This window comes from Streptomyces dangxiongensis, from assembly GCF_003675325.1.
Classification (GTDB): Bacteria; Actinomycetota; Actinomycetes; order Streptomycetales; family Streptomycetaceae; genus Streptomyces; species Streptomyces dangxiongensis.
This window is the reverse complement of sequence record NZ_CP033073.1, coordinates 1,719,595-1,950,280: the sequence shown is the minus strand read 5'-3', so window position 1 is coordinate 1,950,280 and position 230,686 is coordinate 1,719,595. Positions and strand designations below refer to the sequence as shown.

At 71.4% G+C, this 230,686-nt stretch carries 184 protein-coding genes, 11 pseudogenes and 1 riboswitch (2 of these 196 running past the window's edge); of the genes and pseudogenes, 101 read left to right on the top strand and 94 right to left on the bottom strand.

Annotation, left to right across the window (positions count from 1 at the left end; translation table 11 throughout):
* The 11 genes and pseudogenes from D9753_RS08600 to D9753_RS08550 form a co-directional block, all read right to left on the bottom strand.
* Positions 1–440, bottom strand: partial view of a beta/alpha barrel domain-containing protein gene (locus D9753_RS08600; RefSeq protein WP_121786463.1) — the 5' portion only. Its footprint begins 268 nt before the window's first position; only the first 440 of its 708 coding nucleotides appear in the window; it begins with the start codon at positions 438–440; the stop codon falls past the left edge of the window.
* The gene (gene trpF / locus D9753_RS08595; RefSeq protein WP_121786462.1) at positions 437–1,105 is read right to left on the bottom strand and encodes a phosphoribosylanthranilate isomerase; all 669 of its coding nucleotides are present in this window, start codon (positions 1,103–1,105) and stop codon (positions 437–439) included. Before trpF ends, D9753_RS08600 begins: the two co-directional genes overlap by 4 nt.
* Positions 1,102–1,800 (bottom strand): transglutaminase-like domain-containing protein, encoded by a 699-nt coding sequence (locus tag D9753_RS08590; protein WP_394346694.1) that lies wholly within the window; start codon positions 1,798–1,800, stop codon positions 1,102–1,104. Before D9753_RS08590 ends, trpF begins: the two co-directional genes overlap by 4 nt.
* 63 nt (positions 1,801–1,863) lie before the next feature.
* The gene (locus tag D9753_RS08585; protein ID WP_121786461.1) at positions 1,864–3,003 is read right to left on the bottom strand and encodes an acyl-CoA dehydrogenase family protein; all 1,140 of its coding nucleotides are present in this window, start codon (positions 3,001–3,003) and stop codon (positions 1,864–1,866) included.
* Positions 3,004–3,010: 7 nt separating this feature from the next.
* Positions 3,011–3,376: pseudogene (locus D9753_RS08580) on the bottom strand (ectoine synthase); the annotation flags it as partial.
* Positions 3,363–4,208 (bottom strand): tryptophan synthase subunit alpha, encoded by an 846-nt coding sequence (gene trpA / locus D9753_RS08575; protein ID WP_121786460.1) that lies wholly within the window; start codon positions 4,206–4,208, stop codon positions 3,363–3,365. The pseudogene D9753_RS08580 and the gene trpA, both read right to left, overlap by 14 nt.
* On the bottom strand, positions 4,201–5,235 hold the full coding sequence (locus tag D9753_RS08570; protein WP_121786459.1) for an anthranilate phosphoribosyltransferase: 1,035 nt from the start codon (positions 5,233–5,235) through the stop codon (positions 4,201–4,203). Before D9753_RS08570 ends, trpA begins: the two co-directional genes overlap by 8 nt.
* 2 nt (positions 5,236–5,237) lie before the next feature.
* A complete protein-coding gene (locus D9753_RS08565) occupies positions 5,238–5,501 on the bottom strand; it encodes an acyl carrier protein (RefSeq protein WP_121786458.1) in 264 nt (87 codons plus the stop codon).
* Position 5,502: 1 nt separating this feature from the next.
* Positions 5,503–6,972 (bottom strand): AMP-binding protein, encoded by a 1,470-nt coding sequence (locus D9753_RS08560; RefSeq protein WP_240468088.1) that lies wholly within the window; start codon positions 6,970–6,972, stop codon positions 5,503–5,505.
* 183 nt (positions 6,973–7,155) lie between these two features.
* Positions 7,156–8,454: an SWIM zinc finger family protein gene (locus D9753_RS08555; protein WP_121786457.1), complete on the bottom strand. Its 1,299-nt coding sequence runs from the start codon at positions 8,452–8,454 to the stop codon at positions 7,156–7,158.
* A complete protein-coding gene (locus D9753_RS08550; RefSeq protein ID WP_205614091.1) occupies positions 8,451–11,273 on the bottom strand; it encodes a DEAD/DEAH box helicase in 2,823 nt (940 codons plus the stop codon). The genes D9753_RS08555 and D9753_RS08550 overlap by 4 nt, the downstream gene beginning before the upstream one ends.
* A 176-nt stretch (positions 11,274–11,449) precedes the next feature.
* On the opposite strand from D9753_RS08550, the gene D9753_RS08545 reads away from it, so the two are divergent.
* Entirely contained in the window at positions 11,450–11,743 is a 294-nt protein-coding gene (locus D9753_RS08545) for an antibiotic biosynthesis monooxygenase family protein (RefSeq protein ID WP_121790975.1), read from the top strand.
* 68 nt (positions 11,744–11,811) lie between these two features.
* Here the strand turns inward: D9753_RS08545 and D9753_RS08540 are convergent, their stop codons facing one another.
* The 11 genes from D9753_RS08540 to D9753_RS08485 all read right to left on the bottom strand — a co-directional run bounded on the left by D9753_RS08540 (position 11,812) and on the right by D9753_RS08485 (position 28,340).
* Positions 11,812–13,458, bottom strand: a complete 1,647-nt coding sequence (locus D9753_RS08540; RefSeq protein WP_121786456.1) for an FAD-dependent oxidoreductase — start codon at positions 13,456–13,458, stop codon at positions 11,812–11,814.
* A gap of 52 nt (positions 13,459–13,510) precedes the next feature.
* Complete coding sequence (locus tag D9753_RS08535) at positions 13,511–13,771, bottom strand: acyl carrier protein (protein ID WP_039656832.1); 261 nt, start codon at positions 13,769–13,771, stop codon at positions 13,511–13,513.
* Positions 13,772–13,816: 45 nt separating this feature from the next.
* Positions 13,817–15,073, bottom strand: a complete 1,257-nt coding sequence (locus D9753_RS08530) for a beta-ketoacyl synthase N-terminal-like domain-containing protein (protein WP_205614090.1) — start codon at positions 15,071–15,073, stop codon at positions 13,817–13,819.
* Positions 15,070–16,335 carry a beta-ketoacyl-[acyl-carrier-protein] synthase family protein gene (locus tag D9753_RS08525; protein WP_121786455.1) on the bottom strand — a complete coding sequence of 422 codons (1,266 nt, stop codon included), beginning with the start codon at positions 16,333–16,335 and terminating at the stop codon, positions 15,070–15,072. The genes D9753_RS08530 and D9753_RS08525 overlap by 4 nt, the downstream gene beginning before the upstream one ends.
* A gap of 256 nt (positions 16,336–16,591) precedes the next feature.
* Positions 16,592–17,320 (bottom strand): ABC transporter permease, encoded by a 729-nt coding sequence (locus tag D9753_RS08520; protein WP_121790973.1) that lies wholly within the window; start codon positions 17,318–17,320, stop codon positions 16,592–16,594.
* Between the two features lie 74 nt (positions 17,321–17,394).
* On the bottom strand, positions 17,395–18,372 hold the full coding sequence (locus D9753_RS08515) for an ATP-binding cassette domain-containing protein (protein ID WP_121786454.1): 978 nt from the start codon (positions 18,370–18,372) through the stop codon (positions 17,395–17,397).
* A gap of 133 nt (positions 18,373–18,505) precedes the next feature.
* On the bottom strand, positions 18,506–19,156 hold the full coding sequence (locus tag D9753_RS08510; RefSeq protein WP_121786453.1) for a PadR family transcriptional regulator: 651 nt from the start codon (positions 19,154–19,156) through the stop codon (positions 18,506–18,508).
* 1,075 nt (positions 19,157–20,231) lie between these two features.
* Complete coding sequence (locus D9753_RS08500) at positions 20,232–23,345, bottom strand: type I restriction endonuclease subunit R (RefSeq protein WP_121786452.1); 3,114 nt, start codon at positions 23,343–23,345, stop codon at positions 20,232–20,234.
* Positions 23,342–24,574 carry a restriction endonuclease subunit S gene (locus D9753_RS08495; RefSeq protein WP_121786451.1) on the bottom strand — a complete coding sequence of 411 codons (1,233 nt, stop codon included), beginning with the start codon at positions 24,572–24,574 and terminating at the stop codon, positions 23,342–23,344. The genes D9753_RS08500 and D9753_RS08495 overlap by 4 nt, the downstream gene beginning before the upstream one ends.
* Entirely contained in the window at positions 24,567–26,162 is a 1,596-nt protein-coding gene (locus D9753_RS08490) for a type I restriction-modification system subunit M (protein WP_205614089.1), read from the bottom strand. Before D9753_RS08490 ends, D9753_RS08495 begins: the two co-directional genes overlap by 8 nt.
* A 30-nt stretch (positions 26,163–26,192) precedes the next feature.
* Positions 26,193–28,340 (bottom strand): DNA methyltransferase family protein, encoded by a 2,148-nt coding sequence (locus D9753_RS08485; protein WP_121786450.1) that lies wholly within the window; start codon positions 28,338–28,340, stop codon positions 26,193–26,195.
* A 220-nt stretch (positions 28,341–28,560) separates the two neighbouring features.
* On the opposite strand from D9753_RS08485, the gene D9753_RS08480 reads away from it, so the two are divergent.
* Positions 28,561–30,237: a TIGR04141 family sporadically distributed protein gene (locus D9753_RS08480; RefSeq protein ID WP_121786449.1), complete on the top strand. Its 1,677-nt coding sequence runs from the start codon at positions 28,561–28,563 to the stop codon at positions 30,235–30,237.
* A 1,173-nt stretch (positions 30,238–31,410) separates the two neighbouring features.
* On the opposite strand, the gene D9753_RS08475 is transcribed toward D9753_RS08480, so the two are convergent.
* Both D9753_RS08475 and D9753_RS08470 read right to left on the bottom strand, forming a co-directional pair.
* Positions 31,411–32,346, bottom strand: coding sequence for an MBL fold metallo-hydrolase (locus D9753_RS08475; RefSeq protein ID WP_240468086.1), 936 nt, complete (start codon positions 32,344–32,346; stop codon positions 31,411–31,413).
* Between the two features lie 11 nt (positions 32,347–32,357).
* Complete coding sequence (locus tag D9753_RS08470; RefSeq protein WP_121786447.1) at positions 32,358–33,683, bottom strand: MFS transporter; 1,326 nt, start codon at positions 33,681–33,683, stop codon at positions 32,358–32,360.
* Between the two features lie 148 nt (positions 33,684–33,831).
* Here D9753_RS08470 and D9753_RS08465 point away from each other — a divergent pair, with 148 nt between their 5' ends.
* The 3 genes from D9753_RS08465 to D9753_RS08455 all read left to right on the top strand — a co-directional run bounded on the left by D9753_RS08465 (position 33,832) and on the right by D9753_RS08455 (position 36,186).
* The gene (locus tag D9753_RS08465; RefSeq protein WP_121786446.1) at positions 33,832–34,038 is read left to right on the top strand and encodes a hypothetical protein; all 207 of its coding nucleotides are present in this window, start codon (positions 33,832–33,834) and stop codon (positions 34,036–34,038) included.
* Positions 34,025–35,416 (top strand): amidase, encoded by a 1,392-nt coding sequence (locus D9753_RS08460; protein ID WP_121786445.1) that lies wholly within the window; start codon positions 34,025–34,027, stop codon positions 35,414–35,416. The genes D9753_RS08465 and D9753_RS08460 overlap by 14 nt, the downstream gene beginning before the upstream one ends.
* Positions 35,417–35,574: 158 nt before the next feature.
* Entirely contained in the window at positions 35,575–36,186 is a 612-nt protein-coding gene (locus D9753_RS08455) for a TetR/AcrR family transcriptional regulator (RefSeq protein WP_240468085.1), read from the top strand.
* A gap of 199 nt (positions 36,187–36,385) precedes the next feature.
* On the opposite strand, the pseudogene D9753_RS08450 reads toward D9753_RS08455, so the two are convergent.
* Positions 36,386–36,994 (bottom strand): annotated as a pseudogene (locus D9753_RS08450) (nucleotidyl transferase AbiEii/AbiGii toxin family protein).
* A 61-nt stretch (positions 36,995–37,055) separates the two neighbouring features.
* Here D9753_RS08450 and D9753_RS08445 point away from each other — a divergent pair.
* Positions 37,056–37,825, top strand: a pseudogene (locus D9753_RS08445) (transposase).
* A 1,159-nt stretch (positions 37,826–38,984) separates the two neighbouring features.
* Here the strand turns inward: D9753_RS08445 and D9753_RS08440 are convergent.
* Positions 38,985–39,992, bottom strand: a complete 1,008-nt coding sequence (locus D9753_RS08440; protein WP_163010657.1) for a hypothetical protein — start codon at positions 39,990–39,992, stop codon at positions 38,985–38,987.
* 1,366 nt (positions 39,993–41,358) lie between these two features.
* On the opposite strand from D9753_RS08440, the gene D9753_RS36450 reads away from it, so the two are divergent.
* Positions 41,359–41,508 (top strand): hypothetical protein, encoded by a 150-nt coding sequence (locus D9753_RS36450; RefSeq protein WP_163010656.1) that lies wholly within the window; start codon positions 41,359–41,361, stop codon positions 41,506–41,508.
* 299 nt (positions 41,509–41,807) lie between these two features.
* Positions 41,808–42,369, top strand: a pseudogene (locus D9753_RS08430) (transposase); the annotation flags it as partial.
* A gap of 20 nt (positions 42,370–42,389) precedes the next feature.
* Here the strand turns inward: D9753_RS08430 and coaD are convergent.
* Together coaD and D9753_RS08420 are read right to left on the bottom strand one after the other, a co-directional pair.
* A complete protein-coding gene (gene coaD, locus D9753_RS08425) occupies positions 42,390–42,875 on the bottom strand; it encodes a pantetheine-phosphate adenylyltransferase (RefSeq protein WP_240468438.1) in 486 nt (161 codons plus the stop codon).
* Positions 42,876–43,157: 282 nt separating this feature from the next.
* The gene (locus D9753_RS08420) at positions 43,158–43,517 is read right to left on the bottom strand and encodes a hypothetical protein (protein WP_121786441.1); all 360 of its coding nucleotides are present in this window, start codon (positions 43,515–43,517) and stop codon (positions 43,158–43,160) included.
* 707 nt (positions 43,518–44,224) lie between these two features.
* Between D9753_RS08420 and D9753_RS08415 the strand changes: the two genes are divergently transcribed.
* The gene (locus D9753_RS08415) at positions 44,225–44,545 is read left to right on the top strand and encodes a helix-turn-helix domain-containing protein (RefSeq protein WP_121786440.1); all 321 of its coding nucleotides are present in this window, start codon (positions 44,225–44,227) and stop codon (positions 44,543–44,545) included.
* A gap of 65 nt (positions 44,546–44,610) precedes the next feature.
* Here D9753_RS08415 and D9753_RS08410 read toward each other — a convergent pair whose 3' ends face one another.
* The gene (locus D9753_RS08410) at positions 44,611–45,498 is read right to left on the bottom strand and encodes a YihY/virulence factor BrkB family protein (protein ID WP_121786439.1); all 888 of its coding nucleotides are present in this window, start codon (positions 45,496–45,498) and stop codon (positions 44,611–44,613) included.
* Positions 45,499–45,857: 359 nt separating this feature from the next.
* Here D9753_RS08410 and D9753_RS08405 point away from each other — a divergent pair, with 359 nt between their 5' ends.
* The 6 genes and pseudogenes from D9753_RS08405 to D9753_RS08380 all read left to right on the top strand — a co-directional run bounded on the left by D9753_RS08405 (position 45,858) and on the right by D9753_RS08380 (position 51,046).
* Positions 45,858–46,136 (top strand): hypothetical protein, encoded by a 279-nt coding sequence (locus tag D9753_RS08405; RefSeq protein ID WP_240468084.1) that lies wholly within the window; start codon positions 45,858–45,860, stop codon positions 46,134–46,136.
* A 12-nt stretch (positions 46,137–46,148) separates the two neighbouring features.
* Positions 46,149–47,045, top strand: coding sequence for a DUF2637 domain-containing protein (locus D9753_RS08400; protein ID WP_240468083.1), 897 nt, complete (start codon positions 46,149–46,151; stop codon positions 47,043–47,045).
* 71 nt (positions 47,046–47,116) lie between these two features.
* Complete coding sequence (locus tag D9753_RS08395) at positions 47,117–47,299, top strand: hypothetical protein (RefSeq protein WP_121786437.1); 183 nt, start codon at positions 47,117–47,119, stop codon at positions 47,297–47,299.
* The gene (locus D9753_RS08390) at positions 47,296–47,508 is read left to right on the top strand and encodes a hypothetical protein (protein ID WP_121786436.1); all 213 of its coding nucleotides are present in this window, start codon (positions 47,296–47,298) and stop codon (positions 47,506–47,508) included. Before D9753_RS08395 ends, D9753_RS08390 begins: the two co-directional genes overlap by 4 nt.
* Positions 47,509–47,681: 173 nt before the next feature.
* A pseudogene (locus D9753_RS08385) lies at positions 47,682–49,268 on the top strand (FMN-binding glutamate synthase family protein).
* 14 nt (positions 49,269–49,282) lie between these two features.
* A complete protein-coding gene (locus D9753_RS08380; RefSeq protein WP_121786435.1) occupies positions 49,283–51,046 on the top strand; it encodes a thiamine pyrophosphate-dependent enzyme in 1,764 nt (587 codons plus the stop codon).
* A 64-nt stretch (positions 51,047–51,110) separates the two neighbouring features.
* Here the strand turns inward: D9753_RS08380 and D9753_RS08375 are convergent, their stop codons facing one another.
* Genes D9753_RS08375 through D9753_RS08355 form a run of 5 tightly spaced genes read right to left on the bottom strand, consistent with a single transcriptional unit; the run spans position 51,111 to position 55,923 of the window.
* Positions 51,111–51,320, bottom strand: coding sequence for a DUF397 domain-containing protein (locus D9753_RS08375; RefSeq protein WP_121786434.1), 210 nt, complete (start codon positions 51,318–51,320; stop codon positions 51,111–51,113).
* Entirely contained in the window at positions 51,302–52,144 is an 843-nt protein-coding gene (locus D9753_RS08370; protein ID WP_121786433.1) for a helix-turn-helix domain-containing protein, read from the bottom strand. Before D9753_RS08370 ends, D9753_RS08375 begins: the two co-directional genes overlap by 19 nt.
* A 60-nt stretch (positions 52,145–52,204) precedes the next feature.
* On the bottom strand, positions 52,205–53,695 hold the full coding sequence (locus D9753_RS08365; protein ID WP_121786432.1) for an MFS transporter: 1,491 nt from the start codon (positions 53,693–53,695) through the stop codon (positions 52,205–52,207).
* A gap of 23 nt (positions 53,696–53,718) precedes the next feature.
* A complete protein-coding gene (locus D9753_RS08360) occupies positions 53,719–54,387 on the bottom strand; it encodes an HAD family hydrolase (RefSeq protein ID WP_121786431.1) in 669 nt (222 codons plus the stop codon).
* Between the two features lie 60 nt (positions 54,388–54,447).
* Positions 54,448–55,923 carry an amidase gene (locus tag D9753_RS08355; RefSeq protein ID WP_163010655.1) on the bottom strand — a complete coding sequence of 492 codons (1,476 nt, stop codon included), beginning with the start codon at positions 55,921–55,923 and terminating at the stop codon, positions 54,448–54,450.
* 340 nt (positions 55,924–56,263) lie between these two features.
* Between D9753_RS08355 and D9753_RS08350 the strand changes: the two genes are divergently transcribed.
* The 3 genes from D9753_RS08350 (at position 56,264) to D9753_RS08340 (ending at position 59,082) form a co-directional block, all read left to right on the top strand.
* Positions 56,264–57,859, top strand: a complete 1,596-nt coding sequence (locus D9753_RS08350; RefSeq protein WP_121786429.1) for a hypothetical protein — start codon at positions 56,264–56,266, stop codon at positions 57,857–57,859.
* Positions 57,860–57,930: 71 nt separating this feature from the next.
* Positions 57,931–58,050: riboswitch (cobalamin riboswitch) on the top strand.
* A 36-nt stretch (positions 58,051–58,086) separates the two neighbouring features.
* Positions 58,087–58,308, top strand: coding sequence for a CbtB domain-containing protein (locus D9753_RS08345; RefSeq protein ID WP_121786428.1), 222 nt, complete (start codon positions 58,087–58,089; stop codon positions 58,306–58,308).
* A 21-nt stretch (positions 58,309–58,329) separates the two neighbouring features.
* Positions 58,330–59,082 (top strand): CbtA family protein, encoded by a 753-nt coding sequence (locus tag D9753_RS08340; protein ID WP_121786427.1) that lies wholly within the window; start codon positions 58,330–58,332, stop codon positions 59,080–59,082.
* 105 nt (positions 59,083–59,187) lie between these two features.
* Here D9753_RS08340 and D9753_RS08335 read toward each other — a convergent pair whose 3' ends face one another.
* From D9753_RS08335 to D9753_RS08310, 7 genes and pseudogenes are all read right to left on the bottom strand, one after another.
* Positions 59,188–59,769, bottom strand: coding sequence for a histidine phosphatase family protein (locus tag D9753_RS08335; protein WP_163010918.1), 582 nt, complete (start codon positions 59,767–59,769; stop codon positions 59,188–59,190).
* 105 nt (positions 59,770–59,874) lie between these two features.
* Positions 59,875–60,021 (bottom strand): annotated as a pseudogene (locus D9753_RS39310) (potassium-transporting ATPase subunit KdpA); the annotation flags it as partial.
* 50 nt (positions 60,022–60,071) lie between these two features.
* On the bottom strand, positions 60,072–60,176 hold the full coding sequence (gene kdpF / locus D9753_RS37770; protein WP_163010654.1) for a K(+)-transporting ATPase subunit F: 105 nt from the start codon (positions 60,174–60,176) through the stop codon (positions 60,072–60,074).
* A 296-nt stretch (positions 60,177–60,472) separates the two neighbouring features.
* Positions 60,473–61,477: a methylmalonyl Co-A mutase-associated GTPase MeaB gene (meaB, locus tag D9753_RS08325; RefSeq protein ID WP_121786424.1), complete on the bottom strand. Its 1,005-nt coding sequence runs from the start codon at positions 61,475–61,477 to the stop codon at positions 60,473–60,475.
* A 5-nt stretch (positions 61,478–61,482) separates the two neighbouring features.
* Positions 61,483–63,657 carry a methylmalonyl-CoA mutase gene (gene scpA / locus D9753_RS08320; protein WP_121786423.1) on the bottom strand — a complete coding sequence of 725 codons (2,175 nt, stop codon included), beginning with the start codon at positions 63,655–63,657 and terminating at the stop codon, positions 61,483–61,485.
* The gene (locus D9753_RS08315) at positions 63,657–65,474 is read right to left on the bottom strand and encodes a methylmalonyl-CoA mutase family protein (RefSeq protein WP_121786422.1); all 1,818 of its coding nucleotides are present in this window, start codon (positions 65,472–65,474) and stop codon (positions 63,657–63,659) included. Before D9753_RS08315 ends, scpA begins: the two co-directional genes overlap by 1 nt.
* 144 nt (positions 65,475–65,618) lie before the next feature.
* Positions 65,619–67,340 (bottom strand): hypothetical protein, encoded by a 1,722-nt coding sequence (locus tag D9753_RS08310; RefSeq protein ID WP_121786421.1) that lies wholly within the window; start codon positions 67,338–67,340, stop codon positions 65,619–65,621.
* 248 nt (positions 67,341–67,588) lie between these two features.
* Here D9753_RS08310 and D9753_RS08305 point away from each other — a divergent pair, with 248 nt between their 5' ends.
* From D9753_RS08305 to D9753_RS08285, 5 genes are all read left to right on the top strand, one after another.
* On the top strand, positions 67,589–67,966 hold the full coding sequence (locus D9753_RS08305; RefSeq protein ID WP_121786420.1) for a cell division protein SepF: 378 nt from the start codon (positions 67,589–67,591) through the stop codon (positions 67,964–67,966).
* A 384-nt stretch (positions 67,967–68,350) separates the two neighbouring features.
* Complete coding sequence (locus tag D9753_RS08300; RefSeq protein ID WP_121786419.1) at positions 68,351–69,547, top strand: AAA family ATPase; 1,197 nt, start codon at positions 68,351–68,353, stop codon at positions 69,545–69,547.
* Positions 69,544–69,897 (top strand): nucleotide pyrophosphohydrolase, encoded by a 354-nt coding sequence (locus D9753_RS08295; protein ID WP_121786418.1) that lies wholly within the window; start codon positions 69,544–69,546, stop codon positions 69,895–69,897. The genes D9753_RS08300 and D9753_RS08295 overlap by 4 nt, the downstream gene beginning before the upstream one ends.
* Positions 69,898–70,066: 169 nt before the next feature.
* Positions 70,067–70,561, top strand: a complete 495-nt coding sequence (locus tag D9753_RS08290; protein WP_205614374.1) for a DUF6099 family protein — start codon at positions 70,067–70,069, stop codon at positions 70,559–70,561.
* A gap of 141 nt (positions 70,562–70,702) precedes the next feature.
* Positions 70,703–71,626 (top strand): LLM class F420-dependent oxidoreductase, encoded by a 924-nt coding sequence (locus D9753_RS08285; protein WP_121786417.1) that lies wholly within the window; start codon positions 70,703–70,705, stop codon positions 71,624–71,626.
* Between the two features lie 80 nt (positions 71,627–71,706).
* Here the strand turns inward: D9753_RS08285 and D9753_RS08280 are convergent, their stop codons facing one another.
* Entirely contained in the window at positions 71,707–72,663 is a 957-nt protein-coding gene (locus tag D9753_RS08280; protein ID WP_121786416.1) for a D-alanyl-D-alanine carboxypeptidase family protein, read from the bottom strand.
* Positions 72,664–72,896: 233 nt separating this feature from the next.
* Between D9753_RS08280 and D9753_RS08275 the strand changes: the two genes are divergently transcribed.
* From D9753_RS08275 to D9753_RS08245, 7 genes are all read left to right on the top strand, one after another.
* Positions 72,897–74,378, top strand: coding sequence for a 3' terminal RNA ribose 2'-O-methyltransferase Hen1 (locus tag D9753_RS08275; protein ID WP_121786415.1), 1,482 nt, complete (start codon positions 72,897–72,899; stop codon positions 74,376–74,378).
* Positions 74,375–76,918, top strand: coding sequence for a polynucleotide kinase-phosphatase (locus D9753_RS08270; RefSeq protein ID WP_121786414.1), 2,544 nt, complete (start codon positions 74,375–74,377; stop codon positions 76,916–76,918). The genes D9753_RS08275 and D9753_RS08270 overlap by 4 nt, the downstream gene beginning before the upstream one ends.
* Before the next feature lie 192 nt (positions 76,919–77,110).
* The gene (locus tag D9753_RS08265; RefSeq protein WP_121786413.1) at positions 77,111–78,958 is read left to right on the top strand and encodes a RiPP maturation radical SAM C-methyltransferase; all 1,848 of its coding nucleotides are present in this window, start codon (positions 77,111–77,113) and stop codon (positions 78,956–78,958) included.
* Positions 78,955–79,494 carry a DUF5825 family protein gene (locus D9753_RS08260; RefSeq protein ID WP_121786412.1) on the top strand — a complete coding sequence of 180 codons (540 nt, stop codon included), beginning with the start codon at positions 78,955–78,957 and terminating at the stop codon, positions 79,492–79,494. Before D9753_RS08265 ends, D9753_RS08260 begins: the two co-directional genes overlap by 4 nt.
* 100 nt (positions 79,495–79,594) lie before the next feature.
* Positions 79,595–80,818 carry an arginine deiminase gene (locus D9753_RS08255; protein WP_121786411.1) on the top strand — a complete coding sequence of 408 codons (1,224 nt, stop codon included), beginning with the start codon at positions 79,595–79,597 and terminating at the stop codon, positions 80,816–80,818.
* 62 nt (positions 80,819–80,880) lie between these two features.
* Positions 80,881–81,888 (top strand): ornithine carbamoyltransferase, encoded by a 1,008-nt coding sequence (gene argF, locus D9753_RS08250; protein ID WP_121786410.1) that lies wholly within the window; start codon positions 80,881–80,883, stop codon positions 81,886–81,888.
* A 100-nt stretch (positions 81,889–81,988) separates the two neighbouring features.
* Entirely contained in the window at positions 81,989–83,437 is a 1,449-nt protein-coding gene (locus tag D9753_RS08245; protein ID WP_121786409.1) for an amino acid permease, read from the top strand.
* Here the strand turns inward: D9753_RS08245 and D9753_RS08240 are convergent.
* Entirely contained in the window at positions 83,397–83,834 is a 438-nt protein-coding gene (locus D9753_RS08240; protein ID WP_121786408.1) for an ATP-binding protein, read from the bottom strand. The two genes, D9753_RS08245 and D9753_RS08240, sit on opposite strands and share 41 nt — an antisense overlap.
* A gap of 209 nt (positions 83,835–84,043) precedes the next feature.
* On the opposite strand from D9753_RS08240, the gene D9753_RS08235 reads away from it, so the two are divergent.
* Positions 84,044–84,871 (top strand): enoyl-CoA hydratase family protein, encoded by an 828-nt coding sequence (locus D9753_RS08235; RefSeq protein ID WP_121786407.1) that lies wholly within the window; start codon positions 84,044–84,046, stop codon positions 84,869–84,871.
* Positions 84,872–84,878: 7 nt separating this feature from the next.
* Entirely contained in the window at positions 84,879–87,239 is a 2,361-nt protein-coding gene (locus tag D9753_RS08230; protein WP_121786406.1) for a bifunctional salicylyl-CoA 5-hydroxylase/oxidoreductase, read from the top strand.
* A 33-nt stretch (positions 87,240–87,272) separates the two neighbouring features.
* On the opposite strand, the gene D9753_RS08225 is transcribed toward D9753_RS08230, so the two are convergent.
* On the bottom strand, positions 87,273–88,085 hold the full coding sequence (locus tag D9753_RS08225; RefSeq protein ID WP_121786405.1) for a PaaX family transcriptional regulator: 813 nt from the start codon (positions 88,083–88,085) through the stop codon (positions 87,273–87,275).
* Entirely contained in the window at positions 88,082–89,692 is a 1,611-nt protein-coding gene (locus D9753_RS08220; RefSeq protein WP_121786404.1) for an AMP-binding protein, read from the bottom strand. Before D9753_RS08220 ends, D9753_RS08225 begins: the two co-directional genes overlap by 4 nt.
* 262 nt (positions 89,693–89,954) lie before the next feature.
* Between D9753_RS08220 and D9753_RS08215 the strand changes: the two genes are divergently transcribed.
* The 3 genes from D9753_RS08215 to D9753_RS08205 all read left to right on the top strand — a co-directional run bounded on the left by D9753_RS08215 (position 89,955) and on the right by D9753_RS08205 (position 92,102).
* Positions 89,955–91,085, top strand: coding sequence for an acyl-CoA dehydrogenase family protein (locus D9753_RS08215; protein WP_121786403.1), 1,131 nt, complete (start codon positions 89,955–89,957; stop codon positions 91,083–91,085).
* Positions 91,082–91,480: a RidA family protein gene (locus D9753_RS08210; RefSeq protein WP_121786402.1), complete on the top strand. Its 399-nt coding sequence runs from the start codon at positions 91,082–91,084 to the stop codon at positions 91,478–91,480. The genes D9753_RS08215 and D9753_RS08210 overlap by 4 nt, the downstream gene beginning before the upstream one ends.
* A gap of 178 nt (positions 91,481–91,658) precedes the next feature.
* A complete protein-coding gene (locus D9753_RS08205; protein ID WP_121786401.1) occupies positions 91,659–92,102 on the top strand; it encodes a DUF6299 family protein in 444 nt (147 codons plus the stop codon).
* Between the two features lie 109 nt (positions 92,103–92,211).
* Here the strand turns inward: D9753_RS08205 and D9753_RS08200 are convergent, their stop codons facing one another.
* Positions 92,212–93,030 (bottom strand): GntR family transcriptional regulator, encoded by an 819-nt coding sequence (locus D9753_RS08200; protein ID WP_121786400.1) that lies wholly within the window; start codon positions 93,028–93,030, stop codon positions 92,212–92,214.
* Positions 93,031–93,332: 302 nt separating this feature from the next.
* Between D9753_RS08200 and D9753_RS08195 the strand changes: the two genes are divergently transcribed.
* From D9753_RS08195 to D9753_RS08150, 10 genes are all read left to right on the top strand, one after another.
* Positions 93,333–94,613, top strand: a complete 1,281-nt coding sequence (locus D9753_RS08195) for an extracellular solute-binding protein (protein WP_121786399.1) — start codon at positions 93,333–93,335, stop codon at positions 94,611–94,613.
* 120 nt (positions 94,614–94,733) lie between these two features.
* Positions 94,734–95,735: a carbohydrate ABC transporter permease gene (locus tag D9753_RS08190; RefSeq protein ID WP_121786398.1), complete on the top strand. Its 1,002-nt coding sequence runs from the start codon at positions 94,734–94,736 to the stop codon at positions 95,733–95,735.
* Entirely contained in the window at positions 95,732–96,562 is an 831-nt protein-coding gene (locus tag D9753_RS08185; protein ID WP_121786397.1) for a carbohydrate ABC transporter permease, read from the top strand. The genes D9753_RS08190 and D9753_RS08185 overlap by 4 nt, the downstream gene beginning before the upstream one ends.
* An 8-nt stretch (positions 96,563–96,570) precedes the next feature.
* Entirely contained in the window at positions 96,571–98,082 is a 1,512-nt protein-coding gene (locus tag D9753_RS08180) for a glycoside hydrolase family 3 protein (RefSeq protein WP_121786396.1), read from the top strand.
* 157 nt (positions 98,083–98,239) lie between these two features.
* Positions 98,240–99,271 (top strand): phytanoyl-CoA dioxygenase family protein, encoded by a 1,032-nt coding sequence (locus D9753_RS08175; RefSeq protein WP_121786395.1) that lies wholly within the window; start codon positions 98,240–98,242, stop codon positions 99,269–99,271.
* Positions 99,268–100,557 carry a DUF6271 family protein gene (locus D9753_RS08170; protein ID WP_121786394.1) on the top strand — a complete coding sequence of 430 codons (1,290 nt, stop codon included), beginning with the start codon at positions 99,268–99,270 and terminating at the stop codon, positions 100,555–100,557. The genes D9753_RS08175 and D9753_RS08170 overlap by 4 nt, the downstream gene beginning before the upstream one ends.
* Positions 100,554–101,828 carry a type III PLP-dependent enzyme gene (locus tag D9753_RS08165; RefSeq protein WP_121786393.1) on the top strand — a complete coding sequence of 425 codons (1,275 nt, stop codon included), beginning with the start codon at positions 100,554–100,556 and terminating at the stop codon, positions 101,826–101,828. The genes D9753_RS08170 and D9753_RS08165 overlap by 4 nt, the downstream gene beginning before the upstream one ends.
* 11 nt (positions 101,829–101,839) lie before the next feature.
* A complete protein-coding gene (locus D9753_RS08160) occupies positions 101,840–102,361 on the top strand; it encodes a GNAT family N-acetyltransferase (protein WP_121786392.1) in 522 nt (173 codons plus the stop codon).
* Entirely contained in the window at positions 102,361–103,557 is a 1,197-nt protein-coding gene (locus tag D9753_RS08155) for an MFS transporter (protein ID WP_121786391.1), read from the top strand. Before D9753_RS08160 ends, D9753_RS08155 begins: the two co-directional genes overlap by 1 nt.
* Positions 103,558–103,947: 390 nt before the next feature.
* Complete coding sequence (locus D9753_RS08150; RefSeq protein ID WP_121786390.1) at positions 103,948–106,071, top strand: SpoIIE family protein phosphatase; 2,124 nt, start codon at positions 103,948–103,950, stop codon at positions 106,069–106,071.
* Positions 106,072–106,200: 129 nt separating this feature from the next.
* Here the strand turns inward: D9753_RS08150 and D9753_RS08145 are convergent, their stop codons facing one another.
* Entirely contained in the window at positions 106,201–107,193 is a 993-nt protein-coding gene (locus tag D9753_RS08145) for a GlxA family transcriptional regulator (protein ID WP_163010653.1), read from the bottom strand.
* 144 nt (positions 107,194–107,337) lie between these two features.
* Between D9753_RS08145 and D9753_RS08140 the strand changes: the two genes are divergently transcribed.
* The 3 genes from D9753_RS08140 (at position 107,338) to D9753_RS08130 (ending at position 109,944) form a co-directional block, all read left to right on the top strand.
* On the top strand, positions 107,338–107,928 hold the full coding sequence (locus D9753_RS08140) for a cysteine hydrolase family protein (RefSeq protein WP_121786388.1): 591 nt from the start codon (positions 107,338–107,340) through the stop codon (positions 107,926–107,928).
* Entirely contained in the window at positions 107,928–108,647 is a 720-nt protein-coding gene (locus D9753_RS08135) for a cysteine hydrolase family protein (protein WP_121786387.1), read from the top strand. Before D9753_RS08140 ends, D9753_RS08135 begins: the two co-directional genes overlap by 1 nt.
* Positions 108,648–108,912: 265 nt before the next feature.
* Complete coding sequence (locus D9753_RS08130; RefSeq protein ID WP_338057970.1) at positions 108,913–109,944, top strand: hypothetical protein; 1,032 nt, start codon at positions 108,913–108,915, stop codon at positions 109,942–109,944.
* 43 nt (positions 109,945–109,987) lie between these two features.
* Here the strand turns inward: D9753_RS08130 and D9753_RS38960 are convergent, their stop codons facing one another.
* Positions 109,988–110,533 carry a type 1 glutamine amidotransferase family protein gene (locus D9753_RS38960; RefSeq protein WP_338057969.1) on the bottom strand — a complete coding sequence of 182 codons (546 nt, stop codon included), beginning with the start codon at positions 110,531–110,533 and terminating at the stop codon, positions 109,988–109,990.
* A 135-nt stretch (positions 110,534–110,668) separates the two neighbouring features.
* Here D9753_RS38960 and D9753_RS08115 point away from each other — a divergent pair, with 135 nt between their 5' ends.
* Complete coding sequence (locus D9753_RS08115) at positions 110,669–111,307, top strand: HD domain-containing protein (RefSeq protein WP_163010917.1); 639 nt, start codon at positions 110,669–110,671, stop codon at positions 111,305–111,307.
* A gap of 233 nt (positions 111,308–111,540) precedes the next feature.
* Entirely contained in the window at positions 111,541–112,473 is a 933-nt protein-coding gene (locus tag D9753_RS08110; protein WP_121786386.1) for an NADP-dependent oxidoreductase, read from the top strand.
* Positions 112,474–112,477: 4 nt separating this feature from the next.
* Here D9753_RS08110 and D9753_RS08105 read toward each other — a convergent pair whose 3' ends face one another.
* Genes D9753_RS08105 through D9753_RS08095 form a run of 4 tightly spaced genes read right to left on the bottom strand, consistent with a single transcriptional unit; the run spans position 112,478 to position 116,897 of the window.
* Entirely contained in the window at positions 112,478–113,341 is an 864-nt protein-coding gene (locus tag D9753_RS08105; RefSeq protein WP_163010652.1) for an inositol monophosphatase family protein, read from the bottom strand.
* Positions 113,328–114,668 (bottom strand): hypothetical protein, encoded by a 1,341-nt coding sequence (locus tag D9753_RS36440; protein ID WP_163010651.1) that lies wholly within the window; start codon positions 114,666–114,668, stop codon positions 113,328–113,330. The genes D9753_RS08105 and D9753_RS36440 overlap by 14 nt, the downstream gene beginning before the upstream one ends.
* Positions 114,665–115,414, bottom strand: a complete 750-nt coding sequence (locus D9753_RS08100; protein ID WP_121786384.1) for an HAD family hydrolase — start codon at positions 115,412–115,414, stop codon at positions 114,665–114,667. The genes D9753_RS36440 and D9753_RS08100 overlap by 4 nt, the downstream gene beginning before the upstream one ends.
* On the bottom strand, positions 115,371–116,897 hold the full coding sequence (locus tag D9753_RS08095) for a mannitol dehydrogenase family protein (RefSeq protein WP_121786383.1): 1,527 nt from the start codon (positions 116,895–116,897) through the stop codon (positions 115,371–115,373). The genes D9753_RS08100 and D9753_RS08095 overlap by 44 nt, the downstream gene beginning before the upstream one ends.
* A 787-nt stretch (positions 116,898–117,684) precedes the next feature.
* Here D9753_RS08095 and D9753_RS08090 point away from each other — a divergent pair.
* The 4 genes from D9753_RS08090 to D9753_RS08075 all read left to right on the top strand — a co-directional run bounded on the left by D9753_RS08090 (position 117,685) and on the right by D9753_RS08075 (position 121,278).
* Complete coding sequence (locus D9753_RS08090; protein ID WP_121786382.1) at positions 117,685–118,899, top strand: PP2C family protein-serine/threonine phosphatase; 1,215 nt, start codon at positions 117,685–117,687, stop codon at positions 118,897–118,899.
* Between the two features lie 600 nt (positions 118,900–119,499).
* On the top strand, positions 119,500–119,745 hold the full coding sequence (locus tag D9753_RS08085; protein WP_240468082.1) for a hypothetical protein: 246 nt from the start codon (positions 119,500–119,502) through the stop codon (positions 119,743–119,745).
* A gap of 235 nt (positions 119,746–119,980) precedes the next feature.
* Positions 119,981–120,523, top strand: a complete 543-nt coding sequence (locus D9753_RS08080; RefSeq protein WP_121786381.1) for a DUF1360 domain-containing protein — start codon at positions 119,981–119,983, stop codon at positions 120,521–120,523.
* A 209-nt stretch (positions 120,524–120,732) separates the two neighbouring features.
* Positions 120,733–121,278: a hypothetical protein gene (locus D9753_RS08075; RefSeq protein WP_121786380.1), complete on the top strand. Its 546-nt coding sequence runs from the start codon at positions 120,733–120,735 to the stop codon at positions 121,276–121,278.
* Between the two features lie 39 nt (positions 121,279–121,317).
* Here D9753_RS08075 and D9753_RS08070 read toward each other — a convergent pair whose 3' ends face one another.
* Positions 121,318–122,052, bottom strand: a complete 735-nt coding sequence (locus D9753_RS08070) for a YqjF family protein (RefSeq protein ID WP_121786379.1) — start codon at positions 122,050–122,052, stop codon at positions 121,318–121,320.
* 789 nt (positions 122,053–122,841) lie between these two features.
* The gene (locus D9753_RS38955) at positions 122,842–123,093 is read right to left on the bottom strand and encodes a hypothetical protein (protein ID WP_163010543.1); all 252 of its coding nucleotides are present in this window, start codon (positions 123,091–123,093) and stop codon (positions 122,842–122,844) included.
* Between D9753_RS38955 and D9753_RS38950 the strand changes: the two genes are divergently transcribed.
* Positions 123,079–123,321: a hypothetical protein gene (locus D9753_RS38950; RefSeq protein ID WP_338057968.1), complete on the top strand. Its 243-nt coding sequence runs from the start codon at positions 123,079–123,081 to the stop codon at positions 123,319–123,321. The two genes, D9753_RS38955 and D9753_RS38950, sit on opposite strands and share 15 nt — an antisense overlap.
* Positions 123,322–123,335: 14 nt before the next feature.
* Here D9753_RS38950 and D9753_RS08060 read toward each other — a convergent pair whose 3' ends face one another.
* The gene (locus D9753_RS08060; RefSeq protein ID WP_121786378.1) at positions 123,336–124,391 is read right to left on the bottom strand and encodes a protein kinase family protein; all 1,056 of its coding nucleotides are present in this window, start codon (positions 124,389–124,391) and stop codon (positions 123,336–123,338) included.
* Positions 124,392–124,660: 269 nt separating this feature from the next.
* Between D9753_RS08060 and D9753_RS08055 the strand changes: the two genes are divergently transcribed.
* Positions 124,661–125,578 carry a transposase family protein gene (locus D9753_RS08055; RefSeq protein ID WP_240468081.1) on the top strand — a complete coding sequence of 306 codons (918 nt, stop codon included), beginning with the start codon at positions 124,661–124,663 and terminating at the stop codon, positions 125,576–125,578.
* Positions 125,579–125,598: 20 nt separating this feature from the next.
* Here the strand turns inward: D9753_RS08055 and D9753_RS08050 are convergent, their stop codons facing one another.
* Positions 125,599–126,735, bottom strand: a complete 1,137-nt coding sequence (locus D9753_RS08050; RefSeq protein WP_240468080.1) for an acyltransferase family protein — start codon at positions 126,733–126,735, stop codon at positions 125,599–125,601.
* A gap of 599 nt (positions 126,736–127,334) precedes the next feature.
* On the opposite strand from D9753_RS08050, the gene D9753_RS08045 reads away from it, so the two are divergent.
* Complete coding sequence (locus tag D9753_RS08045; RefSeq protein WP_121786377.1) at positions 127,335–127,928, top strand: RICIN domain-containing protein; 594 nt, start codon at positions 127,335–127,337, stop codon at positions 127,926–127,928.
* Positions 127,929–128,052: 124 nt separating this feature from the next.
* Complete coding sequence (locus tag D9753_RS08040) at positions 128,053–128,598, top strand: RICIN domain-containing protein (RefSeq protein ID WP_121786376.1); 546 nt, start codon at positions 128,053–128,055, stop codon at positions 128,596–128,598.
* A 193-nt stretch (positions 128,599–128,791) separates the two neighbouring features.
* On the opposite strand, the gene D9753_RS08030 is transcribed toward D9753_RS08040, so the two are convergent.
* The 3 genes and pseudogenes from D9753_RS08030 to D9753_RS37760 form a co-directional block, all read right to left on the bottom strand.
* Positions 128,792–129,001 carry a DUF6207 family protein gene (locus D9753_RS08030; RefSeq protein WP_240468079.1) on the bottom strand — a complete coding sequence of 70 codons (210 nt, stop codon included), beginning with the start codon at positions 128,999–129,001 and terminating at the stop codon, positions 128,792–128,794.
* A 97-nt stretch (positions 129,002–129,098) separates the two neighbouring features.
* Positions 129,099–129,860, bottom strand: coding sequence for a transposase (locus D9753_RS08025; RefSeq protein ID WP_121786375.1), 762 nt, complete (start codon positions 129,858–129,860; stop codon positions 129,099–129,101).
* A gap of 53 nt (positions 129,861–129,913) precedes the next feature.
* Positions 129,914–130,314, bottom strand: a pseudogene (locus D9753_RS37760) (IS701 family transposase); the annotation flags it as partial.
* Between the two features lie 302 nt (positions 130,315–130,616).
* Between D9753_RS37760 and D9753_RS08015 the strand changes: the two are divergent.
* Entirely contained in the window at positions 130,617–131,513 is an 897-nt protein-coding gene (locus tag D9753_RS08015; protein ID WP_121786374.1) for a DUF5655 domain-containing protein, read from the top strand.
* A gap of 831 nt (positions 131,514–132,344) precedes the next feature.
* Positions 132,345–134,435 carry an NB-ARC domain-containing protein gene (locus D9753_RS08010; protein ID WP_121786373.1) on the top strand — a complete coding sequence of 697 codons (2,091 nt, stop codon included), beginning with the start codon at positions 132,345–132,347 and terminating at the stop codon, positions 134,433–134,435.
* Here D9753_RS08010 and D9753_RS08005 read toward each other — a convergent pair.
* The gene (locus tag D9753_RS08005) at positions 134,423–136,015 is read right to left on the bottom strand and encodes a translation initiation factor 2 (protein ID WP_121790963.1); all 1,593 of its coding nucleotides are present in this window, start codon (positions 136,013–136,015) and stop codon (positions 134,423–134,425) included. The genes D9753_RS08010 and D9753_RS08005 overlap by 13 nt on opposite strands.
* A 580-nt stretch (positions 136,016–136,595) precedes the next feature.
* On the opposite strand from D9753_RS08005, the gene D9753_RS08000 reads away from it, so the two are divergent.
* Together D9753_RS08000 and D9753_RS07995 are read left to right on the top strand one after the other, a co-directional pair.
* Positions 136,596–137,057: a hypothetical protein gene (locus tag D9753_RS08000; protein WP_121790962.1), complete on the top strand. Its 462-nt coding sequence runs from the start codon at positions 136,596–136,598 to the stop codon at positions 137,055–137,057.
* Positions 137,050–139,227, top strand: coding sequence for an ATP-binding protein (locus tag D9753_RS07995; RefSeq protein WP_121786372.1), 2,178 nt, complete (start codon positions 137,050–137,052; stop codon positions 139,225–139,227). The genes D9753_RS08000 and D9753_RS07995 overlap by 8 nt, the downstream gene beginning before the upstream one ends.
* A gap of 16 nt (positions 139,228–139,243) precedes the next feature.
* On the opposite strand, the gene D9753_RS07990 is transcribed toward D9753_RS07995, so the two are convergent.
* The 4 genes from D9753_RS07990 to D9753_RS07975 form a co-directional block, all read right to left on the bottom strand.
* The gene (locus D9753_RS07990; protein ID WP_394346692.1) at positions 139,244–140,956 is read right to left on the bottom strand and encodes a hypothetical protein; all 1,713 of its coding nucleotides are present in this window, start codon (positions 140,954–140,956) and stop codon (positions 139,244–139,246) included.
* Between the two features lie 380 nt (positions 140,957–141,336).
* Positions 141,337–141,489, bottom strand: a complete 153-nt coding sequence (locus D9753_RS36430) for a hypothetical protein (protein WP_163010650.1) — start codon at positions 141,487–141,489, stop codon at positions 141,337–141,339.
* A gap of 233 nt (positions 141,490–141,722) precedes the next feature.
* Entirely contained in the window at positions 141,723–142,931 is a 1,209-nt protein-coding gene (locus D9753_RS07980; RefSeq protein WP_121786369.1) for an ISAs1 family transposase, read from the bottom strand.
* A 227-nt stretch (positions 142,932–143,158) separates the two neighbouring features.
* Positions 143,159–144,592, bottom strand: a complete 1,434-nt coding sequence (locus tag D9753_RS07975; RefSeq protein WP_394346691.1) for a M1 family metallopeptidase — start codon at positions 144,590–144,592, stop codon at positions 143,159–143,161.
* Between the two features lie 284 nt (positions 144,593–144,876).
* Between D9753_RS07975 and D9753_RS07970 the strand changes: the two are divergent.
* From D9753_RS07970 to D9753_RS07955, 3 genes and pseudogenes are all read left to right on the top strand, one after another.
* Positions 144,877–145,350: pseudogene (locus D9753_RS07970) on the top strand (IS5/IS1182 family transposase); the annotation flags it as partial.
* 68 nt (positions 145,351–145,418) lie between these two features.
* Positions 145,419–146,090 (top strand): phosphotransferase family protein, encoded by a 672-nt coding sequence (locus tag D9753_RS07965; protein WP_240468077.1) that lies wholly within the window; start codon positions 145,419–145,421, stop codon positions 146,088–146,090.
* A 935-nt stretch (positions 146,091–147,025) separates the two neighbouring features.
* Positions 147,026–147,370, top strand: coding sequence for a helix-turn-helix transcriptional regulator (locus D9753_RS07955; RefSeq protein ID WP_338057967.1), 345 nt, complete (start codon positions 147,026–147,028; stop codon positions 147,368–147,370).
* Here D9753_RS07955 and D9753_RS07950 read toward each other — a convergent pair.
* Positions 147,349–148,157 (bottom strand): IS5 family transposase gene (locus tag D9753_RS07950; protein WP_394346690.1). Its coding sequence is split into 2 segments (ribosomal slippage): positions 147,349–147,803 and positions 147,803–148,157, totalling 810 coding nucleotides; the frame shifts between segments, so codons are not numbered across the junction. The two genes, D9753_RS07955 and D9753_RS07950, sit on opposite strands and share 22 nt — an antisense overlap.
* 166 nt (positions 148,158–148,323) lie before the next feature.
* Between D9753_RS07950 and D9753_RS07945 the strand changes: the two genes are divergently transcribed.
* A complete protein-coding gene (locus D9753_RS07945) occupies positions 148,324–149,544 on the top strand; it encodes a tyrosine-type recombinase/integrase (protein ID WP_121790961.1) in 1,221 nt (406 codons plus the stop codon).
* Positions 149,545–149,687: 143 nt separating this feature from the next.
* Here the strand turns inward: D9753_RS07945 and D9753_RS07940 are convergent, their stop codons facing one another.
* The gene (locus D9753_RS07940) at positions 149,688–151,217 is read right to left on the bottom strand and encodes a helix-turn-helix domain-containing protein (RefSeq protein ID WP_121786363.1); all 1,530 of its coding nucleotides are present in this window, start codon (positions 151,215–151,217) and stop codon (positions 149,688–149,690) included.
* A 452-nt stretch (positions 151,218–151,669) separates the two neighbouring features.
* Between D9753_RS07940 and D9753_RS07935 the strand changes: the two genes are divergently transcribed.
* The gene (locus tag D9753_RS07935) at positions 151,670–154,462 is read left to right on the top strand and encodes an aconitate hydratase (RefSeq protein WP_121790960.1); all 2,793 of its coding nucleotides are present in this window, start codon (positions 151,670–151,672) and stop codon (positions 154,460–154,462) included.
* 85 nt (positions 154,463–154,547) lie between these two features.
* On the opposite strand, the gene D9753_RS07930 is transcribed toward D9753_RS07935, so the two are convergent.
* Positions 154,548–157,259, bottom strand: coding sequence for a SpoIIE family protein phosphatase (locus D9753_RS07930; RefSeq protein WP_163010649.1), 2,712 nt, complete (start codon positions 157,257–157,259; stop codon positions 154,548–154,550).
* 425 nt (positions 157,260–157,684) lie between these two features.
* Here D9753_RS07930 and D9753_RS07925 point away from each other — a divergent pair, with 425 nt between their 5' ends.
* A complete protein-coding gene (locus D9753_RS07925) occupies positions 157,685–160,996 on the top strand; it encodes a GH92 family glycosyl hydrolase (RefSeq protein WP_121786361.1) in 3,312 nt (1,103 codons plus the stop codon).
* 126 nt (positions 160,997–161,122) lie between these two features.
* Here the strand turns inward: D9753_RS07925 and D9753_RS07920 are convergent.
* A pseudogene (locus D9753_RS07920) lies at positions 161,123–164,867 on the bottom strand (GH92 family glycosyl hydrolase).
* A 453-nt stretch (positions 164,868–165,320) separates the two neighbouring features.
* Between D9753_RS07920 and ngcE the strand changes: the two are divergent.
* The 11 genes from ngcE to D9753_RS07865 all read left to right on the top strand — a co-directional run bounded on the left by ngcE (position 165,321) and on the right by D9753_RS07865 (position 180,007).
* Positions 165,321–166,766, top strand: a complete 1,446-nt coding sequence (gene ngcE, locus D9753_RS07915) for an N-acetylglucosamine/diacetylchitobiose ABC transporter substrate-binding protein (RefSeq protein ID WP_121786360.1) — start codon at positions 165,321–165,323, stop codon at positions 166,764–166,766.
* Between the two features lie 117 nt (positions 166,767–166,883).
* A complete protein-coding gene (locus D9753_RS07910) occupies positions 166,884–167,819 on the top strand; it encodes a carbohydrate ABC transporter permease (protein WP_121786359.1) in 936 nt (311 codons plus the stop codon).
* A 15-nt stretch (positions 167,820–167,834) separates the two neighbouring features.
* Positions 167,835–168,758: a carbohydrate ABC transporter permease gene (locus D9753_RS07905; protein WP_121786358.1), complete on the top strand. Its 924-nt coding sequence runs from the start codon at positions 167,835–167,837 to the stop codon at positions 168,756–168,758.
* A 187-nt stretch (positions 168,759–168,945) separates the two neighbouring features.
* The gene (locus D9753_RS07900; protein WP_121786357.1) at positions 168,946–170,145 is read left to right on the top strand and encodes an ROK family transcriptional regulator; all 1,200 of its coding nucleotides are present in this window, start codon (positions 168,946–168,948) and stop codon (positions 170,143–170,145) included.
* A gap of 133 nt (positions 170,146–170,278) precedes the next feature.
* Positions 170,279–171,382, top strand: a complete 1,104-nt coding sequence (locus D9753_RS07895) for a substrate-binding domain-containing protein (RefSeq protein ID WP_163010916.1) — start codon at positions 170,279–170,281, stop codon at positions 171,380–171,382.
* A 190-nt stretch (positions 171,383–171,572) separates the two neighbouring features.
* Complete coding sequence (locus D9753_RS07890) at positions 171,573–172,373, top strand: ATP-binding cassette domain-containing protein (RefSeq protein ID WP_121786355.1); 801 nt, start codon at positions 171,573–171,575, stop codon at positions 172,371–172,373.
* On the top strand, positions 172,370–173,680 hold the full coding sequence (locus D9753_RS07885) for a sugar ABC transporter permease (protein ID WP_121786354.1): 1,311 nt from the start codon (positions 172,370–172,372) through the stop codon (positions 173,678–173,680). The genes D9753_RS07890 and D9753_RS07885 overlap by 4 nt, the downstream gene beginning before the upstream one ends.
* A gap of 267 nt (positions 173,681–173,947) precedes the next feature.
* Positions 173,948–174,547: a hypothetical protein gene (locus D9753_RS07880; RefSeq protein ID WP_163010648.1), complete on the top strand. Its 600-nt coding sequence runs from the start codon at positions 173,948–173,950 to the stop codon at positions 174,545–174,547.
* A gap of 240 nt (positions 174,548–174,787) precedes the next feature.
* On the top strand, positions 174,788–176,716 hold the full coding sequence (dxs, locus tag D9753_RS07875; protein ID WP_121786352.1) for a 1-deoxy-D-xylulose-5-phosphate synthase: 1,929 nt from the start codon (positions 174,788–174,790) through the stop codon (positions 176,714–176,716).
* Between the two features lie 142 nt (positions 176,717–176,858).
* Complete coding sequence (locus tag D9753_RS07870) at positions 176,859–178,385, top strand: amino acid permease (RefSeq protein ID WP_121786351.1); 1,527 nt, start codon at positions 176,859–176,861, stop codon at positions 178,383–178,385.
* A gap of 83 nt (positions 178,386–178,468) precedes the next feature.
* A complete protein-coding gene (locus D9753_RS07865; protein ID WP_121786350.1) occupies positions 178,469–180,007 on the top strand; it encodes a glycosyltransferase family 39 protein in 1,539 nt (512 codons plus the stop codon).
* Here the strand turns inward: D9753_RS07865 and D9753_RS07860 are convergent.
* A complete protein-coding gene (locus D9753_RS07860) occupies positions 179,928–180,320 on the bottom strand; it encodes a PIN domain-containing protein (RefSeq protein ID WP_121786349.1) in 393 nt (130 codons plus the stop codon). The genes D9753_RS07865 and D9753_RS07860 overlap by 80 nt on opposite strands.
* Positions 180,321–180,392: 72 nt before the next feature.
* Here D9753_RS07860 and D9753_RS07855 point away from each other — a divergent pair, with 72 nt between their 5' ends.
* Entirely contained in the window at positions 180,393–181,409 is a 1,017-nt protein-coding gene (locus tag D9753_RS07855; RefSeq protein WP_121786348.1) for a hypothetical protein, read from the top strand.
* Between the two features lie 99 nt (positions 181,410–181,508).
* Here the strand turns inward: D9753_RS07855 and D9753_RS07850 are convergent, their stop codons facing one another.
* The 5 genes from D9753_RS07850 to D9753_RS07830 all read right to left on the bottom strand — a co-directional run bounded on the left by D9753_RS07850 (position 181,509) and on the right by D9753_RS07830 (position 188,287).
* Positions 181,509–183,638: a 3-hydroxyacyl-CoA dehydrogenase NAD-binding domain-containing protein gene (locus D9753_RS07850; RefSeq protein WP_121786347.1), complete on the bottom strand. Its 2,130-nt coding sequence runs from the start codon at positions 183,636–183,638 to the stop codon at positions 181,509–181,511.
* Positions 183,635–184,852: a thiolase family protein gene (locus D9753_RS07845; protein ID WP_121786346.1), complete on the bottom strand. Its 1,218-nt coding sequence runs from the start codon at positions 184,850–184,852 to the stop codon at positions 183,635–183,637. Before D9753_RS07845 ends, D9753_RS07850 begins: the two co-directional genes overlap by 4 nt.
* Before the next feature lie 385 nt (positions 184,853–185,237).
* Entirely contained in the window at positions 185,238–186,527 is a 1,290-nt protein-coding gene (locus D9753_RS07840) for a ribonuclease D (RefSeq protein ID WP_121786345.1), read from the bottom strand.
* Between the two features lie 145 nt (positions 186,528–186,672).
* Positions 186,673–187,332, bottom strand: a complete 660-nt coding sequence (locus D9753_RS07835) for a helix-turn-helix transcriptional regulator (protein WP_121786344.1) — start codon at positions 187,330–187,332, stop codon at positions 186,673–186,675.
* Between the two features lie 283 nt (positions 187,333–187,615).
* Positions 187,616–188,287, bottom strand: a complete 672-nt coding sequence (locus D9753_RS07830) for a DUF3000 domain-containing protein (protein WP_121786343.1) — start codon at positions 188,285–188,287, stop codon at positions 187,616–187,618.
* Between the two features lie 86 nt (positions 188,288–188,373).
* Here D9753_RS07830 and hemE point away from each other — a divergent pair, with 86 nt between their 5' ends.
* On the top strand, positions 188,374–189,441 hold the full coding sequence (gene hemE / locus D9753_RS07825) for a uroporphyrinogen decarboxylase (protein WP_121786342.1): 1,068 nt from the start codon (positions 188,374–188,376) through the stop codon (positions 189,439–189,441).
* A gap of 1 nt (position 189,442) precedes the next feature.
* On the opposite strand, the gene D9753_RS07820 is transcribed toward hemE, so the two are convergent.
* Positions 189,443–190,267: a rhomboid family intramembrane serine protease gene (locus tag D9753_RS07820; protein ID WP_121786341.1), complete on the bottom strand. Its 825-nt coding sequence runs from the start codon at positions 190,265–190,267 to the stop codon at positions 189,443–189,445.
* Between the two features lie 122 nt (positions 190,268–190,389).
* On the opposite strand from D9753_RS07820, the gene D9753_RS07815 reads away from it, so the two are divergent.
* Positions 190,390–190,650 (top strand): hypothetical protein, encoded by a 261-nt coding sequence (locus tag D9753_RS07815; RefSeq protein ID WP_121790959.1) that lies wholly within the window; start codon positions 190,390–190,392, stop codon positions 190,648–190,650.
* Here the strand turns inward: D9753_RS07815 and D9753_RS07810 are convergent.
* Positions 190,647–192,050: an FAD-dependent oxidoreductase gene (locus tag D9753_RS07810; protein ID WP_163010647.1), complete on the bottom strand. Its 1,404-nt coding sequence runs from the start codon at positions 192,048–192,050 to the stop codon at positions 190,647–190,649. The two genes, D9753_RS07815 and D9753_RS07810, sit on opposite strands and share 4 nt — an antisense overlap.
* Before the next feature lie 28 nt (positions 192,051–192,078).
* Positions 192,079–193,050 carry a DUF4349 domain-containing protein gene (locus D9753_RS07805; RefSeq protein ID WP_121786340.1) on the bottom strand — a complete coding sequence of 324 codons (972 nt, stop codon included), beginning with the start codon at positions 193,048–193,050 and terminating at the stop codon, positions 192,079–192,081.
* Positions 193,051–193,219: 169 nt separating this feature from the next.
* On the opposite strand from D9753_RS07805, the gene hemG reads away from it, so the two are divergent.
* Together hemG and hemQ are read left to right on the top strand one after the other, a co-directional pair.
* Positions 193,220–194,752 (top strand): protoporphyrinogen oxidase, encoded by a 1,533-nt coding sequence (gene hemG / locus D9753_RS07800; protein ID WP_121786339.1) that lies wholly within the window; start codon positions 193,220–193,222, stop codon positions 194,750–194,752.
* Between the two features lie 5 nt (positions 194,753–194,757).
* Positions 194,758–195,489, top strand: coding sequence for a hydrogen peroxide-dependent heme synthase (hemQ, locus tag D9753_RS07795; protein ID WP_121786338.1), 732 nt, complete (start codon positions 194,758–194,760; stop codon positions 195,487–195,489).
* Positions 195,490–195,542: 53 nt separating this feature from the next.
* Here hemQ and D9753_RS07790 read toward each other — a convergent pair whose 3' ends face one another.
* The 4 genes from D9753_RS07790 to D9753_RS07775 form a co-directional block, all read right to left on the bottom strand.
* Positions 195,543–197,213 carry an alpha/beta hydrolase gene (locus D9753_RS07790; RefSeq protein WP_121786337.1) on the bottom strand — a complete coding sequence of 557 codons (1,671 nt, stop codon included), beginning with the start codon at positions 197,211–197,213 and terminating at the stop codon, positions 195,543–195,545.
* A gap of 170 nt (positions 197,214–197,383) precedes the next feature.
* Positions 197,384–198,163 carry a TIGR04222 domain-containing membrane protein gene (locus D9753_RS07785; RefSeq protein ID WP_121786336.1) on the bottom strand — a complete coding sequence of 260 codons (780 nt, stop codon included), beginning with the start codon at positions 198,161–198,163 and terminating at the stop codon, positions 197,384–197,386.
* 126 nt (positions 198,164–198,289) lie between these two features.
* Positions 198,290–199,060, bottom strand: a complete 771-nt coding sequence (locus D9753_RS07780) for a DUF4142 domain-containing protein (RefSeq protein ID WP_121786335.1) — start codon at positions 199,058–199,060, stop codon at positions 198,290–198,292.
* A 344-nt stretch (positions 199,061–199,404) separates the two neighbouring features.
* Complete coding sequence (locus tag D9753_RS07775) at positions 199,405–200,736, bottom strand: DUF692 domain-containing protein (protein ID WP_121786334.1); 1,332 nt, start codon at positions 200,734–200,736, stop codon at positions 199,405–199,407.
* 182 nt (positions 200,737–200,918) lie between these two features.
* Here D9753_RS07775 and D9753_RS07770 point away from each other — a divergent pair.
* Together D9753_RS07770 and D9753_RS37755 are read left to right on the top strand one after the other, a co-directional pair.
* Positions 200,919–201,215 (top strand): annotated as a pseudogene (locus tag D9753_RS07770) (HAD family hydrolase); the annotation flags it as partial.
* A gap of 302 nt (positions 201,216–201,517) precedes the next feature.
* On the top strand, positions 201,518–201,673 hold the full coding sequence (locus D9753_RS37755) for a glycine-rich domain-containing protein (RefSeq protein ID WP_240468076.1): 156 nt from the start codon (positions 201,518–201,520) through the stop codon (positions 201,671–201,673).
* A 402-nt stretch (positions 201,674–202,075) separates the two neighbouring features.
* On the opposite strand, the gene D9753_RS07760 is transcribed toward D9753_RS37755, so the two are convergent.
* The 10 genes from D9753_RS07760 to zapE form a co-directional block, all read right to left on the bottom strand.
* Positions 202,076–202,816 (bottom strand): aminoacyl-tRNA hydrolase, encoded by a 741-nt coding sequence (locus tag D9753_RS07760; RefSeq protein WP_121786333.1) that lies wholly within the window; start codon positions 202,814–202,816, stop codon positions 202,076–202,078.
* A gap of 134 nt (positions 202,817–202,950) precedes the next feature.
* Entirely contained in the window at positions 202,951–203,133 is a 183-nt protein-coding gene (locus D9753_RS07755; protein ID WP_121786332.1) for a hypothetical protein, read from the bottom strand.
* A gap of 18 nt (positions 203,134–203,151) precedes the next feature.
* Entirely contained in the window at positions 203,152–204,000 is an 849-nt protein-coding gene (locus D9753_RS07750) for a polysaccharide deacetylase family protein (RefSeq protein ID WP_121786331.1), read from the bottom strand.
* Between the two features lie 63 nt (positions 204,001–204,063).
* The gene (locus D9753_RS07745) at positions 204,064–205,629 is read right to left on the bottom strand and encodes an FAD-dependent oxidoreductase (protein ID WP_121786330.1); all 1,566 of its coding nucleotides are present in this window, start codon (positions 205,627–205,629) and stop codon (positions 204,064–204,066) included.
* Positions 205,630–205,657: 28 nt separating this feature from the next.
* Positions 205,658–206,527 carry a PPK2 family polyphosphate kinase gene (locus D9753_RS07740; protein ID WP_121786329.1) on the bottom strand — a complete coding sequence of 290 codons (870 nt, stop codon included), beginning with the start codon at positions 206,525–206,527 and terminating at the stop codon, positions 205,658–205,660.
* Between the two features lie 114 nt (positions 206,528–206,641).
* Complete coding sequence (locus tag D9753_RS07735; protein ID WP_121786328.1) at positions 206,642–207,574, bottom strand: slipin family protein; 933 nt, start codon at positions 207,572–207,574, stop codon at positions 206,642–206,644.
* Positions 207,575–207,677: 103 nt separating this feature from the next.
* The gene (locus tag D9753_RS07730; protein WP_121786327.1) at positions 207,678–209,174 is read right to left on the bottom strand and encodes a SulP family inorganic anion transporter; all 1,497 of its coding nucleotides are present in this window, start codon (positions 209,172–209,174) and stop codon (positions 207,678–207,680) included.
* Between the two features lie 8 nt (positions 209,175–209,182).
* The gene (locus tag D9753_RS07725; protein WP_121786326.1) at positions 209,183–209,761 is read right to left on the bottom strand and encodes a carbonic anhydrase; all 579 of its coding nucleotides are present in this window, start codon (positions 209,759–209,761) and stop codon (positions 209,183–209,185) included.
* Positions 209,762–209,850: 89 nt separating this feature from the next.
* A complete protein-coding gene (locus D9753_RS07720) occupies positions 209,851–210,246 on the bottom strand; it encodes a hypothetical protein (RefSeq protein ID WP_121786325.1) in 396 nt (131 codons plus the stop codon).
* A gap of 211 nt (positions 210,247–210,457) precedes the next feature.
* Positions 210,458–211,561: a cell division protein ZapE gene (zapE, locus tag D9753_RS07715; RefSeq protein WP_121786324.1), complete on the bottom strand. Its 1,104-nt coding sequence runs from the start codon at positions 211,559–211,561 to the stop codon at positions 210,458–210,460.
* A gap of 37 nt (positions 211,562–211,598) precedes the next feature.
* Between zapE and D9753_RS07710 the strand changes: the two genes are divergently transcribed.
* The 8 genes and pseudogenes from D9753_RS07710 to D9753_RS07675 all read left to right on the top strand — a co-directional run bounded on the left by D9753_RS07710 (position 211,599) and on the right by D9753_RS07675 (position 218,769).
* Complete coding sequence (locus D9753_RS07710; protein WP_121786323.1) at positions 211,599–212,492, top strand: pyrimidine reductase family protein; 894 nt, start codon at positions 211,599–211,601, stop codon at positions 212,490–212,492.
* A 178-nt stretch (positions 212,493–212,670) separates the two neighbouring features.
* Positions 212,671–213,144 (top strand): indole-3-glycerol phosphate synthase, encoded by a 474-nt coding sequence (locus D9753_RS07705; protein ID WP_121786322.1) that lies wholly within the window; start codon positions 212,671–212,673, stop codon positions 213,142–213,144.
* Between the two features lie 100 nt (positions 213,145–213,244).
* Positions 213,245–214,637: pseudogene (gene murC / locus D9753_RS07700) on the top strand (UDP-N-acetylmuramate--L-alanine ligase).
* Between the two features lie 17 nt (positions 214,638–214,654).
* Complete coding sequence (gene msrB, locus D9753_RS07695; RefSeq protein WP_121786321.1) at positions 214,655–215,062, top strand: peptide-methionine (R)-S-oxide reductase MsrB; 408 nt, start codon at positions 214,655–214,657, stop codon at positions 215,060–215,062.
* A 156-nt stretch (positions 215,063–215,218) separates the two neighbouring features.
* On the top strand, positions 215,219–216,346 hold the full coding sequence (locus D9753_RS07690) for an ABC transporter ATP-binding protein (RefSeq protein ID WP_163010646.1): 1,128 nt from the start codon (positions 215,219–215,221) through the stop codon (positions 216,344–216,346).
* Positions 216,346–216,999, top strand: coding sequence for an ABC transporter permease (locus tag D9753_RS07685; protein WP_121786320.1), 654 nt, complete (start codon positions 216,346–216,348; stop codon positions 216,997–216,999). Before D9753_RS07690 ends, D9753_RS07685 begins: the two co-directional genes overlap by 1 nt.
* Complete coding sequence (locus tag D9753_RS07680) at positions 216,996–217,664, top strand: ABC transporter permease (RefSeq protein ID WP_121786319.1); 669 nt, start codon at positions 216,996–216,998, stop codon at positions 217,662–217,664. Before D9753_RS07685 ends, D9753_RS07680 begins: the two co-directional genes overlap by 4 nt.
* A 145-nt stretch (positions 217,665–217,809) precedes the next feature.
* Entirely contained in the window at positions 217,810–218,769 is a 960-nt protein-coding gene (locus D9753_RS07675) for an ABC transporter substrate-binding protein (RefSeq protein ID WP_121786318.1), read from the top strand.
* A 203-nt stretch (positions 218,770–218,972) separates the two neighbouring features.
* Here the strand turns inward: D9753_RS07675 and D9753_RS07670 are convergent, their stop codons facing one another.
* Both D9753_RS07670 and D9753_RS07665 read right to left on the bottom strand, forming a co-directional pair.
* Positions 218,973–219,425, bottom strand: coding sequence for a DUF6114 domain-containing protein (locus D9753_RS07670; protein WP_240468075.1), 453 nt, complete (start codon positions 219,423–219,425; stop codon positions 218,973–218,975).
* Between the two features lie 5 nt (positions 219,426–219,430).
* Positions 219,431–220,129 (bottom strand): DUF6230 family protein, encoded by a 699-nt coding sequence (locus tag D9753_RS07665; protein ID WP_121786316.1) that lies wholly within the window; start codon positions 220,127–220,129, stop codon positions 219,431–219,433.
* A 638-nt stretch (positions 220,130–220,767) separates the two neighbouring features.
* On the opposite strand from D9753_RS07665, the gene D9753_RS07660 reads away from it, so the two are divergent.
* The gene (locus tag D9753_RS07660) at positions 220,768–221,418 is read left to right on the top strand and encodes a Tat pathway signal sequence domain protein (RefSeq protein ID WP_121786315.1); all 651 of its coding nucleotides are present in this window, start codon (positions 220,768–220,770) and stop codon (positions 221,416–221,418) included.
* Between the two features lie 19 nt (positions 221,419–221,437).
* Here the strand turns inward: D9753_RS07660 and D9753_RS07655 are convergent, their stop codons facing one another.
* Positions 221,438–222,364 carry a lytic polysaccharide monooxygenase auxiliary activity family 9 protein gene (locus D9753_RS07655; RefSeq protein ID WP_121786314.1) on the bottom strand — a complete coding sequence of 309 codons (927 nt, stop codon included), beginning with the start codon at positions 222,362–222,364 and terminating at the stop codon, positions 221,438–221,440.
* 440 nt (positions 222,365–222,804) lie between these two features.
* Here D9753_RS07655 and D9753_RS07650 point away from each other — a divergent pair, with 440 nt between their 5' ends.
* From D9753_RS07650 to D9753_RS07625, 6 genes are all read left to right on the top strand, one after another.
* Positions 222,805–223,452, top strand: coding sequence for a ScbR family autoregulator-binding transcription factor (locus D9753_RS07650; RefSeq protein WP_121786313.1), 648 nt, complete (start codon positions 222,805–222,807; stop codon positions 223,450–223,452).
* Positions 223,453–223,474: 22 nt separating this feature from the next.
* Entirely contained in the window at positions 223,475–224,674 is a 1,200-nt protein-coding gene (locus D9753_RS07645) for a damage-control phosphatase ARMT1 family protein (protein WP_121790956.1), read from the top strand.
* A 160-nt stretch (positions 224,675–224,834) separates the two neighbouring features.
* Positions 224,835–226,997 carry a germacradienol/geosmin synthase Cyc2 gene (cyc2, locus tag D9753_RS07640; RefSeq protein WP_121786312.1) on the top strand — a complete coding sequence of 721 codons (2,163 nt, stop codon included), beginning with the start codon at positions 224,835–224,837 and terminating at the stop codon, positions 226,995–226,997.
* Between the two features lie 116 nt (positions 226,998–227,113).
* The gene (phsA, locus tag D9753_RS07635) at positions 227,114–228,988 is read left to right on the top strand and encodes an O-aminophenol oxidase PhsA (protein WP_121786311.1); all 1,875 of its coding nucleotides are present in this window, start codon (positions 227,114–227,116) and stop codon (positions 228,986–228,988) included.
* A gap of 123 nt (positions 228,989–229,111) precedes the next feature.
* On the top strand, positions 229,112–229,678 hold the full coding sequence (locus tag D9753_RS07630) for a PDZ domain-containing protein (protein WP_121786310.1): 567 nt from the start codon (positions 229,112–229,114) through the stop codon (positions 229,676–229,678).
* Positions 229,679–229,917: 239 nt separating this feature from the next.
* A protein-coding gene (locus tag D9753_RS07625; protein ID WP_121786309.1) for an aminopeptidase P family protein crosses the window boundary here: on the top strand, positions 229,918–230,686 show its 5' portion. The gene runs 359 nt beyond the window's last position; only the first 769 of its 1,128 coding nucleotides appear in the window; it begins with the start codon at positions 229,918–229,920; the stop codon falls past the right edge of the window.

Here is a 230,686-nt window from a genome sequence, read left to right as displayed (position 1 = left end):
ACCACGCACTCCGGCCCGCGCGCCACCATGGCCGCCTCGGCCGCGTCGGCGACCTCCACGAAGGGGGTCAGCCCCAGCCCCAGGGCACGGTCGGTCAGCCGGGCCAGCACCCCGGCGGGCAGCAGCCGCCCGGTCAGCAGCACGGCGGAGGCCCCCAGCTCACGGGTCCGCTCCAACTGACGCCTGCTGGTGACGAAGTCCTTGCGCAGCAGCGGCAGCGAGGTGCGGGAGGCGACCTCGCGCAGCAGGTCCTCGGTGCCGCCGAACCAGTGCCCGGTCACCACCGACAGACAGGGCGCGCCGGCGGCCTCGAACCGTTCCACCGTCTCGGCCACGCCCCGGCCGCCCAGCAGATCCCGGCCGTCGGCGTCCCGCAGCTTGACCTCCATGACAAGCGGCCGGGCGGCGGCCGCCAGCGCGTCGCCGAAGGGAGTGTTCACGCGGTCCTCCAGGCGCGGGCGACGGCGCGGGCACGGCCGGCTCGCAGCAGCCCGTCGGCGCCGCGCGCCGCCGAGTCGACATCGATACCGAGGAAGCGCGGATGGGCCCGCGCACCCGCGAAGTCGTGCGCGTTGCCCGCGTGCAGACCGCCCGCCAGCAGGAAGGGCAAACCCGTCCGGTCGGCGAGCGCGGTCACCGCCGCGTCCGCGAGCGGCTCGGCGGTACTGCCGAGCCGGCCGTCGGCGGTGACCGTGTCCACCAGGAAGGAATCGGCGCCGGCCCGTTCGTACGACCCGGTCAGCCGCTCCTCCAGGCACACGCCGTCGCGCAGGTGGAGCACCTTGACGATCTCCAGGGCCGGCGGCCCCGCCCGGCGCAGCGCGCGCACCGTGCCCGGCGGCTGAAAACCGTGCAACTGCACGCACGGCACCCGGGCCGCCGCCATCGCCGCGAGCAGCGCCCGGGTGTCGGAGGAGAACGTGACCAGCACCGGCCTGAGCCGGCCGTCCGCCAGGGCCAGCGCGGCCAGGTCGGCGAGCCGGGCGGCGGTCAGCTCCGCCCGGCCGCCCGGCACACCGTGCCACAGGCCGACGAGATCGGCACCGGCCGCCGCCATCTCCGTGACCTCGGCCTCCGTGGTGGCCCCGCAGAACTTGACGATCACCGCTCGGCCGTCAGGGGTCCGGCCTCCCCGGCCAACGAGCCCTCGGTGAACCCCGTGCCGGACGCGTTCAGCAGACGCGGGTGGGCCGTCCTCAGCTCCTCGACCACCCGCTCGTAGGGCAGGTCGTCGAACTCGCCGTGGTGGCGCAGGAACTCCATGTGCCGGCGGCCCTGGAGGTCGAAGGGGTGGTGCAGGCTGTCCGCGGTGCCGTCGAAGTCCAGCGGCGCCAGCCCGTACAGCCGGCACAGCGCCTTGTTGAACACCGGTGTCGCCCGCACCCAGCGGCCGTCCAGCCGGACCGAGGTGAGACAGTGCATGTGGAAGACGTCACCGCCGATCAGCCGCTTGAGCCGTTCGGAGGCCAGATGGTTGCGTACGTCGGCGAGGACCAGCCGGGCCGGGATGCCGAGCGACCGCAGACCGGCCGCGTACAGCACCGACTTGTGCAGGCACATGCCGGAACCGGTCCGGGCCACCGAACTGGCCCGCAGTCCGGTCCGGGACAGGTCCGCCCCGTACACCTCGTAGCGGACACGGTCGCGCACCGCGTAGTAGAGCGCGACCGCGCGGGCGCGTGGGGTGGTGGCCGAGGAGGGCAGCGCGCCGGCGACGAAGTCGCGGACCTCGGCCGAGGCGTGGTCGAGGAAAGCGGTGGCTCGCAGCGTGCCCATGTCCTCGTGGTGCTGGGTCGTCACGATGGAATCTCTCCGGTCGTGGGCGGTCGTGGGCGGTCGTGGGTCGGAAGGGTGGGCGGCCGGTCACAGGCCGAGCAGGGCCGCGATGCGGTTGCGCTGGATCTCGGACGTGCCCGAGTAGACGGTGGACCCGACCGCATTGCGCAGCTCGGCCTCGACGCCGTACTCGGCCATGTAGCCGTTGCCGCCGAAGATCTGCACGGCGGCCAGGGCGGACGCGACGTTCGCCTCGCTGGTGACGAGCTTGGCCATGGCGATGTCCCGGGTCACGTTCGCGCCGGCCGCCATCCGTTCCGCGGTGGCGTACAGCCAGTGCCGGGCGGTCTCCACCGCGATCTCCATGTCCACGATCCGGTGGGAGACGGCCTGGTTGGCGCCGATGGGCCGGCCGAACTGCTCGCGAGCGCGCGCGTACGCGACACAGCGGGTGACACGGTGGCGCATCTCGCCCGCGTTGACGATGAAGGAGCACAGGATCTCCCGGCGCATCACATGGTCGAGCACCAGGAAGCCGCCGCCGGGCGGGCCGACGACGTGGGACGCGGGCACCCGGCAGTCGTCGAGGAACAACTCGCCGAGCGGCGAGGTGCGCAGACCCATCTTGGCGACGGGCGCGCCGACCCGCAGCCCCGGCGTGTCCCGCTCCACCAGGAACGCGGTCACGCCGAGCGGGCCGGGCCCGTCGCCGGTGCGGGCGTACACCGTGAACAGGTCGGCGACCGGCCCGTTGCTGACGAAGCTCTTGCTGCCGTTCAGCACGTAGTGGTGGCCGTCCCGCACCGCCCTGGTCCGCATGGCCAACGCGTCCGATCCGCTGTCCGGTTCGCTGATGGCGTGGGCGCCGATCCACTCGCCGGAGCAGAGCAGCGGCAGATAGCGCTCCTTGAGGGCCCGCGAGCCGAAGCGCTGGATCGGCACCCCGGTGCTCACCACGTGGGTGCAGACCGAGAAGCTCAGCCCGGCGTCCCGGCAGCCCTCACCGAGCCCCTCCAGGACGTACATCGTGGTCAGCAGCGACTGCCCGAGGCCGCCCCACCGCTCCGGGAAGGGCAGCCCGAGGATGCCGGTCCGGGCCAGCGTCCGCCAGTTCTCGTACGAGAACGAGGCAGCCGCGTCGCGTTCGACGTGACCGGTGTTGAGCTTCTCCAGCCAGGGCGCGAGGCCTTCGCGCAGCGCCCGCTGTTCCGCGGTCCACTCGATCATCAGTAGTGGAGTAGCCGGACGAGTCGAGGTCGTGGCGTTCGTCGCCGCGCAGCGCGGGGGTGAACACGCACACCAGGCGCAGGTCCTCCTCCGGATGCGCGACGAGCCAGTGCGCGTCGTGCCGGTCGAGCGAGTACAGCGTGCCGGGGGTGATCGGGTGGACGGTGCCCTCGGTGTCGATCACCTCGCCGCTGCCCCCTATGCAGTAGCAGGTCTCCAGGTGGTTGCGGTACTCCAGGCGGGACTTGGTGCCCGCGCGGACGGTGGTGTCGGTGACGGTGTAGCCGATGCCGTCGCCCAGAGTGAGAAAGCGGCGGCTCAGGCCGTTGCCCCAGTCGACACTGGTGACCTCTTCGAGCTTACGGACGATCATGGGTGTCGATCCCTTCTTCCGGTTGGCCGGTGTCTGTGCGGACCGGGGCGCGCAGGTCCCGGACGAAGGAGCGCAGCTCCTCGACGGGGTCACGCCCCAGCACGCGGGCCTCTTCGATGCGGGCCACCCCCGCGCTGCCGACCACGGCGGCGTCGGCGCCCAGCCGTGCCACGCGCGCGACGTCGCGGGCGGTCCTGATCCCGAAGCCGACGGCCACGGGCGCGGACGCGGTGGAGCGCAGGGTGGTGAGGACCGCCCCGAGCCGGTCCCGGTTTGGGGCCGCGGTGGTGCCACTGCGGCCGTAGTGCGCGACCAGGTACACATACGCGGAGGCGAGGTCCGCCGCCTCGGCCACGGCGTCGGGGCCGGAGACGGCATAGCAGGTCGTGACGAGCGGCAGTCCCGCCCGGCGCACGGCCTCGTAATGGGCCGCGCGCAGTCGGGGCGGCACCCCGTGCAGCAGCAGCCCGTCGCAGCCGGCGTCGCGGACGGCGGCGGCGAAGTCGGCGGGGGCGGTGTCCCGGGCGGTGTGGCTCCAGTCGGCGAGCAGCGCGATCCGCAGCCGACGCAACCCCGGCCGCACGGACGCGACGGCGTCCAGCACGCCCCGGAACGTCGCTCCGGCGGCCAGCGCCCGGCCGGCGGAGGCCCGCACGACGGGCCCGTCGGTGGCCGAGCCGGGGAACGGCACGGCCAGTTCGAGGCAGTCGACCTCACTCTCGTCGAGCATGGCCGTGAGGTCGGGCAGCGTGTCCAGCGGCGGGTCACCGGCGTTGAGGAACACCGCGAGTCCAGGCCGGCCGGGACGGCGGCGGGCGAAGAACTCAGGCATGGGCGGCCGCCCCCGACCGCAGCCGGGACAGCAGGCCGAGGCCCCGGCCGTCGCGGATCACCTCGCGGGCCGCGTCCAACGCGGCCCCCCAGTCGCCGGTGACCTGCCCGGCCACCGCCAGCGCGGCGGCGTTCAGGGCCACGGTCTCCTCCGCCACCGGTGTGCCCTGCCCGGACAGCACCTCGTGGAAGCGGGCCACCGGGTCGCCGTCCCGCGGCCGCAGCTCGTCCGGCGAGCCCGGACGCAGCCCGAGCCGGGCCGGGTCGAGCACGAACTCGTCCTCCAGGGCACCCTCACACGCGTACACCCGGTTCGGCAGGAAGCTCAGGAGTTCGTCGGCACCCGCCTCGTTGGCGCACAGCCACACCGAGCGGACCTCGCCCCGCGCCAGGTGCCCGGCGGCGTGCCGCAGCCCGGTCAGCAGCCGCCGGTCCGCGACGCCGGTGAGCTGCGCCCTGGCCGGCAGCCGCGCCAGGAAGGGGCCGAGCGCGTTGACGAAACCGCCGAGTCGCCTGATGTCCAGCGGCAGCACGCTCCGGGCCAGCAGGCCGAGTTCGGCCGGGTAGACGAAGGCGCCGGCGAAGGCGATGCCGTGCGCCTCCAGGGACGCGTGCGTCTGCTCGTACGACGCGGTCAGCGGAACCCCGAGCCGCTCCAGCAGGTCGACCGAGCCGAGACCGCCGGTCCAGGCGCGCGATCCGGTCTTCACGACCCGGACGCCCATCGCGGCGGCGACGAACGCGGCGGCCGTCGAGATGTTGAACGTGCGCGGCCCCCCGCCGGTCCCGACGATGTTGACGGCGGTGCCGACCTCGGCGGGCACGTCGGCGGACCGGTACCCGGCCAGCGAGTCCAGGAGGCCGGTCAGGGTGGTGCGGTCGGGCATCCGGGTGGCCAGCGAGGCGAGCAGGGCCACCGACTCGCCCCGCCGCAGCCCGCCCTCGCGCAGCCGGTCCCAGAACGACCGCCAGACCGGCGCTTCCACGGGCCGCTCCCGCTGGAGCAGCATGGTGACGGCTTCGTGCACGGCTACGCGCTCTTCGCCCGCTGCGGCGACGCGTGCGTGATGAACGCGTCGATGGCCGCCACCGTGTGGAAGGATTCCGGCCGCAGCTCGACCGTGTCGGTGTCGATCCCGTACCGGTCCTCGATCCAGGCGATCACCTTCAGCAGCCCCAGACTGTCGATCACCCCGCTCGCCAGCAGGTCGTAGTCGGCGTCCAGTTCGGCCGGAGACACGTCCGGCAGGAACTCCGCGACCACGAACTCCTTGATGGCCTGGGCGTAAGGCATGTCAGCTCTCCTCGGTGAAGTGGACTCGTACGGCGCGCTCCCGGTCGACCTTGCCGGTGGCGGTCCTGGGCAGCGGCTCGTCGGTGATCAGCAGGGCCGCGGGGATCGCGGCCCGGGGCAGTGCGCGCGCCAGATGCCCGCGCAGGGCCAGGCTGTTGACCCCGGTGCCGGGGCCACGGCGCGCCACGGCGTGCAGCCTCCGCCCGGCCACCGGGTCGGGCACCGCCACCACGGCGGCCTCGGCGACGTCCGGGTGCGCCAGCAGCAGGTGTTCGACCTCCTGCGGGTTGACCCGGACGCCGCGGACCTTGACCTGGAAGTCGGTGCGCCCCACCAGGGTGAGCGTTCCGTCGGCCGAGCGGCGCACCAGGTCGCCGCTGCGGAACCAGCACCGCTCGTCCGCTCCCTCCGGATGCGGGACGAACGCGCCGGACGCGGCGGCCGCGCCGAGGTAGCCCTCGCTCTGGAAGGGGGTGGAGACGTACAGCTCACCGGTCCCCGGCCCGTCCAGCACCCGGCCCTCCGCGCCGACGAGCAGGGCCGCCACGCCGGGCAGCGGCTGCCCGATCGGCAGCGGGCGATCGGGGTCCGGGGCGCCGCGCAGTTCGTACAGGAAGCTGTCGTTGGTCTCGGTGCAGCCGTAGACGTTGTACAGCCGGGCACGGGGCAGCAGTCCCGGCAGCGCCGCCAGGACCGGGGCGGGCATGGTGTCCCCGGTGAAGACGGCGTGCCGGACGGACGGGAGCGTACGGCCCCCGGCGCGGGCGGCGTCGGCCAGGAGCCGGTAGAACATCGGCACCGACTGGACCACCTCGGGGCGCTCGCGCTCGACGAGGTCGAGGAGGCGGCCGCCGTCGGTGACGCGGTCCGCGTCCACCAGGACGACCCGTCCACCACGGGCGAGGGTCGTCCACACGTCCAGCAGGCACACGTCGAAGTTCAACGGCGCGTAGTTGAGCACGGTCGTGCCGGGGCCGATACCGAAGGCGTTGCCCGCCCAGACCACGAAACGGTCCAGCGCGGCACCGGGTAGCGGGACGATCTTGGGCAGACCGGTGGATCCGGAGGTGGTGAGGAGCAGTGCGGTCCCGGTGAGGTCCGCGCCCGGGGAGCGGCGGGCCGCGGGCGGTCGCCCCGGAGCGAGCACATGGCCCACACCGGCCTGCTCGTACAGCCGCTCCATGACGTCCGCGCCCAGGGCTGGTGACGGCAGCAGCAGCGGGCGCCGGGCCAGCAGACAGGCCAGGACCAGCGCGACGGTCCGGGGCGACTTGACCGCCGGCAGGGCCACCGGCGCGCCGGCCGGCAGCGCGGCGATCCGGTCCCGTGCCCGCTCCGCGTGGGCGAGCAGCGCCCCGTAGCCGACCGAGTGCCCCCGCCACACCAGGGCGGTCGCCGCCGGCGTCCGCCGGGCCTGGTCCACGAAGCTCTCGACGAGCGGACGCGGCCCCGCGATGGTGGTGCCCTCCACGATGCCTCCTTCCGGTCCGCGCCCCGCCGGGGTCCGGCGAACGCGTTGATCCCCATGGTGGTTCCGGCATCTGGAGGCTCGTTGGAGCCTGACTCGGCGGGCGGTGGCCGTCGGGAGCACGGGAAAGCGGCCGGTCCGCGCCCCGGTGCGGGGGCGGGCCGGCCGCCGGTGGCGGTCGGGCGGTCAGCCGTCGAGGAGTTCGGCGAGCGCCAGCACGGGGTCGTGCGCGGGCGGCCCGGCGGGCCACCAGGTGCCGGACCGCTCCCGGTACGGATACCAGCGGCCGTCGCGCCCGTACCGTAGTTGCAGGCCCCGGCCCGGCAGCGTCCAGCGGTTGTCACGGACGACCGGTTCGGGCAGCCCCTCGTCCTCCCAGCCCGTCGAGAGCGCCGTGCACGCGCGGACCATGTCGGGCCCCTCGGGCTGCCATGCCTCTTCGAGCACCTCCAGTGCCGCGGCTCCGCCCCACCGCCACGCCTCGGCCGCCCGGTCCAGCTCCTCCGGCCGGTCGCAGGCGTCCCGCAGCCGCGCGGGCACCCGGGGGTCGGGGTGGGTGGCGGCGATCCGTACGGTGTCCTGCCACCGGCCGAGGAGCCGGGGCGGCCCGTCGCCCGCCCCCAGGGTGTACGCGAGGAGTTCCCGGGCGCGTACGGCCGCGTCGGCGACCAGCCGCTCCAGCGGGTCCGCCTCGATGCCGGTGACCGGCTCGGTGCCGTCCTGCGGCGGGTCGGGCAGCGGGGGGAGCGGGGGAAGGGGGACGGCCGGGCGGGCGTACGCCTCGTCGGCGGGGGTGCCGACAGCGGGGGGCCCGGTGACGGCCGGAGCGTCCGGCCGCACCGCCTCCGTGCCGGCGTCCTCCTCGTCCTCCCCGTCCCCGGTGGTCTCGGTCATGGCGCGCAGGAGGAGGACGGACTTCAGCTCCTCCAGGGCCGTACCCCAGTCCCGGCCGCGTACCAGCAGCAGGAGCTGCGGTTCCTCGTCGAGCAGCCAGGAGAACTGGTAGCCGAGCGCGATCGCGTGCGCGCACGGATGGTCCGGCTCGTCGCAACCGCAGTCCGGTTCCAGCTCGCCGTAGCCCGGAAGCAGCCCCAGCCGGGCGTCCTCCGCCGCCTCCAGGAGATCCGGCGGCAGCTCACCGGCGAGCAGCGCTTCCGTCTCCGCCGGCCGGTCCGCGGTGCGTTCCCACAGGGCGTCCCACTGCTCGTCGTCCAGCTCGGGGAGGGCGAGGACCACCGTGTACGGCTCGTCGGCGCCGTCGTCGTACACCTGTGTGCTGACCCGCCCGGGACCGACCGTGAGGGGGCCGAGGCGACCGGAGCGGGCGACGGTCCGCCCCTTTTTCAGCGGTTCCTCCTCGGGCCAGCCGTCCTCCATCGACTCCACCCAGGCCCGGCTCCACCAGGACTGGCCGCGGATCCGGCCGCCCCTGCGGGAGGGGAAGGCGGCGAAACCCCGCGGCCGGTTGTCGTGTTCGTCGCTCATTCCGCGCTCCTCAGCTCCACCAGGTTCGCCAACTCGTCGTTCCCGAGCCGGCTCAGCGCCCGTTCGCCGCTGTCGACGACCGCGTCGGCCAGTTTCCGCTTGGCCTCCATCAGGGCCGCGATACGGTCCTCGACCGTGCCCTCCGCGATCATCCGGTGCACCTGCACCGGCCGGGTCTGCCCGATGCGGTGGGCCCGGTCGGTCGCCTGGGCCTCGACGGCCGGGTTCCACCAGCGGTCGTAGTGCACGACGTGGTCGGCCCGGGTCAGGTTGAGGCCCGTACCGGCCGCCCTCAGCGACAGCAGGAAGACCGGCACCTCGCCGTCCTGGAAGCGGCGGACCATCTCCTCCCGCCGGGGCACCGGCGTCCCGCCGTGCAGCAGCTGGGCCGTGACGCCCCGGTCCCGCAGGTGCCGTTCCAGCAGTCGCGCCATCGCCACGTACTGGGTGAACACCAGCGCCGCGCCGTCCTCCGCCAGGATCGTGTCCAGCAGCTCGTCCAGCAGGGCCAGTTTGCCGGAGCGGCCGGTCAGCTTCGGCTCCTCCTCCTTGAGGAACTGCGCCGGGTGGTTGCAGATCTGCTTCAGACCCGTGAGCAGCTTGAGGACCAGACCGCTGCGGGCGATTCCCTCGGTCGACCGGATCTCGGCCATCACGGCGCGCACATGCTGCTCGTAGAGGGCGGACTGCTCGGCGGTCAGCGGCACCGGACGGTCCGTCTCGGTCTTGGGCGGCAGTTCGGGCGCCACACCCGGGTCGGACTTGCGGCGGCGCAGCAGGAAGGGCCGGACGAGACCGGCGAGCCGCCCGGCGGTGGCGCCGGGGCCGACCCCGTCCCCGGCGCTCGCGGCGGACCGCTCGGCCTCGATCGGGGCGATCCAGCGGCGGCGGAAGCGGCTGTGGGTGCCGAGCAGACCGGGCGTGGTCCAGTCGAGGAGCGCCCACAGTTCGGAGAGGCTGTTCTCCACAGGGGTGCCGGTGAGCGCGACCCGCGCGTCCGCCGGGATCAGCCGCAGCGCCCTGGCCGTGGCGGACGACGCGTTCTTCACGTGCTGGGCCTCGTCGGCGACGACCAACCCCCAGCGCCGGCCGCCGAGCCGCTCGGCGTCCAGGCGCATCGTGCCGTAGGTGGTCAGCACGAAGCCGCCGTCCGCGCCCTCGACGCTGCGGCCGGCGCCGTGGAAGCGGCGCACGGCGGTGCCGGGGGCGAACCGGCGGATCTCCCGCTCCCAGTTGCCCAGCAGCGACGCCGGGCACACCACGAGGGTGGGGCCGCGGCTTGCCTCGTGCTCCTGGCGGAAGAGGTGGAGCGCGATGACCTGGATCGTCTTGCCGAGGCCCATGTCGTCGGCGAGACAGCCGCCGAGGCCGAGCGAGGTCATCCGCGCCAGCCAGGCCAGTCCGCGCGACTGGTAGTCGCGCAGGGTCGCGGCGAGCCCCGCCGGCTGTTCGACGGGCGCGTCACCGGCGAGGTCGGTCAGCAGCGTGCGCAGCGCGCGCAGCCAGGGACCGTCGGCGACGGCCACCTGTTCGCCGCCGATCTCCGCGTACCCGGTGAGGGCGACCGCCAGGGTCTCCACGGCGGTGAGCGGAGGCAGCACGCGGTCCCGGGCCCTGCGGGCGAGTTCCGGGCCGACGAACGCCCAGCCGCCGCGCACCCGGACCACCGGCCGTCCCGCTTCGGCGACGGCCGCCGTCTCCTCCTCGGTCAGCGGAACGTCGTCGAGGCAGAGCTGCCAGCGCAGGCCGACGGTGCCGCCCCCGCCGAGGAAGGAGCGCAGGTCGGACGGCGGGGTGCGGTCCGCGCCCACCGTGGCCCGAGCGGTCAGCCGCCGTTTCGCCTCGTCCGGCCAGCGCACGTCGATGCCGTGCGCCCGCAGCCGGGCCGCCGCACCGCCCAGCAGCTGGCTGAACTCCTCGTCGGCGAGGTCGAGCCGCCGGGGCACCGGCAGCAGGCGGGCGAGCGGTTCCCACACGGTGGCGGCGCGGCGCACGGCGCGGACGGTGTCGGCCTGGGCCACGGGTCCCAGCGTGTGCGGGGCGCCGTCGAAGAGTTCCGAGGCGGTCAGTTCCACGGTCGGGTCGGCGAGATCGGACACCAGGAGGACGATCCGGCCGACCGGCGCGCCGTCCGTGCCGTCGGCCAGCCGCACGGAAAGCGAGACCCGTACGCCGGAGTCGACACCGAGCGCGATCTCCTCCGCCCAGGAGCGCAGTTGCGGCACGTGCTGGGGTGCGGTCGCGGCGAACGCGGCCCGGCCGGTGGCCGCCTCGGCGGCCGCGGTGCGCGGCAGCGTGTCGGCGACGGCGTCCAGAAAGGCGCGCAGCGCTGTGTCTGCGGGCGGCAGCAGCGTGGTCCCGGGCACGGGCACGGCGAGGGCCTCGGGCGGGGCGGCGGCCGCCAGCTCGCGCAGCCGCAGCACGTCGGCGGGGTCGAACGGGCCGACCCGCCAGGAGTCGTAACCGCCCGTGGAGACGCCGGGCAGGAGCCGTTCGCGGGCGGCCAGATGGAGCGCCAGCGCGGTGGCGGCGCCCCAGAAGGCCGCCGCGGGGTGGACCGCGTCGCCGCCGTACTCGCGCCGGGCAAGGGTCAGGACCGGCAGCGCGTCGGCGACGGGCAGCCACAGGACGGGGACCGGGCGCCGTCCGTGGGCTGTGACGAGCCCGGCCTCCGCGGGGGCGGCGCCGGGCAGTGCGGGCGGGTCCCCGCCGTCCGGGCCCCAGAAGGCCATCCGCCCCGTACGGGCCGGGTCACCCGGCTCGAAGGCGACCGCGTACCGCGCCAGCCGTCGGGCGTGCTCACGCGCAATCCACACCATGGGTCCCGCTTTCATGTTTCCGCTGTTCCGCTGTTCCGCTGTTCCGCTGTTCCGCTGTTCCGCTGTTCCGCTGTCCCGCTGGTCCGGGTCGGGCGGCCCAGCCGCGTTCCACGGCCATTCGAGTGCCGTCTGTGACGGTGACCGTGCTTCCCGCTGTCTCCCAGAAGGAACTCTCCGTGATCACACTAATCAACCGGTTCCAACTCACCGGCTCTGCCGAGGAGTTCGAGCGTGCCTTCGACAGCACCTCGGCGTTCTTCGCCGCCCAGCCCGGCTTCGTCCGCCACCGTCTGCTGCGCCACCTGGACCGGCCCGGACGCTATGTCAACGTGGCCGACTGGGAGGACGAGCGGTCCTTCCGCCAGGCGCTGCGGCAGCCGGAGTTCGCCGCGCACCGCGCCGCGCTGCGCGCGCTGAGCGACAGCAACCCAGAGCTGTACACCCCGCTCCTGGAGCGCGTGCCGTCCTGAGCGTCCGGACAGCCCGGGGAGGGACGGCGCCCGCGGCGCCGCCCCTCCCCTTCGTGTCCCGGGCCCCGTCACACGGGCCGCACGCCCAGGTCGTGCCCGAACACCTGCCGCGGGTCCCAGACGGCCTTGATCCGCTGGAGGCGAGCGTAGTTGTCCTTGTAGTACAGGCGGTGCCAGGGCACCCCGGAGGTGTTCCACTCGGGGTCGGCCATGTCGAGGTCCGGGTAGTTGATGTAGCAGCCGTCGGCGCCGCCCCGTCCCGGCACCGGCACGCCGCCCGTCGTGGCGAACACGTCCTGGTACATGCGCCGCAGCCAGCCGATGTTCTCGGCGTCGGCGTCGGGGTCCTGCCAGGTGTTCATGAAGATGACGTTCACCACCGCGTCCCGGTGCGCGGTGGCGGTGGCCGAGGAGCCCACGGTGTTGATCCGGCCGCCGTACGACTGGAGCGACACGCTGGCCGCCTCGCTGCCGTGGTCGGCGCTGTCGAGGTGGGTGAACAGGGCATCGATCTGCCGGTCCGTCAGGGAACGGCGAAGGTAGGCGGACTTGATCTTCTGCCGGCCCTTCTCCGCGTCCTGGGCCTCGGTGAGCTGCGTCGTGGCGGTGAACCAGGGGACCCGGACGGTCCCGGGGACGTACGGCGTGACGCCGACGCCCTCCGTCACGGCCGTCACGTACCGCTCCAGCAGCCGCTCGGCGTCCGGCAGCCCGGCGTCGACATGGGTGAAGCTGACGGCGCTGTGGCCAGGGTCGTTCTCCCGCAGCCGGCTCAGCAGCACCAGTCCGCCGTACAGGCCGGTGTACGGGGACCCGGCGCCGCTGTTGCGCTCGTGCCAGCGGCCGAAGTCGCCGACCAGCCGCCGCATCGCCGCCCGGTCCATGCCCTCGCGGGGGAAGATCACCGCGCTGGACAGGATCTCGGCGGGCGGGCGCGGGAGCAGGTGGGCGGGGTCGTCGCCGGTGGCACCGGGGGAGCGGAACCAGTAGCGGGTGACGACACCGAAGTTGCCGCCGCCACCGCCCGTATGGGCCCACCACAGGTCGCGGTGGGGGTCCTCGGGTTCGCGGGTGGCCACCACGGCACGGGCCCGGCCCGCGGCGTCGGCGACGACGACCTCGACGGCGTACACGTGGTCGGCGGCGACACCGAAGCGCCGGGACAGCGCCCCGTACCCGCCGCCCGCCACGTGCCCGCCGATGCCGACGGTGGCGCTGGCCCCGCCGGGCAGGGTGACGCCCCAGGTGTCGTAAAGCCTGCGGTACACGTCCATCAGCCGCGCACCCGACTCGATCATGACCGCGCGCATCCGCGGGTCGTACGCGACGGCGTTCATGTCGCCGAGGTCGATCACCAGGCGCACGGCCGGGTCGCCCACGAAGTTCTCGTAGCAGTGGCCGCCGCTGCGCACCGCGACCCGCTGGCCGGAACGGGCGGCCTCGCCGACGGCACGGACCACCTCCTCGGTGGTCGTGGCCACGCGGAAGGCCGCCGGGCGCGCGGTGAACCGCTTGTTGCGGCCGCGGGTGGCGAGTACCTCGTACCGGGGGTCGCCCGGAGTGATGTCGGCGCCGCCCCCCGTAACGCCCGGCCCGCGGTGCCCGCCGGTGGTGGCCGCCGCGGCCGGGACGGGGCTCATCCCCGCGCCGAGGAGTCCGGCGGCCCCGACGGTGAACGTGCCGGCGACGAAACGCCGGCGGCTTGGAGTGGTCATCGTGTCCCTTCTCGGTGGGTCGTGCCGTGCGGTGTAAGGGTCCTCGCCACGGTCAGGCCGCCTCCCTGGCCGCCAGGGCCCGGTTGACGGCGTCCAGGTAGGCGCGCGGCGTCCCGGCGCCGTCGATGGCCTCGTCGAGTGTCACCTCGTAGTCGCGCTCGATGCGTCCGGTGGTCTGGAGCATGGCCAGCGAGTCGTAGCCGAGGTCGGTGAAGGGGATGTCCAGGACGTCGCCGTCCAGGTCGACGCCCTCGTCCTCGCCGGCGCACTCGCGCAGCAGGGCGGTCAGTTCGCTCAGTTCCAGCTGCTTCATCACACTGTCTCTCCGCGTGCCGGGCACGCGCGTCGGTGGAGCCGGTCAGTCGGCGCGGCGGACCACGGCCGCCGCGTTGAAGCCGCCCCGGCCGCGGGCCAGGACCAGGGCGTGGCGCAGGCGGACACCGCGGCGCGGGGCGCCGGTCACCAGGTCGACGGGACAGTCCCCGGCCGGGCGCTCCGTGCCCGTGGTCGGCGGGATCACCTGCTCGCGCAGGGCGAACAGGGCTGCGGCCAGGTCCAGCGAGGCACCTCCCGCCAGCAGTCGGCCCGTCATGGACTTGGGCGCGGTGACCGGCACCCCGAAGCGGCCGAACAGGTCGGCGATCGCCGCGGCCTCCGCCCGGTCGGCGGCACGGTCGCCCGCCGCGTCCGCGAAGACCACGTCGACGTCTGCCGGTCCCACGCCCGCGTCGGCCAGGGCGAGCCGGGCCGCGTCGGCCAGGCGCGGGGAGCCGTCGGCGTCGAAGGTCGCCGCACACCCCGAGACCGATCCGTAGATTTGGGCACCACGCTGCCGGGCCACCTCGGCTTCCTCCAGCACGAACAGCGCCCCGCCCTCGCCCACCACATGGCCGCGGGCCCTGGCGTCGAACGGCAGGAACGCCAGCGCCGGGTCGTCGGCGGTGCTCAGACCGCCGCCCGCCAGATGGGCCGCCCATCCCCAGGGGCACAGCGCCGAGTCGACGCCCCCGGTGATCACGAGCCGGGTGCCCCGGCGGATCTGCCGCCGGGCCTGCGCGACCGCGTCGAGCCCCCCCGCCTGCTCGGAGACGACGGCGCCGCTCGCGCCCCGCAGGCCGTGCCGGATGGAGATCTGGCCGGTGTTGACGGCGTAGAACCAGGCGAAGGACTGGTAAGCGCTGACATGACGGCCGCCCCGGCTCCACAGCGCCTGCAGCTCGCGCTGCCCGAACTCGAATCCGCCCGCGGAACTGGCGGTGACCACTCCGGCGGTGTAGTCGGGCAGTTCGGCCGGGTCCACCCCGGCGTCGTCGAGGGCCTCCCGGGCGACGGCCAGGGACAGCCGGGTCACCCGGTCGGTCTGCGGCAGCAGCCGGCTGGACACGTGGTCGGCCGCGACGAAGCCGGGCACCTCGCCGGCCAGCCGCACCGGATAGCCCGAGGCGTCGAACAGGGTGACGGGGCCGATGCCGTTCTCCCCGCGCAGCACGGCCGCCCACCAGGCAGCCGCGCCCAGGCCGTTGGGCGCGGCGACGCCGATTCCGGTCACGACGGGGGTCCCCGGGCGAGCGGCGGAGGGCCGGGTCGGCGCGGACACCGGCGAGGCCGTCGTCACGCCGCCTCCGCGAGCCGGGGGCGGGTCAGCACGATGGCGCTCTGGAAGCCGCCGAAGCCGCTGCCGACGCTGAGCACGGTGTCGGTGCGCCGCTCGCGGGCCGTGATCGGGGTGTAGTCCAGGTCGCACTCCGGATCGGGGTCGTGCAGATTGGCCGTCGGCGGAACGGTGTTGTGGGTGATGGCGAGGGCACTGGCGGCGACCTCCAGCGAGCCGATCGCGCCCAGCGAGTGGCCGATCATCGACTTGATGGAGCTGACCGGGACGTCGTGGGCGTGGCTGCCGAGACTGCGCTTGAAGGCGGCCGTCTCGTGCCGGTCGTTCTGCCGGGTTCCCGAGCCGTGCGCGTTGACGTAGTCGACGGCGGTCGGGTCGAGCCGTGCCTCGGCGAGTGCCGCCCGGATCGCCTCGGCCATCTCGCGGCCGTCGGCCCGCAGTCCGGTCATGTGGTACGCGTTGCTGCGGCTGGCGAAGCCGGAGATCTCGGCGTACATCGGCGCGCCCCGGCGGCGCGCGCGTTCGAACTCCTCCAGCACCAGGACCGCCGAACCCTCGCCCAGCACGAAGCCGTTGCGGGTCCGGTCGAAGGGCCGCGAGGCGGTCGTCGGGTCGTCGTTGCGCGGGCTGGTCGCCTTGATGGCGTCGAAGCAGGCGACCGTGATGGGGGAGATCGGCGCGTCGGTGGCACCCGCCAGCATGACGTCGGCGCTGCCCTCGCGGATCAGCTCGGCGGCGTACCCGATCGCGTCCAGGCCGGAGGTGCAGCCGTTGGACACCAGGGACACCGGGCCCTGGGCGCCGGCGGTCCGGGCCACTTCGGCCGCCAGCGAGCTGGGCACGAAGTAGTCGAAGAGGTGGGCCACGGCCCGGGTGTGGTCCACGGTCCAGTCCCGTCCGTGGTCGCTGACGACCGCGTACTCGGTGTCCAGGCCGGTGGTGCAGCCGACCGCGCTGCCGAGGCTCACCCCGGTGCGCAGGGGGTTCGGCGTCTCGTCGACTCCGCTGTCCGCGAGGGCCTCGCGGGCGGCGACGAGGGCGAACTGGGCGGCCCGGTCGAGCCGTTCGGCCTCAGCGGGGCCGAATCCGTGCTCGGCCGGGTCGAAGTCGGCCTCGGCGGCGATACGGGAGCGGAACGGTGCCGCGTCGAACAGGGTGATGTCCCGGGTCGCCGTACGGCCCGCCGTGAGCACCTCCCAGAACGACTTGACGCCCACACCGCCCGGGGCGACCACCCCCATGCCGGTAATCACGACCCGTTTCATCGGATTCCTCACAGTCCTGAGCCTCGGTTGCGTCCTCGGACACCGAGCCTCACCCACGAGGCTGGAGCCTCACTCGATTCCCGTCCGCCGATGGCAGGAGCGCCGCGGACCCGGCCGTGGACACGACGGTGGCCGCGTCCGCTGACGGGGGGCAGGGACGCGGCCACCGGCGGTCACCGCCGGGGCCGGCGCGGGGCCGGTCCCGGGCGGGATCCAGGGGTGGAGCGGGCCGTCGGCCGGTGCGGCCGACGGGGGGTCAGTAGCTGAGCCGGGCGAACCGGCGCAGGGCCAGCGGGAAGAAGACGGCGAACAGCCCCACCGGCCAGAGCACGGCCGCCAGGACGTGCCCGGACGCGCCGCCGACGCTGCCGAACAGGTCCCGTACCGCCGTCGCGGTCTGGGACATGGGGTTCCACTGCACCACCGTGCCCAGCCAGTCCGGCATGGACGCGGGGGTCGCGATGGCGTTGGACAGGAATCCCACCGGCCAGACCAGGATCTGCACGGCCTGCACCAGTTCCGGTTTCCCAGCCACCAGGGCCAGGTGGATGCCGATCCACAGCATCGCGAACCGGAACAGCAGCAGGAGGCCCACGGCGCCGAGGAACCCGGCCGCCGTCGTGTGCGCCCGCCAGCCGATGGCGTACCCGACGCCGATCATCACGGCGAGGCTCACCGCGGACTGCAGCATGTCCGCCGCCGAACGGCCCACCAGCACCGCGCCGTTGGCCATCGGCATGGACCGGAACCGGTCGATCACGCCCTTGTTGACGTCCTGGGTGACCGCGATCACCGTGCTCTCCAGGCCGAAGGCCATGGTCAGCGCGAGGATGCCGGGCACCAGGTAGTCGATGTAGTCGCCGCCGACGTCCCGGCCGCCGCCGATCAGATAGCCGAACATCAGCAGGATCATCACGGGGAAGACCACGCCGACGGCCACCTGTATCGGCTGCCGTTCCCAGTGGGCGAGTTCCCGCCGGGTCATGGTCCAGGAGTCGCTCAGCGCGAAGGCGAGACCACCGCCGCTCTGGCGCACCGCGTTCGTCGTGCCCACCGCGCTCACACCGCCTCCCTGGTCCGGGTCTCGTCCGACGCCGGGGCCTCCTCGGAGCGCCCCGTCAGCCGCAGGAACACCTCGTCCAGGGTGGGCCTGCGCACAGCGATGTCCTCCGCCTCGATGCCCGCCGACGCCAGCACCCGCACCACTTGGGTGAGCGCGCTCATCCGGTCGGTCACGGGCGCGCTGAACCGCCGGCGGTCGGCGTCCACCGTGACGTCGGCGGCGGCGAACGGCATCAGGGCCACCGCGGCGGCCAACTGGGACGCGTCGCGCAGGACGACGTCGATGCGGTCGCCGCCGGTACGCGCCTTCAGCTCGTCGGCGGTGCCGTCGGCGATGACCCGCCCCTGGTCGACCACCGAGATCTGGTCGGCGAGCTGGTCGGCCTCCTCCAGGTACTGGGTGGTCAGCAGCACCGTGGTGCCGCCGCCGACCAGCGAGCGCACCGACGCCCAGACCTCGGCCCGACTGCGCGGGTCGAGCCCGGTGGTCGGCTCGTCGAGGAAGAGCACCTCCGGCTCCGTGATCAGCGACGCGGCGAGGTCGAGCCGCCGCCGCATGCCGCCGCTGTACCGCTTGACCTGCTTGGCACCGGTGTCCGTGAGGCCGAACCGTTCCAGCAGCTCGTCGGCGCGGGCGCGGGCCCGCCGGGCGCCGAGGTGGTAGAGCCGGCCGAACATCTCCAGGTTCTGCCGGCCGCCCAGCTCCTCGTCGAGCGCCGCGTGCTGGCCGAGCAGTCCGATGTGGGCCCGCACCCGGTCGGCCTGCGTCACCACGTCGTACCCGGCGACCGCCACCCGGCCCGAGTCCGGCCGCAGCAGCGTGGTCAGGACGCGGACCGTCGTCGTCTTGCCCGCGCCGTTCGGGCCGAGGAGGGCGTGCACGGTGCCGCGTCCCACCCGAAGGTCCAGCCCGTCCAGAGCGGCCTTCTCCCCGTATCGCTTTCGTACGCCCTCGACGTCGATCGCGTCGGCCATGCGTCTCCTCCGCTCATGTAGTCAATCTTGACTACTGCTCGCCGGGACACATTAATGCCCGCTCGGTCGATTAGTCAAACTTGACTACACGGGGGTGTGCCGGTGCCCCGCCCGCCGGCCGGGCGGGGCTGCCTCAGCGCTCGTCTCCCGGATGCCGCTCCCCGGTCGCGTACGGGTTGCGCTCGCCCTCCGCGAGCACCACGTGCATCCCCGAGAACGGCTCGCCCTCACCCGCGAAGGTGTACGCCCCGCCCTCCAGGCGCCGGATCAGCCCCTCGGTCCACGCGGCGCCCGCGTCGGCCGCGTGGAGCCACAGGTGCATGATCTCGCCGATGTGCCCGAGCCGGTCCGGGCCGCCCTCCGGCGTGTAGTACCCGGTAACCGACGCGCGCCACTCCCGGATGGCCCGCGATCGCTCCCGCAGCAGGCCCAGCACCTCCGCGCGCTCCAGGTCGACGATGAAGCCGAGCGCCGCGGCGAGCACGTCCGACTTCTGGTCGTACGCGGTCAGCGACTCGCGCAGCAGCCGGAAGTACTCCTCCGTGCCCTTCGCCGTCATCTCGTACTCGGTCCGGGGAGGGCCGCCGGCCGTGGACGGGGCGGTCTCGTGCGCGTGCAGGAGTCCCTGTTTCGCCATCTGCTTCAGGGCGTGGTAGATCGACCCCGGCTTGGCGTTGGACCACTCGTGGGCACCCCAGTACTCCAGGTCGTTGCGCACCTGATAGCCGTGGGCCCGCCCATGCCGGCGCACCGCGCCCAGTACGAGAAGACGGATGGCTGACATGTGCTCAAGATTACGGGCTTGTGCGGCGGCTGGGCCGGGGCGGTGCTGGAACGTCGCGCCGTGGCGTCGGTCGGATGGCACTCGGCGCCCCGTACCTGGCGGACCGGGGGACTCACCGCAAGGCATCGGGGCGGGCCAGGCCCACGAACACGGTCTTGGTCGGCCACCTGTGCGCGGGCGCGTCGATGCGGAAGACGGGAGTGGTCCGGTAGTAGATGCCGGCGTGCGCGACCTGGAGGCAGCCGTCGTACTGGTCGGGTACAGCGAGACGGGGCGAGGGGGCTGCGGTCCTACACCGGAGCAGCCGGCGGTCCGCCCCCGGCGGTCCGCCGTACGGCCGTATTCCTCAGCCGGCGTGACGCTCATGTGACGCTCTCGGCACCTGGCAGCCCGCTGACGGAACCGAAAAACATGCTGTGACCTGCGCGTTCTTCCGCCTCGGCACATCATGACATGTTTCCATGACCTCGCACGTGGAGTGTGTGGCAATTCTTGAGCCCGCAGTAAAGGGCCGCTGACCTGCTGATTCTCTGATTCCCCAGGTTGCGGGCGGATTGTGCCGACATGTTTCCGTAGGTTCACCGCGTGGAGCATGCTGTAGGTTCCCGCCACGCGTCTCACCTGCGGTTTCGCAGCAGGTGTGAGTCGAAGAACGCTCGGCCTCAACTCCGTAAGGGACGGGTTCGGGAAATGTTCTTGACGCTCGTTTGACGCTGTTTCTGACGGGGCGTGAGGTGGTCTTCCTGGATCAGATAGCGCGGGTCAACCGATGTGTCGGGCTTTTGTGGAACCTTCCGTTTTCACCAACCTGCGGGGCCTCGATGACGGTGACGCGTCTGCCGTACCGAGGGCGGGCGTCACCGGTACCGACTGACCCGACTCATGGACTGGTTCCTGCTCCGGCACGGAGACGAGGAGCGAACCGTCTTCGCCGTCGAGTCTGAGGATATCGGCCTGCATGCGCTGCACCCGGTTTTCGAACCACACTTGCCTGCGGCACGAGGTCCACCGTGTTCGCCGTCCGGTGTCAAGGTTGTCATCGCCGCGTAGTGTGGACTGTTGCTTGTCAAAGCCGTCAGTCCTTGAATTCCTCTCGCGTCCACTCTCGGGCGAAATACTCCAGCTGCTTGGTGATGAGCTCGACCGCGTCCAAGACCTCGGCGGGTGGGTATCCGTGCCGGGCGAGCAGCCGTTTGATGGTGCTGCGCAGTCTGGCGCGGACCGGTTCGTGGGAGACCCAGTCCGGTGTCAGTTGCCGACGCACAGCCGTCACCAGCGCGCGGGCGATGTCGGCAAGCGCTGCGTCACCGATGAGGTCGCGGGCCTTGCCGTGGTCGGCGATCGCGTCGTAGAAGGCGAGTTCGTCCTGGCTCAGCGGCGGGTCGAACCGCTCACCGCGGTGGGTGTCCGAGGCTATCTCGTGCACCATCTCTGTCAGCTCGGCGATGATCTCCCCGCTGGTGAGCCGCTGCCGTTCGTATTCGCTCGTCAGGTCCCGCAACCGTGCCGACAGGACGCCGCGCCGTACGACATTGTGCTGGGTGACTTCGTGTACGGACCGCTCGGCCAGCCGCCGCATGGCCTCGGTGGCCAAGTGCGGGGTTTCGGACGCCTGGAGTCCTGTGGCGGGCGCCTCCGGTCCGGTGGTCTGCGCCAGCTGGTGCACCATGTGCGCCATATCTTGGGATTCATCCGGGCCGATTGCCTCGCGGTCTGCGGCGTCGAATCTGGCCATCCAGGCACGGACCTGCGTCATGAACTTCAGGTCGGATCGCCAGTCCGGAGCATCTGGAAACCGTTCCGCGATCTTGGTGCTGGCGAAGGTCAGTGCATGGAAGCGCTCCAGGCGATAGGCGTGCTCGCGATAGCGCCGCCCGAGATTGCGGGCCGGGTCGGCAGTGTCGTTTCCGGGAGTGCGGGGGTCGCGCAGATGATTCAAGGTCTTTAGTACGGCTTCCAGGTGTGACCGGGGACCTGGTCTTGCGAGCAGCGCGCGCCAGTCGATGTCCGCGAGGATGCCGCACAAGGCGTCGTACTCCTTGCGCAGCTCATCCAGTGCCGTGTCGATGTCCGCGGCCGCGTATCGGACGGCCTGGCCGGTGTCGGAGCGTTCGGCAAGCATCTGCCGGAGGTTGTCGGCAAGAGGCACGTAGCCGACGAGGAGACCGTCCGGCTTGCCGCGGAAGCGACGGTTGACCCGAACCATGGCCTGCATCAGCAGGTTGCCCTTGAGGGAGCGGTCCAGATACATGGTGTGGACCGGCGGCGCGTCGAAGCCGGTGAGCAGCATGCTGTGCACGATGAGCAGTTCGAGCTCGTCGTCAGGATCCTGGGCCCGTCTGACTACCGTCGAGCGCTCCGCTGGAGTCAGAGCATGGGAACGCAGCCGATCCGGATCCATGCCCAAGCCCGAGAAGACGATCTTCATCGTGCCGTGGTCAACCGCCTGATGGGCCCACCCGGGCCGTAGTTCCCGGATGGCCTCGAACATCCGCACGCACATCTCGCGTGTGGCACAGACGACCATGGCCTTGCCGGGTGTGCCGATGAACGGCGTCATGTGCGCGCGACGTTGCTCCCAGTGCTCCACCAGGTCGGAGGCTAGGGCGTGGACCCGAGCCGGGCTGCCGTGTGTGGTGTTCAGATCGGCGACGGTCCGCTCGGTGCGACGGCGTCCGGATCCTGCAGTCAGTCCGGACTCCTCGTCGAACTCTGGAAGATCCGGCCAGGATTCCCCGGCGAGTTCGAGGGTCCGGTCCTCGTAGTGGACGGGGACCGTTACCCCATCGCAGGTGGCCCGCTCGAGGTCATAGGTGTCGATGGAGCGTCCGAACACCTGGCGGATCATCCGGTCGGCTGACGAGAGCGGTACGGAGGTGAAGGCGAGCAGGGTTGCATTCGGCAGGGCCCCGCGGAGATGGCGGGCGTGCAGGGAACGGTGCGATCGGTGGGCTTCGTCGACGATGACGACGATGTTCCGCCGTTCGGACAGCGTGGGGTGTCCGGACCCTGACGTGTGCTCACGTGAGGTGAGGCCGAATTTCTGCAAGGTGGTGAAGACGGTGCCGCCGGCACGCATGTCGGACAGCAGCCCACGCAATTCCTCACGGGAGTCCGCGTGGTACAGGGGCTCCAGCGGAGGCCCGTGCTCCTGGAAAGTCGCGAACAGTTGGTGGTCGCGCTCGGTATTGTCCGTGACAACGACGAGCGTAGGCCAGTTCAGTGCCGGGTCGCGAGCGATGGCGCCGGAAGTCAACACCATGGTCCAGGACTTGCCGCTTCCGGCGGCGTGCGCCACGACACCTGCCCGCCCGTCGGTGCGGAAGGCGTCGACCACGCTTCGTGCGGCCTTGGTTGCTGCGAAATACTGGTGCGGTCTGGCGATGCGCTTCCCGGTGGACGTGAAGTCGATGAACCCATCGACGAAGCGCAGCAGTCGGGTCCGGTCGAACAGGCCACGCAGGGCCAGCTGTTCTGCTGTCGCGTCTCCCTCACCGGCTTGGTCCGGCCGTACCGGCCGGCCCGACTCGTCTACGTTCCAGGCAGCATATTGCTCGTACGGAGTGAAGGGCGTCCCGTATACGGCTTCTGTCCCAGATGAGAGCAGAGTGACGGCGTTGTAGCGGAAAGCGGCGGGGAAGTCCTCCGCACACCGCTGCATCGTGCGGTGCGCCCCTCGCAGCGCCCCGTCCCCGTTCTGGGCCCGCTTCGTCTCGATCACGGCCACCGGCAGCCCGTTGACGTAGAGGACGAGATCCAAGCGGCGACGCTGCCCGTCCCCGCCGGCGAGTGCGGTGTCGGTCGACACGATGTACCTGTTGGCGTCCGCGTTCCTCAGATCGATCAGTCGGATCGGGGGGTTGTGCCGTGCGCCGAACTCGTCCGTGTAGACGACGGATCGAATCCCATGGGTCATATACGCGTGCGTCTGCCTGTTTTCGGTGTACGCGTCCTGGGATACAGGACCGGCCGCGACGGACACGGCTTGGCTCACCGCCTCCGGAGGCAGGCCAGGGTTGAGGCGGGTGATCGCCTCGCGGAGCTGGTTGTGGAGGATCAGACCGTCCCAGTCACGGCGGTGGCCGGACCCGGGCGCGAGCCGGTTTCCGGGACACGCCTCCCAGCCGAGCCGCGTCAGCTCGGTCACCGTGAGCTGCGCCAACTCGGCCTCGATGGGCAGGCTGGTCACGTAGCGTCCTCCACGACTGCTTCGGCGTCTCTTACGCGCAGGCGGCCCGTCATCAGCTGGGGAAGAAGGCTGTCGCGGAGCTCGGCCAGGGTGGCCGACTCAGCCTGTCCGTGGTCGGCCCGGTTCTCCAGCGCCTCGAGCGTAGCCCGTAGCGCGGGTCGGTGGGCGTCGGCGGGCAGGAGGAGCTCCAGGGCTGCCAGGTGGGTCTCCCGAAGTCCGGTCTGCCGGGGCGTCCCCTCGGCCATGGCCTCGATGCGGGGCTGTGCACGCAGCATCGCGAACCCCGCGCAAAGCGGGTCGGTCAGTTCAGGCGCGAAGCGGACCGTCAGCAGACGGGCGCCCGGCACCGCATTCGCGTCCGCGGTCCAGCGGGCGACACGGCCGAGTGTGCCGGCGCCGTACGAGGTGACCAGCACGTCGTGGCGCTGCAGTATTCTGGCGGCGTCCACCTCCTCCCTGAGCGCCCGGCGCGCGGACTCGGTGATCACCCGGCCTTCTCGGACGCACTCCTGGTCGAGCAAGATCACCCCATCAGGGGCGTCCGTGTACCGGTGTGTGACGCCCCGGTGCAGCGCACTCGTGACGGACCCCACGGCGACCCGGACAGCGTCTGCCGACTCGACGGCCCGGTCGTAATGTGCCAGTGCCAGCTCGCGGGTGGCGGCCAGGATGCGGCTGTTTGCGGCGATCTTGTCGTCCAACGCGCCGAGAACGGCGACCACCCCCTCCTGCTCGGCCATCGGAGGGTGCGGGACCGGAAGGGTGCGGATCGACGTCAGGGGAGCGGCCATGCCCGACCCGCCCACAGCCGACGTGTGGGTCAGAAGCGAACGCCGTCCCGCCTCCGACCGGAACCAGTAGTGGTAGAACTCGGGCAGTGCTCTCGCCGGATCCAGCCGGGACCGCAGCTGGGACGAATCGATGACGTACCGGCTGTATCCCAGCCTGCGAGGTACCACGGACACCTGGCCGATGGCACCCCGGTGGGTGAACACGACGTCTCCCGGGAAGACGTTCGCCGACAGCACCTCGTCCGCCTTCTCCTCCGTGATGTAGACGAATTCACCGTCGAGAATTCCCCGTGCCAGATTCGTCCCGCGGATGATGGGTACTCCGTCCCGAACGTAATCTTCCTTCGTGATCCGTGATCCGAACGGGCCCATGGCGAAGGCCGAACGGTCTTCGGGCGCGGCCAGCGACTGGTACTCGACGAACTTCCAGTCAGCCATCGACCCTCCGCAACTGCGCCCGCACCGCCTCCGTCAGGTCGTCCGCCAAGCCGAAGAGCCCATCGAGCTCCTTCGTCAGGCGCCCGATGCGTTCGGCAGCCGACTCGACACCGACCTCGGCGATGTACCGGTTCGGCGACAGCACATGGCCTTCGCGCCGGACGTCCGCCACATCCGCAGAGAAACAGAATCCGGCAACGTTCTTGTACCGCTTGCCCCCGGCCGAGGCCGTGCCCCGCCATGCGCGATACGTGCCGACGATCTTCGCGAGGTCCCCGTCGGAGAGGATGCGCTCTCCTCGGCCCGCTGTCTCGCCCATGGCCCCGGCGTCGATGAACAGTATGCGGCCACGCCGGTCTTCCAGGTTCTTGGTTCCCCGGGAGGACTTGTCCTTGTCCAGGAGCCACAGATATACGGGAACGCCGGTGCCGCGGAAAAGGAGCGGCGGTAGTGCGACCATGCAGGCCACCAGATCTTCCTCGACCAACGCCCGGCGGATCTCGTCTTCGCGGCCCCGGCCGCGAGTGACCGAGGCACCAGCCAGAACGACACCGGCGGTGCCCTTGTCTCCGAGCTTGGCGATGATGTGCTGCAACCATGCGAAGTTCGCGTTGGCTTGCGGCGGCACACCGAACCGCCAACGCGGGTCCTCCGGGTTTCGTGGCCATTCCTTGAGGTTGAAGGGGGGAATGGACAGGACGAAGTCGGCTTCCAGACCGGGGTACCGGTCCTCGCCGAGGGAATCCCCCCACGCCAGGTCGCCTTCGACACCGTGCAGCGCGAGGTTCATCCTCGCCAGCCGCCACGTGCGTTCATCCCGCTCTTGGCCGTGCAACGCCAAGCCGTATGTGTGTGCCGTGGTCTCGCGTCCGGCAGCGAAATTTCCTGCCCGGACGAGCAGCCCGGCCGTGCCGCAGACCGGGTCGTAGATCCGGCCCGCGTACGGCTCCAACATCTCCACCAGCAGCCGGGCCACGCTCCCCGGGGGGTGGAAGTCACCGCCTCGTTTCCCTTCCGCCCGGGAGAACCTGTCGAGGAAGTCCGCGTACACCGCGCTCAGGACGTCCCGTGCCGGCCTGCCTCCGGGGCCCGTGAACCGCGCGTCGTCCATGAGGGCGACCAGCTCGGCGAGACGACGCCAGCCGATGTCTTCCTGACCGTAGATTTTTGGCAGGACACCGGCGAGCGGTGGGTTCTCTCGCATGACGGCGTCGATCGCGTCATCGAGGTACCGGCCGATGTCCTCGCTCCCCGTGCGGGCAGCGATGGCGTTCCAGCGGGCGGACTCCGGCACCCAGCAGGCGCCGTAGCCGATGTACTCGTCCTTGTCCTCCAGGAAGACGGCCCGTTGTGCCGCGTTCATGCCTTCCTCGGCGAGCTCCTCGTCGAGCTTGGCGCGGCGCTCGTCGAAGGCGTCGGATAGGTACTTCAGAAAGACCAGGCCGAGGAGGAACTCCTTGTACCGGGCAATGTCCATCGAGCCACGCAGCTTGTCCGCGGCTGTCCACAAGACGTGCTGGATCTCACCGGAGCCCGGTACGCCGGACAGCTCGGTTCGGACGTCGGCTCGGTTCATCCGCGACAGCATGGCAGCGGTTCCTCTTCCTTGAGCGGCGGATCACTGGTCGGCATGCAGGGTAAGGGTGCCGTCGGCCATCCCGGCGGTGGCGAGGCTCCCCAGCTCGTCGAGAGCCCCGATCTGCTGCCGCAGTACCGATGACCGCCGTTCGATGTCCTCGAGCAGGGCATCGAGACGATCGGCTTCCACCGGACCGACATCGGGAAATTCCAGCTCTTCGAGCGTAAGCGCGGAGTGTACGGAGCCCCGGGTGCGCCGGTACTCCGCGGCTGCCATGGACAGGAACGCGGCCAGAACCCGGGGCCGCACAGGGCGCGCGGCCTCCGACCGGACCCTCAGCACGCGGGCGGGATAGGCGACGACGGAGAAGCCGCCCGCGTCGATGTACGCGCCGAACTCTGGCTGAGCCGTGATCACAAGATCACCGGGTTCGGTAAAGGCGACGTGCCGGTATGCCGTCATCAGCAGGGCACGGTCGATGCGGTGGGTGCCGACCGGTTTCCTGCCAAGGACCTCGGCGGGGGTCAGGACGTTGTGGTCACCGCGGTCCAGCAGGTACTCGGTGGCGATCCTGTGCCCCGGGAGCATACGCACGCGACGCTCCTTGCGCAGCCGCGCGATGGTGGTGGACGGTGGGGTGCTGCTCTCCGGGCGGAGTGAGGCATGGGCCGTCAGTTGGCCACCCGCACCGGACTCGCGATGGGCCCGCTCGCCGAGCTCCTTCAGCCGAAGTTCCAGATCGGCCATGCGAAGGACCCTGTCCCGAGCCCCCGTAGTAGCGCGCGTCCGGGCCGTGAGCGCGGCACCGGCACGGCTGTTGAGCCTCTCGACGGACACGATCACGCCGTGGTGGAGCGCGGGGAGATCGTCCTTGCCCCAGCCACCGGCTCGCCACCGTCGGATGTCCTCGGTGATCCCGGTGAGAGTCCGCTCGGTCATCTCTTGGCCCGACAAGTCGGCGAGGAGGACTCGGCCCCGCTTCTCCTGCTCCGATGTACGAGCCAGCACCCAGAGCGCGGTGCGGTACCCCGGCCGGTACGGCATGATCCCACCAGGCAGAGCGACCACGGCCTTCAATAGGCCGTTGGTCAGAAAATCCCTGCGGAAGCGGTCGGCCCAGTCGTGGGGACGCAACGGCTCCGTCAAGGCGTCGGCGGGACCGAGTACGACGGCTGTGCACCTCTCGGCAAGGAGATCGGTCAGGGCCTCGATCCGCTCCAGCGTTTTCTCTGGCAGCCGTTCCTCGCGGGGCAGGTAGGGGAGGACGGAGGCGACGACGTTCGGTCCGTCGACCGCGTCGGGGACACTCTCGCCTTCCTGCACGTCAAGGGCCTGTCCCAGGACGCCGCGGACCAGCATCCGACGTCGTACGAGGCGTACCAGTGAGCGGTTCGTGTCGGAGGCAACGAATCTTGGCGTGATATCGGGCCCGGCCGCGGAGTGCAGGGCGACGAGGAGGTCTCCGCCGCGGGCACCCGGGTTGGCGACGACCGGGTCGGTCGTGCCATCGATCCCCGTGAGCCGCGCGATGCACTCGGTCATCCCGGGGGTAAGGGTGTCTGCGGTCAAATCGTGCAACCCCAGCCTGTGGCGCACGCCGAGCAGCCATTCGAAGGCATCCGCTGCAGGCCCGTGACGAACCGCCAGCATGCCACCGTGGCGTCGGCCTGTGTTCGCGGCGGCCGCCACCAGTTCGTCGGCGAGCCGGGACAGCGGCGGTCCCCAAGGGCCGGCGTTGGTCAACTCGCTGATCAGACAGGTGTCGTCCTCGTCCAGCATTCCAGCCCGCTCCACGATCGACTCCCAAGTGGTGTCTTCCCCCGAAAGCAGTGGTACGCCCTCGTGGTGGCGCAGGCACATGAGCGCAGTCAGTACGTCCAGCAGCTGCCGACCGGGAATGCGCGAGGTCCAGGCTGAGAGGCTGTGCAGTGCCAGCTCCGTGCCCAGGTCGTTCTCGTCGGCATTGCCGTGGCCCGTCGTCAGAAGCCAATCGACGATCTCTCGGCCGTCGAAGAAGGTACGGCCGCCGTCCCGGGCGATGGGTTCCGGGAAGTCGCCGTGGCGGCGGCGCCAGTTGGCAGGCACGGCTCGCTCCACCCGGGCGAGAGCCGCGATCTCCGTTGACGAGATGCGCCATGTCGTCTCCCCGGACGGGCCGAGAGCATGGGTTTCGTGCGTGCTGGGCATTTCGGTCCCCCTCTTCGCCCGACTACGGTGCTGCGGCACCGGCGCCGTTCGCACTCTACGACCGACCTGGAAGTGCCAATGCAGGAAAGCCTGATAGCAGGTGCTATCAGGCAGTCAGATTCTGGACGTGGACTTCGCCTGTCAATGTCGATGTCCGTCACCCGACCGGCACGTCCGCGGTCCTGAGACCGGTGACGTACGCGACCGACTGGAGACACACATGGCTCCCAGCACGTCCCTTCGCACCCTCTACCGTCTCGTCGACGTCGTCCCGAACCGGGACGGCATGCGCGCGGCCCTCGACCACGAGCAGCTTGCGTCGCTCGACGCCGAGTTCCACGATGCCCACCACGAAAGGCTCCCGGTGCCCTGGCTGTTCCTCAGCGCTGGAATCGAAAAGGAGAAGGCGGCCTGGTGCGACGAGATCGCCCGCACCACCGGATGCGACGTTTCCGAGCGTGTCCGGAGGACGGCCGCACTGCTCATGCTCGCCGTCGACGGGGAGGTGTACGCCATCGGGTACGACCAGGGGTACCGCCTGATCCCGGACCGCCTGAAGGACCGGCGTTTCGGGCTCCGCTACGCCGCACGCCAGGTCGACCCGCTGCAGGTGAGGGGCCTCATCGCGCACACCATGGGCGAGGCCAGGACCGACATCGCCCTCGTGCCTGGCGGGACGTCCGTCACGCGCTTCGGCGTGCGCGAGCACCAGCAGTTCGTCACCAGCCTGCGTGGCGTCCTCCAGTCCAACGGTCTTACGCGTGCCCAGAGCGGCAGAGGCGTCACCGTCAGCGTGGAAGGGGGTGCCGGACTCCGGCTTCCGCTCGGGATCGAGCCGGCCGACCTGGTCGCGGACATCCGGGAGATCGCGCGGGTGTGCCGTTACGACTCCCCCGATCCCGCGCTGGAATTCGTCGAGCACATCACGCCGGTCAAGGACACGGCAACGCTGGCCCTCCTTGAGCAGGAGCTCGAGGCTGCGTTGGGCGATCCCGCCGACGGACGGATCACCCTGGGGGTCCCCGGGGACCACTGGACGTACTACCAGGCTGCTGGCGCCGTCCAGCTGAGGATCGACGGCTGCGGTGTCACCATGGGGGACGCCTTCGAGCTCGACCATGTGCTGGACCGGCTGCGCACACGCCCGGCAGGCGGGCGCCTGGCCGCGCTTCGGCGCAGCACCGTCACCCTCTACTGTCACCAGCGGGCCGCTCACGAGGACCGGCTCGTCGCCACACCCCTGCTGCGGTGGATCGAGGCCGGTATCTCCCTCGGGGAACGACGCTTCCTCCTGATGGACTGCGAGTGGTACGAGATCGGGGCGCGGTACCTCGCCGCGATCAAGGACACCGTGACACGGTTGATCAACCGTCCTCCGTCGGTGGAGCTGCCTGCCTGGGAACCGGGCGAGAAGGAGGACCTGTACAACGAGTCGATCGCCCGGATGGGGGACGGCTACGTCTGCCTCGACCGCAAGAACGTAGGCAACCCGCTCAAAGCTGCCAATGAGGTGGAGATCTGCGATGTCCTCACACCTGACAACACGCTGGTCCTGGTGAAGCGCGCCCACCGGTCTGGTCCGCTCAGCCACCTTTTCAGTCAGGGGCTGGTGGCTGTTCAGATGCTCAAGGAGTCGGCCGAGGTGCGCGCGCAGTTCGCCCGCAAGGTTTTCGAGCAGAGCAGGGGGAGGCGCATCATGCCCCTCGACTTCGTCCCCCGGCGTCTCGTGTTCGGCATTCTCTTGAAGGATGGTACGGAGGAGTTGACCCCGGAGACGCTGTTTCCCTTCTCCCAGGTGACGCTTGTCGAGACGGCGAAGACACTGCGGTCGTGGGGAGTGGAAGTGGAGGTCGTCGGCATCCGGGCAGCCCCTTCGCAGACTCCCCGGGCTGCATAGTTGAGCGTCACGGTTCGTACGGGTCAGGAGCCACCGCGGGGCGTCCCGAGATGGCTGCGCGTGACAGCGGGGCCGCTGAAGTGCAGCTTGCCCGGGTCCCCTGAAGACGTAGGTGCACAGGTCGGGATGCCGACACCGGTCGGGTCGGAGACCCTCTGCCAACGTCGGACGGTTCCGGTCCCCGTTGGATGACATGCAGTGTGGTTTCGGCGATGCTCCTGCCGGAAGCGCATTGTGGAGCTGGTGGAGTCGGCCCCGATGTCTCGATCATGGGACTCCTTGAGGAGCTGGGGCGCGAGGTCGTTGGCCCACTCCGCGGCCCAGATTCGGAGAGCGGCAATGGTGGCCTGCCTCCTCCACACCGTAGGCGGCGAGGCTTGGTCGTCAGTCCGCTCGGCGCCCGTGACGTTCGCCTGCAGGTCCTCGTGGTCGAAGCGGCCGCGGGCGTGGCGGCGGCCGACCTCCTCGAGCTTGGCATCGGACCAGCAGTGGGAGATGCGATCGGGGAGGGCATGGATCTTGGTCTCGACTGTCGGCTATGACGCTCGTTTGACGCTCTGGGCGTCCGTATACAGACCGATGAGCCGAGAAAGTGCATCTGACCTGGGCTTTTCTGTGACCCGCCCAGGCCAACGTCTTTCCGATGACGCATCACGTGGAGTGCGTGGCGATTCTGGAGCCTGCTGGCAAGGGTGCCTGACCTGCGGTTTTGTGGTCTGGGTGGATTGCTCGACCTGTTTCCCTCTGTGTAGCGGGTCGGGCAGACGCACTGCTTGTTCAAACTCGCCTGACCTGCGGGTACAGGGTGTGGCGGGGTTCGTACGCCTGATGTCGGCGACGTGCATTCGTCACTCTTGACGCTCGGTTCGTGAGACTGAAGCAGGGTCGCGTTGCTTGGCCCGCCAGGGGCGAGTGGGGCCGGCAGGTTGCCCTCGTTCGCGACGCGTCGGCGTGACTGTCGCCCACGAGGGACAGCCGACAGCCGGCTTACGCAAAGGGCGCAAGCCGGTGATCGGTCATAACTTCTTCCGGCCCCCATCGGTGACGACGGAGCGCATGCCGGAGGAGTCTCATATCCGCTCGCGGGCCGTCCGGTCGCGGGCGCCCAGGACGTCACCCGCACGGACTCGGTGCGACTCGGTGCGTGGCCCGTCCCGGGTGGTCCGATCCGCTTCAGCCGCCGATGGGCGTGACCCCTGAGGGGGCCGGGGCCAGTCGGTACCCGCCGTCCTCGTGTCGCACGTGTCCGGCGGTCGGCGGCGGGAAGTGGCTTCCCAGCAGGAGAGTTGACGTACCGGCCAGTGAGCCGAGCACCTGGTTCCGGGTCCTGGCCGCGAGTTCGGGAGCGACGTCCACACAGCTACAGAGCTCCGGATGCGCTATTTGGACCGGGTGGTGGATGCTGTCGCCGGTGACCAGTGCGGTCTCGCCACGGCTGCTCAGTTCCACCGCTACCTGCCCCGGTGTGTGGCCGGGGGTGGGCAGCAGACGGATGCCCGGCGCGACGTCCGTGCCCTCGTCCGCGACATCGATGAGGTCGAACAGACCTGCTTCCCGGACGGGATGGACCGAGTCCCGGAACATCTGTCGACGCGCCTCCTCCATGTCGACACCCGCCCAGTAGTCCCACTCGGTGCGTGAGATGAGATAGCGCGCGTTCGGGAAGGTGGGCACCCAGGCGTCGCCCTCGGCACGCGTGTTCCACCCCACGTGGTCGGCGTGGAGGTGGGTCAGGACCACGACGTCAACGTTCTCCGGCGCGAAGCCCGCCGCCCGTAGCCGTGCTTCGTAGTCGCTGTTCAGGTTGTGCCAGGCGGGGTTGGAGCGCCGCTTCCCGTTTCCGATGCCGGTGTCCACCAGCACCCGCATGCCGTCCACCTCGACGGCGAAGCTGTGACTCGCCAGGCGCAGAACGCCTTGTTCGTCGGCGAATTCGGGGCTCAGCCAGGGAGTCCGGCTCACGAGGTCGGTGGTTGCCCCGGGCAGCAGCCACGGACCGGTCCGGGCGGGCAGGGCCACTTCGTCGATGCGTCGTACGGTGTGGTTGCCCACCGTCCAGGAAGAGGCGGGGGGAGTAGTGGACTTGGTCGTTTGCGATGAGGTGAACACGAAGACCTTCCTTACCTGTTATGGGTCGCGAGGACGGAGATGTCTGGGGCGGGTGTGTCCGGTGAGACGGATGTGTGGTTGCTCGTTGCCGGGCGGGAGTGGGCGTCCGCAGACGGTGTCCGGCGCCGACTGCGCAGCGGCGCGGTCAGCGTCGCGACTGCGACGGTCGCCAGTACGGCCACGCAGCCGGCATGGGCCAGTGCTGCCGCACGCAGTCCGAAGCCGGCGGTGAGGGCGCCGGCGCCGATGGCGGGCAGACTCATCGCCAAGTAGCTGAGTACGTAATAGGAGGCGAGCGTGCCGCCCTTCTCCCGGGCCGGTACCGAGTCGACGACCGCGCGCAGCGCACCCTGGGAGACAGCTCCGAAGCCGAACCCGGCCAGCGCCGCCCCGGTGAAGAGAAGTACGGGGTCGGTGAGATAGAGGGCACCCAGGGTCAGGAGGGCCGCCGGAATCACCGCGCAGCTCCCAAGAAGAGCGGAGACGTCGGCACGCATCCTGCGCGTGAAGTACACCGTCGGGGCGGCGACGGCCGTCAGCGTGAAGAAGACCAGGCCGCCGGCGTATTCGGGTCCGTCGGGGGAGATGAGCCGTGTGAAGCCCGGCCCCAGGGACGAGTAGAAGCCGCCGAGTGCCCAGACGGCGACGACGCCGGCGCCGTTGAGCAGGAGAGCGTGGGCGGCCGCCGACGGCAGCGCCAGGCGGGGCCGCGTCGAGCGCAGTGCTCCGGGACGGCGGCGGACGGTCTCGGACGTCGAGACAAGGGCGATGGCCTGCGCGGCGAACACGGCGATCAGGGCCGCGTACACCGTGATCGTCGGAACGGGGGCGAGGCGCACCATGAGGGTGGCTGCCAGGACGCCGGCCGCCATGCCCGTCACCGGCGCGATGCTGTTGGCCAGAGCGGGGCGACCCGGCCGGGCGGGATCTTCCAGGTCGAGGAGAGCCGCACCTGCTGCGCTGGTCGCCGCGCCGGTCGCGATGCCCTGCAGCACGCGGGCGCCGATCAGGGTGGTCAGGCCGCCGGCCGTCGCGAACAGTGCCATGGAGGCGACCTGGACCGCGAGCGCGCCCAGGAGCACGGGGCGGCGTCCGACATGGTCGGAAAGGGTTCCGGTCGTCAGCAGTGCGATCAGGAGCGCCAGAGCGTAGGCGCTGAAGACCACGGTGATGTCGAGGGACGACAACTGCCACTGAGCCTGGTAGTGGGGGTACAGCGGGGTCGGCGCGCTGGATGCGGCGAGCAGCGCGATCAGGATCGAGGTGTGCAATGCGAACGGCAGGCGTCCGGATGGGGAGGTGCGGGGAGGCGCGAGGCCCGCGGGGACGCTCTGCATGAGGGTCCTTCCCGTGCTAAAAGCGATTGGTTTGCTTTAAGGCACCGTAGATCCTACGATCGACTAAAGCAAACGATTCGCGTTTACGATGGTCGGAGGTCCTGTACCAGCCCCGGCCCGTCACGCCGCACAGATCCGGAAGGAAGCCATGACCGGCGAACTCACCCCCCAGGAGGCAGCCCGAGGGGCGCTGCGGGCGGGGCTCCCCCTCGGGGACGGCCGACACGAAGGAGTGGCCATGACGGCCAACCACATCCACTCCGTGATCAGCACGTTGCGCGAGCTCGATTTCGGCGAGACCCCTCCCGCGTCCTCCTACCGAGCCGGACAGGGGAACGCCGATGCAACCGTTTGAGCTGTCGCTGACCGAAGCCTCCCGTGCGGTGCGCGCACGGGAGCTGTCCCCCGTCGAACTCACCGAATCGGTGCTCGCCCGTATTGCCGCCGTCGAAGGACGGCTGGGCGCCTACGTCACCGTCGCCGCCGACGCGGCCCTGGCCGCAGCGGTCCGCGCCGAACGGGAGATCTCCGGAAGCGGACCGCGCGGGCCGCTGCACGGGATCCCCATGGCGCTCAAGGATCTGATCGACGCAGAGGGGATACCCACCACGGCTAGCTCGCACGTCCGGGCAGGGCACGTGGCGGAACGCGACAGCCGGGTGGCCGAACGGCTCGGCGCCGCCGGGGCCGTCCTCCTGGGCAAGACGCACACGCACGAGTTCGCCTACGGCCTGACCACTCCGCAGACGAACAACGCCTGGGACCACAGCCGGGTTGCGGGCGGGTCGAGCGGCGGCTCGGCGGTAGCTGTCGCCGCCGGCGGGGCGACGTTCGCCATGGGCACGGACACGGGCGGTTCCATCCGGGTCCCCGCGGCCCTGAACGGCGTCGTGGGCCTCAAGCCGACCTACGGCCTGGTCCCACGCACAGGCGTGACCTCGCTGTCCTGGTCCCTGGACCACGTGGGCCCTCTCACCCGCACCGTCCAGGACGTCGCGCTGGTGCTGTCGGCGACCGCCGGCCACGACCCGCGCGACCCGGCGAGCGTGTCCGGCCCGATGCTGGACCGCTTCCCGGGAGGCGACCTGCGAGGACTGAAGGTCGGCGTACCGCGGAACCACTACTTCGACCGGGTCACGCCCGAGGTCGAGGAGTCCGTACGCGGCGCGATCGAGCGGCTGGCGGAGCTGGGGGCGGAGCTCGTCGACGTCGAGATCCCGATGGCGCGTTACATCCAGGCCGTTCAGTGGGGGCTGATGGTTCCCGAGGCCACCGCCTACCACGAGCGGTCGCTGCGGGCTACCCCCGACCTGTACGCGGCGGACGTTCGCATCCTGCTGGAGGCCGGCGAACTCACCTCTGCGGGCGACTACCTCCGCGCCCAGCGGGCCCGCACCATGATGCGAGACGCCTGGGCTCGCATGTTCGACGGAATCGACGTCCTCGCCGCGCCGACGGTGCCGATGACCGCCGTCGAGGCGGGGCAGGAAGCAGTCGAGTGGGCTGATGGCACGACCGAGGCCGTGTCGGACAGCTACGTCCGCCTCTGTGCCCCGGCCAACATCACCGGCGTCCCGGCCCTCACCCTGCCGGTCGGTCACGACCGCGCCGGACTGCCGATCGGTATGCAGCTGATGGCGCGCCCCTTCCACGACGCGACGGTGGTCGGTGTGGGCCGGGTCTACGAGGAGTCGGTGGCCGGCGCGGGGCGGCTTGCTCCCCTCGCTGCCTGAGGGAGGGCGGACGTTCCAAGCCGACATGCGGTTGCGTCGCCGCAGGGGCGTCCGCCGTGCTCGGGCGCCCGGATACGTAGCCCTGCGGGTCGCCGACGCCTGTCATCGGCTAGAAGCAACAAATTCGCATTAGGGTGGAGGTCATGAGTCCCAGGCCCATGGCCCGCCCCGGCGGGCGCAGCGCACGCGTACAGGAGTCCGTCCATGCGGCGGTACGTGAACTCGTGGGGGAGGTGGGCCGCGACGCGCTCACAGTCCCGATGGTGGCCACTCGGGCGGGCGTGACCCCCTCCACGATCTACCGTCGTTGGGGCGACCTGCAGGAACTCCTGTCCGACGTGGCCGTCGAACGACTGCGCCCGGAAACGGATCCGGCCGATCTCGGAAGCCTGCGGGCCGATCTCGACGCGTGGGCGGAACAGTTCCTCGACGAGATGGCCTCGCCGCCCGGGCGTGCCTACATCCGGGACGCCCTGCTCGGCGACCCCGACGGCGCCAATGCCGGTCAGTGTTCGGCGTATGCCGCAGAGCAGATCGACGCCGTGTTGGCCCGTGCGGTGCAGCGGGGGGAGCCGGTGCCCGAGACGGAACTGCTGATCGACCGTGTCGTGGCGCCGATCATGTACCGCATCCTCTTCCGCCCTGGCCGACTGGACGCCGCATACGCGCGTGAGCTCGTGACGAACGCCGTGTACGCCCTGCAGATCGAGGCCGGTGCTCGCCCCACCCAGGCCGCCGCCCCGCGGCGCTCGAAGAAACCCGACAGCTGACCACTTCGCTCATCGGGCGGTCTGGCCACCGGGCCGTGGAGGCCAAGCGGCTGGCTGTACTGGCAGGGGTCCCGAAATCCCCAGCAATGACCGACTACTGCCGCGGACAGCAGTGTGAAGGGGCGGATTCTTGCATGGGACGCTTCGGAAGAGTCGGCTCCGAATGATCGTTCGTAGCTGTGATCTTTCCGGGGCTTGGTCAGTCGTTGTCCGGAGCACCGCCCTCTTCGAGGAGACGAGCAGCGAGGTCGTCGGCCCATTCCACAGCCCATGCGCGGAGAGCGGTGATCGTGGCGTCATCGAGGCCATAGGCAGCGAAGGCTTCGTCGTCGGTCCACTCGGCGCCTGTGAGGTTCGCCTGTAGATCCTCGCGCTCGAAGCGGCCTCGCGCGTGACGGCGGCCGAACTCTTCGAGCTCGGCATTTGTCCATCGCCGGGAGGCTGCGAACACGTCGATCAGGTCGCGGGGCGCTCCGCGGTCGGCGAGGGCGCGGACCTTGGTCCCGATCACGTCCTCCTCCGCGAGGGCGGGCCCGTACGGGCTTTGGGTGACTGGCCGCCAGAAGATTTCCTTGAGGATGTCGACTTCGCATTCCTCCCCGGTGGCCGGGTCGGACACGGTGAAGCGGGCGGACAGCGGGGCGGTCTCCAGCGCGTGCACCTTCCGGCCGCGGGCTACCAGGCCGGCGCGAAGCGCGGCGGCGATGTCGGCCATGGGGGCCGGGTTCTAGGTGGCGACGTCGAGGTCCTGGCTGGGGCGGTTCACGAGGCGGTGGGCCCGCACGGCATACCCGCCGGTGAGAACCAGTGGATACGGGGAACCTAAGGGCTGTCCCGTAACTGCTGGTCACAGGTGAGATGATCTTGCCGTGTCTGGTGTGATCACGGCGTCGGAGCCTTCCTGGATAGCCCCGTTCACCGGGCTGAGCCCGCGGCAGTTCGGCAAGCTGGTCACCGCGCTGCGGCGGGAGGGTGCGGATCCGGTCCGCAAGGGCCGGCCGTGGAGCCTGCCGCTGGAGGACCGGGTCCTGCTGGTCGCCGCGTACTGGCGCACGAACCTCACCCTGCGCCAACTGGCGCCGCTGTTCGGGGTGTCGAAGTCGGCCGCGGACCGCATCATCGACCACCTCGGCCCGGCGCTCGCGCTGCAGCAGCGCAAGCGGTTCCGCAAGGACACCATGCTCATCGTGGACGGCACCCTGGTCCCCCCCGCGACCACCAGGTGGCCGAGCAGTCGAAGAACTACCGGTACTCCACCAACCACCAGGTCGTCATCGACGCCGACACCCGGCTCGTCGTCGCTGTCGGCCGACCACTGCCCGGCAACCGTAACGACTGCAAGGCGTGGGAGCTGTCCGGCACCAAGGATGCCGTCGGCCACACCACCGTCATCGCCGATGGCGGCTACCGCGGCACCGGCCTGGTCATCCCGCACCGCCGCCAGCCCGGCCAGGCCGACCTCCCCGAATGGAAAGAGGAACACAACGCCTCACACCGCAAGGTCCGCGCCCGCGTCGAGCACGCCTTCGCCCGCATGAAGACCTGGAAGATCCTCCGCGACTGCCGCCTCAAAGGCGACGGCGTCCATCACGCCATGCTCGGCATCGCCCGCCTGTACAACCTCACCCTCGCCGGGTGACGAGAAAACAAGCAGGTCACCAGGCACGTCAAAGATCATTTACGGGACAGCCCTTAGCACCGGACGGAATCCTCCTGGCTGCGAAGGAACTCGGTATCGATGCCGTGGATATTGCCCATGTCAGCGACTCTCCACTCGACCTGCGTGCTGTTGTTGGCGCTGCAAGTCGCGGTACAGCAGCGGCTTGGGGACCCATGCACGACCAGGCGGAGCGTGCGGATGTCGTGTTGTCGGGGTCCCTGCAGGCACTTGATCTCCTGTCCATCGGGGACGTCGTGAGCTAACGCATCACATTTGGCCCTGGCCCAGGGAGGTTAGTTGCCGCCAGGGCCGGGAACGCCCGAGGAGTCGAGCTACTCGTACGGCGCATCGCAGAGCGAGGCGATGACTCCGGTGTCTGAGGCTGGTTGCTCACGCACACATCCATGGGAAGGCCGTGCGGACGGACAGCAAGTCGAGGTCGAGGCAATGGCGGGGTCTGATGCCGGCTTCCGGAGATGTTGTTGCTGGCCGACCGTCGAGAACGGCCGAGTGATCGCGTTGCGGTCGATTCCGAGGACGAGACATGTGCTGACTCTGGCGAGGGGCGGGGAGCACGGTTCGGAGCCGTACGGTTCGCCATCGAGGGCCGTGGACATGGACCGAGGAGGGACGCGGCGAAGTCTGAACGAGGGAAGACGCCTCGCGCGCCCTCCGGCGAACACTCCATCAGGCGGCGACCGAGTGTCTTCACCACAGACCTCACGGACCGGCCGCGCAGCGGCTTGCACCTTGACGAAGGCCGTTCAGGCTGCCGCCACGACGCCGACTCCGGTCCGACCAAGAGCCAGCCAGTCGCCAGCTCCCAGCGGTGGTGGACTCCAGGCGTGTCTGGAGGGTGCGTAGGCGGGCGACCACGGCGACCAGGATCCTCCGAGCATGCCCACTCCGCGGGAATCGAAATCGGCTGACCTCCAGCCCCTTCTGAAGGCCAGCGACGGCGGGTTGCCGGCCGCCCCGCGTTCAGAGGTCGTCGCCAGTGGCGGCCTGGCGAAGCCTCCGGGGTGTCCGAACGGCCGATGGTCGCGGCGAAGAAGTCGCCCGATTGCTGGTGGCGACTGCCGCCTTGTGGCCCTGACGCTGCCCCAACTCGCTCCCGAGGAATCCCGGCACGGATGGTTCAGGAGCGTACCTGAGCCGTGTTGGTGTTCTGGTCGGGCACACGGGCCTGGCGTGCAGTGCGACGTGGTGACAAGGGCATCTTGTTACTGTCCGGGGCGGCTGATTCGTGCTGCACCTCGGTGAATCTGCGCACCGAGCCAGCGCGGACGACTTCGGGCATACGCTCGTTGGGTCGGAAGTACGCCATCTCCCAGACCCCGTCAGAGATCCATAGATTCCAGGTCTTGAGCAGCAGCCCCAGTTGAAGTGAGCTGACAGTGTTGCCGCGCCGTGGCCGGGCCGGATTCTGAAAGTATCGGCGGACAACCCATCTGGGGTCGGCTGTGTCCAGGTGGGCTCCGGAGATTAGGCCCTGGAAGAAGTCGTCCGCGTGTGAGGTGCTCCCGCCGTCCCGGTGGACCAGGTACGCGCATGCCAGTGACGCTGCGGGGGCGGAGTACACGCCGCTCTTCAGGGCGGTCATCAGTGGCAGGAAGTCCGGCAGGTCGAGGTATTCCGACTGGAAGAATCTTACGATCTCGGCGTTGGTGTAGACGACCGAACGCCATGCGGGCCAGGCAACCTTCTTGCCTTCGGCGTCGTAGAGTCGCAGCAGCCGGACGGTCGAAGAGATGTCTTTGCGGTGCCGCTCGACGCCCACCAGGGACAGCGCGGTGGCGGCGGAGCGCGCCTTGCCGCAGTCCATAGTGGTGGCTGTCTGATGTGGCAGGTCCCGGGCGACAAGGAAGCTGCGGGGCGTCTTGCTGATGATTACCGCTTCGAGGCGGTGCTGTCCCTGGATTGCGGCTCCATGACCGCACAGAGACAGGACGTCGGGGTTGTAGTCGTCCCAGCTACCGCTGCACATGTCACGAGCGAGCCGCCGGGCGTGAGAGGAATCCAGCTTGCGTGGGTTGCAGCCGTGCAAGCGGGTCTTCTCAAGGATTTCGGCTGCTGCAGCAGGCGTGACGACCTCGCGTACGAGATCAGGCAGCGCTACGGTAGCGGGCGCGGCGTCTTCGATCACGGTCAACTCCGGTTACGTGCTGAATGCGGGGCGAGCCGGAGTGGTTCACCGTGCGGACTTCTACGAGCGATCGGGTGACCGTTCTCCGAATTGGCGTCACTTGGCGCGATGACCTGAAGCGCGGGCAGTGACGCTGCGGCGATGTGTCACATCGGGCAGCTTCATCGCCCGCAAATGCCTAGCTCATCGAGCATGCGAGACGTTGTCGCAATAGTGACGGATGGTGCACTGTCAGTCGGTGATGACACGCATGGCAGCGGCAGACAACCGTCCACGTACCGAAGGAATAACGAGAGTGCCGTCCTGGACTGATCGAGGAGCCCGTCACGCCACCGGCCGCTGGATCCGATTCCAGGGCGGCTTCCGTCGGCCCACGTTCGACTTCGACCCCGATGACGGGGAGCGGGCCCACCGAACCACCGACCTGTTCATCGACCAGGAGAGGCGCCCAGAGGCGGACCACGTGCCGGAACCGTAGGGCGACGCGGCGACGGCGGAGGTCATAGCGCACTCGGGTGTGCTGTTTCGCGACTCTGCCAGGACTGGTGCACCACGCTGTCGACCGGACCGGAGACTGCACGGGCAATCTCTTCAGCGTCAGCAACCTGCTCCAGGGCCTCTCCGGGATCGTCCAGAAGGCGGAGGCCTCCGGGCGCCACCGACGGACGCGTCCTCGACGGAGAGAGGGACCCTCTGGGTGCCCACAACGGCGATCCGGCACGGCTGACGAACGTGGTAGCCCTAGCCTTGCCGTGGCAGTCGAGCAAGGCCGACCAGGCTGAGTTGACAGGGCGGTCCGGGGCCAGACGGAGGACACTGCACTCGCTCCCGCCCCGGGACAGTTCGATGCGGGGACGATGGACACTTGGCTCGACACCTGTCCGGCGGGGTGCTTCTCCTCGATTGGGTGGCTGGTGTCACCCACATGGGCGTGCAGAGCGACGTCCGGCATGGGCCCACTCTGCCCTGGGGAGCCCGAGCCCGCCTTCGAGTCCGAAATCGTCCGAAGCTGAGCCCCCATCTCGCTGGTGCGGCCTGACCCCCGTGGCTGGTGCGCCCGTGGCATCCAAGGTCTCGGCGCCGCACTGGGGCGCCGGTTGCTCGACAACGTCCGACGGCTTATGTCCGACGAAGCTGGAGGGCGCCACCGAATTGTGCTGTCACCAGTTCAATGGGCGCCGACTGGAGCGTGGCGAGGGCCACAGAGCATGTCGGTGTACTGCGTTGGCTCGAAAGAGCGTTGGCGATCCGCCGAACGCCTCGACCTCGTTGCGTCCTCGGACGTCAGCCCCGAAGACTGCGAAACGCGATCTCGTGCCGGCTGCGGTGCCCGGATCTCACTCTCTGGGTGGTGTGGCAGACTCGCGTGACGCTCAAGCTCCGGAATTTCACTGCGGAGAGCCAGAAGCATTGTTTGACCTGCGACTTCTTTGGCGGCATGGAGTCGTACACGATTCCGATGACGCATCACGTGGAGTGCGTGGCGATCCTTGAACCTGCCGAGAAGGGCATCTGACCTGCTGCTTTGCATTCCAGGTGGTCGATTCGACTTCTTTTTGCCCGTGGAACGCGGCGGCTGAGGTTCGCCTGTGCAGAACGGTCTGAGCTGCAGCTTCAAGGGCTGGCGCGGGTCTGGCGGGCGACGTCGCGATGCGGAATGCGAATCCTGACGCTCGAATCGGAAGTCTCAACCTCACGGATCTCTGCGGCCCGGGCCGTCAGCACGGGGGCAAGGACTCCGGCTCGGGCGTCCTGCTGCACCTCCCCGGCGGTGGTGCGGGCTGCTGCCTCGGTCGCACGCACCTGGGAACCGGCCCACCGTCGAGGGTGCGGCCACAGGGCGGCGGCACGCAGGACACGCCTGATGAGACGCTGTTCGCGGCCATCATCTACGTCCTGGTCAGCGGGTGCGCTTGGCGGGCCTTACCACCCTGCTTAGGGATATCGAAGCCGACGGCTCATCGGCGCTTCCTGATCTGGTCGAGGGCCGGAGTCTGGCGCCGGCTCCACGGGGAGATCCTGCACCGGCTCGACGACGCCGGCCTCCTCGATCTCTCACGTGCCGTCCTCGACTCCGGCCACGTCCGCGCTATAAGGGGGGCGAACTCACAGGTCCGAGCCCCGTGGACCGGGGCGAACCCGGTTCGAAGATGCACGTCCTGCCGGACGCGAACGAGCTGCCCCTCCTCGTCGGCGTCAGCCCCAACGCCTCCACGCCGACAAGGCCTACGACATCCCCCGCCTGCGGAAATGGTTACGCGGCAAACGGATCGGTGCCCGCATCGTCCGCAAGGGCGTCGAGTCATCGCAACGGCTCGGACGGCGCCGGTGGGTGATCGAGAGGACGGTGTCCTGGCTGACCGGCTACCGCCGACTCAACGACGCTCGTCCGCCTCATCATTCGGGGGCACGGTCCTGTTGACTCATCGCGGTGACGAGGGTGGAGGAGATGTGGGCCAGGGCGGGGTCCGCAGCGATGAAGAACGTTTCGACTCCGGCCAGTTCGTGGTTCATGCGGGCCATCGGCATTTCGTAGTCCAGGTCGGTAACGCCGCGGACTCCGCGGATGACGACGTCGATTCCGCCTCGGCGGCAGTAGTCGACCAGCAGGCCGCCGGTGTGGGAGTCGACCGTGACGTTGCTCAAGTCAGTTGCTGCCGCGCGGAGCCGGTCCAGCCGTTCCGTGATGGGGAAGCGGCCGGTCTTGTTGGCATTGAACATCACGCACACGACGACCTCGTCGAACAGGAGGGCAGCGCGCCGGAGTACGTCCTCGTGCCCTTGAGTGACCGGGTCGAAGGATCCTGGGAAGAGGGCTCGCATGATCGGAAAGAGTAACAAGCGGCCGCCCTCGGCAGTGAAGTGCCAGGGCAGCCAATCCACCAGGATCAAGCGCGCGGGCGAAGCCCTGGTACGCGGCGGAAGCCGACACCCGTGGACGCGCGCCCCATGGTGGAACCAGTGCGCTGAACGCGGGAACGACCGCCGGGCGCTGACGTCGAGAGCACCCGCCGTACCGCCCCGGGGCCGAACCGGTCCCGGGCACGGTCGGCCGGCGGCCTCGATGAGACGCGCCTTCTCATCGGCCGGGTTCAGGGCGAACGCGTCTTCGGTGAGGCCGCTCTTCCTGGGTGGCGCGGTTCTCCTGGGCCACGTCGTGGGCGCTCAGTGGTCGGAATAGCTGAAGTCGCCCACTGTCCAGGCGCTGACGTCCTCGATCGCGACCCGGTACATCCCGCCCGTCTCCGGGATCCCCACCTGGCCCTGCAGGATGCGGGCGACGTGGAAGTGCAGATGAGTGGGCGGCCCGTCCTCCTTCACGGGGGTGTCGAAGACGGCGGAGAACTCGCCCAGGCGGGCGGAATCCCTCAGCACGTCCGACACTCTCTGCCTCCACACTGTTTCGGGAGCCAGGCGGCCGGTGATGACCGCGCCACCGGTGACTACGGTCAGGGACATCTGATTGCTTTGCGCGGACTCCACCAGGGCGGCGACGTCAACGAGCAGCTTGTCAGGCTTCGACATGGGGCTGATTGTATTCACTGGCCGTCCGGTTGCCTCCGCGGTGGTGCTATCGGGCAGGACGAGCGCTCACGGTCCGGCTGGGATCGTGAACGGCGGTGTGCGGCCGCCCCCCGTCGTGGCGCAGGTCCCCGTGCCGTGCCTGTCGCCATCCATGGACCGGTCCGGACGGACCGGTCGAGGCGGATCCTCATCTGGGGGCGCGCCAAAATCTGTGCTCGCCGGAGTAGACATTGGGTGGCGGCGTGGGTATGGTTCCTCTCGTAGCCGAGATCGAGTGAGGCCCCGGCGGAGATGAAGTGCCGGGTAGTAGTACAAGCAGTGCCGTTCGCAGGACGGTGCGGTGGTGGAGTTCCGAAGCCAGAGCGGTCGCAGGACGGTGACGGGACTGACGACCGGACCGGGTGGCCCGCAGTGATCAGGGGCTACCGTGAACCAAGTAGTTGATCAAGAGGGAAGAACGGAGGAGCCGAGCGCCATCAGGATCGCCCGGGCGGAAGTCTTGGACCCGGGTACCGCAGGACATCGATAGTGAGGTGGTCTCCGGTCGAGCAACCGCGATCCCCGCGCCCCCGACAGCGTCTCGGTCGGGTCCGCGGAAACAGAGGACCGGCGCAGTAACAGGGCCGGCAGATGGTGTAGCAGTTCCTTCGGGGCCCTGGTGCCGGTACGGCGCCGGGGCCCCTCGACGCGTTCCGCGAAGAGGTGCGATGACAGCGGACGACTCGTTCGGCCGTCTCGACGACGACTACCCCGCCTACACCATGGGCCGGGCCGCCGAGATGCTCGGCACCACCCAGGGCTTCCTCCGCGCCATCGGCGAAGCCCGCCTGATCACCCCGCTGCGCTCCGCGGGCGGCCACCGTCGCTACTCCCGCTACCAGCTACGCATCGCCGCCCGCGCCCGGGAACTCGTCGACCACGGGACCCCCGTCGAGGCCGCCTGCCGGATCATCATCCTCGAGGACCAGCTTCAGGAAGCCCGGCGCATCAACGCCGAACACCGCCGCGCCACCGAATCAGCTTCGTGAGGCGGCGCGACGCGCGGGGCCGGAGGCCGCGACCGCCCGCGCGACCGAACCGAAGCTGCCCGGGGTTACGCGCGGTCGGCCGCAGGTACCGCAAGACCGGCCCGTTCGCCGTGCACGGGCTTCGCCAGCTCCGCGTTGAACTGGGCACCGATCAGAAGCGACAGGTTGGACAGCCACAGCCAGACCAGGAAGACCACGACGCCTGCCAGTGAACCGTACAGACGGTCGTAGGTGCTGACGTACGAGGTGTAGACGGCGAATCCGAGGGAGACGGCCAGCAGGAGCACCACCGCCAACGCGCCGCCGGGCGCCATGCTCCTGACGGGGCGGGAGGACGCCGGGCCCGCGCGGTAGAGGACGAGCACCAGGGCTACGGCGACCGCGGCCACGACCGGCCACCGCAGCGTGTCCCAGGCGGTCTGCGGCCCGGTCCCCGGACTCAGCGCCCTGCCCAGACGCCGGGCCAGGCTGCCGGTGAGCAACAACGCGAGGGTCGACGTGGCGAGCAGGGAGATCAGGACGAGGGCCGTGGCGACGATGCGCGGAGCGGTGCGCCAGACCGGCCGGTCCGCGTCGATCCGGTGCATCGCGTACAACGCCCGGCGGAAGACGCTCAGATAGCTGCACCCCGACCACAGGGCCCCCGTTCCGCCGACGAAAATCAGCGTCCAGGCCGCCGACGACTGTTCGGCCATCTGCCGCAGGGCGCCGCGCAGCAGAGCGCGGGACGCGTACGGGGCGGCCTGTGTCACGCGGTCGATGACCTCCGGCTTGGCCGTGGGCATGGTCAGACCCAGGATCGAGAGGATCACCAGCAGCAACGGGAACAGGGCCAGCACCGCGTAATAGGTCAGCGCGGCGGCCCAGTCCGTGACGTCGTCGTTCCAGACGACCACCGGCGTCCGTCGCAGTGCCGCCCACCACCGAGCCGTGTGACCGTCCTCATCATCCATGCCGCGGATTTTCTCATCCTCCGCCCTCGGACAGTCGTCGAGCACTACGGTGCGACGCCACCCGGCCGCCTGTGCCGGGCCACCGCACCTCCTGGTACCTGCTGCCCCGCCGCGAGCCGGTCATGTGCTGGAAGAACCCTCGATCACCACCCGTACGTGATTTCTGCAGGGACGTCAGCGCGGTGGGCCTTGACGAATGGCGGGGCGGCGATGCGCCGCGTGGCTCCTGCTGCGCCCGCTTGTCTTTATTAATACAGATTCCTATAGGTCCAGACGATACCTGATCCAGGTGCTAGTCCGGCTAATGTGTCACCCGTTCGCCCCCGCATCCATCATCGAATGGCGGCGTTATCTGCAACATGACGAAGGCAACCGGAGGACGGGCACTCGAAGTCACCGCAGGGTGGTCGTACTCGACTGTACGGCGACCCGCACGGCTGGGCTCCTACATGTATCTGCCTGCCCCCAACATGGCCGGGTCCAGCAAGGGGGTGCTGGTGAAGGGCGGCCTCCCCGTCACGCTCGAGGTCATCGAGGCGACTCTTCAGGAATTCATGGACGCCATGAGTTCCCTGGAGTCGGACATGTCGAGACGTTGGCCGAGTCCGGAAACCGGGTCGCGCGTGCCGGCGGAATGACCGGGCGGCGCCATGTACGGTGAGCATATGGGACTTTATCCGGAGCCCCCCGTCGAATATCCCGACGGATATCAAGACAACCGGGGACGGCATCGGGCGTCCGCCGACGATTTTCACTCGCACCTTACTCCTCCTGATTCGAACTGGGACCCCGCGGAAGAGCTGGCCTTCATGCTGCGGGACGCCATCGAGCAGCAGCCGATGATCCCGACGGCCCGTCAGGAGGACTGTCTCGCCGGTACGGGTCCGATGCCCCCTGACGAAACGTTCGTGGACGTCACGGCGGAACCGCTGCCGATGAGATCCGCTCCCCGGGGCCACCGGAAGGTACGGGTACGGCAGCGCCCGAACAAGATCCGGATCGCCACCCGCTTCATCGCCGCACTGGTGACGGCCATCGCGTCTGCCGTGAGTATCTTCGGCGGCCTGATCGCCTACGATCCGCTGCGGTTGGTGGCAGTGTCGCGGATGCAGAGCAGTGCGGTCTCCTGGTGGCCTCTTCTGGTGTTCGGTCCCTGGCTGGTGGCGTCGCTGTCCATTCTCCGGGCAGCGCTGCATCAGCGTCGGGCCTTGCATTCCTGGTCCATGCTCCTCGTCTTCTCGGCCATCGCCATGGCGCTGTGCATCGCGCAAGCCCCGAGAAACGTCATCGGCATCGCGGCCGCCGCCCTGCCGTGTTTCGCCTCGCTGGCCTGCTTCCAGCAGGTGGTGCGGCAGATCACCCTGACGAGGCCGCCCCGGCGGACGCTGCCCCGGCACCGGCTGGGGCTTGCCGGGGCGCGTGCCGCGGAGGCGCCGGACGGACGACTGCCGCCGGGCGGTACGTCGTCGGCATACGGTGACCTCGCCAGGGACCATCAGCGCCTCGGCGAGCCCCGCGCCTTCGGGCGGACCGGCGACATCCTGTGAACCCGCCCCGGCACACCACGGCATCACCGGCCGAGCCGGCCACCGCCCGAGAACAGCCGAGGGCTCCATCGATGACGAGATCCACCACTCCGGGCCGGACGGTCTCCGGCGCCCGCTCCACCGGTGGCCGGACCTTCCGGGGTGAGCCGTCCACGGCCGGCACCGGCCGCGGGCTCATCCCGGACACCTCCGGCAGCGGGCACCCGCACGACGAAGAGCCGTGGGCCGGACCGCGCGTCAGGAAGACCGAGTGAACAGTTCTGTCACGGTGCTCCCGCCCCTCCCCGACGTCGCACGGCTCCTGCCACGCCAGCAGATGGCCATGGACTGCGCCGTCTGCGCCCGGCCGCTCGGAGCGAGCGGCCGGGTGCTGGCCGAGGTGCGGCACCTGGGTCTGCCGTTCCGGCTCTGGGTCTGTGTGCGGGGCTGTCCGGCGTCCCGGCCGGCCTTCCTGGCGATCTAGCCTCCCGGGGCGTGATCACCGCTGCGCCCTCGCGTCCGTCCGGACACGGCACCTGGCGGCGTCTTCCGCGCGGCTCGTCCGCCGCGTCGCCACCGCGTGCGCCATGCCGCGCCTTGCAGGTTTCTTGACGAAACCGCAGGACTGGAAGGGCGGCGCACGGCAATGAGCGAGGGGTGACTCGTATGGCAATCGTGGCCCTGATCCTGGCCGCCGGCATGGCGGCGGCCGTCGCGGCGGTCGGTCTGTCCCCCTGGTGGTGCGTGGCCGCCGTACCGCTCGTCCTGCTCGGTCTGCTGGGTGTGGCGGACCTGGTGCAGCGTCGGCACTCGGTGCTGCGCAACTATCCCGTTCTGGGACACGCCCGCTTCCTCCTGGAGCGGATCCGCCCGGAGTTGCAGCAGTACTTCGTCGAGCGGAACTTCGACGGGCGCCCCTTCGACCGGGACGTCCGCACCATCGTGTACGAGCGGGCGAAAGGCACGGACGCCGAGCAGCCGTACGGCACGGAACAGGACGTGTACCAGCCCGGCTACGAGTTCCTGGTGCCGTCGATGGCTCCGTGCCCGGTGCCGAAGACGCCTCCGAGGGTGCGGATCGGCGGCCCCGACTGCCGCCGTCCCTACGACATGGCGCTGCTGAACGTGTCGGCGATGAAGTTTCGGTTCACTGTCGGGCAACGCCGTCCTCGCCCTCAACGGCGGCGCGGCGGCCGGGGGCTTCGCCCACGACACCGGCGAGGGCGGCCTGTCGGAGTACCACCTGCGGCCGGGCGGGGACCTGGTCTGGGAGATAGGCACCGGCTACTTCGGCTGCCGTACCGAGGACGGAAATTTCGACCCCGCCGAATTCGCGGACAAGGCCGCGCACGAGCACGTCAAGTGCGTGTCCCTGAAGCTCTCTCCCAGGGCGCCAAGCCGGGCATCGGCGGCGTCCTGCCCGGCGCGAAGGTCAACGCCGAGATAGCGGAGGTACGGGGCGTGCCCGAGGGGCGGACGGTGATCTCTCCGCCGTACCACCGGGTGTTCTCCACCCCGCGCGAACTCGTCCGCTTCATCGCCCGGATGCGGGAGCTGTCCGGTGGCAAGCCCGCCGGATTCAAACTGTGCGTGGGCTCGCGCCGGCAGTTCCTGGCCGTGTGCAAGGCCATGCTGGAGGAGGGCACCACGCCCGACTTCATCGTCGTGGACGGAGGCGAGGGCGGCACCGGAGCCGCGCCCCTGGAGTTCGCCGACCACATGGGAACGCCCCTGACCGAGGGCCTGCTCACCGTGCACAACGCCCTCGTCGGCGCCGGCCTGCGCGACCACATCAGGATCGGGGCGAGCGGCAAGATCGCCACGGGTACCGACCTGGTCAAACGCCTGGTGCAGGGAGCCGACTACGGCAACGCGGCGCGGGCGATGATGTTCGCCGTCGGCTGCATCCAGGCCCAGCGCTGCCACACGAACACCTGCCCCACCGGTGTGACGACCCAGGACCCCCACCGCGCCCGCGCCCTCGACGTGCGGGACAAGACACCGCGCGTCCAGCGCTTCCAGGAGGCGACCGTGGCCGGCGCCCTCCAGCTCATGGCGTCCATGGGCGTCACCGACCCCGCCGGCCTGCGCCCGCACATGCTCCGCCGGCGCATCGACCCGTACACCGAGCGCTCCTACGAGGAACTGTACGAGTGGCTCGAACCCGGGCAGTTGCTCGCTGAACCGCCTGCCGCCTGGGCGGCCGACTGGCAGGCCGCCGACCCCGACCGATTCACCGTCTGAACTGGAGGACCCAAGTGGCCCGTACCGTCGCCCGCGTGATCGTGGACGCACTGAGCGAACTCGGTGTGCGCCAGGTGTTCGGCGTGGTGGGAGACGCGCTCAATCCCCTGACGGACGCCATCCGCACCACCGAGGACCTGGAGTGGGTGGGCTGCCGGCACGAGGAGGCGGCGGCGTTCGCCGCGAGCGCCCAGTCGCAGCTCTCGGGCACCCTCGGTGTCTGCATGGGCACGGTCGGACCCGGTTCCGTCCACCTGCTCAACGGGCTGTACGACGCGGCCAAGAGCCACACCCCCGTCCTGGCGATCGCCGGCCAGGTACCGCTTCCCGAACTCGGCACCGACTACTTCCAGGAAGTCGACAACGACGCCCTCTTCAGCGACGTGGCCGTCTTCCGCGCGACCATCACCTCACCCGACCAACTGCCGCAGATGCTCGAGACGGCGGTCCGCCACGCCCTGGGCCGCAAGGGGGTCGCCGTCCTCACCGTCCCCGGTGACCTGGGCGAACGCGAACTGGACACGGACCGCCCGGCCAGGTTCTCCCTCAACGCTCCGCTCAGCCGGCCGGAGGAGTCCGCCGTGCGCCGGGCCGCCGAAGTCCTGGACGGCTCGGAACGGGTCACGCTGCTCGTCGGACGGGGCGCGCGCGGCGCGCGCGAGGACGTGCTGACCCTCGCCGACCGGCTCGCCGCGCCGATGGTGCTCACCCTCAAGGCCAAGGAGGGCTTCGAGGGCGACACCAACCCGTTCCAGGTCGGCCAGACCGGACTGATCGGCAACCCGGCCGCCGCGTCGGCCCTGAACGACGCGGACACCCTGCTGCTCCTGGGAACCGACTTCCCCTACCGGGACTGGTATCCGGAGGGGAAGACCGTCATCCAGGTGGACACCGAGGCGGCCCACATCGGGCGGCGCGTACCGGTCGACATCGGTCTGGTCGGCGACACCGGCGTGACCGTCCGGGACCTGCTCACCCACCTCGCCGCCCCGCCCGCCGACACGGACGGCGCGCGGGACCGCTCGCACCTCGACAAGGCACGGGAGCGTTTCCAGCAGTGGAGTGAGAGCCAGGCCCGACTGGCCGACCCGGCGCACGACAAGCGCCTGATCGGACGCATCCGCTCCTCGCTCGACAACCGCACCCACGACATCCGGCCGGAGGCGCTGGCGGCCGTGGTGGACCGGCTGGCCGACGACGACACCGTCTTCACCTCCGACACCGGCATGGCGACGGTGTGGCTCTCGCGTTTCGTCGAGATGCGCGGTCAGCGGCAGCTCATCGGTTCCTACAACCTCGGCTCGATGGCCAACGCGATGCCCCAGGCGCTGGGCGCCCAGTGCCTGGACCGTGAGCGGCAGGTCGTGGCCTTCTGCGGGGACGGCGGGCTGAGCATGCTCCTCGGCGACCTCATGACACTCAAGACGCACAACCTCCCCGTGAAGCTCGTCGTCTTCGACAACCGCCGCCTGGGCATGGTCAAGCTGGAACAGGAACAGGCCGGGCTCCCCGAGTTCGGCACCGTCCTGGACAACCCTGACTTCGCCGCCGTCGCCACGGCCATGGGCATCCCCGGCATCCGCGTGACCGACCCGGCCGAGCTGGAGAAGGCCGTACGCCAGGCCTTCGACACCCCTGGGCCCGTCCTGCTCGACGTGCTCACCAACCCGGACGAGATCGCGGTGCCGGCCAAGCCGACGGTCGAGCAGGGCTGGGGGTACGCCATGGCCAAGGTCAAGGAGATCGTACGCAGCCAAGGGGACGACAGCACGCTCTGAGACAGGGTTCCTCTGGGGCGCGGTGCCGGGTCACCGCGCCCCCGGGTGGCGTCGAGGTTCAGCGTCAGTAGCCGAGACGATTGTTCCTGACGGCCGCGACGAAGGAGGTCCAGCCGTCGGCCGGGAACATGAGCACCGGCCCGTGGGCAACCTTGCTGTCCCGCACCGGCACGACGGCGCCGAAGTCGTCGGAGACCTCGATGCACGCGCCGCCGTCCGAGTTGCTGTAGGAACTCTTGCGCCAGGTCAGGGCACTCACGTCGATGGTTCGCACGGTACTTCCTCCAACATGCGCAGGACGAACTTCCGCGACTCGGCTGGGGACAGCGCCAGGTCACGCACTGCATCGTAAGCGCCTTGCAGTTTCTCAACTGCCGTGCTGTCCTCGATCAGTTCGCCTCGGTGCGCGTTCTCCGTGTATGCCACGGTACGTCCATCAGGCAACCGCAGAAACCACACGTCAGTGCTATCAAGACCGTACGGGCCCGCACTGAACGGCAGTACCTGGACCACGAAGTTCGGCCGTCCCGCCACCTCGGCCAAGTGCTGCAACTGCCCGCGCCACGCGTCCGCGTCCAGCAGCGCCATACGGAGCACCGCCTCGGAGAGGATCGTCCGAAACCGCGGAGTATCCTCTCCCTCCAGCAACTCGCGCCGCCCCATCCGGGCTTCGATCTGCTGCTCCAGTTCCCGCCCCTTCAGCCCACCCGCCGCCAGCACCTCCCGCGCGTACCCCGGCGTCTGCAACAGCCCCGGCAGGACGCTCACCGCGAAGTGCCACAGGCTCACCGCCTTGGCCTCCAGCGCCATGTACCGCCGGTACCGCTCGCGGAACTGCGTGTGGTCCCCGGCGGCCAACTCCCACAGCGCGAGCAGCAGTCCCGGTGTGCCGTAGTGCGTGTCGAGGGCCTGGACGACCTCGGGGCTGCCGAGCGTCTCGCCCTTCTCCATCTTGCCGAACAGGGACCAGTCCCAGCCCAGCCGCTCCCCGAGTTGTCGCAGGCTCGTCCCGCTGCCGGTCCGCAGGGTCCGCAGTTCCTCGGCGAAGCGCTGACGTGGTTCCTGGCTGCGGCCGGTGACGACGCGTCGCTGCGACATACGGCTGACTCCCCTCGGGCCCGAGCGCAGTTTCGTAACGCTCCGGCTACACAGCGTAGTTCACGCTGTGGGTGGGCGGCTGCCGCGGTGGGCTGCCGCCGCGGAGAGGACCGACAGGGCGGCCGACGCGCAGAGCATCCATCGGAGTGCGTGGGCCGCCGACCCGGCCGTGGCCCCGGACGTGTCGGACAGGGAGAGGTAGAGGCCGCCCAGGGTCGCGACGCCCAGCGCCCCGCACAGTTGCGCGTTGGTGCTGATGACTCCGGACAGGTCGGCGGCGTAGTCGTCCGGGAGGGTGAACGTCATCTGGCCGATCAGGGAGTTGGAGCTGATGCCCAGGCCCAGTCCGCCGATGCCCAGCAGCAGGAACAGGACGGGTCCGGAGCGGTGCCCGGTGACCAGGTAGCACCACACGGCGGTGTAGCCGGCGGCGAGGACCAGGCAGCCGAGCGCGGGCATCGCCGGCCGGTGGCGTTCGGGTGCGGCGGCGAGCAGCGGGCCGGCCAGGCCGAAGGCCGCCACCCAGGTGACCATCGCCAGCCCGGCGTAGGCGGGCCCGTGCCCCAGGCCGTCCTGGAGGTAGACCGCCAGGACGAACAGCAGGGCGAAGTAGGTCATGGTGGTGACGCCGTGGGCGGCGAGCAGCCACCGGACGGCAGGCTCGCGGACCACCTCCTCGGCGATCAGCGGCCGGCCGCCCCGCGCGGCGAGCCGGCGCTGGCCGCGCCGGAAGGCCAGCGCCACCGGCACGCTCGCGGCCAGGCAGACCCAGGTCCAGGCGGGCCAGCCCTGGTCGGTGCCGAGGAGCAGCGGGACGATCAGCAGCAGGACCGCGGCGGACAGCAGGAGCATGCCGCGGGCGTCCACGTCGTCCCAGCCGCCGGTCCTCTTCTCGGCCGGCATGCAGCGCCGTGCCGCCCAGCCGAGCAGGATGCCGACCGGCACGTTGATCAGGAAGATGGGGCGCCAGCCCGTACCGAACAGGTCGGCGGCGATCAGCACGCCGCCCAGGGCCTGGCCGGCCACCGCGCCTCCGGAGAGCGCGATCGCGTAGTAGCCCAGCGCCTTCATCCGCTCCCGGCCGGCGAAGTGCGTCTGGATGCCGCTGAGCACCTGGGGCACCATCAGCGCCGCGCCGGCCCCTTGCGCGACGCGCGCGGCGATCAGCACGAGCGCGCCCGGGGCCAGCGCGCAGGCCAGCGAGGCGACGGTGAAGAGAGCCATCCCGGCCAGGAAGACACGGCGGTGGCCGTGGCTGGCGCCGAGCCGCGCGCCGGTGACGAGCAGTACCGCGTAGGCCACCACGTAACCGGAGATCACCAGGCCGGTCTCCCCGCCGGAGGCGTGGAGGTCGCCGCGGATGGCCGGTGCGGCGATGTTGGCGATCGCGGTGTCGATGTTGGCCATGAACTGGGCCGCGAGCAGCACCGCAAGGAGCCGCCAGCGGTGGGCGGCCGGCAGGGCCGGCGCACCGCTCCCCCCGGGGGGCACCGGATCGTCCGTCCGCGCCGGCGCGGGGGAACGGTCCGGGTCGGCGTCCTTGCTTCGCATGGTGGGTCCGTCCGTGGAGTGGATCAGGCGGCGAACAGCCGCGGCATGCTGATGTCGGCGAGGTCGGGCGCGACGAGGTCCGCGGCGCCCAGCGCCTCGGCGGCGTGCGTGGTGGTCAGCGCGACGCACCTGAGCCCGGCCGCCTTGGCCGCGGCGATTCCCGCGGGCGCGTCCTCGAACGCCACCGCCTGTGCCGGGGAGACGCCCAGCGCGGCACACCCGGCGAGGAAGCCCTCGGGGTCCGGTTTGCCCCGGCGCACGTCCTCGGCGGTGATCAGCGCGGTGAACAGGCCCGCGCCGCCCACGTGGTCGAGCAGCGCGCGGGCGTGCTCGCGCAGCCCGGAGGTGACCACGGCCATCGGCACCCCCTCGGCGTGCAGCTTCTTCACCAGCACCTCGGCGCCCGGTACCGGGAAGGGCGGCGGGATGTCGGGGCCGTCGAGGTATCCGACGGCCTCCTCGAACAGGTCGGGGACGGAACCGCCCGGGAAGCGGTGCACATGGTCGGCCAGCGCCTCCTGGCCACGGCGGCCGACGAAGGTGGCCAGCAGGGCGTCGTCGACCTCCAGCCCGTGCGCACGGAACAGCCGGGTCCACGCGGCACGGCTGCGGTGCTCGGTGGCCACCAGCGTGCCGTCGAGATCGAAGAGTGCGGCGCGGACCGGCTCAGCGCCGGAGGGGTGTGCGGTCATCGGTGTCAACCATCCTTGTCCCTGGGGGGCGGGTGTGGGGCCCAGTGGCCGGGCGGGACGTCACCGGGCGGTGAGCCCCGGGTCGAACTGCTGGTACAGGTGCTGCCAGTCGAGGTGCTCCTGGCAGGCGGCGGCACCGCGGACGACGGCCGCGTCGTTGTGCCGGCGGGCCGCGAGCTGCATGCCGACGGGGACGCCGTTGGCCGCCCGGCCCACCGGGACGGTGGCCGCGGGGCTGCCGATCAGGTTGTACGGGCTCGTCATGGACCAGCCGACGAACGGGTCGGTGTCCTGGCCGTTGACCTGACGGGGGCCGACGGTGGTGCGCGTGGTGTCGTTGGGGATGCCCGCCACGCAGTTCACCGGGCTGACGATCAGGTCGTAGCCGTCGAAGACGTCCTCGAACGCGTCCAGCACCTGGGTGCGCACGAGGTCGCCCAGGCGGAAGTCCACCGCGCTCAGCGCGGCACCGGTCCGGACACTGTCCAGATAGCCCGGGTCCACGACGCGGCCCTGCTCGCCCAGCAGGTCGATGCCCTGCCGCAGGCTGATCTCGGCGGACTCCGCGTGGGCCATCGACAGGTAGCGGCGCCACATCCGGGTCAGCTCGGCGGCGGGGAGCGGCAGCCGGAAGTCCACCTCCACGATCTCGGCGCCGGCCTCTTCGAGGGCGGGCAGCGCGGCCCGCACCAGCGCCACGACCTCCGGCTCGACCGGGTATCCGCCGAGGTCGGGCGTGTAGGCGACCCGCATCCCGGCCAGTGACGGCGAGAGCGCCGCCGCCAGCGGCTCACCCACCGGGAAGGAGTACGGGTCCCGGGGGTGCGGGCCCGACATCAGGTCGAGTCCCAGGACGGCGTCGTCCACGGTCCTGGCCAGCGGTGCGTAGCAGACCATCGGGTTGAGACGGCGGAACGCGTTGGGCCGGGCCGGCACCGCCACCCGTCCGAAGGTCGTCATCATGGTGAACACACCGCAGAAGGCTCCGGGTACGCGCAGCGAACCGCCCGCGTCCGAGCCCTGCGCCAGCGGGACCATGCCCGTCGCGACCGCCGCCGCGCTCCCGCCGGAGGAGCCGCCCGCGTTCATCGTCAGGTTGAACGGCGTGGACGCCGGCCCCAGCAGGGAGCTGTCCGTCGTCGCCTTGAACCCGAACTCCGGCGTGTTCGTCTTGCCGACCACGATGGCGCCGGCATCGGTCAACCGCTCGACGCACAGGATCGTATCCTGTGCGACCTCCTCCGCGAAGATCTTCGAACCACGCGTGACGCGCACGCCCGCGACGGGATCCAGGTCCTTCACGCCGATGGGCACCCCGTGCAGCGGACCCAGCTCGGCCCCGGACAGCACGGCCTGTTCCGCTTCCTTGGCTGCGGCGAGCGCCTGGTCGGCGCAGACCGTGACGAACGCGTTGACCGCGGGGTTGAGCCGCTCGATGCGGTCCAGGGAGTTCTGCACCACCTCCACCGGTGACACGGTCCGGGAACGAACAAGCTCGGCGAGCTGGAGCGCCGTCAGCGCCTCGAAATCGCTCATCACTCTTTCCTTCCTCGACAACACCGGCATCCGTGGACCGGCGTACCAGTAGCCGCCCAGCCGGGTGGGACTTGGTACGGACTAAAACACCGCGGCGTCGCAGAGGGTTGCGTGATCGGTGGCCGCGTACCCCCACCGAACAGCCCGTGACGACTGTTTTCGGCCGGACACGCGCCGATCGGCGGAAGCCGGACACCGATCGTGAGGAACGATGCGCGCTGCGAAGTCATGGCCGGTCGGGTGCGGCGGTACTACGGTGACCCCTCAAGTGACGCCCCGACCGTGTCCGAGGGGGAAGCGGTCCGCTCGCCGGGGGCGTCCGGGGCCGAGGGGAGCCACCGTGCAGGTGCTGTATGCCGTCGCGTTCGATGTCCAGGACGCCCGGTGCGCCCGGCGGCCCGGACACGTGTACGAGCGTCTCCGTGACCATCTCGCCGCATGGCTCGGTGACCGCGGCCGGTTACCGGCGCCGTACCCCGCGGATCTCGACCGCGCCGGGCGGGCGGTGATCACCGGCAGGATTCCCGGGCAGGGCGAACGGCGGGTGAGCTGGTCCGTGGCGGGCGACGAGCGTGCCCGCGCCCTGCGGATGGCCATTCACCAGCCGCTGTCGGACGGCCCGGCACAGTTCGTCACCCGCGTCACGGTCTCCGGGACGGAGGACGGCGCCGGGGGACTCCGGGTCGTCATGGGCAGGGAGATCCCCGACGGCTGGATCGCGCCGGTGCAGAACCCGCGGCTCAGGCGTCCCCATCTGCTGCGTGCGGTGCTCGCGGACGGCGAACTCGATGTGCGGGTGCTCGGCCAGCGCGCCACCGGGCGGTACGAGCGGATCCGGGAGCACGGGCACGCGGCGGTCCTGCTGGAGTCGCTCGCGCTGAGCACGCGCCTGCCCATCCTTCTCATGCACCCCCGGGACCAGGCGGCGTGGACGACGGCGGCCGACGCCTCGGGGCAACTCGCCGGACTGGCCCAGGTCGTGACGCTGAACTACGTCACCGCGCAGGCCGTCCGCCGGGTCCACGAACAGGTGGCCGTGCCGAGCGGCGGGGCACGGCTGGTCTGGCCCAACCTCGGCCTGGAGCATCCCGCCTACTCCCGCGAGCAGGTGTCCCAGCCGTCCTTCGTGAGCAGACGGCTGATGCCCTCGCTCGCCCACCTCTCCGTCATCGCCCGGGGCAGCGACACGGCGTGGGAGCGGGCGCGGCAGGCCTCCTACCGGGCCGGGGCGCGCAGAGCGGCGGAACGGCTGTCGCGCGCCCAGGCCGCCGGCGACACGACCGCCGAACTCCAGGCGCTGAAGGAACGCGCGCGGCAGCTCGAGGAGGACACCAGGTCGTGGGAGGACATGGCCCAGAGCTGTATGGAGGAACGCGACAAGGCGCAGTCCGAGGCCGCCGCGGCCGAGGCGCTGCGCCAGGACCGGGACTACTGGAAGAAGCTGTACCTGGAACAGTCCAGGGGCGGGACCGGGCAGGCGGCCGAGCCGGACGTCTGGCACCGGATCCCGGTCCTGGGCACGGACGCCGTACCCACCTTCGAGGCTCTCGCCAGGACGTCGGAGGAACGCCTCGTGTTCACGGTGCGGGCGGCGCGGGCGTGGAAGGCCTCCCAGTACCCGTATCCCGAGGAGATGACCGACCAGCTCATCGCCCTCGCCCAGGCCGCGATGGACCTGTACACCAAGCCCGGCAAGCGGCCCAGGCTCGACCAGTGGTTCTACGACCACCACGGGCTGAGGTTCGCGAACAGCGACGAGAAGCTCAGCAAGAACAAGGACAAGCGCTACTTCACGTTCGAGCACAAGCGCCGGGACGGGCTGCCGCACATCAAGGTCCGGGACGCCGTGTCGCCGAGCGAGGCCGGGCGGATCTACTTCGCGCTGGACCCCGAGGGCAAGCGGCTGATCGTCAACCATGTGGGGCTGCACCTGTGACCGGCCGCGCCGCCCGGCCGTACGCCCGACGGGCGTGCGCCCTTGGCCGGGCAGGCGCCGCGCGGTACGGTCTGTCCGATATCGACGACGGTCGACGGAAGCCGGTGCAAGTCCGGCACGGTCGCGCCACTGTATGCGAGAGCCTCCGGGTGTTCGTGAGTCAGACCCGTGGCCGTCGTCCTGTGCACCACCGAGATGGGACGCGAACTCCCAGAGGAGGTCCTGCCATGGCGCAGACCGTCGCTCCGCCGACAGCCACCACCCCCGCCGTACCGGCCAAGCTGCCACTGAAGGCCATCGCTCCGTGGGCGGTCTTCTTCGGCATCCTCATGCTCGTCCTGCTGTACTTCGTCGGCGCCGAACAGGGCGCCACCTCCGTGCTCAACGGCACGGACGTCCACGAGTGGGTGCACGACGCCCGCCACCTGCTCGGCTTCCCCTGCCACTGACGCGAGGGACGCCCCACACCCATGAACTCCGCAACAGTGAGGAACCTCCTCGTGCGGGGCATGCTCGCCGGTCTGGCCGCCGGCGTGCTCGCCCTGGTCGTCGCCTACTTCCTCGGTGAGCCGAGCGTCGACAGGGCGATCGGCTTCGAGGACGCCCACTCCCACGCGCACGAGACGGAGGTCGTCTCGCGCTCCGTGCAGTCCACCGCCGGCCTCGCCACCGGTGTCCTCGTCTACGGGGTCGCGTTCGGCGGCATCGCCGCACTCGCCTTCTGCTTCGCGCTCGGCCGCGTCGGCCGCTTCTCCCCGCGGGCGACCGCGCTGCTGCTGTCGGGCTCCGCGCTGCTCGTCGTGTACGTCGTCCCGTTCCTGAAGTACCCGGCCAGCCCGCCCTCGGTCGGCGACCCCGGCACCATCGGCGAACGGACCGGCCTGTACTTCCTGATGATGCTGCTCAGCGTGCTCCTCGCGGTCGCCGCCACCCTTGTGGGCAAGCGGCTCGCACCCCGGCTGGGCACCTGGTACGCCACCGTCGCCGCGGTGGCCGCCTTCGCCCTCGTGACGGCAGTGGCCTATGCCTTCCTGCCGGTCGTCGACGAGGTGCCGAAGGACTTCCCGGCCGCCCTGCTGTGGCGGTTCCGTCTCTCCGCGCTGGCCGTCCAGGCCGTCCTGTGGGCCGGATTCGGCCTGCTCTTCGGCGAGTTCGCCGAACGGCTGCTGCACCCGAGGCGCGTACGGTCCGGCGCCGGGCGACCGGTTCCCGCGCCGCACTGAACCACCAGGGACGCGAGGGGGCCTTTCGGATCCGTCCGAGGGGCCCTCTCGGCGTTCGCGTGACCGTCCGGTGCCCTCTCGGCGTTCCCGGGACAGCGGCCGGTGTCAGTGGGCGGACGTGCTCCCCAGCGGGTGGCCGAGCCGCAGGTTCCAGCGTCCGGACCGGCCGGTGACCTCCGTCGCCGTGAGCGGCGGCACGTCGAGGCGCCAGAACGCGGCGGCGGGCACGTGCAGGACGTGCACCACCACCGCGCGGACGACCTCCGGCTCCACCACGGCCACCGTCCGGCCCCCGGCGTGGCCGCACCGCTCCAGCCACCGTGCGACGCGCTCGCACAGGTCCCGTACCGAGGTGCCGCCGTGCGGTGCCGCGTCCGGATCGGCCAGCCAGCGGGCCAGCGCCGCCGGTTCGGCGCCGCCGACGTCCGCCAGCGCCCGGCCCCGCCACCGGCCCACGTCCAGTCCGGCGAGTTCCGCCGTCCCGGTGGCGTCGAGACCGAGCGCCGAGGCCGTCTCCCGGCAGCGCGTGCTGGGGGAGGCGAGGACCTGCCCGGCGGCGGGCACGTGACCCGCCGCCGCCATGGCCCGCGCCACGCCCGCGTCGTCGAGCGAGTCACCGTCGTCGAAACGGGCCCGCCGCAGGGAGGGGGTCGTCGCGGGTGCGATCAGGGTGACACGGGTGGTCACGGGGTCGGTCCTCCTGTCGTTCACGTACGCCTTGCCTGACCGTCGTCCGAGCGGCCCCGGCGGCCCGTCCGCGTGCGGGCCGCCGGGGGCCGTCGTCACCGCGCGCAGATACGCGGGCCAGGTCATCTCGGCGTCGGGGTCGGCACCGATGCCCCGGTAGATCCACGTCTCCACCCGCAGATGCCGCCGCGAGGAGCAGACCCGGGCCATACCGGTGCCGAGGGGGATGTGGATGAGCGCCAACGCGCCCATGAGGGCGAGCAGTTGGAGCACGCCTGCCGTTACGGGGCCCATGTCCGCGCTCAGAACCTCTCCGGGAAGAGCAGGGCGAGGACGAGGTGGCCCAGCAGGGCGACGGCAACGATCAGGCCGACTCCCGTCTCGACGTGGGACGCGTCGACGGTCACAGTCTCGTCACCCCCGGGCGACGAGTGCCACCAGCGCGAAGGCCGCGAGCACGGTGACGACGAAGGCCGCATCGGCCATCGCGGACTCCTGAAAGGTGAAGGGGCGGAAGGGGAACGGTGACAGCACACCACTCCCGTGGCCGGATACGACCGCCCCTTGACGGCCTCCATACGACGGTCCGCCCGCCCTTGACGGAACCCATACGCCGACCGACCGCCGGACCGCCCGGCCTGCCGGCGCGGGCCGGAGTCCGCCCGACCGGGACCCCGGCCGGCTGTGGGCCTCGCCTGCCGGGTCAGACGTCCGCGGGCGGAGCGGCGCGGTCCTCGAAGGTCGCGAGGATGCGTTCCGCGGCCAGGGTCGCCGTCAACCGGCCCTCCCGCACCTGCCGTTCGAGGCCGGGGGCGGTCGCGCGCACCGCCGGGTCGGCGTGCAGCCGGCCGAGCAGTTCGTCGCGGACCATCGCCCACGTCCACTCGACCTGCTGGTCCCGTCGTTTCGCGGCCAGCCGCCCGGTGGAGTCCAGCAGCGTACGGTGCTGCTCCAGCCGCTCCCACACCGTGTCCAGACCGGTGGCGTCCCGGGCGCTGCAGTGCAGCACCGGCGGCGTCCAGAACGCGTCCTTGCCGTGCATCAGCCGCAGCGCGCCCGCCAGCTCCCGGGCCGCGGCCCGCGCGTCGCGCTCGTGCGGGCCGTCCGCCTTGTTGACGGCGATGACGTCGGCCAGCTCCAGGACGCCCTTCTTGATGCCCTGCAACTGGTCGCCGGTGCGGGCCAGCGTCAGCAGCAGGAAGGAGTCGACCATGCCCGCGACCGCCGTCTCGGACTGGCCCACGCCGACGGTCTCCACGAGGATCACGTCGTAGCCGGCCGCCTCCATGACCACCATCGACTCCCGGGTGGCCTTGGCGACGCCGCCGAGCGTGCCCGCGCTGGGGGAGGGCCGGACGAAGGCGTCCGGGTCCACCGCGAGCCGCTCCATCCGGGTCTTGTCGCCGAGGATGGAGCCGCCGGTGCGGGTGGAGGACGGGTCGACGGCGAGGACGGCGACCCGGTGCCCCAGCGAGGTCAGCAGTGTGCCGAACGCGTCGATGAACGTCGACTTGCCCACCCCCGGCACCCCGCTCACCCCGATCCGCCGGGCCCGGCCGCTGTGCGGCAGCAGCTCGGTGAGGAGCTGCTGCGCCAGCGTCCGGTGCTGCGGGCGGGTGGACTCGACGAGCGTGATGGCACGGGCCACCACAGCCCGTTTCCCGTCGAGGACACCCTTCACATACGTGTCGAGGCCGATCGCTGCCATCGGCGCTACAGGGTGTGGCCGAGGCCGGCCGACAACTGCTGGACCAGGTCGTGGGCCGCGTCCGGGATCACCGTCCCGGGCGGGAACACGGCCGTGGCGCCCATCTCGAGCAGGGTCGGCACGTCCTGCGGCGGGATCACCCCGCCGACCACGATCATGATGTCTTCGCGGCCCTCCTCGGCGAGCTTCTCGCGCAGCGCCGGTACGAGGGTGAGGTGACCGGCGGCCAGCGAGGACACGCCGACCACGTGCACGTCCGCCTCCACCGCCTGCCGGGCGACCTCCTCCGGCGTCTGGAACAGCGGGCCGACGTCGACGTCGAAGCCGAGGTCGGCGAAGGCGGTCGCGATCACCTTCTGGCCGCGGTCGTGACCGTCCTGGCCCATCTTGGCGACCAGGATGCGCGGCCGGCGCCCCTCGGCCTCCTCGAAGGCCTCCACCAGGGCACGGGTGCGGTCCACGGACGGGGACTGGCCTGCTTCGTTGCGGTACACGCCGGAGATCGTACGGATCTGCCCCGCGTGCCGCCCGTACACCTTCTCCAGGGCGTCGGAGATCTCGCCCACGGTCGCCTTGGCGCGGGCCGCGCGCACGGCCAGCTCCAGCAGGTTCTCGCTGCCGTCGGCGGCCCGGGTGAGCGCGTCCAGGGCGTCCTGGCAGGCCTGTTCGTCCCGCTCCGCGCGCAGCCGCCGCAGCTTCTCGATCTGCTGGGTGCGCACGGAGGAGTTGTCGACCTTGAGGACGTCGATCTGCTCGTCGGTCTCGACGCGGTACTTGTTGACGCCGATCACCGGCTGCCGCCCGGAGTCGATGCGCGCCTGGGTGCGGGCCGCCGCCTCCTCCACGCGCAGCTTCGGGATGCCGGCGTCGATGGCCTGCGCCATGCCGCCGGCCTGCTCGACCTCCTGGATGTGCGCCCACGCCTTGCGCGCGAGGTCGTAGGTCAGCCGCTCCACGTAGGCGCTGCCGCCCCACGGGTCGATGACCCGGGTGGTGCCCGACTCCTGCTGGATGAGTAGCTGGGTGTTGCGGGCGATGCGCGCCGAGAAGTCGGTCGGCAGCGCCAGGGCCTCGTCGAGGGCGTTGGTGTGCAGCGACTGGGTGTGGCCCTGGGTGGCGGCCATCGCCTCCACGCACGTGCGCGTGACGTTGTTGAAGACGTCCTGGGCGGTCAGCGACCAGCCCGAGGTCTGCGAATGGGTGCGCAGCGAAAGGGATTTGGCGTTCTTCGGGTCGAACTGCGCGACCAGCTTGGCCCACAGCAGCCGCGCCGCCCGCAGCTTGGCGACCTCCATGAAGAAGTTCATGCCGATCGCCCAGAAGAACGACAGCCGGGGCGCGAACGCGTCCACGTCCAGGCCCGCCTCCCGCCCGGCACGCAGGTACTCCACGCCGTCGGCGAGGGTGTACGCCAGCTCCAGGTCGGCCGTCGCGCCCGCCTCCTGGATGTGGTAGCCGGAGATGGAGATGGAGTTGTAGCGGGGCATCCGCTGCGAGGTGTACGCGAAGATGTCGGAGATGATCCGCATCGACGGCTTCGGCGGATAGATGTAGGTGTTGCGGACCATGAACTCCTTGAGGATGTCGTTCTGGATGGTCCCGGCCAGCTTCTCGGGCGGTACGCCCTGTTCCTCCGCCGCCACGATGTACAGCGCCAGCACCGGCAGCACGGCACCGTTCATCGTCATCGACACGGTCATCCGGTCCAGCGGGATGCCGTCGAAAAGCTGACGCATGTCGAGAATCGAGTCGATGGCCACGCCCGCCATGCCGACGTCACCGGTCACGCGCGGGTGGTCGCTGTCGTACCCCCGGTGCGTGGGCAGGTCGAAGGCGACCGACAGGCCCTTCTGGCCCGCGGCCAGGTTGCGCCGGTAGAAGGCGTTGGACTCCTCGGCGGTGGAGAAGCCCGCGTACTGGCGGATCGTCCAGGGCTGGTTGACGTACATCGTCGGGTACGGGCCGCGCAGGTACGGCGCGATACCGGGGTACGTCCCGAGGAAGTCCAGGCCCTCCAGGTCGCGGCCGGTGTACAGCGGCTTGACCCCGATGCCCTCCGGGGTCTCCCACAGCGGCGGCGCGCCACCGGTGGCGTCTTCGACGGCCGCCCGCCACGCGTCGTCACCTGCGCCGGCGACCGGGGTCCCCAGCTCGATGCCGGAGAAGTCGGGGATTCCCATCAGGACACTCCCATGCGGTCGAGGGTCGCGGACAGCACGGTCACGGCGTCGCAGCCCGCGTGGACGTACGAGTCGATGCCGGCGTGGCCGGCCGGCCGGCCCGCCAGGGTGACGTGCCGGGCACCCGCCGCACGCAGCGACCGGGCGGTCTCGGCGGCCCGGTCGGCGTAGACGGTGTCGCTGGAGCACAGCACGGCCTCGCTCGCGCCGCTGTCCTCGAACCGGCCCTCGGTGACCGTTTCGATGCCGCCCGCCTGGAAGAGGTTGGCGGCGAAGGACGCGCGCGCGGTGTACTCGGCGGGCGAGCCGAGGGTGGCCAGGAAGATCCGGGGCCGGGCGCCGGTCGCCGCGAGATGGGCGTCGGAGCGGGCCCGCAGTTCCTCGTACGCCTCGTCGCGGCGCACCCGCGGCAGCCCGCCGGACGGCGGCTCGGGCGCGGGGGCGCGCTCCACCGGCTTCTCCGACAGCAGCGGGAACTCGCTGACCCCGGTGATGGGTTCACGCCGCTTGGCGAGCCGCTTGGAGCGCTCGGCCCAGGTCGTCGCCAGGTCGGTGCGCAGCCGGCCGGAGCGCAGCACGGCCGCCTGGCCACCGTCCCGCTCGACGGACCGGAAGAACGTCCAGGCGGCCTCGGCGAGTTCGTCCGTCAGCCGCTCGACGTACCAGGAACCGCCCGCCGGGTCGATGACCCGGGCCAGGTGCGATTCCTCGATCAGGATGGAGGAGGTGTTGCGGGCGATCCGCCGCGCGAACGCGTCCGGCAGCCCCAGCGCGTGGTCGAACGGCAGCACGGTCACGGAGTCGGCGCCGCCCACCCCCGCGGCGAGCGTCGCGACGGTCGTGCGGAGCATGTTCACCCACGGGTCCCGGCGGGACATCATCACCGGCGACGTCACCACGTGCTGCACCTGCGCGCCCGCGTCCGGCGCCCCGCACACCTCGGCGACCCGCGCCCACAGCCGGCGCGCGGCGCGCAGCTTGGCGATGGTCAGGAACTGGTCGGCGGTGGCCGCGTACCGGAACTCGAGCTGGCCGGCGGCCTGCTCGACGCCGAGCCCGGCCTCGGTCAGCTCCCGCAGGTAGGCCACGCCGGTGGCGAGCGAAGCTCCCAGCTCCTGCGCGGCCGAGCCGCCCGCCTCGTGGTACGGCAGCGCGTCCACGGTCAGCGCGCGCAGCCCCGAGTAGGAGTCGGCGCAGCGCGCGGCCAGCGCGGCGAACGGCGCGAAGTCCAGCGCGGTGCCGGTACGGGCCTCGTGGCCCAGCGGGTCGCCGCCCAGGTTGCCGCGCACGGCCTCCGGGGCGACCTCCCGGCGCGCGTACAGCCGCAGCAGCGCCTCCGCGGCCGCCCCGGTGTCGCGGCCCGCGTCCAGGACGACCGGCGCCAGGTCGAGGTAGACGCCGTCGAGGGCGCGGTCCAGCTCGGCGACGGGGATGCCGCCCTCACCGAGCACCAGCCAGAGGGAGGTACCGCCGTTCTCCAGGTCGGCGAGCACGGCGTGCGCCGAGCCGTCGCCGAGTGCCGCGTGCCGCTGCCGTACGTCCCAGCCGTTCGCGAGGGAGCCCTCGGGGCGGCTGCCCCGCACGAACGGGGAGAAGCCCGGCAGGCCGGGGTCGGGCGCGCTGTCGCGCGCGGTGTACAGGGGCCGGGTGCGCAGCCCGTCCTCCAACGTCGTGGACAGGGCGTCCTCAGCTGCCGCGCCGGCGACTTCCCCGCCCGACTTGCGCAGTACGCCCTCGACCAGGCGTTGCCACTGCTCATGTGTCGCGTCGGGGAACTCGGCGGCCAGTGAGAGCCCGTCGTCAGGCAGGACCGTCATGGCTGGATGCTAGGGCAGGCGGCGGAAGCGGGGGCGGCACACGGGCTGTGAGGTTTCTCCCCTTGCGGTGGTGACCGGCGTCGCTCCCGCCCGGGACGGGACGCGCCGCGGCCTCGGCGCGCCCGGCGCCGGCCGCGCGCCGGTTCAGCGGGGCGGGTGCCCGAGGCCCAGCTCCGCGCGCCGTACGTCCCGGGTGGACAGCGTCTGCGGGTCCGCCGTGAAGGCGCGCAGCCGCAGGCCGGCCCTTCTCTTCGACGACACCGTGAACGTGCCGGACGGGGCGCGCAGTTCGACGGTCGCCGTGCTGTGCGCGGCGATGGTGGCCGGGCCGCGCACCAGCGACCAGTAGCGGCTCATGCCCTGGCCGGTGGTCAGCATGTAGTGCGGGGTCAGCGCGTCACCGCCGGTGTTGGCGACCCGCAGGGTCAGCCGGGACACGGTGTACGGCGAGGTGCGCCGGGCCGCCGTGACGTCCATCCGCAACGGCGGTCTCCCCGTCACCGCCAGCGCCGCGCTCACCAGCGCGGGCGTCAGCAGCACGGCGACGACCGCGGCCAGGGCGGCCCGGCGGCGCGCACCGGCCGGCGTGCGGGGCCGGGGCTGCCAGGCGTGGGCGAACTCCGTCAGGGGCACGGTGACCGCCGCCGCCAGCCACAGCGGGGTCATCATCAGGTAGTAGCCGTCCTGCGACCGGGTCGCGAGGTAGAAGGCGCACCACGGCAGCACCGTCACGGCCGGCCCGAGCCGCCGCACGAACAGCACGGACAGCGCCAGCAGTGCCAGGGCGAGCAGTATGCCCGCGTGGCCGTACCAGTCGAGCCTGTCACTGCCGTGGGTGAAGTACAGCGAGACGCCCACCAGGCCCTGGCCGTGCAGCACCGCGCCCTGGGTCAGCGGCAGCGCGACGCCCCGCAGCCACGGCCCCGGCTCGCTCACGATGAAGTACGTGCTGATCAGCAGCCAGGTGAGCACCGCGGTACCGGCGATCCGCAGCACCACCCGCGCCGCCTCCCGCCCGCCCAGCTCGCCGCGGCGCACGGCGTAGACCCCGGCCAGCAGGAACGGCGTGACGAACCACGGCAACTGCTGGGCCGCGCACGCCGCGCCCAGACACACCGCCCGCGCCACACCGCCCGCGCCAAGCCGGCCGTACGCGCCGAGCCGGGGCCAGCGCACCACCACCGGGATCAGCAGGGCCATGCCGATGACCGCCGGATAGCCCTGACGGGCGTACGACGGCAGGAGACCGAACCCCAGGCAGACCATCGTCGCCGCCGAGCGCCACGGTGCCGGCAGCAGCCGCCACAGCGTCACCGCGCCCACGACCAGCGCCGCCGTGGCCGCCGCCGTCGCCGGGGCGCCCGCGTGGCCCAGCCACAGCAGCGGCACGGTGAGCAGCGGGGCCAGCGGGGGATAGCCGTACGTGAAGTCGTACCCGCCGTCGGTCGTCGGGGTGAGCGCGACACCCGGGCCGTGGAACAGCCAGGGCCAGGGCTGTCCGTACACGGCGTGGCCGCCGGCCAGCTCCCGCGCCGCCTGTGCGGTGAGGACCGCCTCGTCGCCGCCGGCGTGGTTCAGCGCCCACGCGCACAGCGTGAGGGTCACCGCGGTCACCAGCACCACCAGGTCCAGGCGGGCCAGCGAACGCGTCCGGCGGACCGTCAGGGTGAGCACCCCGGTCACCAGGATCGCGGCGTAGCAGACCGAGATGACCCCCGCGAGGACCAGCCGGTGCGTGGCCGCCTGGGTCCACACCGACCGCGTGCCGATGAACAGGCTCACGTCGGCGAGCAGTGTCAGCACACGGTGCCACTGCGCGGGACCGTCCGGGGCTTCCGTGCGCACGGCCCGCGGAGCGGGTGCCACCTGTTGTCTTTCTGCCAAGTGCACGGCACCGAACGCTAGCGGTCGCCGGTGAGCGGGGCACGGAGGCCGGTGAAGAGTCGGGTATGAGCCCGGTAAGAACCGGGCGTATGCCCACATCTGACGCGAGACGGGGCCCGGATCGGCGGCCGGGCCGGTCGCGGACCGTGTCGCTGTTGGGCCGAACAGGTGACTTGGCGTAAGAATTGGCTGGTGCACGGATCGCAAGCGAGTCAGGTCAGGGGGAGCCGGTGAGCCGTTACGACGTCACCGATGAGCAGTGGGAGGGGCTCGCCCAGGTCGTGCCACTGCGGGGCCGGGACGCCTGGCCCTCCGCGGTGAGCCACCGCTCACTGCCCGACGCCGAGACCGAGACGCGGCGCCGGTTCGTGGTCCTGCGTGTCAACGTCTTCGCGGACGCCCGCGAAGTCGCGGAGACGCTGATGGCGGGATCGCCGGTCCTGCTCGACCTGTCCGGCGCGGAGGGGGACGTCGCCAAGCGCGTCCTCGACTTCAGCACGGGCGTCGTCTTCGGGCTGGGCAGCGGCATGCACCGCGTCGACCGCAACGTGTTCCTGCTCACCCCGCCCGGCACGGAGGTCAGCGGCCTGATGGAAGGCGCCGGCTGACACCCGGCCGCCGGGCTCGGCCGTCGCCCATGGGCCCCGGCCCACCGGAACCCCCGGGGTGAGCCTGCCGCCTACGGGCCCCGGTCCGCCGGAACTCCGGTCGTGGGGCGGGTGCCGCCTCCGTCCCGGTCCGCCGGTACTCCCAGGGTCCGCCACTTACAGGCTCCGGGCCGCCGGAACTCCGGCCGTGAGTCGGGGTGCCACCTACGGGTTCCGGGCCGCCGTGGCCCCCGCCGGGAGCCGGACGTCGTCGGTATCCGGGCGGGGTCGCGGCTCGGCCCTGCCCGTCCGACGGGGGTCGTCGGGGCCGGGTGGTCGCTCGTTCGTGGGAACGGGGTGGTGGTGAAACGATTCTCCGGTGAGGCGGAGCCCTACGGTCCGCATATGGCCGTGCCTTCCGTGTCCGCTGACCCCCTGGCGGTCGCCGCGCCCGCCGGCACCGCTCCCGCGCGGTCCCGCCCGCCCCTCGACATCCGCGCCCGGATCACCGAGTTGCGGCTGTCGGCCTTCGCCGGACACCGCGGGGCCGCGTACCCACTGGGTCCGGTCACCCTGTTCGCGGGGCCCAGCGGGGCCGGCAAGACGACCGCGCTGGCCGCCTACGAGGCCCTCGCGCGGCTCGGCGGCGGCGCCCCGCTCGCCGAGGCGTTCCCGGACCCCGCAGATCGGGTACCGGAACGGGCGCGTCCCGACGCCGGGGGACGGCGGGGCTTCCGGATCGGGTGCACGGCCGACGGCGCGCAGGGCCCGGTCCGGCTGGACATCGCCGTACAGGCCGAACCCGAGCTGCGGATCGTGGGGGAGCGGCTGACCGCGCGCGGGGTCGTCCTGCTGGAGACCGCCCTGCGCGACCCGGGCCGCCGGACCGTCCAGGCCGCCTGGCACACCGCGGGCTCCGCCGCCGTGACCCGCGCCCCGCTCCCCGACGACCGCCTCGGCACCGCCCTGCTGCCGCTGCGCGTGGCCGGCAAGACCGACGGCCAGCGCCATGTGCTGGCCGCCGCCGAGCAGATGGTCGTCGCGCTGCGCTCCGTCTTCCCCTGCGACCCCCGCCCCGCGTCCATGCGCGCCCCCGTCCCCCTGGGCTCGGGCCGGCTGCTGCCCGGCTGCGGCAACCTCGCCGACGTGCTGTGGCGCACGCGCGCGGAGTGCGGCCGCCGGCACGCCCAGTTGGTCGAGGCGCTGCACGCGGGCTGTGCCGGACCGGTGACCGACCTGCTCGCCGAGCCGCTGCCGGACGGCACGGTCCGGGCGGTGCTCGACCGCGGCGACGGCTTGCGCACCGGACTCGCCCGGCTCGGTGACGGTGAACTGCGGTACCTCGCGCTGACGCTGGTGCTGCTGACCGGGCCGGGCGTCCTGGAGGTGGACGCCCCGGGGGAGGTGCCCGACGCCCTGCGTACCCTCACGGTGCTGGCCGACGGCTTCGACCGCGGTCTGGACCCGGCGCAGCGCAGGGAACTGCTGGGGCTGGCCGGGCGGATGGGCGGGCGCGGGCACATCCGCTGCGTGGCCGCGGTGAGCGACGCCTCGTGGGCCGCGGGAACCCCGGACGTCACGGTGGTACACATGAACCCGTGACAGAACATCCTGACCTCGCCGGACTCCAGCGCAGGCTGGCCGAGTTCGCCGCCGTGCGGAACTGGCAGCCCTTCCACACCCCCAAGAACCTCGTCGCCGCCCTCTCGGTCGAGGCCTCCGAACTGGTCGAGATCTTCCAGTGGCTGACCCCGGAGGAGTCCGCCGGGGTGATGGCCGACCCGGACACCGCGCACCGGGTCACCGACGAGGTCGCCGACGTGCTGGCGTATCTGCTGCAACTGTGCGAGGTCCTCCGCATCGACCCACTGGCCGCTCTGGCCGCGAAGATCGACCGGAACGAACACCGCTTCCCGGTCCCGGGACCGGAGGACCAACAATCGGATTCCTGAATTCCGTTATTACTCTCCGAAGTAAAAACGCCCGTCGAATCCGAATTGTTGTCCACAATTTCCGTCTTCCTCTAGCTTTTCGATCCGGATCCCCTCACGCTGGGTAGTGGATAACAGAGAGTTCCAGCATGAGGTGCGGCAACGCACGGAGGACGGACGGGGGCACCGGATGGACGCGGTACGGCTCATCCTCACGAGCAGGCGTGCGCTGGCGGCCGGCGCCGACGCGGCGGAGATGATGGCGGAGGTCTGGCAGGCGCAGGCCCTGGCGCAGGCGATCGGCAGCCGCCTCGCGGTCTCCGGCCCGCCGGAGCTGCGCGGCGAGGCGCTGGGGCTGACGGAGCTGGCGGGCCGGGGCTGCGGAGTCCTGGACCCGCCCGAACTCGACCCCGGCGACCTGCGCGCCGCCCAGCTCACCGAGCTGGACGACGCCCGCGAGACCCTGCTGTGCCTCGGCGGCCTGCTCGGCGAGGTCGGCATAGCCCTGGTCGGCATGGCCAGCGCCGCGGCCGACGAGACGACGTACTGGCAGTGCATGGAGGCCATCGACGCGGCCGACGAGTCCCGCGACCGCGTCCGGGAGATGCTGCGCAAACTGGCCGCCCGGGAAGAGGTGTTACGGGAGAGCGGCAACGAGAGCAGCAGTCCCTCCGGCGCTCTGTGACGACGCGCGGGATGCACGGGACGCGCGGGACGCGCGGGACGAACTCGCGGCGGGTCCGGGCGGAGGTTCACCCGACCGGGGCCGGCCCTGCCGGGTGGTACCGGCGCGGCCGGGGCGGTCCGCGGCGTGCAGGATAGGTGTATGGACCTTCGAATCTTCACCGAACCCCAGCAGGGCGCCACCTACGACACCCTGCTCACCGTGGCCAGGGCCACCGAGGACCTCGGCTTCGACGCCTTCTTCCGCTCCGACCACTACCTCCGCATGGGCAGCGTGCACGGCCTGCCCGGTCCCACGGATGCCTGGATCACGCTGGCCGGGCTGGCCCGTGAGACCAAGCGCATCCGCCTGGGCACCCTGATGACGGCCGGCACCTTCCGGTTGCCCGGCGTGCTCGCCATCCAGGTCGCCCAGGTCGACCAGATGTCCGGCGGCCGGGTCGAACTGGGCCTGGGAGCGGGCTGGTTCGAGGAGGAGCACAAGGCGTACGGCATCCCGTTCCCGAAGGAGAAGTTCGCCCGGCTGGAGGAGCAACTGGCGATCGTCACCGGGCTGTGGGCGACCGAGGCCGGCAAGACCTTCGACTTCCACGGCACGTACTACGACCTCACCGACTCGCCCGCGCTGCCCAAGCCCGCCCAGCGGAAGGTGCCGGTGCTCATCGGCGGCCACGGCGCGACCCGTACGCCCCGGCTCGCCGCCCGGTACGCCGACGAGTTCAACATCCCGTTCGCCTCGCTCGAGGACAGCGAGCGGCAGTTCGGCCGGGTGCGGGCCGCCGCGGTGGAGGCCGGCCGCGACGCGGACGACCTGACGTACTCCAACGCGCTCGTGGTCTGCGTCGGCAGGGACGACCGGGAGGTGGCCCGACGGGCCGCAGTCATCGGCCGCGAGGTGGACGAGCTGAAGGCCAACGGCCTGGCCGGCTCCCCGGCCGAGGTCGTCGACAAGATCGGCCGGTACGCGGCGATCGGCTCGCGGCGGATCTACCTCCAGGTGCTGGACCTCGACGACCTGGACCACCTGGAGCTGATCTCCTCCCAGGTCCAGTCGCGGCTGTCGTAGCCGCCCCGGCGGGCCGGGCCCCCGGGTGCGGATCCGGGCCCGGGGATGCCGGGGGGATCGGGTGAGCCCCCCGGCCCTGCTCAGCCGCGCTGGGCGAAGCCGTAGTCCAGGATCTTCGTCGCGTCCTTGACCCGCTGGTCCACCGAGGTGTCCGCGAGCACGGTGCCCACCACGGTCCTTGACCCGCGGGTCGCGGCGAACACCAGGCAGAACTTCGCCTCCGGTCCCGAGCCGGTCTTCACGCCGATCGCGCCCCGGTAGGAGCCGAGCAGCGTGTTGGTGTTCTTCCACGCGTTCATCGCGTGCGTCCCGCCGCCGGGCCGGTAGGACTTCATGTCGCCGTAGACCTTCCGGCCGACGACCGCTTTGAACGTCTTGTTCTTGAGCGCGGTCCCGGCCAGCTTGGCCAGATCACGCGGCGAGGCGTGGTTCTTGCCGTCGGACACCCCGTCGAAGGAATCGAAGTGGGTGTTGGCCAGGCCGAGTTCGCGGGCCTTGGCGTTCATCTTGCCGATGAACGACTTGGTGCGCTGGGCCGTCGTCGTGCCCGACCCGTACGTGTCGGCGAGCGCGTACGCCGCGTCGCAGCCCGAGGGCAGCAGCAGCCCGTACAGCAGGTCGCGCACCTTCATCGAGTCGCCGAGGATCAGGTTCGCGCTGGAGTAGCGCTGGGTGTGCGTGACCGGGTCGATGACGTAGTCCGTGTACTCCTTCCTGATCCTCACCTTGCGGTCGAGGTCAACGTTCCGCTGGGACAGCACCACGAGCGCCGTCATGATCTTCGTGGTGGAGCCGGTCCGGAGCTGTCCGTTCGGCGCCTTGCCGAAGAGCTGCTTGCCGGTGGCCGCGTCCATCGCGTACGCGCCCTGGGCCTGCACCTGCGGCGCCGCCGCGGCGGCGGGCACCACCCTCGCGGCGGGCGTCGGCGTGAGCGCGCGAGCCGGAGCGGTCGCGAGGACCCCCGCACCCAGGACGGCGCCGGCCGCCACGACGGCGGCGGCTCTCCCGCGTACCCGGACTCCCTGGCCGATGGTCATGGTTCCCCCTTCTGTCACTGGTCAGTTGACGAGCACTCACTTCACCAGGTCCGGGTGCCGGGGGCCATAACGGAGATCACACGGCACGGCAGGGCGCCTTCGCGGGCGGCGGTGAGACCGGCGACGACAGCGCCCCACCGCAGGTCCAGGCGGCCGGTCCCGGCGCCACGGCCGACCACCGGGATGCGGAAAACCTCTGGTCACAGGGGCCGGGGACCGGGAGACTCGGCACCATGCTCGTGACGATCTCCACCACCGGTGCGCCCGGCAGCCCGGCCACCGACCTGGGGTACCTGCTGCACAAGCACCCCGACAAGGCGCAGGCGTTCTCCACCTCGTACGGCACGGCGCACGTGTTCTACCCCGAGGCGGACGCCGAGCGCTGCACGGCCGCGCTCCTGCTGGAGATCGACACCGTCGCGCTGGTCAGGCGAGGGAAGGGCAAGGGCCGCGGCGGCGCACCCGACGCGGCCCTCGCCCAGTACGTCAACGACCGTCCCTACGCGGCCTCCTCGCTGCTCGCGGTCGCGTTGAGCAACGTGTTCTCCAGCGCCCTGCGCGGGGTGTGCGCCGCCCGTCCGGAGCGGGCGACCACGCCGCTGCCGCTGCGCGTCGGGATACCGGCCCTCCCGGCCCGCGGCGGCGCCGGCCTGGTACGACGCCTCTTCGAGCCCCTCGGCTGGAGCGTGACCGCCGACCCCGTGCCCCTCGACACCACGTTCCCGGAGTGGGGCGACTCGCGGTACGTCCGCCTCGTCCTGGAGTCGCGGACACTGACCCTCGCCGAGGCGCTGCGCCACCTGTACGTCCTGCTGCCGGTCCTCGACGACGCCAAGCACTACTGGGTCTCCGCCGACGAGGTGGACAAGCTGCTGCGGGCCGGCGAGGGCTGGCTGGCCGGGCACCCGGAGCAGGAGCTGATCACCAGCCGCTATCTCTCCCGCCGCTGGTCGCTGACCCGGCAGGCGCGGGAGCGGCTGGAGCTGGTGCGCCTGGCCGAGGCCGACGACAGCGAGGTCGAGGACATCGACAACGCGGTCGCGCAGGACACCGGCGCGGAGGCCGAGGAGAAACCGGCCCCGCTCGCCGTCCGGCGCCGGGAGGCGATCCTCGCCGCCCTGCGCGAACGGGGCGCCGCCCGCGTGCTGGACCTCGGCTGCGGGCAGGGTCAGTTGGTGCAGGAGCTGCTGAAGGACGCGCGGTTCACCGAGGTGGTCGGCGTCGACGTGTCCGTGCGGGCCCTGAGCATCGCCGCCCGCCGGCTCGGGCTCGACCGCATGGGGGAGCGGCAGGCGTCCCGTGTCAGGCTCGTCCAGGGCTCGCTGGCCTACACCGACAACCGGTTGAAGGGGTACGACGCCGCCGTGCTCAGCGAGGTGATCGAGCATCTCGACCTGCCCCGGCTGCCCGCCCTGGAGTACGCCGTGTTCGGGCACGCGCGCCCCGGCACGGTCGTCGTCACCACCCCGAACGTCGAGTACAACGTGCGCTGGGAGACCCTGCCCGCCGGACGCGTCCGGCACGGCGACCACCGTTTCGAGTGGACCCGCGAGGAGTTCCGTGCCTGGGCGGAAGCCGTGGCCGGACGGCACGGCTACGACGTCGCGTTCACCCCCGTCGGGCCGGGCGACCCCGCGGTCGGACCGCCCACCCAGATGGCCGTGTTCACCCGCACGACCGCCACGGACGAGAAGAAGGAGGCGAAGGCCGCATGACCGGGACCCGCACGGGACGGGTGCTGCCCGTCACCGACCTCTCCCTGGTCGTCCTCGTCGGCGCCTCGGGATCGGGCAAGTCGACCTTCGCCCGCCGGCACTTCAAGCCGACCGAGGTGCTCTCCTCCGACTTCTGCCGCGGCCTGGTCTGCGACGACGAGAACGACCAGAGCGCCTCCGGGGACGCCTTCGACCTCCTGCACTACATCGCCGGCAAGCGGCTGGCCGCCGGCCGTCGCACCGTCGTGGACGCCACCAGCGTGCAGCAGGACAGCCGGCGACAGTTGATCGAACTGGCGAAGAAGCACGACGTGCTGCCCATCGCCATCGTGCTGGACATGCCGGAAGAGGTGTGTGCCGAGCGCAACGCCGCCCGCACGGACCGCGCCGACATGCCCCGCCGGGTCATCCAGCGCCACATCCGCGAACTGCGCCGCTCCCTGCGCCACCTGGAGCGCGAGGGCTTCCGCAAGGTGCACGTGCTGCGCGGCGTGGAGGAGGCCGAGAACGCCACCGTCGTCACCGAGAAGCGCTTCAACGACCTGACCCATCTCACCGGCCCCTTCGACATCATCGGCGACGTCCACGGCTGCTCGGCCGAACTGGAGTCGCTCCTCGCCGAGCTGGGGTACGCCGACGGCGTGCACCCCGAGGGCCGTACCGCCGTCTTCGTCGGTGACCTGGTCGACCGCGGCCCCGACACCCCCGGGGTGCTGCGCCGGGTGATGGGCATGGTGAAGTCGGGTGACGCGCTGTGCGTGCCGGGCAACCACGAGAACAAGTACGGCCGTCACCTCAAGGGCCGCACGGTCCGGCACACCCACGGGCTCGCCGAGACCGTCGCGCAGATGGCGGGGGAGAGCGAGGAGTTCCGGGCCGAGGTCCGCCGGTTCCTGGACGGGCTGGTCAGCCACTACGTCCTGGACGGCGGCCGGCTGGTGGTCTGCCACGCCGGTCTGCCGGAGAAGTACCACGGCCGCACCTCGGGCCGGGTCCGCTCGCACGCCCTGTACGGCGACACCACGGGGGAGACCGACGAGTTCGGACTGCCGGTGCGCTATCCGTGGGCGGAGGACTACCGGGGCCGGGCGGCGGTGGTCTACGGGCACACTCCCGTCCCGGAGGCCACCTGGCTCAACAACACCATCTGCCTGGACACCGGCGCCGTCTTCGGCGGCAAGCTGACCGCGCTGCGCTGGCCGGAACGCGAGCTGGTCGACGTACCGGCGCAGCGGGGCTGGTACGAGCCGGCGAAGCCGCTGCGCTCCGAGGCGCCCGGCGGGCACGACGGCCGGCCGCTGGACCTGGCGGACGTGCACGGCCGCCGGGCCGTGCAGACCCGGCACGCCGGCAGGGTGGCGGTGCGCGAGGAGAACGCGGCGGCGGCCCTGGAGGTCATGAGCCGCTTCGCGGTCGACCCGCGCCTGCTGCCCTACCTGCCGCCGACCATGGCGCCGACGGCCACCTCGGCGGTGGACGGCTACCTGGAGCACCCCGAGGAGGCGTTCGCGCAGTACGCGCGGGACGGGGTCGCGCGGTTGGTGTGCGAGGAGAAGCACATGGGCTCGCGGGCCGTGGCCCTGGTGTGCCGGGACGCGGACGTCGCCCGCACCCGCTTCGGAGTCGCGGGAGGCCCGACGGGCGCGCTGTACACCCGTACCGGGCGGCCGTTCTTCGACGACGGCCAGACGACGGAGGAGATCCTCGGCCGGCTGCGCTCGGCGGTCACGGACGCCGGGCTGTGGGACGAACTCGCCACGGACTGGCTGCTGGTGGACGCCGAACTCATGCCCTGGTCGCTGAAGGCCGCCGGGCTGCTGCGCAGCCAGTACGCGGCGGTGGGCGCGGCCTCCGGCGCGGTGTTCCCGGACGCGCTCGCCGCCCTGGAGGCGGCAGCCGCCCGCGGCGCCGACGTCGGCGGCCTGCTGGCCCGGCAGCGGGAACGGGCCGGTGACGCCGCCGCGTTCACCGCCGCCTACCGCCGCTACTGCTGGACCACCGAGGGCCTGGAAGGGGTCCGGCTGGCCCCCTTCCAGATCCTGGCCGCCCAGGGCCGCAGCCTCGCCGCGCTGCCGCACGACGGACAACTGGCCCTGATCGACCGGATGGTGGAGCACGACGGCAGCGGACTGCTCGGGACCACCCGGCGGCTGTACGTCGACACCGGTGACCCGGAGTCGGTCCGCGCGGGCGTCGACTGGTGGCTGGAGATGACCGGCCGGGGCGGCGAGGGCATGGTCGTCAAACCGGTCGGCGCGCTGGTCCGGGGCGGGGACGGACGGCTGGTGCAGCCCGGCCTGAAGGTCCGGGGCAGGGAGTACCTGCGGATCATCTACGGTCCCGAGTACACCCGGCCGGACAATCTCGCCCGGCTGCGGCGGCGGTTCCTGACCCACAAGCGGTCCCTGGCCCTGCGCGAGTACGCGCTCGGCCTGGAGGCCCTGGACCGGCTCGCGGAAGGGGAGCCGCTGTGGCGGGTGCACGAGGCGGTGTTCGGGGTGCTGGCGCTGGAGTCGGAGCCGGTGGACCCGCGCCTGTAGGCGGGCCGGCCCGGAGCGCCCTTGTGCCGCACACACACCTGTCCATATGGTGGACAGCCATGCGTCGCGGGGGCGTTGGCGCGTCGTGAGGGGAGTGGTGGGCGTGGAGATCAAGAAGGTGGTGGTCCGCGAGGACCCGAGGAGCACCACGCGCCGGCCGGCGATCCTGGAGAAGCGGCCGACCCGCTGAGCATGCGCGTCCACCTGGTCACCATGCCGTGGCATCCACTCGACCTGCCCTCGCTGCAACTGGGCCTTCTCAACCGGATCGTGCGCCAGGCGCGTCCCGGCGACGAGGTGACCGAGTTCCACGGCTCGCTGCGCTGGGCGGAGTTCCTGCTGGAGCGGACCGGCGGCCGGCTGCTGCCGGGCGACTGTGTGGAGGTCGGCAGCGACGGGATCTTCCACGGCCTCGGCGACTGGGTCTTCTCCGGAGTCCTCCACGACGACCCCGGCTGGGGCCTGGCCCGGCTGCGGGACTACGCGGCCGGCCGGGACGTCCGCATCGACACGGCCGTCGCCATGCGCCCCCACGCCGCCCCCTTCGTCGATGCCTGCGCCACCGAGGTGCTGGCGGCCGAGCCGGACGTGGTCGGGTTCACCAGCACGTTCATGCAGAACGTGCCCTCCCTGGCACTGGCCCGCGAACTCAAGCGCCGAAGACCGCAGTTGGCGGTCGTCCTCGGCGGCAGCAACTGCGACGGGCCCATGGGCCACGCCCTGCACCGCAACCACCGCTTCGTCGACCACGTGGTCCGCGGCGAGGCCGAGTACGCCTTACCGGCCCTCTTACGGCACCTGGCCGAGGGCACCGCCCCGGCCGACGTGCCCGGCCTGTGCTGGTGGGACGGCACCACGGCGCGGGCCAACCCCGAGACCCGGCGGACCGTGGCCCCCGCCGACATCCCCTCGCCGGACTACGACCAGTGGCAGGCCGCGCTGGACGCCTCCCCGGTCCGGGAGCACGTCCACCCCAAGCTGGTCGTGGAGGGCGCCCGGGGCTGCTGGTGGGGCGAGAGGCACCACTGCACCTTCTGCGGGCTGAACGGCACCGCCATGGAGTTCCGGGCCAAGCCGGGGGAGCGGCTGTGGGCCGAGATCGACCGGCTGGTGCGCCGCCACCGCCTTCTCGACGTGGTCACCGTCGACAACATCATCGACATGGCCTATTTCCGCGACTTCCTGCCCCGCGTCGCCGGCAGCGGCTGGGACCTGCGGCTGCATTACGAGGTCAAGTCCAACCTCACCCCCGACCAGCTACGGCTCCTCGCCGCGTCCGGCACGGTGCACATCCAGCCCGGCATCGAGAGCCTCGGCAGCCGCGTGCTGGACCTCATGGACAAGGGCGTCACCGGCGCCCGTAACGTCCGCACCCTGCGCGAGTGCGAGAACCACGCGCTGACCTGCTCCTGGAACCTGCTGTACGGCTTCCCCGGCGAGAGCGCCGACGACTACACGCCCGTCATCGACCAGCTCCCGGCCCTGGTCCACCTCCAGCCGCCCAGCGGCGCCCACCGCATCCAACTGGAGCGGTTCAGCCCCCACTTCACCGATCCGCGACTCGGTTTCGGCAAGCGCCGCCCGGCCGAGATGTACCAGCACGTCTTCGACCTGCCCGAGGAGGAACTCGCCGACCTGGTCTACCTCTTCGACGCCGATGACGCGGGCATCACCGGCCCGGCCGAACGGCGGTTGCGGGCGGCCGTGGCCGCCTGGCGGGCCGGGCACGCCCACTCCCGGCTGCTGTTCGAGGAGGACGGTCCTGACCTGCTGGTGCACGACCGACGGCACGGCCGGCCGCCCGCCGGCCACCGCTTCACGGGCTGGCGAGCCGCGGCCCTGCGCCGCCTGGAGGACGGCCGGACCGTTCCCGCGCTGCACCGGCTGCTGGCCGCCGACGGCCACGAGGTGCCGTCCGGCGCGCTGGCGGACTGGGTCGACGAGGTCCTGCGGCTCGGCCTGCTGTTCCGGGACGGCGCCACCTACGTGGCCCTGCCGACCTGGGGCGAACCGGTACGGCTGCCCGAGGGGGCCGGATGAGCGGGCTGCCCGGCACCGTGCCGCACCGGCTCACCGGGCGCCGGGTGGAGACGGCCGGGCCCCTGGACCTGAGCGGGAGCGGGCGCGGGACGGCGGAGGCTGTGCGGTTCCTGCGCGAGTGCCAGAGCCTCGGCCTGCGCGTGGACTGGCGGGCGACGGGCACCCCGGCGTACGACCCCGCCCTCCTGTACCACCTCCCACCACCCACCTCGCCCCCCGCGCCCGCGGGCGGGCCGGCGGACTGGCGGCCGGCCTACGGTCACGGCGTCCTCTACCACCGGCGCGGCCCGGACTTCGTCACCGTCCTGGACCGCCGGGAGCGGGGCACGGCCGTGCGGCTCACCCTGGACCACCCCGCTCTCGTCGCCACGTTCCTCCGCCTCCTGGAGCCGACGCCCGTCGACGCCCTGGACGCCGCCGGACACGAGGCGCTCGGCCCCCTCGTCACCGAACGGCTGGTGCTGTCCGCCGGCGGGTGGGCGGTGAGCCTGCCGCCGCGGATCGGGCGGTGGCCGGTTCCGTGCACCGCGATCTGATTCCGCCCCGGGACCCCTCCTGACCGGTGTGACGAAGAAGGGGGAAGCGGATCCGGCCGGGCAGGGGGTGAACCCCGGCCTCGGTGGTCAGGATGGATGCATGGGATTCCACGTCGACTCCGAGGCCGGGCGGCTGCGCCGCGTCATCCTGCACCGGCCGGATCTTGAGCTCAAGAGGCTCACCCCCAGCAACAAGGACGCCCTGCTCTTCGACGACGTGCTCTGGGTGCGCCGGGCGCGCGCCGAGCACGACGGGTTCGCGGACGTCCTGCGCGACCGCGGGGTCGAGGTCCACCTCTTCGGGGACCTGCTCGCCGAGACCCTGGCGCTCCCCGAGGCCCGCGCGCTCGTCCTGGACCGCGTCTTCGACGAGAAGGAGTACGGCCCGCTCGCCACCGACCACCTGCGGGCCGCCTTCGACGGGATGGCCCCGCCCGAGCTGGCCGAGGCGCTGGTCGGCGGCATGACCAAGCGGGAGTTCCTGGACGCGCACGCGGAACCGACCTCGGTCCGCTTCCACGTCATGGATCTGGACGACTTCCTGCTGCCCCCGCTGCCGAACCACCTGTTCACCCGCGACACCTCCGCGTGGATCTACGACGGCGTCTCCATCAACGCCATGCGCCGGCCCGCCCGGCAGCGCGAGACCGTGCACTTCGAGGCGATCTACCGGCACCATCCGCTGTTCCACGGCGAAACGTTTCACGTCTGGTCCCGGGGACAGGCCGACTACCCCTCCACCATCGAGGGCGGCGACGTCCTGGTGCTCGGCGGCGGCGTCGTCCTGATCGGCATGAGCGAGCGCACCACCCCGCAGGCCGTCGAGATGCTCGCGCACAAGCTGTTCGCGGCCGGCTCGGCGCGCACGATCGTCGCCCTCGACCTGCCCAAGCGGCGTGCCTTCATGCACCTCGACACGGTGATGACCATGGTCGACGGCGACATCTTCACCCAGTACGCCGGCCTCGGCATGCTCCGCTCGTACACCATCGAACCGGGCGTCGGCGAACGGGAGCTGAAGGTCACCGACCATCCCCCGGAGCACATGCACCGCGCGATCGCCGCCGCGCTCGGCCTCGGCGAGATCCGGGTGCTGACCGCCACCCAGGACGTGCACGCCGCCGAACGCGAGCAGTGGGACGACGGCTGCAACGTCCTCGCCGTGGAACCCGGTGTCGTGGTCGCCTACGAGCGGAACGTGACCACCAACACCCATCTGCGCAAGTGCGGCATCGAGGTGATCGAGATCCCGGGCAGCGAGCTGGGACGGGGCCGGGGCGGCCCGCGGTGCATGAGCTGTCCCGTGGAGCGAGACGCCGTATAGAAATGTGGAGGATCGTATAGACTTTCAGGGTCATCCGTAGTCGTACGTCTGGAGCGCCCCCCATGGCGACAGTGCCGACGGCCCTCGCCGGCCGCCACTTCCTCAAGGAGCTGGACTTCACCGAGGAGGAGTTCCGCGGCCTGGTCGAGCTGGCCGCCGAGCTGAAGGCCGCCAAGAGGGCCGGGACCGAGACCCAGCACCTGCGGGGCAGGAACATCGCGCTGATCTTCGAGAAGACCTCGACGCGCACCCGCTGCGCGTTCGAGGTCGCCGCCGCCGACCAGGGCGCCCACACCACCTGCCTCGAACCCTCCGGCTCGCAGATCGGGCACAAGGAGTCGGTGCGGGACACCGCCCGGGTCCTCGGCCGGATGTACGACGGGATCGACTACCGCGGCGACAGCCAGGCCAAGGTCGAGGAGCTGGCCGCGCACGCCGGCGTGCCCGTCTACAACGGTCTCACCGACGACTGGCACCCCACCCAGATGCTCGCCGACGTGCTCACCATGACCGAGCACAGCGCCAAGCCGCTGCGGAAGATCGCCTTCGCCTACCTCGGCGACGCCCGCTTCAACATGGGCAACTCCTACCTGGTCACCGGTGCCCTGCTCGGCATGGATGTCCGGATCGTCGCCCCGAAGTCCTACTGGCCCGCCCAGGAGATCATCGACCGCGCCCATGACCTGGCCGCGTCCAGCGGTGCCCGCATCACCCTCACCGAGGAGATCGCCGACGGCGTCGCGGGCGCCGACTTCGTCGCCACCGACGTCTGGGTCTCCATGGGGGAGCCCAAGGAGGTGTGGAGCGAGCGGATCACGGCCCTCGCCCCCTACGCCGTCACCATGGACGTCCTGCGCGCCACCGGCAACCCCGACGTCAGGTTCCTGCACTGCCTGCCGGCCTTCCACGACCTCGGCACCGAGGTCGGCCGGGAGATCCACGAAAGACACGGCCTGACCGCCCTGGAGGTGACCGACGAGGTGTTCGAGTCCGCGCACTCGGTCGTCTTCGACGAGGCCGAGAACCGCCTGCACACGATCAAGGCGGTACTGGTAGCCACGCTCGCCTGACCCGTCTTATCCTGACCGGCGGCCCGGAGCCACCCATTCCGGGGCCGTCGCCGCGCCCGTACGACGGGCGCCCGCACCACCAGAAACGAGCACCACCCGCATGCCCGCTCCCCGCATCAAGTCCCCGCACCTGCTCGTCGCCGAATCCGGCGCCGACCGCGAGGGGCACGGCCTGAAGCGCACCATGGGCCTCTTCCAGCTCATCTGCTTCGGCGTCGGCGCCATCGTCGGCACCGGCATCTTCGTCGGCCTCTCCGACTCCGTCGCCCAGGCCGGCCCCGCCGTCGTCGTCTCCTTCATCCTCGCCGCGCTGACCTGCGTATTCACCGCCTTCTCCTTCGCGGAGCTGGGTGGCGCCATACCGGTCTCCGGCTCCTCGTACTCCTTCGCCTACGCCGACCTCGGCGAGTCCACCGCGTTCCTGGTCGGCTGGTGCCTGCTGCTGGAGTACGGCATCTCCATCTCGGCCGTCGCGGTCGGCTGGAGCCAGTACGTCAACGAACTGCTGCACAGCCTCACCGGCTGGCAGCTCCCGGCGGCCCTGTCGGCGGGGCCGGGCGACGGCGGGGCCGTGAACCTCCCCGCGGTGATCGTCATCGGCATGGCCTCCGTGCTGCTCGTGCGCGGGGTGCGCGAGAGCGCCCGGGCCACCGCCGCCATGGCCGCGGTCAAGCTCGCCATCCTGCTGGCCTTCTGCGCGATCGGCTACAGCGCCTTCAAGGACGGCAACCTCACCCCGTTCTCCCCGGCGGGTCTCGGCGGCATCGGCGCGGGCACCACCGCCGCGTTCTTCTCCTACATCGGCTTCGACGCGATCACCACCGCCGGCGAGGAGGCGAAGAACCCGCGCCGGGACGTGCCCGTCGCGATCCTCGTCTGCATGGGCCTGGTCACCCTGCTCTACTGCGCCGTCGCGGTCGCCGCGATCGGCGCTGTCGGCGGCGACCAGGTCGCCGGCCGGCCCGCGGCCCTCTCCTACGTCGTCAACGAGGTCACCGGCTCCGCCGTCGGCGGCGGTGTCATCGCCTTCGGCGCGGTCGTCGCCATCGCCTCCGTCGTCCTCGCCGTGATGTACGGCCAGACCCGCATCCTGATGTCGATGTCCCGGGACGGTCTCGTCCCGGCCGTCTTCGAGAAGGTGTCGCCGAGGACGTCCACGCCTGTCGCCGGCACGCTGATCGTCGCCGTCGTCTTCGCGGTCCCGGCGGCCTTCGCCTCCCTCGACGCCGTCATGAACCTGTGCACCATCGGCACGCTCGCCATCATGGCCGTCGTCAACATCTCCGTGATCGCGCTGCGCCGCCGCGAGCCGGGTCTCACCCGCAGCTTCCGCGTGCCGCTCTACCCCGTGGCACCGCTGCTCGGCGTCGGCTTCTGCCTGTACCTGATGTACGAGACCGGCTGGCGGACCTGGATCCAGTTCGCCGTGTTCCTCGCGGCCGGCCTGCTGGTCTACGGCGCCTACGGCCGCCGGCACTCCACGCTGGCCACCGCCGCGCCGGACACGGTCACGCCGGACGCCGCTGAGCGGGAACCACAGGCAGTCTGAACCACACCGCCTTGCCCGACGGGGTGGGGCGGTGCCCGCACGAGGAACTCAGGGCGCGGATCAGCAGCAGTCCGCGCCCGCCCTCCTCCCAGACGTCGGGCTCCTCGATCACCGGCCGGGTCAGATGGCCGGGCGGAGCCGGGTCCGGATCGTGCACCTCGACCTGGCAGCCGGTCGGCGCCAGCTCCACCACCAGCTCTATCGGGCCGCGCCCGGCGGTGTGCTCCACCGCGTTGGCCACCAGTTCGGCCGTGAGCAGCTCCGCCGTGTCGCAGTCGGTGACGTGCTCCACCTCGGCGAGCGCCGTGCGCACCAGGGCGCGGGCCACCGGCACCGCCGCCGTGGTGTGCGGCAGCGCGATGCGCCAGGAGGCCGGTCGGGCGGAGCGTTCGTGCAAGGCGAGTCCGTTCGTGGAGCAGGCTGTCCTGCTTTCGACTGTAGGAAATGGTACGGGCCCGGCCCCGCGGGCCGTCGCCGGGCATCGCCCCGGGGCCCCGGCCGCGACGACACCGGCCTGTCGCGCACCCGTGACGACAGTCACAAACAGGTGATAACTTCGTCAGGAAGAGCAACGTACGGCACCGCCCCCCTAGGAGGCCGCACGTCATGAGTCCCTTCACCGGCTCCGCCGCCCGCACCGCCGACTGGGAACACCTGCGCGTCCGGCTCGACGACGGGGTCGCCACCGTCACCCTCGCCCGGCCCGAGAAGCTCAACGCCCTCACCTTCGGCGGCTACGCCGACCTGCGCGACCTGCTCGCCGAGCTGTCCCGGGAGCGCACGGTGCGCGCCCTCGTCCTGGCCGGCGAGGGACGCGGCTTCTGCTCCGGCGGCGACGTGGACGAGATCATCGGCGCCACACTGTCCCTGGACACGGCCCAGTTGCTCGACTTCAACCGGATGACCGGCCAGGTGGTGCGGGCCATCCGCGAATGCCCGTTCCCTGTGGTCGCGGCGGTCCACGGCGTCGCCGCCGGCGCCGGCGCCGTCCTCGCCCTCGCGGCCGACTTCCGGATCGCGGACCGCTCGGCCCGCTTCGCCTTCCTCTTCACCCGGGTCGGCCTCTCCGGCGGGGACATGGGCGCGGCCTATCTGCTGCCCCGGGTCGTCGGCCTGGGCCACGCCACCCGCCTCCTCATGCTCGGTGACCCGGTACGGGCTCCCGAGGCCGAGCGCATCGGCCTGATCAGCGAACTGACCCAGGAGGGCCGCACGGACGAGGCCGCCCAGGCCCTCGCCCGCCGACTGGCCGACGGCCCGGCCCTGGCACACGCCCAGACGAAGGCCCTGCTGACGGCCGAGCTGGACATGCCGCTGGCCGCGTCGGTGGAACTGGACGCCTCCACCCAGGCCCTCCTCATGAACGGCGCGGACTACGCCGAGTTCCACGCCGCGTTCACGGAGAAGCGCCCGCCGAAGTGGCAGGGGAGGTGAACTTCTGATGCCGACCCCGGACGCGCCGGCCCGAGGGGCGCGGGAGAGCGCGCGAGCGGCCACGGACGGCCCGCGGCCGGCGGCGACGGGCGAGCGCCCCGCGCGCATAGCGGTCGTCGGCGGCGGCCCCGGCGGCCTCTACGCCGCGGCCCTGCTCAAACGCCGCGACCCGGCACGGCAGGTCACCGTCTGGGAACGCAACGCCCCCGACGACACCTTCGGCTTCGGCGTCGTCCTGTCGGACGAGACCCTGGGCGGCATGGAGCACGCGGACCCCGTCGTCCACGAGGCCCTCAGCCGGGACTTCACCCGCTGGGACGACATCGACGTCGTGCACCGGGGCGTACGGCACCGCTCGGGCGGGCACGGATTCGCGGCACTGGGACGGCGCCGGCTCCTGGAGATCCTGCACGCCCGCTGCCACTCCCTCGGCGTGCGGATCGACTTCCGTACCGAGGCCCCGCACCCGGACGTCCTGTCCGCCGGACACGACCTCGTCATCGCGGCCGACGGAGTCCACAGCACCGTTCGCGCGGCCTACGCCCATGTGTTCCGCCCACATGTGGCCGAACACCACTGCCGCTACCTGTGGCTGGCCGCCGACCTCCCCTTCGACGCCTTCCGCTTCGAGGTCGCCGAGACCGAGCACGGCGTGATGCAACTGCACGGCTACCCGTACGCGGCGGACGCCTCCACCGTCATCGTCGAGATGCGCGAAGAGGTCTGGCGGGCGGCGGGATTCGACGACATCACCCCCCGGGAATCCGTCGAACGCTGTGCCAAGATCTTCACCGACGCGCTCGGCGGCCGGCCCCTGCGCTCCCACAGGCCGGCCTGGACCACCTTCCGCACGGTGGTCAACGAGCACTGGTCGCACCGCAACGTCGTCCTCCTCGGCGACGCCGCCCACACCGCCCACTTCTCCATCGGCTCCGGCACCAAACTCGCCGTGGAGGACGCCGTGGCCCTCGTGGCCTGCCTGGAGGAACACCCGGACGTCCCCAGGGCCCTGGCGGCCTACGAGGAGGAGCGCAAGCCCGTCGTCGCCTCCACCCAGCGGGCCGCCCGGGCCAGCCTGGAGTGGTTCGAGAACCTGCGGCTGTACCTGCACCAGCCGCCCCGCCAGTTCGCCTTCAACCTCCTCACCCGCAGCCGCCGCGTCACCCACGACAACCTCCGCCTGCGCGACGACCGCTTCACCGAGACCGTCGAGCGCGAGTTCGGCTGCCCGCCCGGCACGCCCCCGATGTTCACCCCGTTCCGGCTGCGCGGCCTGACCCTGCGCAACCGGGTCGTCGTGTCACCGATGGACCTGTACTCCGCCACCGACGGCCTCCCCGGCGACCTCCACCTCGTCCACCTGGGCGCCCGCGCCCTCGGCGGGGCCGGCCTGGTGATGACCGAGATGGCGTGCGTCAGCGAACAGGGCCGCATCACTCCCGGCTGCGCCGGCCTCTACACCGGGCGGCAGGGCGAGGCCTGGCGGCGCGTCACGGAATTCGTGCACACCCGGGCACCGGGCACCGCGATCGGCGTGCAACTCGGGCACTCCGGCCGCAAGGGGTCCACGAAGCGGATGTGGGAGGGCATGGACGAGCCGCTGCCCGACGGCAACTGGCCGCTCCTGGCCGCCTCGCCGCTGCCGTACCGGCCCGGCAGCCAGGTACCGCGCCAGCTCTCGCGCGCCCAGCTCACCGACGTGCGCGAGCAGTTCGCCGCCGCCGCCTGGCGGGCCGCCCGGGCCGGCTTCGACCTGCTCGAACTGCACTGCGCCCACGGCTATCTGCTCTCCGGCTTCCTCTCCCCGCTCACCAACCGGCGCACCGACGCCTACGGCGGCACGCTGGAGCGACGGCTGCGGTTCCCGCTGGAGGTCTTCGACGCCGTACGCGCGGTGTGGCCGGCGGAACGGCCCATGACGGTCCGGATCTCGGCCACCGACTGGGCGGAGGGCGGGACGACGGCCGAGGACGCCGTCGAGATCGCCCGGGCCTTCGCCGCGCACGGCGCCGACGCCCTCGACGTCTCCACCGGGCAGGTGGTGGCCGAGGAACGGCCGGAGTTCGGGCGGTCGTACCAGACGCCGTTCGCCGACCGCATCCGGCACGAGGTGCGCGTCCCGGTGATCGCGGTCGGCGCGATCTCCTCCTGGGACGACGTCAACTCCCTGATCCTCGCCGGGCGGGCGGACCTGTGCGCACTGGCCCGCCCTCATCTGTACGACCCGCACTGGACCCTGCACGCGGCGGCCGAGCAGGGGTACGAGGGCCCCGGCGCCGGCTGGCCCGCCCCCTACCGCGCGGGCAGCCGGCCCCCGCGCACGGGCCGCACCGACATCCCCGGGCCCCGCCTGCCGCTCGGCGGCTGAGACCCGCCGCCCCGGCGCCCGAGGACGCCGGGGTCACAGCCCCGCGAACTCCGCGCCCGCGTCCCGCAGCCTCTCGTGCAGGCCCCGGAAGACCTCCGCCGAGCGGACACCCGGCCAGTCGGCGGGCAGCAGCCGGGCGGGCAGGCCCGGGTCGGTGTAGGGGAGGTGGCGCCAGGAGTCCAGGACGAGGAGGTAGTCCCGGTAGGCCTCCTCGGGCGGGGTGCCGGTGCGCCGCCGCCAGGCGTGCAGCACCGGCGCGTGCGTGTCCAGGAACCGTTCGTGCTCCTTGGCGATCGCGGCCAGGTCCCACCAGCGGGCCACCGCCTCACCGGTCGGCGCGAAGCCCAGGTGGTCGCCGCGGAAGAAGTCCACGTACGGATCCAGACGCAGTCGGCGCAGGGTGTGCTCCGTCTCCTCGTACAGCCGCGCCGGGGCGATCCACACCCCCGGGGCCGCCGCGCCGAACCCCAGCCGGGCCAGCCGGGAGCGCAGCACGTGCCGCTTCTGCCGCTCCGACTCGGGCACCGAGAACACCGCGAGCACCCAGCCCTCGTCCTCGAAGGGCGCGGAGGCGTAGATGCGCCGGTCGCCGTCGTCCAGCAACTGGATCGCCTCGACGGACAGTTCGTACCCGGCGGCGCCGGACGCGGTGCGGGCCGGCAGCAGCAGGCCGCGCCGTTTGAGCCGGGACACCGAGGACCGTACGGAGGGCGCGTCCACCCCTACCGCGGCCAGCAGCCGGATCAGCTCCGCGACGGGTACCGGGCCGGGCACGAAGCGGCCGTACGCGCCGTAGAGCGTGACGATGAGGGACCGGGGGGCGTGTTGCTCAGGCACGTTGATCATTTTAGGTCGTCGGCATCGCCGCTGGTCACGTGGGTGCGCAGCCGGAACCGCTGCACCTTGCCGGTGGCCGTGCGGGGCAGCGCGTCGAGGAAGACGAACTCGCGCGGGCATTTGTAGGGCGCCAGTTCGCCGCGGAGGAAGGCGCGCAGTGCCTCCGGGTCGCGCCTGGCCCCCTCGCGCAGCACGGTGTAGGCCACCGCGATCTGACCGCGGGCCTCGTCGGGGCGGCCGACGACCGCCGTCTCGGCCACGTCCGGATGGCGCAGCAGCGCGTCCTCCACCTCCGGGCCCGCGATGTTGTACCCGGCGGAGATGATCATGTCGTCGGCGCGGGCCACATGGCGGAAGTACCCGTCGGCCTCACGGACGCACGTGTCTCCGGTGATGTTCCAGCCGTCCCGTACGTACTCCCGCTGCCGCGGGTCGGCGAGATAACGGCAGCCGACCGGGCCGCGCACCGCGAGCAGACCGGGCTCGCCGTCGGGCACGGGCCTGCCGTGGGCGTCCTGGACGCGCGCCCGCCAGCCCGGGACCGGGACGCCCAGGGTGCCGGGTCTGGTCCGCTCGTCGGCGGCGGAGAGGAAGATGTGCAGCAACTCGGTGGCGCCGATGCCGTTGATCAGACGCAGGCCCGTGCGTTCGTGCCAGGCCCGCCAGGTGGCCGCGGGCAGGTTCTCACCGGCCGACACGCAGCGCCGCAGGGACGACAGGTCGTACCGGTGCAGGTCGTCCAGCATGGCGCGGTAGGCGGTCGGCGCGGTGAACAGGACCGAGACCCGGTGTCCGGCGATCGCGGGGAGCAGCTTCCGGGGGCCCGCCTGTTCCAGCAGGAGCGCGCTGGCACCGGCCCGCAGGGGGAAGACCACCAGCCCGCCGAGGCCGAACGTGAAGCCGAGCGGGGGGCTGCCGGCGAAGACGTCGTCCTCATGGGGGCGCAACACATGCTTCGAGAAGGTGTCGGCTGTTGCCAGCACATCCCGGTGGAAGTGCATGCACCCCTTCGGGCGCCCCGTCGTACCGGAGGTGAACGCGATCAGCGCGACGTCGTCGGCGGCGGTGTCCACCGCCGGGTACGACGCGGCGGGCGCCGGGCGGCGCAGGAGGTCGTCGGGGGCCTGTCCGCCGTACGTGGTGATGCGCAGCCCGGGTATCCGGGCCCGCGCCAGGTCGTCCACCGCCCGTATGTCGCACAGCGCGTGTCCCACCCGGGCGATCCCGCACAGGGTCGACAGCTCGTGCGGGCGCTGCTGGGCCAGCACGGTGACCGCGACCGCGCCCGCCTTCAGCACGGCCAGCCAGCAGGCGGCGAGCCAGGGGGTGGTCGGGCCGCGCAGCAGGACCCGGTTGCCCGGGACCACGCCCAGGCCGGTGGTGAGGACGTGCGCGATGCGGTCGACGCGCGCCCGCAGCTCGCCGTACGTCCAGGTGGCACCGGACGGCGTGCGGAACACCGGGCGGTCCGGATCGGCGTGGTCCAGCAGTTGGGCGGCACAGTTCAGCCGGCCGGGGTAGCGCAGCTCCGGCAGGTCGAACCGCAGCTCGGGCCAGGTGTGCGGCGGCGGGAGATGGTCGCGCGTGAACGTGTCGACGTGGGCCGAGCGATGCATGGCGGTCCGCCCCCTTGCCGTGACAGACGTCCGGACGGGCTTCCTGGTGGGCTCGCATCTGGAGCGTATCGTGTCGGTGACGGCAGTCAACGGTGCGCGATAACGTCATGGGGCGGGGCGCGGGAAACGGCCTCCGCGGTGACGGCACGTCAGTGGCGGCGCGCACCCGGACGACGGGGCGGGCCGTGCGGCCGCCCGCCGGTCACGGTGTGGTGGCGGTGCGGGAAGGGCCCGTGGTCCTTCCCCGGAGGGAGGGCCGGCAGTGTCCGCATTCTCGCTCGGGCCGGAGCAGACCGCCTGGTGCGCCGAGCTGCGCGCCCTGGCCGCCGGCCGGCTGCGCCAGCTCGCCGACCGGGGCGAACCCGGCCGCGTCAACCGGCCGCTCCTCGCCGAACTGGGCCGGCTCGGCCTGCTCGCCCGGCTGTTCGGCTCCGGCGCGCTCGACCTGTGCCTGATGCGCGAGTCCCTCGCCCAGGCCTGCACCGAGGCCGAGACCGCCCTGGCCCTGCAGGGCCTGGGCGCCCACCCGGTGCACGCGCACGGCACCCCGGCCCAGCGCGGGCGCTGGCTGCCCCGGGTCGCCGACGGCAGCGCCGTCGCCGCCTTCGCGCTGAGCGAGCCCGGGGCCGGTTCGGACGCGGCGGCGCTGGCCCTCGCGGCCGAGCCCGACGGCGGCGGCTGGCGGCTCACCGGCGCCAAGTGCTGGATCTCCAACGCCCCCGAGGCCGACCTCTACACCGTGTTCGCCCGCACCACCCCGGGCGCCGGCGCCCGGGGCGTCACCGCATTCCTGGTCCCCGCCGGCCGGCCGGGACTCACCGGCGGCCCCCTGGAGATGATCTCCCCGCATCCCGTCGGCACCCTCGACTTCGACGCCGTACCCGTCACCGCCGACGACGTGCTCGGCGAGCCCGACCGCGGCTTCGCCGTCGCCATGGGCACCCTCAACCTCTTCCGCCCCAGCGTCGGCGCCTTCGCGGTCGGCATGGCCCAGGCCGCGCTGGACGCCACCCTCGCCCACACCAGCCGCCGCGAGGCGTTCCAGGGCCGGCTGATGGACCTCCAGGCCGTGTCCCACCAGGTCGCCGAGATGGCCCTGCGCACGGAGGCGGCCCGGCTGATGGTGTACGCGGCGGCCACGGCGTACGACGCGGGGGCCGCCGACGTCCCGCGGCGCGCCGCGATGGCCAAGCTGCTCGCCACCGAGACCGCGCAGTACGTCGTCGACACCGCGGTCCAACTGCACGGCGCCCGCGCCCTGTGCCGCGGCCACCTCCTCGAACACCTCTACCGCGAGGTACGCGCGCCCCGCATCTACGAGGGCGCCAGCGAGGTGCAGCGGGGCATCATCGCCAAGGAGCTGTACGCCACGGCACACAAGGAGGCCCGGTGACGACCGAGCGCGTCAACCCGCCCGCACTGTCCCCGCCCACGGGGTTCTCGCACGCCGTCGTCGCGACCGGTTCCCGCGTGGTGTTCCTCGCGGGCCAGACCGCCCTGGACGCCGACGGCAAGGTCACCGGCGACACCCTCCCCGAACAGTTCGGGACGGCGCTCGGCAACCTCCTCGCCGCCCTGCGCGCGGCCGGCGGCACCCCCGCGGACCTGGCCCGGGTCACGGTCTACGCCACGGACGTCGCCGCGTACCGCGCGCACGCCCGGCAACTGGGCGCCGTCTGGCAGCGCCTGGCGGGCCGTGACTATCCCGCGATGGCCGTCGTGGAGGTCGTACGGCTGTGGGACGAGCGGGCGCTGGTCGAGCTGGACGGGTTCGCCGTACTGCCGTAGGCCGACCGGCCACCACCGGCCGTACCACCGTACGGCCGGTCCGCACCGGCCGTACCACCGTCCGACCGGCCCGGACGGTTCCATGACGCGCCACCGATGGGGTGACGGTCACGCCCGCCCGGCCGGACGCCCGGTACCAGTGGAACCCCTCGAGTCCACCCGAAACGGGAGGTATCCCATGCCCCTGCGCCCCGCCCTCGTCACGGCCCTCTGCGCCGCCGCCCTGCTGTGCGCCGCCGCCCCGGCCGGCGCCGTCCCCTCCAGGGCCGTCGCCGACCCCACCGAGACCATCACCGTCGACACCGTCGCCCGGCTGGCGTCCGACGGCTCGGTGACGCTCTCGGGGACCTACCGCTGCGTCGGCGGCACCGGCCCGGTCCTCGTCAGCTCCTCGGTCAGCCAGGGCGACCCCCGGAGCCGGTACGACATCGGTGGCGACCTGGCCCGGTGCGACGGTGCCGAACACCGCTGGGAGAACTCCGGGCAGGTCTCGTCCGAGGTGCTGCGGGCCGGGGCGGCGCACATCGAGGCCACCCTCACGGAGCTGCGCCCCTCGGGCCTCCTGCTGCTGCCGGCCTTCCACGCGGTGACCGGCCAGGACGTCACGCTCGTCCAGGAGTGACACCGGGCACCCCCGCCCGCCCGCCGTCCGGTCCCTCGGCCTCAGGGGGCCGGACGGACCTCCCCGCCCCGCGATCCGCGGCCACCGACCGGACCGCCCCCGGTCCGGTTCAGGCGTGGCCGAGTCCGTCCCGGTCCGCGGGGACCGTCCTGCGCCGGACCACCGGGGCGCCCGGCCGGTGCAGGGCGGCGACGAACTTGTAGCGGGAGCCCCGGTACACCGAGCGCACCCACTCCACGGGGGAGCCCTCCGCGTCCCGTGAGTGCCGGGACAGCAGGAGCATCGGCAGCCCCACGTCGGTGCCGAGCAACTGCGCCTCGCGCGGTGTCGACAGCGAGGTCTCGATGGTCTCGTCGGCCTCGGCGAGATGGACGCCGTACACCTCGGCGAGTGCCGTGTACAGCGACGGGCAGCCGGCCAGGGAACGGCGCAGGCCGGGGAAGCGCCGTACGGACAGGTGGGTCGTCTCGATCGCCATCGGGTCGCCGCTGGCCAGCCGCAGCCGCTCGATGCGCAGCACCCGTTCGCCGATCCCGATGCCGAGCAGGCCCGCCAGCTTCTCGTCCGCGGGCACCTCCCCGACGTCCAGCGTCTGCGAGGCGGGCGTGAGGCCCTGCGCCCGCATGTCCTCGGTGTGCGAGGTGAGCTGGAGCGTGCGGTACAGCTTGGGCTGCGCGACGAAGGTGCCCTTGCCCTGGATCCGGTCGAGCCGGCCCTCGCCGACGAGTTCCTGGAGCGCCTGGCGGACGGTGGTCCGCGAGGTGTCGAACCGGACGGCGAGCAGCCGTTCCGCGGGCATGGCCGAACCGGGCTGGAGCGCCTCGGCCATGCTGAGGAGCTGTTGCTTGATCCGGTAGTACTTCGGCACGCGCGCGGTGCGGCCGGGTGCGCCTCTGTGCGGCTGGGCGCTGCTGACGTCGGTGGTCATGCCTGCCTTCCCGGCTGTGTCGATGGGCTCCCGTTATAGCGACCAACTGCCTTATGGTCTAGTCCAACTGGCCCGTCCGGGCGAACGCGGCCGAATGCGGATGGACGCACTCCGGTGTCTTTCTCGTAACGGCCCGGACCGGCTTTCCGAACCACCCTTGACACTCCAAAAGGTCTAGGCCAAGCTCCCGGTACTGGTCTACACCATTCGTGGCCAGGTCCCGAGCCCTACGTGCAACAGCGTCGTACGCAGGTCACCGCCGAGGGCGTGGGGGGATTAGTGGCATCCCTGAGGAGGGTGGCGTGAAGCGCAAGCTTGCGGCCGCGATCGTGATCGCGGGCATGATGGTCTCCGTGTCGGCGTGCGGCGGAGACGACGGCGACGACAGCGGCAAGAACGCGGGGCCGGACAGTTTCAAGGGGCAGACCCTGACGGTCTGGGCGATGGACGGCTCGACGCCGGACCAGTGGTCCAAGGACGTCACGGCCGCCTTCGAGAAGAAGACCGGCGCCAAGCTGAAGTTCGAGACGCAGAAGTGGGACGGGATCCAGCAGAAGATCACCACCGCCCTCTCCGAGTCCACCCCGCCGGACGTGCTGGAGGTCGGCAACACCCAGACCCCGGCCTACGCGGCCACCGGCGGCCTGGCCGACCTGAGCGACCTCAAGCAGGAGATCGGCGCCGACTGGACGCCGTCGGTCTCCCGGTCCTCGGTCTACGAGGGCAAGCAGTACGCCGCCCCCTGGTACTTCGCCAACCGCGTGGTCATCTACAACAAGAAGATCTGGGCGAAGGCCGGCATCAAGGACACCCCCAAGACCCGGGACGAGTTCTTCCGGGACCTGGAGACCATCGGCAAGAAGACCGACGCCGAGCCGCTCTACCTGCCCGGCCAGAACTGGTACTTCTTCGACGGCCTGACCATCGGCCAGGGTGCCGACCTGGTGAAGAAGGACGGCGGCAAGTACGTCTCCAACCTCGGTGACCCGAAGGTCGCCAAGGCCATGGAGATCTACAAGAAGTACGCCTCCTACTCCAAGGCCCCCAAGGACAAGGACGAGGCCACCCCGCAGCAGGCCGAGGTCTTCGCCAAGGGCAGGACCGGCGCCTTCATCGGCATGGGCTGGGAGGCCGGCACCGCCGTCACCGCCAACAAGGCGATCGAGAAGGACCTCGGTTACTTCACCATCCCCGGCGAGAGCGCGGACAAGCCCGAGGGCGTCTTCCTCGGCGGCTCCAACCTCGCCGTCGCACAGGGCAGCAAGAAGCAGGCCCTGGCCAAGGAGTTCCTGAAGATCGCCCTGTCGGACCAGTACGAGGGCGAGCTGGCCAAGCTCAACGGCGTCATCCCGAACAAGCAGGCCCTGGAGAGCAACCTCAAGGGCAACGCCGTCGCCGAGGCCGCCGCTCCCGGCGCCGCCGCCGGTGGCACCACCCCGCTGATCCCCGAGTGGGGCGCGGTGGAGAACAGCCCCAACCCGATCAAGTCCTACATGACCGCCGTGCTCAACGGTAAGTCTCCGGCGGACGCCGCCAAGCAGGTCGAGGGCGAGATCAACAAGCGCCTGGCCCAGCAGAACTAGACCCGCGCCGGGGGCGCCACGAGGCGGCGCCCCCGGCTCACCTGTGCCGTGCGCACGGCCCGGTTGCCGTGCGCACGGCCGAGGAAGTCGTTCGTACGGCCACGGAAGAGATGACAACTCATGTCAGTGCAGACCGAAGGCACGGACACGGCCGGGGAGCCCGCTGTCCGCAAGGCCGGGGTACCGGCCCCGCCGCCAGGTGAGGACCGCACCTCGGCCGGGACCCCGTCCCGGCGCGCCGCCGCCGCCCCCTACCTGCTCCTGCTGCCCGCGCTGCTGGCCACCCTGGTGCTGCTCGGCTGGCCGCTGGTCAAGAACGGCATGCTGTCGTTCCAGAACCTCAACCCGCGGCAGCTCATCCAGCACCTCACCGAGTGGAACGGCGTCGACAACTACCGGGAGGTGCTGACCGGCGGGGAGTTCTGGCACGTCGTCGAGCGTTCCGTCGTCTTCACCGCCGTCAACGTCGTCCTGATCATGGTGTTCGGCACCCTGATCGGGCTGCTGCTCGCCCGGCTCGGCAGCAAGATGCGGCTGCTGCTCATGGTGGGCCTCGTCCTCGCCTGGGCCATGCCGATCATCGCGGCGACCACCGTCTACCAGTGGCTGTTCGCCCAGCGCTTCGGCGTCGTCAACTGGGTGCTGGACAAGCTCGGCTGGCACTCCATGGCCGACCACAACTGGCTGGAGACCCAGTTCTCCACCTTCGCCGTGGTCACTCTGCTCATCGTCTGGCAGTCGATCCCCTTCGTGGCGATCAACCTCTACGCCGCCACCACCACGATCCCCAGGGAGCTGTACGAGGCCGCCTCCCTGGACGGCGCCGGCTCCTGGCAGAACTTCACCTCCGTGACCCTGCCCTTCCTGCGGCCGTTCCTGTACGCCACGACGTTCCTCGAAGTCATCTGGGTCTTCAAGTCGTTCGCGCAGATCTTCGCCATGAACGAGGGCGGCCCCGACCACCTCACCGAGACCCTGCCGATCTACGCCTACGTCCAGGGCGTCGGCAACCAGCACTTCGGACTCGGCGCGGCGATCTCCTTCCTGACCGTCCTGGTGCTGCTCGCCATCACCTCGTACTACCTGCGCATGGTGCTCAAGCAAGAGGAGGACGAGCTGTGAAGCGCTCGCTCATCGGCCGCATCTGGCCCAACGCGACCGCCGTCGTCCTCTTCGCCGGCTTCGTGTTCCCCGTGTACTGGATGTTCGCGACGGCCTTCAAGCCGACCGGCGACATCATCGCCGACGACCCGGTGTGGTTCCCGACGCACGCCACGCTCTCCCACTTCGAGAAGGCCGTCGACGCGGACCACTTCTGGACCCTGGTCCTCAACTCCGTCACCGTCACGGTCCTGTCGGTGCTCTTCTCGCTCGTCATCGCCCTGTTCGCGGCGTTCGCCCTCACCCGGATGCGGTTCCGGGGCCGGCGCGGTCTCATCGTGACGTTCATGCTGGCGCAGATGGCCCCCTGGGAGGTCATGATCATCGCCATCTACATGCTCGTCCGCGACAACGACATGCTCGACAGCCTGGTCCCGCTCACCGTCTTCTACACCATGATGGTGCTTCCGCTGACCATCCTGACGCTCCGCGGCTACGTCGCCGCCGTGCCCAAGGAGCTGGAGGAGTCCGCGATGGTCGACGGCTGCACCCGTTTCCAGGCCTTCGTCAAGGTGATCTTCCCGCTGCTCGCGCCCGGCCTGATGGCGACCTCGCTGTTCGGGTTCGTCACCGCCTGGAACGAGTTCCCGCTCGTCCTGATCCTCAACAAGGACGTCGAGAAGCAGACCCTCCCGCTGTGGCTGTCGCAGTTCCAGACCGCCTTCGGCGACGACTGGGGGGCCACGATGGCCGCCTCGTCCCTGTTCGCGCTGCCCATCCTGATCCTCTTCATCTTCCTGCAACGCAAGGCAGTCAGCGGTCTCACCGACGGCGCCGTGAAGGGATGACGCCCCCGATGACCACCATCCCCACCACCGCGTCCGACAGCGGCTCCGCCGCGGGCGACACCCTCGGCAGGGACGCGCTCGCCGTGCTCCAGCCGGGATTCGACGGCACCACCGCCCCCGACTGGGTGCGCCGCCGTCTCGGCGAGGGCCTCGCCTCCGTCGCCCTGTTCGGCCGCAACGTCGTCAGCGAGGAGCAGGTCACCGCCCTCACCGCCCAGTTGCGCGCCGAACGTGACGACCTCCTGGTCGCCATCGACGAGGAGAGCGGCGACGTCACCCGCCTCGACGTGCGCACCGGCTCCTCCTTCCCCGGCAACCACGCCCTCGGCGCCGTCGACGACCCCGGCCTCACCCGGGCCGTCTCCCGCGAACTGGGCCGGCGCCTGGCCGCCTGCGGCGTCAACTTCGACTGGGCGCCCTCCGCCGACGTCAACGCCAACCCCGACAACCCCGTCATCGGCGTCCGCTCCTTCGGCGCGAGCCCCGACCTCGTGGCCCGGCACACCGCCGCCTGGGTCGAGGGCCTGCAGTCCACCGGCGTCGCCGCCTGCACCAAGCACTTCCCCGGCCACGGCGACACCAACGTCGACTCCCACCACGCCGTACCCCGCATCGACGTCGACGCCGACACCCTCTACGCACGCGAACTGCCGCCCTTCCGCGCCGCGATCGCCGCCGGCACCCGGGCCGTCATGAGCGCCCACATCCTCGTCCCGGCCCTCGACCGGGACCGGCCCGGCACCCTGTCCCGGCGCATCCTCACCGAGCTGCTGCGCGGCGAACTCGGCTACCAGGGCCTCATCGTCACCGACGGCATGGAGATGCGCGCGATCTCCGGCACCTACGGCCTGGAGCACGGCGTGGTCCTCGCGATCGCGGCCGGCGCCGACGCCATCTGCGTGGGCGGCGGCCTGTGCGACGAGGGCACCGTGCTCAACCTCCGGGACGCGCTCGTGGCCGCCGTACGCTCCGGTGCACTGCCCGAGGAGCGGCTGGCCGACGCGGCCGCCCGGGTGCGGACGCTGGCCGCCTGGACCGCCGCGGCACGCGGTGACGCGGACCGGACCCCGGCCGACCCGGAGATCGGCCTGGTCGCGGCCCGCCGCGCGCTGAACGTGACCCGCGCCGGCGCCGCCGCACCCGTCACCGCACCCGTCTACACCGCCCGGTTCAACCCCGCCCCGAACATCGCCGTCGGCGACCAGACGCCCTGGGGCGTCGCCGCCGAACTCCAGCGGCTGCTGCCCGGCAGCACCTCCGGCTCCTTCACCGGCGACGGCGCCGGTGCCGCCGTGCTCGCCGCGGCCGGCGGACGCCGGATCGTCGCCGTCGTCCGAGACGCGCACCGGCACGACTGGATGCGCTCCGCGCTCGACACCCTGCTCGCCGCCCGCCCCGACACCGTGGTGGTCGAGATGGGCCTGCCGCAGGCCCCGCCCCGCGGCGCCCTGCACATCGCCACCTACGGCGCCGCCCGCGTCTGCGGCGTGGCGGCGGCCGAGGCCGTCGTCGCCGGCTGACCCACGGCCGCACCGGGCCGCCCGCCCCCACGGCGGGCGGCCCCCTCCTTCCCCTCTTCCGCGCAACCCGGTAGCCCTCCCGCGCCCCGGCGCTTGCCACCGGCACATGTCTCACGCCCGACCCGAAGGTGTTCCCGTTCCACCCCGGAGTGATCGCATGCAGACACCCGCCCCCTACCTGCACCGAGCGGCGACCGGCCGCCCCTACTTCAGCGCCGACGGCGAGACCTACCTCGCCCCCACCCCCCTGCGCGACCTCGAGAAGACGCAGCCCCTGCGCGTGCTGTCCGAGGAGGACCTCGCCTTCTGGCAGACGTACGGCCACGTCGTCGTCCGCGAGGCCATCACCCCCGGCGAGGCCAAGGCACTGCTCGACTTCGCCTGGGAGTTCCAGGGCCTCGACCCCGGCCGCCCCGACACCTGGTACACCGAACCGGAGTTCCGCTCCGAACTGGACCGGCACCTCTACATCTACGGCTTCGTCGAGGCGTACCACCACCAGCTCCTGTGGAACAGCCGGCAGAACCACCGCGTCCACGACGCCTTCACGGACGTCTGGGACAGCGAGGAACTATGGGTCACCCTGGACCGGCTCAACCTCAACCCGCCCAACCGGCACACCCGTTCACGCTCCCTGATCGAACCCACCGACGAGGGCTTCGACATCGAACTGCACTGGGACGTCGACACCACCCTCGCCGTGCTGCCGCAACGGGTCCAGGGCATCATCGCGCTCACCGACACCCGGCCCGAACTCGGCGGCTTCCAGTGCGCGCCCGAACTCTTCCGCCGCTTCGAGGAATGGCGCGTCGCCCGGCCGGCCGGCCGCGACCCGGTCCGGCCCGCGATCGACCGCGCCGAGTTCCCCGTCGTCCGCCCCGGCCTCCAGGCCGGCGACCTGCTCATCTTCAACGGACTGCTCGCCCACGGCGTCGCGCCCAATGTCTCTGACAACGCTGTCCGAGCCGTCCAGTACGTGTCGATGATGCCCGCGCTGGAGGAGCACACCACCCTGCGCGACTCCCGCGTGGAGTCCTGGCGCACCCTCGCCACCCCCGACTGGAACGCCACCCTGCTCGGCGACGCCCGCACCCCCGAAGCCCTGCGCTACGGCCCCGCCGAACTGAACGGCCTCGGGCGCAAGCTGCTCGGTCTGGACTCCTGGGCCCCCGCGGAAGGGGACCGGTGAACCGCGTCTGCCTCACCCTGCCCACCAACCGGGCCTGCTCGCCCACCATCACCGCCGTGCACGCCGAAGCCGTGCACGCCGCACGCCACTTCGGCGCCGACGTCCAGTTGCTCGTCCTGGACTCCGCCGACGAGCGGACCCGGGCCGGACACACCCGCACGGTCGCCGCCCTGCCCCCGGAGCCCGGCGTGAGCGTCCACCACCTCGACGAGGAACGGCAACGCGCCTGGCTGCGCCGGACGATCGAGCGGGCCGGCCTGCCCGAACGGGACCGTCTGCTCCGCCTGATGCTCCCGGCCGCCGTCTCCTACGGCGCCTGCACCAACCGCGCCTTCCTGCTGGCCGCGTCCCTCGGCTGCCACTCGGTGCACCGCAGGGACTCCGACAGCGCCTACCAACTGCACGCCGACGAGGCGGTGTTCCCCGTCCACCACGAGCTGCCCTGGCTGGGCCGACCCGCCGCCGACGCCTCGGCCGCCGTCACCCGCACCGACCTCGACCCGGCACTCGCCAACCGCCCGGTCTCCCTGGCCGGGGCCTCCTTCATCGGCGAACTCTCCGTCGACATCGCGGAGATACGAGAGCTGGACGACACCGTCTACCACGACGTGGTCGGCCTCTGGGCGCCCGGCGACTGGCCGGAGGACCGCAGACGCGCGCTGGTCGAGGAGTCGTTCACCGGTGCCGGCACCGCACCCTTCACCGGGGACCGCTCCACCCTCACCCTGGTCGACCCCATGCGCGTCGACATGTGCAACGTCGCCTTCGACCGGGGGGTCTACGAACGCGTCCCGCTGCCGCCCGCCACCGACACCATCGGCAGCGACTACTTCCTCCTCCACCTCGTCCACGACGCCGGACTGCCCGGCATCCTGCACAACCGGCACATCGAGAACTTCCACACCCCCGAACGCCGCACCGGCACCGGCTTCCCCGCCTACCAGCGACGGTTCGTGAAGTTCCTGCTGTCGATGCTCTACTTCCACCACGTCTACGACCGGATGGCCGCCGAGGGCGACCGGCTCCTGGACACCGGCCTGCGCGTCCGCCCGGAGACCGTCACCGGCCTGCTGCGCGCAAGCACCGGACTGGACCGGGCCGAGAACGTCTGGCGGCTCGACCGCGTCGACACGGCGTACCGCAAACTCGGCGGCCGGTACGCGGCCTTCGCGGAGCGGCTCGCGGGGGAACGCGACCGGTTGCTGGACGAGGCCGAGTCGGACATCGAGGCCTTCGCCGCCCTGACCGAGGCCTGGCCGGCACTCGTCGAGGCGGCCCGCACATGAGCCTCCCGCAGGGGCGCGAGGACCCGCGCGCACGGCCACGGCCGACCCGACCCCGCGCGGCGGCGGTTCGTGACAGTCCCGGCGACGCCCTCGCCGCCGCACTGGCCACCGCCGGGACCGACCGCATCGTCTACGACCTCACCGGCATAGCGCACCAGTACGACGCCCTGCTGGCCGAGCTGCCCGGAACCCGCGTCCGCTTCGCCCTCAAGGCCTGCCCCGTGGACGACGTCCTGCGCAGCCTGGCCGTCCGCGGGGCCGGGTTCGACGCGGCGAGCCCCGCCGAGATCACGCAAGCGCTGCACGCCGGCGCGGAACCCGGCCGCATCCATTACGGCAACACCGTCAAGTCCGACCACGACATCGCCGAGGCCCACCGCCTGGGGGTCCGCACCTTCGCCACCGACAGCGTCGAGGACGTCACCGCGATCGCCCGGCACGCCCCGGGCGCCCGCGTGTTCTGCCGCCTCGCCACCAGCGGGCAGGGCGCTCTGTGGGGCCTGAACCGCAAGTTCGGCTGCACCCCCGACGACGCCGTACTCGTCCTTCGGACGGCACGCGCGGCCGGCCTCGTCCCCGCCGGCCTGTCCGTGCACGTCGGCTCCCAGCAGATGACCGGCGAGGCCTGGCAGGAGGCGTTCGACACGCTCGCCGGGACCCTGACGGCGCTGGCCGGGCGGGGGATCGTACCCGACCACGTCAACCTCGGCGGCGGTCTGCCCGCACTCGGCTACCGGGACCGCCACGGCAACCCCCTCGACCCGCCCCTCGACAAGATCTTCACCGTCATCCGCGAAGGCACCGACCGCCTGCGCGGCCTCGCCTCCACACCCCTCGCCCTCGTCATGGAACCGGGCCGCCACCTCGTCGCCGACCACGGTGCCGTCCGCGCCCACGTCCTGCGGCTGACCCGGCGCCGGCAGCCGGACGGCGAGGACGCGCACTGGCTCTACCTGAGCTGCGGCAAGTTCAACGGCCTGTACGAGATGGACCAGGTGACGCACCGCCTGGTCTTCCCCACCCACCACGCGGAGGCCGGCCGTGTCCGGGCGGTCGTCGCCGGGCCCACCTGCGACAGCGACGACGCCTACGGCGGCGGCCGGCACCCCGTGTCCGTCCCCCGCTCCGTCGCCTCCGGCGACCCCGTCTGGATCCTCTCCGCCGGCGCCTACGCCACCAGCTACACGACCCAGGGGTTCAACGGCATCCGCCCGCTGCCGTGCGTCTGCCTGCCCGGCACCGTCCCCGACGCCCCCGAAGAACGGCACTGAAAGGACACCCCATGCCCATACGGGGGATCACCGAGGCCGACTGGCCGCGGCTGGCCGCCCTGGAGAGCGAGGCGTACGCGGACCTCTCCCTCGCGGAGGGCGAGGAACTGCTGCGCTCACGGGCCCGCGCCTCGGCCGGCACCTGCTTCGTCCTCGACCTCGACGGCCGGCTCGCGGGCTACGTCCTCGCCCTGCCCTACCCGCCGCTGCACTGCCCCGACCCGGCCCGCCCCGAGCGCGCCGTCCACCACACCACCAACCTCCACCTGCACGACCTGGTCGTCAGCGCCCCGCTGCGGCGCCGCGGACTCGGCACCCGGCTGGCCCGTCACCTGACGGGCGTGGCCCGCACCCGCGGCTTCACGACCATGTCGCTGGTCGCCGTCGCCGGCAAGGAGGCGTTCTGGCGGGCCAACGGCTACCGCACCCACCCCGCGGCACCCGTCCCGCCGGGCTACGGCAGCGACGCGGTCTACATGTCGGCCCCGCTGGCCGCCGCACCCCGCCCGCACCAGGCCCGGGAGGCCGTGTGATGCCCGAACCCTCCTTCACCCGCGCCAAGTGGTCGATCGCGGCGCTGTTCTGCTTCCTCGGCTTCCAGTACGGCACCTGGGTGGCCCGCCTGCCCGCGCTCAAGACCCGCCTCGACCTGGGCGCCGGCGAGGTCGGCCTGCTGCTGATGGCCTGCGGTGCCGGCGCGGCGGCCTCCTTCCCGCTGGTCACCGTCCTGGTGCGACGGCTCGGCTCCCGGCGCCTGTCCCTCGCCTCCGCCGCCTGCCTGATCGCCGTACTCGCCGCCCTGTCCGTCGTACCCGACTACCCGCTCGCGCTGCTCGCCGTCGCCGCCGACGGCGTCGCGGTCGGCTGCCTCAACGTCGCCATGAACGCGCAGGGCGCCGCGCTGGAGAGCACCCACGGGCGTACGGCCATGTCCCTGCTGCACGCCACCTTCAGCGGCGGCCTGCTCGCCGCCGCCCTCCTCGCCTCCGGTGTCACCGCCCTGACCACCTCCGTCACCGTCCACTTCGCGGTGGCCGGGGCCCTGCTGCTGCTCCTGCTCGGCGGCGCCCGTCCGGGCCTGCTGACACACCGTGAGACGACCCCCGCGACCGAGGACGGGCCGAAGCGGCACACCCGCCGCCTCCCCTCCGGCACGACCCTCCTCATGGGCTGCGCCATGGCCTTCGGCACGATCACCGAGGGCGCCATGAACGACTGGTCGACGCTCTACCTGAAGGACGTCGTCAAGGCGTCCGCGTCCGTCGCCCCGCTCGGCATCGCCGTCGTCTCCGTGATGATGCTGCTCGCCCGCCTCCGCGCGGACCGCTGGCGCAGCCGCTGGGGCGACGGACCCGTGGTCCGCGCCGGCAGCGCGGTGGCCGCCGCCGGTCTGGCCCTCGCCCTGCTCACCGGGGGAGTGGTGCCCACGCTCCTCGGCTTCGCCTGCGTCGGCCTCGGCGCCGCCGCGATCACTCCGTGCGTGTACGTGGCGGCGGCCGGACACGGCTCCGGCGCTCTCGCGCTGGTCGCCGCGATGGGTACCACGGGCCTGCTGGCCGGCCCCGCCCTGATCGGCTTCGTCGCCGGCGCGGCGAACCTGACCGCGGGCATGGCCACCGTCGCCGTGTCGGCGCTGATCGTCACCGTGAGCGCCTTCCGCATCCCGTGGCGCACCCACGCCCCCGCCCCCGACCACCTGCCGGGCGAGGCAACGGCCCCGGCCGGGTGAAGGGCGCGCTGCGGGTGGGGCCGGGTGCCGGGGACATTGTGGGTGCGGCCTGGTGTCGGGGGCTCTGTGGGTCCGGTGGGATGCCGGGGGGACGCTGCGGGGCCGGTTGAGTGCCCGGGGACCCTCGGGGGCCCTGGGCGGCGGGGCCGGGTGACGGGTGACCGGTGTCGGATGCCGGGTGACGTCCCAGCGGTGTCGCCCCCCGACCACCGGGGAGCGGGGAGTTCCCGAGATCCGTCGGTCGCGGGGGGCGGGACGGCGTGCCGTCCGGCGCTCGGGGCGGTAGCGTCCCCCTAGGGGCTGACGTCACCGGCGGTGTCCCGCGCGGTCCGGCCCGAGCCCCTGCGTGGTGGCTTCCCGGAGTCGCCGCTGCCAGGCTGGAGGCGCCTCGTGACGAGTGCGGGTGGTCAGGCCACGGACGCGGAGGCACGGGACGCCGCGTTCGCGGAGACGGTGCGCCGGGCGGGCGCGACCATCGGCGCTCTCTACCTCCTCACCCCGGACGGACAGCAGCTCTGCCTGGACGTGCTGTACGGCGCGCCCGCCGACTTCGCGGTCCCGTGGACCAGGATCCCGGTCACCGCACCGGCGCCGGTGGCCGACGCGCTGCGCGATGACCGCGTGGTGTGGGTGGCCAGCCAGGAGGAGATGGCGCGCGGCTACCCGCGTACCGCGATGGCGCTGCCGTACCCGCTCGCGCTGGCCGCCGCGCCGGTCACCGGCATCCGCCGATGGGGGGCACTCCTGCTGATGTGGCCGGCCGCCCGCCCGCCCTACATGACCCAGCGGGAGCGAGGACACATCGCGTCCAGTTGCGGACGCCTGGCCCGGCTGATCGAGGAGGCCGTCGACCACGGGGCGTTCCCGGTCCCCGGCGACCGGCCGCGCGTGCTGGCCCCCGACCGGGTGCGCCGGTCCGCGGGCCCGGAGATGGCCGCCGCGGACTTCGTGGAGCGCCTTCCCGGCGGTAGCTGCGCTCTCGACCTGGACGGGAACTTCACCTACCTGAGCGCGGGAGCCTGCGAGCTGCTGGGCCGGGAGGCCGGCGACCTGCTGGGGACGCTGCCGTGGCAGTCCCTGCGCTGGCTGGACGAACCCGTCTACGAGGACCGTTACCGCGCCGCGGTCATCAGCCGCGAGCCCGTCGTCTTCACCGCGTGCCGCCCGCCCGACCGGTGGCTGGACTTCCACCTCTACCCGGACGTCAGCGGGATCAGCGTCCGTATCGTTCCCAGCGGCGGTGAAAGGCCGCCCTCGCCGGCGTCCCCGTACTCCTCACGCACCACCCCGGCGACCCGCGCGGGCCGCCTCTACCAGCTCATGCACCTGGCCGCCGCGCTGACCGAGGTCGTCGGCGTCCAGGACGTCATCGACCTGGTCGCCGACCAGATCATGCCCGCCTTCGGCGCCCAGTCCCTGGTCCTGTCCGCCGCCGACGCCGGGCGGCTGCGGATCACCGGGTACCGCGGCTACGACCCCGAGAGCGTCGAGCGTCTCGACGGCCTGCCCCTGGACACCGTGTTCACGCCGGTCGGACGGGTCCTGCGCAGCGGCGTCCCCGCGTTCTTCGCCGACCCGGAGGACATGCGGCGCAGTTACCCGGAGGCCTCCGTGGTCAGCGGCAAGCAGGCCTGGGCCTTCCTGCCGCTCATCGTCTCCGGCCGGCCCGTCGGCTGCTGCATCCTCTCCTACGACGAACCCCGCGTGTTCCCGGCCGAGGACCGCGCCGTCCTGACCTCGCTCGCCGGCCTCATCGCCCAGGCCCTGGACCGCGCCCGCCTCTACGACACCAAACGCGACCTCGCCCACGGCCTCCAGCAGGCGCTGCTCCCGCGTACCCTGCCCGCGGTCACCGGCCTGCGGGTCGCCGCCCGCTATCTGCCCGCCACCCGGGGCATGGACATCGGCGGCGACTTCTATGACCTCATCCCTCTCGGTGACAGTGCCGTCGCGGCCGTCATCGGCGACGTCCAGGGGCACGACGCGGCAGCCGCCGCGCTGATGGGGCAGGTCCGTACCGCCGTCCACGCCCACGCGGCCCTCGGCACCACCCCGGACCAGGTCCTCGCCGGCACCAACCGGCTCGTCACCGATCTCTGCCCGGACCTTTTCACCAGTTGCCTCTACGCCCACTTCGACCTCGCCGGCCGCCGGGTGACCCTGGCCAGCGCCGGCCATCCACCGCCGGTCGTGCGGCTGCCCGGCCGCGGCACCCGGCCCCTGGACGTGCCGCCCGGACCGCTCCTGGGCATCGACCCCGAGGCCGCCTTCCCCGTCACCGAGATCCCGCTCACTCCCGGGCTCATGCTGGTCCTCTACACCGACGGCCTCGTCGAACGACCGGGAGCCGACCTGGAGGACTCCATCATCGCCCTCGCACACCATCTCGCCCAGGCCGATACGGGGGACCTGGAGGCCCTCATCGACACCCTCGTAGGGAAGGCGGGCACTAGCTGGCAGCGCACCGACGACATCGCCCTCCTCGTGCTGCACGAGACGACACCGCACCCGTGAGGCCCGCGAGGACGGCGGCCGGGCGGCCGGCGCGGCCGAGGTCGCGCACGACGCGGCGGCCACCGAACATCTGCCGGTCCCGGACGGGTCACCCCGGGCGCGGCGCGCGATGGGCGCGCGCCGCGGCGCTCACCCGGGGGTGGTCCGGAATCGGCGCCGGTACTCGGTCGGCGTCGTGTCGAGTCTGCGGCGGAAGGCCCTGACCAGGGTGTCGACGGTGCCGAACCCACAGGCGGTCGCGATGCGTTCGAGGGTGGAGTCGGTGGATTCGAGCTGGTTGCGGGCCCGCTCGACGCGGACCAGTTCGATATAGGCGTGCGGGGTCGTGCCCAGCTCGGTCTTGAAGATCCGGGTGAGCTGCCGGTCGCTGACGTGGGCGTGTTCGGCGAGGTGCGCGACGGTGAGCGGTTCGGCGATGTGGCGCAGGATGTGGTGGCGGAGTTCCTCGATGCGCCGGGTCGCGGAGACCTGTTCCAGCGGGACGCTGAACTGGCTCTGGCCGCTCGGCCGTTTGAGGTACATCACCAGTTGCCGGGCGACGCGCAGCGCGACGGCTTCGCCGAGGTCGTCGGCGATGAGCGCGAGCGACAGGTCGAGGCAGGCGCTGATCCCCGCGCCGGTCCACACGTTTCCCTCGCGGATGAAGATCGGGTCGGAGTCGACCTCGACCGCGGGGTGGTCGGCGGCGAGCTGCTGGGCGGTCGACCAGTGGGTGGTGGCGCGTTTGCCGTCGAGGAGTCCGGAGGCGGCGAGGATGTGCGCTCCGACGCACACGGAGGTGATCCTCCGGGTCCGGGGGGCGAGTTGGACCACCCGTTTCACCACGGCCGGATCGACGAGCGCGTGCACGCGGCGATGGCTGTCGACCTCGACCGAGCCCGGCACGATGAGCGTGTCGATGCTCCTCGTCGTCAGCTCCTCGAAGGTGACGTCGGGCAGGACACGGACCCCGGCGGCGGTGACGACGGGGTCCATGGTCTCGGCGGCGAGGGCCACGTCGTAGCCCGCCGCTTCCTCCGTCTCCCGTCGCGCGAGGGAGAACACCTCCGGTGGCCCCGTGACGTCGAGCAGGTCGACGCCCTCGAAGAGGACGATGACGATCAGTCGTTCGACGGTGTGCACGAGCCCCCCTGGCCGGCGACGGCGATGTCGTTTTCTGCATGCTAGACGACATTGCCGACGCGTGTGCTGGGCCATAGCGTCATACCCGCAGGCCGCCGCACCGGTGCGCTGCTCCTCCAACTCCCTTTTCTCAGGTGGTACTTCATGCCCAGAACGACGCTGCGTCAGCTCAACGGCCTCGACGACACCCCCGCGAAGCTCGCCGATACGACGCTGGTCATGATCGACTATCAGAACACCTACACGACCGGCGTCATGGAGCTGGACGGCTGGCAGCCCGCCCTCGACGCCGCCGCCCGGCTGCTGGAGCGGGCCCGCCGGGAGGGCGCCGAGGTCATCCACGTCGTCAACGACGGCGGCGAGGGCACGCCCTACGACATCCGTGCCGAGATCGGCCGGATCCACCCGAGCGTCGCGCCGGCCGACGGCGAGCCCGTGGTCGTCAAGCAGGCCCCCAACGCCTTCCACGGCACCGACCTGGGCCGGCTCGTCGACGAGGCGGGCAGGAGCGACCTCGTCATCGCCGGTTTCATGACCCACATGTGCGTGGCGTTCACCGCTCAGGGAGCCTTCCTGCGCGGCAACCGGCCCACTGTCGTGGCCGATGCCAGCGCCACCCGTTCCCTGCCGGTCGCGGGGACGGAACTGGACGCCCACCAGGTGCACCTCAGCGCCCTCGCCACCATCGCCGACCTGTACGGGGTCGTCGTCGCGTCCCAGGAGGACCTCGCCTGATGAAGCCGCTGCGTCCGGCCCTCGCGCTCTGCACCGCCGCCGTTCTCGCGGCCACCGTCGCCGCGTGCGGCGGAACCTCCGAGGCCGCCTCCCCCAAGGGCGGGCCCTCGGCCTCCGTCGCTCCGAGGAACGTCGCCGAGGGCACGACGACGCTCAGGGAACTCAACGGCTTCGACGAGACGCCGGCCAGCCTGTCCGACGCGACCCTCATCCTCGTCGACTACCAGAACACCTACACCGACGGCGTGATGGAACTCGACGGGTGGCGGCCCGCCCTGGCCAACGCGCAGGCCCTGCTGAAGCGGGCCCGCAAGGCGGGGACCCCGGTCATCCACATCGTCGACAAGGGCTACGACCTGAAGTCGAAGGCGGGCCGGATCATCCCAACGCTCAAGCCCGCCAAGGGGGAGCCGGTCGTCGTCAAGAGCGTTCCGAACGCCTTCCACGACACGGATCTCGCCGACAAGGTCAAGAAGGCCGGCAACAAGAAGGTCATCGTCGCCGGGTTCATGACCAACATGTGTGTCCTGTTCACGGCGCAGGGCGCCTTCCTCAACGGCTACCAGCCGACCGTGGTCGCCGACGCCTCGGCCACCCGGCCGCTGCCGCTGAAGGGCAACCCGAACGGCATACCCTCCGAGCAGCTCCACGAAGCCGCTCTCGCCACGATCCAGGACCTCTACGGCGTCGTGGTGCCGTCACAGAAGTCCCTGACCTGAGACCGGCGTCCGGCAGACGGTCCGGCCGAACCGCCTGGGCCGGCGAACGGCCGGACCACGTCCGGTGAGTCTCGAACTTCCCCCCACGCCTGTCCACCCACCCTGAATCCCCCCATATCTTTCCCCCCACCCCGCAGAACACCGATCACCCACTATGGAAAGACGGGGCATGGCAACTCGTAGAGGATTTCTGGGTACCGTTTCGGCAGCAGGGGCAGCCACACTCCTCGTACAGACCCAAGCGGCGACCGACGCGTCGGCCGCGGTGACCGCGACCGACGAGAAAGCGGCACGGAACGCGATACGCAACGTGAACGCCGGGATGCGCGCCAACTACGCGTCCCTCAAGGCCGAACTCGTCAAGTACCTCAGCCCGGTCGTGGTCGTCGAGAACAACGCTGTCGGCGGACGCTTCACCCTGATCAACAAGGGGGTGCAGATCGAGACGGTCAACCCGGTTCCGGAGTATTTCGAACTGGCCAAGTCCATCGCGCACGTTCCCCTGGGCATCTACTCGGTGCTCGCCGGCTACCTCGCCGACCAGGTGCCGAACATCCCGGGCGCGGCGCGCATCGACCCGCACGACCTGGACATGGTCGCGTTCAGGACCCCTGGCGACAAGGGCTGGATCACCCCGCTCAACAGCTACCGCACCACGCTGGGTTCGGCACTCACGATGCTGCCCACCGCGAACCTCCCGGCCGACCTTGACGCCTCCTGCACCCGGATCCTCACCGAGGCCGTCAAGTTCATCGACACCATCGTCAAGGCGGGGTCGTTCGACATGGTCGCGTTCAACCGGTTCGCCGCGACCGTCTACCCGTCCATCCGCGTCAACATGACCTTCGCCGCCACCGCGCAGATCAACGGCATCGAGGGGCTGATGAAGCGGTGGCGCACGCTGATCGGTGAGCAGGCGTGGAGCGACCTGTACGTCACGGTGCTGTCGATCTGGACGACGTCCGAACTGAACCAGGCGTCCATCATCATCCGCCGCACCATGAACCAGGCGAAGGCGGCCACCCACCTGATCGACCTGCCCACCGTGCAGACCCCCTCGGACCCGATCGCCGTGGCCCTGGACAATCTGGCGCGCATCGTCCAGGACAACGTGGCCGCCGAGATGGTCTTCAACGCCGACCTCAAGGTCGCTGACGCCCTCAAGGGCAAGGAGGACCTGCTGTCGGACGAGATCCTCCAGCAGATCGGCGGAACGGCGCCCGCCGCCAGGACCGCCGCCTTCGCGGCACCGGCAGCCGGCACCTGCCCGATCACCGGACACACCGCAACGGTCTGATCACCGGGACGCCCCCCGGCCCGGATCTCCGGGCCGGGGGGCGTCACCGGACAGGTACCGGCTTGCGGGACTCCTGGTGCCGGCAGCGGTACGTGATCGGGGCCGGGGACGACCGTGTGCCGGAGCCGAGGACGTCACCGGGGACCACGCGGGTGCCGCTGCTGCGGGTGGCCGCGCCGGCGATCTGGCGGGGCTGCTGGCCCCGTCGCCGCCGCTCCCATCGCGGGCTGTTCGGGGGCTCGGCGTTGATCGCCGTGGCACAGGCGCGGATGGAGGCGGCGAGGTATCCCGAGGACCCTCGTCCGATCGAGCTGGCCGGTGAACTGTCCGCGCCGACGAGCAGTCTGCCCAGTGGTGGAGCGATCACAAGGCCGCCGCCCGCACCGTGGGCACCAGTACCGTCGCGCACATCGGTGATCCGCACGCCGATCGAGGAGGCGACGTCGGCGCCCGTGGTCGACACCGGAGAGATCCGGTAGTCGGCGCCCGGCAGATTCGCTTCCCCGAGCACCTCGGCCGGGCCGACGACGTCCAGCGGTCCGACCCCGTCGTGGACGAGGATCGCCACCCGATGCGTGTCGTGGCTCACAGGCCCATCCTGAGGTGACCGGACTCGAGTGGTTCATGGCCGGACCGAGGCGGCGGGGAGGGCCGCGTGGTCGGCACCGTGGAGAACGGACGCAGCGTCCACTCGTCACACGTCGCATCGGAAAGCACGGACACCATGACCGATATCATCGCAGGGGTGGAAATACCCGGGACCTCGGCTGTCGCGGAGGCCACGGACTTTCTTCGGGAGAGGACGAATCCCCTGATCTTCCACCACTCCCGGCGTGTATTTCTCTTCGGTTCCCTGCACGCGCGTGAGCTGGACCTCCGGCCCGATCCCGAGTTGCTTTACATCTCGGCGATGTTCCATGACGCGGGCCTTTCGATCCCGTTCTCCGACACGCGGCAGCGTTTCGAGCTGGACGGCGCCGACCACGCGCGGAAGTTCCTGCTCGACCGCGGTTTCCCCGAGAGCGCCGCCGAGGTGGTCTGGAGGGCGATCGCCCTGCACACGACGCCGGGGATTCCCGGCCGGATGGACCCCGAGGTCGCTGCCACGAACTACGGCGTACTGACCGACGCGGTCGGCTGGGGCCTGGACAGGCTGCAAGGCGGCCAACTGGACGAGATCGTCGCCGCTCATCCGCGCGGTGATTTCAAGAAGGAATTCCTGCAGGCATTCGTCGACGGCCTCGAAGACCGTCCGGACACCACTTACGGGACCGTCAACGCGGACGTCCTGGAACATTTCGTTCCCGGATTCCGCCGTACGTCCATGGTGGAGCGCGTCATGGACGCTCCCTGGCCGCGGTGATCCGACAGTGGCCAGGATCGGGATGCAACCGCTGCATTCTCGCCGCCTCTCGTCGTCCGAGCCGGCGCGCCGCCTCCGGCGCGCCGACGGTCCGGGGTCCGCGGCGGCCGTCCCGCTGCGACGGCGGCGGCTGACAGATGTCGCTCATCCCCGGGCGGCGACGGCTCCGCGTCGAAGGTCCGCTGACGTGTCCGCGTCCTGCGTCCCACCCACACGCCAGGAAAGGAGTGCTCATGCAAGCCGTCACTGTCCGGGATCGCGAGGCCGGGGTCACGGGGCTGGCCCTCGAGGACCTTCCCCATCCCCACGCCGCCGAGAACGACGTCATCGTGCGCGTGCACGCCGCGGGCTTCACCCGGGGCGAACTCGGCTGGCCCGCGACCTGGGCCGACCGTGCGGGCCGCGACCGCACTCCGAGCGTGCCCGGACACGAGGTCTCGGGGGTGGTGACGGAACTCGGCTACGGAACGACCGGCCTTACCGTCGGTCAGCGGGTCTTCGGACCGACCGACTGGGCCCGCGACGGCTCGCTCGCCGAGTACGTCGCCGTGGAAGCCCGCAACCTCGCCCCGCTCCCCGCCGACGTCGACCACACGGTGGCCGCCGCGCTGCCGATCTCCGGACTGACCGCCTGGCAGGGCCTGTTCGACCACGCCCGTCTCACCAGCGGCCAGACCGTCCTGATTCACGGCGCCGCCGGCGCGGTCGGCTCGATGGCCGTCCAGCTCGCTCACGAAGCGGGAGCCCACGTGGTCGGCACGGGCCGCTCCGCCGACCGGGACACCGTCCTCGACCTGGGCGCACACGCGTTCCTCGATCTGGACGCCGGCCCATTGGCGGACGCCGGCCAGGCCGACGTCGTGTTCGACGTGATCGGCGGCGACATCCTCGACCGCTCGGCCGCCCTCGTACGCCCCGGCGGCACGCTCGTCACCATCGCCCATCCGCCCACCGTGCGCCCCGACGACGGGCGGGCCCTCTTCTTCGTCGTGGAACCCGACCGCGCACGCCTCGCCGACCTCGCCCGGCGTCTGCGGGACGGCCGGCTCCGGGTACGGGTCGGAGCGGTCCGGCCGCTGGCCGAGGCAGTCGCCGCCTTCACCCCGCGACAGCGCGTCCCCGGCCGCACGATCATTCGTGTCGCGGAGCCACCCGCCGGGAGGTGACCCCTCACGCCCGTCCCGCCATGTTCGCGTCATCGCTGTCCGGCCGACCGGTCCGCATCGCTTCGGCCGCCGGGTAGACCGGGGTGAGAAGGGTCCGGAGGGACTTCCACAGGGCCGGCGGGGCTGCCAGGACGTCGCCGCTTCGGGGCCAGGTGCCGGGGGCGGGGCCGGTCAGGTCACCGACTGTTCCGCCGGCCTGCTGGACCAGCAGGACTCCCGCGGCGCAGTCCCACGGCTGCAGTCCGGGTGCCCACAGGGCGTCCGCGCGGCCGGTGGCGACCTGGGCGAGGGCGGCCGCCGCGCTGCCCCCGCGGCGCAGGTCGCGCACCCGCGGCAGGAGAGCGCTGACCGCGGGGCCGGCCAGGGGGCGTTGTCCGGGCCGGCCGAAGTTGAGTTCCACCAGGACCCGGTCGAGGTCGTGCTGGCGCAGGGGAGTGACCGGTGTGCCGTTCGCAAGGGTGCGGGTGCCGGCCCGGGCCTCGGTCAGCAGTCCGAGAGCGGGTTCGATGACCACGCCGGCGAGCAGCCGGTCTCCGTCCGTGTCGGTCGCGGCCACGCTGACCGCCCAGTCCGGGCGCCCGTAGAGGTAGTTCGTGGTTCCGTCGATCGGGTCGATGATCCACCGCACTCGACTGCGGCCCGTGGTGGTTCCTTCCTCTTCTCCCAGGACCGTGTCGTGCGGCCGGTGCTCGGCCAGTACGGCGCGGACGGCGTGCTCGGTGTCCCGGTCCGCCTGGCTGACCAGGTCGTCGGGGCCCGCTTTCTCCTGGATGAGGAGCTGGTGGGCGTGACCTCGCCAGGAGACGGCGGTACGCGAACCCGCCCGGGCGGCGTCGCGAGCGAGGCTCAACAGGTCATCGAGGTTCACCGGTGTCCTTCCGTAGGGCGTCCCAGGTGGCCCGCCCGACCACCGCCCGGGCGAGAGCGGCGCACGGGGCCGCCGCCAGGGAACGCAGACGTCCGGGCAGCACCCCGATCGTGTGGAGGGAACGGCTGCTGAAGACGAGATGGGCGGCCATGACGGCCAGCCAGGGCAACAGGGCCGCCAGTGGGCGCGGTTGCGCGGTGAGGATCAGCACCAGGAGTTGCAGGACGCCGCCGGAGAGAACGATCACCGGTCGCGGCGCCGGGAGGAGGATCGCCGCCGTGGTCGTGACCGCACCCAGTGCGGCTGCGACCAGGGCGTGCCCCGCCGAGGCGGGCGTGACGAGCAGGGATCCGGTCACAGTGGACGCCGTGCCCGCGACCAGCAGCGCCAGGTTCCACGGGGCGGCCGGCGAGGTGCGACGGCGCAGCGGCGCCCAGTCGGCCGGGGCGGCATCGGCATGGGACGGCAGCCAGCGTGCCAGCGCCATGAGGTGTTCACGGGCCTGATCGGCCCGCGCCGTCCAGGTCAGCCTGCCGTGATCCGAGGCGGCGAACGCCAGGCTCTCCAGGACCCATCTGCTGGTGACGAACGCGATGCCGAACGCCCACAGCGCCACGGCCGCCGACACCGCGAGGGTCGGGCGCCGGCCCAGGTCCACCGCGAGTGCCAGTCCGGTCATACCGCGTACCGTGTAGCCGGCGCCGACGACGACCCACAGGGCGACCACGGCCGGGCGGGCGGGCGGCGGAATCGTTCCGGTCCGGCCCGTGCCCCGCGCGCGCAGCGCCTCGTAGACGACGGCCACGCCCAAGACCGCCGCGGTGACGGTCGACAGAATGCCCGTCAGATCCAGGCCCGGCAGGGCCAGGGCCAGGCCCGCGACGGCCGCCAGGCGCGCCACCGCGACCGCACAGCTCGCGGTGACGTGGGCCCGGACGCGTTCGATCGGTCCGGGCAGCCGGCCGCGGTCCCGTTCGGCGGGATGGTGCTGGTCGGCGACGAACCCACGGATGTCGTTCCACTGGTAGCGGGCGGGATAGACGAGCAGCTCCAGGGCTCCCCAGACGATCAGTGCCCGAACCGCCGTCCGTCCCGTCACGTCCGCGCCGGCGGTCGCGGCCAGGAGGAAGGTGAACGGCATGAGCAGCCCTTTGACGGCGTCCTTGGGCCGCGGCATCACCAGGTACCCGAGCATCGAGCGGGGACGCGACGCGCGTGGCGGCCCGGCGGCGGAGCCGTTGCCGTCCACGTGCTGGCGCCGGGCCCGTCCGGGCGGTGCCCGGAAGGTGGGCACCGTGTAGCCGCCCGCCCGCCCGCCGCCGCTCACGTGGCCACCCGCACCGCGTCACCGACGAGGTCCGAGGCCAGCTCGCCCCAGCTCGGCCGCACCCAGGCGGCCCCGGCGTCGTGCAACTGCTCGATCCGGCCGGGTCGCTCGCCCGCCGGCACGAACTGCACCAGGCCGGCGGTGGCGATGCCCGCCGCGACGGCGGACGCCGCTCCGGTCGCGGAGTCCTCCAGGGCGAGCGCCTGGTGCGGGGCGACACCGAGCCTGGTGAGGGCGAACCGGTAGACGGCCGGGTCGGGCTTGCTGGTGGGTACGGGCAGGCTGTCCTCCGCGCTGAAACGGCGGTCCGCCGGCAGCAGTCCGCCCAGGCCGCTCGCGGTGAAGCACGCGTCGAGCCTCGTCAGGGCGCTGGAACTGACCACGGCCAGCCGGTAGCGGCGGCCCAGCGCCGACACGGCCGCCACCACGTCCGGCCGGGGTGTCAGGACCTGGCCCAGGTAGGCCGTCACCTCGGTCTTCTCGCGCTCCACCCATGCCTCCAGCTCGGCGGCGTCCAGGTGGACGCCTTGGCGTTCGGCGAGGTTGCGGGCCGTGGTGCGGAAGTTGCTGCCCGTGGTGGTGAGCCGCAGGTGTTCGGGAGAGAAGTCCCCTGTCAGGCCGAAGTGGTGGGCGAAGTCCCGGGTGACCGTCGCGGAGGCGACGAACGCGGGTTCTTCGGAGGGGAACAGGGTGCCGTCCGCGTCAAGCAGCAGTGTCGTGACGCTGGTCAGGTCGGGGATGCTCATGGGGCTCCTGCGATCGAGGGGTGACAGGTCGCTCGGCGGGTCGGGCCGGCGAGGCCAGTGCGGTTCGCAGGCTCTCGCCGCTGCCGAACGCGCCGGCCAGGGAGTTGCGGATGACGGCGACACTGTCGGCGTCATCGGCGAGGTCGCCGAAAATGTCCGTGACGGCCAGCAGCGGTGCTGGGTCGTCGCCGCCTTGCAGGGCGGCTTCCCGCAGTTCCTCGGCACGGGCGTCCTGCACGTCGATCGGGGCGCCGTCGAGGTCCACTCCGCGCAGGAAGCGCATCCACGCGGCGACGGCGAAGGCCAGCCGGGTGCGGGGCCGGTCCTGGGCGTGCGCGCAGTGCAGGGAGGGCAGCAGGTAGTCGGGCATCTTGGTGGAGCCGCGGCGGCAGAGCCGGGCAAGCTGGTCCCCGATGCTGGGGTTGCGCAGACGCTCCAGCACGGTGTCGCAGTAGGTGCCCAGATCCATGCCCGGGATGTCCGCGGGGAGCAGCGGGGCGATCTCCTCGCGCATCAGCCGCTGGACGAAGCCGGCCACGACCGGGTCCGCCATGGCCTGGTCGGTGCTGCGGTGACCGGCCAGGTACCCGACGTAGCCCAGTGCGCAGTGGACGCCGTTGAGGAGCCGGCTCTTGATGAGTTTGTACGGCGCGACGTCGTCCACGAAGAGCGCTCCGACACGGTCCAGCGGGGGCCGGTCGTTGCAGAAGTCGTCCTCGATCACCCACTGGGTGAACGGTTCGGTGATCACCGGCCAGCGGTCGCCGACCTGGAAGTCCTCCTGGATCTCGTCCCGGTCGCCGGGGGTGGTCGCCGGGGTGATGCGGTCGACCATGCTGCCGGGGAAGGAGACGCGCTCCTCGATCCACCGGGCCAGTGCGGGATCGCGCCGGCCGGCCAGGGTCATGACCGCCTCGCGCGTGGCGGCGGCGCTGTCGGGCAGGTTGTCGCACGACAGCACGGTGAACGGGGCGTGGTGGGCATGGCGCCGCCTGTCCAGGGCGTCGATGATCAGCCCGAACACCGAGTCGCGGGCCATCTCGGGGTCGTCGGGGAGGGTGTAGCCGTCGGCGGTGATCGTCAATGTCACCAGTCGTGTGCGCGGATCGGCCAGACGTGCCTCCACCCGCGCCCTCTCCTCGGTCAGCAGCAGGTACTCGACCATGCTCCCGATGATCTTGGCCGTGCAGTCGTCACCGTCCCGCTGGACCACGGTGAACAGGTTGTCCTGCGCGTCGAGGACCTGCCCCATCTCGGGCCGCCTCATCCCGACGCCGATCACTCCCCAGCGGGTGAAACCGAGCTCCGCGAGCTGGTCGAAATAGACCTCCTGATGAGCACGGTGAAAACCGCCCACGCCGAAGTGCACGACGGCCGGCTCGATGCGCGTCCGGTCGTAACCGGGTGTTTCCAGTTGACCGCCGGGAGAGGCGTCGAGACTGCGGTTGTTCAGCGCGGGGACCGGCGAGGGCGATTCTGGCATGGTGATCCTCAATGCGGTGGTACTCAGGGGTCCGTCTTCGTTCTGCCCTCACCTGCTGATGTCCTTCGGCGGGAGGGTCCCCGTGCGGCTGACTGCCTGTCGCGGCCGCAGGGATCCGACGGTCGGACCTGACGGTTCTGCGGAAGGGCCGGTCAGGAGGAGAACCGGAAACGCCGCCAGGATGACGGGGTGCTGTCGGAGTACCGCGTGTCGCACATTCGAAACAGGAGTACGTGTCCGGAATTGTTCCGTTGTGGGCGCCCCGTGCTCCGAGGGGCACTTCCACCGCCCGACGTGGGCGGCGACCACGCACGGATTCGGTGCCGCGCTGAGGCCTGCACGGCCGCTGAGGGGTACCGGGGAGTCCTGTCGTCCTCCCGGCCGCCCCGTTCCGCGGTCAGAGGGGCCGGCTCCCGGTCGTCGAGACACCGAACCCCGGCTCGCGGCGCGACGACCTCTGGAGCGGAGGCGATCATGCCGACACGTGGTTGGCAGGCGCACATCCCGGAGCGACGACCCGCGCGGACGTCGCGGGACCACGGCGCTCTTCCGCTTGCGCCAGGCGCGGACCGTTGCGAGGACCAGGGAGGGGTTCATGGCTGCCGCCGGAGCGTCTGTGCTGCCGGAAGGCGGGTACTCATGTGGTGCCTGAAGGACTGGTCACCCACCTGAGCGGCTGGAGGAGTTCCGAAGTGGCGACTCAGCCCGTGGTGTGCGCGGCCGTGCTGGGCACCGGTGGTTCGTCCGTGCGCTTGTGGGTGCGCTTGTCCGGCGAGGGGGCCGAGGGGTGACGGAGAGCAGCGCCTCACTGGTGCGACTGATGCAGGCCAGTCATACCGCCACGCTCGAACAGCTTCCGGAGATGATCGCCGAGCACGCCGCCGCGGCGGGCATGCACGACGTGGCGATCTTCGTGGTGGACGTCCGCGAGACGGTGCTGCGCCGGCTCACCGGCCAGGGGCCGGCCGCTGGAGCCGGCGGACAGGAGTTCACCGTCGCGGGCAGCCTGCCCGGCCAGGCCTTTCAGCGCGTGGAACTGCTCCCCGAACGGGACGGGGCGGGTGATCCTCCGGGCGGGCGGCGGTGGTGGGTGGCCATCACCGACGGCGTGGAGCGCCTGGGTGTGCTGCGGGCCGACACCCACACCGATGGCGAACCCATCCGCCGAGCCTTGCGTGACCTGGCGTCCATGACGGCCCTGCTGCTGCTCAGCAAGCGGTCCTTCAGCGATTCCTACGCCCGTCTGGTGCGCACCGAACCGATGAACGTGGCCGCGGAGATGCAGTGGAACCTCACTCCGCCGCCCGCCTACGCCGGAAACGACGCCACCGTCGGTGCGGTGATGGAGCCCGCCTACCAGGTCGGCGGGGACACCTTCGACTATGCGGTGGCCGGCAGCACCCTCCACCTGAGCGTCTTCGACGCCATGGGTCACGACACCACCGCCGGCATCACCGCGAACGTCGCCGTGTCCGCCTGCCGCAACGCCCGCCGCCAGGGCGCCTCGCTGGCCGAGACCAGCGAGCAGGTGGAGCAGACCCTGATCGAACAGTTCAGCACCAGCCGTTACGTCACCGGGATCCTGGCCGATCTGGACATGGAGACCGGCCGGCTGACGTGGGTCAACCGCGGCCATCATCTGCCGATCCTGATCCGCGGCAACCGCTGGACCACCGAACTGGCCTGCCGTCCGGCCGGCCCCATGGGTGCCGGCCTCGGCCTGCCGGTCACCACGGCCACCGAGCAGCTCGAACCCGGGGACCGCCTGCTGCTCTACACCGACGGCATCGTCGAGGCCCGCGACGCCCGCGGACGAGAGTTCGGCCGGGACCGGTTCGTGGACTTCATCCTGCGTCACCACTCGGGCCGGCACACCCTGCACGAGACCTTGCGCCGGCTGATGGCCGCTGTAGTGGAACACCACGACGGCAAACTCAACGACGACGCCACCGTCCTGCTCACCGAATGGCGCGGCGGTCACCAGCAGCAGCTCAACCCGTGAACCCTTGCTGCGCGGCGGCACCGTGTCGTCCGGCTGGACGCCACCAACAATGTCAGCGACGTGGTAGCGGCTTCGTCACCGCATCTCGGGACAGACAGCGCAATGTGGTCGGGGTACCCGCCGCGGACAGGCGCTCACCGGGACGCGCCCGGAGAGAGGAGGCCGACTGCACCGGCACCCAACCCCACGCGTCCTCCCCATGGGCGTGATCGCCGCTGGTGCGCGCTCACCCGTCCGACTTCCGCTTCCCGAGGATGTGACCGCACATGACTCCCGCTGGGAAATCGCTGACGCTGGCCGCTGCGGGGCTGGCCGCCGCGGCCGTCGTCGTCATACGGCGCGCGACGGCACGTCCGCCCGGCGCAGCCGCCGGGGACCGCTGGCTGACAGTGACGATCAACCGCGCGCCGCACGACGTGCGGGCCGACAAGCTGCCGGCGCCGTTGCAGGAGTACGGCGACCGCATCGAGACACGCATCCGCCCGGCGCCCGGTGACCGGGGCACGGAGCTGGCGGTGCGCCTGAAGGAAACCGAGCCGGACGCCGCGTACTCGGTGCCCGCGCGGCTCGCCGGCACCGACCCGCGTCAGGATCTGCGCCGTGCCCTGCGCGGGGCCAAGGCGCTGCTGGAGGCGGGAGAAGTACTCGGGTCTGACCGTGCGGGGCGCCCAGCAGCACGGTCAGCGCTACATCCCGATGCTGCTGGACCGGCTGGCGGCCGGCGAGCTGAGTACCTCCCACCTGGCGACCCACACCGTGCCCCTGGACGAGGCGCCACGGGCCTACGAGATGTTCAAGGAGAAGAAGGACGGCTGCGTGCGCGCGGTGATCCGGCCGGGCGGCTGACCGTGGTCCAGGCGGCCCCTGCTCCGTTTGCCGTCCGCGCACGTGGGGACCCGGCCGACCATGAGCACTACGCACGCCGCCCACGGATGCGGCGGAGCCCGCTCCTGCGGCTGCTGGACCGGTGGGAGCGGGATCCCCGGGCCGGATACGACTGTGCCGACAGGACCGGGACGGGCAAGCGCCGAACGGCCGGGCAGTGGAGCGGCAATGATAGGAACAGGAGCGGGTACAGCCCATGGACACCGTAGCTGACAACCGCCTCGCACGACGTGTGCACGGGCTCCTCCAGCGCACCGGACGAGGCTACTCGGCAGGGCACGACCGGCCGTTGGGCGGCTACCTCGCAGCCATGGCGGGCTTCGCCGCGTACACGACGGCCTGGGCCACCGCTGTACGGCTCCGCGGCCGCCCGCTGCCCGACCGGCCCGAGCCGTGGGACGTGGTCCTGACATCGGTGGCCACCTTCCGGCTCAGCCGACTGCTGACCAAGGCATCGGTCACCAGCCCGCTGCGCGCCCCCTTCACCAAGTACGTCGCCCCGCAGGGCCCGGCCGAACTGCACGAGGAGGCAAAGCCCGAGCCCGGCAAGCACACCGTCGGAGAACTGGCGACCTGTCCCTTCTGCATGAGCGTCTGGGTTGCCTCCACCCTGACCGCCGGGCAGCTCCTCTGGCCGCGTGCGACCCGCACCGCCATGGGCGCGCTCACCGCCCTGGCCGGGGCGGACACACTGCAACTGGCATACAGCGCGCTGATCGAGAAGACAACCGGCGACTGACCCGGCAGCGGAACGCGGTGGGTCTGGAGTCACTCCGCGCCGATCTGCGCCGCCGTCACAGCCTGGCGAGGGAAGCACGGTGGCATCCGGCGCTGTGCGGCGACCTCGTCGGACGCGGGCCAGACCGATCCGGTGCGTCCGTGTTCTGCCGTTGTGCGGAGGCACCGACCGCGCGGGTGAAGGCAGTGGTAGCGGGTACCCGCCGGGACATGCTCAAGCGCGCACTGTGGCAGGGACTGCTCGCCGGCACCGCCGGAGGCGTCGTGATGACCCTCGGTGAGAAGATCGAGCAGGCCGTCACCGGCCGGCCCGACTCCCATGTGCCCGCGCGGGTTCTCCAGCGACTGAGCGGCCTGCCCGAACGTCCCGGCAATCAGCCGCTGCCGGTCAACTGGGCCATGCACTACGGCCAGGCCGCCCTCCTCGGAGTGCTGCGGTCGATCATGGCCCAGAGCGGACTGCGCGGACCGATCGCCTCCGCCAAGTTCACCGTCGTCCGCCTCACCAGTGACCAGATCCTCGAGAACGCGACGGGCGTCGGCGCCCCACCCACCACCTGGCCCCGTCAGGAACTCGTCGTGGACCTTCTCCACAAGACCGTCTACGCCTTCACCACCGGCGCTGTCGCCGACGCCCTCGCCGCCCGCAGTGGGCCCGGCCCCGGACAGCGCCACGCCGCCGTGCGTCCCGGCGGTCACGCCCGCTTCGGCCCGCTGCCCCGCAGGGACGCCTACGGCGCAGGGGGCCGAAGATGAATGGGCTTCGCCTTGGCCCACAACGCGTCTGCCGGAAGGTCAGGAGGGCTGACGGACACGCCATGGGATGCGGGGCGTGGAGAGCCCGAGCCGTACCTGCCTGACGCCTTTCGAGAAGTGCACCACGGGCTCGCCGAGTGGAGCTTCTTCGAGGCCCGCCGCGGTGGTCAGCGTCTCCTCCAGTAGGTCGAGCGTGGCGTGGGCCAGCGGCCACGGCTCGTGCTCGACGGGCGTCTCCCAGAGCGTGCCGAGCCGCCGGGTGTACGCCCGCCAGCGCGAGGTCAGCCACACGTCACGCTCCGTCGGCTCGATCGGGTCGCCGCGGCGGACGATCAAGCGGTAGGAGGCGTCCCCGTTCCCCCTCGTACCGGAGTACGAGACGGTGTCCCCGTCCGTGGAGACACTGAGGGTGCCCGGGTTGTACGGCGCACCGATGGCGCGGGCCGCCAGCATGGGGAGGAAAGCCACCTCGATGGACAGGAACCAGAGCCCGTCGCGCCCGTCACGGTACCGGACGTAGGTCCGCAGGTTGGTCTCCGCGAACGTCGGGAGGCCGGGCAGCGCGGCGGGGACGCCGGGCAGGCGTACGTCCGCCATGACGAAGGGCGTGAGTCCCACCCATGCGGCGCCGTCATATGTGTCCACGACCAGTTCCTCGGGCAGCAGCGCCTGTACCGCCTCCGGCCGGAAGGGCCAGTGGACGAACGTCTGCGTCAGCCAGCCGGCCCGCAACGCGGGCAGACGCACCCGCTGTTCCGCTCCATGTGCCACCACGGGCGGCGGGTCCCCGCACACGATCGAAGAAAACGCGGCACGGACCTGGGGGTGCCGCCCGGCCGCGGCAGCGGTCCGTTCCTTCTGCCTGAGTGACGACCGCGTCACTGCCCGTGTCCCTGTCGGGAGAACCCGCGAGCGAGCCACGAACAGTACCGACGCGCAGATGATCGACAGCAGCCCGATGATCTTCTGCCGCCTCAAAAGGGGATTGAGGCCTGTCCTCAGGACCCTCAGATGTCCCGGAAGAGACCAGCCAGTGGTGTGACCTGCAGTGATGGTCGATAACGGGCCACTGACCTGCACGAATGGTCTTTCAGTTGTTTCCCGCTCGTGCCCGTTGATACAGCCGGAAGTCCCAGAAAAGTCCCAGGGCACTCCCACGGTCCGCAGCCACTCTTTCGGCTCTGTGCAGCTTATGCGGGCGCGGTGTGAGCAGGTGTGTGGGGACCACTCACACATGGACCTCACTCTCATGAGTGAGACGGGACCACCCCCGCGTGCGCGGGGACCACAGCTCAGCCGGCGATGCCATCCGTCACCTCGGGGGACCACCCCCGCGTGCGCGGGGACCACCACCTCGTGCACCGGATACTGGGCCGACCACAGGGACCACCCCCGCGTGCGCGGGGACCACCCATCGGCCCGTATCTGCGGCCACTGCGCCGGGGGACCACCCCCGCGTGCGCGGGGACCACTGGCCGAGGAAGTGCAGCCCGCCTGAGCACTAAGCCTCCGCCAACCTGAAGAAGCAGGTCAGCGGTCTGGTGTGACCGACTCTCGAAGTGCTCACGCTGGTCGTGGGCGGCTGTCTGCGGAGTAGATCGTCTGACAGAGCCGGACGGTTCGCTGGTTGCGGAACTGGATGAACTCGAAGAACAGCTGGCCAAGCAGCTGGCGGAGGTGCGGGCCGAGCGAGACGAACTTGCTGTCGCCGAACGGGTCCTTGAGCGGGTGAGCGAACAGATCGCTGATGAGCGCGTCTCGGCCTCGCCGGTGCCCGCGCAGGTGGGTGGGCGGGCGGTCATGCTGATCCCACACCGCACCTCCGATGTGGAGGAGAACGTGCTTCCGCCGGACTACCAGCGCATTCTCGCCGCCGTGCGACAGGCCGCCGGACCGGTCATGGCTCGGCAGGCCGGCGAGATGCTGGGAGTGGACGTCAACATCCGGTCCAAGCTGGAACCGCTGCGCGGAAAGCTGGTCAGACTCGTCGACCGCGGTTGGCTGCGGAAGCTACCCGACGGCCGGTTCACCACCCGCCTGTGACCGGCTGCCGCTGATCACGCACTTCGCCCCATCCGACAGATCGTTGCCAGCGGATGGGGAGCTGCTCGGCTCACCTGCTGAAACTCTCGATAGAAGTCGCCCATCACCGCGGCGACCGGTGCGTAACGGACAAGGAGCGCCGCGACCGACGCGGGAACCCCCTCTGGGGGCGCCCCTTGGGCGCACGCATTCACAAACGTTTTGCGTTCTTCCGGTGTGTATCCGTAGAGAGCGACGGCCAGCCAGTTCACCAGGTGGGTGACTGCGTAGTACTGGTCGTAGGTGCGGTGCTGGTCGAAGAAGTCGGTCTCGGCCCGTGTGAGATCGAAGCGTGAGGAGATCGCGAGGCCATAGTCGGTGAAGAAGAGCTGTCGGCCGTCGGTGAGGATGTTCTCGAAGGGGGCGTCGAAGTGCAGAAGCCCGCGCGCGTTCATGAACGCGATGCTGGCTTTCAGCTCGTCGTCGACCATGGCGCAGGCCCGCTCGGCCACCACGTCGCCGGACCCGATCTGGACGCTCAGCCAGTCGTGCAGGTTCTGCGGGATGTACTCCAGGAACAGCACAAGGCTCGCCGTGGAATGCTGGAGAGCTTCGATCCGCCGGCGTACCGCTGATCCGCCTCCCCAATAGGCGACAGCTCGATCCACATCGGCCAGTTCCTCGGGCAGCGGCTGGCCAGAGTCTGGGATCACCCGCCAGTGGTACATCAGGGGAAAGCCCTTGTAGTCTCCCGCGACCACCCAATTCGTCGTCATGGTGTGCGCGGCCAACTCCCGCCAGGCCCCGAACCCCGGGCCGCCGATGGTACCGATGCCGTAGTGACAGAAGGCCGGCAGTCCGAACAGATTCGCGGTGGAGTGAGCATGCTCAGGCCGTCGCTCCAGATCGGTCAGCCGGACCTGCTTGACGAAGACCCGGGTTCCCTCGACCTCCAGCAGGACCGTTCTCCCGCCGATGCCCGACCCCAGCGGTGCGCCGGCGTCCACGAACTCGCGCAGACTGCGGTCACTGCGCAGCGCCAGCGATGTGGAAACGGCGCCGTGGGCCGTCAGACGAGCACCGCGGGACATATCAGGGCCCTTCACTCACGCCTCCAACCGTGCCCCGCCTCTTGTGCAACGGCTCCAGCAGACACCGGGACGGGGGCCAAAGACCACCCTCCCACGTCAGAGTCGGTGAGATGTGGCGTAACTGGAGATCTTCCAGGCGCCGTTGAGGCTGTGTGACGAAAACTGAAGAGCCTGCCGAGAATTCCTGCGCACTTACCTACCAGTGCCGTTTATCGCTGTCCACGCGTACCGTCAGCCACCTTGCCGGTCTGCTGCGACGTCACCTGAAAGTGATCCGGTCCAGATGGCGGATCCTGCCGCCCGGGAAGATCGCGGTGATCGTCCTGGCCGTGCTGCGTCACGACCAGCGCCTGGCCGACATGGCCGGCGGCAACAACGTGTCCAAGTCCACTGTTCGCCGCTGGCGCGACGAGCTGATCGGCCTGCTCGCCGCGCAGGCGCCGCGGCTGGACCGCGCCCTGAAGAAGGTCGCCAGGCAGGGCGGGGAGGTGGTCCTGATCGACGGCACCCTCATCGCCACCCAGCGCCGCACCGGGAAGGCCGACCGGCGGAACTACTCCGGCAAGCACCACCATCACGGCCTGCACTTCCTCGCCCTGACCGACGAGCGGGGCCGGCTGATCTGGATATCCGCCGCCCGGCCCGGCCGCACCCACGACAACACCGCCGCCCGCCAGGACCACGTCCTGGCCCACCTGCGCGCCGCCGGCCTGGGAGCGTTGGCGGACCTCGGCTTTCGCGGCCTGGACAACGACGTACTCGATCCCGTGATCGTCACCGGCTTCCACGCCAGCCGCACCCACAAGCTAACCCCCGGCCAGAAGACCGCCAACCGCGTCCTCGCCATCGGACGCGCACCCGTCGAACACGGCTTCGCCCACCTCAAGAACTGGCGGATCCTCACCAAGCTCCGCACCAGTCTCGCTCGCGCCACCGACCTCCTCGTCCATAGCCGAGATCATGACAGTCCCAGGAGAGACCCCCGCACCGCCCACGGTCAACCATCACGCCGACCACCAAGCGGTGCACGTTTGTCTGTACTTGGCGGAGCACTCAGAGGAGTACGCCGACAGGGGCTCTCGTGCCGCGTCGCCTGGGTGTCAGTACGGCGGCTGCGTCAGGCGGAGGCGGGGGACGTCAGCGGGGGAGAGGTCGGGCCGGGTGCGTGCGGGCGCCAGTCCCTGTAATCCGGCCCAACTGTCCCATTTCAGGCGGGACCATGCTGTGCGGACGACGGCTGGACTTCAACGCCAGGGCGGCGGCGACCGCGCGGGAGGGCTTCGATCAGAGACCTCAATGACCTGGCCCGCTTGAACGGCATCTCGAAGATCTTGGAAAAGAGCCATGCTCCCAGCACCGAGACCGGGAGGGCCACGATAAGCGTGAACCAGAATACCGGCAGGCCTGGCGACAAAAAGAGGGGTGCCACACGGCGTATCACTGTCATGACAATGGGCAGATGGATCAGATAAATGCTGTACGAGAAGCTGCCCAGGTTTCGAATGGGGCGTGCGGTAAGGAACCGCACAAGAATGGCGGGTCTGCCGGTGGCGACCGCAGCAAGCGTCATAGACATGGCAGGAGCGATGGCGAGGTCTATCCAGAAATAGTGTTTTACCGTCCAAATAGAACCTTGTGCGAGGCAGAGAGCTAGGACTGGCACGGCTGCCAGGGCAGCGAACCATCCCCATGGCAGGCGTCGAACTCTGTCTGAAGCGGTGACGACTGCGGCGCCTACCAGCCCCGCGACGAACACGGGAGCGAGGTGGGGAGCGAGCCAGTTGTCACCTTCCACGGGAGTGGCGTTCGCTGCTGCCAGACCGCGGGCGATCACCGGAATCGTCACGCACGCAACCAGGGCCGCCGCGCCCACGCGGCGCCTAACAAAAAGGAACATAGGGAAGAGGAGATAAAGTTCGGCTTCCACTCCGATCGACCAGAACGCGCCGTTCGGTGTAGGGGCGGTAAACGAATCCTGAGCGACGAGGCCGTACACCAGGATTGACATGCCGGTAGGTGGTCCAAAATGCGAAGCCGGCACGACTAGCCAGGAAACTATAAGGCTCATGGCCAGTGCGGCCCAATACGGAGGCAGAATGCGCCAGGCACGGCGGCGGAGAAAACGCCCCACGCCGCCCGATCGCCAACTGTGACGGGCCGGAGAGATCGCCAAGGAGAATCCGGACAGCACCAGGAAGAAGACGACGGCCAGGCGCCCGAACATGAGGCCCTCCAGCCATGGGGGCGCCGAGCTGTCGGGGTATCCCGGGAAGCTGTACAGCCAGCAGTGGAACAGCACCACATATAACGCCGCCAGGCCGCGGAGACCATCCAGGCCCGCCAACTGCCGCTGACCTTGTGTATCGCTCGCCCTTGCCTGCTGCTCTATCGGAGCTGCTAAGTCGAGAGAACTACTGACCGGATGCCTCGAATCCACTGAAACCGCTCAATCCTTCTCGGGGTGCGGGGTTCGCCACGCGCCGCATCGGCAGGGGATGCACCATGCAGCCTGCGACGTGCGAGCGCCACTCACTCGATCCCCTGACGGTACGGCGGGCGACACGGTGTCACCCGCCGTGACTGGTACGGGGCATCCGGCTCAGGGGTTCATCAGGCGGGTCGGCATGGTTCTCATCTGGCCAAGGTGGCTGGGCCTGTGCTCACACGATTTCCCTCCCTCCCGATGGCCTGGCCAACGCGGTAAGAGACCGAGTCGGCAGTGGCGGAGAGCAACCCCAAGATCCAGCCGACGTACGCCGCCGGAGGGAGGGAGGCCGCCACGCGGCTTGATCAGCACCAACGCGATCGGCAGTCACAGTGGGCACATCTCGTCCAGCAGAACACTTCCAGCCCAACTCTCCGAACGTGCTAGCGAACCGTCGTCGCGAGCTGGTTGGGTTCTCCAGGCAAGATCAGACACAACCCGACACAAGGAAACATGTCATGTACACAACGCAACTCAGGTATGCCGTCACCGCAGTCCTTGCCAGCGCGCTGATAACGGTTGCCAGTCCGGCACTCGCACACGCACAGCAGTCACAGCAGAACAGCGACTGGGGCCAGCCCATACCGTCCTCGCAGGTGCTCAGCGGCAACCTCTTAAGCATCAAGGCTTCCGGCATCGGCATCGGGAACCTCAAGTCGAAGAAGTTCCTCCAGGCCAACAGCACCGCCAACGGTGCCAAAGTCGTTCAGCAGCCGGGGAACTCCGTCAACCCCCTCCAGAACTGGGCCGCTGTCAACGACAGCCCCTACACCAGCTTCGAGAACGTCGCCGCCGGCAGAAACCTCGGTATCGACGGTGCCAGCACCGCCTCCGGGGCGGCAGCCATCATCGCGAACGGCGCTGGGGACGCCAACCAGGACTGGAAGCTCGTGCCGGTCACCGGCTACCCCGATGGGTACTTCGCGATGAAGAACCGCAAGAGCGGCCTGTGTCTGGGCATCTCCGGAGCCAGTACCGCCAACGGTGCACAGGCCGCGCAGTTCGCCTGCGACGGATCAGCCAACCAGGGCTGGGGCCTGTTCAACCCCTGATCGCTCGATCGGCGGGCGTTCCAGTCCACCCCGCACAGGGGATCCGGACTGGAACGCCCGCGCTGCCCAGCTAGTGCAACTGCTGCACCGGGACGGTGCCGACACAACACAAGGAGAACGTGCCATGCGCACAACCCGTAGCAAGGCGGCAGTCGTGGCGACGGCCGCGGGAGCGCTGCTGGCGTTAGCCAGTCCCGCGCACGCTCACGCAAAGGCGCAGCAAGCCAGTGACCCCAAACCGGCCAAGCTCGCGGCCGGCGCCTCGCGCATCAAGAACCTCAAGTCCGGTAAGTATCTGCAAGCCGCGAGCACCGCCCACGGCGCCAAGGTCACGCAGCAGACCTACGACGACGGCACCACCCTGCAGTCGTGGGAGACTTACATCTTCGGTGACTACTACACGTTCGAGAACTCCGGCGCCAGAAAGAACCTCGGTATTGACGGCGCCAGCACCGCCTCCGGTGCCACAGCCATCATCGCGAACGGCTCCAGCGACCTGAATCAGGACTGGATCGTGGACTGGACCCTCTACGACGGGGACCACTTCGCACTCAAGAACCGCAAGAGCGGCCTGTGCCTGGGGATCTCCGGAGCCAGTACCGCCACGGGCGCCCAGGCCGCTCAATTTCGCTGCGACGGTTCGGCCAACCAGGGCTGGTCCAAGGAGTGACGAGGGCCCGGAATCCGTCCCACCTCGGCTCGGCCGCCCAGCCCGGCGGTAGATCCGGCGCGGGCACGGGAGTGCTGAGCATCGGCTCCGGCAGCGTCCACGTCACCGCCCATGCCTTCCCCACGGGCGGTGGACCAGGCGAGTGACCTGATGCGGCTGCACACCACGGCGCTCCCCATCCTGCGGTAGTGCGCTACTGGGTTTCGGGTGTCTGGGCGTCGAGTGCTTGACGCAGGTCGACGTAGCAGCGCAGGCGCACGCCGGGCTGTCCCGGCTCCCGGGTGATGCGATCCGCGACTGCGGTCGCCCACCGCGCCGCGACTGCCTGCTGGAATGCCAGGGCTGTTTCCTCGTCGTTGGCCGCGACGTCTACGACGATCAGGCCGGGCCGGGATACGTGCACTTCACTGAATGGCTCCACACTCGGCAGACGGCGCACTTACCTAAGGGCTGTCCCGTAAATGATCTTTGACGTGCCTGGTGACCTGCTTGTTTTCTCGTCACCCGGCGAGGGTGAGGTTGTACAGGCGGGCGATGCCGAGCATGGCGTGATGGACGCCGTCGCCTTTGAGGCGGCAGTCGCGGAGGATCTTCCAGGTCTTCATGCGGGCGAAGGCGTGCTCGACGCGGGCGCGGACCTTGCGGTGTGAGGCGTTGTGTTCCTCTTTCCATTCGGGGAGGTCGGCCTGGCCGGGCTGGCGGCGGTGCGGGATGACCAGGCCGGTGCCGCGGTAGCCGCCATCGGCGATGACGGTGGTGTGGCCGACGGCATCCTTGGTGCCGGACAGCTCCCACGCCTTGCAGTCGTTACGGTTGCCGGGCAGTGGTCGGCCGACAGCGACGACGAGCCGGGTGTCGGCGTCGATGACGACCTGGTGGTTGGTGGAGTACCGGTAGTTCTTCGACTGCTCGGCCACCTGGTGGTCGCGGGTGGGGACCAGGGTGCCGTCCACGATGAGCATGGTGTCCTTGCGGAACCGCTTGCGCTGCTGCAGTGCGAGCGCCGGGCCGAGGTGGTCGATGATGCGGTCCGCGGCCGACTTCGACACCCCGAACAGCGGCGCCAGTTGGCGCAGGGTGAGGTTCGTGCGCCAGTACGCGGCGACCAGCAGGACCCGGTCCTCCAGCGGCAGGCTCCACGGCCGGCCCTTGCGGACCGGATCCGCACCCTCCCGCCGCAGCGCGGTGACCAGCTTGCCGAACTGCCGCGGGCTCAGCCCGGTGAACGGGGCTATCCAGGAAGGCTCCGACGCCGTGATCACACCAGACGCGGCAAGATCATCTCACCTGTGACCAGCAGTTACGGGACAGCCCTTAGCTGACAGTTGTCGATCTTCCCGGAGGTGCCGGTGTACTGCCGCTGCACGCCGGCCGACCGGGAGCCCTTCTTGATGAAGCCGGTCTCGTCCACGGCCAACACGCCGTCCTCGGCGCCCAGATGTTCCAGCACGAAGCCGCGAACCTCGTCACGGACCGCGTCGGCGGACCAGTCGGCCTGGTTCAGCAGCCGCTGCTGCCGTCCGGGCACAGCTCACCGGCCTGCTCGGCCAGCGTCCAGCCGTTCTTGCGTTCCAAGGGTGCAAGCAGTCCGCGCAGATACTCCCTTGCCCGCCGACGTGGCTCGGACCTGCGGAAATACCCACCGATCCGAGCATGCAGTGCGTCCAGACCGGTCGCCCAGCGGTGCACCTCATCAACCGTGACGTCCCCACCCATGCCCAGCTCAACGAGCAGCCAGACCAACCGTCACAGCAACTGCGGCTGCAGTATTAGAAGGCACGTGCTCTATCCACTGAGCTACGGGGGCTGACCTGCTTAAACGCAGCTTCCGGGCGCTGTCCCCCAAGTCGCGGGGGGACGCATGGGGGTATCGAAGTTTCCCGGTGATCAGGGGACGCGAGCGCTCCCCGATCGAGCCGTACGTAGGGTCTCACACCATCTTCACGTTCCCGAACCCTCGCGCGGAAACAATTCCGCACCTCATCGGTGTTGGTGATCTCCGAGCCGAGGAGGGGAAGGTGTCGGGTCTGAAGCTGTTCCGCACGGACACGACCGATAGCGGCATGATCGAGGTCATGCCGCGTCTTGCTGAGATCGAGGCCGATGTGCAGGGTCTCGTCGAGGAACACATGGAGACGTTGCTGGGCGTCCGGTTCCTGGCAAGCGAGTACAGCACCGGATCGCTGCACGGGGGCCGGATCGACTCGCTGGGGCTGGACGAGAACGGCTCGCCGGTCATCGTCGAGTGCAAGCGCGGCACGGATGCCGGCGTGATCAATCAGGGCCTGTTCTACCTGGCCTGGTTGATGGACCACCGTGCAGAGTTCGAGAACCTGGTCCGCGACCGGCTCGGGGTGACGGCCGCGTCCCATAGCCTGTGGAGCGGCCCGCGCCTCATCTGCATCGCCGGCGACTTCAGTCGCTACGATGTGCACGCCGTGCGCGAGCACCGGCGCTCGATCGACCTGGTCCGCTACCGACTCTTCGGCAGCGACCTGCTCGGGCTTGAGACCGTGGCCTCCGTGAGCGGCGGCATGCAGGTGGCTCGCCGGGCATGGCGCCAGTCCGTTGCCCAGGCAGCGGCCGACGTCCAGGGCGCGGCGATGGTGGAGTTGGCGGGCGCGGTTGACGAGGTCTTGCTCGGGCTCGGGGACGGCGTGAACTGCGTGGAGCGCAAGACCTACCGGGCGTATCAGCGGCTGCGGAACTTCCCCTGCTTGTGCCCGCCGCAGCGGAGCAAGCTGCTGGTCTACCTGAAGTTCAACCCGAAGGATGTCGACCTCGTTCCCGGCTTCACTCGGGACGTGTCCGGCCTCGGTCACCACGGGACAGGCGACCTGGAGGTCGAGCTCCGTACGCCGAGGGACGTGGAGCGGGCGCAGAACCTGTTCCGGGCGAGCTACGCGGCGGTGTGATCGGATGCTGCTACATGTCTCCTGGCGGGCTGCGCTTCGTGTCGTGTCTGCGGTCGTGGGAGATGTCTTTCGACGTCCTGGTCGGCGGGGGCTGCGGCCCCTGCGCGATTCGGTCGCCGACGACGCCGACGACGCGGAGGAGATGTGACCTGTGCGGGCGCCGGTTCTACCGGAGAAGGCGGATGCGCTGGGGCATGGCCCGTCGGGGGAGCCCGGTCGGGAGGCCCGCAGGCCGCCGACGCGCAGCACACCGGCCGCCTTCTCAATGTCAATGTGCTTGCCGTCAACCTTGAAATCTAGGTGCACATCAGGGCCCGGCGACGGGTCGTGATCCTGAGTCTGTGGCGGCCGTGTGCGCGTAATGCAGCAGGGCCCCGGGTCTGTGGGGGCTTGCGGAGGGTGTCTCGGCTTCCTCATGCGAGGGAGTTCGCGTACGGCGGGCTCGCGGTGGTGCTGGACGGGGATGGAGCGCAGGAGGTCCATGCGCGCTCTGCGGCGGTGAAATCCGCCCACTCCGGTCGAGGTCGACGGGCTCAGGGAGATGACACGACGGGTGAAGCGGCGGAGATTCCCGATGTGGTGGGGCCGAGCAGGACGGCCGCCGCTATGTAGCCGCCTACGGGCACGGTATGCACGGGAAGGACGAGCTGCACGAGGGGGCCTCCGATTGGCGCCAGGACACGCAGGGTCCTGTCCGAGTGCGGTCTGGTTCTCAGTGTGCGACTGGCCCGCGAGGTGGGGCGGGAGCGCTGGAAGTCAGAGCGCGGAAGGGGGTTCCCTGAATCGAGGCTATGTTCCGTCAGGCCGCCTCACGCGCCCTAGTGTTGGGGGATGAGCGAGGAGACGTACAACAGTCTGGACGGACGGGCGGACGTGGTAGTCCAGGCTGGTCGTATTGGCGAGGTGCATCAACACCTGCACGGGGCGGGTGTGTCGCCTCAGCCAACGCCGATTCAGTTGCCGCCCGCGTTGGCCTACTTCGAGGACCGGCAGGCCGAGCAGGAGCGCATCGCACAAGCTGCAGAGGGGCACAGGGGCCACGCTGGGCCGCTCGTGGTGGCGTTGACTGGGATCGGCGGGATCGGCAAGACGGCATTGGGATTCCATGTTGCGCGTCAGCTCAGCGACAGGTATCCCGACGGTGTGTTGTACGTCGATCTCGACGACCTGCGCCGGGATGGGGTGGTGGAGGTGGCGGACGCTGTCGGGGAACTGCTCACCGGTCTGGGTGTCTCACCGGATTGGCTGGAGCGGTCTTTTGCCGGCCGTTCGAAGCAGTACTGGACACGCTCTCGGGACAAGCGTCTCATCGTGGTGATCGACAACGCCCGCTATGGGGCTGAGGCCGTACCACTGCTTCCGGCTTCCGCGCAGAGCCTGGCGATCGTGACGAGCCAGGGGCTGCTCTACGATCTCGACGGCGTGGCCGCGGTCGAGGTGCCTGTGAACCCGTTGGCCGTGGACGATGCGGTGCGATTGCTCAGGCACATTGTGGACGACCCGCGGCTCGAGGCGGAGCCGGACGCCGTGGCGGAGCTCGCCCGCAGCTGTGGTGGGCTGCCTGCGGCCCTCCAGGTGGCTGGCCAGTGGGTCCGCAAATACCGTCGGCGCAGCCTGTCCCGGCTGGTCGCTGAGCTCACCGCAGAGCTGCACGAGAGGGGCCTCCCCATGATCGAGGCAGTCTGGGACGCCGCATGCTCAGGGCTGGGGCCGGAGGCTGGCCGTCTCTACTGCCTGCTGCCGCAGTATCCTGCTCCTGTCATCACGTGCCCGGCTGCCGCCGCGCTCCTTGGTGGCGGTCTCCTGCCGGCGGAGGACGCGCTGGAGGAGCTGGAGTCGGCGGGGCTGCTGGAGAACAGGCCCGAGGGGTACCGGATGCACGAGTTGTTGCGAGGGCATGCCGAGCGCCGCGCACGCCAGACGGATCCGGAAGGTGTGGGCCGGGCCGAGGCGCGTCGCAGGCTTATCCGTTGGTACAGGCGCCAAGCAGGCCGGGCGGATCTGCTGGCCGCCGGCCCGCGCATGACCTTTGCAGACCCCGTTGCGGTGGTCGAGGACGTACCCGACGTCGATTTCGCTGGTAAGGCACAGGCCCTGAGGTGGCTGGAATCGCAGCGGCTCGCTCTGTACGGCTGTGTTCGCCTGGCCTTCGAGACTGAGCTGTACGAGGACGCCTGGGCACTGTGCGAACCGCTGTGGACACACTTCCTTGATCACCCGCATTACGCGGACGTCACGGACGCTTTCCGCACAGGCGTAGCAGCCGCCGATCGCCTGGAGTGCCTGCCGGCGATGGTGCGGATGCGGTGCCAGCTGGCCAGGCCGCTGTGGGAGCAGGAACGGTATGACGAGGCTGCGGAGCAGCTGCGGCACGCTCTGGGTGCATCCGAAGCCCTGGGCGAGTCTGCGCAGGAACGCAAACTGAAGGCGTCCGTGAGGGAGTTCCAGGGCTTGCTGAAGTCCGCGCAGCGGGACTGGACCGGCGCAACCGCGGACTTCGAAGCCGCCAGGCAAGTCCACGCAGCGATCGAAAACGCCTACGGCGTGCTGCTCCAGACCTACCTGCTGGGCCGCACCGCCCTGAGCCAGGGCGAGCCTGAGCGGGCGGTTGCCCTGCTGAGCACGGCGCACAGCATGGCGCGAGAGCAGGACCGGGAGCGCATGACATCGCGGGCCGGCTTCGAGCTCGGTCGTGCGCTGAGGCGCGCCGGGCGTGCGGCGGAAGCGGGCGGTCTGGTACGTGCGGCGCTGGTGAACGCCCGCGAGCGGGGTTCGACGTTCGATGAGGCGCGCGTCCTGGAGGAACTGGCTGCACTCGCTGATGAGCTGGGCGAAACCGCCGAAGCGGAGGAGTACCGGACGGCGGCCCAGCTGCTGGCCGCACGCTCGGGCGCTCTGCCTGACGGTGGTCAGAGCTCGTAGGTGAGGTCGGCTTCGTCGGCCGGGGCCAACCCGACACGGACCGTGAGGGGACCGATCTCGCAGACGAGCGATACGGGCAGCGCCCACTGCGGGGTGGCGCCGAGCCAGGCATGGACCGCCGACACTACTGCCCCAGGATCGGTGCGCAGGACGCGGTCGGTGGTTGTGCAGGGCTCGATGCGGATGCTGAGCGGCCCCGCCGATCGGTGCCGGACCAGGCACCGTTCCGGAGAGAGGATCGCAGCGGCGGTCCGGCAGCCCGGGGCGTCTTCCAGTACCCGGGCCGTCCAGCCGGCCGCCGTCCAGGTGCTGGTGTGCGGCGCGGGGGAGGCAGGCCGGGCACGGCGCCACAACACCGACGCGCTCTGCACGTGGCGCTGGCCGGCTTCCGGGTGTTCGGCCGCCAGGTGGTGCACCGCCTCGGAGGTGAACGAGGGGAACCGTTCGATGCTGATCCGGCACCCGGACACCTCGGCCCGCACCGCGAGTGCCAGAGGACGTTGGGGTGCGGCTGGGTGAGGAAGCGGATGCGGGGCCACTGGGACGGTCCGCGGCCGGAGCCTCAGCAGAGAGTAGAGCTCGGATTGGAGGCGTTGCAGGGCCTGGCCGGGCAGGGCGAAGGCTGCCTCGGCGAAACCCCGGGTGTCGTGGGCTTCGGCGGCCGGGAGGACATGCACCAGATCGGCGGCTTTAGCCAGCCGGGGAACCTGGGCGAGCATCTTTGCCATCGGGCTGCCGGGTATCAGTTCGCTGCCACCGTCGTACGCCCCGATGACCGGTCGGCCGAGGGCAGCAGCGTAAAGGGCGGTGGATCCGTGGTCGGTGACCACGGCATCGGCCGCAACCAGGAGGGCGGCCCATTCCTCGTATGGCCTGGCCAGCGCCAGGCCCCCTGACAGGGCGGGGGCGAGGTGACGGGAGAGGTCGAACGCGCTGGTCCGGCTGTACTCATTGGGATGAAGGACCAGGGCGAGCTGGTACTCGTCGTGCGGGAGCTGGCTGATGAGCTCGCCCGGCAGCTCGGGCCGCCGGGCGAGCAGCGACTCAGGCCCCCAGGTGGACGTGAGCACGATGAGTCGGCGCTCGCCCGTTCCCAGGGTCGAACGGTAGTTCCCCCGGTGGGCGAGTGAGCCGAGCAGCCGGTCCAGAGTTGGGTCACCCACCACGGCCGCCCGCGCGGCGGCCGATGGGCAGTACTCGGCGAGGCGGGTGAGTTGTTCGTCGTGCGCCAGCGCATGGAGCGCGGCCCACGGTTCGCCGTCCACGAGCAGGTAGTGGGGGTCAAGTCCGGACGGAATCCGTGGCGAACCGTCACCGCTGACGGTCTTGTTGAAGCCCGCACCGTGCGGAAGCAGCACCCCGGGACCGGAAAGGACCCGCAACGCACCCTTCGGACTCGCAGTCAGGATCAGGTCGTGCTCGCTGGCTCGCGCCTCTTCCCAGCTGACCGTACGTGCACCGGAGCGCTCTAGGGCTGCGAAGGCGTCTGCGTCGAACACGGACCCTGGCACCAGGGTAAAACGGACGAGGACGCGCTCGTCGCCCTCGAAGACGGGCAGTACATCGAGAAGCCGGTGCAGAGCTCCCGCTGAACGAACGGCAAGGAGTACTGCCCGCTGCCCGCTGCCCGCTGCCCGCTGCCCGCTGCCCGCTGCCCGCTGCCCGCTGCCCGCTGCCCGCTGCCCGCTGCCCGCTGCCCGCTGCCCGCTGCCCGCTGCCCGCTGCCCGCTGCCCGCTGCCCGCTGCCCGCTGCCCGCTGCCCGCTGCCCGCTGCCCGCTGCCCGCAAATTATCGATTATACCTGAAGAATCGGAAAAAGGCGCATCGGTCCTACCGAGTGGGGAAACATAGCCAGGGGCCTCTTGCGGCATGGAGCTGATCGTACCGGCGACTCAAGCCGGTTTGCGCGCCACCGACGCGCTCCAGCATCTGTCTGGTGCCCTGCTGTCTTTGCTAACCCCTGGCCCAGTTTCTTGCATGTAGTCAGCGCCGCAGAGAGGGAGCACGGTGGTCCTCCAGAGGGCTTCCGCGGTCGGCTAGAGGCGACCGAAGTGACTGTTGGCGATGGTTACGGCCGACTACCCAACTACCCAAGTCTCCGTGATCTCCCTACGGTGGCTTCAGCGAGTTCACTGTCCTGTGTTGCTGCAAGGGGGATTGATGGAGGCGGAGTTGGCGGCGCTGGCGGCGTCGGGGGCGACGACGTTGGTCGGGCTGATGGTGTCGGAGACATGGTCGCAGGCGCGTGAACGGGTGGCACGGTTCTTTGCCCGGGGCGCGAATGAGGAGACGGTCGACGAGGAGCTGCGGTTGTCCGAGCAGGAGCTCGTGGCGGCTCGCGCGTCGGATGACGAACTGGCTGTGGCGGACATCGAGGCCGGATGGCGGCTGAGGCTGCGTCGTGCTCTCCAGGCGGACCCCGGGGCTGCGGAGGAGCTGCGCCTGCTGCTGGCGGAACTTGCCCCGGGAGCGGGAAGTGACGCGGCAGTCACCGTGCACAACAGCGTCAATGGCGGAGTGCAGAACGGGCCCGTGATCCAGGGGCAGCAGTTCTCCAGCCTGACGTTCTACAGCTCGGGTTCTGTCCCTCAGGGACCCAGCGCGAGGCAGCCAAATGAGTGAGAGTTTCGACGACCGGCGCGCGGAGCCGTACGTCCGGAACGAACTGTCCGGGAGCGTCAACGGGCCGAGCGTTCAGTCCCAGCAGATTCATGGCGGCATCACGTTCAACGTTCAGGCGCCACTCCCGTCCGGTCCCACGTTCCGGCCGGATCAAGTGCCCCCTCTGACGGTCCGGTTCATCAATCGGTCAGCGGACCTGGCTCTGCTGGACGACTGTGTGAGCGAAGAAGGGAGCGGAGCGGGCAGGGTCGGATACGGCGTGATCTCGGGGATGCCTGGGGTCGGCAAGACCGCTATCGCCTGCCGCTGGGCGGAGAAGGCCCGGGCGCAGTTCCCAGACGGGCAGATCTACGTCGACTACGCGATGTTGCGCAGCCGGGCGGGGGGTGATGTATCGGAGGCGGTGGCCATGTGCCTGAGAGCCCTTGGGGTGGACGATGCGTACATCCCGAAGTCCCTGGAGGAGCGGACCTCGCTGTTCCGCTCGAGGACCGCGGACCGGCGCGTCCTGGTGGTTCTCGATGACGTCAACCAGCCCGCTCAGGTCAGACCTCTCGTGCCCAAGGGGCCGGGGAGCGTCATGCTGGTCACCAGCAACGGCAAGCTTTCCGAGCTGGCTCTGGACGGGGCACGCCCCGTCTACCTTGACCCTTTGGACATGGACAGCGGCCTGCAGTTGCTGGCCGACAGGTGTGGCGAGGCGGCCGTGGAGGCCGAGCGGCACGCGGCCGAGCGGCTCGTCGGGTTCTGCGGTGGCCTGCCCAAGGCCCTGCAGTTGGTGGCTGCCCGCCTGCTGCCCACGGGTGATCTGACCATGAGTGAGCTTGCCGAGGAACTGGCTGACGAGACCCGCCGCCTGCAAGGGCTGTCGCTGGGAGGGGACCATTCCGTGTCCGCCGTACTCGAGTTGAGCTATCGCGATCTCCCAGCAGACGCCGCGCACCTGTACCGAATCCTGGGTTGGTTCCCTGGCCGCACCTTCGACGCGGGCACGGCCGCTGTCGCTGCGGATATCGACGTATCGACAGCGAGGTCGTTGCTGGCCACCTTGGTGAGGTCGAGCCTCCTCGATGTGACAGAGGAACGCCGCTACCGCTTCCACGATCTTGTGCGGCTGCACGCCCGGGAGCGCGCCGACCAACAAGAGCCGCAGCTTACGCAGCGCGCAGTGGTGGAGCGGGTGGCCACCCACTATCTCGCTCTCACCGCGTGCGCCGACCGCGCGGTGCGCGAAGACCGGCTGCGGATCGCAAACCTGACCGACCTCCTTCGCAGCGCCCCGAACCCCTTCTCAGCCGACGATGGCCCGGCGCCCCTGGAGTGGCTGGACGCCGAGCGTGCCACCATCCTCGCCGTGCTGCGGGAGGCATCACGACTGGCTCTGCACAAGCACGTGTGGCAGCTGGCGGAAGCCTTTACGGTGCTGTTCCTGCACCGCCGCTACCTGGGGGAGTGGAAGGAGTCCTTGGAGCTGGGCGCGGCCGCGGCTGCCGAGGCCATGGTGCCGGCCGCGGAGGCGCGGCTGCGCAGCTTGCTGTCGCGGCCACTGATGGACCTCGGCCAGTACGACCAGGCGCGCGTGGAGCTGGATAAGGCTGTTGCTTGCGCGGAAGTGTCAGCCAACACGGCGCTGAACGCGTCCGTGCACGAGTTCTTCGGCCGCTACTGGGACCGCTTCGACGCCGACCGCGCCGTCCAGGCATACCGGCGCTCCGTCGAACTCAACACCGAGGCCGAGGAGTGGCGCGGGGTAGCCATCGCCACGTACTTCCTGGGCTGCGCACAGGACACTGCCGGCCACCACGAGGCCGCGCTGAGCACTCTGCGCAGCGCCCATCAAGGGCTCATGGATCGCCACGACAGGCGTATGGCCGCCCGGGTCCTGGCTGCCATCGGTACTGTCCACGAGCATCTGGGTGACACGGATGCGGCGGCGCGTGTGCTGAGGGACGCCGTCCGGGCATTGGAGGAGGAGCAGGCGAGCCACTACGAGGCACAGGCCCGGGTTCGGCTTGCCGACATCGTCGAGCGGACCGGCGGCGCCTGCGAAACCGTACGAGAGCACCTCACACGGGCCTGCCAGATCTACGAGGCAGGTGGCAGCCCGGAGGCGGAGAAGCTGCGTGACCGCATGACCGGACCGGACGCTGAGGGCGACGGCATTGCCTGACGAGGAAGGGTTCGCCTCACTGCCTGGAGTCGGACGGTAGTCGGAGGCGCAGACCGACCTCCTCCCGCACGTCGCCGATCCGCAAGGTCATGAACACGCCGTCGAGGGGGAGGCCAGCACGTAGGCAGGTGTAGACAAGTGCCGCCGGCAGGCCGGGGTCGATGGTTGGCCCGGTGACCGTCGCCTCCACGATCGGCCCGTCGCGTGTGCCCAGCAGGAAGCTGTTCCCGTTCAGGGGCACGGCGGCGACGAGGCTGCCGGGGAGGCGGTGCAGTGTCTCTCGGATCCAGCCAAGGGCGCTGACCGCGGTATCAGCGGGGCGCCGGCGCACCACTACCGAGGCACTCTCGGTCAGCCGGTGGTCCCGTTCCTCCTCGTCGCATGCCAGGTGCACAAATGTGTCAGCCGCTTCCTGACGGTCACCGGAAACGGCCGCGGGGTGACGGCGAACGGCAACCATTGAGTGCTCGGCCGCAGCCGCGGTGGCGGCAGTGGTCACCAGCCATGAGGTCACGGTCGCCGCCGGGGGATCGGGGTGCGGCAGCGACAGCACCGGCGGTGTGTTGGAGGTCGGCTCCGCCAGTTTGAGCAAGCGATACAAGGTCGCACGGAGCCGAGTGAGCGCCAGCCCCGGTTCCGCGAAGGCGAGATCACAGATCGCGGCGTAGCGCTCGGGAATGTGGCCCTGGACGGCATCCTCGATCTGCTGGCGCAGGTCACCTCGCGGATCGTCGAGCTGAGGTGCAGCCTGTCCGAGGTGCGCGACCGCTGTGCCGGGTACCGCGTCACTGCCGAAAGCCGCGAGCAGCACTGGCTTGCCGAGTGCGGCACCCATCAGTGTCACCGATCCGTGATCACCCACGACGACAGACGCTGCGACGAGCGCGGAGCGCCAAGCGTGGACGGGTGGCATCAGCAGCAGCCCTGCTTCCAGCGCCGCAGCCTGGAGGGTACGGATCTGCCAGGACCCGTGCGCCGACCACACATTGGGGTGGATGACCGCGGCCACCCGGTATTCGTCATACGGCAGCGCAGCGAGAAGCTCGGCAGGCAGTTGTGGGTACCGGCCGAGGAGCGATGTCGGACCCCAGGTGGAGCTGACCACCACCAGACGCCGGCCGTCGGCGACCCCCAGGGCACGCCGGTAGGCGGCGGCTTGAGGCAGACTGACGGTCAGCTCATCGAAGCACGGATCCCCGATGAGCAGTGTGCGGCCCGCAGTCTTGGGGTGGGTGGCGAGCAGCTGCTGTTCCTGATCGGGATGCGAGACGGCAAGCCAGGCGCGTCCAGACTCGAGCAGCGAGTCCGGTACGACGCCGGACAGCCGGGAGCGTGGGGCCCGGGAGTCCGGTACGAGCTTTTGGAAGCCGACGCCGTGCGGCAGTACCAGTACGGGGCAGTCGCCTTCCGGTACGTCGATGTTCTCGCTGGCGGACAGGATCAGGTCGGGTGCGATGCTCCCCAGCTGTGACCAGGGCACGATCCGACAGCCGGCGTCGTGGAGCAGATCGAGAACGCCGTCGCTGAAGGCGGACGTGGGATCGTAGGCGAAGACGACGGTGACCCGGCTGTCCCCACGCAAGAGGGCCGGCAGGCATTCCAAAACGCGTGCGGTCGATGTGACCGTACGCGCGGCCACGATCAGCGTCTTCTCGCCGCGGAAGGTGCTCCATCGATGGGCATCGTCGCCTACAGGTACACGAAGATGTGGGCCGCTCCTACCGTTCACGACCACCTCGGACGACTACCCGCGGTTGCTCTAGGGTGAGTTGTGCTTCACTCGCGCGGTTCGCGGTTCGCGGTTCGCGGTTCGCGGTTCGCGGTTCGCGGTTCGCGGTTCGCGGTTCGCGGTTCGCGGTTCGCGGTTCGCGGTTCGCGGTTCGCGGTTCGCGGTTCGCGGTTCGCGGTCATGGTCGCGTTATCGCATTTCAAGCGGTGAGGCAACCCTTCTGAGGAACTGGTGAGCGGGAGAGGCGGTCTATGATACCGGTTTAGGCGCGTGCACACCTCATCAGCCAGCCTGCTTGAGCATTCGAGCCTCGCCGGGCGCGCTGCCGTACGATCCCGTCCTTTGTCATCAGATGATGACCCCAGGCTTCGATCTCCGTGTCAGCTCGCTATCCCCGTCCTCTGCTCCATAAGCACGCGGCGTGCCCGCCGGTCCGGTATCTCGAAGTGGGCGGCCATCTTGGCCAGGTGTTTGTCGACCTCAGCGGGGACATGCGCGGCGATGTACGGGGCGGCGCGGCCGGTGAGGGCCAACGCGGTGCGTCATAGAGATCATCTTGTGGTGTCTGCGCGGCCGAGCGGGCCTGCAGCGCGATGTGCGCAGCTGGTTGCGCCGGGTGCCTTCATGCTGGACGGTTTGGGGCTGGAGCCCCTGCATAGACAGTAAAAGGCCCGTGGAGACGTGGAGGCGCTGCCCGTCACCGGCGAGCTGTCCTGGCCTTCCCATGGGGCAGGGCCGCGTCGTTCAGGTGATGTGTCCTGGTTGATCACATGATGCCGAGGGTGATCAGTGGACGGTTGGCGTCGCGGGTGTGGTGGCGGAGTCCAGCGGCGATGTTCGTCTGGTTGGCGAGTCGAAGAGCGCCGATGGCCAGGTTGCGCTGGGATGCCATGGCACGGGGAGCGGTGCCGGTGCGTACGTGGGAGGCGTCCTCGGCGTACGTGGTGTCCCTGACGTGGTGGATCTCGTTCTCGATGCCCCAGTGGCCGTGGACGCGGCGGGCGATCTCGGTTGCGTCGGCCTGCTCCGCGGTCAGGTCGGTCATGCCGTAGATGCGTTCCAGGGTGACCTTGCCGGTGGTGGCGATCCGTCGGCGGCGCACGATCTGGACGGCCTGCACCGCGTGTGGGAACGCGATCCCGGCGACGGCGGCGGCCTTGATCCGGCGGATCTCGTCGCGGCCGTGCGCGGTGGCCCGCGTCTTGTCCAGGAGTGGCACTTCCCGCCATGGCAGGGCCTTCAGCCACTGGTGCAGGGTGGGCTGATTGCCCTTGACCAGCGCGATGTAGTGGGCGTGCTTGTCCTCGACGAGGAAGCGCGCGTGGGCGGTCTGCGAGTGGAGGGCGTCGAAGGTGACCACCGTGCCGTGCAGGTTGAGCGGGGCAAGCAGGGGCTGGAAGACGGTGATCTCGTTGGTCGTGGCGTCCACCTCGCGCTGGGCGGTGACCAGGCCGGTCCCCGTCATCGCGGCGAGCAGATGGACCTGGGTGCCGTCGGTGCGGCGGGCACCGCGCACGGTCTTGCCGTCCACGGCGAGGGAGGGCAGGGGCCGCCGGTCGCTGTCGTTCTCCTCCCGGCCGGCGGCGCGTTCGCGCCCGGCGAGCCAACTTCCGACGGCTGTATCCAGCGCGTCGCCGTCGATGCGTTGGAGGACACGACGCACGGTGGCCTCGGCCGGGGCGACGGGGCCGCGGCCCGGCTCCCGGCATGGGCCACCGAGCCGGGCCAGGACGTCGGGCGGGGCGTCGGCGGCCCACTCCGCGATCGCGGCCAGGGACTTCGCTCCGGCCAGGACCGCGCACGCGGCCAGGGAGAGGACGAAGGCGAGCGGGTGGCGTCGGCCCTGGTCCCGGCGGGGATCGGGCACCTGAGCCAGGCAGGTCAGCAGGCCGGGGAGGTCATCGGGGACGGCCGGCGCGGTGTCGGCGAGTTGGCCCAGAGGGCGCGGGATGAGCGAGGATGAGCGGGCAGGCACGGTCTTCCGTCGTGGTGATCAGGGACTCGACACCTCGTGATCACCGGAAGTCGTGCCTGCCTCCGCGTCAGCCCCCGCCGACCACCCCGCAGTCCTGCCCCAGCTCCTGAAGCCCCATCAACCCGGATGCACCGCCGGAACGACGCCGCCCTGCCCGCGTACCCCGTCGGTCACCGTCATCGTGGCGCCGACGGGGTACGCCCGTCACCCGCGAGCGGAGTGCGACTTCAGCGGATGCGATGCTTCCGCCAGAAGGGGCCGAGGTCCCTGTGCGTCATCGACTGTGCGGCCTTCTTGAAGTCGACGGTGGTGGAGACGCCGTACCAGTGGTCGTGGGCGTACTTCTTGATGAGGCGCGCCATGGTGCCGGCCCCGAGGACGTGCTCCAGGTCGGCCAGGACGCAGGGGCCGATCCCGTACAAGACCTGGAAGTACTCGCCACGGTGTGTAGACCAGTAGGCCATCGAGTTGGTGAGCGCGGCGGTGGCGCTCGGCCAGGAGCCGTCCGGCGAGCACTCGAACCCGTCCCAGCGGTAGTAGCGCGCGTTGGCGTACTGAGCGAAACTCTCGTCCAGCCAGGGCGAGTTGTACTCGTCGTTGCCCACGACGCCGTACCACCACTGGTGGGCGATCTCATGGACGGTGGCGCCGCCCTCCTCCTCGGTGCCGAGGATGACCAGGCCGGGGTACTCCATGCCGCCGGCGAACCCGGGGGTCATCACGAGGTCTATCTCGCCGTACGGATAGCGGCCGAACTCCCTGCCGAACCGGTCGATGGCGGCGACGCCGTCCTTGCGGTTGAGGCGGACACCGGCGGCGGGCGTGTTAGGCGACCAGTACGACTTCACTCGCACGCCGTCGGGCGAGGTCTGGGTCGCGGTGCGGAACGGGCCCGCCGCCCATGCGAAGTCCCGCACCCGCTTGGCGACGCTGTGGGTGACCGTACGCCCGGTACCGCCGGGGCGGGTCCATGTGCTGCCGGTCGCCGGGACCTTGAGGGCGGACGGGTGGTCGAGGCGCACCCGGAAGTCGCTCGCCAGGGTGTAGAAGCTCTCGCCGTACGACACATACGGATCGAGGTGCCACCCCCTCGCGTCGTGCACGGCGAGGACCGGCAGCGCGTTGCCCAGGAAGCGGAACGCGCCTTCGCGGCCGAAGCGGTTGTTGCGTGCGGGCACGGTGAGGGCCACGTCGAAGGAGACGGCCGTCCGCTCACCGCGTGCGAGCGGCCTCGGCAGAGCGATGCGCAGCGCCGTGCACTTCACGCCGGGGCGGCCCGGAGTGCCGCCGCGCACGTGGGAGACGCGGACGGGGGACGGTCTTCCGGATGTCCCGCAGCCGTCCTCGCCATTGCCCCACAGGCGTATGTACAACTCACGCAGGGGCCGGCTGGAGGCGTTGCGGAAGGACACCGTCTGCCGGCCCGCCCAGTGGGAGCCGTCGGCGTCGGCGCGCAGCTTCACGTCGTAGCTGGGGCGGTCGGGCGTCGCGGGTTCGGCCGCTCTCACCGCGGCGCCGGGCGCCGGGCCGGACGGCGTGCCGGCCTCGGCCACGGTGGAGCCTGCTGTCGCGAGCAGCGCGAGCAGGGCGACCAGCAGACGGCGACCGGTTCTTGAGGGGCCCGTGGGCGACGAAGGCAACGAAGGCACGGCAGAGGACATGACAGATGACATGCCAGCGGATCTTGTCACAGGGTTCCCCACGGCCGACACAGGCCCGCGAAGAGGGGAGGTCGGCTCCGCTTGGGCGGCGAAAATGCCAGGGTACGCAGGGGATGTTCGCTGTACGTTGGCGCACAGTGAGGTCTTCTCAGCAACGTGACAGTTGCGCTACGTGACGAGCCGTCAGTGCCCCCGGCGGAGACTGACCTGACGTCAGAAACACGAGAAGCCCCTGGTAGGAACAGGTCTGCGAAGATCACGTTCCCGGCAAGAGGCTTCACGCGTTGACGAGTATCACCTACACCGCCGTGCTCGACGTCAGCAGGGCCACCGCCGAGCACCTCGCGAAGCTGCTCGCCTAACACCGCGAGCGACTCGGCACCCGCAAGGGCACCCGGGCGCTGGGCCCGTTCAAACAGGCAGTGCTGGTGCTGCGCTGGTTCGTCGACGGCAGCCGTCTGGTCCAACTCGCCCGCGACAACGGCATCGCGACCCCGACCGCGTACCGCTACCTGCACGAAGGGCTGACCGTGCTCGCCGACCACGCGCCCGACCTGTCCACCGCTCTGGAGCGGGCGGCAGCGGCGGGCTACACCCACCTCAACCTGGACGGCATCGTCATCCGCACCGACCGCGTGGCCGCCGCCGGCCCCAACATCGATCGGCGCTCTCCGATTCGCCAACCAGACGAACATCGCCGCTGGACTCCGCCACCACACCCGCGACGCCAACCGTCCACTGATCACCCTCGGCATCATGTGATCAACCAGGACACATCACCTGAACGACGCGGCCCTGGGTCGCCCGCTGGCTGGCGGCCCAGGGCGTGCCCGCCGTACGCGCCCTTGACCTGTGGCAGCCGATAGCAGCTAGCGGGCACCCGGTGACGTTCTGGCAAGAGCTGCCGCCACACGAAATCGGTACCGTCACCGACGTCGTCGTGCTCCTCAAGCAACTGCATTTCCTTCCGAAACCAGACCTGCCGCTGGGTGAGCTGGACCCGTTCGTCCGGCTGGTTGAGCGCATCGACGCAGCGAGCACAACTTCTGACGACGACCGGCAGTGGCTGAGCAGCAGGCTTGAAGATCTCAAGCGGCAATGGGCTTCGAGGCCGAAGGGCCTGCCGGAGTGTGTAGTCCACGGGGATGCATGGGTCGGTAACGTGGCGCGCACGGAGGCCGGCCCGGTGTTGATGGACTTCGAGCGCGCTTCGTTTGGCCCGCCGGAGTGGGATCTCGTGTCGACCGCAGTGAAGCTCACGACGACCGGCGCGGTGTCTGCCGAGGAGTACGCCGCGTTCTGCGAGACCTACGGCGTCGACGTCACGGAGTGGGAAGGGTACGAACTCCTCGCTGGCGCACGCGAGTTGCGTATGACGACGTATGCCGCGCAGCACGCTGCCAGCCGCCCGGAGTGGCAGCGGGAGGCGCAATACCGCATTGACTGCTTGCGCGGCCGGGCCGGGGCGCCGCCGTGGCGATGGAAGGGGATCATGTAGCCCACTACCTGCTGTTCACGGGAGTAGCAACTCGTCTTATGGGCGGCCTTACCTCGTTTTAGACGCACCGCTTGATCCGCAATCTGACTCTGTGCCGCGATGCCTCCGAATTTCCAAAGCGACGCATTCGCCTACGGCAGACAAGGAAGACCGCAGAAAGACTGGATAGCTGCGCGAGGGCATGTCAACGTACAACGTCCCGCAAAAATCCAGGCCAGGCGGTGCCTCCGCTCTGTTGCACTCACTTCTCCGAAACCACTTGGGGTGGGCGTCGGGAGGGTTGGCCCGCTGGCGTGGCGCCACCTTGGGAGCCCGTCTGTCCGAGTCTGCTATCCGATCTGCTCGCTTCACTTCGCCCGTGCTCTTTGCCCTCGGTGGCCTGAATGCCTGGGGCGGCCAAACGGCCGGTGACTACCTTGCGGTCTCCACGGAGCTCTGTGTTTCCGTCTGCGCGGCTGGCCTTTTCGGTGAGGATCTCTTGCAGCGAGGCTACCGCGACGATCATGTCAGCCTCGTGCACGTGGCACGGCATCCGGGTGCGACAACACGGCAAGCGTGCCCTCGGGATTCGCGAGCGCCGCGTCACGGTGAATCTCGACCGGCTCACGGACGGCGGTCTGCTAACGGTCGCCTCGGACGGCGCGCCCGTAGCCGCGTGCTCGTACGTACTTCCCCCTGCCGGCGGGGAGGCCAGGCAGGCGTTGGGCGCGTGATGCGGCGGGCAACATAGCCGACGATCGCCGATTAGCCAAACCGGCGATCGTCGCGAACATGAAGGTGTTCGCTTTTCGGCTGCGCTTGGCGGTGGAGTCGTGGCGGACGCGGGCCGCTTCGCATTGGCAAGAGGAGGCGCGGGGCAGCTCTGCTGCGGCGTATTGCCGTAGGCAGCGTGTGCCGCCGGCAGGTGGCCGTCCTGGCGCACTCCGCGCGAGGTGATGCTGCCGCGTCCCTGTCGCTCCTCGCTCTCCCCGAAAGGAAACCCTGCCATGCACCGATCGGCGATACCGCCTGCCCCCACGGCTTCCTCCGTAGCCGTACGGACGGCCTTTCTGACCGTGAAAGACGCCGCCGATTACCTCGGCCTCTCACCTCACACCCTCTACGTCTGGCGCCATCGTCGGCAGGGACCGCCGAGCTTCCGCATGGGCCCTCGTGGTCGCGTCACGTACCGGGTGGAAGCCCTCGACGCCTGGGTCCGCGAGCAGGAGCAGGCTGACTCCCGCTCCAACCCGGCCCTCAACCCGCTTAAGAGGTCGTTTCACTTGGTGAGTCGGCGGTAGCTGATGAGGGCTGCGGCGATGCCGACGAAGGCCAGGAAGTGCTCGGCCTTTCGCTCGTAACGGCGGTGCAGCCTTCGGCATCCGGCCAGCCAGGAGACCGTTCTCTCGACGACCCAGCGGTGTCGGCCGAGCCGCGTGGAGGACTCGATGCCCTTGCGGGCGATGCGGTGGCGGATGCGACGTTCGCGAAGCCATATCCGCAGGTGGTCGTAGTCGTAGCCCTTGTCTGCGTGGAGCTTGGCCGGACGCCGACGGCGCGGGCCGCGGCGGGAGCGGATGGGCGGGATCCCGCGCACGAGCGGTTGCAGGCCGAGGCTGTCGTGCATGTTGGCGCCGGAGACACCCAGCGACAGCGGCACGCCGTTTCGGTCGGTGATGAGGTGGATTTTCGATCCCGGCTTGCCACGGTCGGTCGGATTCGGTCCCGTCAGTGGCCCCTTTTTGCCGCCCGGACGCTGACGGAGTCGATCGCGCACCGCGACCAGTCCAGCTCGCCCCGAGCGCCGAGTTCGTCCAGGATGACCCGGTGCAGTCTGGCCCAGACCCGGTCCCGGCTCCACTGGGCGAAGCGCCGGTAGACCGTGGGCCAGGCCGGCCCGAACACCGGCGGCAGCTGCCGCCACGTGCAGCCCGAGGTGGCCACGAAGATGATCGCTGCCAGGCATTCGCGGTCACCAGCCCGACGTCGCCCGCCGCCCTGCGGGCGTATGACCTCCGTCGGCGGGACCACCCGTCGGAACAGCACCCACAGCTCATCCGGCACCAACCGCTCCACCAAATCCGTCATGCACGGATCAACGAGCGATCACGCCATCAGAAACGACCTCTTAGTGCCCGGCTCCAGGAGCGTTCCGCCCGCATTACCGCTGCCTGACTGCTCCCAAGCGCCGTAGAACGCCGTCGGCGCCCCCATTGCAAAGTTCCAATTGGCTGGCTACATAGAAGACCGATGGCTGAAGAAGCGCCCGAATCCGAAAACCGGCAAACGCGATCGCACCGCCATGCACGGCAAGTGCACCCGCTACCGCGTCAAGGGCATTCCCGGCGTCAAGGACCGTTCCTTCGACGCCCTCCAGGACGCCAAAACCTGGCTCGCCCAGGCCCAGACCGACGCACGCCGAGGCGAGTTCGTCGATCCCCGCGATGGGGCCATCTCCCTCAAGGACTACATCGCAACGCATTGGTGGCCAACGCAGAGCGGTGACCCGTCCACGATTGAGCGGATCGAGCAGAGGGTACGGCGGCACATCGTCCCCCACCTGGGTACTCAGCCGCTCAACGCCATCGGGACGGAAGTCCTGCGTCACTGGAAGAAGCGGTTGGAGAAGGACCTCGGTCCGACCTCCATCCGTCTTGTCTGGGCAACGCTCTCCAGCGTCCTCCAGGCTGCCGTCGAGGACCGTCGCCTCGGACGTAACCCATGTCGGTCCAGCACGGTCGGGCCTCCGCCCGCGACCCCCGGCAGGGTTGACACGTGGCTGCCTGAACGGGTGTTGGCCGTACGGGAGGCTCTGCCGGACCGCTACCGGCTCCTCCTTGTGATTGGGGCAGGTCTCGGGCTCCGCCAAGGGGAGGCCCTCGGGCTCGCAGCAGACGACATCGACTTCGAGAAGGGAGTCGTGCACGTCCGGCGGCAGGTCAAGATGGTGCGGACGAAGCTGTGTTTCGCGCTCCCCAAGGGGCGCAAGGTCCGGGATGTGCCGCTGCCGTCCAGCGTGGCCCGGGCCACCCGGCAGCACATGGAGCAGTTCGCGCCGGTGCCGGTGACTCTGCCCTGGGACGACCCGACTCCGGCCGAGACGCCGGTGGAGGCCAAACACCGGCGGCCGAGGACCTATGACCTCTTGGTGACGGGACGCGAGCGGAAGGCTATCAACCGGAACTACTTCAACTCCTATGTGTGGAAGCCCGCTCTGGCAACGGCGGGCGTGATCGCCCCGCTGGACGAGGGCAGCACCGATGGTGCTCGCGTGTGGGAGCCGTCCCGGGAGCACGGCTTCCACGCCCTCCGCCACTTCTACGCCTCCGAGGAACTGGAGGCTGGCGAATCGATAGTCTCCCTGGCACGCTGGCTGGGGCACTCCGACCCCGGGTTCACGCTGCGGAAGTACTCCCACTTCCTGCCCCGCGCCGGCGCACGAGGCAGCGCCGCCATCGACGCGATCTTCGCGTAGCTGCGGTCGGTCGGCAGAGCCTGTGAAGCGTGGCCCGTAGCCCGCCGCAGGCCCAAAGTCCCAGAGAAGTCCCAGAGATGCCGCCGTACCACTCTCTGACCCGCTAAACAGCAGGTCAGACGGGGTGCGGCGGCATCATCGCATCAAATGTCCCGGAAGATCTCGATCTGCGCCCCGATCGAGTTCAGGCGTTCGGCGAGGTCCTCGTAGCCGCGGTTGATGACGTACACGTTGCGCAGGACCGACGTGCCCTCGGCCGCCATCATCGCCAGCAGGACGACCACGGCGGGGCGCAGCGCCGGCGGGCACATCATCTCGGCGGCGCGCCAGCGGGTCGGGCCCTCGACCAGTACCCGGTGCGGGTCCAGGAGTTGGAGCCGGCCGCCGAGGCGGTTGAGGTCGGTGAGGTAGATCGCGCGGTTGTCGTAGACCCAGTCGTGGATGAGGGTCTGGCCCGACGCGACCGCCGCGATGGCCGCGAAGAACGGGACGTTGTCGATGTTCAGGCCCGGGAAGGGCATGGGGTGGATCTTGTCGATCGGGGCTTCGAGCTTGGAGGGGCGGACCGTGAGATCCACCAGCCGGGTGCGGCCGTTGTCCGCGAAGTACTCGGGGCTGCGGTCGTGGTCGAGGCCCATCTCCTCCAGGACCGCCAGCTCGATCTCCAGGAACTCGATCGGGGCCCGGCGCACCGTCAGCTCCGACTCGGTCACCACGGCGGCGGCGAGCAGGCTCATCGCCTCGACCGGGTCCTCGGAGGGGGAGTAGTCGACGTCGGTGTCGATGTTCGGCACGCCGTGCACGGTGAGCGTGGTGGTGCCGATGCCCTCCACCTTGACGCCGAGCGCCTCCAGGAAGAAACACAGGTCCTGGACCATGTAGTTGGAGGACGCGTTGCGGATGACGGTGACGCCGTCGTGCCGGGCGGCGGCCAGCAGCGCGTTCTCGGTCACGGTGTCGCCGCGCTCGGTCAGCACGATCGGCCGGTCGGGGCGGACCGTGCGGTCCACCTGCGCGTGGTACTGGCCCTCGGTGGCCGCGATGTCCAGACCGAACCGGCGCAGCGCGATCATGTGCGGCTCGATGGTGCGGGTGCCCAGGTCGCAGCCGCCGGCGTAGGGCAGCTTGAAGTGGTCCACGCGGTGCAGCAGCGGGCCGAGGAACATGATGATCGAGCGGGTGCGGACGGCGGCCTCCGCGTCGATCGCCGCCATCTCCAGCTCGGCGGGCGGGACGAGTTCCAGGTCGACGCCGTCGTTGATCCAGCGGGTGCGCACACCGATGGAGTTGAGGACCTCCAGCAGGCGGTACACCTCCTCGATCCGCGCCACCCGGCGCAGCACCGTGCGCCCCTTGTTCAGCAGTGAGGCGCACAGCAGGGCCACGCACGCGTTCTTGCTGGTCTTGACGTCGATGGCGCCGGACAGGCGGCGTCCGCCGACCACGCGCAGATGCATCGGGCCCGCGTATCCGAGTGACACGATCTCGCTGTCGAGGGCCTCGCCGATGCGGGCGATCATCTCAAGGCTGATGTTCTGGTTGCCGCGCTCGATGCGGTTGACGGCGCTCTGGCTGGTGCCGAGCGCCTCCGCGAGCTGCGTCTGCGTCCAGCCCCGGTGTTGCCGGGCGTCACGGATGAGCTTGCCGATGCGTACGAGGTAGTCGTCTGACATGAGGTTGAGGCTATCTCAGATATGAGATGGCGCCCGTTGGAGGGGCCGTTCGGGTGACGCCTCTTCGGGTGACTGTGGTGACGTCCCGTCAACCCCGCTGCCCGGTCCTCGCGCGACATCCGGAGCATGCGGGCAAACCGGTCGGTGTCGGGGGAAATGGCGCACGCTTCGGCCGTCTCGTCCCGGACGCCCCGGATGCGGCCGGCACCGCCGCCGGGCGGGACCGGTGGTCGCCCTGTGCGCCGGTCCGGAACGCGTGCCGGGCCGGGTCGGGCATGACCATCCGGCGCCCATGTACTAGAGTTATCTCGACATCGAGATATCTGCCGAGGCGCACCGCGGTCGCCACGTCAGTAAGGGCCACCTAAGTTAGCCTGACCTTAGCGGATCGGCCCGGTCGGCATGGCGGCAGGATTGACGGTGGTACGCGCACATCAATGAAGGAGACTGTCGTGTCGGCGAACAGCTTCGACGCCCGCAGCACGCTGCCGGTGGGCGACGAGTCGTACGAGATCTTCCGGCTGGACAAGGTGGAGGGCTCGGCCCGCCTGCCGTACAGCCTCAAGGTCCTGCTGGAGAACCTGCTCCGCACGGAGGACGGCGCGAACATCACCGCCGACCACATCCGCGCAATCGCCAACTGGGACTCCCAGGCCCAGCCCTCCCAGGAGATCCAGTTCACGCCGGCCCGCGTGATCATGCAGGACTTCACCGGCGTTCCCTGCGTGGTGGACCTCGCCACGATGCGTGAGGCCGTCAAGGAGCTGGGTGGCGACCCGGCCAAGATCAACCCGCTGGCGCCGGCCGAGCTGGTCATCGACCACTCCGTCATCGCCGACAAGTTCGGCACGAACGACGCCTTCAAGCAGAACGTCGAGCTGGAGTACGGCCGCAACAAGGAGCGCTACCAGTTCCTGCGCTGGGGCCAGACCGCGTTCGACGAGTTCAAGGTCGTCCCGCCGGGCACCGGCATCGTCCACCAGGTGAACATCGAGCACCTGGCCCGCACGGTCATGGTCCGGGGCGGCCAGGCGTACCCCGACACCCTCGTCGGCACCGACTCGCACACCACCATGGTCAACGGCCTCGGTGTCCTCGGCTGGGGCGTCGGCGGCATCGAGGCCGAGGCCGCCATGCTCGGCCAGCCGGTCTCCATGCTCATCCCGCGCGTCGTCGGCTTCAAGCTGACCGGTGAGCTGCCCGCCGGCACCACCGCCACCGACCTCGTGCTCACCATCACCGAGATGCTCCGCAAGCACGGTGTGGTCGGCAAGTTCGTCGAGTTCTACGGCGAGGGCGTCGCCGCCACCTCCCTGGCCAACCGCGCCACCATCGGCAACATGTCGCCGGAGTTCGGCTCCACCGCCGCGATCTTCCCGATCGACGACGAGACCCTGAACTACCTGCGCCTGACCGGCCGCTCCGCGCAGCAGGTCGCCCTGGTCGAGGCCTATGCCAAGGAGCAGGGCCTCTGGCTGGACCCGCAGGCCGAGCCGGACTTCTCCGAGAAGCTCGAGCTGGACCTGTCCACGGTCGTGCCGTCCATCGCCGGCCCGAAGCGCCCGCAGGACCGCATCATCCTCGCCGAGGCCGCCCAGCAGTTCGCCAAGGACGTCCTCAACTACGCCGAGGCGCCCGCCGGGCAGCAGGACACGGCCGCCTCCCCGGTCGACGAGGCCAGCGACGAGTCCTTCCCGGCCTCCGACGCCCCGGCCTACGGCCACCAGGAGAACGGCGCCGGCGCGCCGCAGCACGGCGAGGGCACCGGTGCCGTCCCGTCCAACCCGGTCCAGGTGACCGCCCCCGACGGCACCACCTACGAGCTGGACCACGGTGCGGTGACGGTCGCGGCCATCACCTCCTGCACCAACACCTCCAACCCGTACGTCATGGTCGCCGCCGCCCTGGTGGCCAAGAAGGCGGTCGAGAAGGGCCTGACCCGCAAGCCGTGGGTCAAGACCACCCTCGCCCCGGGCTCCAAGGTCGTCACCGACTACTTCGAGAAGGCGGGCCTGACCCCCTACCTGGACAAAGTCGGCTTCAACCTCGTCGGCTACGGCTGCACCACCTGCATCGGCAACTCCGGCCCGCTGCCGGAGGAAGTCTCCAAGGCCGTCAACGACCACGACCTCGCGGTCACCTCGGTCCTCTCCGGCAACCGGAACTTCGAGGGCCGCATCAACCCCGACGTCAAGATGAACTACCTGGCGTCCCCGCCGCTGGTCGTCGCGTACGCCCTCGCGGGCTCCATGAAGGTGGACATCACCCGTGACGCCCTGGGCACCGACCAGGACGGCAACCCGGTCTACCTGAAGGACATCTGGCCCTCCGAGGCCGAGGTCAACGACGTCGTCGCCAACGCCATCGGCGAGGACATGTTCACCAAGTCCTACCAGGACGTCTTCGCCGGCGACGCCCAGTGGCAGTCGCTGCCGGTCCCCACCGGCAACACCTTCGAGTGGGACCCGCAGTCCACCTACGTCCGCAAGCCCCCGTACTTCGAGGGCATGGGCATGGAGCCGGCCCCGGTCGAGGACATCGCCGGCGCCCGCGTCCTCGCCAAGCTCGGCGACTCGGTCACCACCGACCACATCTCCCCGGCCGGTGCGATCAAGGCCGACACCCCGGCCGGCCAGTACCTCACCGAGCACGGTGTGGAGCGCCGCGACTTCAACAGCTACGGTTCCCGCCGCGGCAACCACGAGGTCATGATCCGCGGTACGTTCGCCAACATCCGCCTGCGCAACCAGATCGCGCCGGGCACCGAGGGCGGCTACACCCGCGACTTCACCCAGGCGGACGCCCCGGTGTCGTTCATCTACGACGCCTCGCGCAACTACATCGAGCAGGGCATCCCGCTGGTGGTCCTCGCGGGCAAGGAGTACGGCTCCGGCTCGTCCCGCGACTGGGCCGCCAAGGGCACCGCGCTGCTGGGTGTGAAGGCCGTCATCGCCGAGTCGTACGAGCGTATCCACCGCTCGAACCTCATCGGCATGGGCGTCCTGCCGCTCCAGTTCCCGGAGGGCCAGAACGCCGAGTCCCTCGGCCTGACCGGTGAGGAGGCCTTCTCCATCGCCGGTGTGACCGAGCTGAACGACGGCACCACGCCGCGCACGGTCAAGGTCACCACCGACACCGGTGTCGAGTTCGACGCGGTCGTCCGCATCGACACCCCCGGTGAGGCCGACTACTACCGCAACGGCGGCATCATGCAGTACGTGCTGCGCAGCCTGATCCGCAAGTAAGCGGTACGGCGAAGCCGTTCAGGGCCGCATTCCCGGTACCGGGAATGCGGCCCTCGCCGTACCCCGGGTGCCCGCCCCCGCCCGCTCAGTCGTCGAGGAGCCCCGACAAATCCGGGAGTGTCAGCTCGGCCCAGATCACCTTGCCGTGCGGGGTGTAGCGGGTGCCCCAGCGTTCGGCAAGCTGGGAGACCAGGAACAGGCCCCGGCCGCCCTCGTCGGTCGTCGCGGCGTACCGCAGATGCGGCGACGTGCTGCTGCCGTCGGCCACCTCGCAGATCAGCGTGCGGTCGCGGATGAGCCGCACATGCACGGGATCGGAGCCGTACCGGATGGCGTTGGTGATCAACTCGCTCAGCACGAGTTCCATCCCGAATCCCAGCTCCGACAGCCCCCACTCCTCCAGCCGGTCGGAGACGGCACCGCGCATCCTCGACACGGCGGCCGGGTCGCGCGGCACGTCCCAGTCGGCGACCTGCCCGGGCGGCAGCGCCCGGGTGCGGGCGACCAGCAGGGCCACGTCGTCCTTGGGGCGCTCGGGCAGCAGCTCCTCCAGCACCGCCCGGCAGCTCTCCTCCGGCGACCGCTCGGGGTGGCCGGCCAGCGCCCGGCGCAGCATCTCCAGCCCCTCGTCCAGGTCGCGCGCACGGTCCTCGACCAGGCCGTCGGTGTACAGGACGAGCTGGCTGCCCTCGGCCAGCTCCAGCTCGGCCGTCCGGAACGGCATGCCGCCCAGACCCAGCGGCGGCCCACCCGGCAGATCGGGGAAGACGACGCTGCCGTCGGGGTGGACCAGCGCGGGCGCCAGATGCCCGGCCCGGGCCATGACACAGTGCCGCGTCACGGGATCGTAGATCGCGTACAGACAGGTGGCGCCGACGATCTCCCCGGTCCGGTTCGCGTCGGCCTCGTCCTGGTCGATGCGGCCGACCAGGTCGTCCACGTGATGGAGCAGCTCGTCGGGCGGCAGGTCGAGCGTGGAGAAGTTGTGCACCGCGGTCCGCAGCCGGCCCATCGTCGCGGCGGCGTGCAGACCGTGCCCGACCACGTCGCCGACGGCCAGCGCCACCCGGCCGCCCGGCAGCGGGATCACGTCGAACCAGTCCCCGCTGACCCCGGACTGCGCCGGCAGATAGCGGTAGGCGACGTCGAGCGCGCTCTGCTCGGGCAGGGCCCGCGGCAGCAGACTGCGCTGGAGCGTGACCGCGAGGGCGTGCTCCCGGGTGTAACGGCGGGCGTTGTCGATGCTGACCGCGGCGCGGGCCACCAGTTCGTCCGCAAGGGACAGCTCCTCCGCGTCGAAGGCCTCCCGTTTGGCACGCCAGAAGTTGGCCATGCCCAGCACGACACCGCGCGCCTGGATCGGGGCGGCGATGAGGGAGTGGATGCCGTAGTCCAGGATCTGCCGGGTCCGCTCCGGGTCCTGGGCCCGCCAGCCGTCGGCCGCCGACAGGTCCGTCACCAGCTCGGAGCGTCCGGCGCCGTATCCGCGGGCCTGCGGGGTGGAGGGCAGGAAGTCGATCAGCCGGCCCTCCTCGTAGAGCGGGTGGTCGTCCCGGATGCCGCTCACCGCGACCCGCCGCATGTCCCTCGCCGCCGGCATGATGTCCCTGGCCGGAGCGGGTTCGTCCCCGTGCAGTACGGCGTCGGCCAGGTCGACGGTGACGAAGTCGGCGAAGCGGGGTACGGCGACCCGGGTCAGTTCGTCGGCCGTGCGGACCACGTCCAGGCTGCTGCCGATGCACAGCCCCGCGTCGTACAGCAGCTCCAGCCGCTCCCTGGCGGCCTCGGCGCGGCCCGACACCGCCTGCAGCTCGGTGGAGTCGCGCAGCGTCACGACGGTTCCGCCGGGGCCTCCCGCCCGGTCCGTGGGCCGCTGGTTGACCGCGAGCAGACGGCCCTTGGCGAAGTGCACCTCGTCGCTGGCCTCGCGTCCGGAGGCGAGCAGCTCCACCGTCGCGGGTTCGAGGGCGGGCAGTTCTCGCACCGTGCGTCCCTCGCTGTCCGCGGGCAGCTCCAGCAGGCGTCTGGCCTCGTCGTTGACGAGCAGCAGCCGGCCGTCGGGGCCCACGATGAGCACGCCCTCGCGCACCGAGTGCAGGACCGTGTCGTGGTGCTCGTACATGCGGGTCATCTCGTCCGGGGCCAGGCTGTGGGTCTGCCGCCGCAGCCTGCGGCCCACGAGCGCCGTACCGCCGGTCGACACCGCGAGCGCGCCGGCCCCGGCGCCCAGGATGATCGGTAGCTGCCGGTCCAGCTCGCTGGTGACGTGCCTGACCTTCAGCCCGGCGGAGACGAGCGCGATCACCTTGCCGCGGGTGTCCTCGACGGGCGCGGTGGCCTGCACCTCGTGGCCCAGCGGACCGTGGACGCTCTCGGTGTACACCTTACCGGCCAGGGAGGGCGCGATGTTGCCCACGAAGCGCTCGCCGATCCGGCTGGGCATCGGATGGGTGTACCGGATGCCGTGCGTGTCCATGACCACGATGAAGTCGACGCCGGCGGCCTTGCGCGCCGCCTCGGTGAGCGGCTGGAGCACCGCGGACGGATCAGGGAGTGCCAGTGCCTGCTGCAGGCCCGGAGCGTGGGCGAAGGTCTCGGCGACGGCGACGGACCGGCGCCTGGCCTCCGTGGTGGTGTCCCGCCGCGACTGGAGGACGAGGGCGAGGACGGCGCAGAGCACGAGCAGTACCACCAGCGCCACCTGTAGCAGGAAGACCTGTCCGGCGACGCTGCGGGGACTTTTGCCGATCACAGTGCGCCAAGCGAGGCGCCTGAATCGGGCAGGTGCGTCCGACATGCGGCATTTGTAGCACTGGTGATTTCCGTCTGGCTATGGCCCGTCCACGAGTCGGACGGTCCGGATGCCGTCTCAACGGGGTTCCGTGACCCGTGTCCGGCATCTGTTGTCCAGCATCCACCCATGGCGTCCGGCATTCAAACGGTGACCGGCGGGGCCGGGGTGTGTCCTTGCCCGCGGAGGGGTGGGAAATGCGTGGCTTGTGCGCGACGTGGCCGCGACATCGTTATCAAAGGTTCGTACCTGACTCTACCGCCGTAACCGACAACGATGTCAACCCACTTGACCGATCCGACCGGGTGGGGCGGGAGCGTGCCTGCCGGGGCGCGGGCGCTCTTCCGTGGTACCGGTGACCCACGCTACTGTCCCTGCGGCTTGTGCGACCCGTGGTGCGCGACCCGTCCGTAAGGAGGAAGGGCCGCGTCATGCGTTTACGACCCACGTCCCTGCTGCTGGCCGCGCTCCTGGCGACCGCCGGCACCGCAACCCCCGCCGTCGCGGCGCCCGCCGCGCCACCCCGCCTCGTCCAGGACCCCACGCCGTACGTCGATCCGCTGATCGGCACCGGCAACGGCGGCGACGTCTTCCCGGGCGCCGTCGTGCCGTTCGGCATGCTCTCCTGGAGTCCGGAGAACACCCGCGGCGACGCGACGAGAACGGCCGCCCCGGGCGGCTACCAGTACGACGCCACCCGTATCCGGGGCTTCGGCCTCACCCACATGTCCGGCACCGGCTGCGCCGGCGGCAGCGGCGACATCCCGTTCTTCCCGTACGCCGGCGAGGTCACCTCCTCCCCGGCGAGCGACACGAAGAACGCCGTCTACGCGTCCGGGTTCACCCACGCCGACGAGACGGCCGAGCCCGGCCACTACAAGGTCACCCTGGCCTCCGGCGTCACCGCCGACCTCACCGCCACCGCCCGCACCGGCTCCGCCCGCTTCACGTTCCCGGCCGGCGCACCCGCCTCCCTGCTCGTGCGCACCGCCGACTCCGAGGTGGGGTCCGAGGACTCGACGGTCTCGATCGACCCGGACGCCCGCACCGTCTCCGGCTCGGTCACCTCCGGGAACTTCTGCGGCTATCTCGATCCCGAGGGCCGGCGCGCCTACTACACCCTGCACTTCACCGCCCGCTTCGACCGCGCCTTCCGGGCCCTCGGGACCTGGCACGACGACACGCTCCGGCCCGGGTCCCGGGAGGCGTCCGGCGGCACCGGCGGCTTCTCGCACGGCGGCCGGCCCGTCGTGGGCAGGGGCGCCGGCGGATACGTGGAGTTCGCGCCCGGCGACGGTCCGGTGAACGCCCAGGTCGGCATCTCCTACGTCAGCGGGGCGGCGGCCGAGGCCAACCTCGCCGCCGAGAATCCGCCGGGCCGCGCATTCGGCGCCGTCCGCGACGCGGCCCGGCGCGCCTGGCGGAAGCGGCTGGGCGCAGTCCGGGTCGGCGGCGGCACGGAGGCCGAGCGCACCACCTTCTACACCGCGCTGTACCACGCGTCGCTGCACCCCAACGTCATCAGCGACACCGACGGCGGGTACCGCGGCGCCGACGGCCGCGTGCACACCGTCGGCGGCGCCCGCCCCGGCGGCGCCGGCGGACGGGACCCGTCCGGGCACCGCCGGCACGCCCAGTACGGCACCTTCTCCGGTTGGGACGTCTACCGCGACCAGCTCCAGCTCCTCACCCTCCTCGACCCGGACACCGGCTCCGACATCGCCCGGTCGCTCCACACCCTTGCCCGGCAGAACCACGGTGTCTGGGACCGCTGGCTGCACGGCGGGAGCGGCACCCACGTCATGAACGGCGACCCCGCGCCGACCGCGCTGGCCGGCATCCACGCCTTCGGCGGGACCGGGTTCGACCTGAAGGGCGCCCTGCGCTCGCTGGTCAGGGCTGCGACCGTGGCCACCCCGCAGGACCTGTCTGCGGCCGGCAGACCCGTGCTGTCCGTGGGCCAGCGTCCCTCGCTCGACAAGTACCTGAAGCTGCACTACATGCCCAGCGTGTCCAACGCCTGGAGCGGGGCCGCGGAGACCCTGGAGATGTCCACCGCGGACTTCGCCGTCTCCCAGCTCGCCCGGGCGGCGGGGGAGAGGCGCACGGAGGCGGACTTCGCCCGCCGCGCGCAGTGGTGGCAGAACAGCCTCGACATCGCCGCCGCCCCCTCCGGCGCCTACATGGCCGACCGCAGGGCCGACGGAAGCTGGGTGACCGGCTTCACCCCGGACACCGGACGCGGCTTCGTGGAGGGCACGGCCGCCCAGTACACCTGGATGGTCCCGCACGACCCGGCGGGCCTCTTCGCCGCGCTCGGCGGCCGGGACCGGGCCCTGGCCCGGCTGGACGACTTCTTCCACGACGCCGACGGCGGCTGGGCGTTCACCGGCGGTGGCGGCACCAAGGCGGAGCTGGACAACGAGCCGTCGATCAACGTCCCCTACCTGTACGACTACGCGGGCGCCCCCTACAGGACGCAGGAGACCGTCCGTGCGGCGATGCGGCGGCTCTGGTCCGACCGGCCCGGCGGCATCCCCGGCAACGACGACCTGGGCGCGATGTCGGCCTGGTACGTCTTCTCGGCCCTCGGCATGTACCCGCAGGTGCCCTCCAGGGCCGAACTGGTCCTCGCCTCACCGCTGTTCGAGCGCGTCGAGATCAGCCGGCCGCACGGCAACGACATCTCCGTGCACGCGCCGGGAGCGGCGGCCGACGCACCGTACGTCAGGTCCCTGCGGGTCGACGGCCGCCCCGGTGACCGCCCCTGGCTGCCCGCGTCCTTCGTCCGGGACGGCGGCCGGCTCGACTACACCCTGGGCCGCACCCCGAACCGCGCCTGGGGCGTGGACAGCCCGCCGCCGTCCTTCCGGCAGGGCGAGCAGCCGTACCAGATCGGTGTCGGCCCCACCGCAGCCACTCTCGCGCCCGGCGACAGCACCACGGTCGGCGTCCGCGCGCTGTCCCTGACCGGCGGCACCGGCCCGCGGGTGCGCTTCCGGGTCGAGGCCCCGGCCGGGATCACGGCCACGCCCGCGCGGGGCACGGTCACCGACGGTGCCCGGGAGATCACGCTCACGGCGGCCCGGAACGCCGAGCAGGGCTTCGCCGACGTCAGGGTCATGGTGACCTCGGGCGGCGCCTCCTACCGGCAGCCGGTGTCCCTCACCGTGGCCGCCCCGGGCACGCTCCTCGCCGCCTACGACGGCACCGGCGTCTCCGACGACTCCGGTGACCGCGACGAGGCCGACTTCGACGGCGGCGGCTGGAGCTACTCACGCCAGGCGCTCGCCGCCGCCGGGCTCACCGGGGGCGCCCGGGGCACCGTCGACGGGCTGGGGTTCACCTGGCCCGACTCACCCGGTGGCCGCCCCGACAACGCCTCCGCGGCCGGGCAGACCGTCCGGCTGCCGGCGCCCGCGGAGCGGCTGGCCTTCGTCGGCAGCGCGGCCAACGGAGACCGGAGCTCCGAAGCCACCGTCACCTACACCGACGGCACCACCGGCACCGTCGACCTGTCCTTCACCGACTGGACCGTGGGCGGCGGGGGCGGCGCCGTGCGGTACGGCAACGAGGTCGTCGCCAGGACCGCGTACCGCAACGTCGCGGGCGCGGACAAGGACCCGGTGGCGACGTACGTGTTCGCCACCAGCCCGTACCGGGCCCCGGCGGGCAGAACGATCCGGAGCGTCACGCTGCCGCGCGACCGGGACCTGCACGTGTTCGCCCTCGCGACGGGCTGAGGCCCGCACACCGAGACGGCCCGCCCCCGGTCCCCCCGGGGGCGGGCCGCACCCCTCCCGTTCCGCGTGGCGCGCCGTCCGGGGGCGCGTACGGCTGCCGGGCCGGCAGCCGTACGCGCCCGACGGTCAGGCCAGCAGCTCCACCTCCGCCAGGACGGACTCGCCGTCCAGGACCAGGCGGTATCTCGTGTACGTGCCGGGCGCGGCGATCGTGAAGGCGCGGGTCTGCCGGTCCCAGCCGAACGTCTCACCGGAGCGGTGGTCCAGGGTCCGCCAGGTCGTGCCGTCGGTGGAGCCCTGGAGGGTCCAGCCGGTCGGCGCCCTGGTGTGGTCCGCCGCCGAGGTCAGCGTGTACTGCACCGGCTTCACGGCGCCCGGCACCGGCAGGTCCGCCGAGGTGAGCGTCGTGCTCGTCGCCGAGGTGTCGTCGAAGAGCGGCCCCTCGCCCCTCAGGACGTCCGACCGGGGCGCCGGGACCTTGTCGTCCCGGGTGACGGAGACCGGTGCCGCGTCCTTCCCCGTGCCCCACGTCGAGGGCTCGGCGCCCATGACGAACTCCAGCACCCCGCCCTCGGACAGCAACGAGTGGGGGAGCGAGGTCGACGTCCAGGGGCGGCCGTCGAACAGGACGCGCTGGACGTAGACGTTCCTGGCGCTGTTGTGGGGTGCGCGGACCACGAGGTCCCGGCCGTTCTCCAGGTGCACGGTGACCTGCTTGAACAGCGGGGAGCCGATGGAGTACTCGCCGCTGCCCATGACCAGCGGGTAGAAGCCGAGCGCGGAGAAGAGGTACCAGGCCGACTGCTCGCCGTTGTCCTCGTCGCCGTGGTAGCCCTGTCCGATCTCGCTGCCGGTGTAGAGCCGGGAGAGCGCCTCGCGCACGAGGGCCTGCGTCTTCCAGGGCTGACCGGCCGCGTCGTACATGTACAGGACGTGGTGCGCGACCTGGTTGGAGTGGCCGTACATGCCCATGCGGACGTCCCGGGCCTCGGTCATCTCGTGGATGACCCCGCCGTAGGAGCCGACGTAGTCGGGGGAGGCCGTCTCGGGGGTGGCGAAGTAGGTGTCGAGCTTGTCCGCGAGTCCGTCCCGGCCGCCGTAGAGGTTGGCCAGGCCCCGGCTGTCCTGCGGGGCGGTGAAGGCGTAGCCCCAGCCGTTGGTCTCCGTGTAGTCGTAGCCCCACACGCGCGGGTCGTACCGCGAGGAGTCCACCCGCCAGTCGCCCTTGGCGTCCCGGCCCTGGAAGAAGCCGGCCTCGGGGTCGAACAGCTTCACGTAGTCCCGGGCCCGGTCGAGGAAGTACTCCGACTCCTCCCGGTAGCGTTTCTCACCCGTCTTCCGGTAGAGGGCCTCGCCCATCTTCGCGATGCCGTAGTCGTTGACGTAGCCCTCCATCGCCCAGGACAGGCCCTCGTGCGTGTCGGTGCCGGTGTAGCCGAGGAAGGGCGAGGTGCTCATGCCCTTGCGGCCCACGCCCGGCATCGGCGGGACGACGGTCGCGTTCTTCACGGCCGCGTCGTAGGCCGCTCTCGCGTCGAACTTCACGCCCTTGACGTAGGCGTCGGCGAACGCCACGTCCGAGGAGGTGCCGGTCATCAGGTCGGCATAGCCGGGGGAGGACCAGCGGGAGGTCCAGCCGCCGTCCTTGTACTGCTGCACGAACCCGTCGACCATCTCGCCCGCCTGGGAGGGTGTCAGGAACGAGTACGCGGGCCAGGTGGTGCGATAGGTGTCCCAGAAGCCGTTGTTGACGTACACCGTGCCGTCGACGATCTTCGCGCCGGTGTGCGTCGGGGTGTCCGGGCCGGGCATGGGGGAGAACGGGGAGGCGTACCGATTTCTGCCGTCGGCCTTCTCGAAGCCGGAGTTGGGGTAGAGGTAGAGCCGGTACAGCCCGGAGTACAGCGTGGTCAGCTGGTCCGGGGTCGCGCCCCTTCACCTCGACCCGGCCGAGCAGCCTGTCCCAGACGCGCTGGGCGTGTGCCCTGACCGTGTCGAAGGACGCGCCGTCCGGGACCTCCTGGCGCAGGTTGTCCTCGGCCTGGTCGACGCTGATGAGCGAGGTCGCGATCCGCAGGGTGACGGTGCGGTCGGCGCCCGCGTCGAAGCGCAGGAAGCCCTTCACCCCGCTCGAACCGCCGTCCGTCACCGGCCTGTCGAACCGGCCGTACACGAACAGCCGGGTCGCGCCCGTGGACAGCCCCGACTTCACGTCCGAGTAGCCGGTGACGGTGCCGTGCTCCTTGTCGAGCGTCAGGCCGGCCTGCTCGGTGACGTTGTCGAACAGCACGCTCGCGTCGTCGCCGGGGTAGGTGAAGCGGAGGACGGCCGCATGGTCGGTCGGGGTCATCTCGGCCTTGAGGCCGTTGTCGAACCGGACGCCGTAGTAGTAGGGCCGCGCGGTCTCGTTCTCGTGCCGGAAGGGCAGTGCCCGCGCCTCGCGCCCGGTGTCCGGCGTGCCGGACGCGGCCGACGGCATGAGCTGGAAGGTCTGCCGGTCGCCCATCCACGGGCTCGGCTCGTGGCTCGCGCTGAACGCCTGGATCGTCGGCAGGTTGTCGGCGTTGTTCGCACGTGCGTACTCGTACAGCCAGCTCAGTGAGGACGCGTTGGTGACCGGCGTCCAGAAGTTGAAGCCGTGCGGCAGGGCCGTCGCCGGGAAGTCGTTGCCGCGCGAGAAGCTGCCGCTGGAGTTGGTGCCGCGGGTGGTCAGGACGTAGTCCGACAGGTGCGCCTTCGGCCGCTCCGGTGCCACCGGTCTCAGGGACACGTCGTCGATCCAGCCGCGGAACTTCGCCGGGCCGGCCGGGGAGTCGTACGCCACCAGGATCCGGTCGACCGTCCTGCCCGCCGCCACCGCGCCGATCCGCGCGCTCACGTTGTTCCACTGGTTGACGTACAAAGCCTTCGACGCGCCCTGTCCGCGCGGCGTGAGCGGGAAGCCGTGCTGGTCCAGCGCGCCCAGGCCGCTCAGATAGGTGCCGTCGGTGAAGGCCAGGTCGAGGGAGACGAAGGTGGCGTCGTAGTCGCGGTCGCCGTCGGCCATCGAGGGGAGGACGCGGTACGACAGCCGGGTGTCCCGGCCGACCCGCACGTTCACGTCGAAGACCTTGTTGTACGAGTACGCCCGGCCGGCCGCCGTGTGCCGTCCGGCGTAGCGCAGGGCCCGCGTTCCGGTGAATCCGGCCCGTGCCTTGGCGGTCGGCGAGCCGCTCGGCCCCCGGTCGGTCAGGGTCAGCATGTCCTGCGGCACCGGGCCGCCCCCGCCGCCGGTGGAGAACTGCACGTCGGCGAGCTGGAGGAGGTCCGGGGCGCCGCGGTTCCCCGTCACCTCCAGCCGGAAGTGCCGGTACTCGGCCGGTGCGGCGAGATCGTAGGACTTGGTGAGGAACCGTTCGGAGAACGTCTCGCCCGAGCGGGTGTCGACGGTCTTCCAGTCCTTGCCGTCGGTGGAGCCCCGCAGGGTCCAGTCCGCGGGGTCCCGCTCGGCGTAGTCGTTGGCCGAGGTGAGGGCGTACGTCGTTATCCTGCTGGGCTTGTCCAGGTCGAACTCCACCCAGCCGGTGGGCGCGAAGGTCAGCCACTTGGTGCCGGGCTCGCCGTCGGCGAGGTTCTCCTTCACCTCGCCGGCGCCCGTGTTCTCGCCGCTGGCCCGGACCTCGGTGACGTGGTCGGTCACGTTGCCCGGGATGCCGGTGCTGTACCCGCCGTCGACGCCCGAGGCGCGCTCGCCGCCGTCCGGCCCGGTGTCGACGGTGTTCAGCCAGTCCGGCGCCGGATCCCCCGCCTCGAACGAGGACGCGAACTCCCGGTCGGCCGCCGCGGCCCGGGCCGGGAGGGCGACCGCCGCGCCCTGCGCGCCGACGGCCATGACAAAGGCGGCCGTGAGGACGGCCGCCGGTCCCCGGCTGTGCCGAGTTCTGAGCTGCATCTACGGAATTCCCCTCCTGCACCCTCTCCGGACAACGTTGTCAGTTACGGGGCGCAGGAACCAGTAGGTGGTCAAGTGGCCGGGAATGTCAAGGGTGTTGGCTGTGGCATTCAGGGCGTTATGCCGCTGGTTTTCCGGGCGTGGCACGCATCGGCGCCTCATATTTCCGCGAGGTCTCAACTCGGAAAAGACCCATGTCCAACCTTGCGTTCGATCTTGCTCCGCCGGTGGGAAGTGGACTATACCTGTCGGCGCCCGGTACAGAATCGCACTCCCGGCAGAACACGTACTCCGCACTTCCCGCACTTCCTGCACCACCCAGTTCGACCCGACCGCGGTGCCGGGCAGATTCCGGTTCACCGCCTGAGTCCTGGAGAAGGCGAGGACTTGAGCATGGGATCCACTTCCGAGGGGGACCACGGTTTCGCAGGTGTCGGCCGTCGCGCGCTGATCAAGCGGTCTGCCGCACTCGGCCTGGTCAGTGTCCCGGCGATGAGCTTCCTGTCCGCGTGTGCCAGCGGCGGCGGTGACGACACCGGCGCCGGCACCGCCGAGGGGAAGACGTCGAAGGGCAACCCCTTCGGCGCCAAGAAGGGCAGCAAGCTCGACGTCGTCGTCTTCAAGGGCGGATACGGCGACGACTACGCCAGGGCGTGGGAGGCCGACTTCGGCAAGAAGCTCGGCATCACCTCCAGCCACACCGGCACCCAGGAGATCACCGGCAAGCTCCAGCCGCGCTTCAACGCGGGCAACCCGCCGGACATCGTGGACGACTCGGGCGCCCAGAAGATCAACATCGACGTCCTCTACAAGAACGGCCAGCTCCTCGACCTCGCCGAGGTCCTGGACGCGCCCTCGGTCGACGACCCGGCCCGCAAGGTCCGCGACACCCTGATCCCCGGCACGCTCGACCCGGGCATGCAGGAGGGCAAGATCGTCGCGCTGAACTACATCTACACGGTCTGGGGCCTGTGGTACTCCGGCAAGCTCTTCGAGGAGAAGGGCTGGCAGCCGCCGAAGACCTGGGACGACTTCCTCGCCATCTGCAAGGACGCCAAGTCGCAGGGCATCGGCGGCCTGGCCCACCAGGGCAAGTACCCGTACTACATCAACGTCGCCCTCATGGACCTGATCGCCAAGAAGGGCGGTCTGGACGCGATGAAGGCCATCGACAACCTGGACCCCAAGGCGTTCGTCGGCTCCGACGCCGCGCAGGCCGCCGCCGAGGCGGTCTACGAGGTCGTCGAGAAGGGCTATCTGATGCCCGGCACGAACGGCCTGTCCCACACCGAGTCGCAGACCCGCTGGAACCAGTACAAGGCCGCGTTCATCACCTGCGGTTCCTGGCTGGAGAACGAGCAGCTCAAGCAGACGCCGCCGGACTTCGACATGAAGTTCCTGCCCATGCCGCCGCTGTCCGGCAGCGCCCTGCCCTTCGAGGCGATCCGGGCCGGCTCGGGCGAGCCCTTCGTCATCCCCTCGAAGGCCGGTAACCTGCCGGCCGCCAAGGAGTTCATGCGGCGCATGCTCTCCAAGGAGTGGTCGACGCTCTTCGCCAAGCAGGCCAACTCGCTCACCATCCTCAAGGACGGCGTCGACCCGGGCGTCCGGCTGCGCCCGGGCACCCAGTCCACGGTCGAGGCGTCCAAGGCGGCCGGTGACCACACCTTCCGTTACCTGTACACCGAGTGGTACGGCGAGATGGGCACCGCCCTGGAGGCCGCGTCCAACGAGCTGATGGCCCGGCGCATCCAGCCGAAGGAGTGGCTGAAACGGTGTCAGGCCGCGGTGGACAAGCAGGCCAAGGACCCCGCGTCGAAGAAGAACCACCGGGACTAGGTCCGCCGGGCCGCCTTGGGGGCGCGGAGGCGACCGCGGATGCCGGTGGCGGCGTGTCGCGCGGTTCCCCGCACTCCCTCCGGGGTGCCGGTACGGGCCGGAATGTCAGGGGCAGGTATGCGCAAAGGGCAGTACCGGTTCGTCACGGGGTTTCTCCTCGTCCCCGTGGCGCTTTATCTGATCTTCGTGATCTGGCCGTACATCCAGACGATCGGCTATTCACTGACCGACTGGAAGGGGCAGTCGCAGACCTTCCGCTTCGTCGGCCTGGACAATTACCGGGCGCTGTTCCAGGACGACATCTTCCTGGAGGCCGTCTGGCACAACATCCTCTTTCTGATCTTCATCCCGGTGATCACGATTCTGCTCGCCCTGTTCTTCGCCTTCATGCTGAACGCGGGCGGGCGCAGCCGGGCCGGCGGGGTGCGGGGAGTCGAAGGAGCGGCGTTCTACAAGATCCTCTACTTCTTTCCGCAGGTGCTGTCCCTGGCGATCCTCGCGGTCCTCTTCAACGCCGTGTACCGCAGCGACGGCGGCGGCCTGCTCAACGGCCTGCTGATCAAGACGGGGCTGGTCGACGCCGACAACCCCGTGGAGTGGCTCAACGAGCCGAACATGGTGCTCTGGGCGCTGATGGTGGTCGTGGTCTGGCACGGCGTCGGCTTCTACCTCGTGCTGTTCTCCGCCGCCATGCAGTCGATCCCGCGGGACATCTACGAGGCCGCCCTGATCGACGGGGCGAGCCGCAACCAGTCCTTCTTCCGCATCACCCTGCCCCTGCTGTGGGACTCGGTGCAGACCGCCTGGGTCTATCTCGGCATCGTCGCCATGGACATGTTCGTACTGGTCTCGGCCATGACCCAGAACATGGGCGCGTACGGCGGCGGCCCCGACCACCACAGCGACGTGATGTCGACGGTGATGATGCGCAACTTCCTCTACTACGGCAAGAGCGGCTACGCCTGCGCCATGGGCGTCGTCATGCTGCTGCTCACGCTGGTCCTGTCCGTGGTCACGCTGCGCGCCACCCGCCGCGAGCGCATCGAGTTCTGAGCGGGAGAGACGACGATGAGCACACCCATCAAGGAAACCGCCCCCGCGCCGGCCGGGCGGCCCGTCGCCAGGACTCCCCTGCCGGCAGGCGGCCGGCGCGGCGAGGGCGTGGTCCTGAACGCCTTCTCGCACGGCTTCCTCGCCCTGTGGGCCCTGCTGATCGTGCTGCCGCTGCTGTGGCTGGTGCTCAGCTCCTTCAAGACCGACGCCCAGATCGGCGGCTCCGCCTTCGGCTGGCCCCGGCACTGGTCCCTGGACGTCTTCGCCCGCGCCTGGGGCAAGGGCATCGGCGACTACTTCCTGAACACCGTGATCGTCCTGGTCTTCTCCGTGCCGCTGACCATGCTGCTCGGCTCGATGGCCGCGTACGTGCTGGCCCGGTACCCGTTCCCGGGCAGCCGGCTGCTGTACTACTTCTTCGTCGCCGGCGCGATGTTCCCGGTGTTCCTGGCGCTGGTCCCGCTGTTCTTCATGGTCAAACGGCTGGACATGCTGAACACCTACCAGGGGCTGGTCCTGGTCTACATCGCCTACTCGATGCCGTTCACGGTGTTCTTCATGCACGCCTTCTTCCGGACCCTGCCCACCGCGGTCTTCGAGGCGGCCGTTCTGGACGGCGCCTCGCACACCCGGACGTTCTTCCAGGTGATGCTGCCCATGGCCAAGCCGGGACTGATCAGTGTGGGGATCTTCAACACGCTGGGTCAGTGGAACCAGTTCATCCTGCCCACGGTCCTCATGCAGCCGCAGAGCGGCTCCGACCCCGAACGGTACGTCCTCACCCAGGGCCTGATCCAGTTGAACCAGCAGCAGGGATACGCCGCCGACCTGCCGGTTCTGTTCGCGGGTGTGACCATTGCCATGATCCCGATGCTGGTGGTGTACCTGTCCTTCCAGCGCCAGGTGCAGGCGGGGCTGACCTCGGCGACCCTGAAGTAACCGCACTCCGCGACCGTTCGCCTGCACGCCGCTCCGGGCTTTCGGGGGCGGCGCGCACGCGTGTGTCCGGATACCCGGAAACGGTTCAACCTCTTGACGGGAGTCACCCCGAACGGCTCAGCTTAGAGTTCACTAGTTGGACATACACGGGGCCTCACCGAAGCGGCCCCGCGCTCAGGAGGTCGTCGTGGAGACTCCAGGGTCGCAGTCATCACTGCACCGAGCCAACCTGGAGCGGGTCGTCCGGGCCGTGCGCCTGGCCGGGTCCCTCACGCAGGCGGAGATCGCGCGGACGACCGGTCTGTCGGCCGCGACCGTCTCCAACATCGTGCGGGAACTGAAGGACGGCGGAACCGTAGAGGTCACGCCCACCTCGGCGGGCGGGCGGCGGGCCCGCAGCGTCAGCCTGAGCGGGGACGCCGGCATCGTGATCGGCGTCGACTTCGGTCACACCCATCTGCGCGTCGCGATCGGGAACCTCGCCCACCAGGTGCTGGCCGAGGAGGCGGAGCCGCTGGACGTCGACGCCTCCGCCGACCAGGGCTTCGACCGGGCCGAACAGCTTGTCAGCCGGCTGGTCGCGGCGACCGGGGTGGACCGGTCCAAGGTGGCCGGCGTGGGACTCGGCGTGCCGGGCCCGATCGACGTGGAGTCGGGGACGCTGGGGTCCACCGCGATCCTGCCCGGCTGGGGCGGCACCAAGCCCGCCGAGGAGCTGCGCGAACGGCTCGGCGTGCCCGTGCACGTGGACAACGACGCCAACCTCGGCGCCCTCGGCGAGCTGGTCTGGGGCAGCGGCAAGGGCGTGCGGGACCTGGCGTACATCAAGGTCGCGAGCGGTGTCGGCGCCGGTCTGGTGATCGACGGGAAGATCTACCGCGGCCCCGGCGGCACGGCGGGCGAGATCGGGCACATCACCCTCGACGAGTCCGGTCCGGTCTGCCGCTGCGGCAACCGCGGCTGCCTGGAGACCTTCGCGGCGGCACGCTACGTGCTCCCGCTGCTCCAGCCGAGTCACGGCAGCGATCTGACGATGGAGGGCGTCGTACGGCTGGCCAGGGACGGTGACCCCGGCTGCCGTCGCGTGGTCGCCGACGTGGGCCGCCACATCGGCAGCGGAGTGGCCAATCTCTGCAACCTGCTGAACCCTAGCCGGGTGGTCCTCGGCGGTGATCTCGCCGAGGCCGGTGAGCTGGTCCTCGGGCCCATCAGGGAGTCGGTCGGCCGCTACGCCATCCCTAGCGCGGCGCGCCAACTGTCCGTGCTGCCCGGGGCACTTGGCGGCCGTGCGGAGGTGCTGGGGGCACTCGCCCTCGCTCTCAGCGAGATGGGCGATTCGACCCTTTTGGAGGGGGCGTTCCCGGTGGCGACCCCTGCCTTCACTTAGAGAACGGATGGCACCGTTGCCATCTCGTTAAGGATTTACTTCTTGACGTCGCACGTGTGGCCGAGTTGACTTCCAGCCACCTCGGCCGCAACGACGCGGCCTCGTCAGGGAGGTTTCTCAAGTGAACGCACGTATGCGTCGTGCCGCCGTTGCCGTTGCCGCCGGTGCGATGGCCGTCTCGCTGGCCGCCTGTGGCAGTGCCAAGGAGTCCAAGGGCGGCGACAGCTCTTCCTCGGACTCGGCCAAGAAGGGCGACAGCATCAAGGTCGGTCTCCTGCTTCCGGAGAACAAGACCGCGCGGTACGAAAAGTTCGACAAGCCGCTGATCGAGAAGAAGATCAGCGCGCTGACGAACGGCAAGGCGACCGTCCAGTACAACAACGCCCGCCAGGACGCGAACCTCCAGGCCCAGCAGGTCGACACGATGATCACCAACCACGTGGACGTGCTCATCCTGGACGCGGTGGACGCCAAGGCCATCCAGAACTCCGTCCAGAAGGCCCAGCAGGCCGGCATCAAGGTCGTCGCCTACGACCGCCTCGCCGAGGGCCCGATCAGCGCCTACACCTCGTTCGACAACGAGAAGGTCGGCCAGACGCAGGGCCAGGCCCTGCTGGCAGCGCTGGGTGGCAAGGCCACCAAGTCCTCCAAGATCGTCATGATCAACGGCTCGGTCACCGACCCGAACGCGGCCCAGTTCAAGAAGGGCGCCCACAGCGTCCTGGACGGCAAGGTCACCATCGCCAAGGAGTACGACACCAAGGAGTGGTCGCCGGACAACGCCAACTCCGAGATGGAGGCGGCGATCTCCGCGGTTGGCAAGAACAAGATCGCGGGCGTCTACTCCGCCAACGACGGCATGGCCGGCGGTATCATCACCGCCCTCAGCGCGGCCGGCCTCAAGGTCCCGGTCACGGGCCAGGACGCCGAGCTGGCCGGTGTGCAGCGTATCGTCTCCGGTGAGCAGTACATGAGCGTCTACAAGTCGTACCCCCAGGAGGCGGACATCGCCGCCCAGATGGCCGTGGCGCTCGCCAAGGGGCAGAGCCTGGACTCCATCGCCAAGGACAAGGTCTCCAGTGGCAGCACCAAGGACGTCCCCTCGGTCCTCGTTCCTGTCGTCTCCCTGACGAAGGACAACATCAAGGACACCGTCATCAAGGACGGCATCTACACCGTCGGCGACATCTGCACGACTAAGTACAAGGCCGCCTGCGACAAGATCGGCCTCAAGTAGGCAGTCCGGAGTCTCTTCCCCCGCGCGGGCCTTCGTCTTCGAGTGCCCGCCGGGAAAGCGACCGGCTGCTCCCCGGCTCCGCCGGTGCCCCGCGCACATCACGCAGCCCCGCAAGCTCGAGGCGGGGCGCCGGACGGAACTCCCCCCATTCTTTCTGCACAACCTCCCGCCGGGTCAGGCGGCGAAGGAGATGGTTCACGTGTCCGCTACGCCCGTGCTGGCGTTGCGCGGGGTCTCCAAGCGGTTCGGTGCCGTTCAGGCGCTCACCGACGTAGAGCTTGAGGTCCACCCCGGTGAGGTGGTCGCCCTGGTGGGCGACAACGGCGCCGGAAAGTCCACGCTGGTCAAGACGATCGCCGGCGTTCACCCCATCGATGAGGGCGTCATCGAGTGGGACGGCAAGCCCGTCTCCATCAACAGGCCGCACGACGCCCAGGCCCTGGGCATCGCGACGGTTTACCAGGACCTCGCTCTGTGCGACAACATCGATGTCGTCGGCAACCTCTTCCTCGGCCGTGAGCTGAAGAAGTGGGGCGTCCTGGACGAGGTCGAGATGGAGCGCCGCTCCCGCGAACTGCTCACCACGCTGTCGATCCGCATCCCCAGCGTCCGCATCCCGATCGCCTCGCTCTCCGGGGGCCAGCGCCAGACCGTGGCCATCGCCCGGTCCATGCTCGGCGAGCCCAAGCTGGTCATCCTCGACGAGCCCACCGCGGCCCTCGGTGTCGAGCAGACCGCGCAGGTCCTCGACCTCGTGGAGCGTCTGCGTGAGCGCGGCCACGCCGTCATCCTCATCAGCCACAACATGGCGGACGTGAAGGCGGTGGCCGACAAGGTCGCCGTTCTGCGCCTCGGCCGCAACAACGGCGTCTTCAAGGTCAGCACGACCTCGCAGGAGGAGATCATCTCCGCCATCACCGGCGCCACCGACAATGCCGTGACCCGCCGTGCGGCGCGCACATCCAGCACGAACGGGGAGGTTTCCAAGTGAGCGTCGACAACACCTCCGCGAATCTCGACAAGACGCCCGGGCATGACGGGCACGTTGTCGAGAACCCCGAGGCGGCGGCCGCCGCGGTCACCGCCGTTGACCCCCGTCTCCTCGTCCGCGAGCAGGGCCTGCTGGGCTACTGGAACGAGTTCAAGCGTAAAATGAAGGCCGGCGAGCTGGGCTCCATGCCCGTCGTCGTGGGCCTGGCGATCATCTGTGTGATCTTCCAGGTGCTGAACTCCAACTTCCTGTCCGCGCAGAACATCAACGACATCACGATCACGATGGTCGGCACGGGCATGATCTCGGTTGGCATCGTCTTCGTGTTGCTGCTCGGCGAGATCGACCTGTCCGTCGGCTCGGTCAGCGGCGCGGCCAGCGCCCTCGCGGCCGTACTCGCGGTCAACCAGGGTTGGCCGGAGTGGGCGGCCGTACTGCTCGCCATCGTCTCCGGCGCCGCCATCGGGGCGCTGCACGGCTTCTTCTTCGCGGTGCTCGGCGCGCCCGCCTTCGCCGTCACCCTCGCCGGCCTGCTGTTCTGGCTCGGCTTCATGCTGAAGGTACTGGGCGCGGACGGCACGATCAACCTCGACTCGGACGGTCTGGTCGGCAAGCTCACCACGTACTACTTCTCGGACGTGGCCGCCGCGTACGGGCTCGCTGTGGTCGTGGTCGCAGTGTTCTTCCTCACCTCGTTCCTCGCCAACCGGCGCCGGGAGACCGTGGGCGTCCCGTCCCGGCCGCTCAGCGACACGGTCGTACGGACCGTTCTGCTGGCAGTGATCTCGTTCGCCGCGGCGTACATGTACAACCAGTACAAGGGTCTGCCGCTGGCCACCGTGATCTTCCTGGTGTTCCTGATCGGCTCGGACTTCGTGCTGCGGCGCACCACGTACGGTCGCAAGATCTTCGCGCTCGGCGGCAGCGTCGAGGCGTCCCGGCGCGCGGGTATCAACGTGACGGCGGTGCGCATCTCCGTCTTCGCGATCTCCGGTGGCTTCGCGGCGATCGGCGGCCTGTTCCTGGCGTCGAAGATCGCCTCGGCGAACCAGAGCGCCGGTACCGGTGACCTGCTCATGAACGCGATCGCGGCCGCCGTCATCGGTGGCACGTCGCTGTTCGGCGGCCGGGGCCGTACCTGGAATGCCCTGCTGGGCGTGCTGGTGATCGTCTCGATCCAGTACGGGCTCCAGCTAGAGTCCATCGCGGAGCCGGTGAAGTACATGATCACCGCGGCGGTTCTGCTGACCACGGTCGTGATCGACTCGATCACCCGCAAGACGCAGAAGACCGCTGGTCGCGCCTGAGCCGGACAACCCGAGCGGGTACGAAGAGCTGCCCCGGTGCCTTCCAGGCGCCGGGGCAGTCCCGGTTCGCATCGACGGGCATCGGTCCGCGCGACCACCGTGTGCCCGCCCGTCCGGCGAGCCGGAGGCGCCATCTCCCCTAGCCACGAATTGAAGTGACGAACAGTCAGGTCCTCGGCGATACTTCGTGAGCTGTAAGACCATATGACCAGGTGCGGGACGTTTGTCGGCTCGCACCCGGACGGGGAGGATGATATGAAGAAAATCATGGCAGCCGCAGGGTCTGCCGCGCTGTTGATGACCACGTTCCTGACGACGCCCGCGCTGGCGGCCTCCGCGGCCAGCCATCCTGCCGCGGCCGCCCAGCAGGCGGCCCCGCGGGTGCAGGCCTCGCTCCAATCCACCGACCGTGTCCTGTACGACGTCGACTTCTTCGTCGGTGAGCGGGTGGGCGCCACCGACGTGCGGAAGCTGAAGCTCAAGCCCAAGAGGGCCTGGGACGAGCTTCACCGCTGTTTCAACTGCAGCTTCCCGGTGGACGGCGCACCGAAGAAGTTCCCCTCAGAGAACCAGTACATCAAGCTCAAGGCTTGTGGTATAGGCCACTACGCGTGCAAGAACGCGCCGGTGCGCTACCACAAGAGCAAAAGCTATGACTACACCTGGTTCTTCCTCGCGCAGAAGGGGCACTTCGACGGCAAGGACTCAATGGTCCGGTTCCGCTTCTACAACGACAAGCAGGGGTTCCTGCGCCTGAAGGTGTATGCGACCGTCACCCACCCCACCATCCCGGACGGGGTCAACAAGGAGTTCGCCGTCATGAAGTGGCGGGCTTTCGCACACATCCTGGGTATGCACCTGGAGTAGGAGCAGGAGGACCGCCGCGGAGCCGGACGTCACCGGTTCCGCGGCCGGCCGCGGAACCGCGGTGGTTAGTCGCCCTTTCCGTGACGCGTGAGGTCAGTCACACGGCCGACCGGACACCCTGCCGACATTGCCCGATCGAGTGCGGCCCGCTCGACGACCAGGAGCACCGCGCGCCACGCCGGAACATTAGACTCGACGCGCCCGGCAAAGCTCGATCAGCTCTACTGCAAGGAGGCACGGGTGCCGCTGCTGACCCGCATCACGGGACCGCGCGATCTGGACCGGCTCAGCCTGGAGGAGCTGGAACAGCTTGCAGGGGAGATCCGGACCTTCCTCGTCGACGCGGTTTCCAAGACCGGCGGCCACCTCGGCCCGAACCTCGGTGTGGTGGAGCTGACCATCGCCCTGCACCGGGTCTTCGACTCGCCGAAGGACAAGGTGCTGTGGGACACCGGCCACCAGTCCTACGTGCACAAGCTGCTCACCGGCCGGCAGGACTTCTCCCGGCTGAAGATGAAGGGCGGCCTGTCGGGCTACCCCTCGCAGGCCGAGTCCGAGCACGACGTCATCGAGAACAGCCACGCCTCCACGGTCCTCGGCTGGGCCGACGGCATCGCCAAGGCCAACCAGTTGCGCGAGCGGGACAGCCGGGTCGTCGCCGTCATCGGTGACGGCGCGCTGACCGGCGGCATGGCCTGGGAGGCGCTGAACAACATCGCCGAGGCCAAGGACCGCCCGCTCGTCATCGTCGTCAACGACAACGAGCGCTCCTACGCCCCGACCATCGGCGGGCTCGCCAACCACCTGGCGACGCTGCGCACGACCGACGGCTACGAGCGCTTCCTGGCCCGGACGAAGGACATCCTCGACCGGACCCCGGTCGTCGGACGGCCGCTGTACGAGACGCTGCACGGCGCCAAGAAGGGGCTGAAGGACTTCATCGCCCCGCAGGGCATGTTCGAGGACCTGGGCCTGAAGTACGTCGGCCCGATCGACGGGCACGACATCGAGGCGCTGGAGTCGGCGCTGGCCCGGGCCAAGCGGTTCGGCGGCCCGGTGATCGTGCACTGCCTGACCGAGAAGGGCCGCGGCTACCAGCCGGCCCTCCAGGACGAGGCCGACCGCTTCCACGCCGTCGGCAAGATCCACCCCGACACCGGGCTGCCGATCGCCTCCTCCGGTGCCGACTGGACCTCCGTGTTCGGCGAGGAGATGGTGCGGCTCGGCGAGGAGCGCGAGGACATCGTCGCGATCACCGCGGCCATGCTCCAGCCTGTCGGCCTGGACAAGTTCGCCAAGCGCTTCCCCGAGCGGGTGTACGACGTCGGGATCGCCGAGCAGCACGGCGCCGTCTCCGCGGCGGGCCTCGCGCACGGCGGGCTGCACCCCGTCTTCGCCGTGTACGCCACCTTCCTCAACCGCGCCTTCGACCAGGTCCTCATGGACGTCGCCCTGCACCGGTGCGGGGTGACCTTCGTGCTCGACCGGGCCGGTGTCACGGGCACCGACGGCGCCTCGCACAACGGCATGTGGGACATGTCCCTCCTCCAGGTCGTGCCGGGGCTGCGGCTCGCCGCGCCGCGCGACGCCGACCAGGTCCGCGCCCAGCTCCGCGAGGCCGTCGCCGTCGAGGACGCGCCGACCGTGGTGCGCTTCTCCAAGGGCGCCGTCGGCCCCGCCGTACCGGCCGTGGGCCGGGTCGGCGGCATGGACGTGCTGCGTGAGCCCGGCACCGAACGCCCGGACGTGCTACTGGTCTCCGTGGGCGCCCTGGCCCCGATGTGCCTGGAGATCGCGGCCCTGCTGGACCGGCAGGGGATCTCCACCACCGTGGTCGACCCGCGCTGGGTCAAGCCCGTCGACGAGGCCATGGCCCCGCTGGCCGAGCGGCACCGGGTCGTCGTCACCGTCGAGGACAACAGCCGCGTCGGCGGTGTCGGCTCCGCGATCGCCCAGGCCCTGCGCGACGCGGGCGTGGACGTGCCGCTGCGCGACTTCGGCATCCCGCCGCGCTTCCTCGACCACGCCTCCCGCGCCGAGGTGCTCGCCGAGATCGGGCTGACCGCGCCGGACATCGCCCGCCAGGTCACGGGGTTGGTCTCCAAGCTGGACGGCCGGTTCGACCGCGCGGCCGACGCGGTGGACTCCGTGGAGCCCGCGCGCGACTAGAACCATGCGCTCTTGGACGCCGGTTCCGCCACGCCAGGTGGCGGAGCCGGCGTTTTTGCGTGAACCTGCCTGTGCCGGGGCACACGCGTCCCCGGCCCTCTCGAATCATGTCGAGGACGACAAGCGTGTGGGAGGTAGGCCCGTGAGCAGTACCCTCTTCAGGACGAAGAAGGTCGAGCAGTCCATCCTCGACACCGAGGAGCCGGAGCACGCGCTCAAGAAGTCCCTGTCCGCGCTGGACCTGACCGTGTTCGGTGTGGGTGTGATCATCGGCACCGGCATCTTCGTCTACACCGGGTCGGTCGCCAAGACGACCGCGGGCCCCGCGATCTCCCTGTCGTTCGTCGCCGCGGGCGTCGCCTGCGCCCTCGCCGCCCTCTGCTACGCCGAGTTCGCCTCCAGCGTCCCCGTGGCGGGGTCGGCGTACACCTTCTCGTACGCCTCGATCGGCGAGCTGCCCGCCTGGATCATCGGCTGGGACCTGGTCCTGGAGTTCGCGCTGGGCACGGCGGTGGTAGCCGTCGGCTGGTCGGGCTATTTCCGGTCGTTCCTCGACACCAACATCGGCTGGCACGTCCCCGCCGTGCTCGGCGGCCGGGACAACGCCCACGGCTTCGGGTTCGACATCTTCGCCGCCCTTCTGGTGCTGGCGCTCACGGCCGTGCTCGTCGTCGGCATGAAGCTGTCCGCGCGCGTCACCCAGGTGGTCGTGGCGGTGAAGGTGACCGTCGTGCTCATCGTGATCATCGCGGGCTCGTTCATCGTCAAAGCGGCCAACTACCACCCGTACATCCCCCCGGCGCGGCCCGCACAGGCCGGCAGCGACCTCAAGGCCCCCCTGATCCAGCTCATGTTCGGCTGGGCACCGTCCAGCTACGGCGTGATGGGCGTCTTCACCGGCGCCTCGATCGTGTTCTTCGCCTTCATCGGCTTCGACGTGGTGGCCACGGCCGCCGAGGAGACCCGCAACCCGCAGCGCGACATGCCCCGCGGCATCATCGGCTCCCTCATCATCTGCACACTGCTCTACGTGGCGGTGTCGATCGTCGTCACCGGTATGGAGAAGTACACCAGGCTGTCCGTGCAGGCCCCGCTCGCGGAGGCCTTCAAAGCCACGGGACACCCCTGGTTCGCGGGCGTCATCAGCTTCGGCGCCACCATCGGGCTCATCACCGTCTGCATGATCCTGCTGCTCGGCCAGACCCGGGTGTTCTTCGCGATGAGCCGCGACGGGCTGCTGCCGCGGTTCTTCTCGCGCACCCATCCCCGCTTCCGCACGCCGTACCGGCCGACGATCCTGCTCGGCGTCATCATCGCGATCGTCGCGGGCTTCACCAGCCTGACGACCCTCGGCGAACTGGTGAACATCGGCACGCTGTTCGCGTTCGTCGTCGTCGCGATCAGCGTCGTCATCCTCCGCAGGACCCGCCCCGACCTGCCCCGCGCGTTCCGCACCCCGTGGGTCCCGGTCCTGCCTTTCCTGTCGGTGTGCGCCTCGCTGTGGCTGATGCTGAACCTGCCCGCCGAGACCTGGCTGCGCTTCGCGGCCTGGATGGTCATCGGCTTCGTCGTCTACTTCCTCTACGGCCGCTCGCACAGCCGTCTCGGCCTGCGGGAGAGGGCCGCGGCCGACCGGACCGCCCCTCCGCCGAGCGGGGACCCCGCCTGACCGCACCGCCTGACCGGATGCGTTCCGCCCCGGCCCCGTATGTCCGCCCCGGCGCGGACCGCGGGGCCGGATAGCGTGCTGACATGCTCGCCGCCCCGCTCGCCCCCGCACGGACCGAGGTCACCCGGACGGCGTACTGGCCGCGGCTGCTGCCCCTCCTGACGGCCCTGGCCTGCGCCACCCGGATCCCGTCCTTCGTCCGGCCGGTGTGGAACCCCGACGAGGGCTATCTCGCCGTACAGGCCCGGCTGCTGCTCCAGGGAGGCCGGCTGTACGACACGGTGGTGGACCGCAAACCGCCGCTGCTGCCCTGGCTGTACCAGGCCGCGTTCGCGCTCTGCGGATCCGGCTCGCTGACCCCGCTGCGGGTGCTCGCCGTCCTCGCCCAGCTACTGACCGCCGTGGCTCTGGCCTCCCTCGCCCGGCGCCGCTGGGGCGACCGCGCGGGCCGCACCGCCGGGGTGCTGTACCTGCTGGTCTCCGTCGGCCTCAACCCCGAGGACGCGCAGGCCGCCACCTTCGAGGTGTTCATGCTGCCCGGCACCGCCGCGGCCGTGTGGTGCGCCGACCGGGGCCGCTGGGGCGCGGCCGGGACCGCCGTCGCCGCCGCGTTCCTGACCAAGCAGACCGGGGGAGCGGTGCTGCTGCCGGTGGCCTGGCTGCTGTACCGCCGGGGCGCCCCGCGCGCGGACGTGGCACGGCTCGCGGCCGGCTGCGTCCTGCCGGTGGCCGTCGCGGCCCTGCTCACCGGTCCGGCCGGCTTCCTGTTCTGGACGGTGACCGGCTCCGCCGCGTACGCCTCCCCGACCGGCTCCGGACTTCACGTCCTGGCCCGCGTGTCGGCCAACACCGCGCTCCTGGCCGGGGCGTCGGCGGGCCTGCTCCCACCCGTCGTACGGGCCCTGCGCACCGCCCGCTCCCCGGCGCCCGAGCTGTGGCTGTGGCTGGCCTCCTCGGCCGCCGCCGTCACCCTCGGCTTCCACTTCTTCGGCCACTACTACCTCCAGCTCACCCCGCCGCTCGCCCTCCTGGCGACCGCAGCGCTCCAGGTCCCGCCCCGGGACCGGCACCGGGCCGCCGTCCGCGTCTCCGCCTGCTGCTGCGCCCTCTTCGTCGCCTGGGGCCTGCTCGCCCCGCGCCCCGAACTCCGGCACGCCGAACGGCTCGCGGCGCTCCTCGCCCACCGCACCGGACCCGCCGACCGCGTCCTCGTCTGGGGCATACACCCTGAGACGTACTGGCTGGCCGGCCGCACCCCCGCCACCCGCTACCTCACCGCGGGCCTGCTCACCAACTACAGCGGTGGCCGCGACGGCCTCCGGGTCGGCGAGAGGTACGCCGTCGCCGGCACCTGGCCGGTCTTCCGCCGGGAACTGGCCGCGCACGCCCCGGCCCTGGTCCTGGACGACTCGCGGGGCGGGCCCTACGCCCCCGACCGCGTCCCCACCCTGCGCCGGCTGCTGGCCGCGGGGTACACCCCGGCGGGCCGGGTGGACGGGGCGGTGCTGTACACCCGGATGCCGGCGGCACAGCGGGCGCGGCTCAGCCCGGCACCGTACGCGGGCCCGCCACCTGCGCGCCCAGCCCGGTCACCCGGCGCCGCAGCTCCCGGTCGGCGGTGATCACCAGGCGGTCCCGGCCGGCGCTCTCGGCGGCCAGCTCCACGATCCGGTCGTCACCGCTGCCCGGCGCCGCCTCCACCCGTACGCCCGGCACCGATGCCACACCACGGGCCGCGCCCTCGACCACGAGCACGATCTCCACCGGTTCCGCCCGCCCGGGCAGGCCCTGGCCCGCCAGCCGGTCCCGCAGCCGCTCGGCCGCCCCCTTACGGTCCCGCCACCAGCCGTCGGGCCGCGAACCGACGACGTTCGCGCCGTCCACGATCACGAGCAGCGGGGCCGGGGGAGGCGGGGCGTCCAGGGGCTCGGTCATGCGGCAAGGGTGCCACGGCGGCGGGCGGGGCCCGGGACCCGGGGCCGCTGCCGAGCGGCTTAGAGTGAACCGGTGAACGGCGACTGGCTCCTCCGCGGCCGAGACGGCCGGCTCAGTGTCTACCAGCTATCGGGCGACGCCGTCCTGTGCCGGGCGGAGCGCGGCCCCGGCGGCCCCTGGTCCGCCCCGCGCCGGGTGGGCGGCGACCAGCGGCTGCACCCCGTCCTGGCGGTCGGTCAGGGCGCCGACGGATACGCCCATCTGGTCTCCTGGCGGCCCACCGTCAAGGGCGAGTCCGGGCTCGTGCACTCCACGCACTTCCGCCCGCACCTCGCCGCCCTGGACTGGAACCCGGTCGGCCACCCGCACAAGAAGGGCGACCGGACGGGCACCCCCGCGGTCGCCGTCGACGCCCAGGGCCGCGCCCATCTCTTCGTGCCCGACGGCGACGGCGGGGTGAGCCTGCTCGCGCAGAAGGAGAAGGGCGGCTGGGAGCCCTGGCGGGACCTGAAGGGCGGCGAGGTGAGGGACGGGCCGGCCGCGGTCACGGGGGAGTCCGGCAGGGTCGAGCTGTACGCGGCGGTACCGCAGGGCCTGGTGTACTGGCGCCAGGAGGAGCCGGGCGCCCAGCCGGTGCTCCGGGAGACCCTCAGGGCCCCGGTCCGTCCGGGCACCCTGCGCGCCCTCGCCACCTCGCCCGACCGGACGACCGTCTTCTACACCGACACCTCCGGCGACCTGTGCGCCTGGCGCCCCGGCGACGCGCCGGCCACCCTGCTCCCGGCGGCCGGCCCCGGCCCGGTCGCGGCGGTCCGCTGCGCGCTGGACGGCTACGACTGCACCCTGTTGGCCCAGCGGTCGGCGAGCGGACGCGTCGCCTTCGCCGCGTACCCGACCGAGGTGGAGCCGGCGGGCGCCTGGTGGACCGAGTCGGGCCCGCAGCTCCCGCTGGACGCGCTGGTGTGCCTCGCGACGGACGAGGAGGACCGGGTGGTCGCGGCGACGTCGTCCCCGTCGACCGGGCGGCTGCTGCTGACCCGGCGCAAGGACGAGCCGGGACTGGCGCTGGAGGCGTGGCAGGAGGCGTGAGCCCGTCCGGCGCGCCACCGGGCGGGGACGGCAGGAAAAACGCCGGGTGCCCGCACTCCGTTCAGGAGCACGGGCACCCGGCGTCCGACCGGGGAGGCGTTACGCGGGCACGCTCGCCACGCCCGGCGCCAGGAACTTCTTGCCGTTCACGCGCTCCGAGACGCCCTCACGGTCCAGGTACGGCGTGATGCCGCCCAGGTGGAAGGGCCAGCCGGCGCCGGTGATCAGGCACAGGTCGATGTCCTGGGCCTCGGCGACGACACCCTCGTCGAGCATGAGCCCGATCTCCTGCGCCACCGCGTCCAGCACCCGGGCCCGCACCTGCTCCTCGGTGAGGACGGTGTCACCCTGCTTCAGCAGCGCGGCGACCTCGGGGTCCAGCTCCGGCTTGCCGCTGTCGTAGACGTAGAAGCCGCGCTTGCCGGCCTCGACGACCGCCTTCAGGTTCGGGGAGACGGTGAAGCGGTCGGGGAAGGCCCGGTTGAGGGTCTCCGAGACGTGCAGGCCGATGGCGGGGCCGACCAGCTCCAGCAGCACCAGCGGGGACATCGGCAGACCGAGCGGCTCGACGGCCTTCTCGGCGACCTCGACCGGGGTGCCCTCGTCGATGACGTTCTGGATCTCGCCCATGAAGCGGGTCAGGATGCGGTTCACGACGAACGCCGGGGCGTCCTTGACCAGCACCGCGGTCTTCTTCAGCTTCTTGGCGACCGCGAAGGCGGTGGCCAGCGAGGCGTCGTCGGTCTGCTCGCCGCGCACGATCTCCAGCAGCGGGAGGATCGCGACCGGGTTGAAGAAGTGGAAGCCCACGACCCGCTCGGGGTTCTTCAGCTTCGAGGCCATCTCGGTGACCGAGAGGGACGAGGTGTTCGTCGCCAGGATCGCGTGCGCCGGGGCGACCGCCTCGACCTCCGCGAACACCTGCTGCTTGACCCCGATCTCCTCGAACACGGCCTCGATGACGAAGTCCGCGTCCGAGAAGCCCTCGGCCTTGTCCAGCACACCGGTGACCAGGGCCTTGAGGCGGTTGGCCTTGTCCTGGTTGACGCGGCCCTTGCCGAGCAGCTTGTCGATCTCGGCGTGGACGTAGCCCACACCCTTGTCGACGCGCTCCTGGTCGATGTCGGTCAGGACGACCGGCACCTCCAGGCGGCGCAGGAACAGCAGGGCGAGCTGGGAGGCCATCAGACCGGCGCCGACGACACCGACCTTGGTGACCGGGCGGGCCAGGCTCTTGTCCGGGGCGCCGGCGGGACGCTTGCCGCGCTTCTGCACGAGGTTGAACGCGTAGATGCCGGAGCGCAGTTCGCCGCCCATGATCAGGTCGGCGAGGGCCTGGTCCTCGGCGTCGTAGCCCTGCTGGAGGTCGCCGTTCTTCGCGGCGGCGATGATGTCCAGCGCGCGGTAGGCGGCCGGGGCCGCGCCGTGCACCTTGGAGTCGGCGATGAACCGGCCGCGCGCGACCGCCTGGTCCCAGGCCTCGCCGCGGTCGATCGCCGGACGCTCGACCGTGAGGTCGCCCTTGAGGACCTGGGCGGTCCACAGCAGCGACTGCTCCAGGAAGTCGGCGCCCTCGAACAGGGCGTCGGCGATGCCCAGTTCGAAGACCTGCGCGCCCTTGAGCTGCTTGTTCTGGTTCAGCGAGTTCTCGATGACGACCGAGACGGCCTTGTCGGCGCCGATCAGGTTGGGCAGCAGCGTGCAGCCGCCCCAGCCGGGGACCAGGCCGAGGAAGACCTCGGGCAGGGAGAACGCCGGGATCGCCTTGGAGACGGTCCGGTAGGTGCAGTGCAGGCCCACCTCGACGCCGCCGCCCATCGCCGCGCCGTTGTAGTAGGCGAACGTCGGGACGGCCAGCTTCGACAGGCGCTTGAAGACCTCGTGGCCGCCCTTGCCGATGGCGAGCGCGTGCTCGTGCTCCTTCAGCAGCTCGACGCCCTTGAGGTCGGCGCCGACCGCGAAGATGAACGGCTTGCCGGTGATGCCGGCACCGACGATCTCGCCGTCGGCGGCCTCCTTCTCCACCTGGTCGATCGCGGTGTCGAGGTTCGCGAGCGAGGCGGGCCCGAAGGTGGTCGGCTTGGTGTGGTCCAGGCCGTTGTCCAGCGTGATCAGCGCGAAGCGGCCGGCGCCGAACGGCAGGTCGAAGTGGCGTACGTGCGCACTGGTGACGACCTCGTCGGGAAACAGCTCCGAAGCCTGCTTCAGAAGCTCGGTGGTGGTGCTCACTTGTCCCCCTCGAAGTGCGGGTTCTCCCAGACGACCGTCGCGCCCATGCCGAAGCCGACGCACATGGTGGTCAGGCCGTAGCGGACGTGCGGCTGCTCCTCGAACTGGCGGGCCAGCTGCGTCATCAGACGGACGCCGGAGGAGGCAAGCGGGTGGCCGTAGGCGATGGCGCCGCCGTACTGGTTGACGCGCTCGTCGTCGTCCGCGATGCCGTAGTGGTCGAGGAAGGCCAGGACCTGGATGGCGAAGGCCTCGTTGATCTCGAACAGGCCGATGTCGGAGATGGACAGGCCCGCCTTGGCGAGGGCCTTCTCCGTGGCCGGGATCGGGCCGTAGCCCATGACCTCCGGCTCCACGCCCGCGAAGGCGTAGGAGACGAGGCGCATCCGGACCGGCAGGTTGTTCTCGCGGGCGAAGTCCTCGCTCGCGATGATCGACGCGGTGGCGCCGTCGTTCAGACCGGCCGCGTTGCCGGCGGTGACCCGGCCGTGCACACGGAACGGCGTCTTCAGGCCCGCCAGGTTCTCCAGCGTGGTGCCCGGGCGCATCGGCTCGTCGGCGGTGACCAGGCCCCAGCCCGTCTCGCCGCCCTCGGGGTTGGTCCGGCGCACCGAGATCGGCACCAGGTCCTGCTGGATCTTGCCGTTGGCGTACGCCTTGGCGGCCTTCTCCTGCGAGCGCACCGCGTACTCGTCGGTACGCAGCTTGGTGATGTGCGGGTAGCGGTCGTGCAGGTTCTCCGCGGTCATGCCCATGAACAGGGCGGACTCGTCGACCAGCTTCTCGGAGACGAACCGCGGGTTCGGGTCCACGCCCTCGCCCATCGGGTGGCGGCCCATGTGCTCGACGCCACCGGCGATGACGGCGTCGTAGGCGCCGAAGGCGATCGAACCGGCGGTGGTCGTCACGGCGGTCAGGGCGCCGGCGCACATGCGGTCGATCGAGTAACCGGGGACGGACTGCGGCAGGCCCGCGAGGATGCCGGCGGTGCGGCCGAGGGTCAGGCCCTGGTCACCGATCTGCGTGGTCGCGGCGATGGCGACCTCGTCGATCTTCTGCGGGTCCAGGCCGGGGTTGCGGCGCAGCAGCTCCCGGATCGCCTTCACGACGAGGTCGTCGGCACGGGTCTCGTGGTAGATCCCCTTCGGGCCCGCCTTGCCGAACGGGGTGCGGACGCCGTCGACGAAGACGACGTCCCTGACGGTACGAGGCACGATTGGCTCTCCTCCAGGGTGCGGGATGGCACTGCTGCGATGCGCTGAGCGCGCGCTCAGAACCCATGCTACTTATGAGTAACGTAGCTGCACAGTCCTGCCGGCCCAAGCGGTGAACGTCACACCGCCGGCCGGCATGGCAGCCGCACGGGGCCCACCTCGCCGCCCCAGGATCTTGGCGCGATCTCGACGTTCGCACCGGCGTCTCGCGAAGAGCGACGCGCCGGAGTACGCCGGAAGGAGCGGGGGCGCCCGGCCTTCCCGCATCGTGCGCGGGTCCGGCCCGGCCTTCCCGCATCGTGCGTGGCCGCGGGCCCCGGTACGGGCGCCTTCGGCGGTGCCGCCGCGGAGCCTGGGGGGCTACGGCGGCCCGGTCCCGCGGCTCCTAGGCGCCCTGGGCGGTGAGCGCGTCCACCAGTACCGGTGTCACCAGCTCGACCTGCCACGGCCGTGCGCCGTACCCGGCCAGCGCGGTCGCCACGGAACCGGCGTCGACGGTCTGCGGCGGCTCCCAGCAGATCCGCCGCACGGTGTCCGGGGAGATCACGTTCTCCTGCGGCATGGTGAGCCGCTCGGCCAGCGCGGACACCGCCGCCCGCGCCGCGGACAGCCGGGCCGCGGCGACCGGGTCCTTGTCGGCCCACGCCCGGGGCGGCGGCGGACCGGTCACCTGCTGGCCCGGCTGCGGCAGCGCGCTCTCCGGCAGCGCCTTGGCCCGGTCCACGGCCGCCTGCCACTGCTCGAGCTGCCGGCGGCCCGTCCGGTGCCCGAACCCGTTCAGCGCGGCGAGCGCGTGGACGTTGGCCGGCAGGGCGAGCGCGGCCTCCACGACGGCCGCGTCGCTCAGCACCTTGCCGGGGGACACGTCGCGCCGCTGCGCGATCCGGTCCCGGGTCTCCCACAGCTCCCGTACGACGGCTAGCTGCCGGCGCCGGCGCACCTTGTGCATGCCGGAGGTGCGGCGCCAGGGGTCCTTGCGGGGCTCGGCCGGCGGCGCGGCGGCGATCGCGTCGAACTCCTGGTGCGCCCAGTCCAGCTTGCCCTGCCGGTCCAGCTCCTTCTCCAGGGCGTCCCGCAGGTCGACGAGCAGCTCCACGTCCAGCGCGGCGTAGCGCAGCCAGGGCTCGGGCAGCGGCCGGGTCGACCAGTCGACGGCGGAGTGGCCCTTCTCCAGCACGTACCCGAGGACGCCCTCCACCATGGCGCCGAGGCCGACCCGGGGGAACCCGGCGAGCCGGCCGGCCAGCTCGGTGTCGAACAGGCGGGTCGGCACCATGCCTATCTCGCGCAGGCAGGGCAGGTCCTGGGTGGCCGCGTGCAGCACCCACTCGACGCCGGAAAGGGCCTCGCCGAGGCCGGACAGGTCCGGGCAGGCGACGGGGTCGATCAGCGCGCTGCCGGCGCCCTCGCGGCGCAGTTGCACCAGGTAGGCGCGCTGTCCGTAGCGGTAACCGGAGGCGCGCTCGGCGTCCACGGCGACCGGCCCGGAGCCGGCGGCGAAGGCGGCGGTCACCTCGGCGAGGGCTGCCTCGTCGGTGATCACGGGCGGAATGCCCTCGCGGGGTTCGAGCAGTGGGGACGGCGCCCCCGTGACAGAAGATCCGGCATCGTCCGGAGGCGTCCCTCCGGTGATGCGCAGGGAGCCGTCTGCTGCGGTGTCTTGGGCGTCGGTCACCTGTCAAGGGTATCCGTGTGTGGACGGCGCCCGTCGACGGAACGTTCCGCCGACGGGCGCTGAAGGGGCGTAAACCAGTCACCCTGGGGCGGCACGGGGTTCGCCAGGGGGAACGGGGAACCTCCGGAGGGGGGATCCGGAGGGCTCAGTGGATGATGCCGGTGCGCAGGGCGACGGCCACCATGCCGGCCCGGTCGCCGGTGCCCAGCTTGCGGGCGATGCGGGCGAGGTGGCTCTTGACGGTGAGGGCGGACAGGCCCATGGAGACGCCGATCGCCTTGTTCGACTGGCCCTCCGCGACCAGCCTCAGCACCTCGACCTCCCGTCCGGACAGCTCCCGGTAGCCGCCCGGGTGGCTCGGGGCACCCGGGGGGCGGCGGTGCATCCGGGCGGCGGCACCGAGGGGAGTTGCGCCGGGCCGGGAGGGGAGTCCGATGTTGGTGCGGGTGCCGGTGACGACGTAACCCTTGACGCCGCCCGCCAGCGCGTTGCGGACGGCGCCGATGTCGTCGGCGGCGGAGAGCGCGAGTCCGTTGGGCCAGCCCGCGGCGCGGGTCTCGGACAGCAGGGTGAGGCCGGAGCCGTCGGGGAGGTGGACGTCGGCGACGCAGATGTCGCGGGGGTTGCCGATGCGGGGACGAGCCTCCGCGATGGACGAGGCTTCGATGACGTCGCGCACACCGAGCGCCCACAGGTGGCGGGTGACGGTGGAGCGGACGCGGGGGTCGGCCACGACCACCATGGCGGTCGGCTTGTTCGGGCGGTAGGCGACCAGGCTTGCGGGTTGCTCGAGGAGAACGGACACCAGGCCTCCTGGGTGGGGGGACGGGGCCGGCTTGTGGGGAGGAAGCCGGGGACGAACCGTGCTTTCAAGGTCACAGTCGTCTTCGGCAGCAAACCTGTCCGCCTTTAGAGAATGATCACGATCTAGTGAGTAACAATCCGTGCAATTCGGACACGCGATCGATCATCCGAAGATCGAATCGGTTCGAGCGGATGCGATTCGAGTACAGAAAGTGGCCGTATCGACAAAGACATGGTCAATCGGACGCCCACACGGGTGACGCGGTCCGGACGGCGGCGTCACGTCACCGGGACTGCGGCCCCCGGCGCTGCGGCAGCGTCACCACCGACGCGTCGCCCGCACCGGCCGGCGGCAGGCCCGCGACCTGCGCCAGCAGATCGCACCAGGCCGCCAGATGGGCGGCGGTGTCCGGCACCCCGCCGCGGCCCTCACGGGGCGTCCACGACGCCCGGATCTCGATCTGCGAGGCGGCCGGCCGCTCGGCCAGCCCGCCGAAGTAGTGCGAACCGGCCCGCGTGATCGTGCCGCTCGGCTCGCCGTACCCGAGCCCGCGCGCCTGGAGCGCCCCCGTCAGCCACGACCAGCACACCTCGGGCAGCAGCGGATCGGCCGCCATCTCGGCCTCCAGCTCCGCGCGCACCAGCGTCACCAGCCGGAAGGTGCCCTGCCAGGCCTCGTGCCCGGCCGGATCGTGCGGCAGCACCAGCCGGCCGTCGGCCAGCTCCTGCTCGCCGTCGGCCACCACGGCCTCCAGCGCGTACGCGTGCGGGGCGAGCCGCTGCGGGGCGGGCGTCGGCTCCACCTCGACCTGCGGCCGTACCCGCGCGGTGCGCAGCGCGTCGACCGCGGCCCGGAACGCCTGGGGCAGCCCGCTGCCCGTCCGCCCCTGCGCGGTGTCCTCCGCGTCGTCCATTCCGTCAGCGCCGTCCGACAGTCGTCCCTGAGCCGCAGCCATGCGGGGAAGAGTAAGGGGAAGCGGGGCCCGGTGCGGGGCAAGACACCCCGCGCCGCCGGTGACCGATGTCATGCGAGACTTGCCCCGTGACCGCCAACGACATCCCCACGGGCCGGCAGCCCGCAGCGACGTACGACAGCGCCTTCCTCCGGGCGTGCAGGCGCGAGCCCGTGCCGCACACCCCCGTGTGGTTCATGCGCCAGGCCGGCCGCTCCCTGCCCGAGTACCGCAAGGTGCGCGAGGGTGTGCCCATGCTGGAGTCCTGCATGCGGCCCGAACTGGTCACCGAGATCACCCTCCAGCCGGTGCGCCGGCACGATGTCGACGCGGCGATCTACTTCAGCGACATCGTCGTCCCGCTGAAGGCCATCGGCATCGATCTGGACATCAGGCCCGGCGTCGGCCCGGTCGTCGAGCAGCCCGTCCGCACCCGCGCCGACCTGGCCCGGCTGCGCGACCTCACCCCCGAGGACGTCCCGTACGTCACCGAGGCCATCGGCCAGCTCACCGGCGAACTGGGCCGCACCCCGCTGATCGGTTTCGCGGGCGCGCCGTTCACCCTCGCGAGCTATCTGGTCGAGGGCGGCCCGTCCCGCACGTACGAGAACGCCAAGGCGATGATGTACGGCGACCCCGAACTCTGGGCCGACCTGCTCGACCGCCTCGCCGACATCACGGCCGCCTTCCTCAAGGTCCAGATCGAGGCCGGCGCCAGCGCCGTCCAGCTCTTCGACTCCTGGGCCGGCGCGCTGGCCCCCGCGGACTACCGGGCGTCGGTCATGCCGGCCTCCGTGAAGGTCTTCGACGCCGTCGCCGGGTACGGCGTCCCGCGCATCCACTTCGGCGTCGGCACCGGCGAGCTGCTGCGGCTCATGGGCGAGGCCGGCGCGGACGTCGTCGGCGTCGACTGGCGCGTGCCGTTGGACGAGGCCGCGCGCCGGGTCGGCCCCGGCAAGGCGCTCCAGGGCAACCTCGACCCGACGGTCCTGTTCACCGACAAGGACACCGTCGCCGCCAAGGCCCGCGAGGTGCTCGACGCCGCCGCCGGCCTGGAGGGGCACGTCTTCAACCTCGGTCACGGCGTCCCGCCGAACACCGACCCGGACGCGCTGACCCGGCTCGTGGAGTACGTGCACACCGCGACCGCAAGCTGACTCACCACGAGTAGTGGGGCCGTGCCCGCCTGCCGAACAGCAGGCCGGGCGGCTCCGGCGGGGGCGGGGTGCCGGGCTTGAGCGGCCAGGCGAGCAGCATGCCCGCCACGAAGCCGACCACGTGCGCCGCGTACGCCACCGTGCCGGCGCCGGACATGCCGTGCCCGGAGGAGTACACCGCCTGCAGCGCGAACCAGAAGCCCAGCACCAGCCAGGCGGGCAGCCGCAGCGGCAGGAAGACCAGGAACGGCACCAGCACCCACACCCTGGCCCTCGGGTACAGCACCAGATAGGCGCCGAGCACCCCGGCGATCGCGCCCGACGCGCCGATCAGCGGGTCGGTGGAGCCGGCGTTGAGCAGGGCGAAGCCGTAGCCGGCCGCGTAGCCGCAGACGACGTAGAAGAGGAAGTAGCGGATGTGGCCCATCCGGTCCTCGACGTTGTTGCCGAAGATCAGCAGGAACAGCATGTTGCCGAGCAGGTGCAGCCAGCCGCCGTGCAGGAACATAGCCGTGAACACCGACAGCGCCGGGGACTTGTCGTAACCGGGCGGCGCCACGACGCAGCCCGGACCGTGCGGGCCCACACCGACGCTCCCGGTCGGCACGACACGGGGCATCTGATGGTGGATCAGTTCCCGGGGGACCGCCGCGTAGTGGTCCATGAAGGCCTGGAGATGACACAGCCGCACCAGATCGCTGCCGCCCGCCACGGCACCGGCGATGCCGGGCGTGGTGAGGAACACCAGCACGTCGGCGGCGATGAGGGCGTACGTCACCCAGGGGGTGCGGCGCACCGGATTCACGTCATGGACGGGTATGACCACACAGGAGTAGTGCCCGCGATGCGGTCGGTGAACCGGTGAACACCGCGGGGCGTGCGTGCGTATCCCCTCACAACCGACGTGAGGATCAGGCGATGAGTGCGAACGCTCCGCAGGTACCGGCGATGCATGCCCTGCCCGACGGCGAGGCCGAGCTGTCCTTGGTGCTACGGCTGCCCTGGGAGGACGTCGCGCGGCTCGGCCAGGAGGCCGGGCGGCTCGCCTCCCAGATGCAGCGGCCGGTCACGCTGGACGAGGCGGTGAGCTACCGGCTGCGGTCCACCCGGCCGCCGGCCTCCCACGCCAAGCCCGCCGGCGAGCAGCCCACGCCCGTGACCCCCGGCGCGGCCGTCACCTCCCTGCCCCGCATCAGCGGGACCGCCTAGGCCGCCGCCCGCACCCTCGCCGTCGCCTTTCTCGCCGCCACCAGCACGGGGTCCCACACCGGTGAGAAGGGCGGGGCGTAGCCCAGGTCCAGGGCCGTCATCTGCTCCACCGTCATCCGCGCGGTCAGCGCCACCACCGCTATGTCGACCCGCTTGGCGGCGCCCTCCCGGCCGACGATCTGCACACCGAGCAGCCGGCCCGTACGGTGTTCCGCGAGCATCTTGACCGTCATGGGGGCCGCGCCGGGGTAGTAGCCGGCGCGGCTGGTCGACTCCACGGTGACCGTCTCGAACCGCAGGCCCACCCGGCGCGCGTCCTTCTCGCGCAGCCCGGTACGGGCGATCTCCAGGTCACAGACCTTGCTGACCGCCGTGCCGACGACCCCGGGGAAGGTGGCGTAGCCGCCGCCGGCGTTGGTGCCGATGACCTGGCCGTGCTTGTTGGCGTGCGTGCCCAGCGGGACGTACTGCTCCTGCCCAGAGACCAGGTTCAGCACCTCCACGCAGTCGCCGCCCGCCCAGATGTTCCCGTGGCCGCGCACCCGCATCGCCAGGTCGGTGAGCAGACCGCCGTGCGCGCCGAGCGGGAGGCCGGCCGCCCCGGCGAGGCCGGTCTCCGGGCGGACGCCGATGCCGAGGACCACCAGGTCCGCGGGGTGCTCGGCGTCCCGCGTCGCCACCGCCCTCACCCGGCCGTCCCGGCCGGTGAGCAGCCCGGTGACCTCGGTGTCGTTCACCATCGTGATGCCGAGGCCCTCCATCGCCCGGTGCACCAGCCGGCCCATGTCCGGGTCGAGCGTCGACATGGGCTCCTTGCCGCGGTTGACGACCGTCACCTCGAAACCCCGGTTGATCAGCGCCTCGGCCATCTCCACGCCGATGTAGCCGGCGCCCACCACGACCGCGCGGCGGCCATGCACGCCCGCCAGCGTGTCCAGCAGGGCCTGGCCGTCGTCCAGGGTCTGCACACCGTGCACCCCGAGGGCGTCCGTGCCGGACAGGTCCGGGCGGACCGGGCGGGCCCCGGTGGCGATCACCAGCTTGTCGTACGACGTCCAGGACTCGGCACCGGAATCGACGTCACGCGCTCGTACCCGCTGACCGGCCACGTCGATCTCCGTGACCTCCGTACGCAGCCGCAGGTCGATCCCCCGCGCCCGGTGCTCCTCGGGCGTACGGGCGACGAGCTGATCGCGCTCGGCGACCTCACCGCCCACCCAGTACGGGATGCCGCACGCCGAGTACGAGGTGAAGTGGCCGCGCTCGAAGGCCACGATGTCCAGCTCGTCCGGGCCCCGCAGCCGCCGCGCCTGCGACGCCGCGGACATGCCCGCGGCGTCGCCACCGATCACGACCAGCCGTTCCCTGCCGCCGTCGCCGCGCGCCTCGCTCATGCTCATGGGGAACACGCTACGGGGCACGGGTACTTCACCTGCGCCCGGCCTCCCCGGCCTCCCCGGCCTCCACCGGGCGGGCCGACGGCAGCGGGCCGGGCGCGGCCGTCGCCGGCGCGGGCACCGCCCGGCGCGGCAGCCGGGGGCGTACGACGCGCAGCCACACCAGCGTGAGCAGCGCGGCGAGCGCCGCGAACGGCAGGACGGCGCCCAGCGCGAGGGCGATCCAGCGCAGTACGGTGACGAACGCGTGCCAGCCGCCCGCCAGCGCGTCGGCGAAACCCGGCGAGCCGTCACCGGACGCCGCCCGCACCGGCGTCCGCGACAGCGACAGGGTGATGGTGGCCAGGCTCGTGCGGTCCCCGAGGGACGCCTGCCGGGCGAGCAGAGCCTCCAGGTCGGCCTGACGGCTGCTCAGCTCGCCCTCCAGCGTGACGACGTCGCTCAGCCTGTCCGCCTTGTCCATCAGTGCCCGGATCCGGGCCACGCTGGCCCGCTGCGAGGTGATCCGGCTCTTCACGTCCACGACCTGGTCGGTGACGTCGACGGCCTTGGCCGTGCGGTGGACCACCCGGCCCGTGCCCTGGAGGCCGGCGAGGACCTCGTCGTACTTCTCGGTGGGCACGCGCAGCACGACCCGGGTGTGCTCGTGGCCGTCGCGGTCCCGGCCGGTGTTCTCCGTGCCGACGTGACCGCCCGCGTCCCCGGCGGCCGTACGGGCCGCCTCCAGGGCCTTGGACACGTCCTGGACCTCGACGGTGAGGGACGCGGTGCGGATGATCGCGTCCCGGGCGAGCCGGGGTGTGCCCCGGACGGCCTTCGCGCCGTCCGCCCTGCCGCCGGCGGCGCCCGAAGGCCGCACCGCGGCGTCCGCCGCGGACCTCGCCGAGCCACCGCCCGTGTCGTCCGCGCCGCCGCACCCGGCGAGCGCGAGGGAGGCGGCGAGCAGCGCCCCGGCCAGAACCCGCGCGGACCGGACGGAGCGGGTGACGTGTGGTGTGCGCATCGGCGGTACTCCCATGGGCTGTGGTCTGTGGCGCTCCTTGGACGGCGGGTCCGGCGGGAACGTTCGGCGTCGCCGGTCCCGGTGCGGTCACGGTCCGGTCACGGTCCGGACCCGGGCCGGACACCGGGGCCCGGCGGGAGTGTCGGCAGGGTCTGAGAGAGTGGGGGGCATGAGCACAACGCGTAACGGTGCGACGGGCGGGAGCCTGGGACACGTCGTCGTCATCGGGGCCGGTGTCGCCGGGCTGGCCGCCGCGCACCGGCTGCTGGAGCGCGGCGCGCGCGTGACCGTCCTGGAGGCAGGCGACCGGGTCGGCGGCAAGCTGCTGCCCGGCGACATCGCCGGCGTACGCGTCGACCTGGGTGCCGAGTCCATGCTCGCCCGCCGCCCCGAGGCGGCGACGCTCGCCCGCGAGGCCGGCCTCGGCGACCGGCTCCGGCCGCCGGCCACGGCGACCGCCGCGATCTGGACCCGCGGCGCCCTGCGGCCCATGCCCAAGGGCCATGTGATGGGCGTCCCCGGCACCGCCGCCGCGCTCGCGGGCGTCCTGTCCGACGAGGGCCTGGCCCGCATCGGACGCGACACCGACCTGCCCCGCACGGAGACCGGCGACGACATCGCCGTGGGGGAGTACGTGGCGGCCCGGCTCGGCCGCGAGGTCGTGGACCGCCTGGTGGAGCCCCTCCTCGGCGGGGTCTACGCGGGCGACGCGTACCGGATCTCCATGCGTTCGGCCGTCCCGCAGCTCTTCCGGGCCGCCCAGACCCACGACTCCCTGACGGAGGCGGTCCGCGGGATCCAGGCGGAAGCGGCGGCGGCCCGGCAGACCGGACCGGTGTTCCTCGGCATCGAGGGCGGCGTGGGCTCGCTGCCGCTCGCGGTCGCCGACTCGGTGCGGGCCCGCGGAGGCGAGATCCTCACCGGCACGCCCGTGCGGGAGCTGCGCCGCGGCGGCCCGGCACGACCGGACGTCACCGGCTCGGCGCAGGCCCGCGCGGCCGGAGACACGGCCGGGGGAGACGGCGCCTGGCGCGTCGTGGCCGGTGACCGGGTGCTGCACGCCGACGCCGTCGTCCTAGCCGTCCCCGCCCGCCCGGCCGCCGACCTGCTGCGCGCCGAGTCCCCCGGGGCCGCCGCCGAGCTGGCCGCCGTGGAGTACGCCTCGATGGCCCTGATCACCCTCGCCTACCGGCGCGCCGGACTGCGCCTGCCCGAGGGCAGCGGCTTCCTGGTGCCGCCCGTCGACGGCCGCACCGTCAAGGCCGCCACGTTCGCCTCCCAGAAGTGGGGGTGGATCGCCGAGCAGGAACCGGGCGTGGTCGTGCTGCGCACCTCCGTGGGCCGCCACGGCGAGACGCGGGTGCTCGACCGGGACGACGCCGCCCTCGTGGAGATCTCCCGGCACGACCTGCGCGAGGCGACCGGCCTGGACGCCGAGCCCCTGGAGACCCGGGTCACCCGCTGGACCGACGGCCTGCCGCAGTACCCCGTCGGGCACCACGCGCGCGTGGCCCGCATCCGCGAACACGTCGCCCGGCTCCCGGGCCTCGCGGTGTGCGGCGCCCAGTACGACGGGGTCGGCATCCCCGCGTGCATCGCGAGCGCCTACGCCGCGGTCGACCAGCTCGACGGCGACCCGAGCGGCGTCGCCGAGCTGACCGCCGACCCGGTGCAGAGCCTGCACGGCGGAGCGGGAGAATAGGGACCATGAGTGACGACGCCCCCATCATCGAGTCCGGCAGGGTCCCGAACAAGGGCAAGCTGGCCAAGGACCTGAACGAGGTCATCCGCTACACCCTGTGGTCGGTGTTCCGGCTGAAGGACGTGCTGCCGGAGGACCGCACGGGATACGCCGACGAGGTCCAGGAGCTGTTCGACCAGCTCGCCGCGAAGGACGTCACGGTCCGCGGCACCTACGACGTCTCCGGCCTGCGCGCCGACGCCGACGTCATGGTCTGGTGGCACGCCGAGACCAGTGAACAGCTCCAGGAGGCGTACAACCTCTTCCGCCGCACCCGGCTGGGCCGCGCGCTGGAGCCGGTGTGGTCGAACATGGCGCTGCACCGCCCCGCCGAGTTCAACCGCTCGCACATCCCGGCGTTCCTCGCCGACGAGACGCCCCGCGACTACGTCAGCGTCTACCCGTTCGTGCGCTCCTACGACTGGTACCTGCTGCCCGACGAGGACCGCCGCCGCATGCTCGCCGACCACGGCAAGATGGCCCGCGGCTACCCCGACGTGCGCGCCAACACCGTCGCCTCGTTCTCCCTCGGCGACTACGAGTGGATCCTGGCCTTCGAGGCCGACGAGCTGTACCGCATCGTCGACCTCATGCGTCACCTGCGCGCCTCCGAGGCCCGGATGCACGTCCGCGAGGAGGTCCCGTTCTACACGGGCCGCCGCAAGGACGTCGCCGACCTGGTCGCCGGCCTGGCCTGACGGCCGGCGTCCGCCCGGAACGCCCAGTGCCCGGCGCGGCCCGCCCGGAACGCCTAGCGCCCGGCGGCCCTGCCCTTCACGGCGTCCCGCGAGGTCGAGCCGGGAGCGGGGGCGCCGGCGGCCGGGGTGTCCGGCTCCGGTTCCGGGCGCGGTGCGCAGGACGTGTGCCGCGCCGGAAGGCGGCCCTGGAGCAGATACGCGTCCAGGTACGCGTTGACGCACGGGTTGGGGCCGCCCCCGACGCCGTGCGTGCCCGCGTCCCGCTCGGTCACCAGCACCGACCCAGCCAGCCGCCGGTTCGTCTCCAGGGCCCCCTGGTAGGGCGCCGCGGCGTCCCGCTGGGCCGCCAGGATCAGCACCGGCGGCAGCTCGCCCGGAGCGGTCCGCACGTCCAGCGGACGCTGCCGGGGCGCCGGCCAGTAGGCGCACGGCAGGTTCATCCACGCGTTGTCCCAGGTCTCGAAGGGCGCCACCCGGGCGAGCCGCGTGTTGTCCCGGTCCCAGACCTTCCACCGCGTCGGCCACGGCGCGTCGTTGCACTCGACGGCCGTGTACACCGCTCTGCCGTTCTCCGCCTCCACGGCCGTGTCCGGGCTCGGCGCGGCCAGCCGCACCAGCGGCTCCGGGTCGCCGCGCAGGAACGCCGCGAGGGCCTCGGCCCGGCTCGGCCAGAAGTCGTCGTAGTACCCGGCCGACAGGAACGCGTTCTGTAGCTGCCCCGGGCCGACCCTGCCGCCCGCCGCCTTCCCGGCCAGCCGCTCACGCGCGGTGTCGTAGGCGCGCTGCACCTTCGCGGGCGTGTCACCGAGCCCGTACACGTCGTCGTGCCGGGCGATCCACTCGCGGAAGTCCGCCCAGCGCTCCTCGAAGGCGGCCGACTGGTCGAGGTTGTTGCGGTACCAGACCTTCTCCGGGTCCGGGTTCACCGCCGAGTCCAGCACCATGCGCCGCACGTGCGAGGGGAACATCGTCGCGTAGAGCGCGCCGAAGTAGGTGCCGTACGACGCGCCCATGAACGTCAGCCGGTCCTCGCCCAGCGCGGCCCGCAGGACGTCCAGGTCCCGGGCGTTGGCGAGGGAGGTGTAGAACCGCAGCCCGCTCCCGGACCGCTGGGCGCAGCCGCGCGCGTACGCCTTCGCCTGCGCGACGCGCTGCCGCTTGAACGCCTGCGACGGGAACGCCGGTGACGCGGTGGGCGCCTTGAAGAAGTGCTTCGGGTCCTCGCAGGACAGCGGCGCCGAACGGCCCACCCCGCGCGGGGCGTAACCGACCAGGTCGTAGGCGGCGGCGGTCCGCTTCCACTGCGGGATCTTGCCGATCAGCGGGAAGTACATGCTGGAGGCGCCCGGACCGCCGGGGTTGTAGACGAGGGCGCCCTGCCGGGGGACCTTCCGCTTGCTGTTGTGCGGGTCCTTCTGGGTGGCCCGGGTCCGGCTGACCGTCAGTTCGATCTTCCTGCCGTCGGGGTGGGCGTAGTCCAGCGGGACGGTGACCGTGCCGCACCGTAGCTCGGCCGGGGCCTGCGGCACGTCCGCCGCCGCGCACGGGCCGAAGGCGATACCGGCCGCCCGGGCCCGGGCCACCGCCACCGCGGTCCCGCGCAGCTCGGCCGCGCCGGGAGCGCCGAAGGCGCCGGGGCTGCCGGGCGCGCCGCCCGCCGGGGCCGCGGCCAGGCTGGTCAGCAGCAAGGACCCGGCGGCCGAGTAGAGGGCGGCAGCTTTCATCGCGTGTCCCTTCGGTGCGCGGCGGCGATGGCACGGCTGCCACGGCCCGGCGACGTCACAAGGGATGCTTCGGCCGGCTGCCGGCGAAGGCAAGCACCGACCGGCCGGTGTCGGCGGCAATGCCCCCCGTGCGCCCCCCGGAAGGAGCCTCCACTCCGGGGGAGGAGGCCTCATTCCCGCCAGGGCTGGTCGCGGTGGGTGAAGGCCGCGCGCAGCTCCGGTTCGCCGATCGCGCGGATGCCGCGTACGGCGACGGACGTGAGGAACGACCGCTCGTCACCGTCCCGCCTGCCGGCCAGCGCGCCCAGCAGCCGCTGCCCGGCCGGGGAGGCCCAGCGCGAGTACGGATGCACCTCGAACCGGGCGATGGCCAGGCAGCTCAGCGACAGCGTCAGGGGCAGGGCGAACCACAGGCCCACGAGCAGGCGCGGCGTCCCGGTCTGGACGGGCAGCAGCAGCGCGGTCGCGCCCAGCGCCGGCACGGCCACCGCGGCGGCCCGCACCCGGCGGACGGCGGCCCCCACGGTGACCCCCGTGCCCTCCGGCACCGCGAGCCCCGCGCGCTCCAGCCCGTCGGCCAGCCGGCGCACCGCCTCGGCGCCGGCGGCCTGTGCCCGCACCGGCGCGATCCGTGACTGGCCCTCGGGCCCTATGGCCCCTATGACCGACCGCTCCATCTCGTCGCGGCCCCGCGGGTCGACGACCGTCGCCCAGCCGGTGTGCGCGAGCAGCAGCCGCCGCTGGCGGGCCATGGACACCAGGGTGACGTCGGCGACCCGCGCGGGGCCGCCGGACAGGAAGGCCGCCTCGTACAGCGACAGACCGCGCTCCCGGTCCGTCGACGCGTCACGCGCTTCCGCGGTCGCCGCGCGGAGGGCCGCCAGGCACAGCAGGGCGCAGGCCGTACCGGCGAAAGCCCAGGCCAGGAGCAGGAGAAGGACCCAGAACATGAGCTGTTTCTATGCCAGGGCCCCGGGCGGACGCCATGCCCTGTTCACGATCCGGACACAGTGTCGCCGGTATGTGACGTTCCGTTTCGTGTGACGCGCTCCGTTTCCCGGGCGGGCCGGCCGCCGTCAGGGACCGCTCGCCGCCGGCGGCGGGCCGGCGGTGGCCGGCGGCAGGGCGTACGTCTCACCCGGCGACGGCGTGACCGGCACCGCGGCACCGGGGTCGGCCTCCGGCGGCGTCGGCACCGGGGACGCCGGGCTCGCCAGGTCCCGGGCCAGCGCCGAGAAGTCGACGTACCCCGTCGCCTCCAGGATCTTGATGTGGTCCAGCACGGTGGTGTTGGCGTCGTCGGCGAGATCACGGACGAGGGAGTTCTGCGTACCCGCCCGCACCTCTGCGACCAGGGAGAACACCCGGCCGTGCGCGAGCCGCAGAAGGCCGGCGAACTGGCGGTCGAAGTCCTGGCCCCGCGCCGCGTCCAGGGTGGCCAGCCACTGCTTCTGCTGGGCGTTGGGTTCGTTGGGCAAGGCCACGCCGAGCTGGGTGGCGACGGTCCGCACGTGCGCGTCCAGCGAGGTGTGGCCGTCGACGAGGTGCCGTCCCGCCGTGCGGACCGCCGGCGTCGTGCCCTTGCGCTGCGCCAGCTCCCCGGCGGGCAGCTCCCACAGTCCGGCCAGCCGCACCTTGGTGACGAAGTCCCGGTCCCGCGCGGACAGCGGACCGTACGGGGTCGTCACCGTCGCCGCACTCAGCACGTTCGCGCTCGCCGGGTCCTGCCGGCCGGCGTACGACCAGAGCGGGACGAGCAGCGCGACGACCGTCGCCGCCAGAGCGGCGACGACGAGTCCGGTGCCGCTGAATATGCCTCGGCCCTCGATCGGGGGTCGCGGTCGCATGCTGCCTCCTGCACCGCACGCCGTGGTGTGCTTGGGGGGTGGCTGCGGGCTTGGCATATTACTGCGAGGCGGAGGGACGCCGTCCGCGGCGCCGGTGAGGGGCGGGGTGGTCGGTCCCTGGCGCCGTCGTGGGCGGGGTGGGTGCTGGGGTGCGCGTGGTGGGGTGGCCGGTCGCGCAGGTCCCCGCGCCCCTGGGGAGTCGGTGGTGGCCTCGGGCCGGGAGGTGTCGGGGGGTCGTGGGCGGTCCTGTCGCTGGTTTCGGCGCCGTCGTGGTCCCCCGGTATCGGCTGTGCCGTCGGTGAGCCGCTCGTCAGGCTTGGTCTCCCGTCGGGCCCGGCGTCTCGTCAGGCTCGGCGTCGTAGCAGTGCCCGTAGTGCCCTGGTCGTCGGTGAGGGGCGCCGCGGGGCCGGGCCCGCTCGGTCCAGCCACCACTGCCGCAGTCTGCGCCGTGTCCCCGCGTTCCCCGGGCGGCCCAGCTTCAGCAGGTGGCCCGCGAAATCCAGCGCGTCGCGCCGGTATCCGGCGGTCATCGGCCGCTGCCGTGCGTACGCCAGGAACGCCTCCCGGTACTCCGCCCCCAGGATCACCGGCAGCTCGGGCGCCACCTTCGCCACCACGTCCGCCCGCTTCGCCGCCAGGGCCCGCGCCTGCACCCGCATCCGCGCCCGGTCGAACCCCTCCGGCACCGGCGTCCCCGCGACCAGTGAGGACAGCACGGCGGTCTGGGCCACCCCGAGCCGCTCACGGACCCCGGCCACGGGCGGCGCCAGGACACCGACGCCCCCGGCCCCCGTGCCGACGGCTCCCCCCGTCGCCGTACCCGTCGGCGTCGTACCGCCCGCCGAGCGGGACCGCCCGGCCGCCACCGCATCCCGGATGGTGTGCAACTCCCGCTCCAGTTCGGCCGGTCCGGGGAAGTCGTCGTCCCGTTCCAGCAGCACCCCGGGTGGTGCGACGCGGGTGGCGAGGCCGGTCAGGATGTCGAGCACCGGGCGCGGTACGGGGTGCGCGTGGCTGTCGTGCCAGACGCCGTCGCGCTCGAAGCCGCCCGCGACATGGACGTAGGCGATCGCCTCCAGCGGCAGCGCGGCCAGTGCCTCGGCCGGGTCCTCGCCCCGGTTGACGCGGTTGGTGTGCAGGTTGGCCACATCGATGAGCAGGCGCACGCCGGTTCGCTCGACCAGCTCGGACAGGAACTGCCCCTCGGTCAGTTCCTCGCCCGGCCAGGAGAACAGCGCGGCGATGTTCTCCAGCGCCAGCGGCACCGGCAGTGCGTCCTGGGCGATGCGGACGTTCTCGCACAGCACGTCCAGGGCGTCCCGGGTGCGCGGCACGGGCAGCAGGTGCCCGGCCTCCAGGGGCGGGGACGCGGTGAGCGCCCCGCCCGCCCGGACGAAGGCGATGTGCTCCGTGACCAGGGGTGCCCCCAGCGCCTCCGCCCGCTCGGCGAGCGCCGCCAGCCGCCCCTCGTCGGGACGGTCCGCGCCGCCGAGACCGAGGGAGACGCCGTGCGGGATCACCGTCACTCCGCGCTCGCGCAGCCGCAGCAGCGACTCCGGGAGATGACCGGGGCAGACGTTCTCCGCCACGACCTCCACCCAGTCGATGCCCGGCATCCCCTCCACGGCCTCCGCGATCTCCGGCCGCCACCCGATCCCGGTCCCCAGTCGCCCCATGATGCGTTCCCCCTCCTCGGCCGGCGTTCGCACGTCGAGTGAGGGAAGTTTGGCCCCGCCGACGGGCCGCGAACCCCCTCCCCGCCGCGTTCAGAGCAACATTTGAGGTTCGGCCCCGGGCCTGCCGCCGCTCCGACGCCCGGCCCGCGAGGATCCCGGTGAGGCACCGTAGGCTCCGCTGCGTGATTGACACCATCGTGTTCGATGTCGGCGAGACGCTCACCCGTGACGACCGGTACTGGGCATCGTGGGCGGACTGGCTCGGCGTCCCTCGCCATACCCTGTCCGCGCTTGTTGGTGCCGTCGTTGCCGAGGGCCGTGACAACGCTGACGCGCTGCGGCTCCTCCGGCCGGACATCGACGTCGCCGCCGAGTATGAGGCGCGCGAGGCCGCAGGCCGCGGTGAGCACCTCGACGAGACCGACCTGTACGACGACGTGCGCCCCGCCCTCGCCGCCCTGCGTGGCGCGCAAGCTCGCCCGCAGCGTCAACGCCCTGTGTGACCACTGCGAGAAGCTCGACGGCGAGGTCCCGGTCCGCGAGCAGTCATGAGGGCGATCGCCGGACTGCTTCGTGGCCAGGCACATCGTCAAAGCCCACCCAGCCGATGTGCACCCGCCGCGTACCCGCGGCTGCGGCCGTGCCCGGAGCACCGGGCCGGCGACCTGTTCCTGCCGGAAAGACTGCGAAATGACAGTGGCTCCTGAAAGGCCGGCCGCTCTGCGCCGCGGCCGGGACCTCGTGTCGCCCGCGCTGTTCGAGCGGCGGCTGGCACACCTTCATGCTCCACACCGAGGAGTACGCCACCTGGTGCATGGAGCGGTTCGGCTACTTCCTGCATCACCGGCCCACCAGCAGGACGCGGACCAACGGCCTGATGGCCAACACGGTCGACAAGATCCGCGCGCAGGGGTTCGAGGTCGACGACCGGCTGTAAGGAACCGCTGCCGAATGCAACCCGCCGACCTGCTGCGGCGACGGTCCCTGCTGCTGATGCCGGCCACTGTCAGTGGCAGCCGTTACGATCCGGGCTTGTAAGTACAAACTGGGAGTTTTCATGGCGACCGCTGAAGCTGCCAAGGGCCGCGACAGGGTGACCGTCTTCAGCATGTTCGGGCCCGTCTTCGCCTACGCGAGCAGGCTCGTAGCCGACCAACAGCTCGCCTTCGCTTGGCCTTCGCGAGAGTGAGAGTGGTCGGGGCGTCAGTCCGCGTAATGGGGATAGGCGGTCGGCTTCGGCGCGATCTGTTCGTCGGTGAGCACAGGCACAGCGAAGTTCCGGTCGAGACGCCGGGTCCCGACCCATGGGAAGGAGGGGAACATGACGCGAGAGGGAGGGTCACGGCTGCTGTCGGCGAGGCAGTGAGCTGACGCGATCGACGCCCTCCACCGCAACAGTCAGCCCCGGCGCGATCTCCGTGAAGCCGGCGTCCCGGACGAGGGGGAGGCCGCTCGTGGTCAGGCGGGGCCAGTCGGCGCGGGCGGCCGTGCGGACGGACAGGGGGAAGCCGGCGTCCCGCCACGCGGTGCGGTCCGCGTCGGACAGCGCCCACCAGGCCAACTGGGCGCCGTGGCCCGTCTGGGCCATCGCCTTGCCGGCCGACATCTCCAGCTCCGGGTTCAGCCACAGCACGGGCTGTGCCGGGTCGGCGGCGACGGGCGGCTCCGGGTCGTCCAGTTCCGTGCCCGACACCTGGAGCTTCGCCAGGTCCTTGGGCCAGCCGTCCAGCGGGATCGGCGGGAAGACCCGGACCTCGGCGGACCTGCCGGTCACCGTGATGCCGGGGAGGGTCCCGGCGCGCCGCCACTCGGCGCCGCGGGCCCGGCGGACCACCTTCCGGATGCGGGCGTCCTCCCAGTTCCGGACGGCCTCGGCCCACTCGCCGTCGCCGCGGGCCCGGTCGTCGCCGAGCAGGACGAGCACGGCCCGGGCGGCCGTCTCCAGCGCGTCGGTGCGGGCGGGCGGCGCGTCTCGTTCGATCCGTACGACGAGCGGCAGGACGAACTGGGGGGCCAGGTCGCGGGGCTCGCGCGGGGAGTCGGAGGGGCTGTCGGCACTGGGGGCGGATACGTGGCTCACAGCAGCCCAGCCTACGAAGCCGTGAACGGACCGATCAACGCGCATGCCCGTCGGCGGCCGACCGGACGCGGAGCCCGGCCCCCGCGCCCGGTCGGCGGCCGTCCGGGGCACGGAGGCCGGCCCCCCCCGCCCCGTCAACCGGAGCAGGCGGTGCGCTGGGCCTCCTGCCACTCGCAGACGGGGCACAGGGTGATGCCCTTGTACGACTCCGGGTACTCCGTCGGTTCGCGGCACAGCACACACTCCGCGTACGGCGGGCCTTCGGCCGTCGCGGGCCGCGTCGCGTCGGCGATGGTGCAGCGGTCCTCGTCGCTCATACCCTCAGTGTATGACGGTCAGCGGTGTCCGCCGCTCCGGCCGATCAGCTCGGAGACCTTCACGAACCGGTAGCCCCGCCGGCGCAGCTCCGGTACGACCGTGCGGACGACCTGCTCGGTGGTCGGGGCGGCGCTGCGGGTGCAGTGCATGACGACCACCGAGCCCGGCTTCACCCCGTCGAGCACCTGCCGGGTCACCGCGTCGGCGTCCGTCGCGAACGCGTCGCCGCTCACCACGTCCCACTGCACCGCGGTCACCCCGAGCCCGCTCAGCGCCCGCAGGGCCCGCTGGTCGTAACAGCCGCCGGGGAAGCGGAAGTACGGCATCGCGTGCGGCACGCCGGCCGTGCGCAGCGAGGCGTACGCCCGCTCGACGTCCGCCCGCATCCCGTCGGCGTCGACGGTCGGCAGGCCGTAGCAGTCGGCGGTGAACGCGTAGTGGCTCCAGGAGTGGTTGGCGACCTCGAACCGCGGGTCATGGCCGAGGCTGCGGGCCTCGGCCGGGTACTGGTCCGCCCACCGGCCGGTCATGAAGACGGTCGCCGGCACCTTCAGCGCGCGCAGGGCGCTGATCAGGCCCGGGTTGTCGAAGTGCTCGCCGGAGGCCGCGCGGGGCCCCTGGTCGGCGGTCATGTCGGCATCGAAGGTGAACGCCACCGTCTTGTCCCGGGTGCGGGGGCCGTGCTCGAAGACCGGGGTCAGCCCGCCGGGGCCCGGCGCGAGCACGGGCGGACGGGTGGAGGAGGGGGACGCGGAGACGGGGGAGACGGCCGGGGCGGGGCGCTCACCGTCCGTGGTACCGCAGGCGGTGAGCGCCGCGGCCAGGACGGCGCAGACGGCGGTGATACGACGTAGGTGTGGGATCACCGTACGAACGTAGGGTGCGATGTCCGTTCGTACGGTGATATGACTCATGGCGCGGCGGTACGGTCACCCGCGCGGCGGCGCCGGTCGGTGCGCGTCCGTCGGGGAGCCGTCGAGGTCGCGCCGCTCCAGCGGGTTGACCGCCGGTCCCTCGATCACCGCGCCGTCCACGTCGAAGCGGGACCCGTGGCAGGGGCACTCCCAGGCGCGTTCGGCACGGTTGAAGGAGACCAGGCAGCCCATGTGGGTGCAGCGCGCCGACACGGCGTGCAGGGTGCCCTCGTCGTCGCGGTGGACGGCGACCCGTTCGCCGCCGGACCGGACCAGCGCGCCGTCGCCGGGGGCCAGCTCGTCCACCGAGGCCGGCGGTTTCAGCCGGTCGCCGACGAAGTGCCGGGCCACCTCCGCCTGTGTCTTCAGCAGCGACGGCGCCTCGCGGACCACCGACTTCAGCCGGCGCGGGTCGTACAGCCCCCGCCAGGCGCAGTCCCGGCCGGTGATCAGGGCGGTCAGCAGCAGCCCGGCCATGATGCCGCCGCTCAGTCCCCAGCCGCCGAACCCGGTGGCGACGTACGTGTGCCGGGCGCCCGGGTGGAAGGGGCCGACCAGCGGGACCGTGTCGGTGGACTCGTTGTCCTGCGTGGCCCAGGCGTGGTCCAGGCTCACCCCGGGGAAGTGCTCCTCGGCCCAGGCGGCGAGCCGTGCGAAACCAGCCTCCGGATCACCGGTGCCGGGCGTGAAGTGCTCCCCGGTGACGACGAGCATCCGCTGCCCGTCCGGGCCGTAGGGTGCCGTGCGCACCGAGCGGGTGTTCTCGTCCGGCGTGATGTACATGCCGTCCGGGTCGGGGCCGGGGCCCAGCGGACCGGCGACGACCAGTTCCCGGCGCGGGGACAGCCGGCTGAACAGCAGGGCCCGGTCGAACACCGGGTAGTGGGTGGCGACCACGACGTCCCGGGCGGTCACGATGGCGCCGCCCTCGGTCGTCAGCCGGCACGGCTCGCCCTCCGTAAGGCCGGTGACCCGTGTGTGCTCGTACACCTGGCCGCCGTGCGCGATGAGGTCGGCGGTGATCGCCCGCAGGTACTTGACCGGGTGGAACTGTGCCTGTCCGCCCACCCGGACCGCGCCCGCCACCGGGAACGGCAGCCCGGTCTCCGTGGTGAACGCGGCCGGCAGACCCGCCTCCCGGGCGGCCTCCGCCTCCGCGCGCACCTCGTCCGCCCGCGACGGGTCCCGGACGTAGGTGTACGCGTCCCTGGTCTCCCACTCGCACTCGATGCCCAACTCGGCCACCAGCGCCGCCGCGTGCTCGATCGCCTCGGTCTGCGAGCGGGCGTACAGCCGGGCTCCCCCGGGGCCGCGGGTACGCCGGAGCCGGTCGTAGACCAGGGTGTGCTGGGCGGTCAGCTTGGCGGTGGTGCGGCCGGTGACGCCGGCCGCGGCCCGCCCGGCCTCCAGCACGGCCACCCGCAGCCCGGCCCGGGCCAGCTCATGGGCGGTGCTGAGCCCGGCGATCCCCGCGCCGACGACGGCGACGTCGACGTCGCCGTCACCGGTCAGGGTGGGGTGGTCCGGCCCGGGGGCGGTCCGCAGCCAGTACGAATCGGTGACCCTTCGCTGCTCGTGCATGCCCGCCGGGTACCCCGGCCCGTCCGGCTCACGTCTGCTTCAGCAGCCGCTCCCGGCACTCCGCCACGTCGAACTCGCCCTCCGGATACCGCGGATCCAGCTCCCGCAGATGCTCCAGGAGCAGCCGGCTGATCGCCCAGTTGCGGTACCACCTGCGGTCCGCCGGGACCAGGTACCAGGGTGCGTACGGCGCCGAGCAGCGCGCCAGTGCCAGCTCGTACGCCTCCTGGTAGGCGGGCCACAGGGCGCGTTCGTCGATGTCGGCGGGGTCGAACTTCCAGCGTTTGTCGGGGCGGTCCAGACGGCGCAGCAGACGGCGCTTCTGCTCCTCGGGGGAGACGTGGAGGAAGCACTTGACGAGGGTGACGCCGTCCTCGGCGAGGGAGCGTTCGAAGTCGTGGATCAGGCCGTACCGGCTGCCGATCTCGGCGGGCCGGGCGAGGTGCCGGACGCGGGCGATGAGCACGTCCTCGTAGTGCGAGCGGTCGAAGATGCCGATCTCGCCGGGCTCGGGCAGCGCGCGCCGCACCCGCCACAGGAAGTCGTGCCGCCGCTCCTCCTCGGTGGGTGCCTTGAACGCCTTGATCCGACAGCCCGTCGGGTTGAGCTGGCCGATGACGTGCTTGACCGTGCCGCCCTTGCCGCTGGTGTCCATGCCCTGGAGCACCAGCAGCACCCGGCGCCGGTCGCCCGCCGTGCCCGCCGCCCACAGCCGCTCCTGGAGCCGGGCCAGGCGCCGGCCGGTCCGGGCGGTGTCCGCGAGCCCCGCCTGCTTGCCGCCCGGGGCGCCGGGGGTGGCCCGGGCGTCGTACCCGGCCAGATCCACGACCTCGCCCGGCGGGAGGCGCAGCAGGTCCCGGAGGGCCTCGTCCTTCTTCCTGGTCGGGTGCTTCGGCACAGGTGCTCGGTCCTTCCGTCCGGGGCGGGTCGTGGCTCTTCGGGTGCGGGGCGGGTCGTGACCCCGCGGGGTGCGGTGCCGGGCCGTCGCCCTCCGGGGTGCGGGGCGCGGGCGCTAGCCGGGGTGGGGTCCGCCGTCGCCGTGGGGCCCGCCGTCGGTGCGGGACACGGGCGCCGGCGGTGCCGTCTCCGGGACCTGCCGCGGGGTGGTTTCCGGTACGGGCTGCGCGACCTGCCGCGGGGCCGTCTCCGGGATCCGCTGCGGAACCTGCTGCTGCGGGGGCTGCGGCTGTCCGGCCCGCTCCAGGAAGTGCAGCAGCTCCACCGGTATGGGCAGGACCAGCGTGGAGTTCTTCTCGGCCGCCACCGCCATCACCGTCTGGAGCAGCCGCAACTGGAGCGCGGTCGGGGTCTCGGCCATCTGCTGGGCGGCCTCGGCGAGCTTCCGGGACGCCTGGAGTTCGGCGTCGGCGTTGATGATCCGGGCCCGGCGCTCGCGGTCCGCCTCCGCCTGGCGGGCCATGGACCGCTTCATCGTGTCCGGCAGGGAGACGTCCTTGATCTCGACCCGGTCGACCTGCACGCCCCAGCCGACGGCCGGGCTGTCGATCATCAGCTCCAGGCCCTGGTTGAGCTTCTCGCGGTCGGCGAGCAGGTCGTCCAGCTCGCTCTTGCCGATGATCGACCGCAGAGAGGTCTGCGCCATCTGGGACACCGCGAACTTGTAGTCCTCGACCTTCACCAGGGCGCTCACCGCGTCGACCACCCGGAAGTAGACCACCGCGTCCACCCGGACGGTGACGTTGTCGCGGGTGATGCCCTCCTGGGCCGGGACCGGCATCGTCACGATCTGCATGTTGACCTTCTGCAGCCGGTCCACGATGGGGATGATCAGGTTCAGGCCCGGCGCCCGTACCTCCTTGGCGACCCGGCCGAGCCGGAGAAGCACACCCCGCTCGTACTGTTTGACCACCCGCGCTGCCATCGCCAGGTAGACCAGTGCGGCGGCACACGCCACCACCACGGCCACCACAAGCACCTCGACCATGGTGACCTCCTCGCCAGAGGTCGGGTTTGTCTGCTGTTGCCACGATAGGCCCGTAAGGCCGGGATGCCGAGAGTTCCGGCGCCCCGGCCTCACGGGCGGGCCCTCACGCCGCCCTGACGAGCTGCACCGGCTCCGTGCCGGCCGCGCTGTGCCGTGCGGCCCAGTTCTCCAGGGCCGTGTGGCAGGCGTGGTCCAGGTGGTGCAGCCCGGACAGGTCGAGCCGGACCGGGCGGTCCTGGGGGAGTGACTCCAGGGTGTCCAGGATCTTCGGCAGCCGCAGGAAGGTCGCGTTGCCCGACAGGTGCCCCTCGACGGGGCCCGCGCCCTCGTCCGTGACCTCCAGCCGGATGTGCGAGGCCTCCCAGGCGGTCTTCACCACCGCCAGGGCGAGACCGATGAGCACGCCCTCGAACATGCTGACCGTCACGATGGAGACGGCCGTGACGGCGAGGACCAGCGCCTCCCCGCGGTGCTCGCGCCACAGCCCGGCCAGCGCCCGGACCGGGATCAGCTTGGCACCCGCGTGGACGAGGATGCCCGCGAGGGCCGGGATGGGGATGTAGGCGAGCACGCCCGGCAGCAGCGCCGCGAACAGCAGCAGCCAGACGCCGTGCAGTACCCGGGAGGCCTTGGTACGGGCCCCGGCCTGGACGTTGGCCGCGCTGCGCACGATCACCGCGGTCATCGGCAGCGCGCCGAGGAGGCCGCACACCGCGTTGCCCGCGCCCTGGGCGAGGAGCTCCCGGTTGTACTGGGTGCGCGGCCCGGAGTGCAGCCGGTCCACGGCCGCCGCGCTGAACAGCGACTCGGCGGACGCGATGAGGGTGAAGGCGACGATCGTGCCCAGCAGCCCGACGCCGGCCAGTTCGCCGAAGGCGCTCAGCGGCGGCGGCTGCACCGAGCCGAGCAGACCCCGCACCTCCACGGTGGCCACGGGCAGGTTCAGCGCGAGCGCGGCCAGGGTGGCGAGCCCGACCGCGGCGAGCGGACCGGGCACCGCCCGCAGTTTCGCGGGGGTGTGCCTCCACAGCAGCAGCACCGCGACGGTGCCCGCGCACACCGCGAGCGAGGCCAGCGCTCCGCTGTCGCCGAAGGCGTCCAGGAACGCGCCGGGCAGCCCGGTGATCTTGCTCAGGCCGGAGTCGGGGGCCTTCGCCGCCAGCGCCGGATAGAGCTGCCCGGCGATGATCACCAGGCCGATCCCGGCCAGCATGCCCTCGACGACGGAGACCGAGATGGCGCGGAAGTAACGGCCGAGGCGCAGCAGGCCCATGGCCACCTGGAGCAGCCCGGCGGTGAGCACGATCACGCCGAGCACCGGCAGCCCGAACTCCTTGACCGCCTCGAAGACGAGCACGGTCATGCCGGCCGCCGGGCCAGACACCTGGAGGCTGCTGCCGCGCATCAGCCCGGTGACGAGACCGCCCACGATGCCGGTGATCAGGCCGAGTTCGGCCGGGACACCGGAGGCGACGGCCACGCCCACGCACAGCGGCAACGCGACCAGGAAGACGACGAGCGAGGCGGCGAAGTCCTGCCGCAGGTGCGGGGACCGGGACAGGCGGGTCATGCGGGACAGGAGGGTGCGGTTGTCGGTCATCGGCGCGCTCACAGGGCCTCGAAGGTGTCGGTCCGCGGGCGGTGCGTCCGTACGGCGCCGGTGTGCACCTCGTAGTACCAGGCGTGCAGGCCGAGCCGGCCCTCCGCCAGCCCCCGCTCGACGCAGGGGTACGAGCGCAGCCGCAGTAGCTGGGTCAGGACGTGGCTCTGCACGCCCTCGGCGACCTCCGGGTCCTCGGCCGCGCCGGCCGGGCGCGGGGTGGCGTGCGCCAGCCAGTCGCGCACGGCCGGTACGGCGGTCAGGTCGTCGCCGCGCACCAGGGCGCCGACGGCCCCGCAGTGCGAGTGCCCGCAGACCACGATGTCGCGGACGCCGAGCACCTCCACGGCGTACTCGATGGTGGCGGCCTCGCTGGTGGGGTGCGCGGAGGCGTACGGCGGAACGATGTTGCCCGCGGTGCGCAGCTCGAACAGCTCGCCGGGGCGTGCGCCCGTGATCAGGGCCGGGACGACCCGGGAGTCGGAGCAGGTGATGAAGAGCACCTGCGGGGACTGGCCTTCGGCGAGCTTGGCGAACTCCTCAGGGCGCTGTCCGAAGGTACGGGCGTTGTCGATGAGGGGCTGCATGTATGTGGTCCTCCTGGCGCGCCTGCCTGGCGCGTCGGGCTCGAACAACGGTTGTGGGGGTCGTGAGGGGGAGCGGGTGGCCCCGGCTCTCAGCAGCGGAAGACCTGGAGGGCCGCCGGGGTGTGCGCTCTGGAGGCTCCGGGTGCGTGGCGGTGCCGGGCGCCGCAGGGGTCGTGCGGGGCCGTGCCGGCCGTCCGGCCGGATATGAGGGGGCGCTCCTGCGCAGAGGCGGAGGCCGGGCCGCGATGCCGGTCACGCACCTGCGGGACGCTCGCGGGCCTGCCCGGGCGGTCCGGGGTGCGGACCGTGTCCGCACCGTCGTACGCCGGTAGTGCGGAGAGGTGGGTTCCGGTCTCGGTCTTGGCCAGCGCCTGACCGCCCGTGTGCGCGGATGCGAAGGTTCCGGCGGGGATGAAGAGCTGGAACGCGAGCAGTGCGACGCCGAGAAGGGCGAGCAGGGTCCGGGGCGTCGTACCTCGGAACATGAGCCCCCCTCCGCTGCGATCACGTCTCTTGTCCAGACCAAGCACTGGTCAATGGTTGGTCAAGAAACACGTTAACCCTGCAAAGGCCTTTGCAGGGTTAACAGCGCGTTACACGCCCGAGAGAGCGTGAAAACCGTGGGTGACGTGGCGCGAATCCGCCTCTCGCCCACGGCCGTCCGGCCGCTGCCGGAGGACCGGGGAGGTGCGCCGACTAGCCGCCGACCAGTCCCTTCGCGTCCCGGGCCAGCGCGGTGAGCCGGGATATCGCGCGGAAGTACTTCTTGCGGTAGCCGCCGTTCAGCATCTCCTCGCTGAACAGCCTGTCGAACGGCAGCCCCGAGGCCAGCACCGGTACCTCCCGGTCGTAGAGGCGGTCGGCGAGCACCACCAGGCGCAGAGCCGTCGACTGGTCCGGCACGGGCCGCACGCCGGTCAGGCACACCGCCCGGACCCCGTCGGTCAGCGCGCCGTACCGGCTCGGATGCACTCGCGCCAGGTGCTCCAGCAGGCCCGCGAAGTCGTCCAGCGAGGCGCCCTCGGTGGCGAAGGCGGTCTTCGTGACCTCCTCGTCGGGCAGCGGCGCCGGTGCTTCGGGCAGGCCGCGGTGGCGGTAGTCCTCGCCGTCGATGCGCAGGGCGCGGAAGTGGGCCGACAGGCCCTGGATCTCGCGCAGGAAGTCGGCGGCGGCGAACCGTCCCTCGCCCAGCTTGCCGGGCAGCGTGTTGGAGGTGGCGGCGAGCGCCACCCCCGCCTCGACCAGCTTGCCCAGCAGCGTCGAGACGAGGACCGTGTCGCCGGGGTCGTCCAGTTCGAACTCGTCGATGCACAGCAGGCTGTGCCCGGACAGCGTCTGCACGGTCTGCTGGAAACCCAGGGCGCCGACCAGGTTCGTCAGTTCCACGAAGGTGCCGAAGGCCTTGCGGGAGGCGTCGGCGGGAGCGGCGTGCCACAGGGAGGCGAGCAGATGGGTCTTGCCGACGCCGTAGCCGCCGTCCAGGTACACACCGCGCGGGCCCGCCGGGGCCTTGGGCGCCTTGGACCGGCCGAAGCCGAACAGGCCGCGCCGGCCGGCGCCCTTGGCGGGCGCGCCGCCGAGTCCGGCCGCGAAGCCTTCCAGGACCTGGACGGCCTCGGTCTGGCTGGGCTGCCCGGGGTCCGGGATGTACGTGGCGAAGCGGACCGAGTCGAAGCGCGGGGGCGGCACCATCTCCGCGACCAGACGGTCGGCGGGAACGCGCGGCTCACGGGCGCACAGGGACACGGGGCCCGCGTCCGGCACAGGGCTGGATTTGGGGGCGGTGGTGGAGGACGACACAGTTCTTCATGCTAAGCGCCGTGCCACACTGCACGACATGCGACGCCTGTTCCCTGTGACCGACGAAACAGCAGCCCAGGCCCCCGGCACCGGCGCGGAGGCCGCGAGCCGGGGACCGGAAGGGGAGGTGGGGGCGGCCCGTGCGGGCGCCCCCGCGGCCCATGGCGCCCCCGCGGCCCATGGCGCCCCCGCGGCCGTGGACCGCGAGTGGAGCCTCGCCGAGCTGGCCGCCGCGTACGCCTACCCGGAGCCCGGACCGGGCGCCCCGCGGCCCTGGCTGCGGGCCAACATGGTCTCCTCCCTGGACGGCGCCGCCCAGCACGAGGGCCGCTCCCAGCCCATCTCCAGCGCCACCGACATGCGCGTCTTCGGCACGCTGCGGGCGCTCGCGGACGTCGTCCTCGTGGGCGCGGAGACGGTACGGCAGGAGGGGTACCGCCCGGCACGCGTGCGCGCGGAGTTCGCCGGGGCCCGCGCGGCGGCCGGTCAGGACCCGGTCCCGGCGATCGCGATCGTCAGCGCGAGTCTGGAACTGGACTTCACGCTCCCGCTGTTCACCTCCCCCCTGGTGCCCACGCTGGTCCTGACCGGGGCCTCGGCGGCCCCCGACCGTGTCGCCGCCGCGGAGAAGGCCGGCGCCCGGGTGGTGGTCGCCGGGGACGGCACGGACGTCGAGCCCGCACGCGCGGTACGGGCCCTCGCCGACCTCGGCCACACCCGGCTGCTGACCGAGGGCGGCCCCCGGCTCCTGGGCCAACTGATCGCCGCCGAGGTGCTCGACGAGCTGTGCCTGACCGTGTCACCCACGCTCACCGCGGGGGGCGCGCAACGCATCGCCGGGGGACCGGCGGTCGCCGTCCCGCACCGGTTCGTGCTCGCGTCCCTGCTGGAGGAGGACGGGTTCCTGTTCGGCCGTTACCGTCGGCCCTGACGCCGCCCCCCTGGCATCGGCCCCGACATCGACGGAATCTGCTGTTCCGTTTGACTCGGCGGGCAGACTTTGTCGGCAGTACCCGTGCGATCACGGGGAAGGATGGTTTCCGCAGGGGTCCTGCCGGGCCCCGCGGCACAGCGGGCCCCGCGGGCCCTCGCAGGAGAAGAGGCGCCTGGTGTTCACAAGCGTTCTGATGATCGAGAAAGCCCTGACGTCCGCCGACGTGGAGTTCGTCACCACCTTGCACGGGGACGAGCCCGTCTCCTTCCATGTGCTGCTCCAGCCGCGCGGCGACCAGGCGGACCGCCTGCTGCGGGCCATCGACGACATCGCGCTCGGCGAACTCGACGAGGCGGTGCGGGAGGGAGAGACCCCGGAGGGGCAGGACGCGAGAAGCGTCGGCCGGCGGGCCCTCGACGTGTCGCTCCAGGCGCTGCGCTCGGCGAGCAGCACGGCGGAGGGCCGGCTGGTCGAGGACCATCCGCTGGACGCGCTGAAGGGGGTCGTGGCCGAGGTGAACGCCGACGAGGTGATCGTGCTCACCGATCCGCACTACGTCGAGGAGTTCTTCCACCGGGACTGGGCCTCCCGGGCCCGGCACAAGGTGGGCGTGCCGGTGCTGAAGCTGTTCTCGCACAGCAAGGCGTAGGCGGAGCGGGGGAGGGCCGGCCGCCTCCCTGCGCGGCACCCGGTGCTCCAGCGCATAGGCTAGGCCTGCTCTGGCTCGTACCGTCTCTGGGGAGAAACGCATGGCACCCGGCCTTCCTACCGCCATGGACCGACCGCACTTCATCGGCATCGGCGGCGCCGGAATGTCGGGTATCGCCAAGATCCTCGCGCAGCGCGGGGCACGGGTGGCCGGCAGTGACGCCAAGGACTCGGCGACCGCGCGGGCGCTGCGGGCGCTCGGTGTCACCGTGCACACCGGACACGCCGCCGGGCACCTCGCGGACGACGCGAGCTGCGTCGTCGTGTCGTCGGCGATCCGCACGGACAACCCGGAGCTGGCCCGCGCCGCCGAGCTGGGCATCCCGGTGGTGCACCGCTCCGACGCGCTCGCCGCGCTGATGCAGGGGCTGCGCCCGATCGCCGTGGCCGGTACCCACGGCAAGACGACCACCACCTCCATGCTGGCGGTCTCCCTGACCGAGCTGGGCCTGCGGCCGTCGTACGCCATCGGCGGCGACCTGGACGCCCCCGGTTCCAACGCGCTGCACGGCGAGGGCGACATCTTCGTCGCCGAGGCCGACGAGTCGGACCGCAGCTTCCACAAGTACGCCCCCGAGGTCGCCATCGTCCTCAACGTCGAGCTGGACCACCACGCCAATTACGCGTCCATGGACGAGATCTACGAGTCGTTCGAGACGTTCGTGGACCGTGTCACCGACGGCGGCACCCTGGTCGTGTCCGCCGACCACGAGGGCGCCCGCGAGCTGACCCGGCGGGTCCGGGAGCGCCACGTGCGGATCGTCACCTACGGCGAGGCCGCGGACGCCGACGTACGTGTCCTGAGGATCGTCCCGCAGGGGCTGAAGAGCGAGGTGACCGCGGTGCTCGACGGGCGGGGAGCTGACCTTCGCCGTCTCCGTGCCGGGCCGGCACTACGCCCTCAACGCCGTGGCCGCGCTCGCCGCCGGCGCCGCCCTCGGCGTCCCGGCCGCGGAGCTGGCGACCGCGCTCGCCGCCTACACCGGCGTCAAGCGGCGCCTCCAGCTCAAGGGCGAGGCGGCCGGCGTCCAGGTGATCGACTCCTACGCCCACCACCCCACCGAGATGACCGCGGACCTGGAGGCCATGCGCGCCGCCGCGGGCGACGCCCGCATCCTCGTCGTCTTCCAGCCGCACCTGTACTCCCGCACCCAGGAGCTGGGCAAGGAGATGGGGCAGGCGCTGGCCCTCGCCGACGCCTCGGTGGTCCTGGACATCTACCCGGCCCGGGAGGACCCGATCCCCGGCGTCACCAGCGAGCTGATCATCGAGGCCGCGCGCGCGGCCGGCGCCGACGTCACCGCCGTGTCCGACAAGGCGGAGATCCCCGCGGTGATCTCGGGAATGGCGAAGCCCGGTGATCTCGTTCTCACCATGGGCGCGGGTGACGTGACGGACCTGGGCCCGCTGATCCTGGACCGCCTGTCGCAGTGAAAAGGGGCTGAGAGCTGATGTCGTACGACGTCGAGAAGCCGGACGAGCAGTGGCGCGCGGAGCTGAACCCGGCCGAGTACGCCGTCCTGCGCCAGGCCGGCACCGAGCCGGCCTTCACCGGTGAGTACACGGACACCAGGACCGAGGGCGTCTACTCCTGCCGGGCCTGTGGTGCCGAGCTGTTCACCTCCGAGACCAAGTTCGCGTCGCACTGCGGCTGGCCGTCCTTCTACGACCCGAAGGACACCGACGCCGTGGAGCTGGTCCAGGACCGGTCCCACGGCATGGTCCGCACCGAGGTGCGGTGCGCCCGCTGCGGTTCCCACCTCGGGCACGTCTTCGAGGGCGAGGGGTATCCGACCCCGACCGACCAGCGGTACTGCATCAACTCCATCTCCCTGCGGTTGAGCCCGGACGAGGGCTGACGCGGCCGACGTGCCGGCGCGGCCGGGACGGCCCGGCCGCGCCGCCGCCGAACCCCGGTCACGCAGGCGGTTAGACTCGCTGCCCAACGGCCTGCGCAGAGAAAAAAGTGGCGGAAGCGGGCGGAAATCGGCCAAATCCGAAGGGTGTCCGGCGTTTTGATACGGATAGACTCAGTCACGAAGCGATATCCGGACGGAACGGTCGCGGTCGACCGGCTGTCGCTGGAGATACCCGACCGCGCGATCACCGTCCTCGTCGGGCCCTCCGGCTGCGGCAAGACGACGACCCTGCGGATGATCAACCGGATGGTGGAGCCCAGCGAGGGCAGCATCCTCCTCGACGGCCAGGACATCCGGCGGCAGCCGGTCAACACGCTGCGCCGGTCGATGGGTTACGTCATCCAGAACGCCGGACTCTTCCAGCACCGCACCATCCTCGACAACGTCGCCACCGTGCCCCGCCTGCTCGGCTGGAGCAAGCAGAAGGCGCGGGCCCGGGCCGCCGAGCTGATGGAACGGGTCGGACTCGACCCGGCCCTGGCCAAGCGGTATCCGTACCAGCTCTCCGGCGGCCAGCAGCAGCGCGTCGGCGTGGCCCGCGCACTCGCCGCTGATCCGCCGGTGCTGCTGATGGACGAACCGTTCTCCGCCGTCGACCCCATCGTCCGCAAGGGCCTCCAGGACGAACTCCTGCGCATCCAGCAGGAGTTGGGCAAGACCATCGTCTTCGTCACCCACGACATCGACGAGGCGATCAAACTGGGCACCAAGGTCGCCGTGCTGCGCACCGGTGGCCGGCTCGCCCAGTTCGCCCCGCCCGCCGAACTGCTCAGCGCGCCCGCCGACTCCTTCGTGGAGGACTTCCTCGGCGCCGACCGCGGCATCCGCCGGCTGTCCTTCTTCCCGTCCGCGGGGCTCCGGCTGGAGACCGGGCCCGTGGTGCCGATCGACGCCGACGCCGAGCGGCTGGCCTCCCGGGCCACGGCCGACTGGCTCCTCGTCACCGACGCCGACGGCAGGCCCCTCGGCTGGAGCGAGCCGGAACGGCTCACCGCCGGATCCGTCGACCGCGACCGGCTCCTGCCGTACGGGCGGCCGTTCGTGCCCGGCACCGACTCGCTGCGCGCCGCCCTCGACGGGGCCGTCCTCTCGCCGACCGGGTGGGCGGTCGCGGTGGACGGCGAGGGCCACGCCGTCGGCGTCGTCTCCCAGCAGGCCATCGGTGAGGCGATCCGCGCCGCGCACGACCGCGCGGCGGAGCGGGCCGAGGTGAACGCCGGGTGATGAGCGGCTTCTTCGACCTCCCGAGCGACCTCCAGCACAGCTATCTCGGCCTCGTCGGGCTGCACCTGCGCGAGGCACTGCTGCCGGTGCTGGCCGGACTGCTCCTCTCACTGCCCGTGGCCCAGCTATGCGTACGGTTCCGCTGGATGTACCCGCCCGTTCTCGGCATCACCACCGTTCTCTACGCCATCCCGTCGCTCGCCTTCTTCGTCGTGCTCATCGACTACTTCGGGCAGAGCGAGACGACCGTGATGATCCCGCTCGCCCTCTACAGCCTGGTCGTGCTGGTCCCGGCGATCGTCGACGGTGTCCGCTCGGTGCCTCCGGAGACCCTGGCCGCCGCCCAGGCCATGGGCTTCGGAGCCGTACGGCGCTACCTCCAGATCCAGTTGCCCATCGCCGTGCCCGCGATCATCGCCGGCCTCAGGGTGGCGACCGTCTCCAGCATCTCCCTGGTCAGCGTCGGCATGCTCATCGGCAACCAGGGCGCGCTCGGCAACATGCTCTACGACGCCCAGACCTACCACCGCCCCGCCCTCGCCGTGAACTCGGTCGTGACCATCGCGGTGCTGGGCATCCTCGCCGACGGCGTGCTGGTCCTCCTCCGCCTCCTCCTCACCCCCTGGATGCCGCGGAAGGGTGCCACCCGGTGAACGTCCTGAACTTCGCGCACTCCTTCTTCAGCGACAGCGCCCACTGGCACGGCTACGACGGCATCCCCACCCGGTTCGCCGAGCACCTCAGGTACTCGCTGGAAGCCCTCCTGATCGCCGCCGCGATCGGGCTGCCCGTCGGCCTGCTCACCGGCCACACCGGGCGCGGCGGCAACGCGCTCGCCCTCCTCGCCACCGCCGGCCGCGCCCTGCCCAGCTTCGGTCTGCTGGTGCTGATGTTCCTCTGGATAGGTTTCGGCCTGCTGCCGGTGATGATCCCGCTGGTGGTGCTCGCCGTACCGCCGATCCTGGTCACCGCCTACGAGGCGGTCCGCTCGGTCGACCCGTCCCCGGTGGACGCGGCGCGCGGCATGGGGATGTCCGAGACCCGCGTACTGCTCCAGGTCGAACTGCCGGTCGCGCTCCCGCTGGTCCTGAGCGGACTGCGCACGGCGGCCATCCAGATCGTCTCCACCGCCACCATCGCCGCGTACGTCAGCCTCGGCGGGCTCGGGCGGTACATCATCGACGGGCTCTACCAGAGGAACTACGACAAGGTCGTCGGCGGTGCCACCCTGACCGCCGCTCTGGCCCTCGCGACCCTCGGCCTGTTCTGGGCGGCGGCCCGGCTCACGGTGTCCCCGGGCGTACGCCGGAACGGCTGAGCACCGCCGCCCGTCGCCGGACGCGCACGCACCCCCGCTGTCGCCCCGGCCCGGCCCGTGTGCGCGCACAACGGATCGCAGATCGAGGCCAATCGGTGATCGGGGGCACTTGACTGACCGAGAACCGGCTGGATTGGATCGACGGGTGACTTACACGACCCACTTCAGCAGGTCCATCCGGAGGAACCGAGGCGCGGCGGTGGTCGCCCTCGCAGCGGCGACGGCTCTGCTGGCGGGCTGTTCCTCCAAGGACGACAAGGGCGGCAACCCGCTCACGGACGACAAGGCGAGCGGCGACAGCGTCGTCGTCGGCTCCAACAACTTCCCCGAGAGCACGCTGCTGGCCGACATCTACGGCGAGGCCCTCCGGGCCAAGGGCTTCAAGATCACCTACAAGCCGAACATCGGCAGCCGCGAGACCACCTACGGGCTGCTCAAGAACGGCGCCGTGACCGTGCTGCCCGAGTACAACGGCGCGCTGCTGGCCTACCTCGACCAGAAGGCCGCGCCGAAGACCGCCGCCGAGACCACGGAGGCCATCAAGGCCAAGCTCGACCCCAAGCTGACGCTGCTGAACCCGGCGCCGGCCCAGGACAAGGACTCGGTGACGGTCAACGCGGCCACCGCGAAGAAGTACCACCTCACCGGGAAGTCCTCCGTCGCCGATCTGAAGGACATCGCCAAGGACCTGGTCATCGGCGGCTCGCCGGAGTTCCAGACCCGGCAGCAGGGCCTGCTGGGCCTGAAGTCCGTCTACGGCCTGGACTTCAAGTCCTTCAAGGCGCTGGACGCGGGCGGCCCGCTCACGCTGGCGGCGCTGCAGAAGGACGCGGTGCAGGTCGCGGACCTCTTCACCACCGACCCGAACATCTCCGAGGAGAAGTTCGTCGTCCTTCAGGACCCGAAGAACCTCTTCGGCTTCGAGAACGTCCAGCCGCTCGTCCACAAGAGCACCCTGTCGCGGAAGGGCGTCGACGCGCTCAACGCGGTCTCGGCCAAGCTGGACACCGCGACCCTGCTGGAGCTGGACAACCAGGCGCAGGTGCAGAAGAAGGACCCGCTGGACGTCGCCAAGGCCTGGCTGAAGTCCGCCGGCCTCGCCTGAGGCACCACCGCCGGCCACGGCCACGGCCACGGCCGTGACCGGTGACGACGCGGGGACCCCGACGCCCCGGGGCCCCGCGTCGTCGCGCTCCCGCGGCTCCCGGCCCCGCACCTTCCGGCCCCGCGGCTCCTGGCCGCCGTCGTCCTGACCGTCGTCTCCTAGCTCTCCTCGTCCCGGTCCTCGGTGTCCTGGTCCGCGCCGTCTCAGGTCGCGCCTTCCGCGCCCTCCGGTGCCGGCGCCCGGGCCGCCGTCCTCGCCTGCCTGCGGCGTGCGCGGCGGCTGACGCGTGGCCGCTGGTCGGGGAGCCAGCCGAAGGTCAGGCAGCTACCGGTGGCGCCGAGGAGGAGGCCGAGGAAGAAGCCGCCCAGGTTGGAGGTGAGCCAGGTGCCCAGCGAGAGCAGGATGCCGGTGAGGGAGTAGAAGAGGCGCTGGGAGGGGTTGAAGAGGATCAGCAGACCCAGCAGCACCATCAGCCCGGGCAGCAGATAACCCGCCAGGCCCTGCATGCCGATGTGCAGGACGACCTTCAGCGAGGCCTTCTCGGTGAGCAGGATCTCGCCGCCGCCCAGGGCGAGCAGCAGTCCGCCCCAGAACGGCCGGCGGGCCCGCCACCTGCGGAAGGCGGGCCTCGGTCCCAGACGTGGACGGTCCGGCACGGCGATCAGCAACCCGAGTCGCTGAAGCTCAGCTTCAGACCCGGCAGTTTGAACACACCCGCCGTCGTCGCGTAGTTGGTCTGCCGCAGTTTGGCGATCCGCACGGTGTCGGCCTGCTGGCTGAAGACGCCGATCGGACCCTTCACCCCCGCCTTGGTCAGCGTGCTGGCGTCGTTGCCGATCTCGATGTTGTCGAACGCGGCGTCACCCGACAGCTCGGTGGAGTCGGTGGTCAGGTCGCGCGCGCTGACCTTGTCCTTGCCGCCGCCCGCCTTGATCAGCAGGTTGGTGCCGCCGAGGTCGACGCTCTGGCACAGCTTGGTCAGCGTGGCGTTCTTGATGGCGGAGGTGATGACGAGGACCTGGCCGCCGCTGTCCCCGGCGTTGGGGCTGCCGTCGGCCATGTTGTCGAGCGAGCCGAACTGTTCGAACCCGGTGCCGTTCAGCTCGGTCGCGGTGACCGTGAAGGGCATGCCGGAGATCGCGAACTGCACACCGAGCGCACCCTGTGCGGTGAGGACCGCGAGGCCGGCGGCGATCAGCGTGGCGGGTACGGCCATCACCGCCGCCCGGCGGGCCCGGACGCGGCCCCGCCGTTCGCCGCCGGTGACGGTTCCGGCGGCGTTCTGCGTGTCGGAGGGTGAACCGCTTCCGGGGTTCTCGGGGGTGTTGCCGGCGGACGGAACGTCCGGGGACGAGGCCATAACTGCTCCCATGGGCATGGATCAATGCGGTGTGGGTTCCAGTGGCGCGGTGTCCTGGCGCGGACAGGGGCAACCGCGTACGCCTCCTCGCGAGTCCCGGTGGACGCAAGGGCTTTCTGGTTACGCGGCAGTAGCCTTTCGAGGAAGTTACCGCCGGTTACATTGAAGGGTCAAGGGAGATGTGAAAAAAGGGTGCCGGACGTGCGCGGGCCGTCTCCGCCTGGCACAACCCGGCCCGTACGCCTTGACGTTGACGCATTGTCAGGTCTACAACTTCCTCTGTTTCCACGGATCCGTGGCGCCGGATCCAGCGAGCGGCACCAGCCACGTCCCGGCGCGGTGCCCGCCGCGTCCGCCACGCGGACCGGCCGCGTTCCCGGCCCTGTCACGGCAACCGATCCACTCACAGCGCGGCTCCGCCACGGTCGTTCCCCCTGTGGTCCCGTGTCGGCCGCCCCCATGCGCCGGCGCGGCCGGAGGCCTTCCCCCGAGGCCTCCGGCCGCGTCCGGTCCGCCGCCGTCGCCGGTCCGTCGTGTACGGAGAAGGCGCAACGGCCCTGCGCCGGTGGCACCCCAGCACCGCCCCCACCCCCCACCTCACCCCAGTTGTCCCCCCACTCAGGAAGAGAGGCACTCGCATGCGCAAGCGCTCCCTCCTCGCCCTCGCCGGCACCGCCACCGCACTCGCCCTCGCGGCGGCCACCCCGGCCTCCGCGGCCGGCGCGGTCCTCACCACCGGCAGCGCCGGCGGTACCGCGGTCGCCGTCGGCGACACCCTCACGGCGCCCCTGGCCTCCGGCACGTCGGCCACGTTCTACTCCAGCGCGACCGGCACCAGCGGCGTCAAGTGCACGGGGTCCCAGTTCACCGCCAAGGTCACCGGCAACCCGACCGCCCCCGGCACGGCCACCGAGTCCGTCACCGCGCACACCTTCGACAGCTCGACCTGCACCAGCAACGTCACCGGCGTGCTCGGGGTCAACGGCATCACCATCGACAACCTGCCCTACGCGGCGACGGTCGCCTCGGACGGCACCCTCACCGTCACGCCCCCGAGCGGCTCCGTCATCCAGGCCACGGTCAAGCTGCGCACCCTGCTGGGCAGCGTCACCTGCGTCTACCGGGCGCCCAGCCTGACCGGCAAGGCCGCCAACGCCGACAGCAGCATCACCTTCACCAACCAGCAGTTCACGAAGTTCTCCGGTTCGTCGCTCTGCTTCGCCAACGGCTTCTTCACGGCGAAGTACGCGCCCGTCACCGACGCGGGCGTCCGGATCTACGTCAACTAACGTGCCGTAGGACCCCGTTTCAGCGTCGTCGCAGCCGCAGAGCGAGGGCGGCGCCCCCGGTGACCAACAGCACCGCGGCGGCGCCGCCCGCCAGCAGCGGCGCCGAGACCCCCGAGCCGTCGCGGGTGGCGTCCACCACCGGCGACCCGTCACCCGCGGCGGCCTCGGGACGCCCCTCCCGCCGCCCGTGCGCGGCGGTCGGGCTCACCGGCGGAGAACCCGCCGTCCGCGCGGGCCGCGGGCGCGATGACGCCGGAGCCGTCGCCGCCGGTGTCGTGCCCGTTGCCGCGCCGGCGGCTCTCGCACGCCCCGGGAACACCACGTCGGAACACGAGTAGTACGTGTCCGGCGTGCTGCTGTTCTGCCAGACCGTGTACAGCATCTGCCGGCCCGTCCGGTCCGCCGGCAGCGTCGCGCCGATGTGGTACGCGCCGTCGCGCAGCGGCGGGTCGGTGACCTCGGCGAAGGGCCGCTCCGGCAGGTCGGACCAGGTCAGCGGCTTCGCGGGGTCGTAGCCCGGCCGGGTCAGATAGAGCCGGAACGTGCCCGTGTGCGCGATGGTCGACGCGTACGTCAGCGTCAGCCGGGCCCCCGGCGTCAGCCGCGTCGCCGGCCAGTCGGTCCGGGCCAGATCCAGCCCCCGGTACGCCGGCAGGTTGCCGCTGCACAGCCGGCCGTCCGGGATCACCCGCCGGTCACGGCCCCCCACCCCCGCCACCCGCAGGTTGTCCCACGCGGTGAACGGGGCGCCGTTCGCCGCGACCGCGGCCCGGCAGGCCGCCGACCGGGCGGCGGCGCCGCCCTCGGGGGAGCACGCGTAGACCCGGCTGACCGGATCCGTGGGGGCGCCGTGCGCCTGCGCGGGCCCCGCCGCCCACGGCAGGAGCAGGAGCGGCGCCGCCGCGGCGGCCACCCTGACACTCAGGCGGGCGGTCATCCGGGTCATCGGGGGCGTCTCCTCGGCCGGCGCGGGAATCGGGGGCTGCGGCGTCCAGTACGGTGCCGGCGCCCACCCCGTTCATCCGGAGTCACCGACGGGACCCGCGGGGCGTGGAAGCACCGACCGGCCCGGCTGTTTCGCGCCTGCTCCGAGATCTCGTCGAGGTGCCCGCCACCGGCCTCGTATCCCTGGCGATCATGGCGGCGGCGGCCACCGCCCCGCGGCCGCCGGGCGCCGCCGGTGCGGAACGGGAGGAACCCGTTCTGAGCCCGCCCCCGCACGAGCGGGAGGGGACCCGTCGTGAGCTGCGGGCCGGGACGGTGACACGTGTGCCGCCCGCGGGCCGGGACGCCGGACTCCCGTTGCCGCTCGGTGAGTTATCGTATGCAAGGGGTTAAAACAAACCGCATGTCCTGTTCGTTCACAGTGCGAGGAGGGGTCCCGCGATGGCAAGGCAGTTACGCGCCGAGCAGACCCGGGCAACCATCATCACGGCCGCCGCCGACCTGTTCGACCGGCGGGGCTACGAGACCACCAGCCTGAGCGACATCGTCGCACACGCGAAGGTCACCAAGGGCGCCCTGTACTTCCACTTCGCCGCCAAGGAGGACCTGGCCCACGCCATCCTGGAACTCCAGGCCCGGGCCGCGCAGCGGGTCGTGGCCGACGTCGAGAGCCGCGGCTGCTCCTCCCTGGAATCCCTGATGCGCACCACGTTCGGCATCGCCCGGCTCGCCGTGGAGGACCCGGTGCCGCGCGCCGGACTCCGCCTGGCCACCGCGGACATCGCCGTACGGCCGCCGCTGCGGCATCCGTTCACCGAGTGGCTGGAGTACGCCACCCGCAAGTTCGGCGGAGCCGTGCGGGAGGCCGACGTGCACGGCGAACTCGACGTCGGCGCCGTCGCCCACTCCCTCGTCTGCTTCTTCATCGGCACCCGGGTCGCCGGCCGCTCCCTCGAACCGATCGGACGGCTTCCGCGCCGGGTCGCCGAGATGTGGCACCTGATCATCCGGGGCCTCGTCCCCGTGCACCGCCGCCCCCGCTACGTCACCCTCGCCACCCAGTTGGAGCGGGAGACCAGAGCCGCCTGACCCGGGCGGTACGGTGACGGACATGCCCGACACCCCCTTCGCACCCGTGATCCGCGGTGACGAGCCCGGCTCGTTCCCGCACAGCGTGCTGGCCGAGCGGCATCCCGCCATCATCCGGCAGGTACGGGACGCTTTCCCGTTCGGCCCCGCGCAGCACGCGGCGCTGGACGAGCTGCTGAGGAACTGCACCGAGGGCACGGTCGGGCCGCTGCCCGCCGACGCCCCGGACCGGGACCGCTGGCACGCCTGGGGCCTGCCCGACCACACCGGCCGGTCCTGGTACGACGTGCCGTGGCTGTGGTCCGAGAGCTACTTCTACCGCCGGCTGCTCGACGCCGTCGGCTACGTCGGACCGGGCGCCTGGCAGGGCATCGACCCCTTCCGCCCGTTCAAGCGCGCCGAACTCGACGCCCCCGAGACCGACGCGGAACTGGCCGCCCTGGACGGCCTGCGGGACCTGCCCGAGGAGGAACGGGCGCGCGCCCTGCTGCACGGCTCCCTGTGGGGCAACCGCGCCGACCTCGGCTTCCGGCTCTCCGCCGCGGACGCCGGGACCCGGCAGCCGGTCCCCGCGCTGGTCGCGGACGACAGCGAGACCCTGTGGTCGCTGCTGCCGCCGGCCGGCACCGGCACGCTCGTGCTCGTCGCGGACAACGCCGGCCGTGAACTCCTCCCCGATCTCCTGCTGATCGCCCACCTCCTCACCGAGGGCCGGGCCGCGCGGGCCGTCCTGCACGTCAAGCCGTACCCCTACTACGTCTCCGACGCCACCACCGCCGACGTCGTGGACGCCCTGAACCGACTGCGTGCGGCCCCCGGCGCGGCGGGCGGGTACGGGCGCGTGCTCCGGTCCGCCATGGCCGACGGCCGCCTCACCGTCCGCGCCCACCCCTTCTCCTGCGCCCCGCTGCCGTACGCCGACATGCCGGACGACCTGCGCGCCGAGTTCGCGGCGGCCACGCTGACCGTCGTCAAGGGCGACCTCAACTACCGCCGTCTGGTGGGCGACCGGTTCTGGCCGCCCACCACGCCCTTCCGGGAGACGACCGCGTACTTCCCCGGTCCGGTCGCCGCGCTGCGCACCCTGAAGTCCGAGGTGATCACCGGCCTGAGCGCCGCGACCGAGGCCGCGCTGGTGGCCGCCGAGGGGCAGCGCTGGCGGACGAGCGGGACGCACGCGCTCATCCAGGCCGACCCGTCGGGTGGCGCACGGCGGGGGTGACGCGACGCCGTCCACGCCGTCGACGCCGCGCGAATCCGGCACGGGCGCGCACGGGAGGACCCGGCGCGGGGAATTCCGCGTTTCGCGGGTGATTCACGCGATGGTGTGATCATGTGCGGCCGGATGGATGGGGCCACGGGGCCACGGGTAGGGCCCGGCCATGACGCAGCCGTTTCAACTCCCGCACTTCTACATGCCGTACCCGGCGCGCCTCAACCCGCACCTGGACGAGGCCCGCACCCATTCGACCCGGTGGGCGCGCGAGATGGGCATGCTGGAAGGCTCCGGGATCTGGCAGCAGGCCGACCTGGAGGCACACGACTACGGACTCCTGTGCGCCTACACCCACCCCGACTGCGACGGACCCGCTCTCTCGCTGATCACCGACTGGTACGTGTGGGTGTTCTTCTTCGACGACCACTTCCTGGACATGTTCAAACGCACCCCGGACCGCGCCGCCGGGAAGGCGCACCTGGACCGCCTGCCGCTGTTCATGCCGCTCGACCCCGCCACCCCCGTGCCCGAGCCGGAGAACCCGGTCGAGGCGGGCCTGAAGGATCTGTGGGCGCGTACGGTGCCGTCGATGTCCGCGGACTGGCGCCGCCGCTTCTCCGTCGCCACCGAGCACCTGCTCAACGAGTCGATGTGGGAGCTGTCCAACATCGACGAGGGGCGGATCGCCAACCCCGTCGAGTACATCGAGATGCGCCGCAAGGTGGGCGGCGCCCCCTGGTCGTCCGGGCTCGTGGAGTACGCGACGGCCGAGGTGCCCGCCGCCGTCGCCGGCAGCCGGCCGCTGCGCGTCCTCATGGAGACGTTCTCCGACGCCGTCCACCTGCGCAACGACCTCTTCTCCTACCAGCGCGAGGTCGAGGACGAGGGCGAGAACAGCAACGGCGTCCTCGTCCTGGAGAAGTTCTTCGGCTGCACCACCCAGGAGGCGGCCGACACCGTCAACGACGTCCTCACCTCCCGGCTGCACCAGTTCGAGCACACCGCGCTCACCGAGGTGCCCGCCGTCGCCCTGGAGCATGGGCTCACCCCCGCTGAGATCACCGCGGTCGCCGCCTACACCAAGGGGCTCCAGGACTGGCAGTCCGGCGGCCACGAATGGCACATGCGCTCCAGCCGCTACATGAACAAGGGCGCGCGCTCCAGCTCTCCGTGGCAGCTCCCGGCCGGCCCCGGCACCTCGGCCGCCGACATCGGCACGCTGCTCGCCTCGGCCGCCCGGGAACGCCTGCGCGCCCACACGCACGTGCCCTTCCAGAAGGTCGGCCCGTCCCTCGTCCCCGACTTGTACATGCCCTTCGAGGTGCAGCTCAGCCCCCACCTGGACCGCTCCCGCGACCACCTCGTGCAGTGGTGCCACCGGATGGGCATCCTCCAGGAGGGCGTCTGGGACCTGGACAAGCTCGCCGCCTACGACCTCGCGCTGTGCTCCGCCGGCCTGGACCCGGACGCCACGCCCGAGGCCCTCGACCTCAGCGCGCAGTGGCTCGCGTTCGGCACCTACGGCGACGACTACTACCCACTGCTCTACGGCCACCGCCGGGACGTCGCCGCCGCCCGGCTGACCACCGCCCGGCTCTCCCTGTGCATGCCCGTCGACGACGAACCGGCCCCGGCCCCCGCCAACGCCATGGAGCGGGCCCTGAGCGACCTGTGGGCCCGTACGACGGCCGGGATGACCGCGGACCAGCGGCGCACCCTGCGGGCCTCCGTGGACAAGATGACCGAGAGCTGGGTCTGGGAGGTGTCCAACCAGCTGTACAACCGCGTCCCCGACCCCGTCGACTACCTGGAGATGCGCCGCTCCACGTTCGGCTCGGACCTCACCCTGAGCCTGTGCCGGATGGGCCACGGCCCCGCGATCCCGCCCGAGGTGTACGCCAGCGGCCCGGTGCGCTCCCTGGAGAACGCCGCCATCGACTACGCCTGCCTGCTCAACGACGTCTTCTCGTACCAGAAGGAGATCGAGTACGAGGGCGAGATCCACAACGCGATCCTGGTCGTGCAGAACTTCTTCGGCGTGGACTATCCGACCGGACTCGGCGTCGTCCACGACCTGATGACCCAGCGCATGCGGCAGTTCGAGCACGTGATCGCGCACGAACTGCCCATTGTCTACGACGACTTCGTCCTGTCGGAGGAGGCGAGGGCCATCATGGACGATTACGTCCTCGACCTGAAGAACTGGCTGGCCGGGATCCTCCACTGGCACCGGGAGGTCGACCGCTACAAGGCCCGGTGGCTCGCCGGCCGCGCCCACGGATTCCTGCCCGACCGCGCCCCCGCCGTACCCGCCCTGCCACGCGGCTGACGGGCGCGGAATCTTCTCGTGCGGAACCGGGCATTCAGGGAACTAAGGTGCGCCTTCGGGGGTCTTGTCGAGTAAGGGGAGCAACAGGCCACAGAAAAACACGGGGGTGTCCGATCTTGACCGAGATCATCGAAAGGCCCACCACGGGGACCGCGGCCGGGCAGGCGCCGGTGACGACCGAACTCACGCCGTACGTCGGGCCGTTATCGGTCCCGCCGGTCCTGCGGCCCGCGGCGGACGACGTCCTGCGGGAGACCGAGATCGCCCTGCGCCCGGCCTGGGTGCGCCTGCACCCGCAGTTGCCGCCCACCCTCATGTGGGGGTACGACGGCCATGTGCCGGGCCCGACCATCGAGGTCCGGCGCGGACAGCGCGTCCGCATCGCCTGGACCAACCGCATACCGAAGGAGAGCGAGTACCCGGTCACCTCGGTGGAGGTGAAGCTGCGCACGGACGGCCGGCCCCAGGCCACCACCGAGCCCGGCCGCGAGGGCGCCGAACCCAACAAGGACGTCGCCGCCCTGCCCGCCTGGTCGGTGACCCATCTGCACGGCGCACAGACGGGCGGCGGCAACGACGGCTGGGCGGACAACGCCGTCGGCCACGGCGACGCCCAGCTCTCGGAGTACCCGAACGACCACCAGGCGGTGCAGTGGTGGTACCACGACCACGCGATGAACATCACCCGGTGGAACGTGATGGCGGGCCTGTACGGCACCTACCTCGTCCGTGACGACGAGGAGGACGCCCTCCGCCTGCCCTCCGGTGAGCGGGAGATCCCGCTGCTCATCGCCGACCGCAACCTCGACACCGACGAGTACGGCCGCCTCAACGGGCGGCTGCTGCACAAGACGCTGATCGTCCAGGACAGCAACCCGGAGACCGGGAAGCCGGTCACCGTCCCGTTCACCGGCCCCTACACCACGGTCAACGGCCGCATCTGGCCCTACGCCGACGTCGACCCGGCCTGGTACCGCTTCCGGCTGGTCAACGCCTCCAACGCGCGCATCTTCGAACTCGTCCTGATCGACGAGGACGGCGAGCCCGTGCCGGGGACCGTCCACCAGATCGGCAGCGACGGCGGCCTGCTGCCGCGCCCGGTCCCGGTCGACTTCGACGAGGAGCTGCCCGCCCTGACCGCCGCGCCGGCCGAGCGCTTCGACCTGCTGGTCGACTTCCGCGCGCTGGCCGGCCGGACCCTGCGCCTGGTGAACAAGGGCGCCAACCAGCCGGCCGGCGTGCCCGACCCGGTCGGAGACGTGCCCTTCCCGGCCGTGCTGGAGTTCCGGGTGGGGGAGGGCTGCGCGGAGGACACCTTCGAACTGCCCGAGGTGCTCTCCGGCTCCTTCCGCCGCATCGGCCACGACATCCCGCACGGCCACCGCCTGATCCTGCTCACCCCGCCCACCACCAAGGGCGCCGGCGGCCACCCGGAGATCTGGGAGATGACCGAGGTCCAGGGCACCGCAGGACTGCGGCTCCCGGCCGACGGCATCGTCCAGGTCACCGGCCCGGACGGCACCACGAAGACATACCGGCGCACCGCCCGCACGTTCAACGACGGACTCGGCTTCACCGTCGCCGAGGGCAGTTACGAGCAGTGGAGCTTCCTCAACCTCGCGCCCATCGTGCACCCCATGCACATCCACCTGGCCGACTTCCAGCTCCTTGGCCGGGACGCCTACGACGTCTCGGGCTTCGACCCGGCGGTGGGCGGCACCCGCACCCCGATCCGCTACGACACCGGCCGGACTATCCCGCTCGCACCCAACGAGCGGGGCCACAAGGACGTCTTCCGGGTGCCGGGAGACCAGATGCTGCGGGTCATGGGCCGCTTCGACGGCGCGTACGGCCGGTTCATGTACCACTGCCATCTGCTGGAGCACGAGGACATGGGGATGATGCGGCCCTTCGTCGTCATGCCGCCCGAGGCCATGAAGTTCGACCACGGCGGGGCCCACGGCGGCCACGGCGAGGGCCACACGGGCTGAGCAACCACCCTCGGAGGGCGGCCGTCATGGCCGCCCTCCGCCGCCCTTCGGCCAGTCTCACCCGTTCGTGTCTCGTCGCGGCCCGGCGGGGCGGGTAGAGCACCAGCCGGAGGCGAGCGAACCATGGAACAGACTGCGTTGCGTCCCAAGCCGATGCCGGGCCAGGACCGGCGGGCCGCGGACGGCACCCCCGGCACCGTCCGGCGCCCGCACGCCGCGCGCCGGCGCGAACGGCGACTGCGGCCCCTGCTGCTGGGCCTCGGCGCCGGCACCGTGCTGGTGCTGTCCGGCGTCGGCCTCGGCACGGTCGGCGCCACGGTGACCGGGACGAGCGGACCCGCCGGGCTCCAGGGCCGGACGCCGCCGCAGGCGCCCCCGGCCACGGCCGCCGCCGTGGCCGGCCCGGGCCCCGCTCCGGCGCCGGCCGCGGCATCCCTCGGCGTGGAGGCCGTCGACGCCCGGAAGGCGGGCGCCACGGTGGTGGGCGTGCACGTGCCCGGTCCCGGCTACTCGGCCGGCCTGATCCGCGGGGACGTCGTCCTCCGGTTCGGCACGGCCCGCGTCGACACCGCCGCCGACCTCGCCCGGGCGGTCGTCCGGGCCCGCCCCGGCAAGGCGGTGCTCCTCACCGTGCGCCACGGCAGCGGCGCGTACCAGCGGCTGACGGTGGTCCCCGCGGTGGTGACCTGACCGGGCCGCCGCCCCCGACGGCTGCCTCGTACACGCGGGGGAACCCCTGGTCACCTCCCGCCGCGCAAGCCGCGACGGGCCCGGGCCGCGCCCCTGGCCGCTCCCCGCGGGGCGCCGGCCCTCGTGACCGGCTCGTGTGGTTCCGTCGGGAGGGCCGGCTCGCGTGGGTCCGTCCGGGCGGGCAGGATGCTTGCCGAGACGCCCACGCCCCGTTTTCCCGCCCGCTCCCGGAGGCCCGGATGACCGGTACCACGCCCGCGCCCTTCACCGCCGCCGACCACACGGCCCGCATGGAGCGTGCGGTGCGCTCCGCCGCCGACGCCGGTCTCGCGGGGCTGCTCGTGGCCCCGGGACCGGACATGGTGTGGCTCACCGGCTACACACCCACCGCCGTCACCGAACGGCTCACCGTGCTGGTCCTCGCTCCCGGCCGGGACCCCGTGCTCGTGGTGCCCACCCTGGAGGCCCCGGACGCCGAGCACGCGGCGGGCGCCGGCGCGCTGACCCTGCGCGACTGGACCGACGGCACGGACCCCTACGCCGTCACCGCCGCCCTCCTCGACGGCCACGGCCGGTTCGGCATCAGCGACAACACCTGGGCGATGCACCTGCTGGGCTTCCAACGCGCACTCCCGGACACCTCCTACGCCTCCCTCACCGACGCCCTGCCCATGCTGCGGGCCGTCAAGGACGCGGCCGAACTGGAACTCCTGGCCGCCGCCGGAGCGGCTGCCGACGCGACGTTCGAGGAGATCCGGAAGGTGCCCTTCGCCGGCCGCCGCGAGTCGGACGTCGGCGAGGACCTCGCCGGCCTGCTGCGCCGTTTCGGCCACTCCCACGTCGACTTCACCATCGTCGGCTCCGGCCCCAACGGCGCCAACCCGCACCACGAGGTCGGCGACCGCGTCATCCGGAGCGGCGACATGGTCGTCCTCGACTTCGGCGGCCTGAAGGACGGCTACGGCTCCGACACCACCCGCACGGTGCACGTCGGCGAGCCGACCGAGG

Coding starts and splice junctions, on each gene's coding strand:
- D9753_RS08585 (WP_121786461.1), bottom strand. CDS start 3,003: ATGATCGAGTGGACCGCGGAACAGCGGGCGCTGCGCGAAGGCCTCGCG.
- trpA (WP_121786460.1), bottom strand. CDS start 4,208: ATGCCTGAGTTCTTCGCCCGCCGCCGTCCCGGCCGGCCTGGACTCGCG.
- D9753_RS08565 (WP_121786458.1), bottom strand. CDS start 5,501: ATGCCTTACGCCCAGGCCATCAAGGAGTTCGTGGTCGCGGAGTTCCTG.
- D9753_RS08555 (WP_121786457.1), bottom strand. CDS start 8,454: ATGAGCGACGAACACGACAACCGGCCGCGGGGTTTCGCCGCCTTCCCC.
- D9753_RS08550 (WP_205614091.1), bottom strand. CDS start 11,273: ATGGTGTGGATTGCGCGTGAGCACGCCCGACGGCTGGCGCGGTACGCG.
- D9753_RS08540 (WP_121786456.1), bottom strand. CDS start 13,458: ATGACCACTCCAAGCCGCCGGCGTTTCGTCGCCGGCACGTTCACCGTC.
- D9753_RS08535 (WP_039656832.1), bottom strand. CDS start 13,771: ATGAAGCAGCTGGAACTGAGCGAACTGACCGCCCTGCTGCGCGAGTGC.
- D9753_RS08525 (WP_121786455.1), bottom strand. CDS start 16,335: ATGAAACGGGTCGTGATTACCGGCATGGGGGTGGTCGCCCCGGGCGGT.
- D9753_RS08520 (WP_121790973.1), bottom strand. CDS start 17,320: ATGACCCGGCGGGAACTCGCCCACTGGGAACGGCAGCCGATACAGGTG.
- D9753_RS08515 (WP_121786454.1), bottom strand. CDS start 18,372: ATGGCCGACGCGATCGACGTCGAGGGCGTACGAAAGCGATACGGGGAG.
- D9753_RS08510 (WP_121786453.1), bottom strand. CDS start 19,156: ATGTCAGCCATCCGTCTTCTCGTACTGGGCGCGGTGCGCCGGCATGGG.
- D9753_RS08495 (WP_121786451.1), bottom strand. CDS start 24,574: ATGGCTGACTGGAAGTTCGTCGAGTACCAGTCGCTGGCCGCGCCCGAA.
- D9753_RS08490 (WP_205614089.1), bottom strand. CDS start 26,162: ATGCTGTCGCGGATGAACCGAGCCGACGTCCGAACCGAGCTGTCCGGC.
- D9753_RS08485 (WP_121786450.1), bottom strand. CDS start 28,340: ATGCCCAGCACGCACGAAACCCATGCTCTCGGCCCGTCCGGGGAGACG.
- D9753_RS08480 (WP_121786449.1), top strand. CDS start 28,561: ATGGCTCCCAGCACGTCCCTTCGCACCCTCTACCGTCTCGTCGACGTC.
- D9753_RS08470 (WP_121786447.1), bottom strand. CDS start 33,683: ATGCAGAGCGTCCCCGCGGGCCTCGCGCCTCCCCGCACCTCCCCATCC.
- D9753_RS08465 (WP_121786446.1), top strand. CDS start 33,832: ATGACCGGCGAACTCACCCCCCAGGAGGCAGCCCGAGGGGCGCTGCGG.
- D9753_RS08460 (WP_121786445.1), top strand. CDS start 34,025: ATGCAACCGTTTGAGCTGTCGCTGACCGAAGCCTCCCGTGCGGTGCGC.
- D9753_RS08455 (WP_240468085.1), top strand. CDS start 35,575: ATGGCCCGCCCCGGCGGGCGCAGCGCACGCGTACAGGAGTCCGTCCAT.
- D9753_RS08420 (WP_121786441.1), bottom strand. CDS start 43,517: ATGTCGAAGCCTGACAAGCTGCTCGTTGACGTCGCCGCCCTGGTGGAG.
- D9753_RS08415 (WP_121786440.1), top strand. CDS start 44,225: ATGACAGCGGACGACTCGTTCGGCCGTCTCGACGACGACTACCCCGCC.
- D9753_RS08410 (WP_121786439.1), bottom strand. CDS start 45,498: ATGGATGATGAGGACGGTCACACGGCTCGGTGGTGGGCGGCACTGCGA.
- D9753_RS08405 (WP_240468084.1), top strand. CDS start 45,858: ATGACGAAGGCAACCGGAGGACGGGCACTCGAAGTCACCGCAGGGTGG.
- D9753_RS08400 (WP_240468083.1), top strand. CDS start 46,149: ATGTACGGTGAGCATATGGGACTTTATCCGGAGCCCCCCGTCGAATAT.
- D9753_RS08395 (WP_121786437.1), top strand. CDS start 47,117: ATGACGAGATCCACCACTCCGGGCCGGACGGTCTCCGGCGCCCGCTCC.
- D9753_RS08370 (WP_121786433.1), bottom strand. CDS start 52,144: ATGTCGCAGCGACGCGTCGTCACCGGCCGCAGCCAGGAACCACGTCAG.
- D9753_RS08365 (WP_121786432.1), bottom strand. CDS start 53,695: ATGCGAAGCAAGGACGCCGACCCGGACCGTTCCCCCGCGCCGGCGCGG.
- D9753_RS08360 (WP_121786431.1), bottom strand. CDS start 54,387: ATGACCGCACACCCCTCCGGCGCTGAGCCGGTCCGCGCCGCACTCTTC.
- D9753_RS08355 (WP_163010655.1), bottom strand. CDS start 55,923: ATGAGCGATTTCGAGGCGCTGACGGCGCTCCAGCTCGCCGAGCTTGTT.
- D9753_RS08345 (WP_121786428.1), top strand. CDS start 58,087: ATGGCGCAGACCGTCGCTCCGCCGACAGCCACCACCCCCGCCGTACCG.
- D9753_RS08340 (WP_121786427.1), top strand. CDS start 58,330: ATGAACTCCGCAACAGTGAGGAACCTCCTCGTGCGGGGCATGCTCGCC.
- meaB (WP_121786424.1), bottom strand. CDS start 61,477: ATGGCAGCGATCGGCCTCGACACGTATGTGAAGGGTGTCCTCGACGGG.
- scpA (WP_121786423.1), bottom strand. CDS start 63,657: ATGGGAATCCCCGACTTCTCCGGCATCGAGCTGGGGACCCCGGTCGCC.
- D9753_RS08315 (WP_121786422.1), bottom strand. CDS start 65,474: ATGACGGTCCTGCCTGACGACGGGCTCTCACTGGCCGCCGAGTTCCCC.
- D9753_RS08300 (WP_121786419.1), top strand. CDS start 68,351: ATGGCCGTGCCTTCCGTGTCCGCTGACCCCCTGGCGGTCGCCGCGCCC.
- D9753_RS08290 (WP_205614374.1), top strand. CDS start 70,067: ATGGACGCGGTACGGCTCATCCTCACGAGCAGGCGTGCGCTGGCGGCC.
- D9753_RS08285 (WP_121786417.1), top strand. CDS start 70,703: ATGGACCTTCGAATCTTCACCGAACCCCAGCAGGGCGCCACCTACGAC.
- D9753_RS08280 (WP_121786416.1), bottom strand. CDS start 72,663: ATGACCATCGGCCAGGGAGTCCGGGTACGCGGGAGAGCCGCCGCCGTC.
- D9753_RS08275 (WP_121786415.1), top strand. CDS start 72,897: ATGCTCGTGACGATCTCCACCACCGGTGCGCCCGGCAGCCCGGCCACC.
- D9753_RS08270 (WP_121786414.1), top strand. CDS start 74,375: ATGACCGGGACCCGCACGGGACGGGTGCTGCCCGTCACCGACCTCTCC.
- D9753_RS08265 (WP_121786413.1), top strand. CDS start 77,111: ATGCGCGTCCACCTGGTCACCATGCCGTGGCATCCACTCGACCTGCCC.
- D9753_RS08260 (WP_121786412.1), top strand. CDS start 78,955: ATGAGCGGGCTGCCCGGCACCGTGCCGCACCGGCTCACCGGGCGCCGG.
- D9753_RS08255 (WP_121786411.1), top strand. CDS start 79,595: ATGGGATTCCACGTCGACTCCGAGGCCGGGCGGCTGCGCCGCGTCATC.
- argF (WP_121786410.1), top strand. CDS start 80,881: ATGGCGACAGTGCCGACGGCCCTCGCCGGCCGCCACTTCCTCAAGGAG.
- D9753_RS08245 (WP_121786409.1), top strand. CDS start 81,989: ATGCCCGCTCCCCGCATCAAGTCCCCGCACCTGCTCGTCGCCGAATCC.
- D9753_RS08235 (WP_121786407.1), top strand. CDS start 84,044: ATGAGTCCCTTCACCGGCTCCGCCGCCCGCACCGCCGACTGGGAACAC.
- D9753_RS08230 (WP_121786406.1), top strand. CDS start 84,879: ATGCCGACCCCGGACGCGCCGGCCCGAGGGGCGCGGGAGAGCGCGCGA.
- D9753_RS08225 (WP_121786405.1), bottom strand. CDS start 88,085: ATGATCAACGTGCCTGAGCAACACGCCCCCCGGTCCCTCATCGTCACG.
- D9753_RS08220 (WP_121786404.1), bottom strand. CDS start 89,692: ATGCATCGCTCGGCCCACGTCGACACGTTCACGCGCGACCATCTCCCG.
- D9753_RS08205 (WP_121786401.1), top strand. CDS start 91,659: ATGCCCCTGCGCCCCGCCCTCGTCACGGCCCTCTGCGCCGCCGCCCTG.
- D9753_RS08200 (WP_121786400.1), bottom strand. CDS start 93,030: ATGACCACCGACGTCAGCAGCGCCCAGCCGCACAGAGGCGCACCCGGC.
- D9753_RS08190 (WP_121786398.1), top strand. CDS start 94,734: ATGTCAGTGCAGACCGAAGGCACGGACACGGCCGGGGAGCCCGCTGTC.
- D9753_RS08180 (WP_121786396.1), top strand. CDS start 96,571: ATGACCACCATCCCCACCACCGCGTCCGACAGCGGCTCCGCCGCGGGC.
- D9753_RS08175 (WP_121786395.1), top strand. CDS start 98,240: ATGCAGACACCCGCCCCCTACCTGCACCGAGCGGCGACCGGCCGCCCC.
- D9753_RS08165 (WP_121786393.1), top strand. CDS start 100,554: ATGAGCCTCCCGCAGGGGCGCGAGGACCCGCGCGCACGGCCACGGCCG.
- D9753_RS08160 (WP_121786392.1), top strand. CDS start 101,840: ATGCCCATACGGGGGATCACCGAGGCCGACTGGCCGCGGCTGGCCGCC.
- D9753_RS08155 (WP_121786391.1), top strand. CDS start 102,361: ATGCCCGAACCCTCCTTCACCCGCGCCAAGTGGTCGATCGCGGCGCTG.
- D9753_RS08140 (WP_121786388.1), top strand. CDS start 107,338: ATGCCCAGAACGACGCTGCGTCAGCTCAACGGCCTCGACGACACCCCC.
- D9753_RS08135 (WP_121786387.1), top strand. CDS start 107,928: ATGAAGCCGCTGCGTCCGGCCCTCGCGCTCTGCACCGCCGCCGTTCTC.
- D9753_RS08115 (WP_163010917.1), top strand. CDS start 110,669: ATGACCGATATCATCGCAGGGGTGGAAATACCCGGGACCTCGGCTGTC.
- D9753_RS08110 (WP_121786386.1), top strand. CDS start 111,541: ATGCAAGCCGTCACTGTCCGGGATCGCGAGGCCGGGGTCACGGGGCTG.
- D9753_RS08100 (WP_121786384.1), bottom strand. CDS start 115,414: ATGAGCATCCCCGACCTGACCAGCGTCACGACACTGCTGCTTGACGCG.
- D9753_RS08095 (WP_121786383.1), bottom strand. CDS start 116,897: ATGCCAGAATCGCCCTCGCCGGTCCCCGCGCTGAACAACCGCAGTCTC.
- D9753_RS08080 (WP_121786381.1), top strand. CDS start 119,981: ATGGACACCGTAGCTGACAACCGCCTCGCACGACGTGTGCACGGGCTC.
- D9753_RS08075 (WP_121786380.1), top strand. CDS start 120,733: ATGCTCAAGCGCGCACTGTGGCAGGGACTGCTCGCCGGCACCGCCGGA.
- D9753_RS38950 (WP_338057968.1), top strand. CDS start 123,079: ATGCTGATCCCACACCGCACCTCCGATGTGGAGGAGAACGTGCTTCCG.
- D9753_RS08060 (WP_121786378.1), bottom strand. CDS start 124,391: ATGTCCCGCGGTGCTCGTCTGACGGCCCACGGCGCCGTTTCCACATCG.
- D9753_RS08045 (WP_121786377.1), top strand. CDS start 127,335: ATGTACACAACGCAACTCAGGTATGCCGTCACCGCAGTCCTTGCCAGC.
- D9753_RS08040 (WP_121786376.1), top strand. CDS start 128,053: ATGCGCACAACCCGTAGCAAGGCGGCAGTCGTGGCGACGGCCGCGGGA.
- D9753_RS08010 (WP_121786373.1), top strand. CDS start 132,345: ATGAGCGAGGAGACGTACAACAGTCTGGACGGACGGGCGGACGTGGTA.
- D9753_RS08000 (WP_121790962.1), top strand. CDS start 136,596: ATGGAGGCGGAGTTGGCGGCGCTGGCGGCGTCGGGGGCGACGACGTTG.
- D9753_RS07995 (WP_121786372.1), top strand. CDS start 137,050: ATGAGTGAGAGTTTCGACGACCGGCGCGCGGAGCCGTACGTCCGGAAC.
- D9753_RS07975 (WP_394346691.1), bottom strand. CDS start 144,592: ATGTCCTCTGCCGTGCCTTCGTTGCCTTCGTCGCCCACGGGCCCCTCA.
- D9753_RS07955 (WP_338057967.1), top strand. CDS start 147,026: ATGCTGCCGCGTCCCTGTCGCTCCTCGCTCTCCCCGAAAGGAAACCCT.
- D9753_RS07940 (WP_121786363.1), bottom strand. CDS start 151,217: ATGTCAGACGACTACCTCGTACGCATCGGCAAGCTCATCCGTGACGCC.
- D9753_RS07930 (WP_163010649.1), bottom strand. CDS start 157,259: ATGTCGGACGCACCTGCCCGATTCAGGCGCCTCGCTTGGCGCACTGTG.
- D9753_RS07925 (WP_121786361.1), top strand. CDS start 157,685: ATGCGTTTACGACCCACGTCCCTGCTGCTGGCCGCGCTCCTGGCGACC.
- ngcE (WP_121786360.1), top strand. CDS start 165,321: ATGGGATCCACTTCCGAGGGGGACCACGGTTTCGCAGGTGTCGGCCGT.
- D9753_RS07910 (WP_121786359.1), top strand. CDS start 166,884: ATGCGCAAAGGGCAGTACCGGTTCGTCACGGGGTTTCTCCTCGTCCCC.
- D9753_RS07905 (WP_121786358.1), top strand. CDS start 167,835: ATGAGCACACCCATCAAGGAAACCGCCCCCGCGCCGGCCGGGCGGCCC.
- D9753_RS07895 (WP_163010916.1), top strand. CDS start 170,279: ATGCGTCGTGCCGCCGTTGCCGTTGCCGCCGGTGCGATGGCCGTCTCG.
- D9753_RS07890 (WP_121786355.1), top strand. CDS start 171,573: ATGGTTCACGTGTCCGCTACGCCCGTGCTGGCGTTGCGCGGGGTCTCC.
- D9753_RS07880 (WP_163010648.1), top strand. CDS start 173,948: ATGGCAGCCGCAGGGTCTGCCGCGCTGTTGATGACCACGTTCCTGACG.
- D9753_RS07865 (WP_121786350.1), top strand. CDS start 178,469: ATGCTCGCCGCCCCGCTCGCCCCCGCACGGACCGAGGTCACCCGGACG.
- D9753_RS07860 (WP_121786349.1), bottom strand. CDS start 180,320: ATGACCGAGCCCCTGGACGCCCCGCCTCCCCCGGCCCCGCTGCTCGTG.
- D9753_RS07830 (WP_121786343.1), bottom strand. CDS start 188,287: ATGGCTGCGGCTCAGGGACGACTGTCGGACGGCGCTGACGGAATGGAC.
- D9753_RS07815 (WP_121790959.1), top strand. CDS start 190,390: ATGCATGCCCTGCCCGACGGCGAGGCCGAGCTGTCCTTGGTGCTACGG.
- D9753_RS07810 (WP_163010647.1), bottom strand. CDS start 192,050: ATGAGCATGAGCGAGGCGCGCGGCGACGGCGGCAGGGAACGGCTGGTC.
- D9753_RS07805 (WP_121786340.1), bottom strand. CDS start 193,050: ATGCGCACACCACACGTCACCCGCTCCGTCCGGTCCGCGCGGGTTCTG.
- hemG (WP_121786339.1), top strand. CDS start 193,220: ATGAGCACAACGCGTAACGGTGCGACGGGCGGGAGCCTGGGACACGTC.
- hemQ (WP_121786338.1), top strand. CDS start 194,758: ATGAGTGACGACGCCCCCATCATCGAGTCCGGCAGGGTCCCGAACAAG.
- D9753_RS07790 (WP_121786337.1), bottom strand. CDS start 197,213: ATGAAAGCTGCCGCCCTCTACTCGGCCGCCGGGTCCTTGCTGCTGACC.
- D9753_RS07785 (WP_121786336.1), bottom strand. CDS start 198,163: ATGTTCTGGGTCCTTCTCCTGCTCCTGGCCTGGGCTTTCGCCGGTACG.
- D9753_RS07780 (WP_121786335.1), bottom strand. CDS start 199,060: ATGCGACCGCGACCCCCGATCGAGGGCCGAGGCATATTCAGCGGCACC.
- D9753_RS07775 (WP_121786334.1), bottom strand. CDS start 200,736: ATGGGGCGACTGGGGACCGGGATCGGGTGGCGGCCGGAGATCGCGGAG.
- D9753_RS37755 (WP_240468076.1), top strand. CDS start 201,518: ATGCTCCACACCGAGGAGTACGCCACCTGGTGCATGGAGCGGTTCGGC.
- D9753_RS07755 (WP_121786332.1), bottom strand. CDS start 203,133: ATGAGCGACGAGGACCGCTGCACCATCGCCGACGCGACGCGGCCCGCG.
- D9753_RS07745 (WP_121786330.1), bottom strand. CDS start 205,629: ATGCACGAGCAGCGAAGGGTCACCGATTCGTACTGGCTGCGGACCGCC.
- D9753_RS07735 (WP_121786328.1), bottom strand. CDS start 207,574: ATGGTCGAGGTGCTTGTGGTGGCCGTGGTGGTGGCGTGTGCCGCCGCA.
- D9753_RS07730 (WP_121786327.1), bottom strand. CDS start 209,174: ATGACCGACAACCGCACCCTCCTGTCCCGCATGACCCGCCTGTCCCGG.
- D9753_RS07725 (WP_121786326.1), bottom strand. CDS start 209,761: ATGCAGCCCCTCATCGACAACGCCCGTACCTTCGGACAGCGCCCTGAG.
- D9753_RS07720 (WP_121786325.1), bottom strand. CDS start 210,246: ATGTTCCGAGGTACGACGCCCCGGACCCTGCTCGCCCTTCTCGGCGTC.
- D9753_RS07710 (WP_121786323.1), top strand. CDS start 211,599: ATGCGACGCCTGTTCCCTGTGACCGACGAAACAGCAGCCCAGGCCCCC.
- msrB (WP_121786321.1), top strand. CDS start 214,655: ATGTCGTACGACGTCGAGAAGCCGGACGAGCAGTGGCGCGCGGAGCTG.
- D9753_RS07685 (WP_121786320.1), top strand. CDS start 216,346: ATGAGCGGCTTCTTCGACCTCCCGAGCGACCTCCAGCACAGCTATCTC.
- D9753_RS07665 (WP_121786316.1), bottom strand. CDS start 220,129: ATGGCCTCGTCCCCGGACGTTCCGTCCGCCGGCAACACCCCCGAGAAC.
- D9753_RS07660 (WP_121786315.1), top strand. CDS start 220,768: ATGCGCAAGCGCTCCCTCCTCGCCCTCGCCGGCACCGCCACCGCACTC.
- D9753_RS07655 (WP_121786314.1), bottom strand. CDS start 222,364: ATGACCCGGATGACCGCCCGCCTGAGTGTCAGGGTGGCCGCCGCGGCG.
- D9753_RS07650 (WP_121786313.1), top strand. CDS start 222,805: ATGGCAAGGCAGTTACGCGCCGAGCAGACCCGGGCAACCATCATCACG.
- D9753_RS07645 (WP_121790956.1), top strand. CDS start 223,475: ATGCCCGACACCCCCTTCGCACCCGTGATCCGCGGTGACGAGCCCGGC.
- cyc2 (WP_121786312.1), top strand. CDS start 224,835: ATGACGCAGCCGTTTCAACTCCCGCACTTCTACATGCCGTACCCGGCG.
- D9753_RS07630 (WP_121786310.1), top strand. CDS start 229,112: ATGGAACAGACTGCGTTGCGTCCCAAGCCGATGCCGGGCCAGGACCGG.